The sequence below is a fragment of the Escherichia sp. MOD1-EC5189 genome (assembly GCF_002966045.1).
Lineage (GTDB): Bacteria > Pseudomonadota > Gammaproteobacteria > Enterobacterales > Enterobacteriaceae > Escherichia > Escherichia coli_F.
This window is the reverse complement of sequence record NZ_PTRX01000006.1, coordinates 56,217-233,156: the sequence shown is the minus strand read 5'-3', so window position 1 is coordinate 233,156 and position 176,940 is coordinate 56,217. Positions and strand designations below refer to the sequence as shown.

Annotated in this window: 162 protein-coding genes, 1 tRNA gene, 2 pseudogenes and 1 riboswitch (1 of these 166 cut by a window edge); of the genes and pseudogenes, 76 read left to right on the top strand and 89 right to left on the bottom strand. The window is 51.2% G+C overall.

Features of this window, described 5'->3' with window-relative positions; translation table 11 throughout:
* Positions 1-167: 167 nt before the first annotated feature.
* A complete protein-coding gene (locus ATB02_RS07680) occupies positions 168-908 on the bottom strand; it encodes a DUF2971 domain-containing protein (protein ID WP_000960228.1) in 741 nt (246 codons plus the stop codon).
* A gap of 354 nt (positions 909-1,262) precedes the next feature.
* Between ATB02_RS07680 and ATB02_RS07675 the strand changes: the two genes are divergently transcribed.
* The 15 genes and pseudogenes from ATB02_RS07675 (at position 1,263) to ATB02_RS07600 (ending at position 12,562) form a co-directional block, all read left to right on the top strand.
* Positions 1,263-2,090 carry a GTPase family protein gene (locus ATB02_RS07675; protein ID WP_105271342.1) on the top strand — a complete coding sequence of 276 codons (828 nt, stop codon included), beginning with the start codon at positions 1,263-1,265 and terminating at the stop codon, positions 2,088-2,090.
* Positions 2,091-2,289: 199 nt separating this feature from the next.
* On the top strand, positions 2,290-4,674 hold the full coding sequence (locus ATB02_RS07670; protein WP_000544704.1) for a dynamin family protein: 2,385 nt from the start codon (positions 2,290-2,292) through the stop codon (positions 4,672-4,674).
* Complete coding sequence (locus tag ATB02_RS07665) at positions 4,671-5,576, top strand: diguanylate cyclase regulator RdcB family protein (protein ID WP_000203554.1); 906 nt, start codon at positions 4,671-4,673, stop codon at positions 5,574-5,576. Before ATB02_RS07670 ends, ATB02_RS07665 begins: the two co-directional genes overlap by 4 nt.
* Positions 5,573-6,643, top strand: a complete 1,071-nt coding sequence (locus tag ATB02_RS07660; protein WP_000102627.1) for a patatin-like phospholipase family protein — start codon at positions 5,573-5,575, stop codon at positions 6,641-6,643. The genes ATB02_RS07665 and ATB02_RS07660 overlap by 4 nt, the downstream gene beginning before the upstream one ends.
* A 135-nt stretch (positions 6,644-6,778) precedes the next feature.
* The gene (locus tag ATB02_RS07655) at positions 6,779-7,456 is read left to right on the top strand and encodes a hypothetical protein (RefSeq protein ID WP_097513418.1); all 678 of its coding nucleotides are present in this window, start codon (positions 6,779-6,781) and stop codon (positions 7,454-7,456) included.
* A gap of 15 nt (positions 7,457-7,471) precedes the next feature.
* Entirely contained in the window at positions 7,472-7,882 is a 411-nt protein-coding gene (locus ATB02_RS07650; protein WP_097513417.1) for a hypothetical protein, read from the top strand.
* 220 nt (positions 7,883-8,102) lie between these two features.
* Positions 8,103-8,924, top strand: a complete 822-nt coding sequence (locus tag ATB02_RS07640; RefSeq protein WP_097513416.1) for a DUF932 domain-containing protein — start codon at positions 8,103-8,105, stop codon at positions 8,922-8,924.
* Positions 8,925-9,015: 91 nt separating this feature from the next.
* On the top strand, positions 9,016-9,501 hold the full coding sequence (locus tag ATB02_RS07635) for an antirestriction protein (protein ID WP_016231429.1): 486 nt from the start codon (positions 9,016-9,018) through the stop codon (positions 9,499-9,501).
* Positions 9,502-9,516: 15 nt separating this feature from the next.
* Entirely contained in the window at positions 9,517-9,993 is a 477-nt protein-coding gene (locus ATB02_RS07630) for a JAB domain-containing protein (protein ID WP_001186711.1), read from the top strand.
* Between the two features lie 86 nt (positions 9,994-10,079).
* Positions 10,080-10,301 carry a DUF987 domain-containing protein gene (locus tag ATB02_RS07625; RefSeq protein WP_000692350.1) on the top strand — a complete coding sequence of 74 codons (222 nt, stop codon included), beginning with the start codon at positions 10,080-10,082 and terminating at the stop codon, positions 10,299-10,301.
* 79 nt (positions 10,302-10,380) lie between these two features.
* A complete protein-coding gene (locus ATB02_RS07620; protein ID WP_001285610.1) occupies positions 10,381-10,749 on the top strand; it encodes a type IV toxin-antitoxin system YeeU family antitoxin in 369 nt (122 codons plus the stop codon).
* Positions 10,750-10,838: 89 nt separating this feature from the next.
* Positions 10,839-11,216: a type IV toxin-antitoxin system cytoskeleton-binding toxin CbtA gene (cbtA, locus tag ATB02_RS07615; RefSeq protein ID WP_000854821.1), complete on the top strand. Its 378-nt coding sequence runs from the start codon at positions 10,839-10,841 to the stop codon at positions 11,214-11,216.
* Positions 11,213-11,410 (top strand): annotated as a pseudogene (locus tag ATB02_RS07610) (DUF5983 family protein); the annotation flags it as partial. The gene cbtA and the pseudogene ATB02_RS07610, both read left to right, overlap by 4 nt.
* Positions 11,411-11,437: 27 nt before the next feature.
* Positions 11,438-11,635 (top strand): DUF957 domain-containing protein, encoded by a 198-nt coding sequence (locus ATB02_RS07605; RefSeq protein ID WP_085949090.1) that lies wholly within the window; start codon positions 11,438-11,440, stop codon positions 11,633-11,635.
* A gap of 84 nt (positions 11,636-11,719) precedes the next feature.
* Positions 11,720-12,562 (top strand): DUF4942 domain-containing protein, encoded by an 843-nt coding sequence (locus tag ATB02_RS07600; RefSeq protein ID WP_001280493.1) that lies wholly within the window; start codon positions 11,720-11,722, stop codon positions 12,560-12,562.
* 278 nt (positions 12,563-12,840) lie between these two features.
* Here ATB02_RS07600 and yghD read toward each other — a convergent pair whose 3' ends face one another.
* The 20 genes from yghD to glcD form a co-directional block, all read right to left on the bottom strand.
* A complete protein-coding gene (gene yghD, locus ATB02_RS07595) occupies positions 12,841-13,377 on the bottom strand; it encodes a GspM family type II secretion system protein YghD (protein WP_105271341.1) in 537 nt (178 codons plus the stop codon).
* Position 13,378: 1 nt separating this feature from the next.
* Entirely contained in the window at positions 13,379-14,557 is a 1,179-nt protein-coding gene (gene gspL / locus ATB02_RS07590) for a type II secretion system protein GspL (protein ID WP_105271340.1), read from the bottom strand.
* Positions 14,554-15,531 carry a type II secretion system minor pseudopilin GspK gene (gene gspK, locus ATB02_RS07585; protein ID WP_105271339.1) on the bottom strand — a complete coding sequence of 326 codons (978 nt, stop codon included), beginning with the start codon at positions 15,529-15,531 and terminating at the stop codon, positions 14,554-14,556. Before gspK ends, gspL begins: the two co-directional genes overlap by 4 nt.
* A complete protein-coding gene (gspJ, locus tag ATB02_RS07580) occupies positions 15,528-16,133 on the bottom strand; it encodes a type II secretion system minor pseudopilin GspJ (RefSeq protein ID WP_105271338.1) in 606 nt (201 codons plus the stop codon). The genes gspK and gspJ overlap by 4 nt, the downstream gene beginning before the upstream one ends.
* Positions 16,130-16,501, bottom strand: a complete 372-nt coding sequence (gene gspI / locus ATB02_RS07575) for a type II secretion system minor pseudopilin GspI (RefSeq protein WP_088541735.1) — start codon at positions 16,499-16,501, stop codon at positions 16,130-16,132. The genes gspJ and gspI overlap by 4 nt, the downstream gene beginning before the upstream one ends.
* On the bottom strand, positions 16,498-17,061 hold the full coding sequence (gene gspH / locus ATB02_RS07570) for a type II secretion system minor pseudopilin GspH (RefSeq protein ID WP_105271337.1): 564 nt from the start codon (positions 17,059-17,061) through the stop codon (positions 16,498-16,500). The genes gspI and gspH overlap by 4 nt, the downstream gene beginning before the upstream one ends.
* A 3-nt stretch (positions 17,062-17,064) precedes the next feature.
* Entirely contained in the window at positions 17,065-17,520 is a 456-nt protein-coding gene (gene gspG, locus ATB02_RS07565) for a type II secretion system major pseudopilin GspG (protein ID WP_001087291.1), read from the bottom strand.
* Between the two features lie 16 nt (positions 17,521-17,536).
* Entirely contained in the window at positions 17,537-18,760 is a 1,224-nt protein-coding gene (gene gspF / locus ATB02_RS07560) for a type II secretion system inner membrane protein GspF (RefSeq protein WP_105271336.1), read from the bottom strand.
* Positions 18,760-20,253 (bottom strand): type II secretion system ATPase GspE, encoded by a 1,494-nt coding sequence (gspE, locus tag ATB02_RS07555; RefSeq protein ID WP_105268462.1) that lies wholly within the window; start codon positions 20,251-20,253, stop codon positions 18,760-18,762. The genes gspF and gspE overlap by 1 nt, the downstream gene beginning before the upstream one ends.
* Positions 20,253-22,313 carry a type II secretion system secretin GspD gene (gene gspD / locus ATB02_RS07550; RefSeq protein WP_105271335.1) on the bottom strand — a complete coding sequence of 687 codons (2,061 nt, stop codon included), beginning with the start codon at positions 22,311-22,313 and terminating at the stop codon, positions 20,253-20,255. Before gspD ends, gspE begins: the two co-directional genes overlap by 1 nt.
* Before the next feature lie 29 nt (positions 22,314-22,342).
* The gene (gene gspC, locus ATB02_RS07545; RefSeq protein ID WP_105271334.1) at positions 22,343-23,296 is read right to left on the bottom strand and encodes a type II secretion system protein GspC; all 954 of its coding nucleotides are present in this window, start codon (positions 23,294-23,296) and stop codon (positions 22,343-22,345) included.
* Positions 23,297-23,311: 15 nt separating this feature from the next.
* A complete protein-coding gene (gene gspS2 / locus ATB02_RS07540) occupies positions 23,312-23,722 on the bottom strand; it encodes a type II secretion system pilot lipoprotein GspS-beta (RefSeq protein ID WP_105271333.1) in 411 nt (136 codons plus the stop codon).
* A 65-nt stretch (positions 23,723-23,787) separates the two neighbouring features.
* On the bottom strand, positions 23,788-24,597 hold the full coding sequence (gene pppA, locus ATB02_RS07535; RefSeq protein ID WP_105271332.1) for a prepilin peptidase PppA: 810 nt from the start codon (positions 24,595-24,597) through the stop codon (positions 23,788-23,790).
* A gap of 296 nt (positions 24,598-24,893) precedes the next feature.
* Complete coding sequence (gene sslE, locus ATB02_RS07525; RefSeq protein ID WP_105271331.1) at positions 24,894-29,450, bottom strand: lipoprotein metalloprotease SslE; 4,557 nt, start codon at positions 29,448-29,450, stop codon at positions 24,894-24,896.
* 484 nt (positions 29,451-29,934) lie between these two features.
* Positions 29,935-31,617 carry a glycolate permease GlcA gene (gene glcA / locus ATB02_RS07515; RefSeq protein WP_000259279.1) on the bottom strand — a complete coding sequence of 561 codons (1,683 nt, stop codon included), beginning with the start codon at positions 31,615-31,617 and terminating at the stop codon, positions 29,935-29,937.
* Positions 31,618-31,971: 354 nt separating this feature from the next.
* Positions 31,972-34,143: a malate synthase G gene (gene glcB / locus ATB02_RS07510; protein ID WP_105271330.1), complete on the bottom strand. Its 2,172-nt coding sequence runs from the start codon at positions 34,141-34,143 to the stop codon at positions 31,972-31,974.
* A gap of 21 nt (positions 34,144-34,164) precedes the next feature.
* A complete protein-coding gene (locus ATB02_RS07505; protein WP_032306971.1) occupies positions 34,165-34,569 on the bottom strand; it encodes a GlcG family protein in 405 nt (134 codons plus the stop codon).
* Positions 34,570-34,573: 4 nt separating this feature from the next.
* Positions 34,574-35,797, bottom strand: coding sequence for a glycolate oxidase subunit GlcF (glcF, locus tag ATB02_RS07500; RefSeq protein ID WP_105271329.1), 1,224 nt, complete (start codon positions 35,795-35,797; stop codon positions 34,574-34,576).
* A gap of 10 nt (positions 35,798-35,807) precedes the next feature.
* Complete coding sequence (gene glcE, locus ATB02_RS07495) at positions 35,808-36,860, bottom strand: glycolate oxidase subunit GlcE (RefSeq protein ID WP_105271328.1); 1,053 nt, start codon at positions 36,858-36,860, stop codon at positions 35,808-35,810.
* The gene (glcD, locus tag ATB02_RS07490; RefSeq protein WP_000026098.1) at positions 36,860-38,359 is read right to left on the bottom strand and encodes a glycolate oxidase subunit GlcD; all 1,500 of its coding nucleotides are present in this window, start codon (positions 38,357-38,359) and stop codon (positions 36,860-36,862) included. Before glcD ends, glcE begins: the two co-directional genes overlap by 1 nt.
* Before the next feature lie 250 nt (positions 38,360-38,609).
* Here glcD and glcC point away from each other — a divergent pair, with 250 nt between their 5' ends.
* Positions 38,610-39,380, top strand: a complete 771-nt coding sequence (gene glcC, locus ATB02_RS07485) for a transcriptional regulator GlcC (protein WP_001352943.1) — start codon at positions 38,610-38,612, stop codon at positions 39,378-39,380.
* 138 nt (positions 39,381-39,518) lie between these two features.
* On the opposite strand, the gene yghO is transcribed toward glcC, so the two are convergent.
* The gene (gene yghO, locus ATB02_RS07480; RefSeq protein WP_105271349.1) at positions 39,519-40,661 is read right to left on the bottom strand and encodes a protein YghO; all 1,143 of its coding nucleotides are present in this window, start codon (positions 40,659-40,661) and stop codon (positions 39,519-39,521) included.
* Between the two features lie 371 nt (positions 40,662-41,032).
* Here yghO and ATB02_RS07475 point away from each other — a divergent pair, with 371 nt between their 5' ends.
* From ATB02_RS07475 to spt, 4 genes are read left to right on the top strand one after another with little or no spacing between them, the layout of a single operon-like run.
* Positions 41,033-42,742, top strand: coding sequence for a fatty acyl-AMP ligase (locus ATB02_RS07475; RefSeq protein ID WP_105271327.1), 1,710 nt, complete (start codon positions 41,033-41,035; stop codon positions 42,740-42,742).
* Positions 42,739-43,653, top strand: a complete 915-nt coding sequence (locus ATB02_RS07470; RefSeq protein ID WP_105271326.1) for an NAD-dependent epimerase/dehydratase family protein — start codon at positions 42,739-42,741, stop codon at positions 43,651-43,653. The genes ATB02_RS07475 and ATB02_RS07470 overlap by 4 nt, the downstream gene beginning before the upstream one ends.
* A gap of 31 nt (positions 43,654-43,684) precedes the next feature.
* Positions 43,685-43,933, top strand: a complete 249-nt coding sequence (locus ATB02_RS07465; protein ID WP_000248097.1) for an acyl carrier protein — start codon at positions 43,685-43,687, stop codon at positions 43,931-43,933.
* Positions 43,933-45,105 (top strand): serine palmitoyltransferase, encoded by a 1,173-nt coding sequence (gene spt / locus ATB02_RS07460; protein WP_105271325.1) that lies wholly within the window; start codon positions 43,933-43,935, stop codon positions 45,103-45,105. The genes ATB02_RS07465 and spt overlap by 1 nt, the downstream gene beginning before the upstream one ends.
* Positions 45,106-45,139: 34 nt before the next feature.
* Here the strand turns inward: spt and lptG are convergent, their stop codons facing one another.
* The 7 genes from lptG to ATB02_RS07425 are packed head-to-tail and all read right to left on the bottom strand — an operon-like array spanning position 45,140 to position 51,610.
* A complete protein-coding gene (gene lptG, locus ATB02_RS07455) occupies positions 45,140-46,219 on the bottom strand; it encodes an LPS export ABC transporter permease LptG (RefSeq protein ID WP_105271324.1) in 1,080 nt (359 codons plus the stop codon).
* Positions 46,216-47,286, bottom strand: a complete 1,071-nt coding sequence (gene lptF, locus ATB02_RS07450) for an LPS export ABC transporter permease LptF (protein ID WP_105271323.1) — start codon at positions 47,284-47,286, stop codon at positions 46,216-46,218. The genes lptG and lptF overlap by 4 nt, the downstream gene beginning before the upstream one ends.
* A gap of 30 nt (positions 47,287-47,316) precedes the next feature.
* Positions 47,317-47,877 carry a YtfJ family protein gene (locus ATB02_RS07445; RefSeq protein ID WP_001354968.1) on the bottom strand — a complete coding sequence of 187 codons (561 nt, stop codon included), beginning with the start codon at positions 47,875-47,877 and terminating at the stop codon, positions 47,317-47,319.
* 11 nt (positions 47,878-47,888) lie between these two features.
* On the bottom strand, positions 47,889-48,713 hold the full coding sequence (locus tag ATB02_RS07440) for a hypothetical protein (protein WP_105271322.1): 825 nt from the start codon (positions 48,711-48,713) through the stop codon (positions 47,889-47,891).
* A complete protein-coding gene (locus ATB02_RS07435; RefSeq protein ID WP_000896869.1) occupies positions 48,713-50,062 on the bottom strand; it encodes a lipopolysaccharide biosynthesis protein in 1,350 nt (449 codons plus the stop codon). The genes ATB02_RS07440 and ATB02_RS07435 overlap by 1 nt, the downstream gene beginning before the upstream one ends.
* A gap of 45 nt (positions 50,063-50,107) precedes the next feature.
* Positions 50,108-50,866 (bottom strand): hypothetical protein, encoded by a 759-nt coding sequence (locus tag ATB02_RS07430; RefSeq protein WP_000339526.1) that lies wholly within the window; start codon positions 50,864-50,866, stop codon positions 50,108-50,110.
* 30 nt (positions 50,867-50,896) lie between these two features.
* Entirely contained in the window at positions 50,897-51,610 is a 714-nt protein-coding gene (locus ATB02_RS07425; RefSeq protein ID WP_105271321.1) for a dTMP kinase, read from the bottom strand.
* A 173-nt stretch (positions 51,611-51,783) separates the two neighbouring features.
* On the opposite strand from ATB02_RS07425, the gene ATB02_RS07420 reads away from it, so the two are divergent.
* Positions 51,784-52,476, top strand: a complete 693-nt coding sequence (locus ATB02_RS07420) for a dTMP kinase (protein WP_105271320.1) — start codon at positions 51,784-51,786, stop codon at positions 52,474-52,476.
* A gap of 48 nt (positions 52,477-52,524) precedes the next feature.
* Here the strand turns inward: ATB02_RS07420 and pitB are convergent, their stop codons facing one another.
* Both pitB and gss read right to left on the bottom strand, forming a co-directional pair.
* Complete coding sequence (gene pitB / locus ATB02_RS07415) at positions 52,525-54,024, bottom strand: inorganic phosphate transporter PitB (protein WP_088541747.1); 1,500 nt, start codon at positions 54,022-54,024, stop codon at positions 52,525-52,527.
* A 291-nt stretch (positions 54,025-54,315) separates the two neighbouring features.
* Positions 54,316-56,175 carry a bifunctional glutathionylspermidine amidase/synthase gene (gene gss, locus ATB02_RS07410; protein ID WP_105271319.1) on the bottom strand — a complete coding sequence of 620 codons (1,860 nt, stop codon included), beginning with the start codon at positions 56,173-56,175 and terminating at the stop codon, positions 54,316-54,318.
* A 204-nt stretch (positions 56,176-56,379) separates the two neighbouring features.
* Between gss and yghU the strand changes: the two genes are divergently transcribed.
* On the top strand, positions 56,380-57,246 hold the full coding sequence (gene yghU, locus ATB02_RS07405; RefSeq protein WP_105271318.1) for a glutathione-dependent disulfide-bond oxidoreductase: 867 nt from the start codon (positions 56,380-56,382) through the stop codon (positions 57,244-57,246).
* Positions 57,247-57,367: 121 nt separating this feature from the next.
* Here the strand turns inward: yghU and hybG are convergent, their stop codons facing one another.
* The 10 genes from hybG to yghX form a co-directional block, all read right to left on the bottom strand.
* On the bottom strand, positions 57,368-57,616 hold the full coding sequence (gene hybG / locus ATB02_RS07400) for a hydrogenase maturation factor HybG (RefSeq protein ID WP_000334896.1): 249 nt from the start codon (positions 57,614-57,616) through the stop codon (positions 57,368-57,370).
* A gap of 12 nt (positions 57,617-57,628) precedes the next feature.
* Positions 57,629-57,970, bottom strand: a complete 342-nt coding sequence (gene hypA / locus ATB02_RS07395) for a hydrogenase maturation nickel metallochaperone HypA (protein WP_000544953.1) — start codon at positions 57,968-57,970, stop codon at positions 57,629-57,631.
* On the bottom strand, positions 57,963-58,451 hold the full coding sequence (gene hybE, locus ATB02_RS07390) for a hydrogenase-2 assembly chaperone (protein ID WP_000134014.1): 489 nt from the start codon (positions 58,449-58,451) through the stop codon (positions 57,963-57,965). Before hybE ends, hypA begins: the two co-directional genes overlap by 8 nt.
* The gene (locus tag ATB02_RS07385; RefSeq protein WP_001221940.1) at positions 58,444-58,938 is read right to left on the bottom strand and encodes a HyaD/HybD family hydrogenase maturation endopeptidase; all 495 of its coding nucleotides are present in this window, start codon (positions 58,936-58,938) and stop codon (positions 58,444-58,446) included. Before ATB02_RS07385 ends, hybE begins: the two co-directional genes overlap by 8 nt.
* Positions 58,938-60,641: a hydrogenase 2 large subunit gene (gene hybC / locus ATB02_RS07380; RefSeq protein WP_000083074.1), complete on the bottom strand. Its 1,704-nt coding sequence runs from the start codon at positions 60,639-60,641 to the stop codon at positions 58,938-58,940. The genes ATB02_RS07385 and hybC overlap by 1 nt, the downstream gene beginning before the upstream one ends.
* The gene (gene hybB, locus ATB02_RS07375; RefSeq protein WP_000017694.1) at positions 60,638-61,816 is read right to left on the bottom strand and encodes a Ni/Fe-hydrogenase cytochrome b subunit; all 1,179 of its coding nucleotides are present in this window, start codon (positions 61,814-61,816) and stop codon (positions 60,638-60,640) included. Before hybB ends, hybC begins: the two co-directional genes overlap by 4 nt.
* Complete coding sequence (gene hybA, locus ATB02_RS07370) at positions 61,806-62,792, bottom strand: hydrogenase 2 operon protein HybA (RefSeq protein WP_001081868.1); 987 nt, start codon at positions 62,790-62,792, stop codon at positions 61,806-61,808. The genes hybB and hybA overlap by 11 nt, the downstream gene beginning before the upstream one ends.
* A 2-nt stretch (positions 62,793-62,794) precedes the next feature.
* On the bottom strand, positions 62,795-63,913 hold the full coding sequence (gene hybO / locus ATB02_RS07365) for a hydrogenase 2 small subunit (protein ID WP_000145410.1): 1,119 nt from the start codon (positions 63,911-63,913) through the stop codon (positions 62,795-62,797).
* A gap of 188 nt (positions 63,914-64,101) precedes the next feature.
* Positions 64,102-64,389, bottom strand: coding sequence for a DUF2623 family protein YghW (gene yghW / locus ATB02_RS07355; protein ID WP_001059139.1), 288 nt, complete (start codon positions 64,387-64,389; stop codon positions 64,102-64,104).
* 118 nt (positions 64,390-64,507) lie between these two features.
* Positions 64,508-65,395, bottom strand: a complete 888-nt coding sequence (gene yghX / locus ATB02_RS07350) for a YghX family hydrolase (protein ID WP_001360974.1) — start codon at positions 65,393-65,395, stop codon at positions 64,508-64,510.
* A gap of 156 nt (positions 65,396-65,551) precedes the next feature.
* Here yghX and gpr point away from each other — a divergent pair, with 156 nt between their 5' ends.
* Positions 65,552-66,592: an L-glyceraldehyde 3-phosphate reductase gene (gpr, locus tag ATB02_RS07345; RefSeq protein WP_105271317.1), complete on the top strand. Its 1,041-nt coding sequence runs from the start codon at positions 65,552-65,554 to the stop codon at positions 66,590-66,592.
* A 39-nt stretch (positions 66,593-66,631) separates the two neighbouring features.
* Here gpr and ATB02_RS07340 read toward each other — a convergent pair whose 3' ends face one another.
* The gene (locus tag ATB02_RS07340) at positions 66,632-67,126 is read right to left on the bottom strand and encodes a TIGR00645 family protein (RefSeq protein ID WP_000439331.1); all 495 of its coding nucleotides are present in this window, start codon (positions 67,124-67,126) and stop codon (positions 66,632-66,634) included.
* A 190-nt stretch (positions 67,127-67,316) separates the two neighbouring features.
* On the opposite strand from ATB02_RS07340, the gene yghA reads away from it, so the two are divergent.
* Positions 67,317-68,201: an NADP(+)-dependent aldehyde reductase gene (gene yghA / locus ATB02_RS07335; RefSeq protein ID WP_000018760.1), complete on the top strand. Its 885-nt coding sequence runs from the start codon at positions 67,317-67,319 to the stop codon at positions 68,199-68,201.
* 158 nt (positions 68,202-68,359) lie between these two features.
* Here yghA and exbD read toward each other — a convergent pair whose 3' ends face one another.
* Both exbD and exbB read right to left on the bottom strand, forming a co-directional pair.
* On the bottom strand, positions 68,360-68,785 hold the full coding sequence (exbD, locus tag ATB02_RS07330; RefSeq protein ID WP_105271316.1) for a TonB system transport protein ExbD: 426 nt from the start codon (positions 68,783-68,785) through the stop codon (positions 68,360-68,362).
* A 6-nt stretch (positions 68,786-68,791) separates the two neighbouring features.
* Positions 68,792-69,526, bottom strand: a complete 735-nt coding sequence (exbB, locus tag ATB02_RS07325; protein WP_000527851.1) for a tol-pal system-associated acyl-CoA thioesterase — start codon at positions 69,524-69,526, stop codon at positions 68,792-68,794.
* A gap of 251 nt (positions 69,527-69,777) precedes the next feature.
* Between exbB and metC the strand changes: the two genes are divergently transcribed.
* Positions 69,778-70,965 carry a cystathionine beta-lyase gene (metC, locus tag ATB02_RS07315; protein WP_105271315.1) on the top strand — a complete coding sequence of 396 codons (1,188 nt, stop codon included), beginning with the start codon at positions 69,778-69,780 and terminating at the stop codon, positions 70,963-70,965.
* 139 nt (positions 70,966-71,104) lie between these two features.
* On the top strand, positions 71,105-71,764 hold the full coding sequence (yghB, locus tag ATB02_RS07310) for a DedA family general envelope maintenance protein YghB (protein ID WP_000268419.1): 660 nt from the start codon (positions 71,105-71,107) through the stop codon (positions 71,762-71,764).
* A 39-nt stretch (positions 71,765-71,803) separates the two neighbouring features.
* On the opposite strand, the gene yqhC is transcribed toward yghB, so the two are convergent.
* Complete coding sequence (gene yqhC, locus ATB02_RS07305; RefSeq protein ID WP_140423068.1) at positions 71,804-72,703, bottom strand: DNA-binding transcriptional regulator YqhC; 900 nt, start codon at positions 72,701-72,703, stop codon at positions 71,804-71,806.
* A gap of 193 nt (positions 72,704-72,896) precedes the next feature.
* Between yqhC and yqhD the strand changes: the two genes are divergently transcribed.
* The 5 genes from yqhD to ATB02_RS07280 all read left to right on the top strand — a co-directional run bounded on the left by yqhD (position 72,897) and on the right by ATB02_RS07280 (position 76,674).
* Complete coding sequence (gene yqhD / locus ATB02_RS07300) at positions 72,897-74,060, top strand: alcohol dehydrogenase (protein WP_001058802.1); 1,164 nt, start codon at positions 72,897-72,899, stop codon at positions 74,058-74,060.
* A 104-nt stretch (positions 74,061-74,164) separates the two neighbouring features.
* Positions 74,165-74,992: a 2,5-didehydrogluconate reductase DkgA gene (gene dkgA / locus ATB02_RS07295; protein WP_000013131.1), complete on the top strand. Its 828-nt coding sequence runs from the start codon at positions 74,165-74,167 to the stop codon at positions 74,990-74,992.
* Between the two features lie 199 nt (positions 74,993-75,191).
* Positions 75,192-76,118, top strand: coding sequence for a YbjP/YqhG family protein (locus tag ATB02_RS07290; RefSeq protein WP_105271314.1), 927 nt, complete (start codon positions 75,192-75,194; stop codon positions 76,116-76,118).
* Between the two features lie 50 nt (positions 76,119-76,168).
* Complete coding sequence (yqhH, locus tag ATB02_RS07285; RefSeq protein WP_105271313.1) at positions 76,169-76,426, top strand: lipoprotein YqhH; 258 nt, start codon at positions 76,169-76,171, stop codon at positions 76,424-76,426.
* 17 nt (positions 76,427-76,443) lie between these two features.
* Entirely contained in the window at positions 76,444-76,674 is a 231-nt protein-coding gene (locus ATB02_RS07280) for an LPP leucine zipper domain-containing protein (protein ID WP_105271312.1), read from the top strand.
* Positions 76,675-76,712: 38 nt separating this feature from the next.
* Here ATB02_RS07280 and ATB02_RS07275 read toward each other — a convergent pair whose 3' ends face one another.
* The 7 genes from ATB02_RS07275 to ygiW all read right to left on the bottom strand — a co-directional run bounded on the left by ATB02_RS07275 (position 76,713) and on the right by ygiW (position 86,538).
* Positions 76,713-78,932, bottom strand: coding sequence for a YgiQ family radical SAM protein (locus ATB02_RS07275; RefSeq protein WP_000095184.1), 2,220 nt, complete (start codon positions 78,930-78,932; stop codon positions 76,713-76,715).
* A 109-nt stretch (positions 78,933-79,041) separates the two neighbouring features.
* Positions 79,042-80,454 carry a cell division protein FtsP gene (ftsP, locus tag ATB02_RS07270; protein ID WP_000059405.1) on the bottom strand — a complete coding sequence of 471 codons (1,413 nt, stop codon included), beginning with the start codon at positions 80,452-80,454 and terminating at the stop codon, positions 79,042-79,044.
* A gap of 73 nt (positions 80,455-80,527) precedes the next feature.
* Positions 80,528-81,265: a 1-acylglycerol-3-phosphate O-acyltransferase gene (gene plsC / locus ATB02_RS07265; RefSeq protein WP_000965713.1), complete on the bottom strand. Its 738-nt coding sequence runs from the start codon at positions 81,263-81,265 to the stop codon at positions 80,528-80,530.
* Positions 81,266-81,498: 233 nt separating this feature from the next.
* On the bottom strand, positions 81,499-83,757 hold the full coding sequence (gene parC / locus ATB02_RS07260) for a DNA topoisomerase IV subunit A (RefSeq protein ID WP_105271311.1): 2,259 nt from the start codon (positions 83,755-83,757) through the stop codon (positions 81,499-81,501).
* A gap of 137 nt (positions 83,758-83,894) precedes the next feature.
* Positions 83,895-85,502: an ABC transporter substrate-binding protein gene (locus tag ATB02_RS07255; protein ID WP_105271310.1), complete on the bottom strand. Its 1,608-nt coding sequence runs from the start codon at positions 85,500-85,502 to the stop codon at positions 83,895-83,897.
* 108 nt (positions 85,503-85,610) lie between these two features.
* Positions 85,611-86,093, bottom strand: coding sequence for an AraC family transcriptional regulator (locus ATB02_RS07250; protein ID WP_105271309.1), 483 nt, complete (start codon positions 86,091-86,093; stop codon positions 85,611-85,613).
* A gap of 52 nt (positions 86,094-86,145) precedes the next feature.
* On the bottom strand, positions 86,146-86,538 hold the full coding sequence (ygiW, locus tag ATB02_RS07245; protein WP_000712658.1) for an OB fold stress tolerance protein YgiW: 393 nt from the start codon (positions 86,536-86,538) through the stop codon (positions 86,146-86,148).
* Between the two features lie 151 nt (positions 86,539-86,689).
* Here ygiW and qseB point away from each other — a divergent pair, with 151 nt between their 5' ends.
* Together qseB and qseC are read left to right on the top strand one after the other, a co-directional pair.
* Positions 86,690-87,349, top strand: a complete 660-nt coding sequence (gene qseB / locus ATB02_RS07240; RefSeq protein ID WP_001221493.1) for a quorum sensing response regulator transcription factor QseB — start codon at positions 86,690-86,692, stop codon at positions 87,347-87,349.
* Positions 87,346-88,695, top strand: coding sequence for a quorum sensing histidine kinase QseC (gene qseC / locus ATB02_RS07235; protein WP_000673371.1), 1,350 nt, complete (start codon positions 87,346-87,348; stop codon positions 88,693-88,695). The genes qseB and qseC overlap by 4 nt, the downstream gene beginning before the upstream one ends.
* Positions 88,696-88,740: 45 nt before the next feature.
* Here qseC and ATB02_RS07230 read toward each other — a convergent pair whose 3' ends face one another.
* Positions 88,741-89,073 carry a DUF2645 family protein gene (locus ATB02_RS07230; protein ID WP_000912122.1) on the bottom strand — a complete coding sequence of 111 codons (333 nt, stop codon included), beginning with the start codon at positions 89,071-89,073 and terminating at the stop codon, positions 88,741-88,743.
* A gap of 316 nt (positions 89,074-89,389) precedes the next feature.
* Between ATB02_RS07230 and mdaB the strand changes: the two genes are divergently transcribed.
* Together mdaB and ATB02_RS07220 are read left to right on the top strand one after the other, a co-directional pair.
* Positions 89,390-89,971 (top strand): NADPH:quinone oxidoreductase MdaB, encoded by a 582-nt coding sequence (mdaB, locus tag ATB02_RS07225; RefSeq protein ID WP_000065430.1) that lies wholly within the window; start codon positions 89,390-89,392, stop codon positions 89,969-89,971.
* A 30-nt stretch (positions 89,972-90,001) separates the two neighbouring features.
* The gene (locus ATB02_RS07220; RefSeq protein ID WP_000633737.1) at positions 90,002-90,316 is read left to right on the top strand and encodes a putative quinol monooxygenase; all 315 of its coding nucleotides are present in this window, start codon (positions 90,002-90,004) and stop codon (positions 90,314-90,316) included.
* A gap of 44 nt (positions 90,317-90,360) precedes the next feature.
* On the opposite strand, the gene ATB02_RS07215 is transcribed toward ATB02_RS07220, so the two are convergent.
* Genes ATB02_RS07215 through ATB02_RS07195 form a run of 5 tightly spaced genes read right to left on the bottom strand, consistent with a single transcriptional unit; the run spans position 90,361 to position 95,038 of the window.
* Entirely contained in the window at positions 90,361-91,248 is an 888-nt protein-coding gene (locus ATB02_RS07215) for a MurR/RpiR family transcriptional regulator (RefSeq protein ID WP_032185141.1), read from the bottom strand.
* The gene (locus tag ATB02_RS07210) at positions 91,245-92,192 is read right to left on the bottom strand and encodes an iron-siderophore ABC transporter substrate-binding protein (protein WP_001296418.1); all 948 of its coding nucleotides are present in this window, start codon (positions 92,190-92,192) and stop codon (positions 91,245-91,247) included. Before ATB02_RS07210 ends, ATB02_RS07215 begins: the two co-directional genes overlap by 4 nt.
* A gap of 10 nt (positions 92,193-92,202) precedes the next feature.
* Positions 92,203-93,240: a FecCD family ABC transporter permease gene (locus tag ATB02_RS07205; protein ID WP_122997243.1), complete on the bottom strand. Its 1,038-nt coding sequence runs from the start codon at positions 93,238-93,240 to the stop codon at positions 92,203-92,205.
* Positions 93,241-93,248: 8 nt separating this feature from the next.
* Complete coding sequence (locus ATB02_RS07200) at positions 93,249-94,232, bottom strand: FecCD family ABC transporter permease (RefSeq protein WP_088541759.1); 984 nt, start codon at positions 94,230-94,232, stop codon at positions 93,249-93,251.
* On the bottom strand, positions 94,229-95,038 hold the full coding sequence (locus tag ATB02_RS07195; RefSeq protein ID WP_088541760.1) for an ABC transporter ATP-binding protein: 810 nt from the start codon (positions 95,036-95,038) through the stop codon (positions 94,229-94,231). Before ATB02_RS07195 ends, ATB02_RS07200 begins: the two co-directional genes overlap by 4 nt.
* Positions 95,039-95,411: 373 nt before the next feature.
* Between ATB02_RS07195 and ATB02_RS07190 the strand changes: the two genes are divergently transcribed.
* Complete coding sequence (locus ATB02_RS07190; protein WP_105271308.1) at positions 95,412-97,553, top strand: TonB-dependent siderophore receptor; 2,142 nt, start codon at positions 95,412-95,414, stop codon at positions 97,551-97,553.
* Between the two features lie 63 nt (positions 97,554-97,616).
* Here ATB02_RS07190 and parE read toward each other — a convergent pair whose 3' ends face one another.
* From parE to nudF, 5 genes are read right to left on the bottom strand one after another with little or no spacing between them, the layout of a single operon-like run.
* Positions 97,617-99,509 (bottom strand): DNA topoisomerase IV subunit B, encoded by a 1,893-nt coding sequence (parE, locus tag ATB02_RS07185; protein WP_000195269.1) that lies wholly within the window; start codon positions 99,507-99,509, stop codon positions 97,617-97,619.
* A gap of 28 nt (positions 99,510-99,537) precedes the next feature.
* Positions 99,538-100,119, bottom strand: a complete 582-nt coding sequence (yqiA, locus tag ATB02_RS07180) for an esterase YqiA (RefSeq protein WP_000105733.1) — start codon at positions 100,117-100,119, stop codon at positions 99,538-99,540.
* Entirely contained in the window at positions 100,119-100,946 is an 828-nt protein-coding gene (cpdA, locus tag ATB02_RS07175; protein WP_000444741.1) for a 3',5'-cyclic-AMP phosphodiesterase, read from the bottom strand. The genes yqiA and cpdA overlap by 1 nt, the downstream gene beginning before the upstream one ends.
* Positions 100,947-100,970: 24 nt before the next feature.
* A complete protein-coding gene (locus tag ATB02_RS07170) occupies positions 100,971-101,393 on the bottom strand; it encodes a DUF1249 family protein (RefSeq protein ID WP_000833393.1) in 423 nt (140 codons plus the stop codon).
* Entirely contained in the window at positions 101,394-102,023 is a 630-nt protein-coding gene (gene nudF, locus ATB02_RS07165; RefSeq protein ID WP_000917127.1) for an ADP-ribose diphosphatase, read from the bottom strand.
* A gap of 204 nt (positions 102,024-102,227) precedes the next feature.
* Between nudF and tolC the strand changes: the two genes are divergently transcribed.
* The 3 genes from tolC (at position 102,228) to ATB02_RS07145 (ending at position 105,694) form a co-directional block, all read left to right on the top strand.
* On the top strand, positions 102,228-103,709 hold the full coding sequence (gene tolC / locus ATB02_RS07160; RefSeq protein WP_105271307.1) for an outer membrane channel protein TolC: 1,482 nt from the start codon (positions 102,228-102,230) through the stop codon (positions 103,707-103,709).
* 147 nt (positions 103,710-103,856) lie between these two features.
* A complete protein-coding gene (locus tag ATB02_RS07150) occupies positions 103,857-104,528 on the top strand; it encodes a DUF1190 family protein (RefSeq protein WP_000831543.1) in 672 nt (223 codons plus the stop codon).
* Between the two features lie 5 nt (positions 104,529-104,533).
* Complete coding sequence (locus ATB02_RS07145; protein ID WP_100733764.1) at positions 104,534-105,694, top strand: glutathionylspermidine synthase family protein; 1,161 nt, start codon at positions 104,534-104,536, stop codon at positions 105,692-105,694.
* 37 nt (positions 105,695-105,731) lie between these two features.
* Here ATB02_RS07145 and ygiD read toward each other — a convergent pair whose 3' ends face one another.
* Positions 105,732-106,520: a 4,5-DOPA-extradiol-dioxygenase gene (gene ygiD, locus ATB02_RS07140; protein ID WP_105271306.1), complete on the bottom strand. Its 789-nt coding sequence runs from the start codon at positions 106,518-106,520 to the stop codon at positions 105,732-105,734.
* Between the two features lie 142 nt (positions 106,521-106,662).
* Between ygiD and zupT the strand changes: the two genes are divergently transcribed.
* Positions 106,663-107,436, top strand: coding sequence for a zinc transporter ZupT (zupT, locus tag ATB02_RS07135; RefSeq protein WP_001295627.1), 774 nt, complete (start codon positions 106,663-106,665; stop codon positions 107,434-107,436).
* Positions 107,437-107,497: 61 nt separating this feature from the next.
* Here zupT and ATB02_RS26340 read toward each other — a convergent pair whose 3' ends face one another.
* Positions 107,498-107,668 carry a hypothetical protein gene (locus tag ATB02_RS26340; RefSeq protein WP_105271305.1) on the bottom strand — a complete coding sequence of 57 codons (171 nt, stop codon included), beginning with the start codon at positions 107,666-107,668 and terminating at the stop codon, positions 107,498-107,500.
* 581 nt (positions 107,669-108,249) lie between these two features.
* Here ATB02_RS26340 and ATB02_RS07125 point away from each other — a divergent pair.
* The 4 genes from ATB02_RS07125 to ATB02_RS07110 all read left to right on the top strand — a co-directional run bounded on the left by ATB02_RS07125 (position 108,250) and on the right by ATB02_RS07110 (position 113,230).
* Positions 108,250-108,813 carry a fimbrial-like protein gene (locus tag ATB02_RS07125; RefSeq protein ID WP_105271304.1) on the top strand — a complete coding sequence of 188 codons (564 nt, stop codon included), beginning with the start codon at positions 108,250-108,252 and terminating at the stop codon, positions 108,811-108,813.
* A gap of 86 nt (positions 108,814-108,899) precedes the next feature.
* The gene (locus ATB02_RS07120) at positions 108,900-111,422 is read left to right on the top strand and encodes a fimbria/pilus outer membrane usher protein (protein ID WP_105271303.1); all 2,523 of its coding nucleotides are present in this window, start codon (positions 108,900-108,902) and stop codon (positions 111,420-111,422) included.
* 15 nt (positions 111,423-111,437) lie between these two features.
* Positions 111,438-112,178 carry a fimbrial biogenesis chaperone gene (locus tag ATB02_RS07115; protein WP_105271302.1) on the top strand — a complete coding sequence of 247 codons (741 nt, stop codon included), beginning with the start codon at positions 111,438-111,440 and terminating at the stop codon, positions 112,176-112,178.
* Complete coding sequence (locus tag ATB02_RS07110; RefSeq protein ID WP_105271301.1) at positions 112,175-113,230, top strand: pilus assembly protein; 1,056 nt, start codon at positions 112,175-112,177, stop codon at positions 113,228-113,230. The genes ATB02_RS07115 and ATB02_RS07110 overlap by 4 nt, the downstream gene beginning before the upstream one ends.
* 53 nt (positions 113,231-113,283) lie before the next feature.
* On the opposite strand, the gene ribB is transcribed toward ATB02_RS07110, so the two are convergent.
* On the bottom strand, positions 113,284-113,937 hold the full coding sequence (gene ribB, locus ATB02_RS07105) for a 3,4-dihydroxy-2-butanone-4-phosphate synthase (protein WP_001076997.1): 654 nt from the start codon (positions 113,935-113,937) through the stop codon (positions 113,284-113,286).
* A gap of 103 nt (positions 113,938-114,040) precedes the next feature.
* A riboswitch (FMN riboswitch) is annotated at positions 114,041-114,189 on the bottom strand.
* A gap of 121 nt (positions 114,190-114,310) precedes the next feature.
* Between ribB and ubiK the strand changes: the two genes are divergently transcribed.
* Positions 114,311-114,610 carry a ubiquinone biosynthesis accessory factor UbiK gene (gene ubiK, locus ATB02_RS07100; RefSeq protein WP_000566827.1) on the top strand — a complete coding sequence of 100 codons (300 nt, stop codon included), beginning with the start codon at positions 114,311-114,313 and terminating at the stop codon, positions 114,608-114,610.
* 34 nt (positions 114,611-114,644) lie between these two features.
* Here the strand turns inward: ubiK and glgS are convergent, their stop codons facing one another.
* Entirely contained in the window at positions 114,645-114,845 is a 201-nt protein-coding gene (gene glgS, locus ATB02_RS07095) for a cell surface composition regulator GlgS (RefSeq protein WP_001296424.1), read from the bottom strand.
* Positions 114,846-115,113: 268 nt separating this feature from the next.
* On the opposite strand from glgS, the gene ATB02_RS07090 reads away from it, so the two are divergent.
* The 4 genes from ATB02_RS07090 to ATB02_RS07070 all read left to right on the top strand — a co-directional run bounded on the left by ATB02_RS07090 (position 115,114) and on the right by ATB02_RS07070 (position 118,105).
* Positions 115,114-115,743 (top strand): OB-fold-containig protein, encoded by a 630-nt coding sequence (locus tag ATB02_RS07090; protein WP_000599926.1) that lies wholly within the window; start codon positions 115,114-115,116, stop codon positions 115,741-115,743.
* A gap of 26 nt (positions 115,744-115,769) precedes the next feature.
* Positions 115,770-117,431 carry a flotillin family protein gene (locus ATB02_RS07085; protein WP_105271300.1) on the top strand — a complete coding sequence of 554 codons (1,662 nt, stop codon included), beginning with the start codon at positions 115,770-115,772 and terminating at the stop codon, positions 117,429-117,431.
* Positions 117,432-117,669: 238 nt separating this feature from the next.
* Positions 117,670-117,729 carry a type I toxin-antitoxin system Ibs family toxin gene (locus tag ATB02_RS07075; RefSeq protein WP_105271347.1) on the top strand — a complete coding sequence of 20 codons (60 nt, stop codon included), beginning with the start codon at positions 117,670-117,672 and terminating at the stop codon, positions 117,727-117,729.
* A 316-nt stretch (positions 117,730-118,045) separates the two neighbouring features.
* On the top strand, positions 118,046-118,105 hold the full coding sequence (locus ATB02_RS07070; protein ID WP_100249717.1) for a type I toxin-antitoxin system Ibs family toxin: 60 nt from the start codon (positions 118,046-118,048) through the stop codon (positions 118,103-118,105).
* 119 nt (positions 118,106-118,224) lie between these two features.
* On the opposite strand, the gene hldE is transcribed toward ATB02_RS07070, so the two are convergent.
* The 4 genes from hldE to tnpA all read right to left on the bottom strand — a co-directional run bounded on the left by hldE (position 118,225) and on the right by tnpA (position 124,394).
* Entirely contained in the window at positions 118,225-119,658 is a 1,434-nt protein-coding gene (hldE, locus tag ATB02_RS07065) for a bifunctional D-glycero-beta-D-manno-heptose-7-phosphate kinase/D-glycero-beta-D-manno-heptose 1-phosphate adenylyltransferase HldE (protein WP_105271298.1), read from the bottom strand.
* A gap of 47 nt (positions 119,659-119,705) precedes the next feature.
* Positions 119,706-122,546, bottom strand: a complete 2,841-nt coding sequence (gene glnE / locus ATB02_RS07060; RefSeq protein WP_105271297.1) for a bifunctional [glutamate--ammonia ligase]-adenylyl-L-tyrosine phosphorylase/[glutamate--ammonia-ligase] adenylyltransferase — start codon at positions 122,544-122,546, stop codon at positions 119,706-119,708.
* Between the two features lie 22 nt (positions 122,547-122,568).
* The gene (ygiF, locus tag ATB02_RS07055) at positions 122,569-123,870 is read right to left on the bottom strand and encodes an inorganic triphosphatase (RefSeq protein WP_105271296.1); all 1,302 of its coding nucleotides are present in this window, start codon (positions 123,868-123,870) and stop codon (positions 122,569-122,571) included.
* A 71-nt stretch (positions 123,871-123,941) separates the two neighbouring features.
* Positions 123,942-124,394, bottom strand: coding sequence for an IS200/IS605-like element ISEc41 family transposase (tnpA, locus tag ATB02_RS07050; RefSeq protein ID WP_000266196.1), 453 nt, complete (start codon positions 124,392-124,394; stop codon positions 123,942-123,944).
* 12 nt (positions 124,395-124,406) lie between these two features.
* Between tnpA and ATB02_RS07045 the strand changes: the two genes are divergently transcribed.
* The 3 genes from ATB02_RS07045 (at position 124,407) to cca (ending at position 127,877) form a co-directional block, all read left to right on the top strand.
* Positions 124,407-125,612 (top strand): RNA-guided endonuclease InsQ/TnpB family protein, encoded by a 1,206-nt coding sequence (locus ATB02_RS07045; RefSeq protein WP_032185152.1) that lies wholly within the window; start codon positions 124,407-124,409, stop codon positions 125,610-125,612.
* 342 nt (positions 125,613-125,954) lie between these two features.
* The gene (locus tag ATB02_RS07035) at positions 125,955-126,575 is read left to right on the top strand and encodes a TIGR04211 family SH3 domain-containing protein (RefSeq protein ID WP_001125332.1); all 621 of its coding nucleotides are present in this window, start codon (positions 125,955-125,957) and stop codon (positions 126,573-126,575) included.
* Positions 126,576-126,638: 63 nt separating this feature from the next.
* Positions 126,639-127,877 (top strand): fused tRNA nucleotidyltransferase/2',3'-cyclic phosphodiesterase/2' nucleotidase/phosphatase Cca, encoded by a 1,239-nt coding sequence (cca, locus tag ATB02_RS07030; RefSeq protein WP_001551671.1) that lies wholly within the window; start codon positions 126,639-126,641, stop codon positions 127,875-127,877.
* An 80-nt stretch (positions 127,878-127,957) separates the two neighbouring features.
* Here cca and bacA read toward each other — a convergent pair whose 3' ends face one another.
* Together bacA and folB are read right to left on the bottom strand one after the other, a co-directional pair.
* Entirely contained in the window at positions 127,958-128,779 is an 822-nt protein-coding gene (gene bacA, locus ATB02_RS07025; protein WP_001305111.1) for an undecaprenyl-diphosphate phosphatase, read from the bottom strand.
* Between the two features lie 90 nt (positions 128,780-128,869).
* Positions 128,870-129,238 carry a bifunctional dihydroneopterin aldolase/7,8-dihydroneopterin epimerase gene (folB, locus tag ATB02_RS07020; protein WP_001295541.1) on the bottom strand — a complete coding sequence of 123 codons (369 nt, stop codon included), beginning with the start codon at positions 129,236-129,238 and terminating at the stop codon, positions 128,870-128,872.
* A 104-nt stretch (positions 129,239-129,342) separates the two neighbouring features.
* Here folB and plsY point away from each other — a divergent pair, with 104 nt between their 5' ends.
* A complete protein-coding gene (plsY, locus tag ATB02_RS07015) occupies positions 129,343-129,960 on the top strand; it encodes a glycerol-3-phosphate 1-O-acyltransferase PlsY (RefSeq protein ID WP_001272796.1) in 618 nt (205 codons plus the stop codon).
* A 12-nt stretch (positions 129,961-129,972) separates the two neighbouring features.
* Here plsY and ttdR read toward each other — a convergent pair whose 3' ends face one another.
* Positions 129,973-130,905, bottom strand: a complete 933-nt coding sequence (ttdR, locus tag ATB02_RS07010) for an L-tartrate utilization transcriptional activator TtdR (protein ID WP_000935209.1) — start codon at positions 130,903-130,905, stop codon at positions 129,973-129,975.
* A gap of 206 nt (positions 130,906-131,111) precedes the next feature.
* On the opposite strand from ttdR, the gene ttdA reads away from it, so the two are divergent.
* The 3 genes from ttdA to ttdT are packed head-to-tail and all read left to right on the top strand — an operon-like array spanning position 131,112 to position 134,137.
* A complete protein-coding gene (ttdA, locus tag ATB02_RS07000; RefSeq protein WP_000986806.1) occupies positions 131,112-132,023 on the top strand; it encodes a L(+)-tartrate dehydratase subunit alpha in 912 nt (303 codons plus the stop codon).
* The gene (gene ttdB / locus ATB02_RS06995) at positions 132,020-132,625 is read left to right on the top strand and encodes a L(+)-tartrate dehydratase subunit beta (RefSeq protein ID WP_000722957.1); all 606 of its coding nucleotides are present in this window, start codon (positions 132,020-132,022) and stop codon (positions 132,623-132,625) included. Before ttdA ends, ttdB begins: the two co-directional genes overlap by 4 nt.
* A 48-nt stretch (positions 132,626-132,673) precedes the next feature.
* Complete coding sequence (ttdT, locus tag ATB02_RS06990) at positions 132,674-134,137, top strand: L-tartrate/succinate antiporter (RefSeq protein ID WP_032185153.1); 1,464 nt, start codon at positions 132,674-132,676, stop codon at positions 134,135-134,137.
* Positions 134,138-134,179: 42 nt separating this feature from the next.
* Here the strand turns inward: ttdT and tsaD are convergent, their stop codons facing one another.
* Positions 134,180-135,193: a tRNA (adenosine(37)-N6)-threonylcarbamoyltransferase complex transferase subunit TsaD gene (gene tsaD, locus ATB02_RS06985; protein ID WP_032185154.1), complete on the bottom strand. Its 1,014-nt coding sequence runs from the start codon at positions 135,191-135,193 to the stop codon at positions 134,180-134,182.
* Between the two features lie 237 nt (positions 135,194-135,430).
* On the opposite strand from tsaD, the gene rpsU reads away from it, so the two are divergent.
* The 3 genes from rpsU to rpoD all read left to right on the top strand — a co-directional run bounded on the left by rpsU (position 135,431) and on the right by rpoD (position 139,538).
* Positions 135,431-135,646, top strand: a complete 216-nt coding sequence (gene rpsU, locus ATB02_RS06975) for a 30S ribosomal protein S21 (protein WP_001144069.1) — start codon at positions 135,431-135,433, stop codon at positions 135,644-135,646.
* A 110-nt stretch (positions 135,647-135,756) separates the two neighbouring features.
* Positions 135,757-137,502: a DNA primase gene (gene dnaG, locus ATB02_RS06970; protein ID WP_088541769.1), complete on the top strand. Its 1,746-nt coding sequence runs from the start codon at positions 135,757-135,759 to the stop codon at positions 137,500-137,502.
* 194 nt (positions 137,503-137,696) lie between these two features.
* The gene (gene rpoD, locus ATB02_RS06960; RefSeq protein ID WP_000437371.1) at positions 137,697-139,538 is read left to right on the top strand and encodes an RNA polymerase sigma factor RpoD; all 1,842 of its coding nucleotides are present in this window, start codon (positions 137,697-137,699) and stop codon (positions 139,536-139,538) included.
* A 78-nt stretch (positions 139,539-139,616) separates the two neighbouring features.
* Here the strand turns inward: rpoD and mug are convergent, their stop codons facing one another.
* Positions 139,617-140,123 (bottom strand): G/U mismatch-specific DNA glycosylase, encoded by a 507-nt coding sequence (gene mug / locus ATB02_RS06955; RefSeq protein WP_000228932.1) that lies wholly within the window; start codon positions 140,121-140,123, stop codon positions 139,617-139,619.
* Positions 140,124-140,247: 124 nt separating this feature from the next.
* Between mug and ATB02_RS06950 the strand changes: the two genes are divergently transcribed.
* A tRNA-Ile gene (locus ATB02_RS06950) sits at positions 140,248-140,323 on the top strand.
* A 53-nt stretch (positions 140,324-140,376) separates the two neighbouring features.
* Here ATB02_RS06950 and nfeF read toward each other — a convergent pair.
* The gene (gene nfeF, locus ATB02_RS06945; RefSeq protein ID WP_001065923.1) at positions 140,377-141,141 is read right to left on the bottom strand and encodes an NADPH-dependent ferric chelate reductase NfeF; all 765 of its coding nucleotides are present in this window, start codon (positions 141,139-141,141) and stop codon (positions 140,377-140,379) included.
* Positions 141,142-141,428: 287 nt separating this feature from the next.
* Here nfeF and nfeR point away from each other — a divergent pair, with 287 nt between their 5' ends.
* Complete coding sequence (nfeR, locus tag ATB02_RS06940) at positions 141,429-142,052, top strand: DNA-binding transcriptional regulator NfeR (protein ID WP_000018003.1); 624 nt, start codon at positions 141,429-141,431, stop codon at positions 142,050-142,052.
* 106 nt (positions 142,053-142,158) lie between these two features.
* Here nfeR and aer read toward each other — a convergent pair whose 3' ends face one another.
* A complete protein-coding gene (gene aer, locus ATB02_RS06935; protein ID WP_105271295.1) occupies positions 142,159-143,679 on the bottom strand; it encodes an aerotaxis sensor receptor Aer in 1,521 nt (506 codons plus the stop codon).
* A gap of 417 nt (positions 143,680-144,096) precedes the next feature.
* On the opposite strand from aer, the gene ygjG reads away from it, so the two are divergent.
* Positions 144,097-145,476 carry a putrescine aminotransferase gene (gene ygjG / locus ATB02_RS06925; protein WP_105271345.1) on the top strand — a complete coding sequence of 460 codons (1,380 nt, stop codon included), beginning with the start codon at positions 144,097-144,099 and terminating at the stop codon, positions 145,474-145,476.
* 41 nt (positions 145,477-145,517) lie between these two features.
* Here the strand turns inward: ygjG and ATB02_RS06920 are convergent, their stop codons facing one another.
* The gene (locus tag ATB02_RS06920; RefSeq protein WP_000450598.1) at positions 145,518-145,850 is read right to left on the bottom strand and encodes a tRNA-binding protein; all 333 of its coding nucleotides are present in this window, start codon (positions 145,848-145,850) and stop codon (positions 145,518-145,520) included.
* Positions 145,851-146,068: 218 nt separating this feature from the next.
* Between ATB02_RS06920 and ebgR the strand changes: the two genes are divergently transcribed.
* The 7 genes and pseudogenes from ebgR to fadH all read left to right on the top strand — a co-directional run bounded on the left by ebgR (position 146,069) and on the right by fadH (position 158,082).
* Positions 146,069-147,052: a transcriptional regulator EbgR gene (gene ebgR, locus ATB02_RS06910; protein WP_105271293.1), complete on the top strand. Its 984-nt coding sequence runs from the start codon at positions 146,069-146,071 to the stop codon at positions 147,050-147,052.
* A 183-nt stretch (positions 147,053-147,235) separates the two neighbouring features.
* The gene (ebgA, locus tag ATB02_RS06905; protein WP_105271292.1) at positions 147,236-150,328 is read left to right on the top strand and encodes a beta-galactosidase subunit alpha; all 3,093 of its coding nucleotides are present in this window, start codon (positions 147,236-147,238) and stop codon (positions 150,326-150,328) included.
* Positions 150,325-150,774 carry a beta-galactosidase subunit beta gene (locus ATB02_RS06900; RefSeq protein WP_001219950.1) on the top strand — a complete coding sequence of 150 codons (450 nt, stop codon included), beginning with the start codon at positions 150,325-150,327 and terminating at the stop codon, positions 150,772-150,774. The genes ebgA and ATB02_RS06900 overlap by 4 nt, the downstream gene beginning before the upstream one ends.
* 62 nt (positions 150,775-150,836) lie before the next feature.
* Complete coding sequence (locus tag ATB02_RS06895; RefSeq protein ID WP_001285439.1) at positions 150,837-152,270, top strand: amino acid permease; 1,434 nt, start codon at positions 150,837-150,839, stop codon at positions 152,268-152,270.
* Between the two features lie 133 nt (positions 152,271-152,403).
* Positions 152,404-153,474, top strand: a complete 1,071-nt coding sequence (ygjJ, locus tag ATB02_RS06890) for a protein YgjJ (protein WP_039021363.1) — start codon at positions 152,404-152,406, stop codon at positions 153,472-153,474.
* Positions 153,475-153,489: 15 nt separating this feature from the next.
* A pseudogene (gene ygjK, locus ATB02_RS06885) lies at positions 153,490-155,840 on the top strand (alpha-glucosidase).
* A 223-nt stretch (positions 155,841-156,063) separates the two neighbouring features.
* Complete coding sequence (fadH, locus tag ATB02_RS06880) at positions 156,064-158,082, top strand: NADPH-dependent 2,4-dienoyl-CoA reductase (protein WP_105271291.1); 2,019 nt, start codon at positions 156,064-156,066, stop codon at positions 158,080-158,082.
* Between the two features lie 110 nt (positions 158,083-158,192).
* On the opposite strand, the gene higA is transcribed toward fadH, so the two are convergent.
* The 3 genes from higA to rlmG all read right to left on the bottom strand — a co-directional run bounded on the left by higA (position 158,193) and on the right by rlmG (position 160,341).
* On the bottom strand, positions 158,193-158,609 hold the full coding sequence (gene higA / locus ATB02_RS06875; protein ID WP_000560266.1) for a type II toxin-antitoxin system antitoxin HigA: 417 nt from the start codon (positions 158,607-158,609) through the stop codon (positions 158,193-158,195).
* The gene (gene higB / locus ATB02_RS06870; RefSeq protein WP_105271290.1) at positions 158,606-158,920 is read right to left on the bottom strand and encodes a type II toxin-antitoxin system toxin HigB; all 315 of its coding nucleotides are present in this window, start codon (positions 158,918-158,920) and stop codon (positions 158,606-158,608) included. Before higB ends, higA begins: the two co-directional genes overlap by 4 nt.
* A gap of 284 nt (positions 158,921-159,204) precedes the next feature.
* Positions 159,205-160,341 (bottom strand): 23S rRNA (guanine(1835)-N(2))-methyltransferase RlmG, encoded by a 1,137-nt coding sequence (rlmG, locus tag ATB02_RS06860; protein WP_105271288.1) that lies wholly within the window; start codon positions 160,339-160,341, stop codon positions 159,205-159,207.
* A gap of 84 nt (positions 160,342-160,425) precedes the next feature.
* Here rlmG and ATB02_RS06855 point away from each other — a divergent pair, with 84 nt between their 5' ends.
* The 5 genes from ATB02_RS06855 to sstT all read left to right on the top strand — a co-directional run bounded on the left by ATB02_RS06855 (position 160,426) and on the right by sstT (position 165,725).
* Positions 160,426-160,929, top strand: coding sequence for a M48 metallopeptidase family protein (locus tag ATB02_RS06855; RefSeq protein ID WP_001295542.1), 504 nt, complete (start codon positions 160,426-160,428; stop codon positions 160,927-160,929).
* Between the two features lie 76 nt (positions 160,930-161,005).
* Entirely contained in the window at positions 161,006-161,698 is a 693-nt protein-coding gene (locus tag ATB02_RS06850; protein WP_105271287.1) for a SanA/YdcF family protein, read from the top strand.
* Between the two features lie 78 nt (positions 161,699-161,776).
* Positions 161,777-162,763: a Gfo/Idh/MocA family protein gene (locus ATB02_RS06845; protein ID WP_105271344.1), complete on the top strand. Its 987-nt coding sequence runs from the start codon at positions 161,777-161,779 to the stop codon at positions 162,761-162,763.
* A 282-nt stretch (positions 162,764-163,045) separates the two neighbouring features.
* On the top strand, positions 163,046-164,011 hold the full coding sequence (alx, locus tag ATB02_RS06840) for a TerC family membrane protein Alx (protein ID WP_001098830.1): 966 nt from the start codon (positions 163,046-163,048) through the stop codon (positions 164,009-164,011).
* Between the two features lie 469 nt (positions 164,012-164,480).
* Positions 164,481-165,725 carry a serine/threonine transporter SstT gene (gene sstT / locus ATB02_RS06830; RefSeq protein ID WP_105271286.1) on the top strand — a complete coding sequence of 415 codons (1,245 nt, stop codon included), beginning with the start codon at positions 164,481-164,483 and terminating at the stop codon, positions 165,723-165,725.
* A gap of 4 nt (positions 165,726-165,729) precedes the next feature.
* Here sstT and ATB02_RS06825 read toward each other — a convergent pair whose 3' ends face one another.
* From ATB02_RS06825 to uxaC, 3 genes are all read right to left on the bottom strand, one after another.
* On the bottom strand, positions 165,730-166,284 hold the full coding sequence (locus ATB02_RS06825; RefSeq protein ID WP_000128139.1) for a YgjV family protein: 555 nt from the start codon (positions 166,282-166,284) through the stop codon (positions 165,730-165,732).
* Positions 166,285-166,366: 82 nt separating this feature from the next.
* Positions 166,367-167,854, bottom strand: a complete 1,488-nt coding sequence (gene uxaA, locus ATB02_RS06820; RefSeq protein ID WP_001199376.1) for an altronate dehydratase — start codon at positions 167,852-167,854, stop codon at positions 166,367-166,369.
* Between the two features lie 14 nt (positions 167,855-167,868).
* Positions 167,869-169,281, bottom strand: coding sequence for a glucuronate isomerase (gene uxaC, locus ATB02_RS06815; RefSeq protein ID WP_000187442.1), 1,413 nt, complete (start codon positions 169,279-169,281; stop codon positions 167,869-167,871).
* A gap of 482 nt (positions 169,282-169,763) precedes the next feature.
* Between uxaC and exuT the strand changes: the two genes are divergently transcribed.
* Positions 169,764-171,062 (top strand): hexuronate transporter ExuT, encoded by a 1,299-nt coding sequence (gene exuT, locus ATB02_RS06810; RefSeq protein WP_001298326.1) that lies wholly within the window; start codon positions 169,764-169,766, stop codon positions 171,060-171,062.
* Between the two features lie 87 nt (positions 171,063-171,149).
* Here the strand turns inward: exuT and ATB02_RS06805 are convergent, their stop codons facing one another.
* The 4 genes from ATB02_RS06805 to ATB02_RS06790 form a co-directional block, all read right to left on the bottom strand.
* Complete coding sequence (locus ATB02_RS06805; protein WP_105271285.1) at positions 171,150-172,226, bottom strand: CfaE/CblD family pilus tip adhesin; 1,077 nt, start codon at positions 172,224-172,226, stop codon at positions 171,150-171,152.
* Positions 172,223-174,907 (bottom strand): TcfC E-set like domain-containing protein, encoded by a 2,685-nt coding sequence (locus ATB02_RS06800; protein WP_105271284.1) that lies wholly within the window; start codon positions 174,905-174,907, stop codon positions 172,223-172,225. Before ATB02_RS06800 ends, ATB02_RS06805 begins: the two co-directional genes overlap by 4 nt.
* A 90-nt stretch (positions 174,908-174,997) precedes the next feature.
* Complete coding sequence (locus tag ATB02_RS06795; protein ID WP_032185169.1) at positions 174,998-175,498, bottom strand: CS1 type fimbrial major subunit; 501 nt, start codon at positions 175,496-175,498, stop codon at positions 174,998-175,000.
* A gap of 29 nt (positions 175,499-175,527) precedes the next feature.
* Positions 175,528-176,229: a fimbria/pilus periplasmic chaperone gene (locus ATB02_RS06790; protein ID WP_157945203.1), complete on the bottom strand. Its 702-nt coding sequence runs from the start codon at positions 176,227-176,229 to the stop codon at positions 175,528-175,530.
* Between the two features lie 302 nt (positions 176,230-176,531).
* On the opposite strand from ATB02_RS06790, the gene exuR reads away from it, so the two are divergent.
* On the top strand, positions 176,532-176,940 hold the 5' portion of the coding sequence (exuR, locus tag ATB02_RS06785; RefSeq protein ID WP_000406496.1) for a transcriptional regulator ExuR. It continues 368 nt past the right edge of the window; the window shows 409 of its 777 coding nt (coding positions 1-409); the start codon lies at positions 176,532-176,534; its stop codon lies beyond the right edge, outside the window.

The following is a 176,940-nucleotide window of genomic DNA, read 5'->3' as shown; positions in this document are numbered from 1 at the left end:
TGTTTTTGTCATGTGAGTCACCTCTGACTGAGAGTTTACTCACTTAGCCGCGTGTCCACTATTGCTGGGTAAGATCAGGTCCGCTGCGAGCGAACAGCAGACATTCAATCGATCGTGATGTATTTACAATACTTAACATTAGTTAATGTATATATGTTTTTAAGTAATTATATCGGTTGAAAATAAATGTCAAATTTATCACTGTACAAATTTCCTTTATAGTAATTAACATTTGGGTCCGTAATTATACTTCTTACCAAATGTATATCTGACATATCTGTCTTGCAGCCGAAATAAACAGAAATTAATTCTGCGGGCCAAGGATGTAACTCATTACCTTGCTCAACTACATGCCTCCACTCCTGCTCGTATTCCCAATGTTTAGATTTTGTATGTAATATTCTAATTTTATTAGATAATGTATCGACTTCATTTAAAATTGAACTTGCCTGTATCGATGGATAATTATCATTGTAATTCATCGGCCTAGTTATTTTATCATCTGCTAAGGCTGTGCCGGCGATGCGTTTAAACTCTAAGCACATACCTTTATGTTCAGAAGCATAATGCGACCACATCAGCAAATTTTTGTTACTGCTTGCTAGTGAAAGAATACCTAACTTTTCTAAACCGCTTTTAAATCTGTCCAAAAGTTCATCAAGAGAACGTTTTTTGGAAACCATTACATCTGACATATCTTCACCAAAAATGGCTGATAATTTTTCAGAGTCCATTTCCCGTTCGTACACATGCCTTTGTCCTCTCACATAAAATTGGGTGTCAAAAGGATCGTTAAATCCTGCCGGTTTTGAGTACCAGATTTTCCGCTGTGCAAGAGCACTTAATTGATTCTTACCGATAGGGCAGTATTTGAATAGAGATGTAATTTCAGGCTTTATCACTAGCATTCCTATGATTTTTTCAATGTTAACATAATTAATTATGTAACTTTACTATCACAAGTTCAGATTGTAATCTTCTGATTATAAGATAAAAACTCGCATATACTCTCATAAGAAAATGTATCTTGGTTACATAATTAAAACATTCTAACAAAATCGTTTCCGGAATACTTTAATCTTCTTGAATTATGTTAGTAACGTCCGCTACTGGCACAGAGCGGACTGTCAGATTAGATTCAGACCTGTATCAGCCACATATACCTGCATTCCAAATAATTTCAGACATATATTATCTCCGTGAGTCCCCCGCCACCTTTCCGGTGTGCGGGGGTTTTGTCTTTTTTCACCGGGAATACATGTATGAATCCGTCTGATGCCATTGAGGCAATTGAAAAACCGCTCTCCTCCCTGCCTTACTCACTTTCCCGTCACATCCTGGAACATCTGCGCAAACTCACCAGTCACGAACCCGTGATTGGCATTATGGGGAAAAGCGGGGCCGGTAAATCCTCACTCTGTAATGCACTGTTTCAGGGGGAGGTCACCCCGGTCAGTGATGTTCACGCCGGCACCCGGGAAGTGCGGCGCTTCCGCCTGAGTGGCCATGGTCACAACATGGTTATCACTGACCTGCCCGGGGTGGGCGAGAGCCGGGACAGGGATGCAGAGTATGAAGCCCTGTACCGTGACATTCTGCCTGAACTTGACCTGGTACTGTGGCTGATTAAAGCCGATGACCGTGCCCTGTCTGTGGATGAGTATTTCTGGCGACACATCCTGCACCGGGGACATCAGCAGGTGCTGTTTGTGGTGACGCAGGCCGACAAAACGGAGCCCTGCCATGAATGGGATATGGCCGGCATTCAGCCTTCTCCCGCACAGGCACAGAATATTCGCGAAAAAACGGAGGCGGTATTCCGTCTGTTCCGGCCCGTACATCCGGTTGTGGCCGTATCGGCCCGCACCGGCTGGGAACTGGATACGCTGGTCAGTGCGCTCATGACAGCGCTTCCCGACCATGCCGCCAGTCCCCTGATGACCCGCCTGCAGGACGAGCTGCGCACGGAATCTGTCCGCGCTCAGGCCCGTGAACAGTTTACCGGTGCGGTGGACCGGATATTTGACACGGCGGAGAGCGTCTGTATTGCCTCTGTTGCCCGCGCGGTATGGAACTGGATTTTCTTCTGAACCCGGTGGTGATGCACCAGACTCTTGTTACAGATTTTTAACTCCATGAAAACACAATGCAAACGCAGCCATACCCGGGTTGTCCCCTTGTGTTGTGTTTTCCAGATTAATAGAATGCATCGATCGTTATAAACGATCGTTTGTGGTAAATGACCTCCTCCGTGGTTGTCATGAAAATGCGTCTCAGGAAGGTTAAATAATGCACGAAAAGAACATCGCCCTGCTTTGTGATGAAGCCGACCGACTTTTGCAACTGAACATTAATCTGCTCCGGCAAATGGTTGATGAACCGGATGTGTTATCTGACAGTAAGAACGAAAACAGACTGCTTTTCGATAAACAGAAAGCACTGAAAAGAATTGAGGAGCTGGAGGGCGAACAAATCAAAACCGCCCGCAGGGAGATGGTGCTGGCTGTTGTCGGCACGATGAAAGCAGGTAAATCAACTACCATCAACGCCATTGTGGGGCAGGAAATTCTGCCTAACCGTAACCGCCCCATGACCTCTGTACCGACGCTCATCCGCCACGTTCCCGGAAAAACTGAGCCGGTCCTCCATCTGGAACATATTCAGCCCGTCCGCAATTTATTAAGCACACTGCAACAAAAACTCGACACCCCGGCAGGACAGCAAGTCGCACAGACCCTGCAGCAAACCGGGGATACCTGCGAACTGCTGGATATTCTGGCAAATGATGGCTGGCTCAAAAATGAATACCACGGGGAGGAGGAAATCTTTACCGGACTGGCATCGTTAAACGATCTGGTTCGCCTTGCTGCGGCAATGGGGAGTGAGTTTCCTTTTGATGAATACGCAGAAGTGCAGAAACTGCCGGTGATCGACGTGGAATTCAGCCATCTGGTGGGGATGGATGCATGCCAGGGAACACTCACACTGCTGGATACCCCCGGCCCTAATGAGGCCGGACAACCGCAGATGGAAGTGATGATGCGGGATCAACTGCAGAAAGCCTCTGCGGTGCTGGCGGTGATGGATTACACCCAGATGAACTCAAAAGCGGATGAAGACGTCCGTAAAGAGCTTAATGCCATTGCTGACGTATCAGCCGGCCGCCTGTTTGTGCTGGTCAATAAATTTGATGAGAAAGACCGCAATGGCGATGGGGCAGATGCCGTACGCCAGAAAGTTCCGGCAATGCTGAACAGTGATGTGCTGCCCGCCTCCCGCGTTTATCCAGGCTCATCACGTCAGGCGTACCTGGCTAACCGTGCGCTTCATGAGTTACGGAAAAACGGAACCCTTCCTGTTGATGAAGCCTGGGTCGATGATTTTGTCAGGGAAGCCTTCGGTCGCATGAAAAAAGAATACGTCTGTAAAGACAGTGAAATGGCAACCGAAGGGGCGACAGACCTGTGGGAAGGTTCACTTATCGATCAACTGATAACGGAAGTCATACAGAGCTCCCATTCCAGAGCGGCGGCACTGGCGGTTGATTCTGCCGCCGCAAAACTGATGCAGAATGCGGAAAATGTCAGCGAATATCTGTCATTACGCCATCAGGGGCTACAGCAAAGCATTCAGTCACTGCAGGCGCATATCTCCAGCCTGCTGGCGGATATCCGGGAAATCGCGGACTGTCAGGAGCAGGTGACCGCAGATGTCAGAATGGCTATGGAGGAGATCGATACTAAAACCCGGGAATTACTGACGGGGGTCTGCACCTCACTGGAAGAGGAGCTGAATGACTATTTCAGAAGCGGTAAACGCAAAGAACAGCAAATGCTGGAGGAAGAAAATTCAGCGCAGCCCCGGGAGAGAAACGCATTCGCTTTCTTTCACGATATTTTCGGAACCGGAAATCAGCATGACAGGATGCGGGACTTTGATCCGGACAGCCCCGAAATAAAATTCAGTGATCGCAGGGAAGCCCTTGAACTGATGACGCAAATCGAATCGACCGTGACCAGCCTGCACCGTGAGGCTGAAGCACAGTTCCGTCCTGAACTGGAAAAAATCGTCAGGGGTATTGAAACAGGTTTTCGTGGTACGGCCCTGTACGCCACAGAAAATATTGCCGGACGCATCAATGCCCGTCTGGAGGATGAAGGTTTCACTGTAAAAATCAGTTTTCCGGCAGTCAGCCAGTTACAGACCCGGCTCGCAGTAAAAACAAATCTGAGCGCGCTTATGGAGGAAAGAACGGAGACCGTCACTCGTCGCTGTCGACAGGATGGTGTCTGGGGTACGCTTTGTCGATGGGCAAACACCAGTGACTGGGGCTGGAAAGAGTACAGTGTGGATGTGAGCCGCAGCGTGATCAATATCAACAAGGTCAGAGAGGAAGTGATGTCACTGACCCGGGCATATTTCGGGGAGCTGCAGGCATCCATTGAGCAGGATATTAACCAGCCCGTCCGCCAGGAAATCGATGCCTTTTTCTGCGCATTCAGGGAGAAAGTTGAACAACTGCGTAACACGCTGATTCAGAGCTCTGAAGATCGTAAACGCGATCAGCAGGCGCAGGAACGGCTTACCGGGCGACTTCAGGCATTAAATGAAAGGGTTCCTGAGCTCATTACTGACAGTAAGGCGCTGAGGGAAGAGCTGGAGACAATGCTGTGACTTCACCATTTATTCAACAAATTGCTGATAACCGGGTATGTCAGGTACTCACCTGTCTTCCTGAAAAATTTGTGGTTGATTTCGCAAACGGAATCGATGTTGCACAGGAGCATATCCGCACGGCCGGAGAGCGCACGTTCTTCCGGCGTTTAAAAGAGGGGATGACCGGCGAAGGCGCTGCACGGCAGAATGCCATCAATGCTTCGCTTGCACAGGGCGTTGAGGCGTCCCTGCGCTGGCTGACGGAGCTGACAACGTCACTTGCCACCACAAACTACGCGATTACCCGGGTAAACGACAGGGTCAGTTCACTGGTCAGTGATACTGCCAGGCTGGCGCATTATTCGGCTGACACGCGGGAGCAGTTACTCACCCTGGCCGATCAGGTTCACCAGAAACTGAATCATCTTGAAGAAAAACTCCACCGTGTTGACCAGGTTCAGCGGGCGCAGTTACATCTTGAGCAGATATTCTCATGGTGGAGCGCCGGGCGATATGCGTCATTTTCCCCTGCCGGACGTTGTTATGTGGCACTTGAAGAGCTTCGCTGGGGCGCGTTTGGTGATGTGATACGCCAGGGCGAAACAGGCCAGGTTAACCAGCTACTGGATATTCTCAGACATAAAGCATTAACGCAGATGGCACAGGAGAGTGGCGGTAGTGCAACCGTGCGTCTGAACACTCTGGACTGGCTTGGTGGTCAGGGCCGGGAGCAGGCAGATAACGAGTGGCATGACGCGATTAACTGGCTGGGGGACTGGTGCAGTGAAGAGCAGCATCCGGTGATCTGGTCAACCACGCAGGCTGCAGAACACTTACCGGTTCGCATGCCTCGCCTCTGCTCTGCAGAACGCCTCTCTGAAAGTATGGTCGATGAAATATTTCAGAAGGGGGCAGCATGAGTACAGAAATGAAAACGGGGCTGGTGCTGTCCGGCGGCGGGGCGGTGGGCGCTTATCAGGCAGGTGTGGTTAAGGCACTGGCAGAGTGTGGCACACAGATCAGCATGGTTTCAGGGGCCAGCATTGGCGCATTCAATGGTGCCATTATCGCGGCCTCTCCCGATCTGTCAGAAGCAGCCGCACGCCTGGAGGCGCTCTGGAAGCATCTGGGGAATAATCAGGTGCTGTCGGTAAACCGATCGGTTTACTTTTCATTGCTGAAAAAAATGGTTCAGGCCATGAACCTCTGCCAGATCCCCGGACGTGCAGGAGCACTGCTTACGACACTTCTTCGCCATATATCGATAATCAACGGCTTCGACAATCCGATGGCTCAGCCGCTGTTGTCAGATGAGCCTCTGACAGCGCTGTTGGATCATTATCTTGATACTGATGCTCTGGCAGACGGGCTACCGCTGTATGTGTCGCTGTACCCCACAGAAGGGGGCATGCAGGATATTATTGACTGCATTCGTGCTGAACTGGGTGCCGGAACCACGAAAAACGCCGTTTTTCAGCATATCCAGAGCCTGCCCCGCGGACAGCAGAAAGAGGCTCTGCTTGCGTCAGCCGCGCTGCCCCTGCTGTTCCGTCCCCGTGAGGTTCAGGGGACAATGTTCGGTGATGGTGGTATGGGAGGATGGCGAAATATGCAGGGAAATACCCCTGTGACGCCTCTGGTCGATGCCGGATGCAATATGGTGATTGTGACGCATCTGAGTGACGGTTCTTTATGGGATCGCCAGGCTTTTCCGGACACCACAATCCTTGAGATCCGTCCCCGGAAAAGGCTGAAATATGCAGGTGATGGTGGCAACAGCGGCGGTCTGCTCAGTTTCACGTTGGCACATACCGACGCCTGGCGTCAGCAGGGCTATGAAGACACGATGCTGACGATGGAGCATATCCGGAAACCGCTGGCAGCACGTCAGGTACTGTCCCGGTCAGAAACGGTGTTGCAGAAAAGTCTGGAGATAACGGAAGAGGCAGATTTGGCACTGAGAAACGCGATGGCCCGGATTAAATAAAGACGCCCCAAAGAAACGCCACCGCCTGTGGTGGTGTTTTTCCTGTCTGGTGTTATTGAAAATATTTTCAGACATATATTACCTGAGAGAAAGTTTTACCCCTCATCTGTCAATTCACTCACTGGAAATTTAATTATGAAATTACCTGTAAAGTTATTAATGAGCCTTATATCTCTGGTAAGCGTTATTGCACGTGCCGGGGAATATAAAAATTACAGCCGGGATGAAATAAAATACTGGCGATATACATCATACAAGGGGTGGAAACTTCCGGAAGGTTTCACTGATGAGAAATTTTCCAGCGCCATTTACAACGGAAGAATATTTACAATGAAACGTTTACATACCCTTATGTTATTTCTGGCGGTTCTGTTCACAGGCTTTAACTTTAACGCAGAAGCGGCTACCGTAAAACAAGCACTTAGTTGTAACCCGGAAGCCTGGGCTGAACAACCTGGTGCGTGTCCTGATATCAATACGCTCTATACCGACGACGCGACTTATAAAGCCGCAATCGATAAAGCGTTGAAACCTGTCGGACTAGACGGGTTATTCGGTAAAGATGGCGTGATGAATGGTCCTGGCGGCGATGTTTTTCCTGTACAAATCAACGGCAAAGTCTGGCTTGAGTCTACCGCTTGTAAAAGCAATGCTTGTGGTTGGGAATACATCACGACGCTTTATAACCCGCAGACCCATGTCGTGGTAGGTTACTATTACAACGTCGACCCAGGTTACCTGGTTTGGTTCGGCGATATCGGCGTTAATGAATTCGCTTATCTGGTTAAGAAATACGTAGCTACGGTTAATTAATTTAAGGAGTCTGTCATGAAAACGTTTATCAAAACTTTACTCGTTGCTGTAACTGTTCTGTTCTCTCTTAACGTAGCAGCAAAAACAGTAAAACTACCGGCGGGTATCAAATACGTCAACAGTACCGACGAATTCTACTGCACAGAAATTGACGGCCTGTATTGCCAGACAAAGAATTTGTTTGAATACAAAGGTAACAGGTATGTTTTCGTTGTTGAGCAAGGTGGTGCCTGGTGCTACGACAGCCCTATGTCGGTACTCAACCTGGAAACTTGGAAAGCGCAGAAAATTGAATACAAAGACAACCAACTGTGTTCAGGCGAAAACAAACCGTTCTTCAAAATCAAAAACGGTGTACCAACTGTAGGTGTTATCGACACCTCTGGAGCACCCATCGTTGTAGCCCAGGACAAACTTAAAATCTAAGGAGTAAACCATGCGTTTCTCTGCACATTATTAATATCAAAGGTAAATACAGCCCCAGCCATTGTTACCGGAAAGCCGCTTAATGCGTGGCTCGCCAGTGAAAGGCCTCTCAGACAATAAACCTTATTCATTTCACCCGTCAGGCCGCGTCTTCTCCGGGAGACGCGGCTTTTTTCATTTATTGCACCAGTAAATCTTAACCACCGATAAGGAGCAAAGTATGCGATTAGCCAGTCGTTTTGGTTATGCTGCAAACCAGATACGCCGTGACCGTCCGCTGACACATGAAGAACTGATACGCCATGTACCCAGTATTTTTGGGGAAGACCGGCACACCTCCCGCAGTGAACGGTATGCGTACATTCCCACCATTACCGTCCTGGAAAATCTGCAGCGGGAAGGCTTTCAGCCGTTCTTCGCCTGCCAGACCCGTGTGCGCGACCAGAGCCGCCGGGAATATACCAAACACATGCTGCGTCTGCGGCGGGCCGGAGAGATAAACGGAGAACATGTCCCTGAAATTATTCTGCTCAACTCTCATGACGGTACCTCCAGCTACCAGATGCTGCCGGGTTACTTCAGGTTCGTCTGCCAGAACGGCTGCGTCTGTGGTCAGTCTCTGGGGGAAGTGCGTGTTCCACACCGGGGAAATGTAGTGGAGAAAGTTATCGAAGGGGCTTACGAGGTGGTGGGCGTGTTTGACCGGATAGAGGAGAAGCGTGATGCCATGCAGTCGCTGGTCCTGCTGCCACCGGCACGCCAGGCGCTGGCACAGGCGGCACTGACTTACCGTTATGGTGACGAACATCAGCCCGTCACCACCGCCGACATTCTGACGCCGCGACGCCGGGAGGATTACGGTAAGGACCTGTGGAGCGCATATCAGACCATCCAGGAGAATATGCTGAAAGGCGGGATTTCCGGTCGCAGTGCAAAAGGAAAACGTATCCATACCCGGGCCATTCACAGCATTGATACCGACATTAAGCTCAATCGCGCATTGTGGGTGATGGCTGAAACGCTGCTGGAGAGCATGTGCTGATGCCTTTTCCCTGAAAGCGCAGTTCTGACTCACGTCTGTCCCTTCCCCCGGGGTTTCTTCCATTCATTTACTTTTGATAAGGAATAATCTCATGACAACCGTCTCGCATAATTCCACCACTCCTTCTGTTTCCGTAACCGCTGCATCAGGGAAGGACCAGCCTCAGCTGGTTGCCACCATAGTCCCTGATGAACAGCGCATCAGCTTCTGGCCGCAACATTTTGGCCTCATTCCACAGTGGGTGACCCTGGAGCCCCGTGTTTTCGGCTGGATGGACCGTCTGTGCGAAGACTACTGCGGTGGTATCTGGAATCTGTACACTCTGAACAACGGCGGGGCATTTATGGCACCCGAACCGGATGACGATGATGACGAAATATGGGTACTGTTCAATGCCATGAACGGTAACCGCGCTGAAATGAGCCCGGAAGCCGCCGGCATTGCTGCCTGTCTGATGACGTACAGTCATCACGCCTGTCGTACGGAGTGTTATGCCATGACGGTCCATTATTACCGGTTGCGGGATTACGCCCTGCAGCATCCGGAATGCAGCGCCATTATGCGCATCATCGACTGAATGGAGAGAAGCACAATGCAACAACTTTCCTTTCTGCCCGGCGCGATGACGCCCGGCGAGCGCAGCCTCATTCAACGGGCCCTGAAAACCCTGGACCGCCATCTTCATGAACCTGGCGTGGCCTTCACCTCCACCCGTGCAGCACGGGAATGGCTGATTCTGAACATGGCGGGACTGGAGCGTGAAGAATTCCGGGTGCTGTATCTGAACAACCAGAATCAGCTGATTGCCGGTGAAACCCTCTTCACCGGCACCATCAACCGCACGGAAGTCCATCCCCGGGAAGTGATTAAACGCGCCCTGTACCACAATGCCGCTGCCGTGGTACTGGCACACAATCACCCGTCCGGTGAAGTCACACCCAGTAAGGCAGACCGGCTTATCACCGAACGTCTGGTACAGGCACTGGGCCTGGTGGATATCCGGGTGCCGGACCATCTGATAGTCGGTGGCAGCCAGGTTTTCTCCTTTGCGGAACACGGTCTGCTTTAACCCGTCACCGTCACAATCACCTTCATATCACTTCAGTTTCTCTTTCTCAGCTGTTTCTTACTTTCACATTCAGGAGGACTATTCTCATGAAAATCATCACCCGTGGTGAAGCCATGCGTATTCACCGTCAGCATCCTGCATCCCGTCTTTTTCCGTTCTGTACCGGTAAATACCGCTGGCACGGTAGCACGGATACATATACCGGCCGTGAAGTACAGGATATTCCCGGTGTGCTGGCTGTGTTTGCAGAACGCCGGAAGGACAGTTTTGGTCCGTATGTCCGGCTGATGAGCGTCACCCTGAACTGAGTCTGGAAGGGCATTCAGAAGAGCAGAATTATCGCCACCACCGGACCATTCTTAACCAATTTTCTGTGAGGATTTTATCGTGTCAGACACACTCCCCGGGACAACGCTTCCCGACGACAATAACGACCGCACCTGGTGGGGACTGCCCTGCACCGTGACGCCCTGTTTTGGTGCCCGTCTGGTACAGGAAGGCAATCGGTTGCATTACCTTGCCGACCGCGCCGGTATCAGAGGGCGGTTCAGCGACGCGGATTCGTACCACCTGGACCAGGCCTTTCCGCTGCTGATGAAACAACTGGAACTCATGCTCACCAGCGGTGAACTGAATCCCCGCCATCAGCATACCGTCACGCTGTATGCAAAAGGGCTGACCTGCGAAGCCGACACCCTCGGCAGTTGTGGCTACGTTTATATGGCTGTTTATCCGACGCCCGAAACGAAAAAGTAACTCTCCAGAATAACCTTCTGCTCCGGCCTGGTGCTTTCACCACGCCACTTTTCCATTTTTCATCTCTGCATATCAGGAAAATCTTCAGTATGAAAACATTACCTGTATTACCCGGGCAGGCGGCCAGTTCACGCCCGTCTCCGGTTGAAATCTGGCAGACACTGCTCACCCGACTGCTGGATCAGCACTACGGCCTTACGCTGAATGACACACCGTTCGCTGATGAACGTGTGATTGAGCAGCATATTGAGGCAGGCATTTCACTGTGCGATGCGGTGAACTTTCTCGTTGAAAAATACGCACTGGTACGTACCGACCAGCCGGGATTCAGCGCCTGTACCCGTTCTCAGTTAATAAACAGTATTGATATCCTCCGGGCACGCCGGGCAACCGGCCTGATGACACGCGACAACTACAGAACGGTAAATAACATTACCCTGGGTAAACATCCGGGGGCGAAACAATGAAACTGGCCCTGACGCTGGAAGCCGACAGCATTAATGCGCAGGCGCTGAACATGGGGCGCATTGTCGTTGACGTCGATGGTATTGAGCTCGCTGAACTGATTAACAAAGTCGCTGAAAACGGTTATTCACTCCGCGTGGTGAATGAACGTGACGCTACCGAAACACCGGCGACTTCTGCCAGCCCTCATCAGTTGCCGGAAGACAATACAGTGATACAGAGCGTGATGCCATTAACCACTGAAACAGCGCTGGATATCCTCATTGCGTGGCTGCAGGACAATATCGACTGCGAATCGGGAATTATCTTTGACAACGATGAGGATAAAACGGATTCGGTAGCACTGTTGCCCTGTATCGAACAGGCCCGGGAGGATGTCCGTACTCTTCGTCATCTGCAGCTTCTGCACCAGAACCGGTAAATATCACTCACCATACTTCATTCCACTGACGTCAGCCTGAACAGGGCTGGCGTTTTCGTTTATAAACCAAAAGGGAAACCGATAATGTCAGACATCACAATCTCCCGTCCGGAAGTGGTCACCGGGCATACGGACGTTATCTGCTCAACCAGTATCCGCCACATTCTGGCTGTACGAAAGAGTACACTGCTGCAAATCGACACACTTATCCGGCAACTGGCTGAAATATCAGCAATGACAGAAAGTATTGGCGGTAAAGCCGCCCCGGACTGGGCCATGAAACAGGATTTTCGCTGCGGCTGCTGGCTGATGGAGAAACCGGAAACCGCAATGAAAGCCATCACACGCAATCTCGATCGCGAAATCTGGCGTGACCTGATGCAACGTTCAGGGATGCTTTCCTTAATGGATGCACAGGCCCGTGACACATGGTACCGGTCACTGGAGCACGATAATTTTCCGGAAATCAGTGAAGCGAACATTCTGAGCACATTTGAACAACTACACCAGAATAAGGATGAGGTGTTTGAGCGAGGGGTGATCAACGTCTTCAGGGGACTGAACTGGAATTACAAAACCAATTGCCCCTGCAAATTTGGCAGTAAAATTATCGTCAACAACCTAGTGAGGTGGGACCGGTGGGGGTTTCATCTTATCACCGGGCAACAGACTGACCGACTCGTCGACCTGGAAAGAATGCTACATCTGTTCAGCGGCAAACCGATCCCCGACAACCGGGAAAACATCACTATTCGTCTGGATGGTCACATCCAGTCCGTTCAGGGTAAAGAGCGCTATGAAGACGAGATGTTCATCATTAAATACTTTAAGAAGGGATCTGCACACATCACTTTCAAAAGGCTGGAACTGATTGACAGAATTAACGATATAATAGCCAGGTACTTTCCTTCTGTGCTCTCAGCCTGATCCCGAGTGTGATTCCCTTTCGATATCAAAAGGGACTGCGGGTATAATTGAGGGTACATTTTTAATCAAACCAAATAAATTATATTAATATCAATATGATAAAAGAAATTTTCGATTCCGAGTCCGGCACCACTATTCTAAAGAACCCGCCCACAAGGCGGGTTTTTGCTTTTGGATCTGGCAATAACCTTCACGAAAAAACTTAGCTTATAAGGTCTGGGGGAATTACTCTCGCCACGTTAACGAGAGTAATTTTATTGATATTAATCTCCTGATACTTACCCCCCTCCAAATTCCAGTCGCTGCACGTTCACCATCCCAGGCTTCTCACCTGCGCTGACATCAATTTGTGTCACCCGCAGCGCATACTTTTCATCCAGCGCGTTTAACCAGTTCAGCAGATCATTAAATACCACAGGATCTATCCAGACCTGGATATTCTCCCCGCGCTCGGCTATCCGCTTAATGACCACTGAATGCGCCGAAGCACTGTCGCTGATGACCCGCGATACCTGTGCTTGCGTTGTCGTGCCGGATTTTCGCGCCGCAATAATATCCGGCGCGGAGCTCTTCAGTCGCGCGTTCATCGCCACCAGCTGCTGCAACATCGTCTCCTGTTGCTCAATCCGTTCGCTCAACGGCTGCCAGATGAGAACGTAATATCCGGCGCTAAACAGGAACACTACCGCTGCCAGTAACATGCCTTTTTCACGCGGAGAACGCCCCGCCAGGTGTTGTGTCAGCCAGTGTTCGCCACGGCTTAACTGGCGTTCACGCCATTGCTGAAAATAGTGAATAAATTTATCGCGTAACATGTTATTTCCTCCGCAACGTTACGCCGCCGGAAACCGCATCACCCTCTTTCTGTAACGCGTCCTGTTGCACAACATAATCTGCCGCCAGTGCGCTACGCAGTTTGTCGAAGCTGGCAAAGTTCGCAGCCCGTAGCTGGAGGTGAAGCGTCTGGCGTTTTTGATCAAAGGTGAAACCACGCATTTCGATGTCGGTAAGTGACGCTGATTTCAGGGTACTGGCGATCGCTGACAATTCTGCGAGCAGCCGGGTATCGTCGGCCTGTAGGCGATATTTTTTCAGCGCCATCGTCACCTGAGAGCGTAAATTCACAATCCGCTTCTGCTCCGGGAATAGCGTTAAGAACTGTTTCTCCGCCTGGGTGCGGCTTTGCGCCACCTGTTCGCTGACGCTCCATAACGTCACGCCCCGTTCCACTGCCAGCGCAACCAGAATCAGCAATATCGGCAGAATCATCACCCGCCAGCGCGCCCACTGTTTTCGGTAGCTGACACGAGGCTGCCACGGCCCTGTTAGCAGGTTCCCTTCAGGTTCGCCATAAGTGGTAACGGCTGGCAGGGCCGTAACGGTCAGACGTTCAGCGTCTGGGCCAGCCCATGCGGATAGCTCTTCCGGCGCGATTCCGACTACGGTCAGCGAAAGCGGTGATGCCTGCTCATTGAGCTGTGCGCGGAACATGACCGGGGCCAGCGCCCGCCCGGCGCTCCATCCCCGGCATTCATCGATGCGGCAAATAATTCGCTGTTCATCGCCAGCCATAAATCCACAAGGAATGGACATCCAGTCCGGTGCAACGGTGGCGCGAGTAATGCCGTTTTCCTGCAACCACTGCGCAATGTTGCGCATATGCTGCTGGTGAATCACAGCTACGGTTGCCAGTTGCTGGTCGATTTTCAACGGGGCGAAATGCAGTTCATCGATATCCTGGTTCAGCTCTTCTTCCAGTAAGGCGGGCAGAATAGTCGGTATCTGCTTGCGGGGGACATCAGGCAGTTCAACCTGCCAGACGCTGATCCATTCGCCAGGAATGTAGAGTCGAATCGCATCAGTTTGCAACCATTGCTGGAGATGTTCGCCAGCAACGTCAGACCAGATACCGTGCTCCACGTCGGGTGTACGGCGCTGCCAACGGATGGGATCAGCGGCGCAAAGCGGGAAAAAAATCTCAAGGATGGAACTCACTCACTTTCTCCTGTCTGATGCCAGAGAACAGAAAAGTGTTGTGGGCCCATGCGGACAATTAACGAGTTCATCGTCAGTTCAATCTCATTCACGGTGATATCTGAACGCAGCCAGAAGTAACTGCTGTCCACGCTCAGGACGGTTTTTAGCTGTTTTTTAGTACGCTCATCGACGTCAGCAAGTAGCGGCTGTGCGAGAAACTGATCGACATCTTCCCAGCCCTTCGCCGGACGTTGTTGTAATAACGCCCGCGCCTGAACAGGGCTTAACCACGGGTCAAACAGCGCCTCAAGAATCACACTTTGCGTGACGTCTAAGGTATTGATGTTGATTTGCTGGTGGGTCATCGGCAGCGCACAGACCAGCGGTTTCAGTTTTTGATAAAGCCCGGCGTCAATTCCCTGCACCACGCGCATCTCGCTGATATCGGCCAGCGGTTGATTCGCGGCGTAGAACGGTACCGAACGGGCGAGATACTCGCTGTCTTCACGGCCCAGACGCGTCTGCACGCTGCGGTCCTCGTCAATAAATTCCCACAAGCTTTCGGCTATCAGTTCGGCCCGATAAGCAGGCACATCCAGGCGCGAGATCAGGGCAATCAGTTGTTGTACCGCGAGCGGACGCGACGCCGTCGTCGGCTGAGCGAGGGCATTCAGGTTAAAGCAGGCCTGTGCGTCACGCAGAGTGACGGCGATTTGCCCCTGCGGCAGTGGGAAAAAACGAGGGCCAGAAGCCCACGGCTGTGCCAGATGCACACGCTTTTCATTTTTCAGGCTCAGACTGAGTGCGCTCAACGCCAGGCTTTCTGCACTGGCGCTATACCACAGCGCCTGCTGGTACTCCTGCTGGCTGCGCGTTCGCCCAAGTTGTTGCTGCATCCGCCCGGAAAGCGTGATGGTTACCAGCATCATGACCGCCAGCAATACCAGCACTACGGCCAGTGCCATTCCGCGTTTTGGTGGTGAGGTGATCATGATAATTGCGGCCCGCGTAACAACCAGATGCGTTCAATCTCGCCCCATTGCGGCGAATGCAGAGTCATGCGCACTGCCACAGGGATCGCCTGCACTGATGACCAGGTTTCCTGCCAGCGCGTGCCGTCGTAAAACTGCAAACGAAGTGAATCCGCCGGAATCAACTTTTGCGTTGTTGGCTTCACGCTGCCTGCGGCATCGGTCAGCGGCCAGGCTAACCGTTCGAGATAACCGTCATGAATGCGGTAACCGACGGTGAGCAGATTACTGCGCGGCAGACGCATCAATGGATTAACCACACCGCCGCGCACAAAGCGTATTCCTTCACTCTCAGAGGCCAGCACGCCAGCGCCCGCCAGTAACGCAGGTTCTCGCTGACCCTGATCGCCTCTTACCGGACGCGGCATCATTTGTGTCAGATCGTGGGTCAGAAAACTCATCGTTTGCTGCATGAGGTTCAGTTTTTGATCGTGTCCGGCGACGGCGCTATTCACGCGTGTAACGCCGTTTGTCACCTGCTGTGCCATCAGTGCCAGCGAGGCAAAAATGGCGATTGCCACCAGCATTTCCAGTAACGTGAAACCAGCGTGAGTCCTTCTCACTGTTGGCCTCCCACGGCGCTAAACCAGGCGCGTCGTGACTGAATCACCGACGAAAAGTCTTCGTGACGGCTGACTTCAATATCCACCGCCTGGAGTAGCGCGTTGCCTGTACTCAGCGGTGTGGTTCGCCAGTACCAGCGGCTTCCTGCCATATCACTCTCGCCCTGGTGCCTGAGCGCCCGTTGTTCGCGGGTCATCAGGTAGAGCAGTGCGGTCTGGTTTTCAGCTACCCAGCCCGCTACCGTTTTTTCCTCAAGGATTTGCTGATTACTCAGCGCACCGCTGGCAATCTGTAACACCGCCGTGGCAGCCAGCGCAAAAATCGCCAGTGCGATCATCACTTCCAGCAAGGTAAATCCGCGCTTCATGGCATCCTCTCATCACATTGATTGAGGGATAACGCGCCATCGTGCGCCAGCTTTACCGCCCAACACGCGTTTTGCGCCGCCGAGTAGAAGCGCAGCGTAAACGGCGCGGCGGGTTCAAAAGGAGAAAAACGGATCTGCGGCGTCTTCTTTTTCGCCTCTTTTTGCAGCTCCAGTTCAATATCGTGCAGCGTCAGGCGGCGGCGTTGCAGCTCCAGCGCATATTCCTTCTGCCAGATATCACTGCCGGGTTGTAGCAGCATTTGCACCTGTTTCACCACCGTAACCTGTGCCGATAACCGGGTCGCGGAAACGGGCAACCACTGCCCGTGACGACGCTGCATAAACTGATAACCAGGCGGGTCGATTAGCACACCGAGTGTTTGCCCTTCGATCACTGCCCTGTCCTTAAACTGCGCAAAGCGGGCCAGGAAATCCTGCGCCGCTTTTTTCGCGGGCGGTTCAGAACGGCTCGCAAAAGTCTGTACCACGCCCGCACTGGCAAGGCCGATAAGGAAAATCACCAGCATGATTTCCAGAAGAGTGAATCCACGTTTGGGCACTGATTACTGAAACTCCTGCAAATTCCAGTTACCGATATCTGCGCCAGCACCTTCCCCGTTTTCCTGACCATCCGCCCCTAAGGTGTAAACATCAAACAGTCCTTTTTCACCCGGGCTGAGATACTGATAATCATTGCCCCACGGATCCTTTGGCAGCCGTTTGATGTATCCACCAGGACGGTAGTTGCGGGAGTCCGCCATATTGGCCGGTTGCTGAATCAGCGCCTCAAGCCCCTGTTCGGTGGTCGGATAACGCCCGTTATCCAGTCGATACATATCCAGCGCGTTCTCCAGCGCCACGATATCGCTGATGGCTTTTTGCCGATCTGCTTTCTCTTTGTTGCCCAAAAGGTTAGGCACCACCAGACTTGCCAGGACGCCAAGAATAACAATCACCACCATCACTTCCAGCAGGGTAAAACCTGCCCGTGGTTTTTGTGTGCGGGATAACGAATTCATGTGATAACTCCGTAAATTACATTCCAACCATATTATTCAGTTGCAGCATCGGCTCGAGGATGGCGATGACGATAAACAGCACCACACCCGCCATCATCACCACCAGAGCAGGCTCAAACAGCCCCAACGCCAGCCCCACCTGGGTATCAAATTCCCGTTCCTGGTTGACTGCGGCCTGTTCAAGCATGGTTTCCAGCTCGCCACTCTGTTCGCCGGAGGCGATCATGTACAGCATCATCGGCGGAAACAGGCGCAACTCCGCCAGCGCAGCGCGTAGACTGCTTCCTTCGCGGACGCGATCTGCCGCCAGCAGCAGTTGTTGCTCGACATAGCGATTTGCCGACACGGCGGCGGCGGTCTGAATGCCTTCCAGTAGCGGAACACTGCTGGCGGTGAGGATGCTTAAGGTGCGGGAAAAGCGCGCCGTATTCAGTCCGCGCGCAACACGCCCCGTCACGGGAAGACGCAGCAAGGTTTTATCCCAGCGCAGGCGCATCGCAGGATTTTTGAGTAGTCGTTGCCCCAGCACCAGAAGCCCCAGCAGACCCGCCAGCCAGTAAACGCCGCTGGTCTGCAACGCGTCGCTCATAGCGATAAGAGCGCGGGTGGAGGCAGGCAGCGCGTGTCCGAGATGATCAAACTGTTCGATAATTTTCGGCACCACCGCCGTCAGCAAAATAGTGACCACGCCCGTTGCCACCACCAGCAGTACCAGCGGATAGAGCATGGCCTGCAGCAGGCGTGATTTCAGGTGCTGTCGCTGTTCGGTGTAATCCGCCAGGCGATTGAGTACCACGTCGAGATGCCCGGATTTTTCTCCGGCAGCCACCATCGAACAAAACAGGGAGTCAAAGACGCGGGGATGTTCGCGCAGGCTGTCCGACAGGGTGTAACCTTCCTGAATCCGGCTGCGTAGCGCCATTCCGAGGCTTTTTACATGCAGTTTTTCACTTTGCTCACTGACCGCCTGTAAGCAGGTTTCCAGCGGCATTGCTGCCTGCACCAGCGTTGCCAGTTGGCGAGTGAACAGCGCCAGATCTGCCGCCGCCACACGACGATGTGCGTGTCGCCGATGCTGCAACATTCCCCCTGACGAAGCATTCATCCGGGCTTCAATGTGCACGGGGATAAGCTCTTTACCGCGCAACAACTGGCGGGCATGACGCGCGGAATCCGCCTCAATCATACCTTTGGTTTTGCGACCATTACGCTGTAACGCCTGATAGTAAAACAGTGCCATTACGCCTCCATCGTTACCCGCAGCACTTCATCGAGAGAGGTTTCTCCGGCAAGCACTTTCTCAATGCCGTTGCTGCGGATACCCGCAGAGTGTTGCCGGACATAACGTTCCAGCTCCAGTTCCCCGGCCTGACGGTGGATCAAATCACGCAATGTGGCGTCTACCACGATCAGCTCATGGATGGCAGTACGCCCGCGAAAACCTTTGTGATTACAGGCGGGGCAGCCCTGCGGATGGTACAGCGTGACGGTACGCACATCGGTAATTCCCAGCAGGCGTTTTTCTTCATCAGTGGCAGGCGCGGGCTGGCGGCAGTCGGTGCACAGTGTGCGAACAAGTCGCTGCGCCATCACGCCCGTCAGGCTGGAAGAGAGCAGGAAAGGCTCAACGCCCATATCCTGCAAACGCGTGATCGCCCCCACCGCCGTGTTGGTATGCAGCGTGGAAAGTACCAGGTGTCCGGTCAATGACGCCTGGACGGCGATTTCTGCGGTTTCGGTATCGCGGATTTCACCGACCATCACCACATCCGGGTCCTGACGCAAAATCGCGCGCAGGCCACGGGCGAAGGTCATGCCGACGCGGGTGTTAACCTGTGTCTGACCGATCCCTTCAATCATGTATTCGATGGGGTCTTCAACCGTGAGAATGTTGCGCGAGTGATTGTTCAGCTCCTGCAATCCGGCGTACAGCGTGGTGCTTTTGCCGGAACCTGTCGGCCCCGTCACCAGAAAGATGCCGTGCGGTTTGTGCAGTAACTGGCGCAGCTGCGCGGTCAGTTGCTGACTTAAACCCAGACGCTCCAGCGTCAGGCGGGCCTGGTTTTTGTCCAGCAGTCGCAGCACCACGCGCTCGCCCCAGGCGGAAGGCATAGTGGAGACACGCACGTCAATCGCCCGACCACCCAGCAGCAGCGCAATGCGCCCATCCTGCGGTACGCGTTTTTCGGCGATATCCAGCCGTGCCATCACCTTAATACGCGATACCAGCAGCGAGGCCAGTTTGCGCCCCGGACGCAGCATTTCATGTAATGTGCCGTCAACACGAAAACGGATCACCAGACTCTTTTCAAACGTCTCGATGTGGATATCCGAAGCGCCTTCTTTAATCGCCTCTGCCAACATGGCGTTGATCAGTTTGATGATTGGCGCATCGTCGTCACTTTCCAGCAGATCTTCCGTTTCCGGCAGTTCTTCCGCGAGGGTAAAAAAGTCCTCGGCGGAACCGAGATCTTCCATCAGCTGGCGAGCTTCGGAAGAGTCCCGCTGCCAGACCGCATTCAGCCGCTGTTCAAATTCGGCCTCGTCGATTTGCCGCAGCGTAAAAGACGCGTTCAGCCCCCGCTGCAGCTCCTGCAAAACAGAGAGCGACAACGGATGCACATGGAGGATCTCCAGCGACGCTTCGCACCATGCCACCAGGCTAAACCGACGGCTGAAACTGTAGGGCAGACGCACGGTGTTAGCGGTGGTTTCCTGTGCTACAGGCACCATTAACGCGTTCTCCCGGCATTAAGGAACGCGCGAACTTCCGGCGGTAAGGCCTGATTTTGCGCAGGCAATATCGGCTGCGCGGTGTGCGGCATCAGGCTTAAGCCCTGCTCATCGCGGTAGATTTGCTCGGCGCGCATGTAGTTATATTTGCGCTGCGACACGCCGTCTGCCGCCATACCATCACGCAGAATGGTCGGGCGGATAAACACCATCAGGTTACGTTTTTCTTTTTTATCCGCCGTCGATTTAAACAGGTTACCAATCAATGGGATATCGCCAAGCAGCGGCACTTTCGCCACGCTTTCTCCTGCCTGGTCGTCCATCAGACCGCCAAGCACAATCAGCTCGCCATCGTTAGCCAGCACGGTGGTCTTCAGTTTGCGCTCACCAAACACGACGTCGAGGCTGGTCTGTCCTTCCACCTTCGACACTTCCTGCTCAATCACCATCTGTACCGCGTTTCCTTCGTTAATCTGCGGCGTGACTTTCAGCATGATGCCGACTTTTTTCCTTTCTACTGTATTGAAAGGATTGCTGTTATTGGAGCCAACGGTAGAGCCGGTTAATACCGGAACATCCTGGCCCACCATGAAGAAGGCTTCCTGGTTGTCCAGCGTAGTGATGCTCGGCGTGGAGAGAACGTTCGAGCTGGAGTCGTTTTTAACCGCCTGTACCAGCGCCATCCAGTCGCCTTTCACCACGCCAACCGCCGTACCGCTAAAGCCAGAAAGAAGCTGGGCGAGCGTGGAGAGATCGCCGTTAGTATCCGGATTAATGGTGGTGGCACCGTTTTCGCTGATCACCGTTGAACCTTTCTGTGGCTTCGCTGCAGAAATCGCCGCCCCCAGCGTGCCGATAGGGATCTGCGTACCGTTGGCAAACTGCATTAACCCGGCATCTTTTGACGCCCACTGCACGCCGAAGTTGATATTGCTGCCTTCGGCAACTTCCACAATCAACGCCTCTACATGCACCTGAGCACGGCGAATATCCAGTTGTTCAATCACGCTTTGCAGCGACTGCATAATGTCCTGCGGCGCGGTGACAATCAGGGCATTACTGTGTTTACTGGCGGCAATAGAGACAACCTCACGCCCGCTACCAACTGTGCCTTCCGCCTCTTCTTTAGCCGCCGTGAGCGTGCCGCTGACCTGTTTCAACACATCGACCAGATCTTCCGCTTTGCTGTATTTGAGATAGAACACCTGGCTGTTGCCGCTGCGTTCCATTTCTGAGTCCAGACGACGGATCAGGCGGCGCATTTTGTCCCGCGTGGCCGGGTCACCACTGACAATCACACTGTTGGTGCGTTCGTCGGCGACAATCTGTGATTTCAGCGTTGCAGGCTGGTTCTCGCCGCTGTTTTTCGTCAGGCTTTCCAGCACGCGGGCGATTTCCGAAGCCGAGGCGTTATCCAGCGGGATCACCTCTTCAGTGCGATTTCCCGCGTGATCCACACGCTGGATCACTTCTGTCAGCCGCTCCACGACGGAGGCGCGTCCGGTGAGCATAATTACGTTGGAGGGATCGTAATTAACAACGTTGCCTGAGCCTGCGCTGTCAATCATCTGGCGCAGAATCGGTGCCAGCTCGCGTACCGACACATTACGTACCGGCACGACTTTGGTGACCATTTCATCGCCCGCGTAGTTGTCGCTGCCTTCACCAACCAGCGGCAGCGGCTCGACTTTCGCGGCACTGGATTTCACCACCTTCAGCACGTCGTTTTCCATCGGTACGACGGCATACCCCTGCGCTTCCAGCAGGTTAAGGAATAACTGGTAATACTGGCGTTCATTGAGCGGCGTCATAGTGCGAATACTCACTTTCCCCTGAACGCCCGGCCCCATAATGATGGTTTTATTAAGGTTAGCGCCGACGGTTTCGATGAACGATTTCAGGTCGGTATCTTTAAAATTAGCGGTGAAAGTGGCTTCTTCCGCCCAGGCCGGTGAACTGCATAATACCGCTGCCAGCACCAGCGGCAGTAAACGCTTTTTTGTTTTGAGGCCAGTTGTCTTCTTACGCCAGACCGACAACGTAATATCACGCCAAAACACGATGAATGATTCTCCTGGATTAAATGCGGTTAGCGCAGCGCGATGGAAATGTCGTAGCGCGCACCCTTGCGTAAAACCGTAAGTTGAATGGAATCCATTGAAGGTAACTGCCGCATCAGAGCAATCATTGCTCGTGGATCAGTGAAATCCTGCTGATTTAGTGCAATGGCGATATCGCCTTCCCTGAAACCGCTGGCATCGAACAGAGAACGATCTGCCCCCGGTTTCACTGCATAACCGACAATCCCCTCCTTACGCACAGGCGTAAGCTGGATATAGTTAAAAATTTTCTGCGGATCTTTCGCCAGTGCCTGACGCACGGCCGCCGGGATCTCAACGGGCGCACTGACAGCAGGCTCAACAACAGCTTGCTTTGCTTCGTCACTGACGGCTTTTTTGTTGGTCACGGCTACGGTGGAACGCTCCTCTTCTACCAGACTGAGCCGCTCTATTTTTCCCTGATAGCGCAGCATCACATGGTCGCGGTTGATTTCCTCAATCACTGCGTTGTGAGAGCCAAGCCGTTCACCCTGCAAATAGACCTGCTGTTTGCCACCTTCTTCAATAACCGCACCGGGTCTGGCACCAAAGGCGATCCCGCGCAGCACCACATTAAGACGCGTTTCTGCTACAGGTTCAGGTTGCTTTACCGGTGTGGCGACGCGCTGATATTTACCAAACCAGTTTTGCTGGCTGATTAATTGCACATCTTTTTTATCGAACGTTTTTACATCCGCATGGGGCTGTTTATTCACCCATTGAGAAACCGCCGTATATTCCGCAGAAAAGGAGAAATAGCGGCAGAGTGAATACGCCATTTTTGCAGAAATAATAAGCAGCATCAGCCAGAACATCGCGCGTACAATTTTGCGAAGATGCTCTTTGTTTGTATTAAGAGATTGTCTCTGGTTAAGAGTGTGACGAATTTTAGTCAGCCATTGAATGAGATAAATTCGTGCGTTACGAAAAACAACCCGCGCCAATTTATATACCCAACGTTATGCTTTGACTATTCCACAAGTAGTGCGATCCAGTTTCCGCTGATACTGGTTACCTGTACGTGTATCATTAATCGTTATGCTGTAATTAATTCCCTCGGTGATCATTAATTTCACCGTTGGGTCTGCACACATTTGTCGTTGGTAGCTGGTTAAAAAGGCGTCAGGCGTCTGCGTGGTCTGAGCACCCGCTTCGCTGATGATGGTCATTTTTACCGTCGTGCCGCTGCTTTGCGCCAGCACTAAGGTATAACCCGCAGATTTAATCGGCAGGTTTTGGCTGATATTTTGCGCCTGTTTTTTCGCCAGTAAACTGGCATTTTCATTATGGCTGGCACAGCCACTGAATAATCCTGTAGCGCTCAATAATAGCGATATTAATACCCTCCCTGGCATCTGTTTTATCGACATGGTAAATAATCTCTAAGGTTATTAATAAGAGTTAAAATGTCACTTTGATAATGACGGGGTTATCATTAAAACAATGCCTGTAGATAAAGTGTTGCTATACCGCCCAGACTTAAACACGGTCCAAAAGGCAGTGTGGTTGATCCTCTTTTTGTAATAACGGCATATATCAGGCCGCAGCATGAGGCGATTAAAGCCACATTGGGCAGCGACAACGCGCCCACCCAGCCACCTAACGCGGCGAAGAGTAATACATCGCCCATGCCTAATGCTTCTTTACGCAGAACTATTCCGGCTATCCAGCGCAGGGAGTAAAAAGTGATAAATCCCACCAGGACGCCGGTAACTGCGTCTTGTAGCGTTAACGGACTCTGTTGCGCCCATGCCGCAATCAGTCCTGTCCACAATACGCCCTGAGTAAAAACATCGGGCAGCCATTGGTTATCAAGGTCGATGATGCTCGCGGCAATAAGCCAGGCGGATAATATCATCACCGCCAGCCCCCATCCACTTTCCGGCCAGACCAGACTCGCCAGCAAAAAAGCGAGTGCCGTCAATAACTCCACCAGCGGATAACGCTTGCTGATTTTCGCCTGACAATCACGGCAGCGCCCTTTGAGCATCAACCAGGAGAGCAGCGGAATATTGTCACGAACGCGGATGGTCTGCTGACAATGCGGACAGTGCGAACGCGGTAGCGCAAGGCTTATTTTTGACTGCGCACTCGGCATTTCACCGTGAAACTCCGCCATTTGTTGGCGCAGCATGATGGGGTAACGCCAAATCACCACATTCAAAAAACTGCCGATAATCAATCCTCCGACGGTAGCCAGGACGGGCATCGCCGCGGGGTATTGCTGAAAAACATCAAAAAACATGGTTAAAGGTTATTTGTTGTAACTTGCCGGATGCGGGCCTGCAGGTGTATGCCATACGGCTTTCCTCCAGGCCCGATAAGCTTGCGCATCGGGCAAATGTGTTGACCCAATGCGCCTTATTTCATGCCGGATGCGGCGCGAGCGCCTTATCCGGCCTACGGGTGTCTGCCAGCGAAAATAATCGCGACTTTCCCTGTCTGTAGGCCCGATAAGCTGGCGCATCGGGCATATGTGTTGACCCGGTGCGCCTTATATCATGCCGGATGCGGCGCGAGCGCCTTATCCGGCCTACGGGCTTACTCAACTGACATCTTATGCTCGGTAACCTGATTAATGGTTTCCGGCCCTTGCTGCGGTTTCGGCAGACCAAGCGCCGCGAGCGTCTCGTAAGCCAACTGGCTCACTCCGCCCTCGAAGCTCATCTCGCTTGCCCCCGGAAGCTGGTAAGCATTCGCGCCCGGATTCCATTTCTTAAAGAACTCCGAAAGATCCGTCTGGGCGACCCAGGATGCACACAGCATCAGCTTGTCGGCAGCGTTACCGTTGGATTCGGCACAGTAATTTCTTTCGCCAAACCTGGTGTTACCAACCTCATCGCCACGTGCTTTACGGTGCATCAACTGGAACAGGTTCCAGCCTTTCATCCCTTCACGATCGCTGTAGAACTTAGGCAGGTCACCTTCTGGATACCACTGTTTGATATCAAAGTTTTTCTCTGCCCACTCCTTCAGCTGCGCGTACATCAGCAGACGGTCGCCCGCACCGCCGCGCGCCCAGGCCTGACCGTTGCTCTCGTCCAGATATTCCGGCGCGACGGTAATATCGTCAGCGACACGGTTCATCTTACCGAGATAGCGATCCTGCATGTACAGCGCCAGCACGTTGTTCGCCACTTCAGTTGCACCCGGTACGTTCAGCGGTGTTTCTGCAGCGTTATGACCGACTTCGTGCCAAATCAGCCAGTCGTTCAGCGGCGTCGTCGGCAGCGTGGTGCTGTTCGTCGAGAAGCTGCTGTTCATTACCGGATAACCCGAATGCGCATCACCGATGGAGATCTGCACATCGTTGGTGAAACGATGCTTGTGGCCCGTCAAGTTTTTATAGGTAAACATCCGGTGCTTACCGTCTTCATCATTACGACCGTAGAAGTCATTCATCGAGCTGGCAAAGGTATCCAGATCTTTAGCGAATTCTGCTACGCCACCAGTGAAATTGCTGGCCTCAAGGTTCTTCTTCGGCGTGGTGTAGACGAAAGCGTCTGATTCCAGCTCGCCCAACGGCGCAGGAGAGTTCAGATCGTTTTTCCATGCGCCGTCTTTATAGAACGGTGCTTTTACCACGCCAGTAAAGGTGAAGCTGGCAGATTCATTGGTAGAGCTATTGCCCTTGATATAAATCAGGCCACCGTAAGGCACCTTGAACTTCACCGTACCGCTAGCGTCCAGAGAGTACGTTTTAGTCACTCTTGGCGGACGGTTCAGCGCAACTTCATGCTTCTCACGTCCGGTCAGGTCGTCAGCCAGCGCCACGGTGACGGTCACAGGAACGTTCGCATTGGACTTAATGGTGACCTCTTTCTGAGCCGGTGCCCACAGGCCAGTTGACTGCATGTTACCTGCAAACCATTTGGTCGGATTCGAGTACAGTCTGATGGTTTCAGTAACGCTCTCACCTTCTGCCGATACCGCTCCCGGATACTTCTCGACATCAACTTTGATGTTCAGATCCCACCAGGAACGGCCCAGCATCAGGCGCGTCAGCGGTTTTTCCATATAGTTGAGCGGGTAGCTCGGGTTCATCATGCCTGCTTTGCTGCCTTCACCGTAGATCATCTTGTTATCGATCAGCGATTGTTTCAGCTCTGCGGAGCACTGCGTGCCACCATCGTAAGCATCGTTGGCGTAGCAGTTCAGGAACTCGGTGAACGTTTTAAAGCCCAGCTCGTCTTCCTTGCCGCTTTCATAGCGATATTCAATTTTATTCCACAGCCAGACCGACATGTTCTGGTACAGACGTTCCAGATCGACGCTGTTCAGACGCTCACCTTTGCGACCATTGGTCCGGAAGTAGAGCTCATGCTGATACAGGCGCTGAATGTTGGTGCCTAAATCCGCAGCCTGCACCATCGCTTTTGCCGTGTCGGCGTTAAGGCTTAGTTGCGTATACTGTGGAACATACATGCCACCAGTAACCGGAACCCCCGTGCCAGGACGGTATTCCAGACAGTTGACCTCGTAGTGGTAGTCAGAATCCTTACACTCTTCCAGCCCAGGGAACGCGTCCAGAATTCTCTGCTTCGCCGCAGCCAGTGACTCAGGCGTTTTGTGGTCGGCTTCATCAATAAAGGCGAATTGGGTTACCTGTTTGCCCTCAACTTCCTCCTGCCAGCTGGCAACTTCCAGTTTCGGTTTGTCATCAGGTTTGTTTTCTTGCTGATATTTCCACTTAACTTCCCCTGTCTTATTATCGATGGTGTACGGCAACGCACCATCTACGGCAGGATAACGTTCATAGACCCAAATGCCCGTTGCGCGCTGCTGACGAACGCGGTTCGGATACCCTTGAGGATCGTTATTCACCACCGACTTGTTCAGTGCCATCGACAGACCTGCGGCATCAAGCAGACGTACAAAGCCAGATGCGCTCTCTTCCTTAAGATTGCTCATCACGTTTTCCATGATCAGCACCGATCCACCTTTGTTCATATAGGCGATCAGATCGGTCACATCCTGCTGGCTCAGCTTCGGTTTGCTGGTATCTGCACGCAGAGGCACTGCATAGGGATCGCCCCCCACCTGAGTCACATATTCAAAGCCGTTAAGGATCAGCAGCGGCATTTCCTGCGGATCGAGATCGCCATAGCTACTTAAATGCTCAACAGAGATGCCCGCAAAATCCGGATGGAAGTCGAACGCAGCACTGTTTCCTGTAACCTGACCATGACGTTTGAAATAAACGGTATCCAGGTTGGTGCCTACGGTCATGCTGGCTTTCGCGTCCGGCGTCCATTTATCGTCGGACAGATAGCGCAACACGTTCTCCATGAAGTTCTTCATGTCATCCGGGTCGCTGTTGAGCGTACACTGCCCGTCTTTATTAACGCCCCCGTTCCAGCTGTAACCGTTCGGACAACGCAAAATGCTGTTGTAGTGCGGGTTACCGATAACCATCAGCTTGCCATCGCCCACTTGCCCCAGCGAGATAAACGGCAGGTTGAAGGTGGCGGTTTCGCGTGTCACGTTCTCTGGTCGCACAATGGAAGGCGCTTCAGTAATGTACGCCAGCTCATTTTTATCCCAGGCACGTTTCTCGCCGAAGGCCAGCCAGTAGTTTTTATCATTACGCGCCATCAGAATCGGGAACGCCGCGTTGGAGATATTCACCACAGCTTGACCGCGCGCATTACCGGTGCTGCCATAGAAGTTGGTAGAGTCATGGAATACGTGGAACTTGCTGACAGATTTGTAACTTGTATCCACGCCCCACAGCTTGTTGATAACGCCCTGAATCTGGCCGTCATTAACATTGCGCGTCGTCAGCGAGAACCAGCGTGCCTGGTTGCAACCGCCAGTTTTCGCACAGATTGCGTTATCAATCTCTTTTGCCTGACCCGTTTCAAACTGCTTGATAAATTCGTTAGGCAGATTAACGACTTGCTCACCTTCCCCCAGCGTCGCACCGTTGGATAACGAGAGATTGATAATCTCGTTAATCACGTTGGGATATTCGGCAAAGATCTTGCGTACATCGTCCGGAACAACACGGGTATTATTTTGTCCGGCTTTCGAATAGCGGTGGATAAGCTGATCGATATTTGCCCCGCGAACTTCATCGCCCAGCTCCGTCAGCGCAATAGTCGACTTGTTACCACGCACAGAACCAAGCTCAAAAGTGTCGATGCCAAAGGAGATGGTTTCCCCCCAACTAAAGGAAAATTCCCCGTTTTCTCCGGTTACACCACGGCCGGAATTGGTGTAATAGTTGACGCCAACTACACCATCCCCCTGACTATCTACCAGTCGACCTTCAGAGAGAATGATTTCAGTGGGTTGATACTGATAAAACTGTTCCGCGTTAGCCGACACGAAGGAGGCGTTCAGATCCGGTTTTGTTCCCGGCGTGGTGACAGGCACGACCGGTGAGGTATGAGTGGATGGCGCTTTATCGGTCGCGGCATTGTTTTCCACCTCTTCATTGACCAGCTTTTTGAACTCTTCCGGTGCCAGATCGATTTGCTTATACAGCGAGTCGAAACGTTTACTCTCGATCACCGAGGAGAACTCCAGGCACACCTGCTCTGTATTCGCCGGGCAACTGTTCATGGAGGTGACCAGCGAGAGCGCATTGCTTTTCTTGTTGTCGGAACCCGCCAGTTCTTGCGCGTCCTCAAGACTAAACGACACTTTGTCAACCGCACGCAGGCTACGCGCAGTCTCTGACTGGGTGTTGAATGTTGCAATGGTCGTACTGCCCACCACACAACTCACGGTATTGCCTGGCGTAAAGGTAAAGCCGTCGCTGGATTCACCATTACAGGTAGCACCAGTTACCCGCTGGCTTCCGCCCAGGGTCAGATACCCCGTTTTCGTAGGAACAGGTTCTGGCTCCGGTTCTGGTGTCGGCTCTGGATCGGGTGTCGGGTCTGGTGTAGGTTCTGGGTCCGGCGTCGGCTCAGGTGTCGGTTCCGGGGTTGGTATTGGATCGGGTTTCACTTCCGGCAAAGTCCCTGCTCCAGAATCTACAGACGGCGTATCGGAGGACGATCCTGAACCACCGCCATCACAACCGGTTAATAAGGTTGCGCTTAAAATAGCCGCTAAAAGCGATTTTTTATATTTAAATTTCTTATTCATTAATAACGCAAGTGACAAAATAAAATTAAAGAATTTGTAACTGGGAAAATAGTTTTATGCTTTATTTTCTCTAATAACTTCCTCCATTCTTAAGAAAACGGCATCATTTATAGAAAAACAGGTGAAATCTATAAGAATATCCCCTATACGATATCTGTCAGGTTATTTTTACGAAATTTCAACAAACAAAAAATCAACAACTTTTCACAGCGTAACCATATAAATTCGTTGATAGTTTTAACGATTTAGATTGCAAAAGCAACAGATAGAACGGTGTTTGCTCATCAAGCGAACATAATTAATACAGACTTGTTTTGCGTGATAAAAAAACAGATGTTCTCACACCCTTAATTATTTAGTATGTTATCTGAATGCAATACATTATTACTGTATAGATAATAAAGCAGGAAATGATTTTAAATTAATAAGACAGAATAATGTAAATGAAGCCGGATGATATTAACGATCATCCGGCTTTATTGATTTACGAAACTAACATCCCGGTAAACACATACGCCTGCAGCAGGGTGATAATGCCGATAACGCTGGCAAAAATCAGACTGTGCTTCACGGTGTAGCGGAACAGTTCAGATTCTCGGCCCACCATACCTGTCGCGGCACAGGCCACGGCGATAGATTGCGGGGAGATCATCTTGCCGGTCACGCCACCGCTGGTGTTTGCTGCCACCAGCAGGGTGTCAGAGACGTTGATTTGCTGCGCCGTCGTTGATTGCAGTGAACCAAACAGGGCGTTAGAAGACGTATCCGAACCCGTGAGAAATACACCCAACCAGCCAAGGAACGGTGAGAAGAACGGGAACATCACGCCTGTGCCCGCCAGTACCAGCGCCAGCGTGGTGGACATACCGGAATAGTTGGTGACGAAGGCGAACGCCAGCACCATGCCAATCGACAGTATCGGCCACTTCAGGCTAATTAGCGTTTCGGCAAAGACACCAATACCTTTCTTGATCCCCACGCCGAGGATGAAGATCGAGATAATCGCCGCAATAAAAATAGCGGTGCCGCCAGCGGAGAGAGGGTCGAATTTAAACACCGCATCCATTGGCGTTGGCTGAGCGACAATGGGTGCCGCTTTCAACACTTGTTGATGCAAATGAGGGATCTGGAAATTAATCACCAGCGAATAAAACGCACCGCCCGGAGCAAATAACGCTTTAAATGGTTTCATCGTCCAGATGGTAACCAGTACCGTTAAGATTAAAAACGGTGACCATGCACGAATGATTTGCCCCAGACTATATTCTGAAGGCACGGGACCGCCAGAAGATGGCTTATTTACCACCATCGCACCTGCGGATTGCCCCATGCTGATTGCCGTTTCGGTATTTTTCGGCCGCCAGACTTTAAGGAATAAAGCGAGTGAGACAATACTCACCAGCGCCGAAGTAATATCCGGCAGTTCCGGACCAATGTAGTTAGAGGTAAAGAACTGCGTGACAGCGAAGCTTCCCCCTGCAACCAGCGCCGCTGGCCAGGTCTCTTTCACCCCTTTCCAACCGTCCATCATTGCCACCAGCCAGAATGGCACAAGAACCGACAGGAACGGTAACTGACGTCCCGCCATTGCGCCAATATCAAACGGATCGATTCCCGTTACCTGACCAGCGACCAGAATCGGCACGCCCAACGCACCAAACGCCACCGGCGCAGTGTTGGCAATCAGACACAACCCCGCCGCATATAACGGTTTGAAGCCCAGCCCCACCAGCAGAGCGCCTGTAATCGCCACCGGCGCGCCAAAGCCAGCCGCTCCTTCCAGCAGTGCGCCAAAGGAGAAACCAATCAGTAACACCTGCAACCGCTGATCGTCGGTGATGGAGATAACCGAACTGCGGATAATATCAAACTGCCCGCTGGCAACGGTTAATTTATACAGGAATACCGCCGCGACAATAATCCACGCAATAGGCCATAATCCATAAATAAAGCCATAGCCCGCAGCAGCAAATGCCATATCAATTGGCATTTTAAAGGCGAATATCGCAATCAGGATAGATAATATAAGGGTTATTGCTCCAGCAACATGCCCTTTCAGACGTAATACCGCGAGTGCAACGAAGAAGAATATTATCGGGATCAGGGCGACCAGAGCGGATAGCCCCAGTCCTCCCATCGGCATATACATTTGGGTCCAGGTAACCATATTGTTCAGTCTCTTATTATCTTTATATGCTTGATATACTTAAGGTTGTAATAAGCAAAAGAGGACTGAACTGTAAAATATAGGCGTTATACTTTACAGCAACAGCACGCCGCTAACGCAATTGCTACCTCTGGCATAACAAGTATATCGGGTAAGGGTTTCTGTTCCGCACACACAGGCGCAGAGTATCGTAAAGATGTCCATAATGTTGTTTTAATCCCGCTAGTGATGCGCTACGGGTATTTAATATTGTTAAACCCTGATAATCGCTCCGGTTATTTCCGGGATAAATGTACTACCGCAGTTACTATCATAGCCCCGACAATAAATCTTGCCGGGGCTTTTTTGACGCTATTAATGACTTTCTTTTTCGCGTAAACGCCAGGCGTGTAATAACGGTTCGGTATAACCGTTTGGCTGTTTCACACCGAGGAAGATCAAATCGCTGGCAGCTTTAAAGGCACACGAGTTAGCGAAATTCCCCGCCATCGGACGATATGCCGGATCGCCAGCATTTTGCTGATCAACCACTTTCGCCATATTCTCCAGCGACGCCTGCACCTGTTCTTTGGTCAAAATACCGTGACGTAACCAGTTGGCGATATGCTGGCTGGAGATACGCAGCGTTGCGCGGTCTTCCATCAGCGCCACGTTGTGAATATCCGGCACTTTTGAACAACCAATCCCCTGCTCCACCCAACGCACCACGTAGCCCAGAATTCCCTGCACGTTGTTATCCAGCTCTTGTTGGATCTCTTGCGCCGACCAGTTAGCATTTTCAGCAACCGGAATGGTCAGCAGATCGTCCAGCAGCGGTTCAAATTCAGCATTGAACTCGGTCTGGGCAATGTTGGCTTGCACACTCTGTACGTTGGTTTGATGGTAGTGCAGCGCATGGAGTGTAGCGGCAGTTGGCGACGGAACCCAGGCCGTGTTTGCCCCGGCACGCAATTGGTCGCCCTTCTGGCTGTACATGTCTGCCATCAGGTCCGGCATTGCCCACATCCCTTTACCGATTTGCGCTTTACCGCGCAGCCCACAGAACAGACCGGAAAGCACGTTATTACGTTCGTAGGCTTTGATCCACGGCGTCGATTTCATCTGGTTTTTACGCAGCATCGGGCCAGCTTCCATCACCGAATGCATTTCATCGCCGGTACGGTCGAGGAAACCGGTATTGATGAACGCCACGCGGTTGCTCGCCTGAGCGATACAACTACGCAAGTTCAGCGAGGTCCGGCGTTCTTCATCCATAATGCCCATTTTCAGGGTATTCGGTGCCATACCGAGCATTGCCTCAACGCGGGTAAACAGTTTGTTGGCGAACGCCACTTCCTGCGGACCGTGCATTTTCGGTTTCACAATATAGACGCTGCCAGTGCGCGAGTTTTTCTGCACTTTTAAATCATAGAGGGCAATCGCGCCAGTCATGACGCCATCAAGAATGCCTTCCGGGATTTCATTGCCTTCGCTGTCCCAAATCACAGGAATGGTCATCAAATGCCCCACGTTGCGGATAAACAGCAACGAGCGTCCGTGCAGAGAAATTTCAGATCCATCGGCGGCAGTGTACTGACGATCGTCATTCAGTTTACGCACGATTTGCCGACCGTTCTTCTCCATTTTCTCTTGCAGAGTCCCCTGCATCAGGCCCAGCAGGTTGCGATACAGCAGGATTTTATCTTCCGCATCAACCGCCGCGACCGAATCTTCGCAATCGAGAATGGTACTGATGGCCGCTTCGACGATAACATCGTTGATGTGCGCCGGATCGTCTTTGCCAATCCGCCCGTTGGCATCGATTTGTAGCTCAATATGCAGGCCGTTATTTTTCAGCAAAATGCAGGTCGGCGCAGCAGTATCGCCACGGTAACCGACAAACTGTGCTGGAGTACGTAACGTGGTTTCTTTACCATTTTTCAACTGGATGCGTAATTGTTTATCGACCACCTTAAACGCCACCACATCCTGATAGCTGCCGTTTTCCAGCGGTAGAGATTCATCGAGGAAACGCCGAACCCAGGCGATAACCTGCTCACCGCGCTGCGGATCGTAGCCGCTGACCATCGCCCCTTCCTGCGGGATGATGTCACTGCCGTATAACGCATCGTACAGTGAGCCCCAGCGAGCATTCGCCGCGTTCAGCGCGTAGCGAGCGTTCATCGCCGGAACCACCAGCTGCGGCCCCGCCTGACTGGTGATTTCGCTATCAATGCCCGTGGTTTCCACCGTCACGTGCTCCGGTTGCGGCACCAGGTAGCCCAGTTCACGCAGGAAAGATTTATAGGCCGCTTTATCTTTTACCGGCCCCGGATTGCTGCGATGCCACTCATCAAGCGCCGCCTGAATGCGATCGCGCTCTGCCAGCAACTGACGATTCTCTGGCGCCAGATCGTGAACGATCTCATCAACATTGTGCCAGAACGCGGCAGCATCCAGTTCCACGCCAGGCAAAACTTCTTCATCCACAAAACGTTTAAAATTGGCGTCAATGCGTAAACGGCCCTGGGTTATGGTTTGACTCATTGTTTATCTCCTCGTTTTCGCTTATTTCGCCAACACCGCTGCTGCCGCTTTCGCGACCTGCGCATCCTGTGCTCCGGTTAAACCAGAAACGCCCACGGCACCAATAATTTGCCCATCCACAACAACCGGTACGCCACCTTCCAGCGACGTCAGTAACGGCGCAGTCACGAACGCGGTACGTCCGTTGTTCACCATCTCTTCATAGCCCTTAGTTTCACGACGCCCCAGCGCGGCGGTACGCGCTTTCTCCTGGGAGATGTAAGCCGCAATCGGCGCGCAATCGTCCATGCGACTTAACGCCAGCAGATGACCGCCGTCATCAGCAATAGCAATGGAAACAGACCAGTTATTTTTCTGCGCCTCTTCCTGACCTGCGGCAATAATTGCACTCGCCATTTGCTGGCTAAGAATGACTTTAGTTTTCATTTTGTTATTCCTTTTCAAGGGCTTGTTCTACAATTTCAATCCAGTGACGCACAGAGGTACGACCGGCGCTCGCCAGATGCGTCTGGCAACCAATATTGGCGGTGACGATCATTTCCGGTTTGCCGCTTTCCAGCGCATTCATTTTGTTATCCCGCAGCTGGCACGCCAGATCGGGATGCGTTAATGCATACGTTCCCGCCGACCCGCAGCACAGATGGCTGTCGGGAACGTCGGTTAAGGTAAACCCAAGACGAAGTAACACTTTTTCTACTTCGCCGTTCAGCTTTTGCGCATGTTGTAGGGTACACGGGCAGTGGAAAGCCAGTTTTTTATCGCCGCGAATTGCCAGTTTTTCCAGCGGTTCCTCGCGCAGAAGTTCGACTAAATCGACCGCCAGTTCACTGACCTGACGCGCTTTATCGGCATACAACGCATCGTTTTTCAGCATCTGCCCATACTCTTTGACGAACGCGCCGCAACCACTGGCTGTTTGCAATATTGCCTCGGCACCTGCTTCAATCGCGGGCCACCAGGCATCAATATTATTTCGCGCCCGCGCCAGCCCTTTCTCTTGCGCATTAAGATGATAGTCCACCGCGCCACAACAGCCTGCTTCGTTAGCTGGCATGACGCTGATCCCCAGACGATCCAGCACTCGCGCAGTTGCCGCGTTGGTATTGGGCGAAAGCGTAGGTTGGGCGCAGCCTTCCAGCATTAAAACCCGGCGCTTATGGCGCAGCGGCGGACGCGGTTTGGCTTTCATGGTTCCAGCGGGCAATTTTGCTCTGACTTGCTCTGGTAACAACGGTCGCAGCACCAGCCCTACCTGCGTCAGCGCACGGAAGACCGCCGGACGCGGCACTACCTGGCGCAATCCTTCGCGCAGCATTCGTTCTGGCAGTGGGCGTTTCACTTTCTGCTCGACAATATCACGCCCGATATCCAGCAAATTGTGATAGCGCACACCAGAAGGACAGGTGGTTTCACAATTACGGCAAGTGAGGCAGCGATCGAGATGCTCCTGCGTTTTAAGCGTGACTTCGTTGCCCTCCAGCACCTGTTTAATCAGATAGATGCGCCCGCGCGGCCCGTCCAGTTCATCGCCTAAAAGCTGATAAGTTGGGCAGGTTGCGGTACAAAATCCGCAGTGAACACAGGCGCGCAGGATGCTGTCGGCTTCCAGCGCGCGCGCGTTCTGCCGCATCTCTTCTGTTAATCGGGTTTGCATAGCCTGCTCCTCAAAGTTCCGCGTACATGCGACCGGGGTTAAACACGCCGCAAGGGTCGAGCTGCTGTTTAAGCTGCTGGTGATAGCGGAATAAAGGTGCCGGTAGCGGGGCAAAGCCACCATCTCCGGCACTAAAGCGGGTCGCATGACCGCCAGCGTTGCGGGCGATGCGATGGATTTGATTGTCATCGGCTGTCGATTTCAGCCAACGCAACGCACCGCCCCAGTCGATCAGTTGCTCGCCGGGTAAATCCATCATCGGCGCATCGGTGGGTAAGGAAATACGCCATAAAGTGCCCGGTAATGAGAAGAACGGCAGTTGTTGTTCACGCAATTGCTGCCAGAACTGACCCGCAACCTCTTCACCACCCAGCAGTTCACGCGCTGCTTTTACCGATCCTTCACCGCCTTCAAAGCGAATCCACAACGCATTGTCGAAGTAACATAAGCCACTAATGGGTAATGGCTGGAGTTGCCACTGGGCGATTTCACTCATGGCTTCTTGCAGGCTTATTTCCCGACGCAAACTCAGTGTGGCGCGCGGTCGCGGCAACACTTTCATCGAGATTTCAGTGAGCACGCCAAGACAGCCGTAGCTTCCGGCCATTAACCGCGAGAGATCGTATCCGGCAACGTTTTTCATCACTTCGCCACCAAAGCGCAGATGTTTTCCAGTGCCGGTAATAATGCGCGTACCGAGGACAAAATCGCGTACCGAACCACTCCACGGGCGACGCGGCCCTGCCAGCCCGCAGGCGACCATACCGCCCCAGGTGGCTTCGTCACCATAATGCGGTGGCTCGCAGGGGAGCATTTGCCCCGCGCTCTCCAGCGCCGCTTCAATCGCCACCAGCGGCGTTCCGGCACGCGCGGTAATCACCAGCTCGGTCGGGTCGTAATTAACAATGCCGCGATGGCAACGCACATCCAGCGTTTGCCCGATGACAGGACGACCTAAAAAGGCTTTGCTATTGCTTCCCTGAATCACCAGCGGCGTTTTATCGCTAATTGCCTGATTCACCTGCTCCAGCAGCGCCTGGCTGTAATCACACTCGCGTAGCATCAGAAACGCTCCAGTTCAGGGAAAGGTAAATGACCGTGATGCACGTGCATGGCACCAAATTCAGCGCAGCGGTGCAGTGTGGGGATGTTTTTCCCAGGGTTCAGCAAACCATCAGGATCAAACGCCGCCTTGACTGCATGAAAGGTAGTAATTTCATCACTGTTGAACTGGGCGCACATCTGATTGATTTTTTCGCGCCCGATGCCATGTTCCCCACTGATACTGCCGCCTACTTCAACACAGAGTTCAAGGATCTTCCCACCCAATTCTTCCGCACGGGCGAATTCACCGGGTTCGTTGGCATCGAAAAGGATTAACGGGTGCATATTGCCGTCTCCGGCATGAAAGACGTTGGCAACGCGTAAATCATATTGCTGCGATAAACGGGCAATGCCTTCCAGTACGCCAGGCAACGCGCGGCGCGGGATGGTGCCGTCCATGCAGTAGTAATCCGGGGAGATACGTCCTACCGCCGGAAAAGCATTTTTGCGGCCGGCCCAGAAACGCACGCGCTCCGCTTCATCCTGCGCCAGACGGACGTCAGTCGCGCCCGCTTTCAGTAAGATGTCGTTAACTCGCTCGCAGTCTTCCTGTACATCAGACTCCACGCCGTCCAGCTCGCATAACAAAATCGCTTCGGCGTCGACGGGATAACCGGCATGAATAAAATCTTCCGCCGCGCGGATCGACAGGTTATCCATCATCTCCAGCCCGCCAGGGATAATGCCATTAGCGATGATGTCGCCAACCGCAAGTCCGGCTTTTTCTACCGAGTCAAAGCTGGCTAACAGAACTCGTGCCACAGGGGGCTTCGGCAGCAGTTTTACCGTCACTTCGGTGGTCACGCCGAGCATGCCTTCCGATCCGGTGAACAGCGCCAGTAGGTCAAAACCGGGTGAATCCAGCGCGTCCGATCCCAGCGTTAGTGTCTCGCCATCCAGCGTTTGCACTTCAATTTTCAGCAGATTATGTACGGTCAGACCATATTTCAGACAGTGGACGCCCCCGGCGTTTTCCGCCACGTTGCCGCCAATGGAACAGGCGATTTGTGAGGAAGGATCCGGCGCGTAATAGAGATTATGCGACGCAACAGCCTGGGAGATCGCCAGGTTACGCACGCCCGGCTGCACACGCGCACGGCGACCAACGGGGTTAATGTCGAGGATTTCTTTAAAGCGCGCCATCACCAACAACACACCTTTTTCCAGCGGCAGCGCACCGCCAGAAAGTCCGGTGCCTGCGCCACGGGTCACTACCGGTACATGCAAACGGTGGCAGACAGCGAGAATCGCCGTCACCTGTTCCATCTGCTTAGGCAGAACAACCAGTAATGGACGCGTACGATACGCGCTCAACCCGTCACACTCGTAAGGAATAATCTCCTCATCGGTATGCAGGATCTCAAGTCCAGGGACATGCTCACGCAGTGCCATCAGTACCGATGTACGGTCGACATCGGGTAAAGCGCCATCAAGACGCTCTTCGTACAAGATGCTCATGAGTAGGGTTCGCTTTGTTGTGTTGTGTGGCAGCTGATTTTTGCGCGCTGCTTCTGTGAACAGTTATTAAGCGGGCTTTTCGTTTTCGTCTATCTCTTTAGCTACCGGTCAGACCATTTTTTTTCCAGCTCTGTGACCTTGCCTTGGTTAACTTAATGTTAAATTGATGTAACATAATCACTTACGTGATGTGCGTGTTTTGCGAATCAAGAACAGAAAAATTGGTCCTACCTGTGCACGAGGTCCGGGAATGAAAGATGAACGTCGCCCTATTTGCGAAGTGGTTGCAGAGAGTATCGAACGGTTAATTATCGACGGCGTGCTGAAGGTCGGTCAGCCGCTTCCTTCGGAGCGTCGACTGTGTGAAAAGCTCGGCTTCTCGCGTTCCGCACTACGTGAAGGGCTGACCGTGCTGCGCGGACGCGGGATTATTGAAACAGCGCAGGGGCGCGATTCTCGTGTAGCACGCCTTAATCGCGTGCAGGACACCAGCCCGCTGATCCATCTGTTCAGTACACAGCCGCGAACGCTATACGATCTACTCGACGTTCGCGCATTGCTGGAAGGCGAATCGGCAAGATTGGCAGCTACGCTGGGAACCCAGGCGGATTTTGTTTTGATAACCCGCTGTTATGAAAAAATGCTCGCCGCCAGTGAAAACAACAAAGAAATTTCGCTGATCGAACACGCGCAGCTGGATCATGCTTTCCATCTTGCCATTTGTCAGGCTTCCCATAATCAGGTGCTAGTTTTTACGCTGCAATCATTGACCGATCTGATGTTTAATTCAGTGTTTGCCAGCGTAAATAATCTCTACCATCGACCACAGCAAAAAAAGCAGATCGATCGCCAACATGCGCGGATCTACAACGCGGTGTTGCAGCGACTTCCGCACGTCGCCCAGCGCGCCGCACGTGATCATGTGCGGACCGTGAAAAAGAATCTCCACGATATCGAACTGGAAGGCCACCATTTGATTCGCTCGGCGGTGCCACTGGAGATGAACAAGGGGGGAATGTGAGCCGAGTTTTCCCCCTCACCCTAACCCTCTCCCTGAGGGGCGAGGGGACCGCCCCTGCGCTTAATAGGATCTGATGTTAAATCTGTTCATCTATACACTCTCCCGAATGACCGTCCGTGCGCTTAATGGGATCTGGTATTAAATCTGCTTTTCATACAATCGGTAACGCTTGTACGGCTCCGCTCCAATGCGTTCCAGCATGTTATTCATGCCTGTATTGGTTTCGAGGATCCATGACATTTCCAGCGCATCGATCTTCCGGCGAGCAAACGGATCGCGTAAGGCTTCAATCAATAACAGCGCAATCACCGGGCCGATGCGGCTGAACTGATACTCGTCACGCACGCCCATCAGCGGCACTCGCGCAGTTCGCACACCGCTGACTTTTAAGCGCCACAGCAATTTTGCCCAGCCGAAGGGAAAGAGCGCTCCGTTCAGATCGGCAATCGCCTCGTTGATGTTCGGCAAGCCGACTATAAACGCGCAGGGAGCAGAATCAATCTCGGCGACGTAGATCATATCGTCCGGTACCAGATACTTTAGTTGATCGCCCATGGTAGCGAATTCATGTTCGGTAAACGGCACAAATCCCCAGTTGTGCTGCCAGCCAGAGTTGAAAATCTCACGCAGGATCTGCATCTCTTCAGCAAACCGCTGACGATTGATGCAACGAATGGTCACCTTTTTGCGTACCTGATCCATCAGTTTTTTTAGCGCCGGAGAGAAAGTGAGATCGGTTCGTTGCATCCACCACGCCAGTAAATCAATACCTTTGTGATAACCCAATTGTTCAATATGCGCGGCATACCACGGTTTACCGTGCGGCATCATCGCACAGGGCGGAGTGTCGAAACCTTCAATCAGTAATCCGCTTTCCTGATTGATATTCAGGCTGAAAGGCCCGCTGATCATACTGGCACCTTGTAACTTCAACCATGCTTCCGCTGCGCCAAACAAAGCGGCAAAAACCTGCGGATCATCAATGGCGTCAATCATGCCAAAATGACCGGTATCGTCACCGTAACGCTCGCGGTGCAAGGTATCGATTTGCGCGGTAATCCGCCCGACTATCTGCCCCGCTTTTTTTGCTACCCACGCCTGCCAGATAATATGGTCCGTCCCCGGATTCTTCGCCGACAAATGCTCGCTGCGTTCAATGAACAAAGGGGGTATCCAGTTTGGATCATCGGGATAAAGTGATGACGGAAAAGCAATAAATGCCTTAAGGTCATTTTTATTAATTACTTTTTCAATTTTAATCATCAGCAGATCGCATTCCATATCTCTGTGGATAACAAATAATTAACGGTGACAAACAGATTGCAACAGCAACGAACGGCATCTTAATAATCAACCCAATGAATACAAACAAAGAATAAATAGTATTTATTAATAATTAAGATAAGGTCAGAGACTACACAGAAGCGCCTCAATGCCTTTTGTCGATTTAAGGCAACCAAACAAGGCTTCTTCTTAATATATTCATAAATTAAATATCATTCACAATAAAAACAACAAAGCCAAACCTATTATTTAAATCAATGTTCAATATCGCACCGATGAAAATACTATCTCATTTATCTTTTATGCCTATATAATCCACCGCATTATTGTCATTTTATTTCTGATATCCAATTTTTTTCGTGGTGTATATGTCTAATAACATCTTTACGCATTCCCTACCTATGCGCTATGCCGATTTTCCAACGCTGGTTGATGCTTTGGACTACGCCGCTCTGAGTAGCGCCGGAATGAATTTTTATGACAGACGTTGCCAACTTGAAGATCAACTGGAATATCAGACGTTAAAAGCGCGTGCCGAAGCTGGTGCGAAGCGGTTGTTATCACTGAATCTGAAAAAAGGCGATCGCGTGGCGCTGATTGCCGAAACGAGTAGCGGGTTTGTAGAGGCTTTTTTTGCCTGCCAATATGCCGGCTTAGTCGCCGTCCCGTTGGCAATTCCAATGGGCGTCGGTCAGCGGGATTCCTGGAGCGCCAAACTGCAGGGTTTACTGGCAAGTTGCCAGCCCGCAGCCATTATCACTGGTGATGAGTGGTTGCTACTGGTCAATGCTGCTACGCATAACAACCCCGAATTACATGTTTTAAGCCACGCCTGGTTTAAGGCATTACCGGAAGCCGATGTTGTACTCCAGCGTCCAGTTCCGAACGATATCGCCTACCTCCAGTACACCTCCGGCAGCACCCGTTTTCCCCGTGGCGTCATTATCACCCATCGCGAAGTGATGGCTAATCTACGTGCTATAAGCCACGATGGCATTAAATTACGCCCTGGCGACCGCTGCGTCTCCTGGCTGCCTTTCTACCATGATATGGGACTGGTCGGCTTTCTCCTGACCCCCGTCGCCACGCAGCTCTCAGTAGATTATTTGCGCACTCAGGATTTTGCCATGCGTCCTCTGCAATGGCTTAAATTGATCAGTAAAAATCGCGGCACCGTTTCCGTTGCGCCGCCGTTTGGCTATGAATTGTGCCAGCGCCGCGTGAATGAAAAAGATCTCGCTGAACTGGATCTTTCCTGCTGGCGCGTTGCTGGTATTGGTGCTGAGCCGATCTCCGCAGAACAACTCCATCAATTCGCTGAATGTTTCCGTCAGGTTAACTTTGACGATAAAACTTTCATGCCGTGCTACGGACTGGCAGAAAATGCGCTGGCTGTCAGCTTCTCTGATGAAACCTCCGGGGTTGTGGTTAACGAAGTGGATCGCGACATCCTTGAATATCAGGGCAAAGCCGTCGCGCCGGGTGCTGAAACACGCGCCGTATCGACTTTCGTCAACTGCGGTAAAGCGTTGCCGGAACATGGCATTGAAATCCGCAATGAAGCAGGTATGCCGGTCGCGGAACGTGTGGTAGGCCATATTTGCATCTCCGGCCCCAGCCTGATGAGCGGTTACTTTGGCGACCAGGTTTCGCAAGACGAGATTGCCGCGACGGGCTGGTTAGATACCGGCGACCTCGGTTATCTGCTGGACGGTTATCTGTATGTCACCGGGCGCATTAAAGATCTGATTATTATTCGTGGCCGTAATATCTGGCCGCAGGATATTGAATATATTGCGGAACAGGAACCGGAAATTCATTCTGGCGATGCGATTGCTTTTGTTACCGCCCAGGAAAAAATCATTTTGCAGATCCAGTGTAGGATCAGCGACGAAGAACGTCGTGGGCAGGTTATCCACGCACTGGCAGCACGGATCCAAAGCGAATTTGGCGTAACAGCGGCTATCGATCTGTTGCCGCCCCACAGTATTCCCCGAACGTCCTCCGGCAAGCCTGCCCGTGCGGAAGCGAAAAAACGTTATGCTGCAAGCCTTCATGTGCAGGAATCCATGGCATGAATCAAACTGTCGCGGTGACGGGCGCTACCGGGTTTATCGGTAAATATATTATCGATAACCTGCTCGCCCGCGGCTTTCACGTTCGCGCATTGACGCGTACTGCCCGCGCTCACGTCAATGATAATCTCATCTGGGTGCGCGGTTCGCTGGAAGATACACATTCGCTTAGGGAACTGGTTGCCGGAGCCAGCGCGGTGGTCCATTGCGCCGGGCAAGTGCGCGGACACAAAGAAGAGATTTTTACCCGATGTAACGTTGACGGCAGCCTGCGCCTGATGCAAGCGGCAAAAGAGAGCGGCTTTTGCCAACGTTTTCTGTTTATCTCTTCGCTGGCGGCGCGCCATCCCGAACTCTCCTGGTACGCAAATTCCAAACACGTCGCCGAACAACGACTGACCGCAATGGCTGACGAAATTACGCTGGGCATTTTTCGCCCGACAGCCGTGTATGGTCCCGGCGATAAAGAGTTAAAACCGCTGTTTGACTGGATGCTGCGCGGCCTGCTGCCACGACTTGGTGCGCCAGATACACAGCTCTCTTTCCTGCACGTCACCGATTTCGCGCAAGCCGTGGGGCAGTGGTTAAGCGCCGAAACTGCACAGACGCAAACCTATGAATTATGCGATGGCGTCGCCGGCGGCTATGACTGGCAACGCGTACAGCAACTTGCCGCCGACGCCCGTTGCGGTTCCGTTCGAATGGTTGGTATTCCTCTGTCGGTACTCACCTGCCTTGCGGATATCAGTACCGCGTTGAGTCGCCTGGCAGGTAAAGAACCTATGCTGACCCGCTCGAAAATCCGTGAATTAACCCACGCCGACTGGTCAGCAAATAATAACCGTATTTCTGAAGATATTAATTGGTTTCCCGGGATTAGCCTGGAACACGCATTACGCAACGGGCTATTTTGATTGTCTTGTTTAAAGGTGTGTTAACGTTTCTATGGTAAATCGTGAAATAGTAATGGATTACATCCTTTCCTGTTTACAGGATTTGGTCGAAAACGGTGTGGAAATTAAGCCCGACAGCGATCTCGTCAACGATCTTGGCCTGGAGTCGATCAAAGTGATGGATCTCTTAATGATGCTGGAAGACAGATTCGATATTTCCATTCCTATTAATATTCTGCTGGATGTCAAAACCCCTGCGCAATTAATGGAAACTCTACTTCCATGGCTGGAGAATAAATAATGGGGCTATACGATAAATATGCGCGCCTTGCTGGCGAGCGACTGCAATTTAGTGACAACGGGTTAACGCCGTTTGGTACCTGTATTGATGAAGTGTATTCCGCCACCGAAGGCCGGATCGGCGATAAAAACGTGATCCTGGCCGGGACCAATAATTATCTCGGTTTAACCTTCAATCATGATGCCATCGCCGAAGGTCAGGCAGCGTTAGCGGCCCAAGGCACCGGCACTACCGGTTCTCGTATGGCAAACGGCAGTTATGCGCCGCATCTGGCGTTAGAGAAAGAGATTGCCGAGTTTTTCAAGCGCCCTTCCGCTATCGTTTTTTCAACCGGTTATACCGCGAATTTAGGCGTCATCAGCGCGCTTGCCGACCATAACGCCGTAGTGTTACTGGATGCCGACAGCCACGCCAGTATTTATGACGCCTGTTCTCTCGGTGGAGCGGAAATTATTCGTTTCCGCCATAACGATGCTAAAGATCTGGAACGGCGCATGGTTCGCCTCGGTGAACGGGCAAAAGAGGCGATTATCATCGTTGAAGGCATCTACAGTATGCTCGGTGACGTTGCGCCGCTGGCGGAAATTGTTGATATCAAACGTCGTCTCGGTGGTTATTTGATTGTCGATGAAGCGCATTCGTTTGGCGTGTTAGGCGCAACGGGGCGCGGACTGGCTGAAGCCGTTGGCGTTGAAGATGATGTGGATATTATCGTTGGTACTTTCAGTAAAAGTCTGGCCTCGATTGGCGGTTTTGCTGTCGGTTCGGAAGCGATGGAAGTGCTGCGCTACGGCAGCCGCCCGTATATTTTTACCGCCTCTCCTTCTCCGTCCTGCATTGCGACCGTGCGCTCGTCGTTAAGAACCATTGCCTCACAACCAGAGTTGCGGCAAAAGCTGATGGATAACGCCAGCCATCTGTATGACGGTCTGCAAAAACTGGGTTACGAGTTAAGTTCACATATTAGCCCGGTAGTGCCAGTAATAATCGGTTCGAAAGAGGAAGGTTTACGCATCTGGCGCGAGCTTATTTCGCTGGGCGTTTATGTGAATCTTATCCTGCCACCTGCCGCGCCTGCAGGCATCACGCTGCTGCGCTGTAGCGTAAACGCTGCCCACACTCGTGAGCAAATCGATGCCATCATTCAGGCATTTGCTACTCTGAAGCAGTAATGTGAGCCCGCTGTGGTGCTGCGCCACGGCGGGTTTAATGTTGACTGTCATACCAATACACCAGGCTCAACGCCACCAGCATAAACGCTATCGGTAAACCGAGCGCGGTAACAGGTGCGCTCAACGCAAATAGCAATCCCAGATTGACCATGATTTGATAGCTGATCCAGGTGAGTAAGCCCACGATGACGCCTACAGCGAGACGGCTACCCATCCCAGGCGAACGCGGGGCACTAAAGGTAAACGGCACAGCCAGCAAAATCATCGCCAGGGTCAAGATGGGTTGTCCCAGTTTTTCCCACAGTGCAAGGCGGTATTCGCTGCTGGGTTGCCCGGTTTCCTGCAAATAATGGATGTAATGATTAAGTTGACGGACAGAAAAAGTATTTCCCGGCATCGATAACTCTTCAATATTCATACTGGTGAAGGCCGATTGCCAGGCAAGATTATCAGATGTTTCCAGCGTTTCTTTGCCATTCAGCCATTTTTTATGATTCACACCATGCAGGATCCACGTTTTGTCGTCTTCAATGGTGGCACTGCGTGCATAAATGTAGGATTCGAGCGAGAGATCGTCGCGGTAATGAAATATCTCCACGCCCACCGGCTGGCCCTGCTCGTTCAGCGATTTCACCGTCACAAATTCATTACCACGCCTGGCCCACAGCATATTGCCGGTAATGTCATCGTCCTCCCCCAACGCAGTGGCAGTCGATTTGATTTGCAGCGCCTGTTGCTGCAATGGCGACGCCACCCACTCATCTATCGTGCCTAATGAAACAGTCCACAATATCCCGGCAACCAGCGCCACCAGTGCAATACGGAAGATAGAAAACCCCGTGCTGCGAATGGCGGTAAGCTCACTGTTTTTCGATAACTGCCCCAGGCCGACAATCCCTCCCAATAAGGCGATAAACGGCGAAAGTTCGACCAGTGTGCGCGGTAAGGTCATCAGCACCACCAGCACCGCCTGAGTCCAGCGATAACCACCCGGGCTGACATCATCCAGTTCGTTAATCAGGTTGAAGGTGGTAAAGAGCGGCAGCAATAGCCCTGCGGCGGCGGCAAAACCGAGAAAGAGATGACGGATTAAATAGCGACTGAAAACATTCATCGGGAAAATTTCTGCAGCAAAGAGAAGTCGCGTGCGACCAGCATCAGCAGGCCCATTAGCATGAGTCCGGGTACTAACCACAAACCAGGAATGAGGGGAATCGCGCCGTTAGCCACCAGCATACGGCAGACGTCGCCGCCATAAAAAATGGCGACAAACAGCAACGTCAGTGGCAATAACGTTGAAAATCGCCCTTGCCGCGGTTTTACCCGACTTAATGAAATGGCCAGCAGCGCCATCAACAATGCTGTCAGGCCACGGCTTTGTCGCCATTGCAGTTCGGCATGATCGGCAGGAAAGGCGGAGCGCGCCAGCTCCGTGACCGATTTTGCTTTGCGTTTGACGTTAGGGCTTTGATCCAGCGGATTCAGATGCAATTGCAGATTACGGTAGATCTGTTCGTTGTCGTCACGCCCCTGATGATCGAGAAGATAGGCGGTCCCGTTATGCAACATAACGGTCGGTTTCTCGGGTGATGGGTCAACTACATCAACCGAACGGGCGCGGAAAATACGGGTTCGATTGGCAGTAGAAGTATAAATCAGCACGTCAGTCAGGCGATTATTATCCTGATCAACCGTCTGCGAAAGGATCATTCGTCCGTTATCGTTAGTGTTAAATTTCTTTGCCCGCAACTGGCGAACATCCAGCTCCGACTGCGACTGTTGCTCCAGTTGATAAATCTGCGCATAAGCCCACGGACGACCATACATCGACAGAAGGGTGACAAAAATACTTAGCGGTATCGCCAGATAAAGAACGGCTTTGTACAAGCGTCCCGGACTCCCCCCCGCCGCAGAAATAGCGGTAATTTCCGAGTCGGTATACATCTGCCCTAGCGTCACGCCAACTGACACATACAGTCCAACAGGTAACAACATCTCCAGTGCAATCAGCACCTTGTAGAAAACAATATCCAGCACAACATCAAGAGCTAATGTCCCATTTGCCGCTTCGGTCAGATAACGCTGTGCGGAGTAGCTGGCAAAAATAAAGATCAGAAAACCGACGATAATCAGCACCAGACGGCGCGTACCACGCATGATGTAGTGTTCAACCAGCTTCATCTCACTAACGCCCTCAATCCTTTGAGTTTTTTATTCATTGATCAGCTTCTGCGCCAGCGCAATGACATGATCTACCTCTTCCGGCGTCAGGCTGCCGTCCTTTGCCCACTGAATTTGCCCGGCTTTATTCAGCACCAGAATGGTTGAACTCTGCTCCGGCAACCGCCAGACAACGCGTCCCTGTCCATTGCCGTCAATAACGAATTGCGCCCACGGATAGCGGCGTTTATTTTTTTCGATTTTGCCAACGACAAAATAGCCAGTACCAAAGATGGCATCATCGGTGTTCACAATGGTGGTGGGCTGAAAACGATCCTGCGGAAAGTTTGCCGCTTCAACCGCTTTAATTAACAGTGAGTTCTTTTTCTTCGCCGACTTACGCCCGGCGATATACTGAATAATGCGGACTTTTCCCGCCAGCTGTGTGCTGTTCCACTTTTGGTAGTGAATTTCGTCGTCGCTATTCAGAAGCAGCTCGCCGCCTTCCTGGATATAAACAGGGGTAACCGTTTTACCAGTGACGAAATTGTGCGCCTGCACACCCGGGGCTAAGAGCATGATAATCAGCGCAATAATCAAACGAGATGACATCATTGCTCCGGTTATAGCGGAAAACGCGAAATCAGCAGCTCTAAGCGCTGACGAATATCGCTATCCAGCGCCATCGGTGCATCATACGACTGGCGGTTTTCCATATCATCCGCCACCATGTCGTCGTGTTTATCCCCCATCAGGCCATTAATGGCGGCGAGGAAGCGGGAAATCTGTAACGCTTCTTTATTTTCAGGATCAAGCGATCTTAGGGTGTCGTAATAAGAAACCTGCTGGCTGATGATTTTTCGCACATCATGAAATTCCCTGCCGGTTAGTCGCGGTTTGGCAATTATCTCTTTCAGGGTATGCATTTGCTTTTGCCGATAGGCAATAAAACCGCTTACGCTTTCTAACTGGCTATGGCGTAATGAATAGTTCACCAACGACCAGACCGGAGAGCTTAAATAAATCCGTAACAGGTTGCCGTAATACGACACAATATTTTTTTTACCGTTACGGAAACCATCCTGAAAATGGCCCAGACATACCGTCGTTTTGCCGAATAAAAATCCTGCCTGGTGTTTTTTCAGATACAGTCGCTGAGCGAAACGCAGATGCTTATAGCGCGCCCGCATATATTTAAACTGTTTACGATCGTCAGCCGTAAGCCCCTCGCCTTTGGCTTGTTTGTGGATTAAACGCAGTAATTCCTGACGATCAACGCCATTCAGCCAGAATTGCAGGCATAACGCGTAATTATCATGAATGATTTCGGTGGTACAACCTGTTGCGATAGTCGGCGGTAAACTGACCTGCGCATCAACGACATTATCTTCTTCAACTGCAATAAATAGACGCTCGCTCGCCTCAAGCGGGAAATATTTTCTCATCATCAGGATTTCTCTCCGGCTGCGTTATAAAGCAAGGAATGGCGCTGAAAAAATGCCTTTAAGGTTGGAATTAGCGAGAGCACCACATCCAGACATTGCCCAGCGAAGTAAGCAAATGCAGCCCCCAGCACGCCAAACAGATGACAGAACATGAACAGCAATACGATGTAGCCGATTGAGGCGATGGTTTGCGCCACGAGAAAAGCGCGTTGTTTTCCCGCCATCAATAGCAATGACTCCTGAGGGAAGCCCAGCATCGAGATCACAATTGCGCCCAGCATCACCTGAATCAGGTCATACGCTTCGAGATACTTAACGCCAAACACCAGCGAAATGAGCGGCTTGCCGACAATCAACACCGCGAGCGCCACCAGAATACCGATTCCGCCCGCCAGTAAACCGGACTTCACGCCTAACAACCACGGTCTGGTAGTGCGCGGATCTAAACGCATCACCTCTGGGTAAAAACTTTTACCCAGTAAACCCGCTGGCGTTCCGGCGGCGTCGAAGAATGTCATGGCGATTTTAAATAACCCGGCGGCAGCGGGTCCTAACACGATCCCCACCAACACTGTGCTGCACGAGTTACGTGCCGACCAGATGGAGTGGGCAATGTTGGTTGACCAGACAAAACTCCACGCGCCTTTAATGTGTCGGGCAGACTCAAACAAATTCAATTTGAAGGCGTTATGGATATTTCTGCGGCGTAATTCGCGCGCGGCAAACCACCAGTACATGGTGCCGCCAACCAGATTCGATGCGTACCAGGCAATAACAAAACCCGCAAAACCAAAATCAAAATACCAGGCTACGACGCTCCCCGCTGCGCGCAGAAAAGGTTTCGTCGCCTGCTGTACAGCAATCAAATCGAAGCGATCTACCGCACGCAGAATGCCGGTCGGTGTGGAGGAAGCCATTGAAGGAATGAGCGTGCAATACAGCGCTGCCAGCCAAAAGCTTTGGTCATCCAGACCTAATGAATGGGAAAGAAAAGGGAGTAAGGCAATGCCGCCGACAATCGCCACCGCGCCGCTGACGATATCCAACGAGAAGGAAAATGAGACGACATTGCGAAATTGCTGCGGATTATTATTGGTCAAGGCTGGCGTTCCGTACTGAACCACCAGCTGCCATGTCTGAAACTTAATAAAATCGCTGATCGACTTGGCGTACGATTGCACAATCACCAGTACGCCAAACATGGCGGGCGTCATCCCTTTACCGGCACACGAGAGCGCCAACAGACCCAGCAAAGCGCTCACGACATTACTGGAGCCTAACCAGGCGCTATTGCGAATAATGGTGCGAAACGCGCCATCTGCAAACCAATGTTTGATGTTAAACCCCGCCAATTCAGCCTGACCTTATCGTTGATAGTAAAAAGTATCCCGCCAACCTTAAGTTAAACTTCGGCGGTCAGAAACGATTGCAACCAGAGAAACCGCCTTCTGTGCCTGTTCCAGCACTTCGCTGTAGGGCGCTCTGGAATCAATCTCAAGAATTTTTGTGCCGTTATAGCCAATCGTCGACATGACACCGATTTTGTCCTGCAGCTCGGCATAGTCATGGTCAGGCTTGCGGGAGATGGCAGTATCAATATCAATCCCCAAACGAATAATTAATTCAGGACGGTATTGCGCCATTTTTTGGTATAAACGCCGTTCGCGCTGTGCCAGAAACATGCTGATTTTCCCGGTCGCACGCTCGACGCCAATCCCCGGTCCGTCATAATAAAAGCCCGAAATTTCAGCCTGCGGGAAGCGATCGCTGACCACCAGAACGCCACTTTGCGCCAGTCGCTGAACCTTGCGTAGATTCGCCATTCTTCGCAGCGAGAAGCAGTACATAATCACCGCCGCCCATAGCGCCGGAGATTTGGTTTTCATGCTTTGGGTTTTCGAGGATTTGGCCGCCAGTCGCCGTTCCAGCCAGACGCCAACGAGCGGCAACCGTTTGATTTTGTCGCCGTCTTCGCCGGAGAGCAGCCCCAGATAGCGGCGCTCGGTTTGCCAGTGTTGTTGCAGCGATTTCACCAGGTCAGTGGTCAGTGTGGATTTACCGGTGCCATCACACCCGACCACCGCAATCAGCCCCGGAATGTAGTTTGGCTGCGGCGCGGTTGTACTATTAACAGTTTGTGTTTGTAGTGCATCCATTCGTTAAATCATCCCCTATCCATTTGGTGATCAGGAAAGCGCGGCGTGAATTGCGCGTAGTGACGCTTGCAGAATTTCATCGGCTGGTTGCCGACCATCCAGTTCAAGGATCTTTGCGCCATTGAATGTCAGTTGCGGCGTAACAGCGATTTTTTCCTGTAACGCCGCCAGTTGGTGGTCAGGTTTACGCGCAAACGCGGTTTGTTCATCAATGCCAAGACGAATCAACAATACGGGCAAATAAGACGCCATCCATTGGTAAAGTTTGAGCTCGCGCTGTCTTAACATTTTTATCCAGCCGTTACCGCCCGTGTTTTTTGCCAGTTGCGGGCCATCAAAGCGAAAACCCGGCACTTCAACCTGCGGGTAGCGGTCGGTGATGAGCAGATAGCCTTGCTGGCTTTTACACAACATTTTGCGAAACTTATACGCCCGCCAGCAGGAAAGCAGATAAATAACCAGCGCAGTAGTATTGCCAGGCGGTGTGGAGGGCTTTTCGTGCACATGTGCCGCTTTACTTCGCAGATAACGCCCAAAAGGTGCGCCAATAACAGGGAGCTGTGAAATCCATTCGCCAATTCGCCCGGACGATTGCCCGAGATAAATGTGTTCTGTTGGCATTGTTGCTGCCAGTTCATTTACCAGGCTTGCCGTGAGGGTCGATTTACCTGAACCATCACATCCTACAATGGCAATAACACGCACTGGCGTGGAATTAATTATTGACATATTACGTTGATTCACGAAAAACCCGGCAGCAAATAATGTATTGAATATTACGTGGTCCGTGCTCAGAATATCCGCTCAACCTTATTGTGACAATGGTTAATTGTGACATTGACCTGAATTACGCTTTCATAAAAACATATTAACCAAATAAATATTTTGGATGGATATTTAAATTTAAGGATATATTCATGCAGTCAATAATTCCTCCATTAATTGCCGTTATTGGTAGCGATGGTTCAGGCAAGTCCACGGTGTGTGAACATCTTATTACCGTTGTCGAAAAATATGGTGCCGCCGAAAGAGTTCATTTAGGAAAGCAGGCCGGAAATGTCGGGCGTGCGGTGACAAAATTACCTTTTTTAGGCAAGTCCCTACGCAAAACTATTGAAAAAAATGAAGTAAAAACGGCAAAAAAATTGCCTGGCCCAGTTCCGGCGTTGGTGATTACTGCATTTGTCGCCCGTCGCGTACTGCGCTTTCGTCATATGCTCGCCTGTCGTCGTCGCGGGTTAATTGTTTTGACCGACCGTTATCCACAGGACCAAATTCCTGGCGCTTACGATGGTACGGTGTTCCCGCCTGACGTTGAAGGCGGTCGTTTTGTCTCATGGCTGGCAAGCCAGGAACGTAAAGCGTTTCACTGGATGGCGAGCCATAAGCCTGATCTGGTCATCAAACTCAATGTTGACCTTGAAGTTGCCTGCGCGCGTAAACCCGACCATAAACGGGAATCGCTGGCGAGAAAGATTGCCATAACGCCACAGTTAACCTTTGGTGGTGCACAACTGGTTGATATCGACGCCAATCAGCCACTGGAAAAGGTGCTGGTTGATGCAGAAAAAGCGATTACGGATTTTATGACCGCGTGTGGTTATCACTAGTCAAAAATGGAAATGCCCGATCGCCAGGACCGGGCATATTCAGGAAGGTTAAATCCACTGCAATGCTATCCAGTACAACCCACCAGACAGAAAAATCGCCGCCGGTAAAGTAAACACCCACGCCATCAGGATGCTGGTTACCGTTTTACGCTGTAACCCACCGCCGTCCACCACCATCGTCCCTGCTACCGCAGACGAGAGGACGTGCGTTGTGGAGACGGGCATCCCAATATAACTGGCAAGGCCGATAGACACTGCCGCCGTCATTTGTGCCGCCATGCCTTGCGCATACGTCATGCCACGCTTACCAATCTTCTCACCGATGGTCATCGCTACACGACGCCAGCCAATCATGGTGCCAATGCCGAGCGCCAGTGCTACCGCCATGATGATCCACACCGGAGCGTACTCAATGGTGCTTAACATATCGCTGCGCAGTTTTTTCAGCAGGTTCTGATCTTCTTTACTGACGCCTGGCAGTTTCGCCAGCTTCGCAGAGGTATCAGAGATGCACAGCATAATGCGGCGCAGCTGGCTGCGCTGACTCACGCTTAACGGCTCGTAGCTTTCCATATTACCTGGCAACATCGTTTTAACGCGCGCAATCGCATCAAAGGTATTTGCCGGATGACAATGAAACTCCGTTACTTGCGTGCCATCAGTCGATGCCGCAGGCAATGGAGGTTCCATCGCAATCAACTTCTGCGGCAGTTCAGGATGCTGTTGCAGATAGTGTTCAAAGTTGGTGACGGCATCGCGGGTACGGGTAATTTCATAGCCGGACGCATTCATATTGACGACGAAACCAGCAGGAGCAATCCCCACCAGTACCAGCATCACCAGGCCGATCCCTTTCTGCCCGTCGTTCGCGCCGTGCGAAAACGCCACGCCCGCAGCGGAAACAATCAGCGCAATACGCGTCCAGAATGGTGGCTTACGTTTGCCTTTTTTCTTTTTGCGATCTTCCGGAATGCGGTGAATACGGTCACGCTTTTTCGTCCCGCTCCAGTAGCGGCGCAGCAGGAATATCAGGCCTCCCGCAATGACCAGGCCGACGATAGGGGAAACAATCAGCGAGGAGAAAATTTTGGTCACTTCACGCAGGTTTAACGCATCCATCACCGATGAGCCGGTTAAAAGCGCGTTGGTTAAACCGATGCCGATAATCGCACCAATCAAGGTATGCGAACTGGAGGCCGGTAAACCAAAGAACCACGTTCCCAGGTTCCAGATAATCGCCGCCAGCAGCATGGAAAAGACCATCGCCAGGCCGTGAGTTGACCCCATATTCAGCAACAAATCGGTTGGCAACATATGGACAATGGCATAGGCAACGCTAAGTCCGCCTAGCAATACGCCAAAAAAGTTAAAAAATGCCGCCATCACCACGGCAAGCTGTGGCTGCATGGCACGAGTATAAATAACGGTTGCCACCGCATTCGCCGTGTCATGAAAACCATTGATTGCTTCGTAGAACAACACAAATGCCAGAGCAAGTAATAACAAAAGCCCTGTGTATATATCAAGGCCAACAAATAAATTTAGCATATATTAGATTACGCCATTTTGAATTTACGAACGGACGCATTATCAGTGACTTTCACGGCGTGGGCAAAGTTAAATATCATCTTTTAACGATAAAAAGTGAGTTATTTCTTGGAGATCAAATAATAAGCATTCATTCAAAATTTTTAGACATAATTAAAACATAGGCATTTCCCATATAAATACATTTATATATAAAATGAATTAATGACAAAATATATAAATAATGAATGTTTTAATTATTCCCCGTACTGATTATTCTTCATAATCAGTACGGGGCTGCTACAACATCTATTACTCTTTCACGACAATTAACGGTTCAATATCACTCTCTTTTTTGATGACCAGTGATTCATCACCGCGCAAGCAAGTACCGCCGTAGTTGCCGCCAACGGTGAAAGTACATACCTGGATGTATTTACCGTCCACTTTCGGCAAGCACCACAGTTGCTGGTAAATGTTTTTCTGCTCGGCAAATTTACCGCTGGTTTTATCCAGCACCTCTTCATGATGGCTGACGAGGTCGATGTTACTGCCACAGCGACCGGCGATCGGTTTCACTGCGTAACCTGTTTTTACCAGTTCATCATTAACAGTGAAATCGGTATCCAGTAGGTAACGATGGTGCGGGAACAGCGACCAGAGGATCGGCAGAATCGCTTTGTTGCCGGGGATCACCGTCCACAGCGGCTCAAAGACCAGCACTTCCGGGCGCAGCAATACGTCAATTAAACGCACTTCATTTTGCGGATGACCGGTACGGATCGGCACCGCAGCAAACTCACGGTCGCTAACTTCACGAATCTGATCAAACGCGGTTTCCCACGCCCAGGTTTTCCACACGCAGTTAACCAGTCGCCCTTCCCCATCAATCAGTTGCCCGGCAGCATCCCAGCCCAGTTCATCCAACCCACGCAAGATACGCGTTTCAAAGCCCGCCTGTTGCAGCGCCTGCTCCATAAACTGTGCGTGATAGTTCTCCTCGATATCTTTGTCCTGCATGATATGGACAAACGGACGTGCACGACTGTGTTTCCAGGCACCAGCCAGTTCGTTAATCAGCCCTTCCGCAGGATTGAAGCCGTTGCCTTTATAGCCCTGCTCCGCCCAACGTTCGAGGATCAAGCCCGCTTCGGTATGACAGGAGGCGGAATCGGCGTTGTATTCGTAGACTTTCAGGCCGCGCTCATCCATGCAGAAATCCATACGACCGGTGATCATATGGTGGCGACGACGCTGCCAGGAGAGGCGCAAACGCGGCCAGAGGATTTTCGGAATGTCGAACAGCGCCAGCAGATTGTCATCTTTCAGCACCTTGTCGGTAGCGTGAAGATACATCAAGTGCAGCTCGTTGGTGGCTTTAATCAGCTCCTGTTCGGCACTCTCGGTAATGGTGTAAAAATGATACGGATCCTGATTGATCACTTGACCGTTCGCCTGCACGTAGGCGTTTTGCAGCGGATCTTTTTCATCCAGCCATTTACCATCAAACTGGCCGTTGTTTTCCAGGCGCTCCCCGCTGATTTTCAGCAGATCAGCTGCAATTTCCGGCTGCGGTAAGCTGTATTCGGTATCTTCCGTCTGGATCATCCAGCCCAGAATAGTGGTGTCATCAAAGGTGTCTTTGAGAATATAGCAGCCGTTTTCTACCACCATCTCCAGCTCGCGTGTCCACTGTTGCCCTTGCGGTAACGGGGAATGAATCACGTTCTGTTCCGCAATACGGACTTTGTTGCCATGCAATTGGGTAATGATGGCGACATGGCCAGTGTCTTTAAATTCACCGCCTTTATCCCAGATAAGAAGCGCACCCGCGACCGGCGCACGCGGCGAGCCGTTAGGAAATGCCTGCAATGGCAGGATGTTGTCATTAACCACTTCACGCAGGAAGCGCAGCGAGAAAATCTCCCACGCCATACCCACGTCAGTGAAGACCACACCGTAATTCAGAAAGAGAAAACGGCGAGCAAATTCAACGCATTGCCATTTGTGGCCCATATATTCGTCGTCGATATAGCTACGGAATACGGCGTCATCTTCGTATTCCTGCGGATCGAGAGAACTGTAATCTGAAGAGTAGATTGCTACCCCACCTGGGGCGTAGCCCAATAATGTCCCGAACGGGGCATCCTGGCTGGTCGTTCCTTTGCTCATCACTTTACCTTTAACAATACAACCTAAGCAGTTGGCGTAATTGTTGTGCTCTGATTACCTGCTCAGCGACATTAACCGGACAGAGGTCAGACTAATCATACACCTCATCGCAGCGGCTGGCGCAAAGGGTTAAAAAATTCACATTCTGTACAGCAAGTGACCTGCTACACTGCTTCAACACTACCACTCAGAAGGCAACTCACTATGACAGACAATACTTATCAGCCCGCGAAAGTCTGGACGTGGGATAAATCCGCTGGCGGCGCGTTCGCCAATATCAATCGCCCGGTTTCTGGTCCGACGCATGAAAAAACGCTGCCGGTGGGCAAACATCCGCTGCAACTCTATTCGCTGGGAACGCCAAACGGACAGAAAGTAACGATTATGCTTGAGGAGCTGCTGGCGCTGGGCGTTACTGGTGCAGAGTACGACGCCTGGCTGATTCGTATTGGCGATGGCGATCAATTCTCCAGCGGCTTTGTCGAAGTGAACCCAAACTCGAAGATCCCGGCGCTACGCGATCATACCCATACTCCGCCGATCCGCGTGTTTGAGTCTGGATCGATTCTGCTTTATCTGGCGGAGAAATTTGGCTACTTCCTGCCGCAGGATCTGGCGAAACGTACTGAAGCAATGAACTGGCTGTTCTGGTTACAGGGTGCCGCGCCGTTCCTCGGCGGTGGTTTTGGTCACTTTTACCATTACGCGCCGGTGAAAATTGAATACGCCATCAACCGCTTTACCATGGAAGCCAAGCGCCTGCTCGACGTGCTGGATAAGCAACTGGCGCAGCATAAGTTTGTTGCGGGCGATGAGTACACCATTGCAGATATGGCGATTTGGCCGTGGTTTGGCAACGTGGTGTTAGGTGGTGTGTATGATGCCGCTGAGTTTCTTGATGCGGGCAGTTATAAGCATGTACAACGCTGGGCGCAAGAAGTGGGCGAACGTCCGGCGGTGAAGCGTGGGCGTATTGTTAACCGCACCAACGGACCGCTGAATGAGCAGTTGCATGAGCGCCATGACGCCAGTGATTTCGAGATGAATACGGAAGATAAGCGTCAGGGGTAAGGGTTGGTGTTCGTCGCAGCAAGCTATCCAGGCCGGATAAGGCGTTCACGCCGCATCCGGCAATCGTGCACAATGCCTGATGCGACGCTGTCGCTCTTATCAGGCCTACGAAAACTAATCATCACGCGCTGGTAATGTCGTAATCCATTTGGCGCAGTGCGTCTAATGTGGCTTTGGCTTCGTCTTCGTCGATGATGCTCATGGCAAATCCGACGTGCACAAGTACCCACTGGCCCAGCAGATCGGCAGGATTACCTTCACAAATCAGGGCGATATTCACGTCGCGCTTGATACCACATACTTCAACCTGCGCAAGCTGGTGAATATCTTCACCGACAGCCAGCACCTGGCCTGGAACGCCAATACACATTGTTAACTCCGGTTATTCAACTTCAATACTTTTGACGATCAGCGAATCGCCGGTATCGACACGCAACCGCTCGCCATGACAGAGCGGGCATTGCGCATCGTGCTGATGAATCTCCACCACCTGGCTGCAATCCCAGCACCAGGCTTGGGCGGGTTTATAGACGATATGTAAATCGCACCCTTGCGCCACCGTTCCGTGGCAGACAATTTCAAAACTAAAACGGACGGCGCTCTCCTCAACGCAGGATAGCGCGCCAATTTCCAGCCACACGGCGGTGACGCGCTTAACATCGTGCTGCTCCGCCTGCCGTTGGATAATTTCAACGGCGCTCTGGCAAAGCGACAACTCATGCATTTTCGCCACTCCTGCGGCCAAAGAGCAGGGCACGACGCCCTGCGTGTGGTACATCCGGATTGGTGACCGGCAGCGAAAGGATCATCCGCGCGCAGTCATCCGTCAGGCGTTGGCCCTCTTCAATCGACATGCTATGCGAAAGCGGCGACATCAGCGAGCAGGAGAGGTATTGCGAAACACCGTCCAGTTCACCAACAGTAAAGGTCATGGTGCCATACGGCAGTTGCAGACCAATTTTTTCACTGACTTTGCGCAGTGGCCAGAGTTGATCCGGGCCGGGGAAGATAACTGCACTCAGCATCCACGGGGTGATTACACACCCCGTCCACTGACCTTCGAACAGCGTAAAGTCAGAAACATACACTGGCATTGAAGGATGCAGAAAAGAGAGATCGTGCATCGAACGCCGGGCAATTTCTTCAAACGCTGCCTGTACTTGCGCCTTCGGGGAGGTCTGGAAACCTGCTATCTCTTCAGTCATGAGTCGCCTCCCGTGGGATAGCTTCCACGCCTGATTCGCGCAGCGCAGCCAGGACCTGCTCAAGCGCAGGTTCAATCATCGCTTCAACCGTTGGTGTCAAACCGATGTGCGGCTCCAGCGATTCCGGGATCACGCCGACCAGGGTCAGTTTTTTCGGAAACTCACCGGTGAAGCGCAGGGCCGACAATACGTCGGCCAGGCCAAGCTGATGCGGAGAGATTTTGTTGGTAAACAACGCCGGAACTTCTTCATCCCGCAGGATCATCATCGTTCCCGGCGCGTTCTTTTTCGACACAATGGCATCGGCGATAATCAGATGATCGCGATTTGCCATGTCGCCAAGCAGCTCCATTCCCGCCGTGCCGCCATCGAGGATCTCAACATAATCCGGCAGAATGTATCGTTGCTCTAATGCTTCGACAATCCGCACACCGATGGCTTCATCGGTCAGCAAAATATTGCCAACCCCTAAGACTAAAATACGCATTACAGTACCTTCACTGAAACCACTTCGTTGCCGTCGGCATCCACTACGTGTACCGCACAGGCCATGCACGGGTCAAAGGAGTGAATGGTTCGCACGACTTCCAGCGGTTTATTCGGATCGGCAACCGGCGTACCCACCAGCGACTGCTCGTAAGGACCGACGTCATCATTGAAGTTACGCGGGCCAGAGTTCCAGGTTGATGGAACAACTGCCTGGTAGTTACTGATAATACCGTCTTTGATCACCATCCAGTGAGAGAGCATACCGCGCGGTGCTTCAAGGAAGCCAACACCTTTGAACTCACCCGTTGCCGGAATGTTCGGCTTAACAAAGGTGGTGTGATCGCCTTTGCCGATATTGGTGATCAGTGCACTGTATTGATTTTGCAGGATATCCTGCAATTCGCAGCAGTGAACGGTACGACCAATAATACGGCCCAGCGTGGAGTGCAGCTGCGCCACTTCCAGCGTGTTGCCTGTCAGTTTCTGATAAATCGCAACGATTTCATTCAGTTTGTTTTGGGTAGACTCGCGTCCTGCCGCCAGTTTCACCAGCATGTTAGCCAGCGGACCCACTTCTACCGTTTTGCCGTAGAAAGTCGGTGATTTCACCCAGGAATATTTACCGTCGTCAGACCAACCGTCGTAAGCCGGAATGGTGGTACCTTCCCACGGTGCCTGCGGCGCTTCGTCTTTATACCAGGAGTGCTTCGCGCTTTCCTGAATCCCTTTGATCAGGTATTCATCGGAATGAGAAGTGATCGGACGGTAAGTCGACAGATCGGCATTCTGGATGTAGCCGCCCGGGAACAGGAAGCTACCGTTTTTGCTGTCGGTCGGAAATTCCGGCACGCTCAGATAGTTCACAGCACCTTTACCGCGCGTCAGCCATTCCGGGTAGAACGCGGCGATAACCGCGGTATCAACCTTATAAACCTGCTCAACAAAGTCGCTCAGTTTGTCGATGAAAGACTTGATGTACATCAGGCGCTCAAGGTTCAGCACGCCCAGACCGTCGAGGTTGATTGGGTTCGCGACACCACCTACCGCCAGGTTCTGAATGTGCGGCGTTTTACCGCCCAGCAGCGCCACGACGCGGTTAGCGTCACGCTGGCACTCCAGCGCTTGCAGGTAGTGCGCTACCGCAATCAGGTTCACTTCCGGCGGCAGTTTCATTGCCGGGTGACCCCAGTAGCCATTGGCGAAAATACCCAACTGACCGCTGGCAACCAGATCTTTGATCTTGTTCTGAACTTTGGTGAACTCTTCCGGGCTGTTCAGATGCCAGGTCGAAACGCCTTTCAGCATTTCGGAGGCTTTGGTTGGATCAGCTTGCAGTGCAGAAGTGATGTCCACCCAGTCCAGCGCCGAAAGCTGATAGAAATGAACGATATGGTCATGCGTAGTGTGCGCAGCCAGAATGATGTTACGGATGTATTGCGCGTTAACCGGAACGTCGATATTCAGCGCACTCTCTGCCGCACGGACAGAAGACAGCGCGTGAGTGGTAGTACATACGCCACAGATACGTTGCACAATCATCCATGCATCGCGCGGATCGCGGTTTTTCACGATCTCTTCCATGCCGCGCCACATGGTACCGGAAGCCCATGCTTTCGAAACGACGCCATTTTCGATTTCGCAATCGATGCGTAAATGCCCTTCAATTCGGGTTACCGGATCAATAGTAATTCTCTGGCTCATGCTTTGCTCGCCTCATGACGATTATGATCGTTTTGTTTTAAAGGAGGAAGTATCGGCAGTAGACGAATGAGTACGATGTAAGCGCAAATCTCAATAGCCACAAAACCAATAGAAATCAACAGTTCTTCCCAGGTCGGGAAGTAGGCGTAACCGCCGCCCGGGTTGAATGCCACCAGCGAATAGGTCAGACGCCAGGTTGCACAACCTAACAGTGCGCTCAGTGCTGACAGGAACAGCATGCGGGAATCATTACGCAGCTTCGCCACACGCAGAACAACCAGTGGGAAGAGCATCAGCAGGACTTCAATCCAGAACATCACGGAGTAGAAGTCACCGGCAAACGCTAACGACAGCTTGTCGCGATAGATCAGCTCGCCAAAGCGCAACACGATGAAAATCGCCAGCAGCACGCTGATAGTGTTGGTCAGCTTGACGAACAGGCTCTTCTCATCCGGACCGTTGCCACGCAAACCCGCCTGTACCAGCGAACCTTCAAAAATGACAATCGAGAAGCCCATGATGAACGCCGTCAGCAGCGAGAACAGCGGCAACATTTCATAGCTTTGCCACAGTGGATGCACCTTGTAGCCCGCCGAGATCATCAGCGACCCCATTGAAGACTGGTGCATAGTTGGCAGCAGCGCACCAAGTGCAATGATGAAGAACATCACCTTATTCAGACGTTTGAGCGACACCTTCCAGCCCAGACGTTCAAACAATGCCGGAGCAAATTCCAGTGCCATCACGCCGATGTAGATAGTCATACAGACCGCCGTCTCGAACAGTACCGAGTTCACGTTGAAGTGACCCGGAATGTAGAAGTACGGCAGGTTCCAGTAGCGACCCACGTCGATAGTGATCGACAAGCCACCCAGTGAGTAACCAAACAGACTTGCCAACAGTGCCGGACGTACCAGCGGATGGTATTGCCCACGGTTAAAGACGTATACCGCCCACGCCAGCGCCCAGCCGCCACAGGCGAAGCCGGTGCCGATCAGCAGGTCAAACGCGATCCACACGCCCCACGGGAAGCCGCCGTTCAGGTCAGAGACAGAGCCCAGACCGAACACCAGACGCTTCACAATCAGGAGCATACAGATGACGATTAACGGTCCAAAAATCATGACCGGTTTACTGATGATTTTGCCGCCCAGCGGTTGTGGATCATGACTCATGATCGTCTCCTCCGTCGTGATGGTCGTTTTTGGTGTTGCGACGAACCAGCACGGTTAAGCCCGCCAGCACAGCCAGTGGTAGCATCATGCCTTTATACAGGGTGTGTTGAACATGTTCGGAACGCGCACCAGTAGAAAGATCGTCCAGTTTCGGCAGGTCGAGATTTTCATAAGGCACACCCGTCAGTACCAGTACCTGAGTACCGCCGCCCTCTTTCTCGCCGTACAGATGCGGATAATATTTCGGCACCGTATGCAGGTAAGTGTCGCCAGATTTCAGCGTCTGACGCGGATAGTGGTATTCGCTGCCAGGCTTCAGCGCCAGACGTTTTTTCGCCTCCGCCATCAGCTCTTCACGCGTACCAAAAATTACCGCGCCCGCCGGGCACACTTCTACGCAGCCAGGCAGACCGCCTTTATCGAGACGTTCCACACCTTTCTGGTTGCACAGCTCGCACTTATGCAGCGCACCAAACGGGTTGTTGTAGTCGTACTTCGGCACATTGTATGGGCAGGCGACCATGCAGTAACGGCAGCCGGTGCACACATCTTTGTCGTAATGGACAATGCCGGTTTTCGGATCTTTTTTCAGCGCAGAAACCGGGCACACTGAGACACAGTTCGGATCGACGCAGTGCATACACTGTTTCTTAATGTACGCATAGCCGTTCTCTTCCTGGTCTTTGTTGACTCCCGTGCCGCTGGTCCACACCTGGATAATGTTATTGGTGTACGGCGACAGTTTGTCGTTGTTCGACCAGGTCTGTTCCCCTTGTGGGTTACGTTCAGGGAAGTTGATATCCTGACACTTGGTGACGCAAGCCTGGCAGCCTACGCACAAGGTCGAGTCGTACAACATCCCCAGCGATCCCGGAATTGGCGGGCGGTTTTCAGCAGCCGCATGACTGACAGACGGCAGCGCGCCCGTCAGCAATGCCCCGCAGGAGGCTGCTTTAATAAAATTACGTCTGTTCACGGTTATTCTCCCCGTGAGTCAGCGTTATCTTTCTTTTGCTGACGACCCAGTTCACGCACCGCCATCACGCTGACACCGGCAACCAGCCCAACCACACCGCCGAGCAAACCGATAGCGCCCGCAGAGACGTTGCCGCCCTCTTTAGCGTTAACATCCGGTTTCTGCGAACGCGGAGTCTGGTTTTCGACGTTGGCAAGCTGATGGATGCCTTTATGGAAGCCGATACCTTCTTCGTTACAGCCATAGCACGGGTGACCAATCGCCACCGGCCACACACCACCAACATCGCAGAATTGCAGCGTTGAGCAGTTGCCGTAAGTTTCTGGCCCTTTACAGCCGAGGTGGTACAGGCACCAGCCTTCGCGGTGGCCTTCATCACCGAACTCTTTGGCAAAACGACCAGCATCGAAGTGCGGGCGGCGTTCGCAGTGTTCGTGAATCAGACGGCCATAGGCGAAAGTCGGACGGTTTTTGTCATCCAGTTTCGGCGGTTTGCCGTAAGTGATGATGTGCGCAACGGTCGCGAGGAAGTTGTGCGGGTTCGGTGGGCAGCCCGGAATGTTGATAACGGTTTTGCCCGGCAGAACTTCTTGCAGGCTGACAGCGCCAGTTGGGTTAACTCCAGCTGCGGCAACACCGCCCCACGCAGAGCAGGAACCGATAGCGATAATGGCTGCTGCGCCTTCCGCCGCTTTGCGGATGTGATCCACAATCGGCTCACCGGCAACCATGCAATAAATACCATTATCTTTTAATGGGATGGAACCATCCACCACTAACACATACTGCCCTTTGTACTTCTCGAGAGCGTTATGTTTGTTCTCTTCGACCTGATGACCGAAGGCGGCGGAAAGCACTTCGTGATACTCCAGAGAGATAGTCTCCAGCACGAGGTTTTCTACCGTTGGATGCGTTGCACGAAGCAGAGATTCCGTACAACCGGTGCACTCCTGCGCGCCAATCCAGATAACTGGCGGACGCTGCGGGTTAGTAACCGATTCGGCCATTTCTGCAGCGGCTTTGCTACTTAACCCCATGGTGGCGGCTAATGCTGCACAAAGCTTCATGAAATCACGACGGTTAATGCCGTGAGAATGGATGAGGGTGTTATCTCCAGTCATTTATAGTTATTCCGTTGCGAAGACCTGGCATATATTTTGCCTCAATCGCAAAATCAATAATGCGATCGATGCGCCATTTACCACACATTTATTATGGTTATCGATATCATGATACTGCGGCGGGGCACTAAAACGAAGGGAATAAGCATTAGTGTAATTAATTAAAGCAAGATAATACGTATGTTTGATCAATTTTCGAGGCGATAACCGGCCATAAAAAAGCGCAACGTAGAACAGGAATTATTCTCACGAAAGAAATCCATTACCATCTCTTTATCCAGTCCATAGCGGCGCGTCAGAATCCCCGCTTCCCAGGCGCTAAGCTGGCGATCTCCGGTCTTTTCGTACATCCGGTGTGAGTAGCCTAATACAAAACCGCGTTTATAATCGGCACAGTATTTTGTCACATTAACCGCACTGTCGGCATGCGTTGCTTTTAATCCCGCCATTAAGCCTTTACCAAAATGGTTATTCATCGTTCACCTCATTCGCTATATATTGTCATATATAGCGATATTTTAGGCAAAGAACGACTTTTGCGCACGCTATTTTTTCATGCTTGTTTAAGACGTAATCCCGTAAGAGATAAACCTATCAGGAGAGATATTTATCGAACCATTTCAGCGTCCTTTGCCAGGCAAGATCGGCGGCAGATTTGTCATAACGGGGCGTGGAATCATTATGGAATCCGTGATTAACCCCCGGATAGATATACGCCTCATAGACCTTATTATTGGCTTTCAACGCCGCCTCGTAAGCGGGCCAGCCCTCGTTGATTCGGGTATCCAGTTCCGCGTAGTGGAGCAGTAAAGGCGCTTCAATCTTCGCCACATCGGCAGTGGGTGCCTGACGACCATAAAACGGCACCGCGCAGGCCAGTTCCGGATACGCGACAGCCGCCGCGTTCGATACACCACCGCCATAGCAAAATCCGGTAATACCCACTTTGCCTGTCGCTTGCGGATAGCGTTGCATAAACTCAATTGCGGCAAAGAAATCATTCATCAGTTTGGTTGGATCAACCTGCTGTTGCAGCTCACGACCTTTATCATCATTACCCGGATAACCTCCAACGGAACTTAAGCCGTCAGGTGCCAGGGCGATATACCCCGCCTTCGCTACTCGCCGTGCCACATCTTCGATATACGGATTCAGTCCACGATTCTCATGCACCACCACCACGGCTGGCGTTTTGCCGCTCATCTTTGCGGGCTTCACCAGATAACCCCGTACCTCGCCGTGACCATTTGGCGAAGAATACGTGATGTACTCAGCAACAATTTCCGGGTCGGTAAACTCTACCTGAGTCGCCAGCGCATAATTTGGCTTGAGCAAATCAAACAACGCTAATGCCGTCATCCCGCCCACCGCATACTTCGCCGCAAGGTTGAGGAACTCACGTTTCGAAATTTTCCCGTGAGCGTAATAGTCGTAGTAATCCAGCAACTCTTGTGGGAAATCTTTAGCGGTCAGACGCGGCATCATTGCACTCCTCAATTGGTGTTTTTTTAAGCAAAGCATAAGCACGTGTTTTTGCCCAGTTTTTCGTCACACTGTGAGCGATGCTACGGGATCCCCCCTGGTAAATCGCTAAACTGGAAACATTGTTTCGAAATTGAATGGTGGAAAGGAGAGGTCATGGTCTGGTTAGCGAATCCCGAACGTTACGGGCAGATGCAATACCGCTATTGCGGAAAAAGCGGTTTACGCCTGCCCGCGTTATCGCTCGGTTTATGGCACAATTTCGGTCACGTTAACGCACTGGAATCACAGCGTGCGATCCTGCGCAAAGCGTTTGATTTGGGCATTACGCACTTTGATTTAGCCAACAATTACGGGCCGCCTCCAGGAAGCGCAGAAGAGAACTTTGGTCGCCTGCTGCGGGAGGATTTTGCCGCTTATCGCGATGAACTGATTATCTCTACCAAAGCCGGATACGATATGTGGCCCGGCCCGTACGGCTCTGGCGGCTCACGTAAATACCTGCTCGCCAGCCTCGACCAAAGCCTGAAGCGGATGGGGCTGGAGTATGTCGATATCTTTTACTCTCATCGCGTCGATGAAAATACGCCGATGGAAGAAACCGCCTCTGCGCTGGCTCATGCGGTACAAAGCGGTAAGGCGCTTTATGTCGGGATCTCCTCTTACTCGCCAGAGCGGACGCAAAAAATGGTCGAGTTGCTGCGCGAGTGGAAAATTCCGCTGTTAATTCATCAACCTTCGTACAATTTGCTGAACCGCTGGGTGGATAAAAGCGGCCTGCTGGATACCCTGCAACATAACGGCGTGGGCTGCATTGCCTTTACTCCTCTGGCTCAGGGATTGCTGACCGGCAAATATCTCAACGGTATTCCTGAAAATTCACGTATGCATCGTGAAGGGAATAAAGTTCGTGGCCTGACGCCGAAAATGCTCACCGAAGCCAACCTCAACAGCCTGCGGTTATTGAATGAAATGGCACAGCAGCGTGGACAATCAATGGCGCAAATGGCGTTAAGCTGGTTGCTGAAAGATGAGCGAGTGACGTCGGTATTGATTGGTGCCAGCCGCGCGGAGCAACTTGAGGAGAACGTGCAGGCGCTGAATAATCTGACATTTAGCACCGAGGAGCTGGCGCAGATTGATCAGCATATCGCCGATGGCGAGCTGAATCTGTGGCAGGCGTCTTCCGATAAATGACCTGTTAATAACGGGCGCGAGAACCGCGCCCGAATCAGATCAGTGATTATGACGAGTCAGTCGGTCAAGATAGCCCATCACAAATGCAGAGAGCACAAACGTCAGATGGATAATGACGTACCACATCAGTTTGTTATCAGGGACATTTTTCGCATCCATAAAGACGCGCAGTAAGTGAATGGAAGAAATTGCCACAATCGACGCTGCTACTTTGTTTTTCAGCGACGTTGCGTCCATTTTCCCCAGCCAGTTCAGCTTCTCTTTGTTCTCGGAGATATCCAGCTGCGAGACGAAATTCTCATAACCGGAAAACATCACCATCACCAGCAAACCGCCAACCAGCGTCATATCCACCAGCGACAGCAACACGAGGATCAAATCTGATTCCGCCATCGAGAAGATATTCGGCAGTACGTGAATAATCTCCTGGAAGAACTTCAGCGCCAGAGCAACTAACGCCAGCGAAAGGCCAAAGTACACGGGGGCAAGCAGCCAGCGAGAAGCATACATTGCATTTTCAAGAAAACGTTCCATACATTCCTGTCGTGTAGTTAAAACGGGCAACAGTATATCGCAATTGAGTAAACAGCACGCAACAGCAAATCAACATATCCGTTAAACCTTTGTCGCATAAATCCGAGGTTTAGGGATCTTCCTGGTTCCCTTATCAACGCATCGAGAGCGTCTACCCTTAAAGGACGTTGAACCTGAAGGGAGAAAAACAATGTCTCATTTAAAAGACCCGACCACGCAGTATTACACTGGTGAATATCCCAAACAGAAACAACCGACGCCAGGCATCCAGGCGAAAATGACACCGGTGCCGGATTGCGGCGAGAAAACCTATGTTGGTAGCGGTCGCCTGAAAGATCGTAAAGCACTGGTGACAGGGGGCGATTCCGGAATCGGTCGTGCTGCCGCCATAGCTTACGCGCGTGAAGGCGCTGACGTAGCGATCAGTTATCTTCCCGTGGAAGAAGAAGACGCTCAGGATGTGAAAAAGATCATTGAAGAATGCGGACGCAAAGCCGTCCTGCTGCCTGGCGATTTAAGCGATGAGAAGTTTGCCCGTTCGCTGGTTCACGAAGCGCATAAGGCGTTAGGCGGGCTGGATATTATGGCGCTGGTCGCCGGGAAACAGGTTGCTATTCCTGATATTGCAGACCTCACCAGCGAACAGTTTCAAAAGACCTTTGCCATTAACGTTTTCGCGCTGTTCTGGCTAACCCAGGAAGCGATCCCCCTGCTACCGAAAGGTGCCAGTATCATCACCACTTCGTCAATCCAGGCATACCAGCCAAGCCCGCATTTACTGGACTATGCGGCTACGAAGGCGGCGATTCTGAACTACAGCCGAGGCCTGGCAAAACAGGTCGCGGAGAAAGGTATTCGGGTGAATATTGTTGCGCCAGGCCCGATCTGGACAGCACTGCAAATTTCCGGTGGACAAACGCAGGATAAGATCCCGCAGTTTGGTCAGCAAACACCAATGAAACGTGCAGGACAACCGGCGGAGCTGGCCCCAGTGTATGTTTATCTGGCAAGTCAGGAGTCGAGCTATGTCACTGCAGAAGTACACGGCGTGTGCGGCGGCGAACATTTAGGCTAAAAAAATGCCCGGTTGCGAAAAGCAACCGGGCATCATTATGCATTTAACTCTTGCCGGATGCGGTCTAAACGCCTTATCCGGCCTACATGTCATGCAAATTCAATATGTTGCAATATATTTTGTAGGCCTGATAAGCGTAGCGCATCAGGCAATTGTCTTTACTTCGCTTTGGCAGTTTCTTCGCCGACCAGACCTATCTTCAGGTAACCCGCCTGATGCAGCATATCCATTACCTTCATCAACGTCTCGTAATCGACGGTTTTATCCGCACGGAAGAAGATAGTGGTATCTTTCTTACCTTCGGTTAACGCATTCAGCGCTGTAACCATTGTTTCATCGGTGACCGGATCGTTACCGATAAACATCGAGTTGTCCGCCTTCACCGACAGATAAACCGGTTTTTCCGGACGAGGCTGCGGCGTGCTGGTAGAAGCAGGCAAGTTCACCTTCACATCTACCGTCGCTAACGGCGCTGCCACCATAAAGATAATCAGCAGAACCAACATCACGTCGATAAACGGCGTCACGTTGATATCATGCATTTCGCCGTTATCGTCAAGGTTTTCGTTAAGATGCATTGCCATCGGACATTATCCTGCGCGTAATTTTTGGGCGACACGAACCGGATGCGCAGCGGCGCTGGCTTCCAGATCCAGGTCACGACTTTGCAGCAATAATACCTGCGCTGCGACATCACCCAGCATCGCTTTAAAGCCGCCAATCTGACGTGCAAATACGTTATAGATAACGACCGCCGGAATCGCTGCCACGAGGCCGATTGCCGTTGCTAACAGAGCTTCTGCGATACCCGGCGCAACGACGGCCAGGTTAGTGGTCTGCGTTTGCGCAATACCGATAAAGCTGTTCATGATGCCCCAGACCGTACCAAAGAGGCCCACAAACGGCGAAATCGCGCCGATGGTTGCAAGGTAGCCGTTACCGCGGCCCATTTGACGACCCACTGCAGCGACCCGACGCTCCAGACGGAAGCTGGTACGTTCTTTAATACCTTCGTTATCGTCGCTGCCTTCTGACAGTTCCAGCTCATCCTGCGCTTCATTGAGCAAATGCAGGCTTAAGCTTTTGCTACCAAAATCAGCGGCGATATCGTTGGCCTGGTTCAAGGAACGCGCTTGGGCCAGCAGTTGCTGTTCGCGTTTCAGGCGACGCTTCTGATTGAAGAACTCAACGCTCTTACTGAAGAAGATTGCCCAGGTGACTACGGACGCCAAAATAAGCCCAATCATCACGCACTTAACGACAATATCGGCGTGCTGATACATACCCCAGACGGAAAGATCCGTCTGCATTAAATTATTACCCACTGTGTATCTCCAGGACGCAAATCACAAAATCTGCGCATAATAATATCAAAACGACGTCGAATTGATAGTCGTTCTCATTACTATTTGCATACTGCCGTACCTTTGTTTTCTTTTCCTTGCGTTTACGCAGTAAAAAAGTCACCAGCACGCCATTTGCGAAAATTTTCTGCTTTATGCCAATTCTTCAGGATGCGCCCGCGAATATTCATGCTAGTTTAGACATCCAGACGTATAAAAACAGGAATCCCGAGATGGCGGACAAAAAGCTTGATACTCAACTGGTGAACGCAGGACGCAGCAAAAAATACACTCTCGGCGCGGTAAATAGCGTGATTCAGCGCGCTTCTTCGCTGGTCTTTGACAGTGTGGAAGCCAAAAAACACGCGACGCGCAATCGCGCCAATGGCGAGTTGTTTTATGGACGGCGCGGAACGTTAACCCATTTCTCCTTACAAGAAGCGATGTGCGAACTGGAAGGTGGCGCAGGCTGCGTGCTGTTCCCCTGCGGGGCGGCGGCGGTTGCTAATTCTATTCTTGCTTTTGTCGAACAGGGCGATCATGTGTTGATGACCAACACCGCCTATGAACCGAGTCAGGATTTCTGTAGCAAAATCCTCAGCAAACTGGGCGTAACGACATCGTGGTTTGATCCGCTGATTGGCGCAAATATCGTTAAACATGTGCAGCCAAACACTAAAATCGTGTTTCTGGAATCCCCAGGCTCCATCACCATGGAAGTCCACGACGTTCCGGCGATTGTTGCCGCCGTGCGCAGTGTGGTGCCGGATGCCATCATTATGATCGATAACACCTGGGCGGCCGGTGTGCTGTTTAAGGCGCTGGATTTTGGCATCGATGTTTCCATTCAGGCCGCTACCAAATATCTGGTGGGGCATTCAGATGCGATGATTGGCACTGCCGTGTGCAATGCCCGTTGCTGGGAGCAGCTGCGGGAGAATGCCTATCTGATGGGCCAGATGGTTGATGCCGATACCGCCTATATAACCAGCCGTGGCCTGCGCACTTTGGGTGTTCGCCTGCGTCAACATCATGAAAGCAGTCTGAAAGTGGCTGAATGGCTGGCAGAACATCCGCAAGTAGCGCGAGTTAACCACCCTGCTCTGCCTGGCAGTAAAGGCCACGAATTCTGGAAACGAGACTTTACAGGTAGCAGCGGGCTATTTTCCTTTGTGCTTAAGAAAAAACTCAATGATGAAGAGCTGGCGAACTATCTGGATAACTTCAGTTTATTCAGCATGGCCTACTCGTGGGGCGGTTATGAATCGTTGATCCTGGCAAATCAACCAGAACATATCGCCGCCATTCGTCCACAAGGCAAGATCGATTTTAGCGGGACCTTGATTCGCCTGCATATTGGTCTGGAAGATGTCGATGATTTGATTGCCGATCTGGACGCCGGTTTTGCGCGAATTGTATAACATTGCCACTTTTGGACAATTTTGCAGACATTTTATTGTGAAAAGTCTTAAATTGTTGCGTCCGGGATCAAGGCGTCCCGGACGATTCAGGAGTACAATAGGCAGATAAAGGCTTAAACGCTGTTCCACAGGAAAGTCCATGGCTGTTATTCAAGATATCATCGCTGCGCTCTGGCAACACGACTTTGCCGCGCTGGCGGATCCTCATATTGTTAGCGTTGTTTACTTTGTCATGTTTGCCACGCTGTTTTTAGAAAACGGCCTGCTGCCCGCCTCATTTTTGCCAGGCGACAGCTTGTTGATACTGGCAGGCGCATTGATTGCCCAGGGGGTTATGGATTTTCTGCCTACGATTGCGATTCTGACCGCCGCAGCAAGTCTGGGCTGCTGGTTAAGTTATATTCAGGGGCGCTGGTTAGGGAATACTAAAACGGTGAAAGGCTGGCTGGCACAGCTTCCTGCCAAATATCACCAGCGTGCTACCTGTATGTTTGACCGTCACGGTCTGCTGGCGCTGCTGGCTGGACGTTTTCTCGCATTTGTCCGTACGCTGTTGCCAACCATGGCGGGTATTTCCGGTCTGCCAAACCGCCGCTTCCAGTTTTTCAACTGGCTAAGCGGATTGCTGTGGGTCAGCGTAGTAACCAGTTTCGGCTATGCCTTAAGCATGATTCCGTTCGTTAAACGGCATGAAGATCAGGTAATGACATTCCTGATGATCCTGCCGATTGCCTTGTTAACTGCAGGCTTGTTAGGCACGCTGTTTGTGGTGATTAAAAAGAAATACTGTAACGCCTGACAATTTCCCCCGTTCCCGGTTGCGGTACCGGGAACGCATTTAACTCCCCTGCATCGCCCGCATTCTTGCCGCATCCTCCCCCGGTGTCACACCAAAGTAACGTTTAAACTCACGGCTAAATTGCGACGCGCTTTCGTAGCCGACGCGCATCGCTGCTGCACTGGCCTTCATGCCGTCGTGGATAATCATCATCCGCGCCTTATGCAGACGGTAATTCTTCAAATACTGCAACGGCGAGGTGCTAGTGACAGACTTAAAATTATGGTGGAACGCCGATACGCTCATGTTGGCTTCTGCCGCCAGTTGCTCGACGCTCAGGTTTTCGGTGTATTTATTCTCAATTCGTTTCAGCACGCGACTAATCAGGCTGAAGTGGGTCTGACGGCTGACCAGCGCCAGTAACGCGCCACCGCAAGGTCCGGTCAGCACGTAGTACAGAATTTCGCGGATGATCTGTTTGCCGAGAATACGCGCATCCAGCGGTCGCTCCATCACATCGAGTAACCGCTCCGCCGCACATAAAATCTCTTCTGATAACGTGGCAGAGTTAATCCCGCTGGCTGCCATCGACGGCCGAAAATGCTCATCTTCGCCAATGTCCATCAACAGCTCTTGTAACTGCAAAACATCGACATTGAGACGCACCCCTGCCAGCGGTACCTCTGACGTGGCATAAGTTTCGCACTCAAACGGCAACGGCACCGTCAGCAGCAGATATTCATTGGCATCATAACGAAACACGCGTTCATTGATATAACCGATTTTATGCCCAGAAAAGAGAATTATGATGCCGGGCTCGTACATCACCGGCGTACGTGCGAAAGGCGTCTCGCCATACAACAAACGCACATCGGGCAATAGCTCTGACAAACTATTTTCTTTATTTTTCAGTTTATTAACTTTACCCGCCAGCAAGCGGCAAATCTCTTCACGTTTCATATCGCGTAATTTCTTAGGAATAATGCGGCAATTTGATTGTGCGCAATTTTGTAGCATTTCTCCAGCACTCTGGAGAAATAGGCAAGACATTGGCAGAAATGAGCATTGAGAGGTACGGCGCTGGCGACCACAATGAAAAACATCAGGCAGACCGATCTCTGCCCTCATATTGACCCAGCAAAGGGAGCAAGTAATGAACAACTTTAATCTGCACACCCCAACCCGCATTCTGTTTGGTAAAGGCGCAATCGCTGGTTTACGCGAGCAAATTCCTCACGATGCACGCGTATTGATTACCTACGGCGGCGGCAGCGTGAAAAAAACCGGCGTTCTCGATCAAGTTCTGGATGCCCTGAAAGGCATGGACGTGCTGGAATTTGGCGGTATTGAGCCAAACCCGGCTTATGAAACGCTGATGAATGCCGTGAAACTGGTTCGCGAACAGAAAGTAACCTTCCTGCTGGCGGTTGGCGGCGGTTCTGTACTGGACGGCACCAAATTTATCGCTGCGGCGGCTAACTATCCAGAAAATATCGATCCGTGGCACATTCTACAAACGGGCGGTAAAGAGATTAAAAGCGCCATCCCGATGGGCTGTGTGCTGACGCTGCCAGCAACCGGTTCAGAATCCAACGCAGGCGCAGTGATCTCCCGTAAAACCACAGGCGACAAGCAGGCATTCCATTCTGCCCATGTTCAACCGGTATTTGCCGTGCTCGATCCGGTTTATACCTACACTCTACCGCCGCGTCAGGTGGCTAACGGTGTAGTGGATGCCTTTGTGCACACCGTGGAACAGTATGTTACCAAACCGGTTGATGCCAAAATTCAGGACCGTTTCGCAGAAGGCATTTTGTTGACGCTGATCGAAGATGGTCCGAAAGCCCTGAAAGAGCCAGAAAACTACGATGTGCGCGCCAACGTTATGTGGGCGGCGACTCAGGCGCTGAACGGTTTGATCGGCGCTGGCGTACCGCAGGACTGGGCAACGCATATGCTGGGCCACGAACTGACTGCGATGCACGGTCTGGATCACGCGCAAACACTGGCTATCGTCCTGCCTGCACTGTGGAATGAAAAACGCGATACCAAGCGCGCTAAGCTGCTGCAATATGCTGAACGCGTCTGGAACATCACAGAAGGTTCCGACGATGAGCGTATTGACGCCGCGATTGCCGCAACCCGCAATTTCTTTGAGCAATTAGGCGTGCCGACCCACCTCTCCGACTACGGTCTGGACGGCAGCTCCATCCCGGCTTTGTTGAAAAAACTGGAAGAGCACGGTATGACCCAACTGGGCGAAAATCATGACATTACGCTGGATGTCAGCCGCCGCATATACGAAGCCGCCCGCTAAGCTTTTTACGCCTCAAACTTTCGTTTTCGGGCATTTCGTCCAGACTTAAGTTCACAACACCTCACCGGAGCCAGCTCCGGTGAGTTCATATAAAGGAGGAACGTATGGCTAATCCAACCGTTATTAAGCTACAGGATGGCAATGTCATGCCCCAGTTGGGCCTGGGCGTCTGGCAAGCAAGTAATGAGGAAGTAATCACTGCCATTCAAAAAGCGTTAGACGTGGGTTATCGCTCGATTGATACCGCCGCGGCCTATAAGAACGAAGAAGGTGTCGGCAAAGCCCTGAAAAATGCCTCAGTTAACAGAGAAGAACTGTTCATCACCACTAAACTTTGGAACGACGACCACAAGCGCCCCCGCGAAGCCCTGCTCGACAGCCTGAAAAAACTCCAGCTTGATTATGTCGACCTTTACTTAATGCACTGGCCCGTTCCTGCTATCGACCACTATGTCGAAGCATGGAAGGGCATGATCGAATTGCAAAAAGAGGGCTTAATCAAAAGCATCGGCGTGTGCAACTTCCAGATCCATCACCTGCAACGCCTGATTGATGAAACTGGCGTGACGCCGGTGATAAACCAGATTGAACTCCACCCGCTGATGCAGCAACGCCAGCTTCACGCCTGGAACGCGACACACAAAATCCAGACCGAATCCTGGAGCCCATTAGCGCAAGGTGGGAAAGGCGTTTTCGATCAGAAAGTCATTCGCGATCTGGCAGATAAATACGGCAAAACCCCGGCGCAGATTGTTATCCGCTGGCATCTGGATAACGGCCTGGTGGTGATCCCGAAATCGGTAACACCTTCACGTATTGCCGAAAACTTTGATGTCTGGGATTTCCGTCTCGACAAAGACGAGCTAGGTGAAATTGCCAAACTCGACCAGGGCAAACGCCTCGGCCCCGATCCCGACCAGTTCGGCGGCTAACGCGCAAATTCTCCCGGTGGCGGTAATGTTCCGCTACCGGACTTTTCAGAAATCATTTATTCCCCTCGCGTCACGCCCATTGTTACTCTTCCTTGTTCAGGAATGCCAAATATAAGGACATCATCATGCAGAGCCGGAAGCTCTTAAAGGAACAATTCATCTACACCCGGGATAAACGCAACGGAGAGGTGAAAAACAGATGAAAATAATACTTCTGTTTTTAGCAGCCCTGGCAAGTTTTACCGTACACGCGCAGCCTCCTTCACAGACCGTAGAACAAACAGTCCGGCAGATTTATCAGAACTATAAATCAGATGCCAGTACGCCTTATTTTGGTGAAACCGGAGAGCGAGCGATAACTTCTGCGCGTATTCAACAGGCGCTTACCCTGAACGACAATCTTACGCTGCCGGGCAATATTGGCTGGCTGGATTATGATCCGGTTTGTGATTGTCAGGATTTTGGCGATCTGGTGTTAGAAAGCGTAGCGATAACCCAACCTGACGCCGATCATGCCGATGCCGTTGTGCGCTTTCGTATCTTTAAAGACGATAAAGAAAAGACCACGCAGACACTGAAAATGGTGGCGGAAAATGGTCGTTGGGTCATTGACGATATTGTCAGCAATCATGGCAGCGTCTTACAAGCAGTTAATAGCGAGAATGAAAAAACGCTGGCCGCTGTAGCTTCGTTGCAAAAAGAACAGCCGGAAGCCTTTGTTGCCGAACTCTTTGAACATATTGCTGATTATAGCTGGCCGTGGACGTGGGTGGTTTCCGACTCTTACCGCCAGGCGGTCAATGCCTTCTATAAAACCACCTTCAAGACTGCCAACAATCCCGATGAAGATATGCAAATAGAACGGCAATTTATTTACGACAATCCGATCTGTTTTGGCGAAGAGTCACTATTTTCACGCGTTGATGAAATCCTTGTCCTGGAGAAAACCGCCGATTCCGCCCGCATTCATGTTCGTTTTACGCTGACCAATGGCAACAATGAAGAGCAAGAACTGGTTTTACAGCGGCGCGAAGGTAAGTGGGAAATCGCTGATTTTATCCGTCCAAACAGCGGCAGCTTACTTAAACAGATTGAGGTGAAAACCGCCGCCAGATTAAAGCAATGAGCTGAATAAAATAACAATTAGTCGGAACAATAAATAAAAGGGAACACTATATGAAAACGATTTTCACCGTGGGAGCTGTTGTTCTGGCAACCTGCTTGCTCAGTGGCTGCGTCAATGAGCAAAAGGTCAATCAGCTGGCGAGCAATGTGCAAAGATTAAATGCCAAAATCGCCCGGCTTGAGCAGGATATGAAAGCATTACGCCCACAAATCTATGCTGCCAAATCCGACGCTAACAGAGCCAATACGCGTCTTGACGCCCAGGACTATTTTGATTGCCTGCGCTGCTTGCGTATGTATGCGGAATGACGGTTCTGGAATTCATAATGAACAAACTTATCTTATCCATTCCGCTGGCGCTGTGTCTTGTTGGCTGTACCAGCAATGCCAAAATTGAACACCTGGAACATGATATTCAGGCATTGAATAACAAAATTAATCAACTGCAACAGGATATTGGCGCCCTGCGTCCGGAAATTCAGCAAGTTAAAGACGAAACAGCAAGAGCGCATTACCGCTTAGACGTTCGTAACAGTCCTTATAAACCAAGGTTATAAATTTCCCGGCAGTATCATTGCTGCCGGGCACATTTCACTTAACGACCAACCGCCGCTTTAGGCCGTTTCTTTGCACCAGCATTCACCGGGCGAGATGGCGTAGACGACGCTTTTTTTGCCGTAGCAGGTGTCTGACGCTGGGTCGCCATCGGCGTATGTTTAGTCAACGCCGGACGGGTATTGCGGTTCTGACGGCGGGCTTCGCGCATCTCTTCGATGGTTGGCGCAGGCACTAAACAATCACGACGGCTGCCAATCAGATGCTTTTTACCCATCGCTTCCAGCGCCTGGCGAATTAACGGCCAGTTTGCCGGATCGTGGTAACGCAACAACGCTTTATGCAAACGACGCTGTTTGTCGCCCTTCGGTACGAAGACGTCTTCACTCTTGTAACCAATCTTCGCCAGCGGGTTTTTCCCGGTGTAATACATGGTGGTGGAGTTAGCCAACGGCGACGGGTAGAAGTTCTGTACCTGGTCGAGACGGAAGCGATGCTTTTTCAGCCACAGCGCCAGATTCACCATATCTTCATCACGCGTACCGGGGTGTGCCGAGATGAAATACGGGATCAGATATTGCTCTTTACCTGCCTGTTTCGAGTAGGTATCGAACAGCTCTTTAAAGCGGTCATAACTGCCCATGCCCGGCTTCATCATCTTCGATAACGGCCCTTCTTCGGTATGTTCCGGGGCAATCTTCAGATAACCGCCAACATGATGGGTCGCCAGCTCTTTGATATAGCGCGGATCTTCCACGGCGATGTCATAACGCACGCCGGAAGCGATGAGGATCTTTTTAATGCCTTTCAGATCACGCGCGCGGCGATAGAGGTTGATCGTCGGTTCGTGGTTAGTGTCCATATGAGGACAAATATCCGGGTAAACGCACGATAAACGGCGGCAAGTCTGCTCTGCGCGCGGCGATTTGCAGCGCAACATATACATGTTGGCAGTTGGCCCACCGAGATCGGAAATCACGCCCGTAAAGCCTGGCACGGTGTCGCGGATCGCTTCAATCTCGTTGATGATCGAATCTTCCGAACGGCTCTGAATAATGCGACCTTCATGCTCGGTAATAGAGCAGAAAGAGCAGCCGCCAAAGCAGCCGCGCATAATGTTGACAGAGAAACGGATCATTTCGTAAGCCGGAATTCGGGCATTACCGTAAGCCGGATGCGGCACGCGCTTGTACGGCAGCGCAAAGACGCTGTCCATCTCTTCGGTAGAAAGCGGGATGGCAGGCGGGTTGATCCATACATAGCGGTCGCCATGTTTTTGCATCAGCGCACGCGCGCAGCCTGGGTTGGTTTCGTGGTGCAGAATACGCGAAGCATGAGCGTACAGCACTTTATCGCCCTTCACTTTCTCGAATGAAGGCAACAACACGTAAGTTTTTTCCCACGGTTTCGGGCGCGGTGGCTGCACGGTTACGGCTTTCGCTTCCTGCTTTTTCGGGGCCACCGGTTTGTTATCCGCGCACGGCAAATCTTCACCATACGGATGCGGGATCGGGTCGATTTTCCCAGGAGTATCAAGACGGGTGGAATCCACACCGCTCCAGCCTGGCAACGCCTCTTTTACGATAATCGCGGTATTACGCACATCGCGGATTTCACTAATCGGCTCACCCATCGCCAGACGATGCGCCACTTCCACCAGCGGACGCTCACCGTTACCGAACATCAGCATGTCGGCCTTAGAATCCACCAGCACTGAACGGCGTACGGTATCGGACCAGTAATCATAATGTGCGGTACGACGCAGACTGGCCTCAATACCGCCGAGGATCACCGGCACATCTTTCCACGCCTCTTTACAACGTTGGGTATAAACCAGGGTGGCACGATCCGGGCGCTTACCCGCGACGTTATCTGGCGTGTAGGCATCGTCATGACGCAAACGGCGATCGGCAGTGTAACGGTTGATCATCGAGTCCATGTTGCCTGCGGTAACACCGAAAAACAGATTCGGTTTACCCAGACGCATAAAGTCGTCTTTGCTGCTCCAGTCTGGCTGGGCGATGATCCCGACACGAAAGCCCTGCGCTTCAAGCATACGACCGCAAATCGCCATCCCAAAGCTGGGGTGATCGACATACGCGTCGCCAGTAACCAAAATGATGTCGCAGCTATCCCAGCCAAGTTGATCCATCTCTTCACGAGACATCGGCAAAAACGGTGCCGGTCCAAAACAGGCGGCCCAGTACTGCGGCCAAGAGAACAGGTCGCGATCCGGTTGGATCAGGGAGATAGAGCTCATTTTGCTTCCAGAAATGATAAAAAAATAATCAAAGGCCGGGGATTATAAGCCGGAACGAAAGAGAAATCGAAAAGTATTCCATACTCGCCCTCTCGGGCGAGTATGGCGATTACGGTACCGGATTGACCAACAATTGCCCAATCGAGCCACGGTCCGCCATTTCCAGCGTCTGACTGTTGAAGTAGAACGGGAAGTGCGCCCAGGAAGGCTGACCGAAATAAACAAGCAGCTCCACTTGTCCGTCAACCCAAACGGTATCTTTCCAGCCTCTGTCTTCCGGGAACGGCATCGCGCCATTCACGTTACGGATCTGGAACATCACGCCTTCAATATGGAACGCTTGCGGCTCGTCCGCGCGTACCGTCCAGCGTTCCCACGTTCCTTGCTGCGCGGTGACATCAATACGGTTGACGTCCCACAGCTGCCCATTGATACCCGGGTCATCACCCAGACTGATATCGCGACTGCGAATCGGCGAACCGGCCATAATTTCAGTTGGCAGCAGGCGCATCGGCAGGCTGTCAGTAACCAGCGGCAGTAGCCCGGTTGGGCGCAACGTGAGCACCAGCGTAGAAACCAGAATGCTGGATGGCTCAAAGAAGCCACGAATACGATCAACAATGCTCGCCGCTTCGCCACAGGTGATCGACACTTCATCACCGTTGCTCATATCCACCAGAATCTCGCGGCGCTCGCCCGGTGCCAGCGAAAGTTGCTTCACCGATACAGGAGCAGGCAAGAATCCCTGATCGCCAGAAATCACATGTAACGGGCGACCATCGCTCATCTGTAGTTGATAGCGACGAGAGTTCGACGCGTTCAACAGACGCAAGCGCACCCAGCCACGCGAGACTTCAACGTACGGGCTTTGTACACCGTTGACCAGCAGCGTATCTCCAACAAAGCCGCCGCTTCCCGGTTCGTTGTATTCTGGCGTACCAAAATTATCCAGCCGTTTATCCTGGATAATGACCGGAAAATCATCCACACCATAATGGTTGGGGATAGGCAGCGACTTGCTGACTTCATCTTCCACCAGCCACATTCCGGCAAGGCCATTATAGACCTGCTGAGCCGTGCGATTGGGGGTATTAGCGTGATACCACAATGTCGCTGCGTTCTGGCGAATGGGTAATACGGGTGCCCAGTCAGCGTTTGGCGACATCATCCGTGCCGGACCGCCCATCAGCGGGCCAGGCACCTGTAAACCAGACACCGTCATTGAGACATTTTCTGTCAGGCGGTTACTGTAGATCAGCTTAACATCATCGCCCTTCCAGACGCGGATAGTCGGCCCCAGGTAACGACCATTGATTCCCCAGACCGATGCGCGCGTTCCTGGCGTAAATGACCAGTGCGCACGTTGTACAGTCATAAACAGCGGTTGCCCACGGCGAGATTCAAGCAGCGGCGGAACGGGTAGCGGTTGCTGTTGCCCGGCTGCGCTGGCCTTCAGGGGAACAGCGCCTGCACAAAGTGCAATCCCCGATGCCTGAATGAACTGACGCCGACTGAGTGACATATTTGCTCCATGTAAAACTGGCTAAAGTAATACCGTGCAGGAAAGTGTTCCCGCAAAAATACAGATTGCCGACTTAAACTCTTCCGGCGGCTTCGCGTTCTGCGACTTCTTTATCGAGCTCAGCGATTTTTTGTTCCATTATCGAACGACAATGGGCAGCCAACTCGCGAACCTGGTCTTTACCATACTGACTCACGTCAATTGGCGGCAGCATTTCGACAATAACCAAGCCGTTGTGCAGTCGATTAAGATTAATCTTATTCGAAGTTGTAGAGACGCACACGGGAATAATCGGGACGCCTGCCGCAATTGCCGCGTGAAATGCTCCGGTCTTGAACGGCAGCAGGCCGCGACCACGGCTGCGGGTACCTTCCGGGAACATCCAGATGGAAATACGGCGTTTTTTGAAGTGATTCACTACTTCTGCAATGGTGCCGTGAGCTTTAGTGCGGTTATTTCTGTCGATCAATAAGTTGCCGGTTAGCCAGTACAACTGACCAAAGAAGGGGATCCACAGCAAACTCTTTTTACCTACCGTCACCGTCGGCGGTTGCACGATGTTCGATGCTGTCACCATGTCATAGTTGTTCTGGTGGTTAGCAATATAAATAGCATTGCCGTAGCTTTCAGCATCTGCAGGTTTGCGACACTCAACTTTCAGGCCGAACAGCGGCGCAAGACGACCAAACATATGCCCAAAGGTGGCTACATGTTTCGGGTTACGCGGGCTGAAAAGGCAGTAAATGGAGCCGAATACACAGACTAAGATGCTGTAAATCACGGTAATAATAAGACGAAAGATATATAGCATAACACCCTCTGAAGGTCTGAGAGACTGGCATTGTACGTCACCTGAAATCAGGTTAGGGCATTGTTAAAAGCCGCTCTCTGGAAAAGCGTATTGTTAATCGCAACGCATGAATAAACAACGGTTTCAAGGGAATTTTTATCGTTTCCGGGGGTTGAATATGCTGCCGGATGACGACTTAACGTTTCATCCGGCGTTCCTTGCAAGCGGGAGGAAGCAATACCCTCCCCGGCATACTACTCTTCGCTATCGCCGCTGCTGGTGCGGCGAGGAGAGTCGATCTCGACACGATCGATACGCTGCAAACCGCGCATCAACGTACCGCGGCGTCCACGTTCGCCAGTGACTTTCTGTAGCTCTTCCGGACGCAGTTTAATTTTGCGTTTCCCAACATGAATGGTCAGCGTGCTTTGCGGCGGCAGAACGTACAGTTGCGCCAGACCATCCTCGCCGCGCGCGGCTTCTGCCGACGGAATGTTGATAATCTTGTTGCCTTTACCCTTCGACAACTGCGGCAGATCGCTTACCGGGAACATCAACATACGGCCTGCCTGAGTGATTGCCAGCAGCATATCGGAAGCATCTTCAATCACCACCGGCGGCATAACATGGGCATTTTCCGGTAAGGTGATCAAAGCCTTACCTGCACGGTTACGCGCCACCAGATCGTTAAAGGTACAGACGAAACCGTAACCCGCATCGGAAGCCATCAGCAGTTTCTGATCGTCGCTTTCCATCAGCATATGGTCAACGGTCGCCCCAGGCGGCAACGTTAATTTGCCGGTGAGCGGTTCGCCCTGACCACGCGCCGACGGCAGCGTAATCGGGTCGATAGCATAGCTACGACCGGTGGAGTCAACAAACACTACCGGTTGGTTGCTCTTACCTTTCACCGCTGCTTTGAAACTATCACCCGCTTTATAATTCAGGCCCGGCGCGTCGATGTCATGGCCTTTAGCGCTGCGTACCCAGCCCATCTGCGACAGCACAATGGTGACGGGTTCCGACGGCAGCATGTCGTGCTCACTCATCGCTTTCGCTTCTTCGCGTTCCTGCAACGGCGAACGACGATCGTCACCGTAGGCTTGCGCGTCTGCCTGCAGTTCTTTCTTCAGCAGGTTATTCATTTTACGCTCGGACGCCAGAATGCCCTGCAACTGGTCGCGCTCTTTTTCCAGCTCACTCTGCTCACCGCGAATCTTCATCTCTTCCAGTTTGGCAAGATGACGCAGTTTCAATTCGAGGATCGCTTCCGCCTGGGTTTCCGTGAGGCCAAAGCGCGACATCAGCGCCGGTTTCGGTTCATCTTCATTGCGAATGATCTCAATCACTTCGTCGATATTGAGAAACGCCACCAGCAAACCTTCAAGGATATGCAGGCGCTTGAGGACTTTCTCCAGACGATAGTTCAGTCGGCGGCGCACGGTATCGCGGCGGAACACCAGCCATTCGGAGAGAATTTCCAGCAGGTTTTTCACCGCCGGACGACCATCCAGACCGATCATATTGAGGTTAATACGATAGCTCTTTTCCAGATCGGTGGTTGCGAAGAGGTGGTTCATCACCTGATCCATATCCACGCGGTTGGAACGCGGCACAATCACCAGACGGGTCGGATTCTCGTGGTCAGATTCATCGCGCAGATCGTCAACCATCGGCAGCTTTTTGTTGCGCATTTGCGCAGCAATTTGCTCCAGTACACGCGCACCTGAAACCTGATGCGGCAATGCGCTGATAACCACCGCCCCATCTTCTTTCTTCCACACCGCGCGCATACGCACAGAACCGCGACCATTTTCGTAGATTTTACGGATCTCGGCACGCGAGGTGATGATTTCCGCTTCGGTCGGATAATCCGGCCCCTGCACGATATCCAGCAGCTGGTCGAGCGTGGTTTTCGGCTGGTCGATTAACGCGATTGCTGCCTGAGCCACTTCACGCAGGTTATGCGGTGGAATATCGGTCGCCATACCGACGGCAATACCGGTGGTGCCGTTAAGCAAAATGTTCGGCAAACGGGCAGGTAGCATTTTCGGCTCCTGCAAAGTGCCGTCGAAGTTTGGCACCCAGTCAGCCGTCCCCTGCCCCAGCTCGCTCAATAGCAGCTCGGAATATTTCGACAACCGGGATTCGGTGTAACGCATTGCTGCGAACGATTTCGGATCGTCCGGCGCGCCCCAGTTCCCCTGACCATCAACCAGCGGATAACGGTAAGAGAACGGCTGCGCCATCAGGACCATCGCTTCATAACAAGCGCTATCGCCGTGCGGATGGTATTTACCCAGTACGTCACCGACGGTACGGGCCGATTTTTTAAATTTGGCGCTGGCATTCAGGCCCAGTTCAGACATCGCATACACAATGCGGCGCTGAACAGGTTTCAGACCATCACCAATAAACGGCAACGCACGGTCCATGATTACGTACATGGAGTAATTTAAGTAGGCGTTTTCCGTAAATTCATGTAGCGCAAGGCGCTCTGCCATATCGCTCATTAATTCTGATTCCTCAACTTATTCGCCAGCCTTCAAAGGGGCAATATTGCCGGAGATACTACATTATCTGCCGCGTCGAGTCACAGGAGATCAGCGTGAATAGCGCCGCCGGACGTGCTCCGACGGCGATAAAGGCATCAATGTGCCTTGATATACAACTCTTTGCTGTAGACATAATCCTGCGGATTATGCAGCGGAAAACCGCCAACGTAGGGTTTAAGCAGTTTGATTAACGGCTGATAGTAGATGGGAATGAGCGGTACCTGCTGGTTGATGATCACTTCTGCCTGCTGATACAACGCATTACGCTTTGTCGCATCAGTGATCTGCGTGGCCTGGTTTAGTAAGGCGTCATACTGCGCATTTTTCCAGTGACCGACGTTTTCTTCACTATCGCTTTTGAGCGTGTTCAGAAAGCTGGAAGCATCATTGTACGTCGCATCCCACGACTGCCGAGACAGCATGAAATCACCGGTTCGTCGGGCATCAAGATAGGTTTTCCACTCCATTGTGCGCAGCGTCACTTGTGCACCCAGCCATTTTTTCCATTCGGAAGACAACGCTATCGCGGTTTTTTCATGCAGATCGTACTTGTTGTAGAACAGCTCAAAGCGTAGCGGATGAGAGGCGTCGTATCCCGCCTGTTTCAGCAAGGCTTTTGCCATCGCGACACGCTCACTCATTGGCTTTTGCAGTTCATCGAACGTCGTCGCGCTAAAGCCTTTTACCTCTGGCGGCGTCAGCGTGGTTGCGGGCGTTCTCAACCCCAGTACCTTTTGCGCAATAAGCTGTCGATCAACCGTAAGATATAGCGCCCGACGCACCCGCACATCGTTAAATGGCGGTTTATCAAGGTTAAAGTTGTAATATTCGCTGTTCAGACGCGGGATAATTCGTAGCTCGCCAGGCAGTGATTTTTCAATGGCAGGAATTTGCTGCGCCGGAACCCAGGTGAGATCGACCTCTCCCGCGCGATAGCGGTTATAGCCGGTGACCGAATTATCCAGCGCCAGATACTCAACCTGTTGCAATACCGTATGTTGCGCATCGCGGTACTTTGGATTTTTGCGTGCAGTAATCTTTTCGTTAACTACCCATTTATCAAGCACAAAGGCACCGTTGTAAACCATATGCGCAGGCTTACTCCAGCTATCGCCATATTTCGCGATTACATGATGGGGAACCGGGAACAGCGTCGGCCAGGCGAGCATCGTCGTGAACCAAGGAACCGGCTGCTCAAGCGTAACTTCAATAGTACGATCATCCATCGCTTTGACACCCAGCGATGTAACATCTGCTTTACCCGCAACAATAGCCGCGGCATTGTTAATGTGCGCCTGTGCCAGATAGCCAGCAAAAGGGCTTGCCATTTTCGGGTCAACCGCGCGCTGCCAGCCGAGGACAAAATCCTCTGCCGTCAGAGGCTGACCGTCTGACCACTGCAAACCGCTACGCAGATGAAAAATATAGCGCTTGCCGCCGTCCAGTATCTCCCAGCGTTCAGCCTGAGCGGGCTGCACCTGGCCTTCACCGTCCATCCATACCAGACCTTCAAACAGATCCAGCACAATCTGCGCGGCAGTATTCTCCTCCACCTTTTGCGGGTCGAGCGTACCTGGGTCGCTATGATTGTTGTAACGAAAGACTTGTTGCGGGGCGAGCGGTGTGTTGGCGGGAACGTCAGCAGCGTAGAGAGGAGCCGCACTTACCAGGCTGACCAGCCATAATAAATTTCGCGTATACATGGTATTCCTTACCGGAGAAATTATAAGCCCAACAACAATACGCCTGTGGCATTGTTCGCTCAAACTTATCGCGAGTGATTTGGCTCACACTCCGGTAAAGATTCTTCATCACGCCAACGGCACATAAACATCCGTTTCCAGTCGCTGCTCTGTTACCCCTTCGGCAAGATTGGTGTAGTGAAACAGAATCGGTGCTTTACGCATTTTCTCGCCGCTTGCAGGCAGCCAGTGGCGAATGATGCCCCATACCGTATGTGAAATATCGTCCAGCTCGCCAACGTGGCGGGCCACGGCATAACGTCCACCGGTAAGTTCACCATTACTCACGCCATAACGATTATCGGGAATCGGTTCGTTAACGCTGCCGCAGATATCAAAGCGAAACGCTTCCGGTACGGTGGTGGCAGGGTCGTCCCAGGCGACACCAAAAGTCTGGCTTTGGTTAACAGGAGAAAGCCCCGTTTCTTTACGCCACATGATAAATTTCGCCACGCTGTAGTTGAGCAATTCAGGGCTACAGCGATGTGGCAACATCGCCACAGGGATTGGTGGGAAATCGATAATATTTACATCCAGTGTCAGGTCTTTCATTTTGCCTCCCTGCGAAATTATTCCCGGGAACGTGTCCCGGGAGCGCTAACAATTACGGATTTACTTTGCGGATCTGTTTGACGTCAATTTCAACAGAGTTCCAGTCTTTATCGACTTCACCCTGAATCTCAACGGTATCTTTCGGGGTCACCGTCACGCCGTTCCAGCGTTTGTGGTCGATATCAACATTGATAGTACCGCTGGCATCTTTGAACACGTAGAGATCGTCAGAGATACGTTCAACGATATTGCCGCGCAGGGTGACCCAAGTGTCATCACGCAGGGATTTTGCGCTTTCTACGGTCGTTACGCTGCCATTCGGCCCCTGGAATCCTCCGGCCTGACTTTGTGTTGCCGATGGACCAGAAAAACCGCCCTGCTCTGCTGCCATCACCGGTGCACTGCACAGGGCCATTACTGCGATTACTGCTGCGAATTTTTTCATGTTTATTACTCCCTTTAATGTCTGTTTTCGAGCATTTAACAAGATAGTCCTTAACAACTTCTTAAGGGAAAAAAATAAAATTTAGTGCTGTACAGAGCGCGTTACAACACGGTTTACTGGCAGCAAATATGGTTATCGCAGGGATGAAAAAATGCGAATTTTACTGATAGAAGATGACATGCTGATTGGCGACGGCATCAAAACGGGCCTTAGTAAAATGGGTTTTAGCGTCGACTGGTTTACACAAGGTCGTCAGGGAAAAGAGGCGCTATATAGCGCACCTTATGATGCGGTGATCCTGGATTTAACCTTACCGGGCATGGATGGTCGCGATATTTTGCGCGAATGGCGAGAAAAAGGTCAGCGTGAGCCGGTATTAATCCTGACTGCGCGCGATGCGCTGGCGGAACGTGTAGAAGGGCTGCGTCTGGGAGCTGACGATTATCTGTGTAAACCTTTTGCGTTGATAGAAGTCGCCGCCAGGCTGGAAGCTCTGATGCGCCGAACCAACGGCCAGGCCAGCAACGAGCTGCGCCACGGCAACGTCATGCTCGACCCCGGCAAACGTATCGCCACGCTGGCTGGCGAACCCTTAACGCTGAAACCAAAAGAATTTGCCCTGCTGGAATTACTGATGCGTAACGCTGGTCGGGTACTGCCGCGCAAACTGATTGAAGAGAAACTGTATACCTGGGACGAAGAGGTCACCAGTAATGCCGTTGAAGTGCATGTACATCATCTGCGACGCAAACTCGGCAGTGATTTTATTCGTACCGTTCATGGTATTGGCTACACATTAGGTGAGAAATGAAATTTACCCAACGTCTTAGTCTGCGAGTCAGGCTGACGCTAATCTTTTTAATTCTGGCCTCGGTGACCTGGCTGCTTTCCAGCTTTGTCGCCTGGAAACAAACAACGGATAACGTCGATGAGTTGTTCGACACCCAACTGATGCTGTTTGCCAAACGGTTAAGTACGCTCGATCTCAACGAAATCAACGCGGCGGATCGCATGGCACAGACGCCAAATAAATTAAAACACGGTCATGTTGATGACGATGCGCTGACCTTTGCCATCTTTACTCACGACGGCAGAATGGTCCTTAACGATGGCGATAACGGAGAAGATATTCCTTATAGCTATCAGCGGGAAGGTTTTGCTGACGGGCAACTGGTCGGTGAAGACGATCCCTGGCGTTTTGTCTGGATGACCTCACCTGATGGCAAATATCGCATCGTTGTTGGTCAGGAATGGGAATACCGTGAAGACATGGCGCTGGCGATTGTTGCCGGGCAATTGATCCCGTGGCTTGTCGCACTGCCGATTATGTTAATCATCATGATGGTACTACTGGGTCGTGAACTCGCGCCGCTGAACAAACTGGCGCTGGCACTACGTATGCGTGACCCTGACTCGGAAAAACCACTAAACGCGACGGGCGTACCCAGCGAAGTGCGTCCACTGGTTGAGTCGTTGAATCAACTGTTCGCCCGCACACATGCGATGATGGTTCGTGAACGACGCTTTACCTCCGACGCAGCTCACGAACTTCGTAGCCCGTTAACGGCGCTGAAAGTGCAAACCGAAGTTGCGCAGCTCTCTGACGATGATCCGCAGGCGCGGAAAAAAGCGCTGCTTCAATTACATTCCGGAATCGATCGTGCTACTCGTCTGGTTGATCAACTGCTCACGCTATCGCGGCTGGACTCACTGGATAACCTTCAGGACGTCGCGGAGATCCCGCTTGAAGATCTCCTGCAATCGTCGGTGATGGATATTTACCACACGGCGCAGCAGGCGAAAATTGACGTGCGACTGACACTCAATGCCCACGGCATCAAACGCACCGGACAACCGCTATTGCTAAGTTTGTTGGTGCGAAATTTGCTGGATAACGCCGTGCGCTACAGTCCACAAGGTAGCGTGGTGGACGTCACGCTGAATGCCGATAATTTCATCGTGAGGGATAACGGCCCCGGTGTGACACCAGAGGCACTGGCGAGAATTGGCGAACGCTTCTATCGCCCACCCGGACAAACCGCTACCGGCAGTGGACTTGGGCTTTCAATTGTCCAGCGAATCGCCAAGCTGCATGGCATGAATGTTGAGTTTGGGAATGCGGAACAAGGTGGATTTGAGGCGAAAGTAAGCTGGTAACTTCTCTGTCTATGAGAGCCGTTAAAACGACTCTCATAGATTTTATTAATAGCAAAATATAAACCGTCCCCAAAAAAGCCACCAACCACAAACCAAACAAATAACGAGCGAGATTACATATAACCAAAACTCAAACATTTCTCGCACAAAGAGTTTTCTTAAGATAATAATAATAAGTGGCGTCAGAAGAAAAAATGCTGCAATCATTGTTTGCAATATACGATCTTCGCCTGAAACGGAAGGTGTACTGCAAATATTGTCTCCCGACTCAAGCATCCAGTCATACTTATTGAATGCAAAAAAAGCATCTATTAACCAATAAGTAAGCATTATATATAACAGAGCTTCAAATATTGTTTGAATTTTATGCTTTAACATATGTTAGCACGCTCATAAAAATCCATTTATAATTATCAACGTGACGCGTTGATATTTTCATTTTTACTTATCCAACGCCATATTTTTAATCCCCAAAAAACCGAACCAAACCTGTAAATTAATCCGGTGCGAGTAGGAATTATGAGGAATGGCTATCAGTATTGTCATTTTCAGAAAATATTTATCCTGCATCGGTGAATCGGAGCAAGATCAGACTTTTGCTAAATTCGCAAAAGACTTTGCACATTTTGCTAATTTCACCGTACCGCTCTGTGACGTACTATAGTCGGCAAACGTCTCACCTTGAGGTTAAAAAATGAGCAACATCCTGATTATCAACGGTGCGAAAAAATTCGCCCACTCCAATGGTCAACTGAACGACACCCTGACCGAAGTCGCGGATGGCACGCTGCGCGACCTCGGGCATGATGTCCGCATCGTTCGCGCCGACAGCGACTACGATGTCAAAGCGGAAGTACAAAACTTTCTCTGGGCTGATGTGGTGATCTGGCAGATGCCAGGCTGGTGGATGGGCGCGCCGTGGACAGTGAAAAAATATATTGATGATGTATTCACCGAAGGTCACGGGACTCTGTATGCCAGCGATGGTCGTACCCGCAAAGATCCATCAAAAAAATACGGTTCCGGCGGCCTGGTACAGGGCAAAAAATATATGCTTTCCCTGACCTGGAACGCACCAATGGAAGCTTTCACCGAAAAAGATCAGTTCTTCCACGGGGTTGGCGTTGACGGTGTGTATCTACCATTCCATAAAGCAAACCAATTCCTTGGTATGGAACCGCTGCCGACATTTATCGCTAATGACGTGATAAAAATGCCTGATGTTCCCCGCTATACTGAAGAATATCGCAAGCATCTTGTGGAAATTTTTGGTTAACTAGAGCTCTGGCTTTAGAAGGAGTTAACCATGATTACAGTAATCGCAGAAATCCGTACTCGTCCAGGTCAACATCACCGTCAGGCAGTGTTGGATCAGTTTGCTAAAATCGTTCCAACCGTACTGAAAGAAGAAGGTTGCCACGGCTATGCGCCAATGGTGGATTGCGCTGCTGGCGTGAGTTTCCAGTCTATGGCACCGGATTCTATCGTGATGATTGAGCAGTGGGAAAGCATCGCGCACCTTGAAGCGCACCTGCAAACCCCGCACATGAAGGCGTACAGCGAAGCCGTAAAAGGCGACGTGCTGGAGATGAATATTCGTATTCTGCAACCGGGGATTTAACATTCCTGAAAAGAGGCCGGTGCTGCTACCGGTCTCAGCCCAGATTAGCCATTCTTTCTTCCCGTTTTCAGTCCTCGATGGAAATCGTTAATTCGCTTAATGGTTTTAACCGCACGCTGCGGCACTGCGGAAGCTACCGACCAGACAATCATTTCCAGACACAACAATACCGTACCATGTAGCGGCGTTTTCCCTTTTTCATCCCCGCGCGGAACATGAATCACGATACTGGCGTCTTTGCTAAAACGTGAATCCAGCGCGTTTGTCAGCAAAATAACAGGGATCCCCAGCCGCCTCGCCTCACGAAGCGTCGTCACCCCTTCCCGGTGCGCAGATTTTTGCGCCATCATGATCAGAACATCGCCACGTTGAAGCGCGATCAGTTGCTCGGCAAGGCCAATACCCGTACGGTTTAGTGCCGTGGCAGGCAAACCTATGCGGTTGAATAGTCGTGCGGTATAGTCCGCCAGAATACCCGAAGCGCCAATGCCAAAAATTGCGACTTGCCGTGCCTGCACCAACAACGCTACAGCTTGCGCAAGCGCGTGGCGGTTTTCAGGCTCTGACAGGACATTACAGGTATACAAATGCCCTTCAAGAACAAAGTCGATTGCGGTGTTAACATCGCTCGTCAAGTTACTCACCGTCGTAGACATCTTTTCGCTGGAACTAAGGGCTGGACCAAGCCACTGTTCCAGAGTGCGTTTCAGATCACGCAGCCCGGCAAACCCCAGGGCCTGTATAGCCCTGATAACTGTGGCATCGGAAGTGTTCAACGTGGCCGCAATTTCCATCGCCGTTTGCTCGAGTACCACTTCACGATGCTCATTAATGTAGCTGGCGACAGCTCTTAACCCAGGCGTTAACTGACTCGCGCGAGTGCGAAAACGCTCACCAAAAATATCAACCCGCGCTTTATCTTTCTGGATCATTTAGCCTCCGGTAGAGGTCGCCCTGCAATTTGTGATTGTATCTGCGCAGCCATCAGCCCCAGAGATGCAAAGGAGTTAGAAATTGCCTCTTCACGAGAAATCAGCACATAACGCCCGGAACGACAGGCAGTCAGAAACTGACACCATCCCGGCATGACTTTTTCCATTGCTGCCAGCTCATCCTGAGGTTTACCACCGGTGTCACCGCGCCAGGTTGCAAAAACAAAATCGGCATCCAGTTCAGGTAAACGCTCCGCGCTCACATCCATTCGCCCACCTTCAGGAATGCTCTCAATCAGCGGCGGAAAACGAAAACCAGCATCGCGTAATACCCGCCCCAGCGAATGATAGCTATGCATCACATTAATTTTTCCCTGGTTTGCCTGAATCACCGATACCGTTATTTTTTGGCTGTCCAGCGTCGCCTTCAGCGCATTGATTTGTGCCTGATAGCGGCGTTCAAGTATCGCCAGCTGCGACTGCGTTCCTGTAAGTTCTGCCAGCTTGCGATAGATTTCTGGCGCGCCCCCTTTGAGATGATCAATGCTCACCGTGGGCGCAATTTTTTCAAGTTGTTCAATGGGCGTATTACGGGTCGGTTCTGTGATGATCAGGTCAGGCTTTGCCGCCACAATCGCTTCAATATCAATATCAGCGGTACCAATAAAGGCGATCGATGAATTATCAAAGTCGACACCTGTCAATAACGCGCCAGATCGAATGAAATGGCTACCGTCAGGCCGAGTTCGCCCGTGGCTGGCGACAGGAGGTACACCGAGCTCAATCAGAGGAATAGTGATATCAAGATCGTGTAAAGAGACAATTCTCTTTGGATGAGCAGGAACAGTGACTTTGCGCCCTAAATCATCAGTAAATACCTGAACAGGTTCTGTTGCACGGGAAAAAAATGACAACAGTATCAGCAGAGAAAAAAATAAACGCATATAACTCCCGTTAAAAACTGTTCCTGCGCTGCCAGAGCAGTAGCAAAAAAAATGGTCCACCAATCAGTGAGATAATGATTCCGGCAGGCAGTTGCAAAGGCAAAAAAGCCAAACGACCAATGCTATCCGCCAGAATAACTAACAACGCCCCCGATACCGCGCTCCCCAGCAGTAATGTCGTCTGCCCGCCACGTAGAATAAAACGTGATATATGGGGTGCTATCAATCCGACAAAACCTATGTTACCAACACACGAAACGCAGACGGCTGTCAGGATTATGGGTGCGGCGACACGTAACAACGCCAGGCGAGAACTATTCACGCCTAACCCGGTTGCCACCTGATGACCAAGCAGAGCGATATCCGCCGTCCTGGCGGTGAACAGCAATAAAAGAGCGGCTGGCAACATCCAACAGGCTGAAATACCGACTAACATCCAGTTAGCTGCATGCAGGCTTCCCGATAACCACATCAATGCAGTTTGTACATCTCGAACATCTGCAGTGGTCATAAATACACCGATACCGGCGGCGAAAAACCAGGAAACACCAATACCAATCAGAACAAATCGCGGGCGGGAAATATCGCGCGCACAAAAAATCACGATTAAAGCCACCAACAGGCCACCAGCAAGACCAGCCACTGGACGCCAGAACACTCCCAGCATTGGAAACTGGAAAATCAGCCACAGCACAGCCACGCTACATCCTTCTTTAACGCCGATTAACCCAGGATCGGCAAGGCCGTTACGTGCAATGGATTGCATTGCGGCCCCTGCCATACCTAACATGGCCCCGCATAGCAATGCCATGATGACTCTCGGCAAGCGAATATCCTGCACAATATAACGTGCGTCTGTGCTTACGTTTTCTGGAGCAAACAACGCTCGTCCTACTTCCGATGCCGGAACAGAGAAAGAACCCTGCATCAGACCGAATATCAGTATTCCAACCGCAAGCAGGAACAGCCCACCAAGCAACAGCAGATTTTTAGGGCGTACCAGTGTCGAAAACTTACCAACACGTAGTGGGCGTAGCCCGACGTTCATTATCCGACTCATTTGAACATCCTCGTCGCCATAATGACAAAAACAGGCGCACCAACTAACGCCGTCATGACACCGGTCGCTAACTCATGGGGCGTGAAAAGCGTACGGGCAATAATATCTGCCAGTAATAACAAAAGTGCGCCGACACAAGCTGAAAGAGGGAGCAGAACGCGCAGATCCGCTGATACCAGACGCCGGACAATCTGCGGTACTAGCAGGCCGACAAAACCAATGGGGCCAGCAATCGATACGGCTGCGCCACAGAGCAACGCGATCGCAAGCAGGGTGAATGTTCGCGTGCGGAATACAGAGACGCCCAGCCCCTGCGCCATGCGATCGCCCAGTGCCAACATGTTAAGGGAGGGTGCAAGGTAAAGGGCTAACACAAATCCCCCCAGAGAAAACCAGGCGGACGTACCCAGCGTCGCCCAATCCTGCCCCGCTAAATCACCTGCTAGCCATGTCCGCATCGCCAGCAGTGTTTGTTCGTCAAGAATCAGGATTGCAGCCGTTATTGAGGACACGAACGCCGATAGCGCCACGCCGCATAAAGTAACTTTCATTGGCGTTAACCCTGAACGCCCTGCGGAGGAAAGCAGCAATATCAACAGGAACAATAACGCGCCCCCCGTAGATGCCAGCAGTGGGCGTCCAATCGGAAAGGCCAGTCCAAGCGCACTGGCGGCAACGACAGCAAGAGCGGCTCCGGCATTTAAGCCTAAAATATGTGGCTCCCCCAATGGGTTACGAATGACAGCCTGCAACAAAGCACCAGCAACGCCAAGAGAAGCACCGGTAAGCAATGCTGCCGCTAAACGCGGCAAACGGAGTCTTACAATTACGTTGTGATCGAAGTTTTGCGGATCAAAATGAAGAAATGCCTGCAACACCGTTTGTGGTGCAATAAATCGGGCACCAATCCCTGGATATACCACGCATCCCACCAGCAGTAAGGCGAGGAAAATTACAGTAACCAGCCCTGTGCGCATCATACTTTTTCTACACCACGAAACGGCATGAAGAACGGCTTTCCCGTCAGAGGATTTATTGATGCGTGAACATCAACGTCAAAGACCGCTTTTACCAGCTCAGGCGTGCAATGCTCCCCCTCATTCAACACACGCACCACTTTCCCCTGGCGTAAAAATATCAACGTATCGCCATAATTGACGGCAAAATTCAGATCATGCAACACCACGACGACTGTACGCCCGTGATGACGCGTTAAATCATGTAATAACTCAAGAATTTCAACCTGATAACGTAAATCAAGCCAGGTTGTGGGTTCATCCAGCAGGATATAAGGCGTCTTTTGCGCCAACACCATCGCAATCCAGCAACGCTGGCGCTGCCCACCAGAGAGTTTTTCAACAGGTAAATGTGCAAACTCCTGCGTACCCGTTAATTTCAGGGCCTCTTCTACCGCCAGCTCATCGGCGTCGCTCCATTGACGAATGAAATTCTGCCAGGGAAAACGCCCACGCGACACCAGTTCATAAACGGTTAAGCCCTCCGGCAATAATGGCGACTGCGGCAAGATCCCAAGTCTACGGGATAACGCTTTCGTTGGTTGCTCGTGAATCGCGTTGCCATCAAGCAATATCGAACCGCCCATGGGTTGCAAGATACGAGCAATGGTGCTGAGCAGCGTCGACTTTCCACAGCCGTTTGCCCCAACCAGAACGGTCATTTTTTCTGTGGGAACGGAGAAAGAAACACCATCAACAATGATTTTCTTGTGATACCCGGCAGAAACATTGTCGAGGATCAGCCCCTGCCCTTTTGCGTTATGTGCCACGTGTACGCCAACTTAATCAAAGAAAAACAAAAATAAAACTCATTCTCCTTTGAGAGTTTGACGCCACAAAATGTAGTAGTCAAGCAGTTAAAAGTCACACAAAAACAAGGTAAATAACAGGTAAAATATTTTTGCACATAAAAATAAAAACATTAAATATCAATAAATTAAAAACAATTAAATTGTATAAACCTTTCATAAAAACACATGTAGCAATTTTTTGTTATTTCTCATTTACTACTACATTACCGCGTGATTGAATGATTCTCAATTACATATCCGATGGCGAAATAACAAACGGATAGTGCTTAGTGAGCAATAAGAAACAATTTTCACTCGCGACAATCCGCGAGTTTTTGGGATAACAGACTAAATGGCTATGTTCACACCTTCATTCTCAGGACTCAAAGGTCGAGCGCTCTTTTCACTGCTCTTTGCAGCACCGATGATTCATGCAACCGACACTGTAACGACCAAAGATGGCGAAACAATCACTGTTACAGCGGATGCAAATACCGCAACTGAGGCGACCGATGGTTATCAACCTCTGAGCACCTCCACGGCGACATTAACCGATATGCCGATGCTGGATATCCCGCAGGTGGTCAATACGGTTAGCGATCAAGTTCTGGAAAATCAGAATGCGACGACGCTGGATGAGGCACTTTATAACGTCAGTAACGTGGTACAGACCAATACATTAGGCGGGACTCAGGATGCTTTTGTACGTCGTGGGTTTGGTGCTAACCGGGATGGCTCCATCATGACCAACGGCCTGCGAACTGTACTTCCTCGCAGTTTCAACGCCGCCACAGAACGTGTGGAAGTGCTAAAAGGTCCGGCCTCCACGCTGTATGGCATTCTCGATCCTGGCGGACTGATTAACGTCGTGACAAAGCGCCCGGAAAAAACATTCCATGGTACTGTCTCAGCCACTTCCTCCAGTTTTGGCGGAGGCACTGGGCAATTGGATATCACAGGTCCCATTGAAGGCACTCAGCTGGCGTATCGCCTTACCGGGGAAGTGCAGGATGAAGATTACTGGCGAAACTTCGGTAAAGAGCGCAGTACATTTATTGCTCCATCACTCACCTGGTTTGGTGATAATGCAACAGTAACCATGCTCTATTCTCATCGGGATTATAAAACGCCGTTCGATCGTGGAACGATTTTCGATCTTACGACGAAACAGCCCGTAAACGTTGATCGAAAAATACGTTTCGACGAACCGTTTAATATTACAGATGGTCAGTCCGATCTGGCGCAACTCAACGCAGAATATCATCTCAATAGCCAGTGGACAGCGCGCTTTGATTACAGCTACAGCCAGGATAAATACAGCGATAATCAGGCGCGTGTTACCGCGTATGATGCAACGACAGGAACGCTGACACGGCGTGTTGATGCAACTCAAGGATCTACCCAGCGTATGCATGCTACTCGTGCGGATCTGCAAGGGAATGTTGATGTTGCTGGATTCTATAATGAGATTCTGGGTGGGGTGTCATATGAATATTATGATCTTCTGCGCACAGATATGATTCGCTGTAAAAACGCTAAAGATTTCAATATTTACAACCCTGTTTATGGCAATACCAGCAAATGCACAACGGTCTCGGCGTCGGACAGTGATCAGACGATCAAACAGGAGAGCTACTCAGCTTATGCACAGGATGCACTCTATCTGACCGATAACTGGATTGCCGTCGCCGGGCTCCGCTATCAGTATTACACGCAGTATGCGGGTAAAGGCCGTCCTTTTAATGTCAATACTGACAGCCGCGATGAACAATGGACTCCCAAACTGGGATTGGTCTACAAACTGACGCCATCGGTATCCTTATTTGCCAATTATTCGCAAACATTTATGCCGCAATCGTCAATTGCCAGCTACATTGGCGATCTGCCACCAGAATCATCTAATGCTTACGAAGTCGGGGCAAAATTCGAGCTATTCGATGGTATCACCGCAGATATTGCGCTGTTTGATATCCATAAACGTAATGTGTTGTATACCGAAAGTGTTGGTGATGAAACCATTGCCAAAACGGCAGGCCGTGTTCGTTCAAGAGGGGTAGAAGTCGACCTTGCGGGAGCATTAACTGAAAACATTAATATCATTGCCAGCTACGGCTATACCGATGCTAAGGTTCTGGAGGATCCTGATTATGCAGGGAAACCATTGCCGAATGTTCCTCGTCATACCGGTTCGCTATTCCTGACCTATGATATTCATAACATGCCAGGCAATAATACGCTGACATTTGGCGGTGGTGGACATGGTGTAAGCCGTCGTTCGGCAACCAATGGGGCTGACTATTATCTGCCAGGCTATTTTGTTGCCGATGCCTTCGCCGCATACAAAATGAAATTGCAGTATCCGGTCACACTGCAATTAAACGTCAAAAACCTGTTTGATAAAACGTATTACACCTCTTCCATCGCCACAAATAATCTGGGCAACCAGATTGGCGATCCTCGTGAAGTGCAATTTACGGTGAAAATGGAATTTTGATCAAAAAAGCCCGGTATACACTTGTATACCGGGCTATGTTTTATTCTTCTGGCGGGAGGATTATCAGACCTCAATCTCTGCCATGTCGCCTTTCTCTTGCAACCAGTTGCGGCGATCTTCCGAGCGTTTCTTCGCCAGCAGCATGTCCATCATCGCGTCAGTACGCTGATCGTCTTCATCATCGATGGTCAACTGCACCAGACGGCGAGTATTCGGATCAAGCGTGGTTTCGCGCAATTGCATCGGGTTCATTTCCCCCAGACCTTTAAAACGCTGAACGTTCGGCTTGCCTTTCTTGCGTTTTAATTGCTCGAGCACGCCCTCTTTTTCTTCTTCTGTCAGTGCGTAATAGACCTCTTTGCCAAGGTCAATGCGGTAGAGCGGTGGCAGAGCAACGTAAACGTGACCGTGTTTCACCAACGCGCGGAAGTGTTTTACAAACAAAGCGCAAAGCAGCGTGGCAATGTGTAGACCATCGGAGTCCGCATCCGCCAGAATACAGATCTTGCCATAACGCAGTTGGCTAAGATCGTCGCTGTCAGGATCGATACCGATCGCTACCGAAATATCGTGCACTTCCTGCGAAGCAAGCACTTCATCAGAAGAGACTTCCCAGGTGTTAAGGATCTTACCTTTCAGCGGCATGATCGCCTGATATTCACGATCGCGCGCCTGCTTGGCAGAGCCGCCTGCGGAGTCACCTTCCACGAGAAACAGTTCGGTGCGGTTAAGATCCTGCGCGGTACAGTCAGCCAGTTTTCCGGGCAGTGCCGGACCGCTGGTCAGCTTTTTACGCACCACTTTTTTGGCCGCACGCATACGACGCTGGGCGCTGGAAATCGCCATTTCTGCCAACAGTTCAGCCGCCTGAACGTTCTGGTTCAGCCACAGGATGAAAGCATCTTTCACTACACCAGAAACGAATGCCGCACATTGACGCGAGGAGAGGCGCTCTTTGGTCTGCCCGGCAAACTGTGGATCCTGCATTTTTACTGACAGCACATAGGCGCAGCGATCCCAGATATCTTCCGCCGACAGCTTCACGCCGCGCGGCAGAATGTTGCGGTATTCACAGAACTCGCGCATTGCGTCCAGCAGGCCCTGACGCAAACCGTTAACGTGCGTACCGCCCTGCATCGTAGGGATCAGGTTGACGTAGCTTTCGGTCAGCAGTTCTCCACCTTCTGGCAGCCACAGTAGCGCCCAGTCCACCGCTTCAGTATCGCCAGCGAAATTACCGATAAACGGTTTTTCCGGCAGCGTCGGTAAACCGTTTACCGCTTCCGCCAGGTAATCGTTCAGACCGTCCTGATAGCACCAGCGTTGTTCGGTGTTGTTGATCTCATCTTTAAAAGTGATCTCAACGCCCGGGCACAGTACCGCTTTGGCTTTCAGCACATGCGTCAGGCGTGAAACAGAGAAGCGCGGGCTGTCAAAGAAGGCTTCATCCGGCCAGAAGTGCACGCTGGTACCGGTATTGCGTTTACCGCAAGTGCCAACAACCTGCAAATCCTGTACCTTTTCGCCATTTTCAAAGGCGATGTTATAGATCTGACCATCGCGGCGTACGTTAACTTCTACGCGCTTCGACAGGGCGTTAACCACCGAAATCCCCACGCCATGCAGGCCGCCAGAGAACTGGTAGTTTTTGTTAGAAAATTTACCACCCGCGTGCAAACGGCAAAGAATCAGTTCGACCGCCGGAACGCCTTCTTCAGGGTGAATATCCACCGGCATCCCGCGACCATCATCAATCACTTCTAACGACTGGTCAGCATGTAAAATAACGTCCACGCGTTTTGCGTGACCCGCCAGTGCTTCATCGACACTGTTATCAATGACTTCTTGCCCCAAATGGTTAGGGCGCGTGGTATCGGTATACATCCCCGGGCGGCGGCGAACCGGCTCAAGCCCGGTGAGTACCTCAATGGCATCAGCGTTATAAGTTTGCGTCATGGTTTAAGTTAGCAATTCGAGTTGATCGTCAGAGATGGTGCAGACCAAGAAAATCGACGATCGGGTTGAAATAATCTTCGAAGCCTGTGAATGCGTGGTTGCCGCCTTCTATAACAGTCTGGCGGCAGGAAGCGTAGTACGCCACCGCCTGGCGGTAATCCAGCACTTCATCTCCCGTCTGTTGCAGCAGCCAGATCAAATCCGGCGCTTCCAGCGGGTCAATCTGCATGACTTTGAGATCGTAAATATGGCGTGACTCTAGCACATATTGCTGCCCGGTGTAGGGGTTCTCGTTCTGACCGAGATAGTCCGTCAACAGTTCAAACGGGCGCACCGCTGGGTTTACCACCACGGCGGGCAGCATAAAACATTGCGACAACCAGGTGGCGTAATATCCCCCCAGTGATGAACCGACGATCCCCAGCGAATCGCCGCCATGTTCCAGGACAATGGATTCCAGCAGTTCTGCCGCATCGGAAGGGTACGGCGGTAACTGCGGAATGATCATCTCAACGTCAGGGTGATGTTCCGCCAGCCAGTTTTTCAACAAACTCGCTTTTGCAGAGCGCGGCGAACTGTTGAAACCGTGTAAATAAAGAAGCGTAGACATCAGTAGCCTTCTGAAGCGGTATCAGGTTGGAAACGTGTGTCCGCCAGGCGGTGCACCTCGGTGGTCAGGGTACCATCAGCATGTAACTCGAGCGTACGCCAGCCAGGCGCGATGGTGTCCAGCGTAAAGTTGGAACAATGCGGCTTAAACTGTACACAGGTCGATGGCGTTGCCAGCAGGCGACGACCATTCCAGTCGAGATCCAGCTCCTGATGGATATGTCCACACAGCAAGTATTTAACGTTCGGAAACTTCGCCAGCACGTTATCCAGTTCGCCCGCGTTACGCAGACTGTGTTGGTCAAGCCAGCTACAGCCCGCAGGCAACGGATGATGGTGCAGCAGCAGCAACGTATGGCGTTCTGGCGCATCAGCCAGTTTACGTTCCAGCCACTCAAGCTGAAACTCGCTCAGCTCACCGTGCGGCACGCCAAACACCTGGCTATCCAGCAACAGGATTTGCCATTGCTCACCAATAAACACCCGCTTCGCCGGGGAGATCCCCGCATCCTGTAGCGCGCTGTACATCGCAGGCTGAAAATCGTGGTTGCCCGGCAGCCAGACGCAGGGCGCACGAAAACTTGCGATGCCTTCAGCGAAATGCTGATAGGCCGCAGAGGATTGATCCTGCGCTAAATCACCGGTCGCGACAATCAGGTCGAATTCGTGCTGGTGTGGACGAATCGCCTCCAGCACCGCCTGGTAGCTTTCCCAGGTATTTACCCCCAACAGGGCTTCGTGCTTTTGCGCAAACAGGTGAGTGTCGGTAATTTGTAAAATCCTGACTCTGGCCTCACCAGCCAGAGGAAGGGTTAACAGGCTTTCCAAATGGTGTCCTTAGGTTTCACGACGCTAATAAACCGGAATCGCCATCGCTCCATGTGCTAAACAGTATCGCAACCAGTCCGCTAAAAACTGGTTAATTTGATGCTTTTCGTCGCGTTGATGCAACTTTTTATTAGGATAATCATACCGCGCTTTGAAGCGAAAAATCTGCTGACTTGAACACACTTCAGCCACCATCGCGTCATGATACAGACGCACCGTCATTGACGGAAGGCTCCAGTAACTGATCGCGGGCGCAGTCTGTTCGATTGTCACCAGGGTAGTGTATCGGGTCGATTCCACAATCGTTAGCCGATATTGTGCGTTTGCCACCTGATAGCTTACAGTTTCGCCGGGTGCGTCATTGCGCGGTAACAAACGCCGCAATTGTGAAAAGTTCATCTCGCACAGGCGCATCATTTCAGGAAAGTCAGGTGTGTAACGCTTCATTTATGCCCACTCATTTTTTAACGCTTGATGATGCAGCTGCAGCCATTGCAAAGCGATGACCGACGCTGCGTTGTCGATTTTCCCCTCTTCTACCCATTGGTATGCCTGTTCCCGGCTTACCACATGAACGCGAATATCTTCGTTTTCATCAGCCAGACCGTGAATACCGCTTGCGGTCGTGGCGTCCACTTCGCCCACCATAATTGACGAACGCTCACTGGTGCCCCCAGGGCTTGCCAGGAAACTTAACACCGGTTTGGTCCGTTTGACTATCAGTCCCGCCTCTTCAATCGCTTCGCGACGGGCGACATCTTCCACACTTTCACCCTCTTCAATCATCCCGGCCACCATCTCCAGTAGCCAGGGGGTTTCGCTGGTGTCATACGCGGCAATCCGAATCTGCTCAATCAGCACAACTTCATCGCGCACTGGGTCAAAGGGTAGCAAGACTGCGGCGTGACCGCGCTCAAAAATTTCCCGCCGTACCTCACGACTCATTTGCCCGTTGAATAGACGATGACGAAATCTATAAAGATCTAATGAAAAAAAGCCGCGATAAAGTGTTTCTCGTGCAATAATTTCAACATCGTTTTTGCCAAAAGTAACGGGCAGGTTGTCTGGCTTAAGCATTGTTAATGTCCTGGCACTAATAGTGAATTAAATGTGAATTTCAGCGACGTTTGACTGCCGTTTGAGCAGTCATGTGTTAAATTGAGGCACATTAACGCCCTATGGCACGTAACGCCAACCTTTTGCGGTAGCGGCTTCTGCTAGAATCCGCAATAATTTTACAGTTTGATCGCGCTAAATACTGCTTCACCACAAGGAATGCAAATGAAGAAATTGCTCCCCATTCTTATCGGCCTGAGCCTTTCTGGGTTCAGTACGTTGAGCCAGGCCGAGAACCTGATGCAAGTTTATCAGCAAGCACGCCTTAGTAACCCGGAATTGCGTAAGTCTGCCGCCGATCGTGATGCTGCCTTTGAAAAAATTAATGAAGCGCGCAGTCCATTACTGCCACAGCTAGGTTTAGGTGCAGATTACACCTATAGCAACGGCTACCGCGACGCGAACGGCATCAACTCTAACGCGACCAGTGCGTCCCTGCAGTTAACTCAATCCATTTTTGATATGTCGAAATGGCGTGCGTTAACGCTACAGGAAAAAGCAGCTGGTATTCAGGACGTCACGTATCAGACCGATCAACAAACCTTGATCCTCAACACCGCGACTGCTTATTTCAACGTGTTGAATGCCATTGATGTTCTTTCCTATACGCAGGCGCAAAAAGAAGCGATCTACCGTCAGTTAGATCAAACCACTCAACGTTTTAACGTGGGCCTGGTGGCGATCACCGACGTGCAGAACGCCCGTGCACAGTACGATACCGTGCTGGCGAATGAAGTGACCGCACGTAATAACCTCGATAACGCTGTAGAGCAACTGCGTCAGATCACCGGTAATTACTATCCGGAACTGGCGGCGCTGAATGTCGAAAACTTTAAAACCGACAAACCGCAGCCGGTTAACGCGCTGCTGAAAGAAGCCGAAAAACGCAACCTGTCGCTGTTACAGGCACGCTTGAGCCAGGACCTGGCGCGCGAGCAAATTCGCCAGGCGCAGGATGGTCACTTACCGACTCTGGATTTAACGGCTTCTACCGGGATTTCTGACACCTCATATAGCGGTTCGAAAACCCGTGGTGCCGCTGGTACCCAGTATGACGATAGCAATATGGGACAGAACAAAGTTGGCCTGAGCTTCTCGCTGCCGATTTATCAGGGCGGAATGGTTAACTCGCAGGTGAAACAGGCACAGTACAACTTTGTTGGTGCCAGCGAACAACTGGAAAGCGCGCATCGTAGCGTCGTGCAAACCGTGCGTTCCTCCTTCAACAACATTAATGCTTCTATCAGCAGCATTAACGCCTACAAACAAGCCGTAGTTTCCGCTCAAAGCTCATTAGACGCGATGGAAGCGGGCTACTCGGTCGGTACGCGTACCATTGTTGATGTGTTGGATGCGACCACCACGCTGTACAACGCCAAGCAAGAGCTGGCGAATGCGCGTTATAACTACCTGATTAACCAGCTGAATATTAAGTCAGCCCTGGGTACGTTGAACGAGCAGGATCTGCTGGCACTGAACAATGCGCTGAGCAAACCGGTTTCCACTAATCCGGAAAACGTTGCCCCACAAACGCCGGAACAGAATGCTATTGCTGATGGTTATGCGCCTGATAGCCCGGCACCCGTCGTTCAGCAAACATCCGCACGCACTACCACCAGTAACGGTCATAACCCTTTCCGTAACTGACGACGACGACGGGGCTTCGGCCCCGTCTGAACGTAAGGCAACGTAAAGATACGGGTTATCTGCCGCATTCTTCCCCCTTCCCGCTTCAATTTCGACCAGCCATCCTCTATTCTGATGGGTATTTACCACTGGTCCCGGAAGACAAAAATGAAACGGACAAAATCCATACGCCACGCATCGTTCCGCAAAAACTGGAGCGCACGCCATCTGACACCTGTCGCTCTTGCTGTTGCCACTGTTTTTATGCTGGCAGGCTGTGAAAAGAGTGATGAGACAGTGTCTCTGTATCAAAATGCTGATGACTGCTCAGCCGCAAACCCAGGCAAAAGCGCCGAATGTACCACTGCGTATAACAATGCGCTGAAAGAAGCCGAACGTACTGCGCCGAAATACGCCACACGTGAAGACTGTGTTGCCGAATTTGGTGAAGGTCAGTGCCAGCAGGCACCAGCCCAGGCTGGCATGGCACCTGAAAATCAGGCGCAGGCCCAGCAATCCAGCGGAAGTTTCTGGATGCCACTGATGGCAGGTTACATGATGGGACGTCTGATGGGCGGCGGCGCGGGCTTTGCACAACAACCGCTGTTCTCCTCGAAAAACCCAGCCAGCCCGGCTTACGGTAAATATACTGATGCCACCGGTAAAAACTATGGCGCAGCTCAGCCAGGCCGCACCATGACCGTACCGAAGACAGCCATGGCACCAAAACCGGCGACCACCACTACCGTTACCCGCGGTGGCTTTGGTGAATCTGTTGCCAAACAAAGCACCATGCAGCGTAGCGCAACTGGCACCTCTTCTCGTTCAATGGGTGGCTGATACCGATGGAAAGAGTCAGTATTACCGAGCGTCCGGACTGGCGCGAAAAAGCCCACGAATACGGTTTCAATTTTCACACCATGTACGGAGAGCCATACTGGTGTGAAGATGCTTACTACAAGTTGACCCTCGCCCAGGTTGAAAAGCTGGAAGAAGTCACTGCCGAACTGCACCAGATGTGCCTGAAAGTGGTGGAAAAAGTGATCGCCAGCGATGAGCTGATGACTAAATTCCGCATTCCAAAACACACCTGGAGTTTTGTGCGCCAGTCATGGCTGACTCACCAGCCGTCGCTTTATTCGCGTCTCGATCTGGCGTGGGATGGCACTGGCGAACCTAAACTTCTGGAAAATAACGCCGATACGCCAACCTCACTATACGAGGCGGCGTTCTTTCAGTGGATCTGGCTGGAAGATCAGCTTAACGCGGGCAACCTGCCGGAAGGCAGCGACCAGTTTAACAGTCTGCAAGAAAAGCTTATTGATCGCTTTGTCGAGCTGCGTGAGCAGTTCGGCTTCCAATTGCTACATCTCACCTGCTGTCGCGATACAGTGGAAGATCGCGGCACCATTCAATATTTGCAGGACTGCGCAACCGAAGCTGAAATCGCTACCGAATTCCTCTACATCGACGATATCGGTTTAGGCGAAAAAGGTCAGTTCACGGATTTACAGGATCAAGTGATTTCCAACCTGTTCAAGCTGTATCCGTGGGAATTTATGCTGCGTGAGATGTTCTCAACCAAGCTGGAGGATGCAGGCGTACGCTGGCTGGAACCGGCGTGGAAGAGCATTATCTCCAACAAAGCGCTTCTGCCGCTACTGTGGGAGATGTTCCCGAATCACCCGAACCTGCTGCCTGCTTATTTTGCGGAAGATGATCATCCGCAAATGGAAAAATATGTGGTTAAACCGATCTTCTCCCGTGAAGGCGCAAACGTGTCGATCATTGAGAACGGCAAAACCATTGAAGCAGCAGAAGGTCCGTATGGCGAAGAAGGGATGATTGTTCAGCAATTCCACCCGTTACCAAAATTCGGCGATAGCTATATGCTGATTGGTAGCTGGCTGGTGAACGATCAACCTGCCGGAATTGGCATTCGTGAAGACCGTGCATTGATCACCCAGGATATGTCTCGGTTTTATCCACATATTTTTGTTGAATAAGCCATGATACCGGATGGCACTCGCCATCCGGTAATTATTAGCCTATCTGCACCGACAACATACTTAAACTGCCCATTTCTATACCATCGACCGGAATGATAATTGGCTCCAGCCCGTCCCATGCACCTAACACATACAGCAGTGGTAAAAAGTGTTCCGGTGTTGGGTTCGATAATGCGCCACCTTCATGGTCGAGGTAATTCACCAAAGGATGCTGTTCTACCGGTCCTTGCCACGTCAGATTCGCTTTCACATACTCATTAAACGACATCGCCCAAGGATACGGTGAACTATCACCGTGCCACTTCACCGTACGCAGGTTGTGCACCACGTTACCGCTGGCGACCAACATTATTCCTTCATCCCGCAGCGCTGCCAGTTTGCGCCCCATTTCGAAATGCCAGGCGGCAGGTTTGCTACTGTCGATACTCAACTGCACCATCGGGATGTCGGCGTCAGGATACATCTTAATCAGCACGCCCCAGGAACCGTGGTCAAAGCCCCAGGCTTCTTTATCCAGCGTCACAGGGACCGGCGCTAACAGCTCAACCACACGCTGTGCCAGCGCAGGCGAACCCGGAGCAGGATAATGGGTGTCGTACAGCGCCTGCGGAAAACCGCCAAAATCATGAATCGTGGGCGGCGTCTCCATCGCGGTCACTCCAGTTCCACGGGTAAACCAGTGAGCCGAAACCACCACAATCGCTTGCGGGCGTGGCAATGTCATCCCCAACTTCTGCCAGCTGCGGGTATACAAATTATCTTCCAGCACGTTCATCGGACTACCGTGACCTAAAAACAATGCTGGCATACGTGTTGAAGACATGATGATATCCTTAACTAAAGGTGTCATTTTGATATCCTCACAATACGCTTGTTCGGCGGAGTAAGAACCCGGATAACAATGATGATGATCATCAGTTATTTTGACGATCTGCCTGAAGGTAAAGATTTATAAGGAGTTGTCGATGTCAGTACCTCTCATTCTGACCATACTGGCGGGGGCAGCCACGTTTATTGGCGCGTTTCTCGGCGTTCTCGGACAAAAACCCTCGAACCGCTTACTGGCATTTTCGCTAGGATTTGCGGCGGGGATTATGTTGCTCATCTCATTAATGGAAATGCTTCCTGCCGCATTAGCCGCCGAAGGAATGTCGCCTGTGCTGGGTTATGGAATGTTTATCTTCGGTCTGCTTGGCTATTTTGGTCTGGACCGCATGTTGCCACATGCGCATCCGCAGGATTTAATGCAAAAATCGGTGCAGCCGTTGCCAAAATCGATCAAGCGCACAGCCATTCTGCTCACTCTCGGTATCAGTCTGCATAACTTCCCGGAAGGCATTGCCACCTTTGTCACGGCGAGCAGTAACCTGGAGCTGGGCTTTGGCATCGCGCTGGCTGTTGCATTGCATAATATTCCTGAAGGTCTGGCAGTTGCGGGGCCGGTTTACGCGGCAACGGGGTCAAAACGCACCGCAATTTTGTGGGCGGGCATTTCTGGGCTGGCAGAAATTCTTGGTGGTGTTCTGGCGTGGTTAATCCTCGGTAGCATGATTTCTCCGGTGGTCATGGCGGCAATCATGGCGGCGGTTGCAGGAATTATGGTGGCGCTCTCGGTTGATGAATTAATGCCGCTAGCTAAAGAGATTGACCCCAATAATAACCCCAGCTATGGCGTGCTATGTGGAATGTCAGTGATGGGATTCAGTTTAGTGCTACTACAAACGGCGGGAATTGGTTAAAGACGATTATGACAGATGTTGCCCATTGCTAAAGGCAACATCTGTATCGTTATTAAAGGTATTATTGATGCTTTTTAAATACGTCTTTATCGAAGCGTTTATCTAATTTACTTTGAGCAGCTAACAGCGCATCTCTGTCATGACGAAAAGCTTTACAGTAACGTTTAAGATGAAGAAAATAGCCACCAGCTAGTAGAACAATTAATACAATCCAGTACCAGGCAATAAACATCCTTTTCACCTTCAAAATTTAACATTACTAAACATTAGCATTAAAATTTCACATATCCATCGTTGAATATATTCATATACTCGCATAATTGTGAATCAAGTATATGATTTCGATCATAGTAAGTGTTGTATCATACACCACACTTGGTTAAAAAAAGAACAATCAAGACTATTAAAGCATCGTATTTCAGGATGAAACATCACTAATTAATAATAAAACTTAATAAGCACCACTAGATATATATTATATCTTCACGATTATTACGCCCCTACTCGTTTTAATAAATATACTTTACCACCTTACAATATAATACGTAAACTTTTGTCAATAGGTGGTTATTTTTTCACCACGAGTCATGCAAAAAAATTATCATTCACAACAACACACAACAAAAATCTAGGTATGCGCATCTTAATATATAATAAAAGTGTATGATTTAAGTTTTACTTAATCAGTATTTAGTATTAATAACAAGCAAAATCATCTCTGACTATGGTAATGTCCATAGCGGAATTAATATCAGATTCAAACCTATATTTTCCTCTTTCACAGCCTTTCCTAATTTATAAAGGATTATAGTAATGTTTAAAAAAACGCTCCTCTCTGTTGTTGCAACCGCACTATTATCTGGCGTTGCTTTTAACGCGCTTGCTGATGACCCTAATCAGGGTTCCGGCAAAATAACGTTTAAAGGTGAAGTTATCGATGCACCGTGTTCTATTGCTCCTGGTGATGAAGATCAGACAATAAATCTCGGTGAAGTTGCTGATACTGTATTAAAAAGTGGTCAGAAATCTCTGCCTGTAGATGTCACCATTCACTTGCAGGATTGTATTTTATCTGACGGCACTAACACTGTTGATAAAGTCAAAATCACCTTTAGTTCTGCCAGTGTTGACGCTACCGATTCCAACCTGCTTAAAAACACTCTGGAAGGTAACATCGGCGGTGCAACTGATGTAGGCGTACGTCTGGTGAAATCAGACAATACCAACGTGACTCTTGGTACCCCAATCACCATCGACTTCCCGACGACTAATTCCTACCAGGAGTTGAACTTTAAAGCCCGTATGGAATCTCTGGGACGCACCGCGACCCCAGGTAATGTGCAGGCACAGGCTAATTACGTACTCGACTACAAGTAATCGGCAGTTAATACCCACACAACACCAGGCGGTAAAGCCGATGAGATTTCATCGGCAACTTTGGGTCTTTTTAGAAATGGATTTTTATGAACAATAAAAACACGTTTACCGGGGACAGATTATCCCATGCAATTAAAAATGCCCTGTCTGGCGTTGTGTGTTCGCTACTCTTCGTTTTGCCAGTCCACGCAGTAGAATTCAATGTCGATATGATTGACGCAGAAGACCGCGAGAATATTGATATCTCTCGTTTTGAGAAAAAAGGCTACATAACCCCAGGTAAATATCTGGTCCGAGTGCAAATCAATAAAAATATATTACCGAAAGCATTAATACTGGAGTGGGTAAAAGCAGATAATGAAAGCGGTTCATTACTCTGCTTAACTAGAGAAAATTTAATTAATTTTGGCCTGCATACAGACTTTATTGAATCATTACAAGGCACTGCTGGAAGCGAGTGTCTCGATTTAAGTCAACGACAGGAATTATCTGCACGGCTAGATAAATCTACGATGATATTATCGCTTAGCATTCCCCAGGCATGGTTGAAATACCAGGCAACAAACTGGACGCCGCCAGAATTTTGGGATGACGGTATCACCGGATTTATCCTCGACTATAACGTATACGCCAGCCAGTACGCCCCACATCACGGAGACAGCACCCAAAATATCAGTTCCTACGGTACTTTAGGTTTCAACCTCGGCGCATGGCGTTTGCGTAGCGATTATCAATACAATCAGAATTTTGCTGATGGCCGCTCGGTAAACCACGACAGCGAATTTGCGCGAACTTATCTGTTTCGCCCTATCCCCTCCTGGTCGTCAAAATTCACTATGGGCCAGTACGACCTGAGCTCCAATCTTTACGATACCTTCCACTTTACTGGCGCATCGCTGGAAAGTGATGAAAGCATGTTGCCGCCAGATTTACAGGGTTATGCGCCACAAATTACTGGCATCGCGCAGACCAACGCTAAAGTAACTGTGGCACAGAATGGTCGTGTACTTTATCAAACCACTGTCGCGCCAGGCCCTTTTACTATTTCTGATTTGGGCCAGTCGTTCCAGGGTCAACTGGATGTCACTGTTGAAGAAGAAGATGGCCGTACCAATACCTTTCAGGTCGGTTCCGCTTCCATCCCCTATTTAACCCGTAAAGGGCAAGTACGCTACAAAACGTCGCTGGGAAAACCAACATCTGTCGGACATAACGATATTAATAACCCATTTTTCTGGACGGCAGAAGCCTCCTGGGGCTGGCTGAACAATGTGTCGCTCTATGGCGGCGGCATGTTCACTGCGGATGATTACCAGACGATCACCACTGGCATCGGTTTTAATCTCAATCAATTTGGTTCGCTTTCTTTCGATGTCACCGGAGCTGATGCCTCTTTACAGCAACAACATAGCGACAATTTGCGTGGTTACAGCTATCGGTTTAACTATGCAAAACATTTCGAATCAACGGGCAGCCAGATTACCTTCGCGGGTTATCGCTTTTCTGATAAAAATTACGTGTCAATGAATGAGTACCTCAACTCACGTAATGGTGACGAGTCAATCGATAACGAAAAAGAAAGTTATGTTATTTCCTTGAATCAGTATTTTGAAACGCTGGAATTAAACTCTTATCTCAACGTTACACGCAATACTTATTGGGACAGCCCTAGCAATACCAACTACTCGATATCAGTAAGCAAAAACTTTGATATTGGCGATTTCAAGGGCATTTCCGCATCGCTGGCGGTGAGTCGTATTCGCTGGGATGATGACGAAGAAAATCAGTATTACTTCTCTTTCTCTCTGCCGTTACAGCAAAGTCGCAACATCTCCTACAGTATGCAGCGCACGGATGGCAGTAACACCTCGCAAATGATTTCCTGGTATGACTCGTCGGATCGCAACAATGTCTGGAACATTTCTGCGTCAGCAACGGACGATAATATTCGCGATGGCGAACCAACGTTGCGTGGCAGCTACCAGCACTATTCACCGTGGGGACGTCTGAACATTAACGGCAGTGTGCAGCCGAATCAGTATAATTCTGTTACCGCAGGCTGGTACGGTTCACTTACTGCTACGCGTCATGGTGTCGCTCTTCACGATTATAGCTATGGCGATAACGCCCGCATGATGGTCGATACCGATGGTATTTCCGGCGTTGAAATCAACTCTAACCGTACCGTTACCAACGGACTGGGCATTGCCGTTGTACCTTCGTTATCGAACTACACCACCTCTATGTTACGGGTGAACAATAACGATCTACCAGAAGGTGTTGATGTCGAAAACTCGGTTATTCGTACCACGCTCACACAGGGTGCCATCGGCTACGCAAAACTGAATGCAACCAGCGGTTACCAAATCGTCGGCGTTATTCGTCAGGAAAATGGGCGCTTCCCACCACTGGGGGTGAATGTCACAGATAAAGCGACAGGTAAAGATGTGGGTCTGGTGGCGGAAGATGGCTTTGTTTATCTCAGCGGGATTCAGGAAAACAGCACCCTGCGTTTAACCTGGGGTGATAACTCCTGCGAAATTACTCCCCCTAACCAAAGTAACATCAGCGAAAGTGCCATTATTTTGCCTTGTAAAACAGTCAACTAATTCAGGATGAATAAAATGAAATCGCTATTAACCGCAACAGGAATGATTTGTTTACTGGGGATCTGCAACTTCGCCCAGGCGACAGTCTCCCCCGACAGGACGCGCATCATTTTTAATGCTTCGAATAAAAGTGCAACGGTTCGCCTGACCAACCAAAGTAAAATCGATCCTTATTTGGCTCAGTCGTGGATTGAGGATGCCAGTGGTAAAAAAACGCGCGATTACATATCAACGCTCCCCCCAATGGAACGTATCGAGGCCAATGAGCAAGTACAAATTCGCCTGATGGCGCTGGCCTCGTTAAATAACTTACCACAGGACAGAGAAACGCTGTTCTACTATAACGTGCGGGAAATTCCGCCGCGTGCCAAAGAACAGAATATCATGCAAATCGCCATGCAAAGCCGTCTGAAACTGTTCTGGCGACCGAAAGCGATTGAGTTAAAAGAGGGAGAGATGGTTCCTCTGCAAAAAGTGACGATTACCCGCACCGCCGCCGGGCTGACCCTGAATAACCCGACGCCTTATCATATTACTGTCGGCTATATCGGCACTAATGGCAAGACACTGATGCCCGGTGCGGACAGTATTATGGTGGCACCATTTGCTTCTGCGACTCAACACTTAAACAACCTGCCCTCTATCTTCCAGTTAGGCTTTGTGGCGGACTACGGCGGGCTGGAGATGATTAAAGTGGTATGTAATTCCGTCCAGTCCCTCTGCCAAAGCACTCCTGCGAAGAAGGGGAAAATATGATTACGCTTTTTCGACTACTGGCGATTCTTTGCCTGTTTTTTAACGTTTCAGCTTTTGCTGTTGATTGCTATCAGAATAGTAAAACCTCAAACCCCATTAATACAATTAACGTAACATTGCCAACGTTTAAAATTCCAGAGAACGCGCAACCGGGGCAAAAAATTTGGGAAAGCGGAGATGTCAATATCACTGTTTATTGCGACAATGCGACAGGATGGACGCGGAACAATCCAACAGAAAACATTTATGCCTGGATTAAATTACCTGCAATCAACAGCACCGACATGCTTAACAATCCATATCTAACCTTTGGTGTCACTTATAATGGTATGGACTATGAAGGGATAAACGAAGGAATTGATACTAATGGGTGCCTGGATAAATATGAACAATACTATGGTGGAATTTATCATGACCCTGTATGCAATGGTAGCACACTTCAAAAAAGTGTGACATTTAATGCTCACTTTCGTGTCTATGTAAAATTTAAAAGCCGCCCTGCAGGTGATCAGACAGTTAACTTTGGCACAGTCAACGTACTCCAGTTTGACGGCGAAGGAGGAGCGAACCTGGCTCCCAACGCGAAAAATTTACGTTATGCGATTACTGGCTTAGATAATATTTCATTCCTTGACTGTAGTGTCAATGTCCGTATTTCCCCGGAAAGTCAGATAGTCAATTTTGGGCAAATCGCTGCAAATTCTATTGCAACTTTCCCACCGAAGGCCGTATTCAGCGTTTCTACAATAAAGGATATTGCTTCTGATTGTACCGAACAATTTGATATTGCAACCAATTTCTTTACTTCAGATACATTATATGACAATACGCATCTGGAAATAGGTAATGGCTTGCTCATGCGAATTACCGATCAAAAAACGCAAGAAGATATTGAATTTAACCAGTTCAAGTTATTTAGCACTTATATTCCAGGTCAGAGTGCAGCAATGGCAACCCGTGATTACCAGGCCGAATTAACCGAAAAACCTGGTGAACCACTCGTATATGGTCCGTTTCAGAAGGATCTGATCGTTAAAATTAACTACAACTAACCATAAAAATGCCGGGAATATCCCGGCGTTTACATCTTCAATATTTTGAGTTATTAACTAGCTTTACGCTCATGTGCCTGACGGTATGCCACCAGGTCTTCAATAGTCACGAGCGCCATATTATGTTTATTGGCAAACTCAATGCACTCTGGCGCACGCGCCATCGTGCCATCGTCATTAGTCAGCTCACACAACACTCCAGCCGGTTTAAAGCCTGCCAGCGTCATTAGATCAATAGTCGCTTCGGTATGGCCGCCACGCGTAAGCACACCACCCGCCTGCGCGCGCAGTGGGAATACGTGGCCAGGACGATTCAAGTCTGAAGGTTTAGCACCATCAGCAATCGCAGCACGAACGGTCGTAATACGGTCAGCGGCAGAAACACCGGTAGTCACCCCTTCAGCCGCTTCAATGGTCACGGTAAAACCAGTGCCATAAGCGCTGGTGTTATTTTCGACCATCATTGGCAGATCGAGTTGTTTACGGCGATCTTCAGTGATGCACAGGCAAACAATACCGCTACCGTGGCGAATGGTCAGTGCCATCTGCTCAACGGTCATGGTTTCTGCCGGGAAGATCATATCGCCTTCGTTTTCACGGTCTTCATCATCAAGCACCATTACACCGCGTCCTTCACGCAGCGCTGCCAGTGCATTTTCAACACGTTCGAAAGGCGTACCAAAAGAGGAAAGTAGCGTCTGATTCATGGTAAAAAAACCTCACTAAAATTATGGTTACCAGAATCAGGGCAGTCTTAGGAGTGGCGGCATATAGCCAAAATAACGTGAGCGGGTCCATGCCCGACAGAATCGTTACTCTCTCCCATCCGGACTCTAACCGTCGGCCCCGGAATTACACCGGATCTGCTGTCCTTTGAGTTCGCACCCAAAGCGCTCGCGGGCTTTCAACTGAGTTGATTTACCGCCGGTGGGGAATTTCGCCCCGCCCTGAGAATAAGCGGATTCACTATAACGCTAATGATTAGCGGCAGCAACGCATAGCTTCACATAATTCTGGTTTATGACTTACCCTTATCGCACTACAATGGCACTCAACACCTATCAGTACAGGGAAACTACAATGATTGACCCGAAAAAAATTGAGCAAATCGCTCGCCAGGTTCACGAATCAATGCCTAAAGGAATCAGGGAGTTCGGGGAAGATGTGGAGAAAAAAATCCGCCAAACCCTACAAGCGCAGTTGACGCGTCTCGATCTGGTGAGCCGCGAAGAATTCGACGTACAGACGCAAGTCCTGTTACGGACTCGTGAAAAACTGGCGTTACTAGAACAACGCATCAGCGAACTGGAAGCGCGCAATAATCCGGTAGCAGAACTTCAATCTCCTCCAGCTATCCCGCCGGTTGATAAAGCAGAATAAAGCACCACAAAAACGGGCCAGACGGCCCGTAATATCAATGTTCTAATTCCAGTTCTCTGGTTTGCATCATCTGTTGGCAATACCAGGCATAACGTGCGCAAAACCAGGTTCTATGTTCTTCATCCATGTTACCAGTAACGGCCAGAATATCGACCGGGCGACCTTCTGCGTGCATTCTGGCAAAACTACGCGCCAGGAAATCGAAATTATTTAAAGAATTAAGACTATGATCCATAAGCACATCCTCCGGTTATCGCATACCTTTTAAGGCCATATGCTTTTTCTGATTTCAGTATTCCCCAATCAGTGTAGTGCCTTTAAACATAACGTGCGTAAATATATTGTCCCCGATCACACTTTTTAGTGAAAAATAAAAAACCATATTAAAAGACTTTCTCTTCCAGAACTTCTCTAACATGTGTTATTATTAACAAAGATAAATGTAAGCAAGGAAACTATCCTAAAGTAAATATTGCGTCACTAAATGGACATTGGAGTGACATATGATCTTATTCGCCGACTATAACACCCCTTATCTTTTCGCTATTTCCTTTGTACTGTTGATCGGCCTTTTAGAAATTTTTGCGCTTATCTGCGGTCACATGCTCTCCGGTGCTCTTGATGCACATCTTGACCATTATGATTCCATAACCACAGGTCATATTAGCCAGGCACTTCATTATCTCAATATCGGAAGATTGCCAGCTCTCGTCGTTCTCTGTTTACTGGCTGGTTTTTTTGGTCTTATTGGCATCCTGTTGCAGCATGCCTGCATCATGGTTTGGCAATCACCACTCTCGAACCTGTTCGTGGTTCCTGTCAGTTTACTGTTTACGATTATTGCGGTGCATTATACCGGTAAAATAGTTGCGCCCTGGATTCCACGCGACCATAGTTCAGCTATTACAGAAGAAGAGTATATTGGTAGCATGGCGTTAATTACCGGTCATCAGGCCACTTCAGGTAATCCCTGCGAAGGAAAACTCACCGATCAATTTGGCCAAATACATTATTTACTACTAGAGCCTGAAGAAGGAAAAATTTTCACTAAAGGAGACAAAGTGTTAATTATTTGCCGACTTTCTGCAACGCGATATTTGGCGGAAAACAATCCCTGGCCCCAAATATTGTAATTTATTAATCAAAAGGAAATTTAATAATGGATGATATTGTTAATTCTGTGCCCTCCTGGATGTTTACCGCAATTATTGCCGTATGCATTCTGTTTATTATTGGAATTATTTTCGCCAGGCTCTATCGTCGCGCTTCGGCAGAGCAAGCTTTTGTTCGTACTGGTTTAGGTGGGCAAAAAGTGGTAATGAGCGGTGGCGCAATTGTGATGCCAATCTTCCATGAAATAATTCCCATCAATATGAATACCCTGAAACTGGAAGTCAGCCGCTCAACCATTGATAGCCTGATTACGAAAGATCGTATGCGCGTCGATGTCGTTGTCGCTTTCTTTGTGCGGGTAAAACCGTCAGTGGAAGGTATTGCCACCGCCGCCCAGACGCTGGGGCAACGCACCCTGTCGCCTGAAGACTTACGTATGTTGGTTGAAGATAAATTTGTCGATGCCCTGAGAGCAACAGCTGCACAAATGACCATGCATGAGTTACAGGATACCCGCGAGAACTTCGTGCAGGGCGTACAAAATACCGTTGCTGAAGATCTGTCGAAAAACGGCCTGGAACTGGAAAGCGTTTCACTTACCAACTTTAACCAGACGTCGAAAGAACATTTCAATCCTAACAACGCCTTTGACGCCGAAGGTTTAACCAAGCTGACGCAGGAGACGGAGCGCCGTCGCCGCGAACGTAACGAAGTTGAACAGGATGTAGAAGTTGCGGTGCGTGAGAAAAACCGTGATGCGCTATCGCGGAAGCTGGAGATTGAACAGCAAGAAGCGTTTATGACGCTTGAGCAGGAGCAGCAGGTTAAAACCCGTACCGCTGAGCAGAATGCGAAAATTGCGGCTTATGAGGCCGAGCGTCGTCGGGAAGCAGAGCAGACGCGAATTCTGGCTGAACGACAGATTCAGGAAACGGAAATCGACCGCGAACAGGCCGTCCGTTCCAGAAAAGTTGAAGCTGAACGTGAAGTTCGCATTAAAGAGATCGAACAGCAGCAGGTCACCGAAATCGCCAACCAGACGAAATCGATCGCTATTGCCGCCAAATCGGAACAGCAGTCACAAGCGGAAGCGCGTGCCAACCTTGCACTTGCAGAAGCGGTAAGCGCCCAGCAAAACGTAGAAACCACTCGCCAGACCGCGGAAGCCGATCGTGCTAAACAAGTTGCCCTAATCGCTGCCGCGCAGGATGCAGAAACCAAAGCGGTTGAACTGACCGTGCGGGCGAAAGCAGAGAAAGAAGCCGCAGAAATGCAGGCGGCGGCGATCGTTGAGTTAGCCGAAGCAACACGCAAAAAAGGCCTGGCGGAAGCAGAAGCGCAACGTGCGCTGAACGACGCTATCAACGTACTTTCTGACGAGCAAACCAGCCTTAAATTCAAACTGGCGCTATTACAGTCGTTACCTGCAGTAATAGAGAAATCCGTTGAGCCGATGAAGTCCATTGACGGCATCAAGATTATTCAGGTCGATGGATTAAACCGAGGTGGTGCTGCGGGGGATGCGGCATCAGGCAGCGTTAGTGGCGGAAACCTGGCAGAACAGGCATTGTCTGCCGCCCTTTCTTACCGCACACAGGCACCGCTGATTGACTCCTTGCTCAATGAAATTGGCGTTTCAGGCGGCTCACTGGCGGCATTGACTTCACCCTTAACCTCAACAACTCCCGTCGCAGAAAACATAGATTAAATTTTCAACTATGAACATCCCTGGCCCAAAAAGCCGGGGATTTTTTATATCTGCGTTCCGCTAAAAAGTACAAATGATCAGGTTGTTACAGCGTTTTGCGAGCCAACTCGGGGAAGAGAAAACTGCATAAGAGAAAGCATTGCGCGGGGTCTGGCGCTCATCAACAATCGGGGAGTCAGCAAGGGGCTGAAACGGGAAAGCCCCTCCCGAGGAAGGGGCCTTGTATAAGGAAAGGGTTATGATGAAGTTCGTCATCATACTGATTGTGTTGTTACTCGTAAGTTTCGCAGCTTATTAACAGCCAATCAGAGGGGGGAGAAATCCTCCCTCACCCTTGTTCCTTTACTTTAGGTTGAAAAAAAATCAGCGTCAAGAAGGTTTCTCTATCCCACATCTCTGGCCCAAAAAGCCGGGGATTTTTTATATCTGCGTTCCGCTAAAAGGTGCAAATGATCAGGCTGTTGCAGCGTTTTGCGTGACCACTCGGGGAAGGCAAAACTACCTCAGGGAAAGCGTTGCGCGGGGTCCGGCGCTCATCAACAATCGGGGAGTCAGCAAGGGGCTGAAACGGGAAAGCCCCTCCCGAGGAAGGGGCCTTACAGAAGGAAAGGGTTATGATGAAGCTCGTCATCATACTGATTGTGTTGTTACTTGTAAGTTTCGCCACTTATTAACAGCCAATCAGAGGGGGGAGAAATCCTCCCTTACCCTTGTTCCTTTACTCTAGGTTGAAAAAACAACAGCGTCAATAGGCCTGCCATGTACGAAGCGAGATCTGTGAACCGCTTTCCGGTTAGACTTTTTTATCCTGTTGGATCTTCTTGATAATGTTAGTGGTCGAGCAACCGTCTTCGAAGTTGAGCACCAGCACTTCGCCGCCGTTGGCCCAGACTTCTTTACTCCCGGCAATCTCTTCTGGTTTATAATCGCCGCCTTTCACCAGCAGATCTGGCAAGATCCCGGCGATCAAGCGCTGCGGCGTGTCTTCTTCAAACGACACCACCCAGTCGACCGCTTCCAGTGCCCCCAGCACAATCATACGCTGTTCGAGAGGGTTAACGGGGCGGGAATCCCCTTTCAGCCGTTTGGTGGAGGCATCGCTGTTCACAGCGACAATCAGGCGGTCACCCAGTTTGCGGGCATTTGCCAGATAGGAGACGTGCCCGGCGTGGAGAATGTCGAAGACGCCGTTGGTCATCACCACTTTTTCACCGCGTTTACGCGCCGCCGCTACAGCAAGCTTCAGTTCCTCTTCGGTCATCACACCAAAGCCGGTATCTGCACGTCCACGTACTGCATTTTCCAGCTCGATCGGCGAAACCGTGGATGTCCCCAGTTTGCCGACCACCACGCCTGCCGCCGCATTGGCAAAGAAGCAGGCTTCTTCCAGCGAATTACCCGCAGCCAGCGTTGCCGCCAGCACACCAATCACCGTGTCGCCCGCACCGGTAACGTCATACACTTCCTGCGCCTGGGTTGGCATATGCAGCGGCGCTTTACCCGGTTGCAGCAGGGTCATCCCTTGTTCGGAACGGGTCACCAACAGAGCCGAGAGTTCGTAATCGGCAATCAGTTTCATTCCGCGCTCAACAATCTCTTCTTCGGTCTTACATTTACCGACAACAGCTTCAAATTCCGAGAGATTCGGCGTTAACAGCGTAGCGCCGCGGTAGCGCTCAAAATCGGTGCCTTTTGGATCAATCAGCACCGGAACGCCCGCTTTACGCGCCAGTTGGATCATCTGCTGCACGCTTGCCAGCGCACCTTTCGCGTAGTCAGAGAGCACCAGCGCGCCAATCGAACTCAGCGCCTGATTAATCCGCTCGTGCAGCGGCTGCGGATCAACCCCTTCGAAACCTTCTTCAAAATCCAGACGGATCAGCTGTTGGTTGCGGGAAAGTACCCGTAATTTGGTGATGGTCGGATGCGTCGGTACAGAAACGAAGTCGCATTTGACGTTGACGTCGGCCAGAGATTTACTCAGCGCGCGCGCCGCATCGTCAATGCCCGTCAACCCGACCAGGCGTGCATTAGCACCGAGAGAAGCGATATTCATCGCCACGTTAGCCGCGCCGCCCGGACGTTCTTCGATGGTATTCACTTTAACCACGGGCACCGGCGCTTCCGGCGAGATACGGCTGGTGGGACCGTACCAGTAACGATCCAGCATCACATCACCAACCACCATCACTCCTGCACGTTCAAACTCTGGCAGCGTTACTTTCATTCCTGTCTCCTGAGAGATTCAAAATTTGCGCGCGATAATACCATACTTCATTCTTCCACCAGCCACTTCTGCCAGCTTGCCCGCACCAGATCACGCTCTGCGGTGAAGCAATCCTCCGACACATGGCCCGGCAATTCCTGTAATGCCAGATGATGAAGTTCATCGCGCAGCGTAGTGTAAGCACGGGTCAGCACCATCGCTTCCTGCTCTTCCATAATGTCGTTTTGCGCCAGCAGCTCCAGAATACGCACGTTGTCTGACCAGCGCGTTAACTTCGGTTTTTCATGAGCGTAGCGCAACACCAGATATTGGGTAATAAATTCGATATCGGTAATTCCGCCTTCATCGGCTTTGATATCAAAGCGATCGCGATGTTTATTGCCGAGATGAGCGCGCATTTTCTCGCGCATTTCCCGCACTTCCGTTTGCAGAGTTTTACCTTCACGCGGCAGCGTCATAATCTCGCGACGCACCGCGTCAAAGTGCGCGGTGAGCTGCGGATCGCCGTACACTACACGCGCACGCACCAGCGCCTGATGTTCCCACGTCCAGGCCTCGTTTTTCTGATAATCGGAAAACGCTTCTGCAGAGGTGACCAGCATTCCCGCCGCCCCGGACGGACGCAGTCGAGCATCCACTTCATACAAAATGCCGGAAGAGGTTCGCGTACTGAACAGATGCATAATGCGTTGCGCCAGACGCAGATAAAACTGTCGCCCGTCGATTTCCCGCTCGCCGTCAGTCATCGCATCCATTGGGCAATCATGGAGGAAGATCAGGTCAAGATCGGAACTGTAGCCTAACTCCCAGCCGCCCAGCTTGCCGTAGCCGACCACCGCAAAACCACGCCCTTCGCGTTCGTTCAGGTGATTTGGCTTACCGTAGCGGGCAACCATTTGAACCCATGCCTGTTGTACGACAGCATCTATCATGGCTTCTGCCAGCCAGGTTAAGTGATCGCTCACTTTCATTACCGGTAGCGTACCGGCGATATCCGCCGCCGCGATGCGTAAAAGTTGCGCCTGTTTGAACTGACGCAGCGCCTCAAGCTGTTGCTCTTCGTCATCTTCCGGCACGCGCAGCAAATACTGGCGCAGTTCATCACGGTAGGCATCCGTCGCCGTCGGCTGGTAGAGAGTGTTTGGATCGAGCAGTTCGTCCAGCAATAATGGATAACGCGCCAGTTGGCTGGCAATCATCGGCGATGCAGCACACAGAGAAATCAAATGCTTAAGCGCCGCGGGGAATTCACTAAGCAGCTCAAGATAGGTAGTGCGGGTAACAATCCCCACCAGCAAAGCCGTAATGCGCGACAGCGTGACAGCAGCGTCTTCACGCGCACAGACATCACTTAGCAGATGCGGCATCAGATGGTCGAGCACCTGACGTCCTCGCGGCCCAATAGTGCGCTTATCCAGCTCTTTGCGGAAATCAGCAATCAGCGTCAGCACCTGTTTGCGATCATCTTCGCTAAGATGCGCCAGCACTGGCGTGGTGTCATCTTCCTGCAACGCATCCTGCCACAGCTCACGCCACTGTTCCGACAGCGACTCTTCCTGAGTTTCGCTTTCGTCGTCGCCAATCAATTCATTAAACACCCGGCGCACATTGGTCATATGTCCGGTCAGCGCCCCGGTTAGTTGCGGCCAGTCCGCGAAATCCATCGCCCACGCCAGCCGCGCACGGTTAAGCTCATCAGAAGGAAGTGTCTGGGTTTGTTCGTCGTTAATGCTTTGCAGCAGGTTTTCCAGACGCCGCAGGAACAGATACGCCACTCGCAATTGTTCAGCATCGTTTTCAGAAAGCAGATGCAGCGCGGCAATGGCGCTGAGCGTTGGCAGTAAAGAGCGCGATTGCAGCGACGGTTCGCGCCCGCCGCGAATGAGCTGGAATACCTGGACGATAAATTCAATTTCGCGAATGCCACCCGCGCCAAGTTTGATGTTATCGGTCAAACCACGACGACGTACTTCACGGGCAATCATTCCTTTCATGTTGCGCAGCGACTGGATCACGCTGAAATCGATGTAACGGCGGAAAACAAACGGGCGCAGCATCGCACGCAACTCGTTAGCATAGACGCCGTCGCTATCGCCCATAATCCGCGCCTTGACCATGGCGTATCGCTCCCAGTCGCGCCCCTGCTCCTGGTAATAGTCTTCCAGTGCCGCAAAGCTCAGCACCAGCGGGCCACTTTCGCCAAACGGACGCAGTCGCATATCCACGCGATAAACAAAACCATCCTGCGTTGGTTGATCCAGCACTTTAATCAGCCGCTGACCCATGCGGGTAAAGAACTGAGCGTTATCCAGTTCTCTGCGTCCGCCCTGCGTGCAACCATGTTCCGGCCAGACAAAAATCAGATCGATATCTGAGGAAAAATTCAGCTCCCCGCCGCCCAGTTTACCCATGCCTAAAATCAGCAGCGGTTGCGCTTCACCCTGCGCATTGCAGGGCGTACCCCACTCGCGGCAGCAGGCCTCATACAGCCAGTCACGCGCGGCGACAATCAATGTCTCCGCCAGATGGCTGAGCTGCTGCAATATGCTCTCTTCAGTAACCAGTGCCAGCGTTTGCGCCCAGGCAATGCGCACCATAATGCGCCGCCGGAACAGACGCAGCTCGCGCATTAACCCTGCTTCGTCGCTTACATCACTGAGCGCCTTCTGCAACCATGCAGCGTAATGCTGCCATTCGTCGGCCTGCGGCGGCTGGCTTTCCAGTTCCGTCAGCCACTCTGGATGCGCAATTACGCTGTCCTGCACAAAATCACTGAAGGTAAGTACTGACTTCGCCTGTGCGCTAAGTGATTCCTCGGCTAAAGGCGCTGGCAGCCGCTCAACAACGGTCTGCCAGTACTGCTGTAACGGTGAAGAGAGCGGCTTCATAAGCGATTTTATCCTTGCCTGATTAACGTTTTCCGCTGTGCAACCAGAACGGTTCCTGATTGTTTGCCTCATTACGGAAATGTTCAATTTCAATGCGTTGCCCGGTCGCAATGGCATGACGCAGTCCCTGCCAGTTCTCCAGCCAGGCTTGCGCGACGAGAGGATCGTAGTAACCCGCCAGCAACAATATTGAGTCAATATCACGCGTCAGGCGTGGCAACTGGTCATGGTAGCGATCGCCTAACGGCTGGCAGAAAACGCTTTTCAGTTCAGCGGCATGGCGGGAAAGATGGATATCGGCAAAGCGTTTGAAAGAATCGCTGATTTTGCCCTGCGCTTTGGCATCTAAAAACGGCTGCCAGGCTTTGCTTACCAGCCATTCGGTCAACGCCAGCTTCGCCATCGCCGTTTCGGTAGAGTAGACCGCCGTTACGGCAGACACCGCTGAAGCGATGGTCGCTTCGCATTGAGTCAGCAAATCACGTAAGTGAGTGCTCGCTTTACGCGGCACAATACCGCCGAACAGCATCAGCGTATGACGGACCAGACCGATGGCTGCCAGCACCTGCTCTTTCGCCGTATCGTTGCCACGTACCCACAGTTCTTCATGATACTGCCATTGCGCTAACGCCAGCTCGAGCGCCGCTTCCAGCCCCTGTTCCACATCAGCTTTTGCCGCAACATGCAAAATGGTGGTCGGTTTGATTTCACGCGCGGGATTGCCCTGCGCCAGATGATAGCCACGCGCGGCTTTGCTCAGGCTGCCCTGACGTAATCCGGTTTGCGATACCAGTTGGTTCGCCAGTTTCAGCACCGCGCGCGTGTCGCCGCTAAGCAGTTCCAGTTCAAGCTCGCAGATAGGCTCAGCAAATTCGCCTGCCTTCACCTCGCCCTGATCGAGAGCGATTTCAATTTGGCTACCATCGACCTCTACCAGCCACTTTTCGCGATAAAAATCGGTGCTGAACAGCGGTTGTACGCGGGAAGCGAGATCGGCAGGCAATTCGCCGTTCGGCCAGACTTCCGTCGGTAACTGCGCCAGGTCGAGCGTCGGTTCGCTCAACGCCACGTTATATTCCGGGCGCTGGTGTAAACCGCCAGTCACTCTTCCTGCGACTTTCATGGTCATCTCATAGCGACCGTTTTCGCCACGGATACGTAAGCCCATGTCGTGCCCACGCAGCCAGTTATCCAGCGTTTCGTAGTAAATATTCAGCAACTGCACGGGGTCATGGTGCTCGCCGCCCAGCGTATTGAGATGGTCACGCAACGCCTCAACGGCACTGTGATTAACAATAAACTTTAATTCGATTTCCTGAGCCATCCTTCCTCCACTGGGTACCCCCCCCCCAACGTAGGCGGGAGGGGAATTTGGGCTGTTAAGCCCGCAGTTTATCAGCCACGCTGATTCTGAATATACTTTTTCACAACTTCCAGCGGTGCTCCACCACATGAACCGATGAAATAAGAGCGTGACCAGAGTACGGGCTTTGAATACGCGGCGCGCAAATCAATAAAATCATTCCGCAGCCGCCTACTGGTAACGGACTTAAGGCTGTTTACCAGCTTTGTGAGTTGCACCAACGGTGGGTATTCAATCAGCATGTGAACATGATCTGCCTCGCCGTCACATTCCTTTAACTCGGCGCCAAAGTCCGCGCATACCTCCGCTACATACTGACGCATGTTTGCATGATGCAATTCACCAAAAACTGGACGGCGGTATTTTGTCATAAAAACAACGTGAACATGCAACAGGTAAGCTGAATAGCGTGAACGATTGATTTCGCACACGTATTGATCCTCCCAAAAAAATGTGGATATATTGTACATTCTAAATAACCACATACTGAATGCAAAATGTTAATCCAGAAAGCATATAAATACAGGCTCTACCCCACTGACCAGCAGGCGCAAAGGTTGCGTCAGTTGTGCGGTTGCGCTCGCTTTGTCTGGAACTATGCACTGAATGAAACACTGAGCATTCATGACGCGGGCGGAAAAATTCCGTCAGCTTTCGACCTGAATAAACGACTTACGGGCTGGAAAAAACTCCCTGAGCTGGCCTTTCTTGCTGAGGGTTACACTGACAACCTCCAGCAGAAACTGAAAGACCTGCGGAGCGCATGGGATCGCTGTTTTGATAAATCCCTGACGGCTGAAAAGCCCGTTTTCAAAAAGAAAACCAAAGGCTGCGACTCTATCCGGTTCGTCAATTTCAGCAAATATTGTGGGCTGGATTATGGCCGTGTGAAACTCCCGTCAGGACTGGGCTGGGTTAAATTTCGTCAGTCCCGGAAGATTGAAGGCGTCATTAAAAATTGCACCATCAGCCAGCATGCCGGACACTGGTATGTGTCTTTTCAGGTCGAATTAGCTGTTACCGATCCGATTCACGCATCGACCAGCGCAATAGGCCTGGATGCAGGTATAACGAAGCTGGCAACACTTTCAGACGGCACTGTCTTTGAACCGGTAAACAGCTTTAAAAAAAATCAGGATAAGCTGGCTCGCTTACAGCGCCGTCTGGCCCGGATGGTTAAATTCTCCGCCAACTGGAAAAAGCAGAAAGCGAAGATTTCCCGTTTCCACTCTCATATCGCAAACATCCGCCGCGATTACCTTCATAAAACCACGACGACGATCAGCAAAAACCACGCGATGATAGTCATTGAGGATTTAAAGGTTGCGAACATGTCAAAATCAGCAGCGGGTACGGTAGACCAGCCGGGGCGCAACGTCGCGGCAAAATCAGGTCTTAACCGGGCGATACTGGATCAGGGCTGGGCAGAAATGCGCCGCCAGCTCGAATATAAGCAGGCATGGCGCGGCGGTGATGTGCTGGCGATTAATCCGGCGTACACCAGTCAGAAATGCGCATGTTGTGGGCATACATCGAAAAATAACCGCAGGACGCAGGCGAGCTTTATCTGTACCGCGTGCGGCTATACGGCAAACGCCGATGTAAACGGCGCTCGCAATATATTAACAGCAGGTTTTGAAGTCATGGCGGCAGGACAAATATTGCCGTCAGTCCGTAAAGGACGCGCCCGTAAGGCGGCGTAAACCGTCGAGCGAGGAACCGGGCAATGCGGCAACGTATTGCTACCCTGACAAGGGAATCCCCCTCCTGAGTCGCTTTGCGCGAAGGTGGGGGAGGATGTCAAGGCCTTTACTTATCGGTTATGTCACATAAGTGACGATGAACGGCGAACTTAATGCGATCTTTTTTGTCAGTAGATAGTATTTTGCGCCAAATTGCCATGCAACGGGCAATTTGACGGGCGTAAAAGTTTGAAGCAGTGGCAAGACCTGACACAGAGGATTCCGATTGATGTCGAATGCTTTGCGTAGCGACACTGATGCCACTACTATCGTTCCACTTTCCATGACAATAACGACAGCCTGATGCCAAAATTACGCCTGATCGGATTAACTTTACTCGCACTTAGCGCCACTGCCGTCTCACACGCTGAAGAAACGCGCTATGTTTCTGACGAACTGAATACCTGGGTCCGTAGCGGTCCGGGAGATCATTATCGCCTCGTGGGCACGGTTAACGCCGGCGAGGAAGTGACCTTATTACAAACTGACGCCAACACCAATTATGCCCAGGTAAAAGACAGCTCTGGCCGAACTGCCTGGATCCCGTTGAAACAACTTAGTACAGAGCCAAGCCTGCGCTCCCGTGTGCCAGATCTGGAAAATCAGGTCAAAACCCTGACCGATAAGCTCACCAATATCGATAACACCTGGAATCAGCGCACCGCAGAAATGCAGCAAAAAGTGGCGCAGAGCGACAGCGTGATCAACGGGTTAAAAGAAGAAAATCAGAAACTGAAAAACGAGCTGATTGTCGCGCAGAAAAAGGTCGATGCCGCCAGCGTGCAGCTGGATGACAAACAGCGCACCATCATCATGCAGTGGTTTATGTATGGTGGCGGCGTGCTGGGGCTTGGCTTGCTGCTCGGTCTGGTACTGCCGCACCTGATCCCAACGCGCAAACGTAAAGATCGCTGGATGAACTAAATCGCCTTCTTCGTTGCACTGTCTTATTATTAGGAATTGTGTATTTGACGAAGGGATGATGGCGTGAAGATTTATCTGGTCGGTGGTGCTGTTCGGGATGCATTGTTAGGGCTACCGGTCAAAGACAGAGATTGGGTGGTAGTCGGTAGTACGCCACAGGAGATGCTCGACGCGGGCTACCAGCAGGTAGGCCGCGATTTTCCTGTTTTTCTGCATCCGCAAACGCATGAAGAGTATGCGCTGGCACGTACCGAACGGAAATCCGGTTCCGGTTACACCGGTTTTACCTGCTATGCCGCACCGGATGTCACGCTGGAAGATGATCTTAAGCGGCGCGATCTGACCATTAATGCGCTGGCCCAGGACGATAACGGCGAGATTATCGACCCGTACAACGGTCTGGGCGATCTGCAAAATCGTCTGTTGCGCCATGTTTCCCCCGCTTTTGGCGAAGATCCGTTACGCGTACTGCGCGTGGCGCGTTTTGCTGCGCGTTATGCCCACCTCGGTTTTCGTATTGCCGATGAAACTCTGGCGCTGATGCGCGAGATGACCCACGCGGGTGAACTGGAACACCTGACGCCTGAACGGGTGTGGAAAGAGACGGAAAGCGCCCTCACTACCCGCAATCCCCAGGTGTTCTTCCAGGTACTGCGCGATTGCGGCGCACTGCGCGTTTTATTCCCGGAAATTGACGCCCTGTTTGGCGTTCCGGCCCCCGCCAAGTGGCATCCGGAAATCGACACCGGTATTCACACCTTAATGACGCTCTCAATGGCGGCGATGCTAAGTCCGCAGGTCGATGTCCGTTTCGCAACGCTATGCCACGATCTCGGTAAAGGACTGACGCCGCCAGAACTTTGGCCGCGTCATCATGGTCATGGCCCGGCGGGTGTGAAGTTAGTGGAACAACTATGCCAGCGTCTGCGCGTGCCAAATGAAATTCGCGATTTAGCCAGACTGGTGGCTGAGTTTCACGATCTCATCCACACCTTCCCAATGCTGAACCCAAAAACCATCGTCAAACTATTTGATTCCATCGACGCCTGGCGTAAACCGCAGCGTGTCGAGCAACTGGCGCTGACCAGCGAGGCTGATGTGCGCGGCAGAACCGGTTTTGAATCAGCGGACTACCCGCAAGGCCGCTGGTTGCGCGAAGCCTGGGAAGTGGCACAGTCAGTGCCGACAAAAGCCGTCGTTGAAGCGGGATTTAAAGGTGTGGAGATTCGCGAGGAGCTGACCCGACGGCGGATTGCGGCGGTAGCCAGCTGGAAGGAACAACGTTGTCCAAAGCCTGATTAAGCACTTGAATTTCAATTTATTGCAAACACCGGCCAGGTCGGATAAGACGCACAAGCGTCATATCCGACACTATTCCTCAATCAAAAGAACACGACATACACCGCAGCAGCCACAATAAAGCGATAAATGGCGAAAGGGATAAACGAAATGCGCTTAATCAATTGCAGGAAGGTTTTAATCGCTATCAGCGCCACCACAAAAGCGGTGATAAACCCAACGGCAAACATCGGGATATCGCCGGTTGTCAGGAAGCCCCAGCTTTTGTAGAGATCGAGCGCCGTTGCGCCCATCATCATCGGCACCGCCAGCAGGAACGAGAACTCGGAAGCCGCGTAACGGCTCACGCCCATCAGCATCCCGCCAGATATGGTCGCCCCGGAGCGTGAAAAACCCGGCCACAGCGCCAGACACTGGAAGCAGCCAATCATAAACGCCTGGCGATAGGTCATATCATCGAGACCCGGCGCACGCGGCTCTTTCGGCTTCAGACATTCGGCAGCAATCAGCAACAAACCACCAACCACTAGCGCATACATCACATTTATTGGATTAAACAATGATTTAATCGTGTCATGGAACAACAATCCCAGTACTACCGCTGGGATCATGCCAAGCAGAATGTGGATCAGCGTTAAACGGCCTTTGCTTTCTCCTTCGTGTTGCAGCGGACGACCAAAGTGAATGCCAATCAGGCCAAACAGACGCCGCCAGAACATCACTACTACCGCCAGAATTGATCCTAACTGGATCACGACTTCAAAGGTTTTCGCCGTGTCGCCCTCAAATCCCAACAAGTGACCGACAATAATCATATGGCCCGTGCTGGATACCGGCAGAAATTCTGTCAATCCTTCGACCACACCCAATATTGCCGCTATCAGCAGCGAGTGCATATCGCTCATCAATAAACCCCTAAATTATAAAAATGTAACGCTTGTCCAAACTACTGCAGTATGACCAGGTTATAACCGTTTGGTTTAACAGCTGTAAAATTAATTATTTTCTTTCAGATTATTGCCACGCTCAATGATGACGCCAACATTCGCCGCCCGCGCCACTGCGCCTGGCTTGCTGAGTTTGATACGCACCCACGGCGAGTTGAAGCGTGCTAACAGCAGCTCCGCCACCTCTTCCGCCACACGTTCCACCAGCGCAAAACGCGCACCCTCGACGTGGCTGACTACCGTTTCTGCAATGTCAGCGTAACTGAGGCAATCCGCCACATCATCACTTTTCGCCGCTTTACGGTTATCCCACGCCATTTCGATATCGAACACTAACTTCTGTTCGATGGTCTGTTCCCAGTCGTAAACACCAATAGTGGTGATTACCGAAAGTTGCTCTATAAATACAATATCCATCACGTCCTGCCTGCTTTTTGGCTAACCGGATACCACTTCCGGCGAAATGTGCGTATTATCCACAGATTCATCGTTGAACACGAATTTTCAAAACGGAACAGCTTATGAGTGCAATCGCGCCTGGAATGATCCTCATCGCGTACCTCTGCGGCTCCATTTCCAGTGCCATTCTGGTTTGCCGCTTGTGTGGGCTGCCCGATCCGCGAACCAGCGGCTCCGGTAATCCTGGCGCAACCAATGTGTTACGTATCGGTGGCAAGGGAGCAGCCGTAGCAGTACTGATTTTCGACGTTCTGAAAGGAATGTTGCCCGTCTGGGGCGCGTATGAATTAGGTGTCAGCCCCTTCTGGCTAGGCTTAATTGCCATCGCCGCCTGCCTTGGACACATCTGGCCCGTTTTCTTCGGTTTTAAAGGAGGAAAAGGCGTTGCTACCGCTTTTGGTGCCATCGCACCAATTGGCTGGGATCTCACCGGAGTAATGGCGGGAACCTGGTTACTGACCGTGCTATTGAGCGGATACTCGTCGCTGGGAGCGATTGTCAGCGCACTGATTGCTCCATTTTACGTCTGGTGGTTTAAGCCACAATTCACCTTCCCGGTTTCGATGCTCTCATGCCTGATCCTGCTGCGCCATCATGACAACATCCAGCGTCTGTGGCGTCGTCAGGAGACAAAAATCTGGACGAAATTCAAAAGAAAGCGCGAAAAGGATCCTGAGTGATTTTTCGCGAGTCTACATAACCTGATAGCCTTCGTCGGGCTTGCCTAGCCGCTGCTGGCACCATGCCGCCAGAAATTCCACGCAGACACGTAATTTCATGCTGCGATAGAGCGGCTCCCGGTAAACAGCCCAGATATTGGCGCTTTGTGCATACTCCGGCAATACTCGCACCAGTTTGCCACTCTCCAGAAACGGTAAAACATCCCACTCAGAACGCAGCATAATTCCTTTTCCTTCCAGCGCCCATTGCAGCACAATCTCGCCGCTATTGGAGGAAAGGTGCCCGCTTACCTTCACCGATTTTTTCTCCTGACCGTTCCCCAACTCCCATATTCCGTGGGTCATATCGCGCTCTTTGGTCACCAGACAGTCATGACGACTTAATTCCTGCAAGGATTGTGGCTGCGGATATTTTTGCAGATACTCAGGCGCTGCACATAATATTCGTTTATTTTTTGTCAAAAGATGCGCAATATAATAATCAGGAATTTCGTCATTAATACGAATATCCAGATCAATATTATCCTGCACTAAATCAATTTGCCGATCGAACAATTCAAAATGCACCTGTAACTCAGGATAATTGCGCATCAGTTCGGTAATAGCTGGCGCAATATGGCTGCGCCCAAAACCAAAACTACAGCCAATACGAATCATTCCCTCCGGGCGCGTTTTGATTTGCGTGACGTCATCGACCAGTCGCTGATATTGGGTGAGGATTTCCAGCGCATGCTCGTAACAACGTTGGCCACTTTCAGTCAGCGCCACGCCGCGGGCGGAGCGGTTCAGCAGCGTTGTTGCCAGCGTATTTTCAAGGATTTGGATCCGCTTGGTGACAAATGCAGGCGTTTGCCCAAGCGTCGCCGCTGCAGCACTAAAACTCCCGCTGTGGACGATTTCTACCAGTACCTGCAAATCTTTGGCTAAAGGCCAGCTATTCAGCATCGTTAATTATCCGCAGTTGTGATAAGCGCAGTGTATTTCGCAAAACATTGCCATTCCCTGCTCTGGCGCAATATTCATTCTTATTTTCGCGTTGATTCACGAACTGTGAATTACATATTCACGGCGGCAAAAAATATAAAACCACATTTTTAGTGGTAGTTTGTGGCGGTGAATTTTTCCAGACAAATACATAAACTGGAGTTGCCATGATGAGCGAAAGTAATAAGCAACAGGCAGTGAATAAGTTGACGGAGATTGTCGCTAACTTTACCGCCATGATTTCTACCCGAATGCCCGATGACGTGGTGGACAAACTAAAACAGCTAAAGGATGCCGAAACGTCGTCGATGGGGAAAATCATCTACCACACGATGTTCGACAACATGCAAAAAGCAATCGACCTGAATCGTCCTGCCTGTCAGGACACCGGCGAAATCATGTTTTTTGTTAAGGTCGGTTCCCGTTTCCCACTGCTTGGCGAGCTGCAAAGCATTCTTAAGCAAGCCGTGGAAGAGGCAACCGTCAAAGCGCCACTGCGTCACAATGCGGTAGAAATTTTTGACGAAGTGAACACCGGCAAAAATACCGGCAGCGGCGTACCGTGGGTCACCTGGGATATCGTCCCCGACGGTGACGATGCGGAAATCGAAGTTTACATGGCAGGCGGCGGCTGCACGTTGCCTGGTCGTTCGAAAGTGTTAATGCCGTCGGAAGGCTACGAAGGCGTAGTGAAATTCGTCTTCGAAAATATCTCCACCCTCGCCGTAAACGCCTGTCCACCGGTACTGGTAGGCGTGGGCATCGCCACCTCGGTGGAAACCGCCGCTGTGCTCTCACGTAAAGCCATTTTGCGCCCAATTGGCAGCCGCCATCCCAATCCAAAAGCGGCAGAGCTGGAACTACGCCTGGAAGAAGGACTCAACCGTCTGGGGATTGGTCCACAGGGGCTGACTGGCAACAGTTCAGTGATGGGCGTACATATCGAATCTGCCGCCCGCCATCCGTCAACCATCGGCGTTGCTGTTTCTACCGGCTGCTGGGCGCATCGTCGCGGCACACTGCTGGTTCATGCCGATCTCACCTTTGAAAATCTGTCTCACACCCGGAGCGCGTTATGAAAAAGATCCTGACAACCCCGATCAAAGCTGAAGATCTGCAAGATATTCGCGTCGGCGATGTGATCTACCTGACCGGTACGCTGGTAACCTGCCGTGACGTTTGTCACCGTCGCTTGATCGAACTCAAACGTCCGATCCCTTACGATCTCAACGGCAAAGCGATTTTCCACGCTGGCCCCATCGTGCGCAAAAACGGCGACAAATGGGAGATGGTATCCGTCGGCCCGACAACCAGTATGCGTATGGAAAGTTTTGAACGTGAATTTATCGAACAGACCGGCGTGAAACTGGTGGTCGGCAAAGGCGGAATGGGGCCGCTGACCGAAGAAGGCTGCCAGAAATTCAAGGCGCTGCATGTGATTTTCCCGGCAGGCTGCGCAGTACTGGCGGCAACCCAGGTGGAAGAGATTGAAGAGGTGCACTGGACAGAACTCGGGATGCCGGAGTCGCTGTGGGTCTGCCGGGTCAAAGAGTTCGGTCCGCTGATTGTCTCTATTGATACCCACGGCAACAACCTGATAGCCGAAAACAAAAAGCTGTTCGCCGAACGCCGCGATCCCATCGTGGAAGAGATTTGCGAGCACGTCCACTACATCAAATAACCCTCCCGGAGAGGCTCACCCCCTCTCCTTTTTCGCAGGCATAACACGATGAAACCTTCCACTGAATGGTGGCGATACCTTGCGCCGCTGGCGGTCATCGCCATTATTGCTCTAATTCCGGTTCCCGCAGGGCTGGAGAGTCATACCTGGCTCTACTTTGCCGTTTTTACTGGCGTGATCGTTGGACTGATCCTCGAACCCGTGCCGGGTGCCGTGGTGGCGATGGTGGGTATCTCCATTATCGCCATTCTCTCGCCGTGGCTGCTGTTTAGCCCGGAGCAGCTCGCCCAGCCAGGTTTTAAGTTCACCGCCAAATCCCTCTCCTGGGCGGTTTCTGGTTTTTCTAATTCGGTTATCTGGCTGATTTTCGCCGCCTTTATGTTTGGCACAGGCTATGAAAAAACCGGGCTGGGGCGACGTATCGCGCTGATTCTGGTGAAAAAGATGGGGCATCGTACGCTGTTTCTCGGCTATGCGGTGATGTTCTCCGAGCTGATCCTGGCACCTGTAACACCGTCCAACTCGGCGCGCGGTGCGGGGATTATCTATCCCATCATCCGTAACCTGCCACCGCTCTATCAATCACAACCAAACGACAGCAGTTCGCGCAGCATTGGCTCGTACATCATGTGGATGGGGATTGTTGCCGACTGCGTGACCAGCGCCATTTTCCTGACGGCGATGGCACCAAACTTGCTGTTAATTGGCCTGATGAAAAGCGCATCTCACGCCACGCTGAGTTGGGGCGACTGGTTTCTCGGCATGTTGCCGCTCAGCATTTTACTGGTTCTGCTGGTTCCCTGGCTGGCTTACGTGCTGTACCCGCCGGTACTGAAGTCTGGTGATCAGGTGCCGCGCTGGGCAGAGACGGAACTGCACGCAATGGGCCCGCTCTGTTCGCGTGAAAAACGGATGCTGGGGCTGATGGTAGGCGCACTGGTGCTGTGGATTTTCGGCGGTGATTATATCGATGCCGCGATGGTCGGTTACAGCGTGGTGGCACTGATGCTGCTTCTGCGCATTATCTGCTGGGACGATATTGTCAGTAATAAAGCGGCGTGGAACGTTTTCTTCTGGCTGGCCTCGCTTATCACCCTCGCTACCGGACTCAACAACACCGGTTTTATTAGCTGGTTTGGCAAACTGTTAGCAGGCAGCTTAAGCGGTTATTCGCCAACGATGGTGATGGTGGCGTTGATTGTGGTCTTTTATCTGCTACGCTACTTCTTTGCCAGCGCCACGGCGTATACCTCCGCTCTCGCGCCGATGATGATTGCCGCCGCGCTGGCGATGCCGGAAATCCCGCTTCCCGTGTTCTGCCTGATGGTTGGCGCGGCAATTGGTCTGGGGAGCATTCTTACGCCATACGCCACCGGACCCAGTCCAATTTACTACGGTAGTGGTTATCTGCCAACGGTGGATTACTGGCGACTGGGGGCAATTTTTGGGCTGATATTCCTCGTGTTGCTGGTGATTACCGGCTTACTGTGGATGCCCGTGGTGTTGCTTTAAGTGAGGACGGTGCCGGAAGTGACTCTCCGGCACCTAATAGTTTTACGCGGCCGGTAACTCTGCCAGCGGCCAGCGCGGACGCACGCTAACGCCGAGATCCGCCGTCGCGCCTGCTTTAAACCGCACCATTCCGGCATAGGCGATCATCGCGCCGTTATCAGTACAAAATTCCGGACGCGCGTAGAACACTTCGCCACGGCGTTTTTTCATCATTTCAGCCAGCTTCGCCCGTAACGTGCGGTTAGCACTCACGCCGCCTGCCATTACCAGTCGCTTAAAGCCTGTCTGATCCAGCGCTCGCTTACACTTAATCATCAACGTATCGACCACCGCATCTTCAAAGGCGCGGGCGATATCAGCACGCGTCTGGTCGTCGGTGCCGTTATCACGAATGGTATTTGCCGCGAAGGTTTTCAGACCAGAAAAGCTGAAATCCAGCCCCGGACGGTCGGTCATCGGACGCGGGAAGACAAAGCGCCCGGCAGTACCCTGAGCCGCCATTTTCGACAGTAATGGACCACCAGGATAATCGAGCCCTAACAGTTTCGCGGTTTTATCAAAGGCTTCACCGGCGGCATCATCGATAGACTCGCCGAGCAGCTCGTACTGACCAATGCCTGTGACGCTGATTAACTGCGTATGGCCGCCGGAAACCAGCAGCGCGACAAACGGAAATTCCGGTGGGTTATCTTCCAGCATCGGCGCTAACAGATGCCCTTCCATATGGTGTACAGGGATCGCCGGAACGCCCCAGGCAAACGCCAGCGAACGCCCGACCGTTGCGCCAACCAACAGCGCACCGACTAATCCAGGGCCTGCAGTATAGGCCACGGCGTCAATGTCTTTTGCCGTTAAACCGGACTCTTTCAGCGCCTCCTGGATCAACGGTACGGTTTTACGCACGTGATCGCGGGAGGCCAGTTCAGGCACGACGCCGCCGTAGTCAGCGTGCAATTTCACCTGACTATACAATTGGTTGGCTAACAAACCTTTTTCATCGTCGTAAATGGCGATGCCGGTTTCATCGCAGGAAGTTTCAATACCCAGTACACGCATGACTTGTTTTACCTCGCTTTATTACCGCGCAGTGTAGGACCAATGCGGGTTGATGTAAAACTTTGTTCGCCCCTGGAGAAAGCCTCGTGTATACTCCTCACCCTTATAAAAGTCCCTTTCAAAAAAGGCCGCGGTGCTTTACAAAGCAGCAGCAATTGCAGTAAAATTCCGCACCATTTTGAAATAAGCTGGCGTTGATGCCAGCGGCAAACCGAATTAATCAAAGGTGAGAGGCACATGCCGGTAATTAAAGTACGTGAAAACGAGCCGTTCGACGTAGCTCTGCGTCGCTTCAAGCGTTCCTGCGAAAAAGCAGGTGTTCTGGCGGAAGTTCGTCGTCGTGAGTTCTATGAAAAACCGACTACCGAACGTAAGCGCGCTAAAGCTTCTGCAGTGAAACGTCACGCGAAGAAACTGGCTCGCGAAAACGCACGCCGCACTCGTCTGTACTAATTCCCCGAGAGCGTTGCTCTCCGATCAGACCGAGTTGTAGTTGTAAGGCCGTGCTTCCGAAAGGAATGCGCGGCTTATTTTCGTTTATGAATTGCTAAAAATCGGGGCCTATGGCTGGACGAATCCCACGCGTATTCATTAATGATCTGCTGGCACGCACTGACATCGTCGATCTGATCGATGCCCGTGTAAAGCTGAAAAAGCAGGGCAAGAATTTCCACGCGTGTTGTCCATTCCACAACGAGAAAACCCCGTCATTCACCGTTAACGGTGAAAAACAGTTTTACCACTGCTTTGGATGTGGCGCGCACGGCAATGCGATCGACTTCCTGATGAACTACGACAAGCTCGAGTTCGTCGAAACGGTCGAAGAGCTGGCGGCAATGCACAATCTTGAAGTGCCATTTGAAGCAGGCAGCGGCCCCAGTCAGATCGAGCGCCATCAACGGCAAACGCTTTATCAGTTGATGGACGGTCTGAATACGTTTTACCAACAATCTTTACAGCAACCTGTTGCCACGTCTGCGCGCCAGTATCTGGAAAAACGCGGATTAAGCCACGAGGTTATCGCCCGCTTTGCGATTGGTTTTGCGCCCCCCGGCTGGGACAACGTCCTGAAACGGTTTGGCGGCAATCCAGAAAATCGTCAGTCATTGATTGATGCGGGCATGTTGGTCACCAACGATCAGGGTCGCAGTTACGATCGTTTCCGCGAGCGGGTGATGTTCCCCATTCGCGATAAACGCGGTCGGGTGATTGGTTTTGGCGGGCGCGTGTTGAGCAACGATACCCCCAAATACCTGAACTCGCCGGAAACCGATATTTTCCATAAAGGCCGCCAGCTATACGGTCTTTATGAGGCGCAGCAGGATAACGCTGAACCCAATCGTCTGCTTGTGGTCGAAGGCTATATGGACGTGGTGGCGCTGGCGCAATACGGCATTAATTACGCTGTCGCGTCGTTAGGCACGTCAACCACTGCCGATCACATTCAGTTGTTGTTCCGCGCGACCAACAATGTCATTTGCTGTTATGACGGCGACCGTGCCGGTCGCGATGCTGCCTGGCGAGCGTTGGAAACGGCGTTGCCTTACATGACAGACGGACGGCAGCTACGTTTTATGTTTTTGCCTGATGGCGAAGACCCTGACACGCTGGTGCGCAAAGAAGGTAAAGAAGCGTTTGAAGCGCGGATGGAGCAGGCGATGCCGCTCTCCGCTTTTCTGTTTAACAGTCTGATGCCGCAAGTTGATCTGAGTACCCCTGACGGGCGCGCACGTTTGAGTACGCTGGCACTGCCATTGATATCGCAGGTGCCGGGCGAAACGCTGCGAATATATCTTCGTCAGGAATTAGGCAACAAATTAGGCATACTTGATGACAGCCAGCTTGAACGATTAATGCCAAAAGCGGCGGAGAGCAGCGTTTCTCGCCCTGTTCCACAGCTAAAACGCACGACCATGCGTATACTTATAGGGTTGCTGGTGCAAAATCCAGAATTAGCGACATTGGTCCCGCCGCTTGAGAATCTGGATGAAAATAAGCTCCCTGGACTTGGCTTATTCAGAGAACTGGTCAACACTTGTCTCTCTCAGCCGGGTCTGACCACCGGGCAACTTTTAGAGCACTATCGTGGTACAAATAATGCTGCCACCCTTGAAAAACTGTCGATGTGGGACGATATAGCAGATAGGAATATTGCTGAGCAAACCTTCACCGACTCACTCAACCATATGTTTGATTCGCTGCTTGAACTGCGCCAGGAAGAGTTAATCGCTCGTGAGCGCACGCATGGTTTAAGCAACGAAGAACGCCTGGAGCTCTGGACATTAAACCAGGAGCTGGCGAAAAAGTAATTTAACGGCTTAAGTGCCGAAGAGCGATCGGGAAGCCCCCGACAGCCGCACTGAGAGGCAGCGGCAAATATATAAGTACGCCCTCGTAATTATCGTTGGCGGTAAATAACCGTTGGATTTCAGCGTTAACGGCTGAAGGACAGCGGGTCAATCGCCCAACACCAACCTCATGAAATAAGTGTGGATACCGTCTTATGGAGCAAAACCCGCAGTCACAGCTGAAACTTCTTGTCACCCGTGGTAAGGAGCAAGGCTATCTGACCTATGCCGAGGTCAATGACCATCTGCCGGAAGATATCGTCGATTCAGATCAGATCGAAGACATCATCCAAATGATCAACGACATGGGCATTCAGGTGATGGAAGAAGCACCGGATGCCGATGATCTGATGCTGGCTGAAAACACCGCGGACGAAGATGCTGCCGAAGCCGCCGCGCAGGTGCTTTCCAGCGTGGAATCTGAAATCGGGCGCACGACTGACCCGGTACGCATGTACATGCGTGAAATGGGCACCGTTGAACTGTTGACCCGCGAAGGCGAAATTGACATCGCTAAGCGTATTGAAGACGGGATCAACCAGGTTCAATGCTCCGTTGCTGAATATCCGGAAGCGATCACCTATCTGCTGGAACAGTACGATCGTGTTGAAGCAGAAGAAGCGCGTCTGTCCGATCTGATCACCGGCTTTGTTGACCCGAACGCAGAAGAAGATCTGGCACCTACCGCCACTCACGTCGGTTCTGAGCTTTCCCAGGAAGATCTGGACGATGACGAAGATGAAGACGAAGAAGATGGCGATGACGATAGCGCCGATGATGACAACAGCATCGACCCGGAACTGGCTCGCGAAAAATTTGCGGAACTGCGCGCTCAGTACGTTGTAACACGTGACACCATCAAAGCGAAAGGTCGCAGCCACGCAGCCGCTCAGGAAGAGATCCTGAAACTGTCTGAAGTATTCAAACAGTTCCGCCTGGTGCCGAAGCAGTTTGACTACCTGGTCAACAGCATGCGCGTCATGATGGACCGCGTTCGTACGCAAGAACGTCTGATCATGAAGCTCTGCGTTGAGCAGTGCAAAATGCCGAAGAAAAACTTCATTACCCTGTTTACCGGCAACGAAACCAGCGATACCTGGTTCAACGCGGCAATTGCAATGAACAAGCCGTGGTCGGAAAAACTGCACGATGTCTCTGAAGAAGTGCATCGCGCCCTGCAGAAACTGCAGCAGATTGAAGAAGAAACCGGCCTGACCATCGAGCAGGTTAAAGATATCAACCGTCGTATGTCCATCGGTGAAGCGAAAGCCCGCCGTGCGAAGAAAGAGATGGTTGAAGCGAACTTACGTCTGGTTATTTCTATCGCCAAGAAATACACCAACCGTGGCTTGCAGTTCCTTGACCTGATTCAGGAAGGTAACATCGGCCTGATGAAAGCGGTTGATAAGTTCGAATACCGTCGTGGTTACAAATTCTCTACCTACGCAACCTGGTGGATCCGTCAGGCGATTACTCGTTCTATCGCGGATCAGGCGCGCACCATCCGTATTCCGGTGCATATGATTGAGACTATCAACAAGCTCAACCGTATTTCTCGCCAGATGCTGCAAGAGATGGGCCGCGAGCCGACGCCGGAAGAACTGGCTGAACGTATGCTGATGCCAGAAGACAAGATCCGCAAAGTGCTGAAGATCGCCAAAGAGCCAATCTCCATGGAAACGCCGATCGGTGATGATGAAGATTCGCATCTGGGGGATTTCATCGAGGATACCACCCTCGAGCTGCCGCTGGATTCTGCGACCACTGAAAGCCTGCGTGCGGCAACGCACGACGTGCTGGCTGGCCTGACCGCGCGTGAAGCGAAAGTTCTGCGTATGCGCTTCGGTATCGATATGAACACCGACCACACGCTGGAAGAAGTGGGTAAACAGTTCGACGTTACCCGTGAACGTATCCGTCAGATCGAAGCGAAGGCGCTGCGTAAACTGCGTCACCCGAGCCGTTCTGAAGTGCTGCGTAGCTTCCTGGACGATTAATCGGTAGGCCGGATCAAGCGTTACGCCACATCCGGCACTTTTCCCTTTGCACAAACGCCACCTTTTCGGTGGCGTTTTTTATCGCCCACGCACTACCAACGCCTGGTCCAGTTCCCGATACGCCTCAACCAGTTTCTCCAGTGAAACGCGACTTAAACCGCTGGGATTTGGCAGTACCCAAATCTGCGTCGAACCAATAGTGAGCGTTTGCTTCCCCCACTGTGCACCGCGTTGGCTGAACCCTTGCTCAAACGCCTGTTTGCCCAGAATTGCCAACGCTTGTGGTTGGTAATCTTCAATTTTTTCAATCAGCTTACGCCCGCCTGCGTGCAGCTCCTGCTTTGAAACTTCATTGGCTTGCACTGTTGGACGGTCTACCAGTTTGGTGACACCACAACGATAATCCAGCAGATGCTGTGCCTCCTGCGGCTTCAACTGACGGTCGGTAAACCCAGCCTGATATATCACCTTCCAGAAGCGATTTGCCGGATGAGCAAAGGGAAAACCAGTTCCGGCGGATGAAAGACCAGGGTTGATACCGCAAAACACAACCCGTAACCCTGGAGCCAAAATATCCTCAACCATATTTACTCCTTTCTAACATCACCAGGAAAAGTATAACGGATTGAAAATACATTGTTTATAAAAACAGCAGGCGAGCGGTAATGGCTGGATTGCGACACGGAGTTACTTTATAATCCGCTACCATGGCCCCTTAGCTCAGTGGTTAGAGCAGGCGACTCATAATCGCTTGGTCGCTGGTTCAAGTCCAGCAGGGGCCACCAGACATAGCAAAGGCTGACGAGAAATCGTCAGCCTTTTTCTTTTTATATATCAGTTACTTTTCGTGCCAGTAAGCCGCTGCGCGTACCCGCTGTGGGTCATACTGTTCCGCTTCAAAGCGGCTGCTTAAATTCTTAACGACTTTGCCTTCGCCGGTTATCCAGATGAAGTAATCATCGGCAGGGATTTGCAGCTGCGCCAGGCGTGCGTCTACCGCCTGCTCATCATGCGCCAACCATTCGATATTAAAACCATCAAGGTGCGCGAGATAATCCTGACAGGCGTTATCCTGTACGCTGACCAGCGCGGTAACTTGCGGTTTAACGGCAAGTTTACTCAACGTTTCCAGGCGGCGGCGCAGTGCCGGCATTCCGGACTCATCGCAAACATACACCTGATACGCGTAATCTTCCGGCACCACCAGCGAACCGCGCGGCCCTGCCACTGTGAGTTTATCGCCCGGTTGCGCCTGCATCGCCCAGCTGCTGGCGACTCCGCCGTCGTGAATAAAGAAATCGATCGCCAGTTCATGACGTTGTTCGTCATACAGTGGCGTATAGTCACGCGACGGTGGGCGTGGTCCTTCCGGCCAGACGATCCCCTCTTCCGTTACCGTTGGCGGCACAAAGTGAACGTCAGATTGAGGAAAGAAGAGTTTGCTGTGATCGTCAAAGCCGCGCGATGTAAAACCGTCCAGCGCCTCGCCGCCGAGGACAATGCGCTGAAAACCGGCACTGATACGCTCAACGCGTAACACAGTCAGTTCACGGAAGCGCAGATCATTGCGAACGCGCTGTGGGTAGCTGGGGGAATTATTCATTGTTATCGCCTTCGTGATGATAATCAGATATATCTAAATAATTTTCGTAAATGATAATGATTGTTAATCATGATAAATGCAAGCGATTTGTAGAACTGATATGTCTATAGTCTGATAAGACGAACCGCCTCTTCTCAGGCATCATTACTCAACGCCGGATGCGGCGTGAACGCCTTATCCGGCCTACGTGTGAGATGAGTCCACGTTTAAAAATCATTTTTACACTTGCAAAAGCGCTCATATCAGATATAAATTAGATATATCTAATTAAGCAAAAGGAGGCTGATATGAGCCATCATCACGAAGGGTGTTGTAAACATGAAGGCCAGCCACGTCATGAAGGCTGCTGCAAAGGTGAGAAATCAGAACACGAACACTGTGGACACGGTCACCAGCATGAACACGGTCAATGCTGTGGTGGTCGCCACGGTCGCGGCGGCGGTCGTCGGCAACGTTTCTTTGGTCACGGCGAATTGCGTCTGGTGATTCTGGATATTCTCTCGCGCGATGACAGCCACGGTTACGAATTGATTAAAGCGATTGAGAATCTAACCCAGGGGAATTACACCCCAAGCCCGGGCGTCATCTACCCGACGCTGGATTTTCTTCAGGAGCAGTCGCTGATTACCATCCGCGAAGAGGAAGGTGGTAAGAAGCAGATTGCGCTGACCGAACAGGGCGCGCAGTGGCTGGAAGAAAACCGCGAACAGGTGGAGATGATTGAAGAACGCATCAAAGCGCGTTGCGTTGGTGCTGCACTCCGTCAGAACCCGCAAATGAAGCGGGCACTGGATAATTTTAAAGCGGTGCTGGATTTACGCGTCAACCAAAGTGATATCAGCGACGCGCAGATAAAAAAGATCATTGCGGTGATCGACCGCGCCGCTTTTGATATTACCCAACTGGATTAATCACCGATTGCCGGATGCGGCGTACCCTACACACCCCGTAGGCCTGATAAGATGCGCCAGCATCGCATCAGGCATTGTGTACAAACGGCTATATCCGGCATACAGATTAATGCAGCACCGTCACCGCGTCTTCCAGTCGGCTGGCGCGGTGTTTCACCATCGCCGACACCTGCGCACTCTCTTCCACTAACTCGGCGTTTTTCTGGGTGATCAGGTTAAGCTCATCCACTGCACGGGTCAGGCTGGAAAGCCCATCGGACTGTTCCAGCGTTGAATGGCTAATCTGAGCTATCAACTGGGTGACGTTTTTTACCTGCGCCACAATATCTTCCATCGTCCGTCCGGCGGCGTGTACCTGCTGCGAACCGGATTGCACCTTATCAGCACTGGCATCAATCAGCTTGCGAATATCGTTGGCGGCATTAGCACTGCGGCTAGCTAAATGACGCACTTCCCCTGCCACCACTGCAAAACCTTTGCCTTGTTCTCCGGCACGCGCCGCTTCCACCGCCGCATTCAGGGCGAGAATATTGGTCTGAAACGCAATATCGTTAATCAGCGAAGTAATGGTGCCAATGCGCTGGGTACTGTCAGCAATATCGTCCATCGTTTTGATCACCGTGGACATCGCCTCCCCGCCCTGCACGGCCGCATTACTGGCGGTGATCGAAAGTTTATCGGCAGCCGACGCCGTGGCAGAGTTCTGTTTCACCGACGCCGCCATCTGGTTCATGGTCGCCACCGTTTGCTGAACATTATCAACCGTCTGTTGGGTATGTTCGTTCAGTTCATCAGTGCCTTTCGCCAGCGTCTCGCTGCCGTTTCTGACACTGGACACCTGGCTCGAGACATCGTTAATTAGCCAACGGCACATCAGGCCAAGCTGCCCTACCGCGCGTAATGTCAGCCCCAGCTCATCGCTGCGATTCAGATGCTCAACACTATTACGTTCTCCGGTCGCCACCTTCAGTGCCTGACGGGCGACATTTTCTATCGGGCGCACAATCTGCCATTCAAAACAGGCGCTTACTAACAATACCACTAACGCACAGAGGAAATATGACACCACCGGGGCAGCAACAAACCAAAGCATAGCCGCCAACAAGATAAACATCAGGGTCATCACTCCACGCGCCCGCCAGCGAAGCGGCAATGAAGGCAGTTTTCCCAGCCAGCCTTTACGCACCACCAGGCCTTTATGAATACGCTTACTGGTACGTCCGGCGTTCAACGCTTTGTACAGTGGCTCCACCGCCGCAATCTCTTCATCCGTCGCCCGGGTACGAATCGACATATAGCCACTGATTTTTCCCTCGCGCACTATCGGTACCGCATTGGCCCGCACCCAATAATGGTCGCCATTTTTGCGGCGATTTTTCACGATGCCGCTCCAGGGCTCCCCTTTTTTCAGGGTGAACCACATATCCGCAAACGCCGCTTTTGGCATATCGGGATGACGCACCATATTGTGCGGCTGCCCCTGTAACTCCTGCAAGGTATAGCCGCTCACCTGCACAAAAGTGTCATTAGCATGAGTGATATAGCTTTGCAGATCGGTAGTGGACATCAGAGTGGTATCGTCCGCCAGCGGGGTATTTTGCTGGGTGACATACGGATGAGAAGACATGTTCGCGTCCTGTGCAGGTTATATGGTTGTTAACTTCTTGTCAGAGTTTATGTCGGCCCCGCTGCGGTTATCTTTAACCGATTAATTTGATTTAGATCGCAATTTGCGATTAAAGCAGAAATCTAATTCCTTGATTTAAAATACTTTCACTCTGTTACTATACGAAAACGTTAATTATCTTGCCCAAAAATCAGGCATTTATTGCCCTAAAAGCGTGCATTTGCGCAGCGATCACCACATTCATACCCAATATAGACCGTGCAAAATAACAGCAAATGTTAACAAACAGCATTAAATATTGCGCAAATGATAACCACATTTGTGTTTATCCCGATTTTCGCGATTGCAGCCGGAGTGGCGCAATCCCTGCAATACTTAAATCGGTATCATGTGATACGCGAGCCTCCGGAGCATATTTTGAACAGGTTACCTTCGAGCGCATCGGCTTTAGCGTGCAGCGCCCACGCCCTGAATCTCATTGAGAAGCGAACGCTGGATCATGAGGAGATGAAAGCACTTAACCGAGAGGTGATTGAATACTTCAAAGAGCATGTCAATCCGGGGTTTTTAGAGTATCGCAAATCTGTTACCGCCGGCGGGGATTACGGAGCCGTAGAGTGGCAAGCGGGAGGTTTAAATACGCTTGTCGACACCCAGGGACAGGAGTTTATCGACTGCCTGGGAGGTTTTGGAATTTTCAACGTGGGGCACCGTAATCCAGTTGTGGTTTCCGCCGTACAGAATCAACTTGCGAAACAACCGTTGCACAGCCAGGAGCTGCTTGATCCATTACGGGCAATGCTGGCGAAAACCCTTGCTGCGCTAACGCCCGGTAAGCTGAAATACAGCTTCTTCTGTAATAGCGGCACCGAGTCCGTTGAAGCAGCGCTGAAGCTGGCGAAGGCTTATCAGTCGCCGCGCGGCAAGTTTACTTTTATTGCCACCAGCGGCGCGTTCCACGGTAAATCGCTTGGCGCGCTGTCGGCCACGGCGAAATCGACCTTCCGCAAACCGTTTATGCCGTTACTGCCGGGCTTCCGTCATGTACCGTTTGGCAATATCGAAGCCATGCGCACGGCTCTTAACGAGTGCAAAAAAACCGGTGACGATGTTGCCGCAGTGATCCTTGAGCCGATTCAGGGTGAAGGTGGCGTAATTCTGCCGCCGCCGGGCTATCTCACCGCCGTGCGCAAGCTGTGCGATGAGTTCGGCGCACTGATGATCCTCGATGAAGTACAAACGGGCATGGGGCGCACGGGCAAAATGTTCGCCTGCGAGCATGAGAACGTACAGCCGGACATCCTGTGTCTGGCAAAAGCCCTCGGCGGTGGCGTGATGCCGATTGGCGCAACCATCGCCACTGAAGAGATGTTCTCAGTTCTGTTCGACAACCCGTTCCTGCATACCACCACCTTTGGCGGCAACCCGCTGGCCTGTGCGGCGGCGCTGGCGACCATCAATGTGTTGCTGGAGCAGAACTTACCGGCTCAGGCTGAGCAAAAAGGCGATATGTTGCTGGACGGTTTCCGTCAACTGGCGCGGGAATATCCCGATCTGGTACAGGAAGCGCGTGGTAAAGGGATGTTGATGGCGATTGAGTTTGTTGATAACGAAATCGGCTATAACTTTGCCAGCGAGATGTTCCGCCAGCGCGTCCTGGTGGCCGGAACGCTCAATAACGCCAAAACGATCCGCATTGAACCGCCACTGACACTGACCATTGAACAGTGCGAACTGGTGATCAAAGCGGCGCGTAAGGCGCTGGCGGCCATGCGAGTAAGTGTCGAAGAAGCGTAATATCAAATCGGATGGCGATACGACGTCGCCATCCGATTGTTTTATACGATACGTACGCCCGCAGGCATCATCCGCTCCGGCGTTAACAGCACGCTTTCACTGCCATCATCGGTTTCCGCACACAACAGCATGCATTCCGATGTTTCACCACGCATTTTTGCTTTTTGCAGATTGCATAAGACCACCACCGTTTTCCCCATCAGCTCTTCTTCGCTGTAGTACGGCACCAGGCTGGTCACTGTTTGCAGCGTTTTTTCACCAACATCAACCTGTACGATGTACAGCTTGTCAGCGTTTTCATGGCGTTTAACTTCCACAATCTTTCCAACGCGCATTTCCAGACGCGCGAAATCGGTATAAGCCACGGTTTCCATTGCTTCCTCCCCTTGAGTAAAGTTTTACTAAACTATAGCAAAAGTTTTTCTCAATCCTGTAGGCTAAAAATGGAGAATGCAGGCGTGATCACATTCGTGAGCCGCTGTGTTACCGTTACAGCGTCAAAGAAACGCGCTTTATTTACTGAAAACAGGTGACCCAAAAAGCACTTCCTCTACAATGGGGGCGCACATCAGGGAAAGTAAAAAAGGTAAACATGGCAACACTAAAAGACATCGCAATCGAAGCTGGCGTATCCCTGGCGACAGTATCCAGGGTCTTAAATGACGATCCGACATTGAATGTGAAAGAAGAGACGAAACATCGCATTCTCGAGATCGCCGAAAAGCTGGAGTACAAGACCAGTAGTGCCCGTAAACTCCAGACAGGTGCAGTCAACCAACACCATATTCTGGCTATCTACAGCTACCAGCAGGAGCTGGAGATCAACGATCCTTACTATCTGGCGATCCGCCACGGCATTGAAACCCAGTGCGAAAAGCTGGGCATCGAGCTCACCAACTGTTATGAACACAGCGGCTTACCAGACATTAAAAACGTCACCGGTATTTTAATTGTCGGCAAACCCACGCCCGCCCTGCGCGCCGCTGCCAGCGCGTTGACCGACAATATCTGTTTTATCGACTTTCACGAACCCGGCAGCGGTTACGATGCGGTGGATATCGATCTGGCACGTATCAGTAAAGAAATCATCGGCTTCTATATCAACCAGGGCGTTAATCGTATTGGTTTTATTGGCGGCGAAGATGAGCCTGGTAAGGCAGATATTCGTGAGGTCGCCTTTGTGGAATATGGTCGACTGAAACAAGTGGTACGCGAAGAGGATATCTGGCGCGGCGGTTTTTCCAGTTCGTCGGGCTACGAACTGGCGAAACAGATGCTGGCTCGGGAAGACTACCCGAAGGCGCTTTTTGTTGCTTCCGATTCTATTGCTATTGGCGTACTGCGGGCAATTCATGAACGTGGTCTGAACATCCCGCAGGATATTTCACTTATCAGCGTTAACGACATCCCCACCGCGCGATTTACCTTTCCGCCGCTCTCCACCGTGCGCATCCATTCCGAGATGATGGGAAGCCAGGGCGTTAACCTGGTGTATGAAAAAGCCCGGGATGGTCGCGCGCTGCCGCTGTTAGTCTTCGTTCCCAGCAAATTAAAACTGCGCGGCACGACCCGTTAAATCCCCTTACACACTGTCCGGCAATCGTTTTTGCCGGACAGTGCTGCCGTTTATTTTCGTGATCCAGTTAAAGTAAATGCATTTACTCGCTATATTTTAGTAAAAATTTTACTAAACTCCCCAGCAATTACACAAACTACCATCACCATGAATGGTTCCGATTTCTCTCTACCGGGAGGCCCTATGAATCGCTGGGAAAACATTCAGCTCACCCACGAAAACCGACTTGCGCCGCGTGCGTACTTTTTTTCATATGATTCTGTTGCGCAAGCGCGTACCTTTGCCCGCGAAACCAGCAGCCTGTTTCTGCCCTTAAGTGGTCAGTGGAATTTCCACTTTTTTGACCATCCGCTGCAAGTGCCAGAAGCCTTCACCTCTGAGTTAATGGCTGACTGGGGGCATATTACCGTCCCCGCCATGTGGCAAATGGAAGGCCACGGCAAACTGCAATATACCGACGAAGGTTTTCCGTTCCCTATCGATGTGCCGTTTGTCCCCAGCGATAACCCAACCGGTGCCTATCAACGTATTTTCACCCTCAGCGACGGCTGGCAGGGCAAACAGACGCTGATTAAATTTGACGGCGTCGAAACCTATTTTGAAGTCTACGTTAACGGTCAATATGTTGGTTTCAGCAAAGGCAGCCGCCTGACCGCAGAGTTTGACATCAGCGCAATGGTAAAAACCGGCGACAACCTGTTGTGTGTGCGCGTGATGCAGTGGGCGGACTCCACCTACGTGGAGGACCAGGATATGTGGTGGTCGGCAGGGATTTTCCGCGATGTTTATCTGGTCGGAAAACAACTCACGCATATTAACGATTTCACCGTGCGCACTGACTTTGACGAAGCCTATTGCGATGCCACGCTTTCCTGTGAAGTAGTGCTGGAAAATCTCGCCGCCTCCCCTGTCCTAACGACGCTGGAATATACCCTGTTTGATGGCGAACGCGTGGTACACAGCAGCGCCATCGATCATTTGGCAATTGAAAAACTGACCAGCGCCAGCTTTGCTTTTACTGTCGAACAGCCGCAGCAATGGTCAGCAGAATCCCCTTATCTTTACCATCTGGTCATGACGCTGAAAGACGCCGACGGCAACGTTCTGGAAGTGGTGCCACAACGCGTTGGCTTCCGTGATATCAAAGTGCGCGACGGTCTGTTCTGGATCAATAACCGTTATGTGATGCTGCACGGCGTCAACCGTCACGACAACGATCATCGCAAAGGCCGCGCCGTTGGGATGGATCGCGTCGAGAAAGATCTCCAGTTGATGAAACAGCACAACATCAACTCTGTGCGTACCGCTCACTACCCCAACGATCCGCGTTTTTACGAACTGTGTGATATCTACGGCCTGTTTGTGATGGCGGAAACCGATGTCGAATCGCACGGCTTTGCTAACGTCGGCGATATCAGCCGTATTACCGACGATCCGCAGTGGGAAAAAGTCTACGTCGAGCGCATCGTTCGCCATATTCATGCACAGAAAAACCATCCGTCGATCATCATCTGGTCGCTGGGCAACGAATCCGGCTATGGCTGTAACATCCGCGCGATGTACCACGCAGCGAAAGCGCTGGATAACACGCGACTGGTGCACTACGAAGAAGATCGCGATGCTGAAGTGGTCGATATTATTTCCACCATGTACACCCGCGTGCCGCTGATGAATGAGTTTGGTGAATATCCGCATCCGAAGCCGCGCATCATCTGTGAATACGCCCATGCGATGGGGAACGGTCCGGGCGGGCTGACGGAGTACCAAAACGTATTCTATAAGCACGATTGCATTCAGGGACATTATGTTTGGGAATGGTGCGACCACGGGATCCAGGCGCAGGATGACAACGGCAATGTCTGGTATAAATTCGGCGGTGACTACGGCGACTATCCCAACAACTATAACTTCTGTCTTGATGGTTTGATCTATTCCGATCAGACGCCGGGGCCGGGACTGAAAGAGTACAAACAGGTTATCGCGCCGGTAAAAATCCACGCGCTGGATCTGACTCGCGGCGAGCTGAAAGTCGAAAATAAACTGTGGTTTACCACGCTTGATGACTACACCCTGCACGCAGAGGTGCGCGCCGAAGGTGAAACGCTCGCGACGCAGCAGATTAAACTGCGCGACGTTGCGCCGAACAGCGAAGCCCCCTTGCAGATCACGCTGCCACAGCTGGACGCCCGCGAAGCGTTCCTCAACATTACGGTGACCAAAGATTCCCGCACCCGCTACAGCGAAGCCGGGCATTCTATCGCCACTTATCAGTTCCCGCTGAAGGAAAACACCGCGCAGCCAGTGCCTTTCGCACCAAATAATGCGCGTCCGCTGACGCTGGAAGACGATCGCTTGGGCTGCACCATTCGCGGCTACAACTTCGCGATCACCTTCTCAAAAATGAGTGGCAAACCGACATCCTGGCAGGTGAATGGTGAGTCGCTGCTGACCCGCGAGCCAAAGATCAACTTCTTCAAGCCAATGATCGACAACCACAAGCAGGAGTACGAAGGACTGTGGCAACCGAACCATTTGCAGATTATGCAGGAACATCTGCGCGACTTTGCCGTTGAGCAAAGTGATGATGAAGTGTTGATCATCAGCCGCACGGTTATTGCCCCACCGGTGTTTGACTTCGGGATGCGCTGTACCTACATCTGGCGCATCGCTGCCGATGGTCAGGTTAATGTGGCGCTTTCCGGCGAACGTTACGGCGACTATCCGCACATCATTCCGTGCATCGGTTTCACCATGGGGATTAACGGCGAATACGACCAGGTAGCATATTACGGACGTGGACCGGGCGAAAACTACGCCGACAGCCAGCAGGCTAACATCATTGATATCTGGCGCAGTACCGTCGATGCCATGTTCGAGAACTATCCCTTCCCGCAGAACAACGGCAACCGTCAGCATGTCCGCTGGACGGCACTCACTAATCGCCACGGCAACGGTCTGCTGGTGGTTCCGCAGCGCCCCATTAACTTCAGCGCCTGGCACTACACCCAGGAAAACATCCACGCTGCCCAGCACTGTAACGAACTGCAGCGCAGTGATGACATCACCCTGAATCTTGACCACCAACTGCTTGGCCTCGGCTCTAACTCCTGGGGCAGCGAAGTGCTGGACACCTGGCGCGTCAGGTTCCGTGACTTCAGCTACGGCTTTACGTTGCTGCCAGTTTCTGGCGGGGAAGCTACCGCGCAAAGCCTGGCGTCGTATGAGTTCGGCGCAGGGTTCTTTTCCACGAATTTGCACAGCGAGAATAAGCAATGAGGATCATCGATAACTTAGAACAGTTCCGCCAGATTTACGCCTCTGGCAAAAAGTGGCAACGCTGCGTTGAAGCGATTGAAAATATCGACAACATTCAGCCTGGCGTCGCCCACTCCATCGGTGACTCATTGACTTACCGCGTGGAGACAGACTCCGCGACCGATGCGCTATTTACCGGGCATCGACGCTATTTTGAAGTACATTACTACCTGCAAGGACAACAAAAAATTGAATATGCGCCGAAAGAGACATTACAGGTAGTGGAATATTATCGTGATGAAACTGACCGTGAATATCTAAAAGGCTGCGGAGAAGCCGTTGAGGTCCACGAAGGGCAAATCGTTATTTGTGATATCCATGAAGCGTATCGATTTATCTGTAATAACGCGGTCAAAAAAGTCGTTCTCAAAGTCACCATCGAAGATGGTTATTTCCATAACAAATAACAATTACGGCGGCATAAGGAGTTTGCCGCCACCGCTACCCTACTCATTTTCGGAGATGTGTTATGTCTGATACCAAACGTAATACAATCGGCAAATTCGGCTTGCTCTCGCTGACTTTTGCCGCCGTTTACAGCTTTAACAACGTTATCAATAATAATATTGAGCTTGGACTGGCCTCGGCACCAATGTTTTTCCTCGCGACGATTTTTTATTTTATTCCCTTCTGTCTGATCATCGCAGAATTTGTTTCGTTAAATAAAAACTCGGAAGCCGGTGTCTACGCGTGGGTAAAAAGTTCGCTGGGCGGACGTTGGGCATTTATTACTGCCTATACCTACTGGTTCGTAAACTTGTTCTTTTTCACCTCATTATTGCCGCGCGTTATTGCTTACGCCTCGTATGCTTTCCTCGGCTACGAATATATTATGACACCGGTTGCCACCACCATTATCAGTATGGTGCTGTTCGCCTTCTCCACCTGGGTTTCCACCAACGGGGCGAAAATGCTGGGGCCAATCACCTCCGTCACTTCAACGCTGATGCTGCTGTTAACGCTCTCCTACATTTTACTGGCAGGCACGGCGCTGGTTGGCGGCGTACAGCCTGCCGATCCGATCACCGTTGACGCGATGATCCCTAACTTTAACTGGGCGTTCCTCGGCGTTACTACCTGGATCTTTATGGCCGCAGGTGGCGCGGAATCTGTCGCGGTGTACGTTAACGACGTCAAAGGCGGTTCAAAATCGTTTGTTAAAGTGATCATTCTCGCCGGGATTTTTATCGGTGTACTGTATTCCGTCTCCTCGATGCTGATTAACGTCTTCGTCAGCAGCAAAGAGTTGAAGTTTACCGGCGGATCGGTGCAGGTATTCCATGGCATGGCGGCGTATTTTGGTCTGCCGGAAGCGTTGATGAATCGCTTTGTCGGTCTGGTGTCCTTTACCGCAATGTTCGGTTCCCTGCTGATGTGGACCGCAACGCCGGTAAAAATTTTCTTCTCCGAAATCCCGGAAGGCATCTTTGGTAAGAAAACCGTCGAACTGAACGAAAACGGCGTTCCGGCGCGCGCGGCATGGATCCAGTTCCTGATTGTCATCCCGCTGATGATTATCCCGATGCTCGGTTCCAATACCGTGCAGGATCTGATGAATACCATTATTAATATGACCGCCGCAGCATCCATGCTTCCGCCATTATTCATCATGCTGGCTTACCTGAATTTACGCGCCAAATTAGATCACCTGCCACGCGATTTCCGTATGGGCTCCCGCCGCACAGGTATTATCGTTGTTTCAATGCTGATTGCGATATTTGCCGTAGGGTTTGTCGCTTCGACATTCCCGACTGGCGCGAATATTCTGACCATCATTTTTTATAACGTCGGCGGTATTGTTATCTTCCTCGGCTTTGCGTGGTGGAAATACAGTAAATATATAAAGGGATTAACGGCTGAAGAGCGCCATATTGAAGCGACGCCAGCCAGCAATGTTGATTAAGCAGAATAATAAAAAATGAGCAGGCATTTTTCCTCTTCCTGGATGGGGAGAGGGAAAATAGTTTCTGCCTTTATATTTTTATAATTACAACGATAAAAGGCTGTACTTTTTCTTTAGCTCATGGATTAACACAATGAAATTAATCACTGCACCATGCAGAGCATTACTTGCTCTGCCGTTTTGCTACGCCTTTTCTGCGGCCGCTGAAGAAGCACGTCCGGCAGAACATGACGACACAAAAACACCCGCAATGACCTCGACATCTTCTCCTTCATTTCGTTTTTACGGCGAATTAGGGGTTGGTGGATATATGGATTTAGAGGGTGAGAATAAACATAAATACAGCGACGGCACCTATATTGAAGGTGGCCTGGAGATGAAGTACGGCTCCTGGTTCGGCCTGATTTACGGCGAAGGCTGGACCGTGCAGGCCGACCACGACGGTAATGCCTGGGTGCCTGACCATAGCTGGGGCGGTTTCGAAGGTGGGATTAACCGTTTCTATGGCGGTTATCGTACCAATGATGGCACCGAAATCATGCTCAGTCTGCGTCAGGATTCCTCGCTGGATGACCTGCAATGGTGGGGCGATTTCACGCCCGATCTGGGCTACGTCATTCCCAATACCCGCGACATTATGACTGCGCTGAAGGTACAGAACTTAACCGGCAACTTTCGTTATAGCGTCACCGCCACACCAGCCGGACATCATGACGAAAGCAAAGCCTGGCTACATTTTGGCAAATACGATCGCTACGACGACAAATACACTTATCCGGCAATGATGAACGGTTACATCCAGTATGACCTTGCCGAAGGCATCACCTGGATGAACGGTCTGGAAATTACCGACGGTACCGGACAACTCTATCTCACTGGCCTGCTTACCCCTAACTTTGCCGCTCGCGCCTGGCACCATACCGGACGCGCCGACGGACTGGACGTACCGGGAAGTGAAAGTGGGATGATGGTGAGCGCCATGTATGAAGCGTTCAAGGGGATTTATCTCTCTACCGCTTACACGTACGCCAAACATCGCCCTGACCACGCTGACGATGAAACCACCTCTTTCATGCAGTTTGGTATCTGGTACGAATACGGCGGCGGACGTTTCGCAACGGCTTTTGATAGCCGCTTCTACATGAAAAATGCCTCTAACGATCCCAGCGACCAACTCTTCCTGATGCAATATTTCTACTGGTAAAAGGACAATAATCTCATGAAAATCAAAACTATTTTAACGCCAGTAGCCTGCGCTCTACTGATGAGTTTTTCCGCCCATGCCGCTAATGCCGACAATTACAAAAACGTGATTAACCGTATCGGCGCACCGCAGTACATGAAGGATTACGATTACGACGATCACCAGCGTTTTAATCCGTTTTTCGATCTCGGATCCTGGCATGGTCATCTGTTGCCAGACGGCCCGAACACCATGGGCGGTTTTCCAGGCGTTGCGCTGCTGACAGAAGAATACATCAACTTTATGGCCAGCAATTTCGACCGCCTGACCGTCTGGCAGGACGGCAAGAAAGTCAATTTCACGCTGGAGGCATACAGTATTCCCGGCGCGCTGGTACAAAAAATGACAGCAAAAGATGTGCAGGTCGAAATGACTCTGCGCTTCGCCACGCCGCGTACCTCATTACTGGAAACTAAAATCACCAGCAATAAACCGCTGGATCTGGTGTGGGACGGCGAGCTGCTGGAAAAACTGGAAGCGAAGGAAGGGAAACCGATTTCCGATAAAACCATTGCTGGCGAGTACCCTGATTATCAGCGCAAAATCAGCGCCACCCGTGATGGCCTGAAAGTCACCTTTGGCAAAGTGCGCGCCACCTGGGATCTGCTGACCTCCGGCGAATCAGAATATCAGGTGCATAAATCCCTGCCAGTGCAGACTGAAATCAACGGTAATCACTTTACCAGTAAGGCGCATATCAACGGGTCGACGACGCTCTATACCACCTACTCCCACCTGCTGACCGCTCAGGAAGTTAGCAAAGAGCAAATGCAGATCCGCGATATTCTGGCGCGTCCGGCGTTTTATCTCACCGCCTCGCAGCAACGCTGGGAAGAGTACCTGAAGAAAGGGTTAACCAATCCGGATGCGACGCCGGAACAGACGCGCGTCGCGGTGAAAGCCATCGAAACACTCAACGGTAACTGGCGTTCACCGGGCGGGGCGGTGAAATTTAATACCGTCACACCTTCGGTGACCGGACGCTGGTTCTCCGGCAATCAGACCTGGCCGTGGGATACCTGGAAACAGGCGTTTGCGATGGCGCATTTCAATCCGGAGATCGCCAAAGAGAATATCCGCGCGGTCTTCTCCTGGCAGATCCAACCTGGCGACACCGTGCGTCCACAGGATGTGGGCTTTGTCCCCGACCTGATTGCGTGGAACCTTAGCCCCGAGCGTGGCGGCGATGGCGGCAACTGGAACGAACGTAATACCAAACCCAGCCTTGCCGCCTGGTCAGTAATGGAAGTGTACAACGTCACCCAGGATAAAGCCTGGTTGGCAGAGATGTACCCGAAACTGGTGGCCTATCACGACTGGTGGTTACGTAACCGCGATCATAACGGCAACGGCGTGCCGGAATATGGCGCGACCCGCGATAAAGCCCATAACACCAAGAGCGGCGAGATGCTGTTTACGGTGAAAAAAGGCGATAAAGAAGAGACGCTGTCTGGGCTGAACAACTACGCCCGCGTGGTGGAGAAAGGCCAGTACGACAGTCTGGAAATTCCGGCACAAGTTGCTGCGTCGTGGGAATCGGGCCGTGATGACGCCGCCGTCTTTGGGTTTATCGACAAGGAACAGCTGGATAAATATGTCGCTAACGGCGGCAAACGTAGCGACTGGACGGTGAAATTCGCCGAGAACCGCAGCCAGGACGGAACGTTGCTGGGCTACTCGCTATTGCAGGAGTCGGTGGATCAGGCCAGCTATATGTACAGCGATAACCATTATTTGGCAGAGATGGCAACTATCCTCGGTAAGCCGGAAGAGGCCAAACGCTATCGCCAGTTGGCGCAGCAGCTCGCGGACTACATCAATACCTGTATGTTCGACCCGACCACGCAGTTCTACTATGAGTGCGCATTGAAGATAAACCGCTGGCGAACGGCTGTGCGGGCAAACCGATTGTTGAGCGCGGTAAAGGGCCTGAAGGCTGGTCGCCGCTGTTTAACGGTGCGGCAACGCAGGCCAATGCCGACGCGGTGGTGAAGGTGATGCTGGACACCAAAGAGTTCAACACCTTTGTACCGCTGGGAACGGCGGCGTTAACCAACCCGGCTTTTGGCGCGGATATCTACTGGCGCGGGCGCGTATGGGTAGATCAGTTCTGGTTTGGTCTGAAAGGAATGGAGCGTTACGGTTATCGCGATGATGCCCTGAAACTGGCGGATACGTTCTTCCAGCATGCCAAAGGATTAACCGCCGACGGTCCGATTCAGGAGAATTACAACCCGCTGACTGGCGCGCAGCAAGGGGCTCCAAATTTCTCCTGGAGTGCCGCACATTTGTATATGTTGTATAACGATTTTTTCCGTAAGCAGTAATTTGCAACGGCTGGCGGATGCGGCGTAAACACCTTATCCGCCCTACATGTACGTTCCCCCAGGCCGGATAGGACGCGGCAAGCGTCGCATCCGGCATTACCACCAGCGTATTCTTTTTGATTCCCATCACAAACCCCGCACTCCCCTTTTCCCTTTTCTCCGGCGACGGCTAAATTAGAACTCATCCGACCACATAACAATTATTTTACATACTGGATAATTTATGAGCTACCCGTCGCTGTTTGCCCCGCTTGATTTAGGTTTTACCACGTTAAAAAACCGCGTGTTGATGGGTTCAATGCACACCGGGCTGGAGGAATACCCGGACGGTGCCGAGCGGCTGGCGGCGTTTTATGCTGAACGCGCCCGTCACGGCGTGGCGCTGATCGTTAGCGGCGGTATTGCACCTGATTTAACAGGCGTTGGCATGGAAGGCGGTGCAATGCTCAATGACGTCAGCCAGATCCCACACCATCGCACCATTACCGAAGCGGTACATCAGGAAGGCGGCAAAATCGCCCTGCAAATTTTGCATACCGGACGCTACAGCTACCAACCGCATCTGGTAGCGCCCTCCGCGTTGCAGGCCCCCATCAACCGTTTCGTTCCTCATGAACTCACCCATGAAGAGATCCTGCGACTGATCGACGATTTCGCCCGCTGCGCGCAACTGGCGCGGGAGGCCGGATACGATGGCGTAGAGGTGATGGGTTCCGAAGGGTATTTGATCAACGAGTTTCTGACTCTGCGCACCAACCAGCGTAGCGACCAGTGGGGCGGCGATTACCGCAACCGGATGCGGTTTGCCGTCGAAGTAGTGCGTGCGGTGCGCGAGCGCGTCGGCAACGACTTCATTATTATCTATCGGCTGTCGATGCTCGACCTGGTAGAAGGCGGCGGGACTTTAACCGAAACGGTAGAACTGGCGCAGGCCATTGAAGCGGCGGGCGCAACCATTATCAACACTGGAATAGGCTGGCATGAAGCGCGGATTCCGACCATCGCCACGCCAGTGCCGCGCGGCGCATTTAGCTGGGTCACACGCAAACTGAAAGGTCACGTCTCATTGCCGCTGGTGACCACCAACCGGATTAACGATCCGCAGGTTGCCGACGATATTCTCTCGCGCGGTGATGCCGATATGGTATCGATGGCGCGACCGTTTCTTGCTGATGCGGAGCTGCTGTCAAAAGCGCAATCGGGGCGAGCCGATGAGATCAACACCTGCATTGGCTGCAATCAGGCCTGTCTCGATCAGATCTTTGTCGGCAAAGTCACCTCGTGCCTGGTGAATCCTCGCGCCTGCCACGAAACCAAAATGCCGATCCTTCCCGCCGTGCAGAAAAAAAATCTGGCGGTGGTCGGCGCAGGTCCGGCGGGGCTGGCGTTTGCCATCAATGCGGCGGCGCGTGGTCATCAGGTAACGTTGTTTGATGCACATAGCGAGATCGGCGGGCAGTTTAATATCGCCAAACAGATCCCCGGCAAAGAGGAATTTTACGAAACATTGCGCTACTACCGCCGGATGATCGAAGTGACTGGCGTGACACTGAAACTTAATCACACCGTGACCGCAGATCAGTTAAAGGCGTTCGATGAAACGATCCTCGCCAGTGGGATCGTACCGCGCATTCCGCCCATCGACGGGATCGATCATCCGAAGGTGTTGAGTTATCTCGACGTACTGCGCGACAAAGCGCCGGTGGGCAACAACGTCGCCATCATTGGTTGTGGTGGGATTGGCTTTGATACAGCGATGTATTTGAGTCAGCCAGGGGAGTCCACCAGCCAGAATATCACCGAGTTTTGTAATGAGTGGGGAATCGACAGTAGCCTGCAACAGGGTGGTGGGTTAAGCCCGCAGGGAATGCAGATCCCCCGTAGCCCGCGACAGATTGTGATGCTTCAACGCAAAGCCAGCAAACCAGGGCAAGGGTTGGGCAAAACTACGGGCTGGATCCATCGCACCACCCTGCTCGCGCGCGGCGTGAAAATGATCCCAGGCGTAAGTTACCAGAAGATCGACGATGACGGGCTGCATGTGGTGATCAACGGCGAACCGCAAATTTTGGCGGTAGATCATGTGGTGATCTGCGCGGGGCAGGAGCCAAACCGCACGCTGGCACAACCGCTCATTGATAGCGGGAAAACCGTGCATTTAATTGGCGGCTGCGATGTGGCTATGGAGCTGGACGCTCGACGGGCAATTGCCCAGGGAACACGGTTGGCGCTGGAGATTTAAATCGTTATTTGAAGTGCTGGATGTGACGCTTGCTGCGTCTTATCCGGCCTACGGGTAACGTGCTAATCGTAGGCCGGATAAAGCGTTCACGCCGCATCCGGCACGTCGCGTTAATCAATAAACAAGGCGGGAGAAATGCCGAATCGCGTTGCCAGTTTTTTAGCGTGTTCCAGCGTTAATTTCCTCTTCCCGCTCAAAACGCGTGACACCATCGATTTACTGCCAATTTCCGGCAGATCGGAAAGGGTTAAACCATATTGATCCATAAGGGTACGAATCACAGCTATACCGCCAGGCATGGCTTGAGCCATGGCATTAAATTCAGCAAATTCGGGCGCTGATTCTTCCCACGCGGTTATTTTGGCACACACCAGATCCAGCAAGGGGTTTTCAGGATCGTTGAGCAGCAGATGATCTACCAGTTCCAGCGCCTGGGTGTATTGTTCCTCGTTCTGAATACCCGCCAGAAAAGGTGCCACAGCAGTTAGCTTTTCTCCTGCTTGTAAGATGTCGGCAATCGCAATCATTTTTTCCCCTTAGTACGATGAACGGTGGTAAAGAAATCGTATTCTTTATGCGTCATAACTTCACGTATGTAGCACTTTTGCGATTCAAAAAAGACCATTGCTACAACACGTAATTCATTGCCCCCGACATTGAAAACATAATGCTTATCCAGATATTTGAAGTTATCCAGAGAAGGGAATACTGCTTTTAATGACTCAGGTTTTTTGAAATATCCCTTAGCAATCGTGTTCCCCAGAGCCACCAACTCCGTTGTATGTTGCGGGTATTTTTCCGCAGCATCTTTCAATGCTTTTTGAGTTATCAGGTGCATTCTTCATCACGTCCGTTGACAAATTGGCAATATGATAACATCCGTTGACAGATTGGCAACGGATGAATTTATCTGTGTGACGGAAGAATAAACGTAGAATAACGCTAAACAAGAGAATGTAGAGGATGGTGACAGGGATTTTTTGTTTTATGGAAGCGCGATTCCAGAACTGGGCAGACATTGCCGGATGCGACGCTTGCCGCGTCTTATCCGACCTGGGGGTAATGTGCTGAACGTATGCCGGATAAGGCGTTTACGCCGCATCCGGCAGGTAGCTGTCAATCTTACCGACGACGCCCCAGCTTCACCGCTTTCAGCACCACAAATTTATTATTGGTGGCAATGGTGGTGCAGTTGCCAAAAATTTTCTTCAGTTTATGGAAGTAATCCAGGTGACGGTTGGCAACGATATACAGCTCGCCGTTGATTTTCAGGCAGCGGCGCGCGTGGTGGAACATTTCCCAGGCAACGTTATCGGTCAGTGCATGTTGCTGGTGAAACGGCGGGTTGCAGAGCACAGCATTAAAGCGGAACGGCTCCACGCCGGAGAGCGCGTTGTTGATCATAAACTCGCAGCGATCCAACGCCTCTGGCATGTTGGTTTCAACATTCAAACGGCTGGAAGCAACCGCCATTGGTGATTCATCGACAAACACCACTTTCGCCTGCGGGTTTTTATCAAGCAGCGTCAGGCCAATAACGCCGTTACCACAACCGAGATCGACAACCTCACCCTCGAGATTCTCTGGCAGATGCTGCATAAAGAAGCGCGCGCCAATATCAAGCCCGGTGCGTGAGAAGACATTCGCATGGTTGTGGATAGTCCAGTCAGTACCCTCCAGCTTCCAGCTAACGGTCTGCGGTGCATCAACCAGCGGCGGCTCGTTGAAAGTGCAGTTAATCAGGCGCGCTTTCTTCCATGCCAGTGTGGTGGTGGTCGGGCCGAGCACTTTTTCGAACAGTTCCAGCGTGGAGGTGTGAATGTCACGGGCTTTAGCACCGGCAATAATACGTGTATCCGGCGTGACTACTTTGCGCAATGCGCGCAGTTGCTGTTCCAGCAATGCCAGTGTTTTCGGCACTTTGATCAGCACTACGCCAGGCTGCTGCGGGTAGTCAGCGGTGCTGTCGAGAAACTTCACGCTCGATTCATCAATCCCGTTGAGGCGTAAATTCTCGCGCGTCGCCAGTTCGCTGATGTATGAGTCGCCAATGCTGTACGGCTTATGTTCCGCCAGCACACAACTTAACGCCCCAAAGGCATCATTCAGGATTAACACCGGGCCGCGGATTTCTGTGTCGTCCAACTGTTGCAGCAAATATTCATCTGCCGCTTCCCACGCCTGTAGCGGGTTAACGTCATCCGTCGCCGGAAAACGTTGTAGTGTCAGTGAACGGAAACCGTTGTCTAAGTGGCTCATCGGCCCTCCTGAATGATAAAATTTCGACGTTGCCCCTGAAAAGGGTGCGTGAGTATACCCTTTTTCTCTTTTTCGTGGGCGGTTATGAGCAATCTTACTTATCTTCAGGGTTATCCCGAACAGTTGCTTTCCCAGGTGCGCACGCTGATTAATGAACAGCGTCTGGGCGATGTGCTGGCAAAACGCTATCCGGGAACACACGACTACGCCACCGATAAAGCCCTCTGGCAATATACTCAGGATCTGAAGAATCAGTTTCTGCGCAATGCCCCGCCGATCAATAAAGTGATGTATGACAACAAGATCCATGTGCTGAAAAACGCGCTCGGGTTACATACCGCTGTTTCGCGTGTGCAGGGCGGCAAGCTGAAAGCAAAAGCAGAGATCCGCGTCGCTACCGTGTTTCGCAACGCGCCGGAACCGTTTTTGCGCATGATCGTGGTGCACGAGTTGGCGCACCTGAAGGAGAAAGAGCACAACAAAGCGTTTTACCAGTTGTGCTGTCATATGGAACCGCAGTACCACCAGCTTGAATTCGACACTCGTCTGTGGCTAACGCAGTTGTCGCTTGGGCAGGACAAAATCTGAAAATGATGTCAGGCGTTATCTTTTCTTCCTTTAGCGCCTAAAATCGACCTCCCCCCTTTCGTTAAGGATAACGACCATGCTGCGCGCCTTTGCCCGCCTTCTTCTCCGTATTTGTTTTTCTCGCCGGACTCTAAAGCTTGGCTGTTTATTGTTGCTTATAGCAGGAGCGACCATTTTTATTGCCGATCGCGTTATGGTCAACGCCAGCAAGCAGCTGACCTGGAGCAATGTCAACGCCGTTCCGGCGCGTAACGTGGGTTTATTGCTGGGAGCGAGGCCGGGTAATCGCTACTTTACCCGACGTATTGATACCGCAGCAGAGTTGTACCACGCCGGAAAAGTGAAATGGCTACTAGTGAGCGGCGATAACGGACGTAAAAATTACGATGAAGCCTCAGGCATGCAGCAGGCTTTGATCGCTAAAGGCGTACCCGCAAAAGTCATCTTCTGCAACTATGCCGGATTCTCAACGCTTGATTCGGTGGTGCGTGCCAAAAAGGTGTTTGGTGAAAGCCATATCACTATTATTTCGCAAGAATTTCATAACCAACGCGCCATCTGGCTGGCAAAACAGTACGGCATCGATGCCATCGGGTTTAACGCACCAGACCTGAATATGAAACATGGTTTTTATACTCAGCTGCGGGAGAAACTCGCTCGCGTCAGCGCAGTGATTGACGCGAAAATCCTCCATCGACAGCCGAAATATCTCGGGCCGTCGGTCATGATTGGGCCGTTTAGCGAGCATGGCTGTCCGGCGAAAGAATAATGCGTATCTGCGCACGTCGAAGATGAAAAAGGCGTGCTACATTGACGGCAGAATCCCTTTATGGAGTATCCACGCGTTATGATACGTTTCGCTGTGATTGGCACGAACTGGATCACCCGCCAGTTCGTCGAGGCCGCCCATGAGAGCGGTAAATACAAGTTAACCGCTGTCTATTCCCGCAGCCTTGAACAGGCCCAGCACTTCGCCAATGATTTTTCTGTCGAGCATCTGTTTACATCGCTGGAAGCGATGGCAGAAAGTGATGCTATTGACGCGGTGTATATTGCCAGCCCGAATGCCCTGCATTTTCCCCAGACACGACTTTTCCTTAGCCATAAAATTCATGTGATTTGCGAGAAACCGCTGGCGTCGAATCTGGCGGAAGTGGATGCCGCCATTGCCTGTGCGCGGGAAAATCAGGTGGTGCTGTTTGAGGCATTTAAAACCGCCAGCCTGCCGAACTTTCATTTGTTACGCCAGGTACTGCCGAAAGTTGGCAAATTGCGTAAAGTCTTTTTCAACTATTGCCAATATTCCTCGCGATATCAACGTTATCTGGACGGCGAGAATCCCAACACCTTCAATCCGGCATTCTCCAACGGTTCAATTATGGATATCGGCTTTTACTGTCTGGCGTCGGCGGTGGCGTTATTTGGTGAACCGAAAGGCGTGCAGGCAACCGCCAGTTTGCTGGCAAGTGGTGTGGATGCCCACGGCGTGGTGGTGATGGATTACGGTGATTTCAGCGTTACCTTGCAGCACTCAAAGGTCAGTGATTCTGTGCTGGCAAGTGAGATTCAGGGCGAAGCGGGATCGCTGGTGATTGAAAAACTGTCTGAATGCCAGAAAGTTTGCTTTGTGCCGCGCGGCAGCCAGATGCAGGATCTTACCCAACCGCAGCATATTAATACCATGCTGTACGAAGCAGAGCTGTTCGCTACCCTGGTGGATGAACATCTGGTAGATCATCCAGGGCTGGCGGTCAGTCGTATCACCGCCAGGCTGCTGACCGAGATCCGCCGCCAGACCGGGGTGATTTTTCCGGCAGATAGCGTAAAACTATAATAGCCAAAGTAAAACAGTGTAAAAGGGATGTAACTGACCATTGACTGACCGAATGGTCTGTCATACTTTGTTACCTGCAAAGGGGAGTAACTTCATTGCCGGTCGATCGTCATTACGATGTGTGAAAAACCACATCCGGTCACCGGGCAACCCGAAAGGAATACGCAGACGTATTCCTTTTTTGTTGTAAGTGAGACCTTGCCGGAAGGCGAGGTCTATGCATAAAAAGCAGCGGCTGACGTCTTCCGACGTTGGCCGTTTTTTTATGTGTAAGGAACTTCTATGAATACTGTCGGCACGCCGTTGCTATGGGGCGGATTCGCTGTTGTTGTCGTCATTATGCTGGCTATCGACCTGTTGTTGCAGGGGCGTCGCGGGGCACATGCCATGACCATGAAACAGGCTGCGGCCTGGTCGCTGGTCTGGGTGACACTGTCGTTATTGTTTAATGCCGCTTTCTGGTGGTATCTGGCGCAGACACAGGGGCGCGAAGTCGCGGACCCTCAGGCATTGGCCTTCCTCACGGGTTATCTGATTGAGAAATCACTGGCGGTCGATAACGTCTTCGTCTGGCTGATGTTGTTCAGCTATTTCTCTGTTCCGGCGGCATTACAACGCCGCGTGCTCGTGTATGGCGTACTCGGGGCGATTGTTCTGCGTACCATCATGATCTTCACTGGCAGCTGGCTGATTTCGCAGTTCGACTGGATCCTGTATATCTTCGGTGCCTTCCTGCTGTTTACTGGCGTGAAGATGGCGCTGGCTCATGAAGATGAATCAGGTATTGGTGACAAGCCGCTGGTGCGTTGGCTGCGCGGTCATTTGCGTATGACCGACACCATCGACAACGAGCATTTCTTTGTGCGTAAGAATGGTTTGTTGTATGCCACGCCGCTGATGCTGGTACTGATTCTGGTGGAGTTGAGCGACGTGATTTTCGCCGTGGATAGCATTCCGGCTATCTTCGCCGTGACCACTGATCCGTTCATTGTGCTGACCTCAAACCTGTTTGCAATCCTCGGCCTGCGTGCGATGTATTTCCTGCTAGCGGGCGTTGCGGAGCGTTTCTCGATGCTCAAATATGGCCTGGCGGTGATTCTGGTGTTTATCGGTATCAAGATGCTGATTGTCGACTTCTACCATATTCCAATCGCCGTCTCGCTGGGCGTGGTGTTTGGCATTCTGGTGATGACGTTTATTATCAACGCCTGGGTGAATTATCGGCATGATAAGCAGCGGGTGGGATAATTCGCTGTATATTAAGCCACTACGGGTGATAACTCATTCCAGACAAAGATGAGCGATTAAGTATGTAACCGACTTATAGCTCTTTACAAAAAGATCGCTTGGGTGTTAGTGGCGTCAAAATCACCGAAGCGTTCCCTGGAGGCCGGGGCAGCGGCGATTGGCCGCTCCCTGCGCCAGTGACTTTATGTGGCATCGCATATCACAGGAGCGCAACAGTTCTCATATGCCAAATAGTTTTGCCTATATGTTATCTAATCAGTCTCAGCAGCCAGTCCTTCCCTCTGTTTATGTCAAACAAATGTAACCATTAAGTTGCAAAATATGACCTCTCTTTAAAATCCAGCATTTTTCGCTTCCCGAAGCTGTAACTTTCCTTATACTCGACCTTGCAAACACTTTGTTACATCCTGAAAGATGCGTCGACAGAACGCACCAGGGATGTGCGACAACACAATGAAAGGATCGAAAAATGACTACGCAACGTTCACCGGGGCTATTCCGGCGTCTGGCTCATGGCAGCCTGGTAAAACAAATCCTGGTCGGCCTTGTTCTGGGGATTCTTCTGGCATGGATCTCAAAACCGGCGGCTGAAGCTGTCGGTCTGTTAGGTACTTTGTTCGTTGGTGCCCTGAAAGCTGTAGCGCCGATTCTGGTGCTGATGCTGGTAATGGCATCTATTGCTAACCACCAGCACGGGCAGAAAACCAACATTCGCCCTATTCTGTTCCTCTATCTGCTGGGCACCTTCTCTGCTGCTCTGGCCGCGGTAGTCTTCAGCTTTGCCTTCCCTTCTACCCTGCACTTGTCCAGTAGCGCGAGTGATATTTCGCCACCGTCAGGCATTGTAGAAGTGATGCGTGGGCTGGTAATGAGCATGGTTTCCAACCCCATCGACGCGTTGCTGAAAGGTAACTACATCGGGATTCTGGTGTGGGCTATTGGCCTCGGTTTCGCACTGCGTCACGGTAACGAAACCACTAAAAACCTGGTCAATGATATGTCGAATGCCGTCACCTTTATGGTGAAACTGGTCATTCGTTTCGCACCGATCGGTATTTTTGGTCTGGTTTCTTCTACCCTGGCAACCACCGGTTTCTCCACACTGTGGGGCTACGCGCAACTGCTGGTGGTGCTGGTTGGCTGTATGTTACTGGTGGCGCTGGTGGTTAACCCATTGCTGGTGTGGTGGAAAATTCGTCGTAACCCGTTCCCGCTGGTGCTGCTGTGCCTGCGCGAAAGCGGCGTGTACGCCTTCTTCACCCGCAGCTCTGCGGCGAACATTCCGGTGAATATAGCGCTGTGTGAAAAGCTGAATCTGGATCGCGATACCTATTCCGTTTCTATTCCGCTGGGTGCAACGATCAATATGGCGGGCGCAGCAATCACCATTACCGTGTTGACGCTGGCTGCGGTTAATACGCTGGGTATTCCGGTGGATCTACCAACGGCGCTGCTGTTGAGCGTAGTGGCTTCTCTGTGCGCCTGTGGTGCGTCCGGCGTGGCAGGTGGTTCTCTGCTGCTGATCCCGCTGGCCTGTAATATGTTCGGTATTTCGAACGATATCGCCATGCAGGTGGTTGCCGTCGGCTTTATCATCGGCGTATTGCAGGACTCTTGCGAAACCGCGCTGAACTCTTCAACTGACGTGCTGTTCACTGCGGCAGCTTGCCAGGCAGAAGACGATCGTCTGGCAAATAGCGCCCTGCGTAATTAATTGTTTAACCCCTTTCGTCTACTGCGGAAGGGGTTGTTTTCTCTACTTTAAACGGATCAATTCCCCTTTTCTGCATCCGCCAGAAACGAATGATATTCAGGCCATTCATGAGCAGAAAACTCCCCTCAATCATCGTGCCGCCTATCGACCCCGCCCAGAAGTTGTGAATCACCCAGCAACACGTTGAAAACCACATTACGCAGCGCATGGTCAGTCCTTTACAGCGGAATAGCGCCCAGGTACTGACAATCGTGCCGATAACCGGCAATAGTTCGACAGGATGATGGAACTTCGCGAGGCCAATTCCGCCAGTCAGCACAATAAAAATCGCCATTACCCATAAGCTGCGCGTGCGTAAGGTAATCAATGTACGAATGGCATTAAGGATGGCACTGGCACCAGCGGGATAGGTGCCCAGAAGAAAAAAATGTACGCCAATAACGGCGCTATAGACCGAAAGCTGCTTTTTGAAGCGACGTTCGTCACGATTGAAAAATGTTGTGATACCAATCAGAAAGGCGATGACACCCACGCCCTGGGCCAGCCAATACGCGGTCATGATAAATCCTTAGCAGGTATGGAAAAGCAAACGGCGCTTCACATTATGAAACGCCGTTTTTTATTAACAACTCATTTCGACTTTATAGCGTTACGCCGCTTTTAAAGATCGCCAGTTCGCGGAAGTCGTTACGCTCGTTGCAGGTTTGCTTACCGTTGGCAAACTCAACGATGGTGTCGATAAATTCCTCCAGCAACTGCGGCATCGCTTTACCGTGGATCAGCTGACCCGCGTCAAAGTCGATCCAGTGTTTTTTCTTCGCCGCCAGTTCACTGTTGGTGGCGATTTTCACCGTTGGCACAAATCCACCATACGGCGTACCACGACCCGTACTGAACAGCACCATATGGCAGCCCGCACCCGCCAGGGCGCTGGTCGCTACGGCATCGTTACCCGGCGCACTTAACAAGTTCAGCCCCGGCGTTTTCAGACGCTCGCCGTAACGCAGCACGTCAACCACGACGCTGGAACCCGCTTTTTGGGTACAGCCAAGTGATTTGTCTTCCAGCGTGGTGATACCGCCCGCTTTGTTCCCCGGCGATGGGTTTTCGTAGATCGGCTGGTCATGGGCAATAAAGTACTGCTTGAAGTCATTGACCATGGTGACCAGTTTTTCAAACGTTGCTTCGTCACGACAATGGTCCATCAGCAACTGCTCTGCGCCGAACATCTCCGGCACTTCGGTCAGTACGGTAGTACCACCGTTAGCAATCACGTAGTCAGAGAAACGCCCCAACATCGGGTTAGCAGTAATACCAGAAAGACCGTCAGAACCACCGCACTCCAGACCAAACTTCAGTTCGCTGAGTTTGCCTGGCTCACGCTTGTCGTTGCGCATCACGTTATACAGCTGATGCAAATGCTCGATCCCGGCTTCGATCTCATCATCCTGCTGTTGGCAGATCATGAAATGAACGCGTTCAGGATCGATATCGCCCAACGTTTCACGGAATGCGGCAACCTGGTTGTTTTCACAACCCAGGCCAATCACCAGCACTGCGCCCGCGTTCGGGTGGCGCACCATATTTTGCAGCATGGTGCGGGTATTGATGTGATCGTCGCCCAGCTGTGAGCAGCCGTAGGTGTGGCTGAAGAGGAACACGCCGTCAGTACCTTCGGCGTTGTTGGTCTCTTTCAGGAAACGATTTTGGATCTGCCGCGCGATGCCGTTGACACAGCCCACGGTTGGCAAGATCCACAGCTCATTACGCACCCCGACATCGCCGTTAGCGCGACGATAGATCTGCACTTCACGATCTGCCGCTTGCGCAGGCAGATCCTGAAAATCAGGTTGATAGCGATACTGATCCAGATCGCTCAGATTCGTGCGCGTATTGTGGGCGTGGACGTGTTCCCCCGCCGCAATATCCGCCAATGCATAACCAATCGGCAGGCCATATTTGATGACGTTGGCCCCTTTTGCGATATCCGTTAACGCAAATTTATGTCCACGAGCAACATCCTGGCGCAGCGTAACAGTCTGGTTATCGACACTGACTTCTGTGCCTTCCGCCAAATCTGCTAAAGCAACCGCGACGTTATCCAGCGCATGGATCTTGATGTATTGCATATCAACCCCAGACCTTAGTTCAGTTCAATGGCGAAGTAGTCACGCGCATTGTTAAAGCAAATATTTTTCACCATCTCGCCCAGCAGGTTGATGTCCGCCGGTGCTTCGCCCGCTTCCACCCAGCGGCCAATCATCTGGCACAGAATGCGGCGGAAGTATTCGTGACGGGTGTATGACAAGAAGCTACGGCTATCAGTCAGCATACCGACAAAGCGGCTCAGCAGACCGAGCTGCGCCAGTTGGGTCATCTGACGTTCCATACCGTCTTTCTGATCGTTAAACCACCAGCCGGAACCGAACTGCATTTTGCCCGGCATACCTTCGCCCTGGAAGTTACCGATCATGGTGCCCAGCACTTCGTTATCGCGTGGGTTCAGGCAGTACAGAATAGTTTTCGGCAGCAGGTTTTCTTCGTTCTGCTTGCTCAGCAACTTAGACAGCTCTTCTGCCATCGGACGGTCGTTGATGGAATCAAAGCCTACATCCGGCCCCAGCAGTTTGAACTGACGCAGGTTGTTATTACGCAGTGCGCCGATGTGGTACTGCTGTACCCAGCCGCGACGTGCGTATTCGGCACCAAGGAACACCAGCACCGCAGTTTTGAACTGTGCCACTTCGTGCTCGCTCAGGGTTTCGCCTGCCAGACGGCGCGCCAGAATGCTATCCAGTTCCGCTTCGTTCGCTTCAGCAAACATCACCACGTCCAGCGCGTGGTCAGACACTTTACAGCCGTGAGCGGCGAAGTGATCCAGACGCTTGGTCAGGGCTGTTTGCAGGTCAGCAAAACGACGGATGTCGGTATCAGAGACTTCACCCAGCTTCGCCATGTAGTCGTTAAAGGTCGCCTGTTCGATGTTGAAAGCTTTGTCCGGACGCCAGCTCGGTAGCACTTTAATGGTGAAAGAGCCGTCTTTGGCGATCTCAGCGTGATGCTCCAGTGAATCGATCGGGTCATCGGTAGTGCCGACCATTTTCACGTTCATCTGCTGCATGATGCCGCGCGCAGAGAAATTATCCTGCGCCAGCAGTTCGTTACATTCGTTCCAGATTTCGTCAGCGGTAGACGGGGAAAGCAATTTGCCGGTAATACCAAATGGACGACGCAGTTCGAGGTGCGTCCAGTGGTATAACGGGTTGCCGATAGTGTGCGGAACGGTCGCCGCCCAGGCGTCAAATTTTTCACGGTCAGACGCATCACCGGTACACAGACGCTCAGCCACGCCATTAGTGCGCATAGCACGCCATTTGTAGTGATCACCTTTCAGCCAGATGTCATACAGGTTTTTAAAACGATAGTCTTCTGCGATTTGCTGCGGCGGCAAATGGCAATGGTAATCGAAAATCGGCTGGTCTTTTGCGTAGTCGTGATACAGACGGCGGGCAAATTCGGTATCTAACAGGAAATCTTCAGTCATAAACGGAGTCATTTTCGTCTTCCTCTCAACGAGTGAGCTAGCTTGCTTATGGTGCGATGCTGACAAAGTTATCACACCAATTTCCAGAGTCCGAAGATATTTTCGTGAGATAGATCAATAAACGTAGTTAAAAAAATTACTCTCAAAGTGGTAAATCTCGCTGCAAGCCGCGCCAGTACTGGCCTCGCTATCATCAGGTAATGTCCCTACAAATATTCCCACATTTGTGATGGCTCTCACCTTTTAAAGTTGTATGACAAGTTATCTTTCTGCCGTCGCAAATCATAAGTCGACGGAATGCAAATTGCCGATTCATTCATTTGTTAGATGAATCGGGTTAACCGGTACGGAAGCCGAATTAGCACGAAACTTTCATGGCAACGTTCGGGGCGTGCCGGTTTTTTTTCGGTTACCCGGTCGTAACTAACATCTTCAGCCTCTGGCGGGATGATGGCCGCGCTTCCTGCGGATATAACAAAACGATGAGGTTTTACATGCGTAAAATTAAAGGGTTACGTTGGTATATGATCGCACTGGTGACGCTCGGCACCGTGCTTGGTTACCTGACGCGTAACACTGTGGCGGCAGCTGCGCCAACTCTGATGGAAGAGTTAAACATCTCCACCCAACAGTATTCCTATATCATCGCAGCCTATTCTGCTGCTTATACGGTCATGCAACCGGTAGCAGGTTATGTACTGGATGTGCTGGGTACGAAAATCGGTTACGCAATGTTTGCTGTACTGTGGGCTGTGTTCTGTGGCGCAACCGCGCTGGCAGGTAGCTGGGGTGGCCTGGCGGTTGCTCGTGGTGCGGTAGGTGCTGCAGAGGCGGCGATGATCCCGGCGGGTCTGAAAGCCAGTTCCGAATGGTTCCCGGCAAAAGAGCGTTCCATCGCGGTCGGCTACTTTAACGTAGGTTCTTCGATTGGTGCCATGATTGCGCCGCCGCTGGTGGTATGGGCAATCGTGATGCACAGCTGGCAGATGGCATTTATCATCTCCGGTGCGTTGAGCTTTATCTGGGCGATGGCATGGCTGATTTTCTACAAGCATCCGCGCGACCAGAAACATCTGACCGATGAAGAACGTGACTACATTATTAATGGTCAGGAAGCCCAGCACCAGGTTGACACAGCGAAGAAAATGTCCGTTGGTCAGATCCTGCGTAACCGTCAGTTCTGGGGTATCGCGCTACCGCGTTTCCTGGCTGAACCTGCCTGGGGTACTTTTAACGCGTGGATCCCGCTGTTCATGTTTAAAGTTTACGGCTTTAACCTGAAAGAGATCGCGATGTTCGCCTGGATGCCGATGCTGTTTGCTGACCTCGGTTGTATCCTCGGTGGTTACCTGCCGCCGCTGTTCCAGCGTTGGTTTGGCGTGAACCTGATCGTTTCCCGTAAGATGGTAGTAACGCTGGGTGCGGTGCTGATGATTGGCCCAGGTATGATCGGTCTGTTCACTAACCCGTATGTCGCGATTATGCTGCTGTGTATCGGTGGTTTTGCTCACCAGGCCCTGTCTGGCGCACTGATTACGCTCTCTTCTGACGTGTTCGGTCGTAACGAAGTGGCGACGGCGAACGGTTTAACCGGGATGTCCGCATGGCTGGCAAGTACGCTGTTTGCACTGGTAGTCGGTGCACTGGCTGACACCATCGGCTTCAGCCCGCTGTTCGCAGTTCTGGCAGTATTCGACCTGCTGGGTGCGCTGGTTATCTGGACTGTGTTGCAGAACAAACCGGCGATTGAGGTGGCGCAGGAATCACATAACGATCCCGCACCGCAACATTAAGGCTTAACGTAAGTTGTAATGACGAAGCCGCCAGTTCAGGCGGCTTCGTTGTTTGTAGAGAAAAAACCGTTTATCCGGGTTACAGGATTAATTGATAGTTGGCAAGGATGGGGTAAATATTACCGACAATTTACCCATGTAATATCCAGCCTGTTTTGCCGTCACATTAAATTTATCCACCACCAACGTCAGTGGTGTGGGGACACACATCACTGCGTAACGAATGCCGGGCAACACTACCGGACGTACACGTTTAAGATTGATGTTGTTCCAGACGATACTTTCATTGTTGCGCACATCGATTTGCCCGCCAGTCTCCGGGTTAGACATTTTGACGCGATAGTCGATACGTTCCGCTGCGTCAGTAGATGTGCCTCCCTGACGATATATGGAGAATTCACCATTGTTGCGCCCCGCCGCCGCGCGTCCCTCATCTTTTAGCAAGATTTCATAGCTGAGGCCATTACCGTTAAAACCGTCATACAGGCACATGTCAAGCATGGTCAGGTCTTGTGCGTAATTGCTGCCATTGACGCTGCCCGTAGGATGTAAATCTAACTGCACACGCGGCGTGGCATGCGCAAACTCAGGAAAGAAGACGTCTATATGATTGGGGTCGAGGGTATTCAGGGTAATATCCGCAAAATAGTCCTGTGAAGGGCTATTCAAATGTAATTTCACTGACCCTTTCCAGACGCCACCGATCGGTAGCTTCTTCATTTCAGCCTGTTCAAGGTAAAGTGTGAGTTGTCTCCTGTCCGCGCCATATGTGCCCGTGTTATCTCTGCAATTCCACCCGGTATAATCAGTAAGAGGGAGTTGTTTAGTATACCCTTCACAATCTGAACCGACTCTTGATGTTTGTGCAGATATGTATCCTTTAAGTTTTACCTGCCAACGCATACCACTGCGCTGTTCTGTCATATAGATTTGCACTGTGGACATGTTAGAGCTGCTGGTACAGGTTTGCTGCAAATTAGAGAATGCACATAAATAAGACGCATACTTATTTTTTGCTGGTGGTTCTTCTCGATTCCAGAAGTAATAATCTGCTCTTCCTGATGCTAAATCATATGTCACTTCTGCAGTGACAACAGGTGCAGACTGGGCATACTGAGCGGAGAAAAATATCCCCCAAATACCTGCAATCAATCGCTTTCTCATGGTGCAACCTCCCTTTGCGCCGTTTGTACGTTTCCGCGTAATTTAGGCTGTTTTAACTGTGCCTGAACCTGAATGGACTCCGGTAATTGCGAATAACTCACGATGCTGCAAGTCACAACCCCGCTGTAGCGAATGCTGGCACGTTTCTTCACAACACTCAGTGGACACTTAAGGAAATGCTGCCCGGAAAGCAGATACAGATCTTTTTCACTACCGCTAATCTCAAGTGTAAATCCACCGTCTTCAGCCACCAGTAACATGGCGCTGTTCAGACCAACCAGCGGGAATTTCTCTACTGATGCGGGCAATAACAAGCGACCGATATAGTTGTAATTAAAGCTGGCAGATACTTCGCGATAGCGCAGCTTGCCGGGTAACAACATTAATTCACGATTTCCAGCACCGTTAATGATGTTGGTTGTCCCTTGCTGATAGCCCTGGCTGCTATCGTTAACTTCCACAAAACCCGACTGGAACCCGGCGTAAGGAAACAATACGCTGTCATTTTGACCAAGTTGCAATGTTCTGCTGCCCGCCACTCGCGCTTCGAGTTGCAGCTCCTGACTCTGTTCATCCTGTTCAGAGAAACCTTTCACATCCACCAACACCGCCCCCAGCAGATCATCTGAGCCGCTGGCCCCCACATTAATGCCATAGCGACTCACCGCTAGTGTGGAGCTATATGTACCGGTAAAGGCTGAGATATGATCATGATTCTGGCGATCATAACTGTCCGAAACAGTAGCGTAGACATTTCCATATTGACCATCCCAACGCCCGTTAACCGCGCTGTTTATGGTATCGGTGTTCAGACCGCCGACGGTCACGCCAAGCTCTTTATGGCTGAATGAGTCGTTATAAAAGGTATGAGATAACTGCCATGACGTTTGATCGCCATCCTGATCGCTATAACGATAGTCAGTAGAAACATTGGTTAAATAGCTGTTGTTATTGCTATCCATCGTTGGCGTATCAGATAACGAAAACGATAAGTACAAGCCGTTATCGTCGTTATCATCCCCATTGTCATTACGATGGAAAACACCAACAGTAGTACTCAAAATCCAGTCACGCATCACGAAAGCGCGGGAAGCACTGAGTTGTAAAGTTTCGGAAATACTTTGCGCCGTCGTCTGGCGAAGATAGTTATTTTCAAAGCTCTGCTGTTTGTCCCAACGCAGATTGTCATTCGTGTTATTTTGCGTACGGGTATAACCCAGCATCATGTTCCAGCCTACAAGATTCTGTGAAATCGTCGCGGAGATGCTTTCATAACAGCTTAAGGCGTTGTAGCTTTCTCGGTTGTCGGTTGTACAAACATCACCATCAGAGTTGGTACGATAAAAGCCCAATGTCGGCCATCCCGATTGACTCCAGTTAGCCTGTTGCATTTCACCTTTGCCACCATCATCGTTACGGAACACGCTGGCGTTGATGAGTAGATTTCCTGCCACGCCTAAATCTGCTGTCCAGTTATTGCCTAACTCGAAGGCACTAACATCATCTGCATTCGCCAGCCCTGCATAGAGCTCATATTGCGGATGTAATGGCAGGCGCACACCCAGCTGATAAGCCGAACTTTCATCATCAGAAGCTTGAGATGTGGTTTTCCCCGCCTGTAAAAACCACTGGGCATTTCCGTCTGTCAGACCGCCGGTTTTGGTAAATGGCACGAGCTCAGTGCGGGTGAGTTGGTTATTTTCATAGACTTTTAACGCCACGCTGTAACTGCCTGGCGGAAAGGAATTGGTATTAATAAATTGCGAACCGCTATTGAGGTAAAACGACCCCAAAAGTTGTTCATTACGATAAGCATCAACACGTGAATTGCGCGAAAGCAAAACCATTACCGGGGTTCCCTGCTGGCTTTGCGTCTGGTTTAAATAACTGAGCGTCGACCCGATACGCATTCCGTCGATTGCACCGAGTGGCAGAAAGTTAAACGTAAAGTTACCACCTTGTGCATTAAATAATGTGCGGTTGTCCATCCGCCCCGCCTGCACATAATAACGACGTAAAAAATCGTAGCGATAATAGAGATCGCTGACATCAGCATTACTGTCACTGATATCATCACCATCATAACCGTTGAAATTCCAGTGGGCGCCAATATAACTATTTTCTGTTATTCCCTGCGCACCATTACCTTGAATTGACAACGATTGGTAATCGTCCTGTACCAGCACATTAATATCTTGCTGATGTATAAACGCGTTAACCGTATTTTTGTCAGGATTTAAATACAATGATTTCGTATCAAACGCAGAACTCCATTGCGGATTGAGAAAGAGCGTTGCTGAACTTTCCTCATCATTGAAGATTATTTCTACCGTCTCAGTATTAAGAAAACCACAGCCTGAATCAGTACGTACAAAGCCACAAGCCAGTTCACCATGGCGAGCTAACGGTTGCGATAGTTTTTCTTTCACTGTACGTGCGATTTTTTGATCGTCGGTGTTCAATTCCAGTTTACTGTATAAACTCGATGAGTCCAGAAATGTTATGGTATCAAGATTAACCATTGCATAGTATTTACCGAGACTTTTCCCTGCAAAATAAACCTCGATATACTCCTGCTGTCCTTGAGCAATAATCTCGAAACCAGCGGGGATTTTTGTTAATGTTGCCTTTGCCGGGCTGATACTCGCCAGGATCAAAAGAGCCAGTAGTTTTTTATCCATGGCAGTCCTGTAATCCATAATAAATACTAAAATAGTTAAAAGAAGGGAGGAATTTCCTCCCTTTATTACATGTTAATTCTGTTATTAGGATTAGATATCCTGGGACAGATAAATGCTGACTACGCCACTGTAAATACCTGTTTCCAGAACACCTTTGGTGGCTTGAGCAAACATCAGTGGTTTAGCCAGCGAACCGTTAGTTAACGCATCGGAAGCAAAGATTTTTGTTGCAGTAAAAGTGGTTGCCGCATCAGCTTTAATCTCTTCACCGCCCCAGGTAACAGTCAGCGGAACAACTTTAGTAGCGTCCAGGCTTTGAACCAGTTGTGCAGGAGAAACTAACTGCATTTTCACGTCTTTGGTCGTGTCATTTGACCAGATTTTGGTCATTAACTGGTAAGATTGCAGGCCCTGCCCCGGCAGATATTGCATTTCAACTGCTTTCGGCAGTGCGCTGTTATCTGTCTGAGTCATATCCAGAGCAGCATCAACGTTGGCAGTAACAGTGATATCTTTTTGTACTGCTAATGCAGAACCTGCAACGGAAAACATTGCCGCTACCAGAAGGGATTTTGCGAATACCTTTTTCATTACTATTCCTTTGTTTATTACAATGATAATTAATGAACCGCCAGTTCAAACTCGCCATTATCCTTGGTGATCCAGTTATTATATTTGACAACGATTTTATCGTAGCCAGATATGCCTTCTAAACTTCTTTCCTGACCAGGGAAAATGTTTTTATTTACGGTCTGTGTTCTGCATTCCACAGAGCCACTTTTTTTACAATAGTCAATGGTTAATATCTTAAGACGTTGATTGCCATTATTGATTAACTTTTTATCGGCATTTATATCTAACTTTGCCACAGGCTGCTGAGGTGGCACGCTGACAACAATCCCCCAAATTAAGTTAACCGTTAATTGCATGGAGAGATCTTTTTTATTAGCTGTTGCATCATCAATGCTGGGTACAGCTGCAAATTTAACCCGATAGTTTTTTTCTTTTTGCTCAGGTTCCATTGCCACAAAACGTACGGTTTTGCTACTACCGCCAGGCAAAGCAAATTTGGGCGGCATCACCACTAGTTGGTTTGCATCGCCTGAAGTTACTTCTATTTCTTTTTCTTGTGGTGTTGATGGATTATCGATACGAAATACTGTTGCCTTTATATATTGTACTTCATCCGTTTTCGATATTACACGAACACTTCCTTCTCCCTGACTGTTTATAGATACAGACATAGGATAGACCGTCATATTTGCTTGTCCTGGTATTGACCAAAATAAAATAATACAAACCAGAACAAATAGAACTCTTATGCATTTCACAATGATATTTTCTTTTACGAAAGTTACCGAATGCGCACATTAGATTGATTGAGAGGGTAAATGTCAAAGCAATAATCCATTGACAATATAAATTTTATTTTCTGAAAGAATGGTTAACTTACTGAAAAATATAGACCACAGCAATATCACCTGCTGAAAATTAGGAATTTATAAAGATAAAAAATACATATATATATTAATTTTAGATAGATGCGAGTAATAAAACTACCGTGGCATACCCTTGAATAAAGTGGTATGATAACTTTGTCCGCATTCCACTCCGGGAGACGCATATGGAAATCACTGAACCACGCCGTTTGTATCAACAACTTGCCGCTGATCTGAAAGAGCGCATCGAACAGGGCGTCTATCTGGTGGGTGATAAACTGCCTGCTGAACGCTTTATTGCCGATGAAAAAAACGTCAGTCGCACCGTGGTTCGTGAAGCCATCATCATGCTTGAAGTTGAAGGCTATGTAGAGGTGCGTAAAGGCTCGGGTATTCATGTGGTTTCCAACCAGCCGCGCCATCAGCAGTCGGCTGACACTAATATGGAATTCGCCAATTACGGTCCGTTTGAGCTGCTTCAGGCACGTCAGCTCATCGAAAGTAATATTGCCGAGTTCGCAGCGACCCAGGTAACCAAACAGGACATCATGAAACTGATGGCCATCCAGGAGCAGGCGCGCGGCGAACAATGCT

Excerpts from the sequence above, each read along its gene's own strand:
- ATB02_RS07680 (WP_000960228.1), bottom strand. The coding sequence starts at position 908 with ATGCTAGTGATAAAGCCTGAAATTACATCTCTATTCAAATACTGCCCT.
- ATB02_RS07675 (WP_105271342.1), top strand. The coding sequence starts at position 1,263 with ATGAATCCGTCTGATGCCATTGAGGCAATTGAAAAACCGCTCTCCTCC.
- ATB02_RS07670 (WP_000544704.1), top strand. The coding sequence starts at position 2,290 with ATGCACGAAAAGAACATCGCCCTGCTTTGTGATGAAGCCGACCGACTT.
- ATB02_RS07660 (WP_000102627.1), top strand. The coding sequence starts at position 5,573 with ATGAGTACAGAAATGAAAACGGGGCTGGTGCTGTCCGGCGGCGGGGCG.
- ATB02_RS07655 (WP_097513418.1), top strand. The coding sequence starts at position 6,779 with ATGAAATTACCTGTAAAGTTATTAATGAGCCTTATATCTCTGGTAAGC.
- ATB02_RS07650 (WP_097513417.1), top strand. The coding sequence starts at position 7,472 with ATGAAAACGTTTATCAAAACTTTACTCGTTGCTGTAACTGTTCTGTTC.
- ATB02_RS07640 (WP_097513416.1), top strand. The coding sequence starts at position 8,103 with ATGCGATTAGCCAGTCGTTTTGGTTATGCTGCAAACCAGATACGCCGT.
- ATB02_RS07635 (WP_016231429.1), top strand. The coding sequence starts at position 9,016 with ATGACAACCGTCTCGCATAATTCCACCACTCCTTCTGTTTCCGTAACC.
- ATB02_RS07630 (WP_001186711.1), top strand. The coding sequence starts at position 9,517 with ATGCAACAACTTTCCTTTCTGCCCGGCGCGATGACGCCCGGCGAGCGC.
- ATB02_RS07625 (WP_000692350.1), top strand. The coding sequence starts at position 10,080 with ATGAAAATCATCACCCGTGGTGAAGCCATGCGTATTCACCGTCAGCAT.
- cbtA (WP_000854821.1), top strand. The coding sequence starts at position 10,839 with ATGAAAACATTACCTGTATTACCCGGGCAGGCGGCCAGTTCACGCCCG.
- ATB02_RS07600 (WP_001280493.1), top strand. The coding sequence starts at position 11,720 with ATGTCAGACATCACAATCTCCCGTCCGGAAGTGGTCACCGGGCATACG.
- yghD (WP_105271341.1), bottom strand. The coding sequence starts at position 13,377 with ATGTTACGCGATAAATTTATTCACTATTTTCAGCAATGGCGTGAACGC.
- gspK (WP_105271339.1), bottom strand. The coding sequence starts at position 15,531 with ATGATCACCTCACCACCAAAACGCGGAATGGCACTGGCCGTAGTGCTG.
- gspI (WP_088541735.1), bottom strand. The coding sequence starts at position 16,501 with ATGAAGCGCGGATTTACCTTGCTGGAAGTGATGATCGCACTGGCGATT.
- gspG (WP_001087291.1), bottom strand. The coding sequence starts at position 17,520 with ATGAATTCGTTATCCCGCACACAAAAACCACGGGCAGGTTTTACCCTG.
- gspF (WP_105271336.1), bottom strand. The coding sequence starts at position 18,760 with ATGGCACTGTTTTACTATCAGGCGTTACAGCGTAATGGTCGCAAAACC.
- gspE (WP_105268462.1), bottom strand. The coding sequence starts at position 20,253 with ATGGTGCCTGTAGCACAGGAAACCACCGCTAACACCGTGCGTCTGCCC.
- gspS2 (WP_105271333.1), bottom strand. The coding sequence starts at position 23,722 with ATGTCGATAAAACAGATGCCAGGGAGGGTATTAATATCGCTATTATTG.
- pppA (WP_105271332.1), bottom strand. The coding sequence starts at position 24,597 with ATGTTTTTTGATGTTTTTCAGCAATACCCCGCGGCGATGCCCGTCCTG.
- sslE (WP_105271331.1), bottom strand. The coding sequence starts at position 29,450 with ATGAATAAGAAATTTAAATATAAAAAATCGCTTTTAGCGGCTATTTTA.
- glcA (WP_000259279.1), bottom strand. The coding sequence starts at position 31,617 with ATGGTTACCTGGACCCAAATGTATATGCCGATGGGAGGACTGGGGCTA.
- glcB (WP_105271330.1), bottom strand. The coding sequence starts at position 34,143 with ATGAGTCAAACCATAACCCAGGGCCGTTTACGCATTGACGCCAATTTT.
- ATB02_RS07505 (WP_032306971.1), bottom strand. The coding sequence starts at position 34,569 with ATGAAAACTAAAGTCATTCTTAGCCAGCAAATGGCGAGTGCAATTATT.
- glcF (WP_105271329.1), bottom strand. The coding sequence starts at position 35,797 with ATGCAAACCCGATTAACAGAAGAGATGCGGCAGAACGCGCGCGCGCTG.
- glcE (WP_105271328.1), bottom strand. The coding sequence starts at position 36,860 with ATGCTACGCGAGTGTGATTACAGCCAGGCGCTGCTGGAGCAGGTGAAT.
- glcD (WP_000026098.1), bottom strand. The coding sequence starts at position 38,359 with ATGAGCATCTTGTACGAAGAGCGTCTTGATGGCGCTTTACCCGATGTC.
- glcC (WP_001352943.1), top strand. The coding sequence starts at position 38,610 with ATGAAAGATGAACGTCGCCCTATTTGCGAAGTGGTTGCAGAGAGTATC.
- yghO (WP_105271349.1), bottom strand. The coding sequence starts at position 40,661 with ATGGAATGCGATCTGCTGATGATTAAAATTGAAAAAGTAATTAATAAA.
- ATB02_RS07475 (WP_105271327.1), top strand. The coding sequence starts at position 41,033 with ATGTCTAATAACATCTTTACGCATTCCCTACCTATGCGCTATGCCGAT.
- ATB02_RS07470 (WP_105271326.1), top strand. The coding sequence starts at position 42,739 with ATGAATCAAACTGTCGCGGTGACGGGCGCTACCGGGTTTATCGGTAAA.
- ATB02_RS07465 (WP_000248097.1), top strand. The coding sequence starts at position 43,685 with ATGGTAAATCGTGAAATAGTAATGGATTACATCCTTTCCTGTTTACAG.
- spt (WP_105271325.1), top strand. The coding sequence starts at position 43,933 with ATGGGGCTATACGATAAATATGCGCGCCTTGCTGGCGAGCGACTGCAA.
- lptG (WP_105271324.1), bottom strand. The coding sequence starts at position 46,219 with ATGAATGTTTTCAGTCGCTATTTAATCCGTCATCTCTTTCTCGGTTTT.
- lptF (WP_105271323.1), bottom strand. The coding sequence starts at position 47,286 with ATGAAGCTGGTTGAACACTACATCATGCGTGGTACGCGCCGTCTGGTG.
- ATB02_RS07445 (WP_001354968.1), bottom strand. The coding sequence starts at position 47,877 with ATGTCATCTCGTTTGATTATTGCGCTGATTATCATGCTCTTAGCCCCG.
- ATB02_RS07440 (WP_105271322.1), bottom strand. The coding sequence starts at position 48,713 with ATGATGAGAAAATATTTCCCGCTTGAGGCGAGCGAGCGTCTATTTATT.
- ATB02_RS07430 (WP_000339526.1), bottom strand. The coding sequence starts at position 50,866 with ATGGATGCACTACAAACACAAACTGTTAATAGTACAACCGCGCCGCAG.
- ATB02_RS07420 (WP_105271320.1), top strand. The coding sequence starts at position 51,784 with ATGCAGTCAATAATTCCTCCATTAATTGCCGTTATTGGTAGCGATGGT.
- pitB (WP_088541747.1), bottom strand. The coding sequence starts at position 54,024 with ATGCTAAATTTATTTGTTGGCCTTGATATATACACAGGGCTTTTGTTA.
- gss (WP_105271319.1), bottom strand. The coding sequence starts at position 56,175 with ATGAGCAAAGGAACGACCAGCCAGGATGCCCCGTTCGGGACATTATTG.
- yghU (WP_105271318.1), top strand. The coding sequence starts at position 56,380 with ATGACAGACAATACTTATCAGCCCGCGAAAGTCTGGACGTGGGATAAA.
- hybG (WP_000334896.1), bottom strand. The coding sequence starts at position 57,616 with ATGTGTATTGGCGTTCCAGGCCAGGTGCTGGCTGTCGGTGAAGATATT.
- hypA (WP_000544953.1), bottom strand. The coding sequence starts at position 57,970 with ATGCATGAGTTGTCGCTTTGCCAGAGCGCCGTTGAAATTATCCAACGG.
- hybE (WP_000134014.1), bottom strand. The coding sequence starts at position 58,451 with ATGACTGAAGAGATAGCAGGTTTCCAGACCTCCCCGAAGGCGCAAGTA.
- ATB02_RS07385 (WP_001221940.1), bottom strand. The coding sequence starts at position 58,938 with ATGCGTATTTTAGTCTTAGGGGTTGGCAATATTTTGCTGACCGATGAA.
- hybC (WP_000083074.1), bottom strand. The coding sequence starts at position 60,641 with ATGAGCCAGAGAATTACTATTGATCCGGTAACCCGAATTGAAGGGCAT.
- hybB (WP_000017694.1), bottom strand. The coding sequence starts at position 61,816 with ATGAGTCATGATCCACAACCGCTGGGCGGCAAAATCATCAGTAAACCG.
- hybO (WP_000145410.1), bottom strand. The coding sequence starts at position 63,913 with ATGACTGGAGATAACACCCTCATCCATTCTCACGGCATTAACCGTCGT.
- yghW (WP_001059139.1), bottom strand. The coding sequence starts at position 64,389 with ATGAATAACCATTTTGGTAAAGGCTTAATGGCGGGATTAAAAGCAACG.
- yghX (WP_001360974.1), bottom strand. The coding sequence starts at position 65,395 with ATGCCGCGTCTGACCGCTAAAGATTTCCCACAAGAGTTGCTGGATTAC.
- gpr (WP_105271317.1), top strand. The coding sequence starts at position 65,552 with ATGGTCTGGTTAGCGAATCCCGAACGTTACGGGCAGATGCAATACCGC.
- ATB02_RS07340 (WP_000439331.1), bottom strand. The coding sequence starts at position 67,126 with ATGGAACGTTTTCTTGAAAATGCAATGTATGCTTCTCGCTGGCTGCTT.
- yghA (WP_000018760.1), top strand. The coding sequence starts at position 67,317 with ATGTCTCATTTAAAAGACCCGACCACGCAGTATTACACTGGTGAATAT.
- exbD (WP_105271316.1), bottom strand. The coding sequence starts at position 68,785 with ATGGCAATGCATCTTAACGAAAACCTTGACGATAACGGCGAAATGCAT.
- metC (WP_105271315.1), top strand. The coding sequence starts at position 69,778 with ATGGCGGACAAAAAGCTTGATACTCAACTGGTGAACGCAGGACGCAGC.
- yghB (WP_000268419.1), top strand. The coding sequence starts at position 71,105 with ATGGCTGTTATTCAAGATATCATCGCTGCGCTCTGGCAACACGACTTT.
- yqhC (WP_140423068.1), bottom strand. The coding sequence starts at position 72,703 with ATGAAACGTGAAGAGATTTGCCGCTTGCTGGCGGGTAAAGTTAATAAA.
- yqhD (WP_001058802.1), top strand. The coding sequence starts at position 72,897 with ATGAACAACTTTAATCTGCACACCCCAACCCGCATTCTGTTTGGTAAA.
- dkgA (WP_000013131.1), top strand. The coding sequence starts at position 74,165 with ATGGCTAATCCAACCGTTATTAAGCTACAGGATGGCAATGTCATGCCC.
- ATB02_RS07290 (WP_105271314.1), top strand. The coding sequence starts at position 75,192 with ATGAAAATAATACTTCTGTTTTTAGCAGCCCTGGCAAGTTTTACCGTA.
- yqhH (WP_105271313.1), top strand. The coding sequence starts at position 76,169 with ATGAAAACGATTTTCACCGTGGGAGCTGTTGTTCTGGCAACCTGCTTG.
- ATB02_RS07280 (WP_105271312.1), top strand. The coding sequence starts at position 76,444 with ATGAACAAACTTATCTTATCCATTCCGCTGGCGCTGTGTCTTGTTGGC.
- ATB02_RS07275 (WP_000095184.1), bottom strand. The coding sequence starts at position 78,932 with ATGAGCTCTATCTCCCTGATCCAACCGGATCGCGACCTGTTCTCTTGG.
- ftsP (WP_000059405.1), bottom strand. The coding sequence starts at position 80,454 with ATGTCACTCAGTCGGCGTCAGTTCATTCAGGCATCGGGGATTGCACTT.
- plsC (WP_000965713.1), bottom strand. The coding sequence starts at position 81,265 with ATGCTATATATCTTTCGTCTTATTATTACCGTGATTTACAGCATCTTA.
- parC (WP_105271311.1), bottom strand. The coding sequence starts at position 83,757 with ATGAGCGATATGGCAGAGCGCCTTGCGCTACATGAATTTACGGAAAAC.
- ATB02_RS07255 (WP_105271310.1), bottom strand. The coding sequence starts at position 85,502 with ATGTATACGCGAAATTTATTATGGCTGGTCAGCCTGGTAAGTGCGGCT.
- ATB02_RS07250 (WP_105271309.1), bottom strand. The coding sequence starts at position 86,093 with ATGAAAGACCTGACACTGGATGTAAATATTATCGATTTCCCACCAATC.
- ygiW (WP_000712658.1), bottom strand. The coding sequence starts at position 86,538 with ATGAAAAAATTCGCAGCAGTAATCGCAGTAATGGCCCTGTGCAGTGCA.
- qseB (WP_001221493.1), top strand. The coding sequence starts at position 86,690 with ATGCGAATTTTACTGATAGAAGATGACATGCTGATTGGCGACGGCATC.
- qseC (WP_000673371.1), top strand. The coding sequence starts at position 87,346 with ATGAAATTTACCCAACGTCTTAGTCTGCGAGTCAGGCTGACGCTAATC.
- ATB02_RS07230 (WP_000912122.1), bottom strand. The coding sequence starts at position 89,073 with ATGTTAAAGCATAAAATTCAAACAATATTTGAAGCTCTGTTATATATA.
- mdaB (WP_000065430.1), top strand. The coding sequence starts at position 89,390 with ATGAGCAACATCCTGATTATCAACGGTGCGAAAAAATTCGCCCACTCC.
- ATB02_RS07220 (WP_000633737.1), top strand. The coding sequence starts at position 90,002 with ATGATTACAGTAATCGCAGAAATCCGTACTCGTCCAGGTCAACATCAC.
- ATB02_RS07215 (WP_032185141.1), bottom strand. The coding sequence starts at position 91,248 with ATGATCCAGAAAGATAAAGCGCGGGTTGATATTTTTGGTGAGCGTTTT.
- ATB02_RS07210 (WP_001296418.1), bottom strand. The coding sequence starts at position 92,192 with ATGCGTTTATTTTTTTCTCTGCTGATACTGTTGTCATTTTTTTCCCGT.
- ATB02_RS07205 (WP_122997243.1), bottom strand. The coding sequence starts at position 93,240 with ATGAACGTCGGGCTACGCCCACTACGTGTTGGTAAGTTTTCGACACTG.
- ATB02_RS07200 (WP_088541759.1), bottom strand. The coding sequence starts at position 94,232 with ATGATGCGCACAGGGCTGGTTACTGTAATTTTCCTCGCCTTACTGCTG.
- ATB02_RS07190 (WP_105271308.1), top strand. The coding sequence starts at position 95,412 with ATGGCTATGTTCACACCTTCATTCTCAGGACTCAAAGGTCGAGCGCTC.
- parE (WP_000195269.1), bottom strand. The coding sequence starts at position 99,509 with ATGACGCAAACTTATAACGCTGATGCCATTGAGGTACTCACCGGGCTT.
- yqiA (WP_000105733.1), bottom strand. The coding sequence starts at position 100,119 with ATGTCTACGCTTCTTTATTTACACGGTTTCAACAGTTCGCCGCGCTCT.
- ATB02_RS07170 (WP_000833393.1), bottom strand. The coding sequence starts at position 101,393 with ATGAAGCGTTACACACCTGACTTTCCTGAAATGATGCGCCTGTGCGAG.
- nudF (WP_000917127.1), bottom strand. The coding sequence starts at position 102,023 with ATGCTTAAGCCAGACAACCTGCCCGTTACTTTTGGCAAAAACGATGTT.
- tolC (WP_105271307.1), top strand. The coding sequence starts at position 102,228 with ATGAAGAAATTGCTCCCCATTCTTATCGGCCTGAGCCTTTCTGGGTTC.
- ATB02_RS07150 (WP_000831543.1), top strand. The coding sequence starts at position 103,857 with ATGAAACGGACAAAATCCATACGCCACGCATCGTTCCGCAAAAACTGG.
- ATB02_RS07145 (WP_100733764.1), top strand. The coding sequence starts at position 104,534 with ATGGAAAGAGTCAGTATTACCGAGCGTCCGGACTGGCGCGAAAAAGCC.
- ygiD (WP_105271306.1), bottom strand. The coding sequence starts at position 106,520 with ATGTCTTCAACACGTATGCCAGCATTGTTTTTAGGTCACGGTAGTCCG.
- zupT (WP_001295627.1), top strand. The coding sequence starts at position 106,663 with ATGTCAGTACCTCTCATTCTGACCATACTGGCGGGGGCAGCCACGTTT.
- ATB02_RS26340 (WP_105271305.1), bottom strand. The coding sequence starts at position 107,668 with ATGTTTATTGCCTGGTACTGGATTGTATTAATTGTTCTACTAGCTGGT.
- ATB02_RS07125 (WP_105271304.1), top strand. The coding sequence starts at position 108,250 with ATGTTTAAAAAAACGCTCCTCTCTGTTGTTGCAACCGCACTATTATCT.
- ATB02_RS07120 (WP_105271303.1), top strand. The coding sequence starts at position 108,900 with ATGAACAATAAAAACACGTTTACCGGGGACAGATTATCCCATGCAATT.
- ATB02_RS07115 (WP_105271302.1), top strand. The coding sequence starts at position 111,438 with ATGAAATCGCTATTAACCGCAACAGGAATGATTTGTTTACTGGGGATC.
- ATB02_RS07110 (WP_105271301.1), top strand. The coding sequence starts at position 112,175 with ATGATTACGCTTTTTCGACTACTGGCGATTCTTTGCCTGTTTTTTAAC.
- ribB (WP_001076997.1), bottom strand. The coding sequence starts at position 113,937 with ATGAATCAGACGCTACTTTCCTCTTTTGGTACGCCTTTCGAACGTGTT.
- ubiK (WP_000566827.1), top strand. The coding sequence starts at position 114,311 with ATGATTGACCCGAAAAAAATTGAGCAAATCGCTCGCCAGGTTCACGAA.
- glgS (WP_001296424.1), bottom strand. The coding sequence starts at position 114,845 with ATGGATCATAGTCTTAATTCTTTAAATAATTTCGATTTCCTGGCGCGT.
- ATB02_RS07090 (WP_000599926.1), top strand. The coding sequence starts at position 115,114 with ATGATCTTATTCGCCGACTATAACACCCCTTATCTTTTCGCTATTTCC.
- ATB02_RS07085 (WP_105271300.1), top strand. The coding sequence starts at position 115,770 with ATGGATGATATTGTTAATTCTGTGCCCTCCTGGATGTTTACCGCAATT.
- hldE (WP_105271298.1), bottom strand. The coding sequence starts at position 119,658 with ATGAAAGTAACGCTGCCAGAGTTTGAACGTGCAGGAGTGATGGTGGTT.
- glnE (WP_105271297.1), bottom strand. The coding sequence starts at position 122,546 with ATGAAGCCGCTCTCTTCACCGTTACAGCAGTACTGGCAGACCGTTGTT.
- ygiF (WP_105271296.1), bottom strand. The coding sequence starts at position 123,870 with ATGGCTCAGGAAATCGAATTAAAGTTTATTGTTAATCACAGTGCCGTT.
- tnpA (WP_000266196.1), bottom strand. The coding sequence starts at position 124,394 with ATGTGGTTATTTAGAATGTACAATATATCCACATTTTTTTGGGAGGAT.
- ATB02_RS07045 (WP_032185152.1), top strand. The coding sequence starts at position 124,407 with ATGTTAATCCAGAAAGCATATAAATACAGGCTCTACCCCACTGACCAG.
- ATB02_RS07035 (WP_001125332.1), top strand. The coding sequence starts at position 125,955 with ATGCCAAAATTACGCCTGATCGGATTAACTTTACTCGCACTTAGCGCC.
- bacA (WP_001305111.1), bottom strand. The coding sequence starts at position 128,779 with ATGAGCGATATGCACTCGCTGCTGATAGCGGCAATATTGGGTGTGGTC.
- folB (WP_001295541.1), bottom strand. The coding sequence starts at position 129,238 with ATGGATATTGTATTTATAGAGCAACTTTCGGTAATCACCACTATTGGT.
- plsY (WP_001272796.1), top strand. The coding sequence starts at position 129,343 with ATGAGTGCAATCGCGCCTGGAATGATCCTCATCGCGTACCTCTGCGGC.
- ttdR (WP_000935209.1), bottom strand. The coding sequence starts at position 130,905 with ATGCTGAATAGCTGGCCTTTAGCCAAAGATTTGCAGGTACTGGTAGAA.
- ttdA (WP_000986806.1), top strand. The coding sequence starts at position 131,112 with ATGATGAGCGAAAGTAATAAGCAACAGGCAGTGAATAAGTTGACGGAG.
- ttdB (WP_000722957.1), top strand. The coding sequence starts at position 132,020 with ATGAAAAAGATCCTGACAACCCCGATCAAAGCTGAAGATCTGCAAGAT.
- ttdT (WP_032185153.1), top strand. The coding sequence starts at position 132,674 with ATGAAACCTTCCACTGAATGGTGGCGATACCTTGCGCCGCTGGCGGTC.
- tsaD (WP_032185154.1), bottom strand. The coding sequence starts at position 135,193 with ATGCGTGTACTGGGTATTGAAACTTCCTGCGATGAAACCGGCATCGCC.
- rpsU (WP_001144069.1), top strand. The coding sequence starts at position 135,431 with ATGCCGGTAATTAAAGTACGTGAAAACGAGCCGTTCGACGTAGCTCTG.
- dnaG (WP_088541769.1), top strand. The coding sequence starts at position 135,757 with ATGGCTGGACGAATCCCACGCGTATTCATTAATGATCTGCTGGCACGC.
- rpoD (WP_000437371.1), top strand. The coding sequence starts at position 137,697 with ATGGAGCAAAACCCGCAGTCACAGCTGAAACTTCTTGTCACCCGTGGT.
- mug (WP_000228932.1), bottom strand. The coding sequence starts at position 140,123 with ATGGTTGAGGATATTTTGGCTCCAGGGTTACGGGTTGTGTTTTGCGGT.
- nfeF (WP_001065923.1), bottom strand. The coding sequence starts at position 141,141 with ATGAATAATTCCCCCAGCTACCCACAGCGCGTTCGCAATGATCTGCGC.
- nfeR (WP_000018003.1), top strand. The coding sequence starts at position 141,429 with ATGAGCCATCATCACGAAGGGTGTTGTAAACATGAAGGCCAGCCACGT.
- aer (WP_105271295.1), bottom strand. The coding sequence starts at position 143,679 with ATGTCTTCTCATCCGTATGTCACCCAGCAAAATACCCCGCTGGCGGAC.
- ATB02_RS06920 (WP_000450598.1), bottom strand. The coding sequence starts at position 145,850 with ATGGAAACCGTGGCTTATACCGATTTCGCGCGTCTGGAAATGCGCGTT.
- ebgR (WP_105271293.1), top strand. The coding sequence starts at position 146,069 with ATGGCAACACTAAAAGACATCGCAATCGAAGCTGGCGTATCCCTGGCG.
- ebgA (WP_105271292.1), top strand. The coding sequence starts at position 147,236 with ATGAATCGCTGGGAAAACATTCAGCTCACCCACGAAAACCGACTTGCG.
- ATB02_RS06900 (WP_001219950.1), top strand. The coding sequence starts at position 150,325 with ATGAGGATCATCGATAACTTAGAACAGTTCCGCCAGATTTACGCCTCT.
- ATB02_RS06895 (WP_001285439.1), top strand. The coding sequence starts at position 150,837 with ATGTCTGATACCAAACGTAATACAATCGGCAAATTCGGCTTGCTCTCG.
- ygjJ (WP_039021363.1), top strand. The coding sequence starts at position 152,404 with ATGAAATTAATCACTGCACCATGCAGAGCATTACTTGCTCTGCCGTTT.
- fadH (WP_105271291.1), top strand. The coding sequence starts at position 156,064 with ATGAGCTACCCGTCGCTGTTTGCCCCGCTTGATTTAGGTTTTACCACG.
- higA (WP_000560266.1), bottom strand. The coding sequence starts at position 158,609 with ATGATTGCGATTGCCGACATCTTACAAGCAGGAGAAAAGCTAACTGCT.
- higB (WP_105271290.1), bottom strand. The coding sequence starts at position 158,920 with ATGCACCTGATAACTCAAAAAGCATTGAAAGATGCTGCGGAAAAATAC.
- rlmG (WP_105271288.1), bottom strand. The coding sequence starts at position 160,341 with ATGAGCCACTTAGACAACGGTTTCCGTTCACTGACACTACAACGTTTT.
- ATB02_RS06855 (WP_001295542.1), top strand. The coding sequence starts at position 160,426 with ATGAGCAATCTTACTTATCTTCAGGGTTATCCCGAACAGTTGCTTTCC.
- ATB02_RS06850 (WP_105271287.1), top strand. The coding sequence starts at position 161,006 with ATGCTGCGCGCCTTTGCCCGCCTTCTTCTCCGTATTTGTTTTTCTCGC.
- ATB02_RS06845 (WP_105271344.1), top strand. The coding sequence starts at position 161,777 with ATGATACGTTTCGCTGTGATTGGCACGAACTGGATCACCCGCCAGTTC.
- alx (WP_001098830.1), top strand. The coding sequence starts at position 163,046 with ATGAATACTGTCGGCACGCCGTTGCTATGGGGCGGATTCGCTGTTGTT.
- sstT (WP_105271286.1), top strand. The coding sequence starts at position 164,481 with ATGACTACGCAACGTTCACCGGGGCTATTCCGGCGTCTGGCTCATGGC.
- ATB02_RS06825 (WP_000128139.1), bottom strand. The coding sequence starts at position 166,284 with ATGACCGCGTATTGGCTGGCCCAGGGCGTGGGTGTCATCGCCTTTCTG.
- uxaA (WP_001199376.1), bottom strand. The coding sequence starts at position 167,854 with ATGCAATACATCAAGATCCATGCGCTGGATAACGTCGCGGTTGCTTTA.
- uxaC (WP_000187442.1), bottom strand. The coding sequence starts at position 169,281 with ATGACTCCGTTTATGACTGAAGATTTCCTGTTAGATACCGAATTTGCC.
- exuT (WP_001298326.1), top strand. The coding sequence starts at position 169,764 with ATGCGTAAAATTAAAGGGTTACGTTGGTATATGATCGCACTGGTGACG.
- ATB02_RS06805 (WP_105271285.1), bottom strand. The coding sequence starts at position 172,226 with ATGAGAAAGCGATTGATTGCAGGTATTTGGGGGATATTTTTCTCCGCT.
- ATB02_RS06800 (WP_105271284.1), bottom strand. The coding sequence starts at position 174,907 with ATGGATAAAAAACTACTGGCTCTTTTGATCCTGGCGAGTATCAGCCCG.
- ATB02_RS06795 (WP_032185169.1), bottom strand. The coding sequence starts at position 175,498 with ATGAAAAAGGTATTCGCAAAATCCCTTCTGGTAGCGGCAATGTTTTCC.